The organism is Raineyella antarctica, assembly GCF_900092135.1.
Taxonomy (GTDB): domain Bacteria; phylum Actinomycetota; class Actinomycetes; order Propionibacteriales; family Propionibacteriaceae; genus Raineyella; species Raineyella antarctica.
The window spans coordinates 1-224061 of the sequence record NZ_FMYF01000003.1; the positions used below are offsets into that span (position 1 = coordinate 1).

Genomic DNA, 224061 nt, shown 5'->3' on the forward strand with positions numbered 1-224061 from the left:
CGCGTTGACTCATCAAAGATGCCCGCGTGGAGGGGGTCGTTGCCTCAACTAGGAATGCCCGCGTAGCGGCGCGTCGACCGGCCCTGTGGCTGCTGTGCCGGTACGCCGAGTTGATGGGGTTGACGATGGCTGAACGTCGGGCTGTGACCAGGGCGAGCGCTCGCCGCTACAAGGCGGCGGACCGGGCGGGCAAGAAGGTGATCCTGGACGAGTTGTGCGAGCTGACGGGCTGGCACCGTGACCATGCCCGCAAGGCGTTGCGCGAGGCGTTGAAGGTCAAGATCGTCCGGCCCCGCAAGGGGCGCCCGCCGGTCTACGGGGAGGACGTGATGGTCGCGTTGCGGACGTGTTGGGCGGTGATGGGGGCGGCGTCGGGCAAGCGGATGGCCCCGTTCCTGGGCGAGCTGGTTCCGGTGCTGCGCGCCTTCGGGGAGCTGGATCTGGACGAGGAGACCGCGGCGGCGTTGTGTCGGATCTCGGCGGCCACGATCGACCGCCGGCTCGCCCCGGACCGGGCGAAACTGGCCGTGCGTGGGCACTCCCACACCAAGCCCGGTTCGCTGCTGAAGGACGCGATCCCGATGCGGACCTGGGCGGACTGGGATGACGCGGTGCCCGGTTTCGTCGAGATCGACCTGGTCGGCCACGAGGGTGGCAACTCCCGCGGCGATTTCGCGTTCACCCTGACGGTCACCGACATCGCGACCGGGTGGGTGGAGAACCGGTCGGTGCGCAACAAGGCCCAGAAGTGGGTCTTCGAGGCGCTGGTGGACATCCGGGAACACCTGCCCTTCCCGCTGCGCGGGATCGACTCGGACAACGGCAGCGAGTTCATCAACCACGAGCTTCTTCGCTACTGCACCGAGCAGGAGATCACCTTCACCCGTTCACGCTCGGGCAACAAGAACGACGGCGCGCACGTGGAGCAGAAGAACTGGACCCAGGTCCGTCAGATCGTCGGCTACCACCGCTACGACACCGCCGGCGAGCTCGATCTGCTGAACCGGATCTGGGCCCGACAGACCGACCTGACGAACTTCTTCTACCCCCAGCAGAAACTCATCGCCAAGGAGCGGGTCGGCGCCAAGGTGATCAAGAAGTACGACACCGCCCAGACCCCCTACCAGCGCGCCCAGGCCGAACCCAGCGTGACCGGGCTGGTCAAGGCCGCCCTGACCAGCCGCTACCGCCAGATCAACCCCGCGGCCGTCCAACGCGAGATCCAGGCCCTGACCAGCCAGCTCCTGGCCCTGACCACCGCGAAGAAGGCGCCCCGAACCCAGCCAGCCATCCGGGCAAAATCAGATGAGGCAACGAAGCAAGCTACGCGGGCATCTTGACATGAGGCAACGGGAACGGCGCTGGTACGGGCCTCCCGGACGGGCTCCCGGGACGCCACGAACACGGGCACAATGGTCCGCACACCACCACCGACGGAGGAGCACAGACGTGGCCAGCGAGAACTCGTTCGACGTCGTCAGCAAGGTCGACCACATGGAGGTCGCCAATGCCGTGAACCAGGCCGCCAAGGAGGTGGGCCAGCGCTTCGACTTCAAGGGGACCGATGCGAAGGTCGCCCTCTCCGGCGAGAGTGTCATCGAGATGGAGGCCAGCAGCGAGGACCGGGTGAACGCCGTCCTCGATGTCCTGCAGTCCAAGCTCGTCCGCCGGGGCATCAACCTGAAGTCCCTGAACACCGGCGAGCCCCGCTCCTCCGGCAAGCTGTGGAAGATCACCGCCACTGTCGAGGAGGGGATCAGCCAGGAGAACGCCAAGAAGGTCTCCAAGCTGATCCGCGACGAGGGCCCGAAGGGCGTGAAGGCGCAGATCCAGGGCGACGAACTGCGCGTCTCCTCCAAGAGCCGTGACGACCTCCAGACGGTCCAGGCCCTGATCAAGGCCCAGGACTACGACTTCGCGGTCCAGTTCAGCAACTACCGCTGATCCGCCGGGCGGTCGGCCGGACCGTCGCGCTCCCGACCCCGAACGGCGAGGGGAAGCGCGACGGTCCGCAACCGGCCTGCCGCATCAGTGCGCGGTAGGCGGCGTCAGTGCGCGGTGGTGCCGGCCGCAGTGCCGATGCCGTGGCGCCCGTGCTTGGTGCTCATCCCCAGGGCCGCATAGATCGGGCAGAAGCCGACGGCTCCGGTCACCACCAGGAGGGCACCGACCGCTCCGAGCACCCACGCCAGCACCGTGCCCACGGGGCCGAGGAAGGCCACCCCCAGCAACACCAGTCCGGCGATGACCCGGATGACCCGGTCTGCTGCGCCTTCGTTCATCTTCATGGCTTTCTCCTTGATCGACGAGATACCACGAGTGCACCACCGGGCGACATCCCCCGTCTGTAACCGCAGTCACCGACCGGCCGAACCCGTCCGGAGAACATCCGACCCCATCGGACACCGGCCCTACGGACCGCCGAGGGGCTCCAGGACCTGTTCCAGTGCGCCCGGGTCGAGCACGGTGACGCGGCCGCGGTCGGTGGCCACCCAACCGGCATGCGCCCACGTCGCCAGCTGCCGGCTGACCACCTCGCGGACGCTGCCGACGGCGGCCGCCAGTTCCTGGTGGGTGGCAGGGACCACGGGGCCGCGGGCGAGGAGTTCACCGGCCAGGCGCTGCTGCACTGACACGAAGGCGGTGGCCTCCAGCAGCCGCACCACCCGGGTGAGCCGCCGGGTGAGCAGGGCCAGCATCGTGTGGCGGAACTCCGGTGACTCGTCCACCAGCCGGTGGAAAACCCCCTTGGGCAGCTGCACCGCCAGCACCGGATCGCGGACGACGGCCCGCGCCTCGTACGCGACCTCCCCGAACAGGCAGTTCAGTGTCAGTACGCAGGTATCGCCCGCCTCCAGCCGGTAGAGCAGGATCGACCGCCCGTCGACATGCGGTCGGGACACCTCGACGACCCCGGCCAGGACCAGGAGGAACCCGGTGCAGGAACTGCCCAGGTCGAACAGCACGGTCCCGGGCGGGGCCTGGACCTGGCGCCCGTTGCGGCGCACCAGGTCCTGCAGCTCACTGCTGAGCAGGTTGAGGGTGGGGTAGGCCTGGAACGGCGTCGGCGTGGACATGACGCCAGTCTCCCAGCCCTCCCCCGGAGGCGTCACACGGCCGTGACGACGCGTACGAGCGCCCGGGGGACAGCCCGGTGGGCGGGTCACCCCACCACCCACCCACCGGGGTCGTGCGCGCCCGCGGGCAATGCCCGCCGGCGCATCAGCTCTGGCTGCGGCGAGGTCCCGGACGTCCTTCGACATCGGCCGGACCGTCCTGCAGCGGCTCGCCACGGCGCGGGACCCCCTCGGTACCGCTCTGGGTGCTCCCGGTGCGGTCCTGGACGCCGCCGGTACCGCTCCGGGGAGCCGGCTCCCCGAACGGCTGCTGGCCCGGCGCATCCTCCCCGAACGCCCGCTGACCGGGGCCCTGCTCGCCGAACGGCTGCTGAGTCGGCGCATCGGCGGCCCGCTCGTCGTACGCCTGCCGACCGCGGGGGTCAAGCTCGTCGGCGCGCCGGAGTTGCTCGTTGGCCTCGTCCCGGGTCTCCCGGGCCCGCAACTCCTGTTCCTCGGCCTCCACCCGTGCCTGTTCGGCGCGGGCCGCGGCCATCTGGGCATCGGCCTCCTGACGACGTGCCTCGACGGAACGTTCCCGTCCGGCGGTCCGGAGCTCGTCTGCCTGGGCCTGCTGGCGTTCCCTGCTCGCTGCCATCCTGGCGCGGGTCGCCGCGATGATGACGGCGACGACGAGCACCGCCAAGACGATGATGACTATCCAGATCCACGTGGCCATGACAGGACCTCCTCTGGTCGATCGGCGACCGGTCGCCAACCGTGTTCATTTGTCGACTGATCCAATTCAACACGACACGGCCAAGGCCCGCCAGAGTGGCGACGGCCGCATCGCCCGTCCGCAGCACCGCGGCCGCCTGGGCGCCGCCGACCAGACGAGGACCGCCGGGCCTCCGGTCGCCATCTAAGGTTGCTCCCGTGCTCCGTATCGCCACCTTCAACGTCAACGGGATCCGGGCCGCCGAGCGGCGTGGCTTCCCCACCTGGCTCGCGGCCCGTACGCCCGACGTCCTCGCGGTCCAGGAGATGCGCTGCCCCGAGCCCGACCTGCCCCAGGTGTTCGGCGACTACCACCTGACCTACCACTGCGGCACGCTGGCGGGCCGCAACGGTGTCGCGCTGGCCACCCGGGTGGAGCCCCGCCGGGTGCGGCACGGCTTCGGCAGTCGCGAGTTCGACACCGAGGGCCGCTACGTCGAGGCCGACCTCGACCTGGCCGGCGGCCGCCGGATCCGCGTGGCGTCGGTGTACGTCCCCAAGGGCGGCACCCCGTACGAGGACGACGCCTCGCTGGCCAAGATGCAGCGCAAGCAGCGGTTCCTGCGTTCCTTCGCCCGCCACCTCACGGCCACCCGGCGCGAGGCACTCAACGACGGTCGCGAGTTCGTCGTGATGGGCGACTGGAACATCGCCCCGACCCCGCTGGACCTGAAGAACTGGCGGACCAACCAGAAGTCTGAGGGCTTCCTGCCCGAGGAGCGCGACTGGATCGGGTCGATCACCTCCCCGCGGACCCTGGTCGACGTCGTCCGCCGTCACGTCGGGGAGGGCTCGGGTCCGTACTCCTGGTGGTCCTGGCGCGGCAAGGCGTTCGACAACGACGCCGGCTGGCGGATCGACTACCAGCTCGCCACCCCGGCCCTTGCGGCGGCCGCGGTCGCCGCCGGGACCGACCGGGACCCCTCGTACGACACGCGGATCTCCGACCACGCCCCCGTTGTGGTCGACTACGACCTGTGAGGCACCACCCACCCGGCACCACGAAGGAGACCTGATGGAGCTCGCCAGCCGCACCACCGACGACGTCCTGTTCGGCACGGACGGGCCGGTCGCCCGGATCGTGCTGAACCGCCCGCGGGCGATCAATGCCCTGACCGAGGCGATGGTGACCGACGTGCACGCCCAGCTCGATGCGTGGGCCGAGGACGACGCCGTCGGCGCCGTGGTCATCCAGGGCTCCGGTGAGCGCGGGTTGTGCTCCGGCGGCGACGTCCGCGCGGTCCGTACGCACGTGCTCGAGCACGGCCGCCCGGGCAACTTCTTCCGCGCCGAGTACGCGATGAACGCGGCGATCGCCGACTTCCCCAAGCCGTACGTGGCGCTGATGGACGGCATCGTGATGGGAGGGGGCGTCGGCGTCTCCGGACACGGGTCGATCCGGCTCACCACCGAGCGCACCCGCCTGGCGATGCCGGAGACCATCATCGGCTTCACCCCGGACGTCGGCGCCCGCTGGCTGCTGGCCCGTGCCCCCGGAGAGATCGGCGCCTGGATGGCGATGACCGGCGAGACGATCGACGGTACCGATGCGGTGGCCGCCGGGTTCGCCGACGCGATGGTCGCGGCCGACCGGCTGGCGACGATGGCCGAACTGGACGGCGAGCGCGACCCCTGGCTCTTCGCCCTCGCGGAGGGCGCCCCGTTCACCGGGGCCGAGATCTCCTACCCGGCACTGTCGGCCCTGCACCGTGGCGGCCCCACGAGGGCCTGGATCGACGAGTGCTTCACCGGTACCGACGCGGCCACCGTGGTCGAGCGGCTGCTGGACCACCCCGAGCAGGCCGCCCGTCAGGCCGGGGCCACGCTGCGGCTGCGCTGCCCGCTGTCGGTCGTCGTCAGCCTGGAGGGCGTACGCCGGGCACAGGCGATGGCCAGCGTCCACGAGGTCCTCGACCAGGACCTGCTGGTGGCCGAACGGCTCGCCATGCTGCCGGACTTCTCCGAGGGCGTCCGGGCCCAGCTGGTCGACAAGGACCAGCGCCCGAGCTGGAGCGACGCCTCGATCGAGGACGTCGACCCGGCCGAGGTCGCCGGACTCTTCACCGCCTGAGCGTACGAGGGGGCCGGCGGGTCAGGCGGTGACCGGCACCGCGACCGAAGGGGTCCGCCACTGCGCACGGTCGTGGCGCAGCATCAACAGCAGCAGGGGCAGGATGGCTAACGCCCCGACCCAGCTGGCACTGTTGCGCACGGCCAGGTTGGTGCCGTAGTAGAACAACATGCCGGCGCTCACCCAGGTCGCGACCCGGGCCACCCGTTCGGTGGGGCGCGCGACCGGGAGCAGGGCACCGCCCCACAGCAGGTACCAGCCGTGCAGGGCCGTGCCGCCGATCGCCGCGGCCAGCAGGCCCCAGGAGACGAAGGCCATCGGGCGGTGCAGCGCGATCCTGGCCGCGAGCCAGACCATGAACAGGGCCGTGGCGATGGCGAACAGGGTCCGCACCGCGCCGCTGATCACCCCGCCCCACTCGTAGAAGCCCCACTGCAGGACCACTGAGTTGACCAGCCGGGAGATGATGCTGCTGGGCGCGATGGTGGGCACCGAGCCGGGGACCGCCATGGCGTGGAGCCAGCCGAAGCCGAGACCGGTCAGCAGTGAGACCGCCACGAAGGTACCCAGCGCGATGGCGCCGGTCACCACGGTCCGACGCAGGATGGTGCGCCACTGGCCCCACTGCCGTTCGGCGGGGGCGAGGGCCATGAACGCGACCGCGAACCCGGCCAGGGCCGCGGGCTGCTTGGCCGCCGTGGCCAGGCCGACGACGATCGCCGCGGCGACGAGGCGGTGGCGTGCGGCCAGCCAGAGGGCAAGGGCTGTCAGGCCGACCATCAGGGCGTCGTTGTGGGCGCCGCCCACGAAATGCGCGATCATCAGCGGGTTCACGACCGCCAGCCACATGCCCCGGTCCGCCTCGAGCCCCCGGGCGCCGACGTGGCGCAGCAGGCCGGGCAGGCACGCCGCGATCAGGATGACCCCGAGCACGGCGGGGACACGCATGGCGAGCGCAGCGAGGTAGGAGTGCATCAGGCTGCCGGCCTCGGGGGCCAGCAGGTGGCCGCCGGTGAGGTCGACCAGGATCCGCTGGATCTCCAGGCTCAGCGGACCGTACGGGGCCGGCGTGTAGAGCCAGACCCGCGAGACGGCGTCCGCGAAGTTGCCCGGCAGCGCTCCCGGGCCGACCTGGTAGGGGTCCACCCCGTTGGTGACCAGCCAGCCCTGTGCGGCGTACGAGTAGGCGTCATGGCTGAAGACGGGGGGCGCGGCCAGCAACGGCAGGGACCACAGCGCCAGCACGGCGCGGAAGTCGTGGCGACCGGCCGAACGCGGGCGCAGGCGCATCCAGGCGTCGAGCACCAGCCAGATCCCGGCCAGCACGACGACCGTCGCGAAGGCGGATCCGACAGGGGTCCGCACCACCCAGGTGGCGTCGATCGACCAGAGCGGGGAGTTGTCCGGGATGAACGCGGGACTGATCGACCCGGCGGCGACCAGGACGAATCCCAGCATCCCCTGGCGGACCATCGGATCGAACCATTCGGCTCGCAGGGCCGCGACGGCATCCAGTGCGCGGCGGCGCGTCCCGGTGACGGTCGCCCCGTCCGGGCCCTGCAGTCGCGACGGCGATGCCAGCACCTGCTCTTCCACTGCCATCGAACCGCCTCCTCCGTGCCGACAAACGGGGGAACCTGATTCGCCCCCAGCTTTCAGGGTAGGCAGCGATCGGCCGATCCGACGAATCCTTTCCCACCGCGTCGGCCCACTTTCCCGGAATTGTCGGGGGATCCTCAGGTTCGCAGGGCCATCAGCCGGTCGGAGGTGCGAGCTCCTGGCGGTGGTGGACCAGGGCGATCGGCGTCGGACCCGCCGGGACGTGCCCCTCGGCCCACTCGAGAGCATCGAAGGGGCACTCGTCGATGCAGATGCCGCAGTACATGCAGACCGACCAGTCGATGGTGAAGTCGTCCAGCACGTTGTGCAGCCGCGGCCGGCGCGCGCCGGCCTGGTCGGCGTCGGGCTCGGTGTGCGACTCGACGGTGATGCACCAGACCGGGCACTCGCGGGCGCAGATCATGCAGGAGGTGCAGCGGTCCTCGACCAGCCGGATCGAGCCGTGGGTGCCCGTCATCGGTCCCTCCCCTCCCCCCGCCGCCCGACCGCCGGGGGCGCGGGGCTCTCGCGGGGTGGACGACCCTGGCTGGGTGGACGACTTTCGCGGGTGCGCCGGACCCGCCCCCCGGCGGCACTGGCCGCCACCTCGTCCGCGGCGGCCGGCCCTTCGGCAGGGTCCCGGTCGCCCCACACGGCCGGATCGGGCACCCCGCTGGGCACCATCCGGCGTCGCCTGGCCCCCTCGTCGGGGTCGTCGGCGCCGGGCCAGGGGACCGCCGCCCGTGCCGCCAGCACATGGTCCTTCAGCAGCGGCGCCTCGGGGGCGTCCGGGCCGAGCAGCAGCCGGCGGGCATCACCGCCGGCGAACTCCACTGCGAACCCCTCGGCCGCCTCCCGTTCGGCCCAGCCTGCTCCGGGGAAGACCACGGCGAGGCTGGCCAGGACGCCCTCCCGGCGCGGCACCCCGGTCCGCAGCCGCAGCTGCCGACCGGCCGGGTCGCGCAGTTGGCAGACCACCGTCACCGTGTCGGCGCGGCCGATGTCGTCGGTCGCGTCCAGCCAGTCGAAGCGGTCCCAGCCCTGGGCACGCGCCTGCTCGGCCGCGACCACCCAGTCCTCGGGCCGGACCGTACGCTCCTCGACCGGGGCACTCATGCGGGGGCCCCGACCAGCCCGGCCAGGGCGTCCTCCAGCGAACCGGGCGGCGGCGGGCAGCCGGGGACGTACGCGGCGACGGGGAGGAACTGCGAGATGCCGTCGGCCACGGCGTACGAGTCCCAGTACGGCCCGCCCGAGCTGGCGCAGGCGCCGTACGCCACCACCGCCGGGGTGCAGCCGGTCTCCCGGCCGAGGGCCGCGACCGCCTGGTGGACCACCGGAACCAGGGCATCGGGAACCGTCCCGGACACCACGACGGCCAGCGCGGCCGGACTCGAGGCCAGGTGTACGGCCGGATCGACCTCGGGCCGGCCCAGGGTCGCAGCCTCGAACTCCAGGGTGCAGCAGGCGAGCCCGAGATCGGCCACGAGCAGTCGCCCGTCGCCGTACCAGTCGTAGACGCGTGTCACCGGAGCCATGCGGACAGCGTAGTGCGCAGCACCACGGGTGATCGGGTCCCGTGATAGCCAGGTGCAGTGGTCCGGTCCGGCACGACTCCTGTGGTGGTCCGGTCCGCGGCATGGACCATCCCCAGACATAAGAATTTGCACATACACTCATTAGGCGATCCAATGAGTCAAGGAATCCGCGTGCGAGGTAAGTGTCACCTCACACGACCTAGACTTGACCGGCGCCCGACACGGGCGCTTCAGTCCGACGAGAAACGAGGCATACCGACGTGGCAGACGTCCAGATGCTCAACCGCGTGGTCATCCGGTTCGCCGGTGACTCCGGTGACGGGATGCAGTTGACCGGCGACCGGTTCACGGCCGAGGCAGCGTCGTTCGGGAACGACATCTCGACCCTTCCGAACTTCCCCGCCGAGATCCGCGCCCCCCAGGGCACCATCCCCGGCGTCTCCAGCTTCCAGCTTCACTTCGCCGACTTCGACATCATGACCCCCGGCGACACCGCCGACGTCCTGGTCGCGATGAACCCGGCGGCCCTGAAGGCGAACCTCGCCCAGGTCAGGCGCGGCGGCCTGATCATCGCGGACACCGCGGAGTTCACCAAGCGCAACCTGGCCAAGGTCGGCTACGAGGCCAACCCGCTGGAGGACGGCTCGCTCGACGACTACCAGCTGCACGCCCTCGACCTGACCGGCATGACGGTGGCCGCGGTCAAGGACTTCGGACTGACCCGCAAGGACTCCTCGCGCGCGAAGAACATGTTCGCCCTGGGCCTGCTGACCTGGCTGTTCAACCGCGACACCCAGGCCACGCTGGACTTCCTCAGCGAGAAGTTCGCGAACAAGCCGCAGATCCGCGACTCGAACATCACCGCCTTCCGCACCGGCTTCGCCTTCGGTGAGACCACCGAGACCTTCGCCGTCACGTACCAGGTCGCCCCGGCCCCGCTGCGCGAGGGCAGGTACCGCCAGATCTCCGGCAACGTCGCCCTCTCGTACGGCCTCGTCACCGCCGCCCAGAAGGCCGGCATCCCGCTGTTCTTCGGCGCGTACCCGATCACGCCGGCCTCCGACATCCTGCACACGCTGTCGAAGCTGAAGCGCTTCAACGTGATGACCTTCCAGGCCGAGGACGAGATCGCCGCTGCCGGCTCGGCGCTGGGCGCCAGCTTCGCCGGCCGCCTGGGAGTCACCGCCTCCTCCGGACCGGGCATCGCCCTGAAGTCGGAGACCATCTCGCTGGCCGTGATGACCGAGCTGCCGATGGTCATCGTCGACGTGCAGCGCGCCGGACCCTCGACCGGCATGCCGACCAAGACCGAGCAGGCCGACCTGCTGATGGCGCTGTTCGGCCGTCACGGCGAGGCGCCGGTCCCGGTGATCGCCGCCCAGTCCCCGTCCGACTGCTTCACCGCGGCCGTCGAGGCCACCCGGGTGGCGCTGGAGTACCGGACGCCGGTCTTCGTCCTCACCGACGGCTACCTGGCCAACGGCGCCGAGCCGTGGCGGGTTCCGCTGCTGGACGAGATCCCGGCGATCGACCCGAACTTCACCACTGAGCCGAACGGCGAGAAGGGCGACTTCCTGCCCTACCTGCGTGACGAGGAGACCCTCGCCCGGCCGTGGGCCGTCCCGGGCACCCCCGGCCTCGAGCACCGCCTCGGCGGCATCGAGAAGGACTCCCGGACCGGCAACATCTCGTACGACCCGGCCAACCACGCCCTGATGACCGACACCCGGCAGGCGAAGGTGGAGCGCGTGGGCCGGCTGGTCCCGCCGGTCGAGGTCGACGACCCGGGCCGCGAGTCCGGCGAGGGCGCGCGCGTCCTGGTCCTCGGCTGGGGTTCCACGTACGGCCCGGCCCTGGCCACCGTGCGCCGGATGCGCAAACAGGGGATCAAGGTCGCCCATGCCCACCTGCGCTGGGTGAACCCCTTCCCGGCCAACCTCGGCGACGTGCTGCGCGCGTACGACCGCGTGGTCGTGCCGGAGATGAACCTGGGCCAGCTGGCGATGCTGCTGCGCGCCAAGTACCTGGTCGACGTCCGCAGCTACTCGCGGGTCCGCGGCCTGCCGATCTCGGTGGACGAGTTCGAGGCGGACCTGACCGCCGTCGTCCGCGAGGTCGAGTCCGCCGCCGCTGCCTCGGAAGGAGCACAGCAGTGACCACCACCCAGAACCCGACGTCCCCGGCCTCGCAGCCGGCGATCACCCATGGCCTGGCCCACGTGCCGCTGGCCATCTCCCCGCTGAACCGGAAGGACTTCACCTCCGACCAGGAGGTGCGCTGGTGCCCCGGTTGCGGCGACTACGCCGTGCTCGCCGCGTTCCAGGGCTTCATGCCCGAGCTGGGCATCAAGAAGGAGAACACGGTCATCATCTCGGGGATCGGCTGCTCCTCGCGGTTCCCGTACTACGTGGACTCGTACGGCATGCACTCGATCCACGGGCGTGCCCCGGCGATCGCCACCGGCGTGGCGACCGCGCGCGAGGACCTGGCCGTCTTCGTGATCACCGGTGACGGCGATGCGCTGTCCATCGGTGGCAACCACCTGTTGCACGCACTGCGCCGCAACGTCAACATCACGATCCTGCTGTTCAACAACCGGATCTACGGGCTGACCAAGGGCCAGTACTCCCCCACCTCGGAGCTGGGCAAGGTCACCAAGTCCACCCCGATGGGCTCGCTGGACCAGCCGCTGAACCCGGTGTCGCTGGCGCTGGGCGCCGAGGCGACCTTCGTGGCGCGCGCCCTGGACTCCGACCGCAAGGGACTCAGCGCGATCCTCAAGGCGGCGGCCGCCCACCGCGGCACCTCGCTGGTGGAGATCTACCAGAACTGCCCGATCTTCAACGACGGCGCATTCGATGCGCTCAAGGGCGGTGACGAGGCGGCGGAGGCGATCATCCCGCTGACGCACGGCGAGCCGATCATCTTCGGCATCGACGGCCACCTGTGCGTGGTGCGCGATCCGGACTCCCCGCGGTTGCGGATCGCGGAGCGCTCCAGCGTCGAGGAGTCGGCCATCGTCGTGCACGATGCGTACGCCGACAACCCGGCCTACGCCTTCGCGCTCTCGCGGCTCAGCGAGGCCGGCCACATCGCCCACTCCCCGATCGGCATCTTCCGCGACGTGGAGCGTCCGACGTACGACGACGAGGCGCGCGAGCAGGTTCGTACGGCGCGCGGCGACACCGACACCGGTGACGCCGCCCTCCAGGACCTGCTGTACGGCCAGGACACCTGGGAGGTGTCCGCCTGAGAGCGGACCGAGAACGGCACTGAACCGGAGCTGAGCCCCACGGGGGCACGCGTGGCACGACCTTCCATCGGGGTCGTGCCACGCCTAGCCTCGGGGTGGTCGTCCCGTCGCGCCCCGGAGGAGGTATCGATGCGTCCCAACCGTGCGCCGTCCCACCACGGCCTCCTGGCCGTGCTGGTGCTGCTCGCAACGGTGCTGTTCGCCACCGTGGTCCTCGCCGCCTGTGCCCCGCCGTCCCGTCCACCTGCGCCCGCCCCGAGCCCGACGCCCTCCAGCGCCGTCGTCGCCGGCACCGACCACAATGCCGCCGCCCAGGCGTACGCCTATCCCGCCGCCAAGGTGCAGGAGTGGGTACGGGAGGGCACCCGGGCCCCGGACCTGCCGGCGCAGAAAGTGGCGTTCCTGACCTTCGACGACGGGCCTAGCACGGACGCGACGCCGCGCGTCCTCGACGCCCTGCACGCCACCGGGGTGCCGGCGACGTTCTTCATCATCGCCGGCCCCCAGGGGCTGGGCCGGGCCGGCGCACCGTTGCTGCAGCGCGAGATGGCCGAGGGCAACGCGGTCTGCATCCACTCCTACAGCCACGACTACGGCTACCTCTACCCCCGGCGCAAGGCGGACACCGAGCACATCCTGTCCGACCAGGCCCGGGCCCTCGACGCCCTGCGCGGCGCGCTCGGCCCCGGCTACAGCCCGGACTGCTTCCGCTACCCCGGTGGCCACATGTCCTGGACGGGCCTGGCCGCGGCCGATGCCGGACTCACCGCGCGCGGGCTGTCCTGGATCGACTGGAACACCATGACCGGTGACGCCGAGCCGCGGAAGAAGGAGCCCCGTACTCCCGCGGAGGCGGCCCGCAACGTGAAGACCGACATTGCCCACGCCGGCAACCCGCCGGTGGTCGTGGTGCTGATGCACGACGCGCCGGGCAAGCGGATCTCGACCGAGGCGCTGCCGCTGGTCGTGGCCGACCTGCGGGCGGCGGGCTACGCGTTCGGCGTGATCGGCTGATCGGCCCCTGCTGCCCGGGCGGTGGCAGCACCACCGGTCCCGCCCGCCACCCGGTCCAGGGCGGCCGCGAAGGCCGGGTCCGCCAGGGTCTCCACCACCACGAGGGCGGACTTGGCCAGCTCGTCACGGACCGCCGGATCGGCGTTGACCCCGATGAACACGGCGTCCGCCGCCTGTGCCGCGAGCAGGTCGTGCGGGGTGTCGCCGACCACCACCAGCAGGTCGTCCCCGGAACGCTCCCTCGCCTGCCCTCCCAGTTCGCGCCGGTCGCTGACGAACCCTCCCGAGACCGAGGTGGCCATGTCGAACGTCGACGGGTCGATGCCGGCGGTGAAGAGTTTCGTCCGGATCCGGCTCGGGGTGTTGCCGCTCATCAGCGCCTGGCGCCAGCCCCGGGCGGCGACGTCCGCGAGCGCGTCGTGGACCCCCGGCATCAGGGCGCGGGGGTGCTCCAGGTAGTAGGTCGCCGATCGTACGTCGAGCTCGGCCAGGTAGTCGTCGAGCCGGTCCAGGGACATCCCCGCCGCCTCGAGGTAGAGCTCGCCGACCCGCCGGTCGGTCAGCCCCTCGCGGCGGCCGGCGGGCTTCACCGGGGTGCCGCCGAGTCCCTCGATCGCCTGCAGGAACAGGTCGGCGCGACCCGGCGGGGAGAGCAGGAGGGTGCCGTCGATGTCCCAGTACACAGCGATTCCCATGGGCGGAACCCTAGCGGCCCGGTCCACGCCGCCGCAGCCCCGGTACCGGGCAGGACCCGGGGCGTACGATCCGACGGGAAGCCCCTGGCACCGCCGAGCAGGAGCCGCGGCGGCCGGTAGCACCCGCGACGCGCCCGAGGGGGCCAGGAGGAGGACAGATGACACAGGTCGCACGCGCCACGCCGGCCGGGGTCTCCCGGCGAGGTCTTGCCGGTGGCGTGGGGGCGTACGTGATCTGGGGCTTCTTCCCGCTCTACTGGCCGCTGGTCGCCGGTTCCTCGGCCTTCGAGATCCTGGCCCAGCGCGTCGTCTGGTCGCTGGTGTTCTCGCTGCTCGGCTGCCTGCTGCTGCGCCGACGGTTCTGGCGCGGTCTGGGACGACGCGAGTGGACCGCCCTACTGGCCGGAGGTGTGCTGGTCAGCATCAACTGGGGCACCTACATCTGGGCGGTCAACAACGGCCACGTCCTGGACGCCTCGTTGGGCTACTACATCAACCCGATCCTGTCGATCCTGATCGGGGTGGTGTTCCTGCGCGAGCGGCTGTCCCGGCTGCAGTGGATCGCCGTCGGGCTGGCGGTCATCGCCGTGGTGGTGCTCTCGGTCGAGGTGGGCGGGCTGCCCTGGGTGGCCCTGGTGCTCGCCACGAGCTTCGGCCTCTACGCACTGGTGAAGCGCGGGGTCAAGGTCGACGCCCTGTCCGGCATGGTCGTCGAGGGCTCCGCGATCAGCGTGTTCGCCCTGGCCTTCCTGATCGGCGTCGGGGCCTCCGGTCACGGCACGTTCACCACCCAGGGACCGCTGCACGCCGTCCTGCTCGTGCTCGGCGGCCTGGTCACCCTGGTCCCGCTGCTGCTGTTCGCCGATTCCGCACAGCGGATCCCGCTGACCGTGATGGGGTTGCTGCAGTACATCGGACCCACGCTGCAGTTCCTGATCGGCTGGCTGGTGCGCGGCGAGCAGTTGACGCCCGGGCGATGGGTCGGCTTCCTGCTGGTGTGGGTGTCCCTGGTCATCGTCAGCGGGGAGGCGCTGGCCCGCTGGCGGAGCCTGGACCGGGCCGGCAAGCGGCGCGCCGGTGAGGTGCCGGTGTCCGCCGCCGAGGCCCCCACGACCGACGAGGCCCCCACGACCGACGGGGGCTCGCGGTCGGCATCGGCGAAGGTCGACTGATGGATCGCCCGGGTGGACACCCGCTGTGGCGTCGGCTGGGCAGTTCGGTCTGGCCGCCGGCGGTGGAGGCCGACCGGCCGGGAGGCCTGCTGGGCTTCACCACCACCGCCGTCCTGGTCGGAATGCTCACCGGCCTGATGGCGGCGAGCTTCCGCTGGGCGCTCGACCGGGTGTCGGAGGCCCGCGACACCCTGGTCTCGTGGGCCCATGGTGATCCCGCCCTGGGCCTGGTCGTGGTGGTCGTGGTCTGCGCCCTGGCCACCGCCACTGCCGCCGCCCTGGTCCACCGGGTCGAGCCGCACGCCGAGGGCAGCGGCATTCCCCGGGTGGAGGCGGTCGTGGAGGGCCGGACCCGGCCGGGCAGCCCGCTGATCCTGCCCGTGAAGTACGTCGGTGGCCTGCTGGCGATCGGGGCCGGACTCGCCCTGGGCCGGGAGGGACCCTCGGTGCAGATGGGCGGCAACATCGGGATCATCCTGAGCCGCCTGACGCGCCGCGGCAGCCACGACCTACGCATCCTCGTCGCCGCCGGCGCGGCCGCCGGACTGGCCACCGCGTTCAACGCACCCTTGGCCGGCGGGGTCTTCGTCCTGGAGGAGCTGGTCAAGCGCTTCGACCCGCGGACCACTGTGGCGACCCTGCTGGCCTCCGGCGCGGGCTTCGCCAGTGCCCACCTGTTCCTGGGCGACACCACCGAACTCTTCCGGACCGCGCCGATGGGACAGCCCCGCCTGGCGCACGCCGGCGTCGTCTTCGTCGTCGGCCTGCTCGCCGGGCTCGCCGGGGTGGGCTACAACGCGATGATCATGTCCAGCCTGCGGTACGCCGATGCCAGCCGGGTCCCGCGCGAGGTACGCGCCGGACTGATCGGCGCCGGCGTGGGCCTGGTCGCGTTCCTCGCCCCGGGCCTGGTCGGCGGAGGTGACGGGCTCACCCAGCAGGCGCTGCTGGCCGAGGGTGGCGTCCTGACCGTCCTCGGCATCCTGGCCGCCCGCCTCGTGCTCGGCGTGGTCTCGTACGCTGCCGCCACCCCCGGCGGGCTCTTCGCCCCGATGCTGGTGGTGGGCAGCCACCTCGGGCTGCTGGTCGGGCTGCTCGGCCAGCAGCTGGTGCCCCAGTGGACCCCCGAGCCGGCCGCGCTCGCCCTGATCGGCACCGCGGCCTTCTTCACCGCCAGCGTGCGCGCACCGATCACCGGACTGGTCCTGACCACCGAGCTCACCGGGGTCACCAGCCAGCTGCCCCCGATGCTCGGCGCGTGCGCCATCGCCATGCTGGTGGCGACGCTGCTGCGCTCCGAGCCGATCTACGACGCACTCACCACCCGTGCGACCCACGCCTCCCGGCAGAACGTGGCGGAGGGCGCCTGACCTGCCCCGACCCGTCACCGGACCGTTGACCGAGCGCACTACCATCGGGCCATGACAGTTGAGGAGACGCACGTCGCGCTGGACCTGACCGCCGTCGACGAGGGGATCCCGGCTCGCACCGATTTCTACCGGCACGTCAACGGCAGCTGGTTGGACAGTGCGACGATCCCTGACGACAAGCCGCTGACCGGTGCCTTCAGCGACCTGCGCGACCGCTCCGAGGAAGCGGTCCGCGACCTGGTCACGGGCCTGGGCACGCCGGCCCCCCACGAGGGCCCGCAGACCGACACCGATCGGATCGCCGGACTCTACGCCAGCTTCATGGACACCGAGACGATCGAGCGGCTCGGCGCCGCCCCGCTCGGGAGCGAGCTGGCCGCCGTCGAGGCGGTCGAGGACGTCGCCGGGCTGGTCAGCCTGCTCGGCGCCAACGCGCGCGGCGGCCTGGGGTCCCTGCTGTACGGCGGGGTCGACGCCGACCCCGGGGCCCCCGAGCAGTACGCGCTGTTCATCAGCCAGGGCGGCCTCGGCCTGCCCGACGAGGAGTACTACCGCCTCGAGCAGTACGCCGACATCCGCGCGGCGTACGTCGCCCACATGGAACGGATGTTCGCGCTGGCCGGTCTCGAGGATCCGGCCGGCCAGGCCGCGGCGGTGATGGCCCTGGAGACCGGGATCGCCGCCTGCCACTGGGACAAGGTGCGTCGACGGGACATGGTCGCCTCCTACAACCCGATCACCATCGACGAGCTGGTCCGGCGGGTCGGTGCGATCAACCCGGCCGTGGACCTGAGCCGCTGGTTCGAGGGACTGGGTGTCGACCTGGCCAAGGTCACCAAGGTGATCGAGTCCCAGCCGTCGTTCCTGGACGAGGTCGCCCCTCTGCTGGCCACCGACCGGCTCCCGCAGTGGCGCTCGTGGGCCCGCTGGCGCGTCCTCAACGGCACCGCCTCCTACCTGTCGGACGACTTCGTGCTGGAGCACTTCGGCTTCTACGGCACGACGCTGTCCGGTACGCCGACGATCAAGCCGCGCTGGAAGCGGGGAGTCGGACTGGTCGAGGGCTGCGTCGGCGAGGCGGTGGGACGCCTGTACGTCGACGCGTACTTCCCCCCGGCTGCCAAGGAGCGGTGCGACGAACTCGTCGCCAATCTGCTGGAGGCCTACCGCCGCTCGATCAGCTCCCTGGAGTGGATGACGGAGGCCACCCGGACCGAGGCGCTGTCGAAGCTGGCGAAGTTCACCCCGAAGATCGGCTACCCGGGCAAGTGGATCGACTACTCCAAGCTGGAGATCCGCCCCGATGACCTGGTCGGCAACGTCCGGCGTACGGCCGAGTTCGACACCGACCGGGACCTGGCGAAGGTCGGTGGCCCGATCGATCCCGACGAGTGGTTCATGACCCCGCAGACGGTCAACGCCTACTACCACCCGCTGCGCAACGAGATCGTCTTCCCCGCGGCGATCCTGCAGCCGCCGTTCTTCGACCCGGAGGCCGACGACGCGGTGAACTTCGGCGGCATCGGCGCGGTGATCGGCCACGAGATCGGCCATGGCTTCGACGACCAGGGCTCGACCGCCGACGGGGACGGGCGGCTGCGCAACTGGTGGACCGATGCGGATCGGACGGCCTTCGAGGAGCGTACGAAGGCCCTGATCGCCCAGTACGACGGACTGGTGCCCGAGGGTGCCGACGGGCAGTCGGTGAACGGTGCCCTGACCATCGGGGAGAACATCGGTGACCTCGGCGGCGCCTCGATCGCCTACGACGCGTGGCGGATCGCCCTGGCCTCCCCGGAGACCGGCGAGACGATCGAGCCCGAGCCCATCGACGGCCTGTCGGGGGCCCAGCGGTTCTTCATGAACTTCGCCCGGATCTGGCAGCAGAAGACCCGGCCCGAGACGGTCCGCCAGCGGCTCGCGACCGACCCGCACTCCCCCTCCGAGTTCCGGTGCAACCAGACGCTGAAGAACCTGGACGCCTTCCACGAGACGTTCGGCACCCAGGAGGGCGACGGCATGTGGCTGGCCCCGCAGGAGCGCGTCCACATCTGGTGACCCGGCGCGGCGGGCTCAGCACCCGGCCGGGTCCGTCGCGCATGGCCTGGGTCTAGCCACCGACGAGGGGGGTCTCTGAGCGCGCGGTCAGAGACCCCCCTCGGGTGGTTCAGGTACGGGTCAGGCGGAACGCGACACGACTGTGTCGCACAGCTCGGACAGCGCGTCGCGGGCCACGCCCTCGGGCAGTCCGACCAGGTGGCCGCGGGCCACCTCGGCGCGCCGGGCGACCTCCTGGCGGGCCCGGTCGATGACCGGGTGCGCCCGCAGCCGACCGAGGACGTCGGCCAGGACCTCGTCGTCGTCCAGGTCAGAGCGGATCGCAGCGAGCAGTTCGCGCGACTCCTCGTCCTCGTACTCGCCCAGCAGCAGCGTCGGAAGGGTGGAGACCCCCTCGCGCAGGTCGGTGCCGGGCTTCTTGCCGGTGGACTCCGAGGTCACGTCGATGATGTCGTCGCTGAGCTGGAAGACCAGTCCCAGCTCCTCGCCGTACTCGTCGAGCGCGCGGATCTGGTCGGCGTCGAGGCCGGCGATCATGCCGCCGAACATGGTCGAGGCAGCGATCAGCGAGCCGGTCTTGTCCGCGATCACGCCGAGGTAGGACTCCACCGGGTCCTGCCCCTCGGCGGGACCTATGGTCTCGGCGATCTGGCCCTGGACCAGCCGGGCGAACGTACGGGCCTGGAGCTGCACGAACTCCACCCCCAGGTCGGCGACCAGGTCCGAGGCGCGGGCGAACAGGAAGTCGCCCACGAGGATCGCCACGGTGTTGTCCCACACGCTGTTGGCGCTCGGGGCACCGCGACGCAGGTCCGCCTCGTCCATCACGTCGTCGTGGTAGAGGCTCGCCACGTGGGTGAGCTCCATCACCAGTGCGGCCCGGGTGAGGTCCTCCTCCGACCGCGGCGTGCCGAGGGCGGATGCGAGCACGACGAGGAGCGGTCGGAACCGCTTCCCGCCGGCCGCGATCACGTGGCGGGCCGCCTCGGTGACGAACGGCATCCTGCCGGTGGCCGCCTCGGCCAGGGCTGACTCGATGACCTCGAGCCGCTCGCGGACGTACGCCTCGAAGGCGTCGCTGGTCTGGGGCGCTGGGGATGGGCTCACAAGCGTCACATCATACCCAGACGGAGGAACTCACCGGCATTCTGGAAGAACGTCATCGCCGGGCCAGGGATGATGCCCAGCACGATGGTTCCGACCAGGCCGAGGACGACCACGATCAGCGTCGCGGCGGAGGTGTCGATCACTTCCGGCCCCTCTACCGGCTCGCGGAAGAACATCACCGCGATCACGCGCAGGTAGTAGACCGCCGCCACCAGGCTCAGCAGCACACCGACGAGGGCCAGCCAGCCCCAGCCGCCCTGGAACGCCGCGGCGAAGACCGCCCACTTGCCCATGAAGCCAGCGGTCAGCGGGATGCCGGCGAAGCTGAGCATGAACACCGCCATCACCACGCCGAAGACCGGGTTCTTCCGACCGATGCCGGCCCAGCCGGACAGCTGGGTGACCTCGGCGCCGTTGTCGCGGACCATCGTCACCATCGCGAAGGCGGGGATCGTCGCCACGCCGTACGTCAGCAAGTAGAACGACACCGCAGACACCGAGGTGAACCCGTGGACGTTGTTGGCGACCTGCGCCGCACCCGCGATCGCGACCAGGATGTAGCCGGCGTGGGTGATCGAGGAGTACGCCAGCAGGCGCTTGACGTCGGTCTGCGCCAGGCCGATCACGGCGCCGACGACCATGGTGAGGATCGCGGCGACCGCCAGCACCGGCTGCCAGTTCCAGCGCTCGGCGCCCAGTGCGACGTACAGGACGCGCATCAGGCCGCCGACGGCGGCGATCTTGGTGCAGACCGCCATGAAGGCGGTGACCGGGGTCGGGGCACCGGTGTAGACGTCCGGCACCCAGTTGTGGAACGGGGCGATGCCGACCTTGAACAGCAGCCCGACGAGCATCATCAGCAGGCCCGCGATGAGCACGGACTCGGAGAGGGAGCTGGCCCCGACCATCGAGTCGATCACCGACAGGTGGAAGGAACCGGCGTAGGCGAAGACCAGGGCGATGCCGAACAGGAAGAACGCCGAGGCGAACGCCCCGAGCAGGAAGTACTTCAGCGCGGCCTCCTGGCTCAGCAGGCGACGGCGACGCGCCAGCCCGGAGAGCAGGTAGAGCGGCAGCGACATGATCTCCAGCGCGACGAACATCATCACCAGGTCGTTCGAGGCCAGGAACAGCATCATGCCGGTGACCGAGAACAGCAGCAGGGTGAAGACCTCGGAGTGCTCTAGCCGGGCATCGCCGGCGGAACGCTCCTCCTGCGACCCGGGGATGGCCGCACCGGAGGGCGTGAAGGCGCTGACGCCGCCGTAGACCTCGCGCTCGGCCATCAACAGGACCGAGAGTGCCGCGAAGAGCAGCAGCAGCATCCACAGACCGAGGGCCGGCAGGTCAACCATCACCATGGCGGTCTGGTCCTTGGCGAGGGAACCGGGCGACCCGCGCCACATCACCAGGGCCGACACGAGGGCCGCGATGAGCACGACCAGGGACAGCACGACCTGGGTCCCCCAGCGCAGGCGCTGGGGCAGGACAGCCTCGGCGAGCAGGCTGAGGGAGGCCCCCAGGAAGACGATGACGACCGGGAGGATGGCGGTCAGCAACCCCGCATAGTCGGTGGTGAGGTTCATCAGTTCTGTCCCTCCGGGATCTGCGGCTTGGGGTCGGTCACCCCGTGCGCCTGCAGGGCTGCGACGGCCTGGGCCCCGACGGGCTCAGCCAACTGCAGTGCAGGGCGCGGGAAGAAGCCGAGGACGAGGATGATCGCGACCAGCGGGACCACTGCGAGGCGCTCGCGTGACGTCAGGTCGGCGTGCACGGTCCGGGCGACCTGCTCGGTGACCGGGCCGGTCATCGTCCGCTGGTAGACGTTCATCACGTAGACCGCGGACAGCAGCAGGGCGATGGTGCCCACTCCGGCGATCCACGGGTGGCCGGCGAACGTGCCCGCCAGCACCATGAACTCCGAGACGAAGCTCGACAGGCCGGGAAGGCCCAGCGCCGAGAGGCCGGAGACCAGCAGGAACCCCGCCATCACGGGGGCGACCTTCTGGACACCGCCGAAGGCGGCGATGTCAGCCGAGCCGCGCCGCTTGACCATGTACCCCACGACGAGGAAGAGGGCTGCGGTGGACAGTCCGTGGTTGAACATGTAGAACACCGATCCGGCGATGCCGGTCGAGGTCAGCGCGAAGATACCCATCACCATGAAGCCGAAGTGGCTCACCGAGGTGAAGGCGACGAAGCGCATCAGGTTGCGCTGGCCGATCGCGGCGACGGCGCCGTAGACCACCGAGACCAGGGCGAGCACCAGGACCAGCGGGGTGGCCCACAGGCTCGCCTCGGGGAACAGCCCCAGGCAGAACCGCAGCATCCCGAAGGTGCCGATCTTGTCGAGCACCGAGACCATCAGGGTGGCGGCCCCCGGGGAGGCCTCCTCGGCCGCGTCGGCCAGCCAGGTGTGGACCGGCACCATCGGGGCCTTGACGGCGAACGCGATGAAGAAGCCGGCGAAGAGCCACTTGCCCAACGGGTTGGCGAACAGTCCGGCGGCCGCCGCCCCCTGCAGCGACTGCAGCGAGTAGGTCGGGTTGCCCAGGCCGGAGGTGACGGCGTAGATGCCGATCACCGAGACGAGCATGACCAGGCCGCCGGCGAGGGAGAAGAGCAGGAACTTCATCGCCGCGCCGCTGCGCTTGGCCGCGCCGAATCCCCCGATGAGGAAGAACATCGGGATCAGGGTGGCCTCGAAGAACAGGTAGAACAGCAGCACGTCCGTGGCCATGAAGACGTACAGGCCCAGACCCTCCAGCAGCAGGGTCAGACCGAAGAAGGTCTGGGACGTCCAGCGCCCGCCGGTGGTGTCGGGATCGTCCCAGGTCGCCAGCATGACGACCGGTACGAGGATGGTGGTGAGCAGGACCATCAGCAGGCCCATGCCGTCCACGCCCAGCGAGTACGAGGCCCCGATGGCGGGGATCCAGGACTGCTGTTCGATGAACTGCATGCCCGCGCCCGGATCGAAGGCGATCGCCACGACGATCGACACCGCCAGGGTGAGCAGGGCGAAGGCGAGGCCGACGGTGCGGGCCCTCGGACCCTTGATGAAGACCAGTGCCAGGGCACCGATCAGGGGCAGCACCGCGAGCACGGTGAGCCAGGGGAACGTCGTCATCTGTTTCTTCCTCCCGTCAGGCCAGACGGCCCAGGATCAGCACGACGCCGATGAGGACGGAACCCGCCACCATCGTCAGCGCATACGAACGGACATAGCCGGTCTCGCCCCGCTTGAAGAGCTGGCCGAGCTGCCCGAAGGCGGTCCCGGTGCCGTTCGCGACAGCATCGATGGCGTGGTCGTCAACGGCCTGCACCGCGGTCACCACGCCGTTGCCGGTGTTGGTGAAGGCAGCCAGGTTGAAGGCGTCCCCGTACAGGTCATTGCGGCCGATCTGCGTCATCAGCGACACGTTCATCGGCGCGACGTCCGGGACGTCCTCGCGGTACAGCCACCAGCCGAGGGCGACGCCCAAGGCCACGACGGCCATGGTCAGCCCGCCGATCGCGGTGATGTGGAGCAGCCCGGTGGTTTCGACCTCACCGTTGACGGCGGGCGCGAGCCAGCCGCCGATCCAGTTGTTCATCAGCAGGCCACCGATGACCGAGAGGATCGCCAGCACCGCGAGCGGTATCCACATCACGGCGGGCGACTCGTGCGGGTGCTGCTCCTCGCGCCAGCGCTTCTCGCCGAAGAACGTCATCATCATCAGGCGCGTCATGTAGAAGCCGGTGACACCGGCGCCCAGCAGGGCGAGCACGCCGACCACGATGTTGTGCTGGAAGGCGGCCTCGATGATGTGGTCCTTGGAGTAGAAGCCGGCGAAGAACGGGAACCCGATGATGGCCAGGTAGCCCATCGCGAAGGTCAGGAACGTCAGCCGCATCGGACGGGCCAGGGCCCCGTAGTGGCGCATGTCCACGTCGTCGTTCATCGCGTGCATCACCGAGCCTGCGCCGAGGAACATGTTGGCCTTGAAGAAGCCGTGCGTGAGCAGGTGGAAGATCGCAAAGGCGTAGCCCACCGGACCGATACCGGCGGCGAGCATCATGTAGCCGATCTGCGACATGGTCGAGCCGGCGAGCACCTTCTTGATGTCGTCCTTCGCCGAACCGATCCAGGCACCGGCGAGGAGCGTGACGGTGCCGACGATGACCACCAGGGTCGAGGCGACCTCGGACATGGCGTAGACCTCGCCGGACCGGACGACCAGGTAGACACCGGCGGTGACCATCGTGGCCGCGTGGATCAGGGCGGACACCGGGGTCGGGCCCTCCATGGCGTCCAGCAGCCAGGCCTGCAGCGGGACCTGGGCGGACTTGGCGCAGGCGCCGATCAGCAGCAGGATCCCCAGGAGCGTGGCGACCGTCGAGGTCATCTTCGGGGCGCCGGCGTTGACCACGTCGAAGGACGTGGAGCCGAACAGGGCCAGCATCAGGATCAGGGCGATCGACATCGCGACGTCACCGACGCGGTTCATCACGAACGCCTTCTTCGCTGCCCTGGCCGCGCTGGGCCGCTCCTGCCAGAAGCCGATCAGCAGGTACGAGGACAGGCCGACGCCTTCCCAGCCGAGGAACAGCAGCAGGTAGTTGTCGGCCAGGACCAGGATCAGCATCGCCGTGATGAACAGGTTCAGGAAGGCGAAGAACTTGCGCCGGTTCGGGTCGTGGGCCATGTAGCCGATCGAGTAGACGTGGATCAGCGAACCGACCCCCGTGATCAGCATCGCGAACAGGATCGACAGCTGGTCGATCCGCAACCCGAAGGAGGCGGTCCACATGCTGGTGGTGATCCAGTCGTAGAGCGGCGCGCTGACGACACGCTCGCCGGTCGGGCGCAGCAGCATCTCGGCGAACAGGCAGACGGCGATCGCGAAGGACCAGATCGGCATCAGGGTGGCGAACAGGTGCCCCCAGCGGTTGGAGGCCTTGCCCAGTACGAGGAGCAGCAGGGCGCCCAGTGCGGGCGCGGCGATCATCGTCCACCCCCAGGTGAACATCCCTTGCGCGGGCACCGCGGAGGCCAGTTCAAGCGGAATCATCGGGCGCCCCTCAGAACTTCAGCAGGTTGGCATCGTCGACCGAGGTCGACCGACGCGTACGGAAAATGGCCACGATGATCGCGAGTCCCACGACGACCTCACAGGCGGCGACGACCATCACGAAGAGCGCGCCGATCTGGCCGTCCAATACCCCCCAGTAGTTGGAGAAGGTGATCAGCAGCAGGTTGGCGGCGTTCAGCATCAGCTCGACCGACATGAAGGCGACGATCGCGTTCCGCCGCAGCATCACCCCCGAGGCGCCGATGATGAACAGCATCGCCGCCAGGATGATGTAGTGGTTCGGGGTCATCGCTCCTCATCTCCCTTGTGGGCAAGGTCCTCGGGATCCTTCACACCGGTGCTGCCCTGCGGCAGCTGGGCGCGGGTGGCACGGGCCTCGTCGATGGTGCGTCCGCCGACCGCGTCGGTCGCGTCCGGGTCGATGGCGGCGAGGGTCTCGCGGGTCGCGTCGGCCAGGTGCTCGCCCTGCAGCATGACGCCACGGGCCTTGAGCGTGCGCGAGACCGACGGCTCGGCGACCGAGCCGTCCGGCAGCAGTGCCGGGGCATCGATGCTGTTGTGCCGGGCGAAGACGCCCGAACCGGGCAGGCCGCCGGGGTGGGCGCCCGTGCGGGCGTACTCCTTCATGCGGTCACGAGCGATGTCCGCCTGGGTCCGCCGCGGGGTCGTACGCTGGCGGTTGGCCAGCACCATCGCCCCGATGGTGGCGATCAGCAGCAGCGCGGCGGCAGCCTCGAACACGAGCACGTACCGGTTGAACAGCAACCAGGCGATGCCCTGGACGTTGCCACTGGCGTTCGGCTCCGCGAGGCCCTTCCCGGGATCGGTCCCGGCCGAACCGATGCCGGCGATGAGCATCACCGCCAGGGCGAGTACCGCCAGGCCGACCAGCACGCGCTGGTGCTTGATCGTCTCTACGATGGAGTCCGAGGAGCTCACGCCGACCAGCATGATGACGAACAGGAACAGCATCATGACCGCGCCGGTGTAGACGATGATCTGCACGGCGAACAGGAACGGCGCGTCCAGGGCGGCGTACTGCACGGCGAGTCCGACCATCACGAAGGCCGTGAAGAGGGCGGAGTGGACCGGCCTGCGCGACAACACCAGCCCCAGCGCGGCCAGGACCATCAGCGGTGCGAACAGCCAGAAGGCCAGTTCCGACCCGAGTGCGAGGGGGATCATCGTTCGGCTCCCTTGTCCGTCGTCGACGCGCCGTCTGCCGGGCCGAGGGCCCGGGAGTCGTCCCCGGCCTCGAGTGCGTGCTCGGACGGCATGGAGTAGTCCGGGTGGAACTGCTTGCGCATCTCCTTGCGCACCTCGGATCCGGAACGGATCCAGGGGGTGCCGACCGGGCGCTGCTGGGACTCGTCCACGTGGGTGTCCTGGTGCCCCTCGGGCATCCGGGTGTCGGGCAGGCCCGTGTCGGGCAGGCCCAGGAAGTAGGTCTTCTCGTCGTCACCGAGACGGCGCGGGTGGGGCGGCTGCTCCATCCCCGGCTGCAGCGGCGCCAGCAGGCGGTCCTTCTCCCAGATCATCGCCTCGCGAGAGGTGTCGGCGATCTCGAAGTCGTTCAGCATGGTCAGCGCCCGGGTCGGGCAGGCCTCGATGCAGAAGCCGCACAGGATGCACCGCAGGTAGTTGATCTGGTAGACGCGGCCGTAGCGCTCCCCCGGGGAGTAGCGCTCCTCCTCGGTGTTGTCCGCGCCCTCGACGTAGATCGCGTCGGCGGGGCAGGCCCAGGCGCACAGCTCGCAGCCGACGCACTTCTCCAGTCCGTCCGGCCAGCGATTGAGCTGGTGCCGCCCGTGGTAGCGCGGCATCACCATCGCCGGCCGCTCGGGGTACATGCGCGTCTGGTCACCCTTGACCTGTGTCTTGCGGAACAGGGTGCTGAACGTCACCCCGAAGCCTGCAACAGGATTCACCATCAGGAATCAGCCCTTCGGTCGGTGTCGGACGTTTCGGTCAGCGCGGAACGCTGCGGTTCGTCGGCGGCGGAGACCACCACGTCGATCAGGCCGGGGACCTGCTGGTCCCCGATCGGCGGGACGGGGTAGCCGCCCGCGAACGGGTCGAAGGCTGCCGGGTCCGGCTCCTGCTCCGGTTCGACCTTCGGCCCGGTGAACAGCAGGAGGGCAATCAGGACGGCGGCGACCACGACCGCTCCGATCAGGAAGGAGCGGTTGCCGATCCAGCCCTCGGCCGCGCCGACGCGGAAGACGGCCACGAGCATGGTCCAGACCAGGGCGATCGGGATCAGCCACTTCCAGCCCAGGCGCATCAGCTGGTCGTAGCGGATCCGGGGCACGGTGGCCCGGACCCAGATGAACAGGAACATGAACAAGTAGGCCTTGAGCAGGAACCAGACCGGTCCCAGCCAGGGGTTGTGCAGGGCCTGGATGTTGTTGAACGGCCAGATCGGCAGGTAGCCGCCCATGAAGAGGGTCGTGGCGACGCACGAGACCATGAACATGTTGATGTACTCGGACAGGAAGAACAGGGCGTACGTCATGCCGGAGTACTCGGTCATGTAGCCCGAGCCCAGCTCGCCCTCGGCCTCGGGGAGGTCGAACGGCTGGCGGTTCGTCTCGGCGAACATCGAGATGACGTAGATCAGGAACGAAGGGATCAGGAGCAGGAAGTACCAGCCCATCGACCCCTGCCACTGGCTGGCGCCGAACTGCAGCGGCGCGGCCTGGGCCTGGACGATCTCGCTGGTCGACATCGTTCCCGCGTACAGGAAGACGGTCACCAGCGACAGGCCCATCGCGATCTCGTAGGAGATCATCGAGGCCGTGGAACGGATGCCACCGAGCAGGGAGTACGGCGAGGAGGAGGCCCAACCGGCCAGCACGACGCCGTACACGCCGACCGCGGTCAGGGCGAGGTAGAGCAGCACGGCCACCGGGGAGTCGACCAACTGGAGCTGCGTCTGGTGCCCGAACATCGTGACGGTGCCACCGAAGGGCACCAGCGAGAAGGTGCCGAAGGCGACGATGGTCATGATGACCGGTGCCAGCTTGAAGATGAACCTGTCGGCCTTGGCCGGGATCAGGTCCTCCTTGAACAGGAGCTTCAGGCCATCGCCGAGGGCCTGGACCAGGCCGAAGGGTCCGGCGAAGTTCGGGCCGATGCGCTGCTGCATCCGACCCAGCGTGCGGCGCTCGAGCCACACGTTGAAGATCGTCGCGAGCAGGATGAACACGAACCAGATGATGACCTTGATGATCACCAGCCACACGGGGTCGTGACCGAACAGGGACAGGTCGAGCGGGATCATGCCACGCCTCCAGTCGAGTCGTCGGTGGCGGTGGCCTGCGCCGGGGCGAGCCCGACGACGTCACCTGCCACCAGTCCCAGGTGCTCCGCGACCGACGGGCCGGGGGCGTTGCGGGGTGTCCAGACCACGCCGTCGACCATGGTGTCGTCGACGACCAGGGGGAAGGCGAGCTGCCCGCGGTCGGTCCGGAGCACGACGGCGTCACCGTCGAGCCCGGCCCAGGCCGCCGTTGCCGGGGAGATCCGCGCCACCGGCGTCGGGGCCGTGAGCGCCAGCAGCGGCTCCCCGTCCTGGCCACGGCCGGCATCCAGCAGGGTGCGCCAGGTGGCGAGCACCACGTCGCGCTCACCGACCTGCTCGACGGTCTCGTACGACTCGGTCGGGGCGTCGGCCCGGGGACCCTCCCACCGTCCGAGCTGGTCGATCTCCGCCTTCGCCGCGGCGGCGTCCCGCACCCCGAGGTCGACGCCGAGGGCGTCGGCCAGGGCCACCAGGACCCGCAGGTCGTCCACCAGCGTGTGCGGCCGGACCACCTGGTGGACGGGGCGCTCGCGCCCCTCCCAGTCCAGGAAGGTGCCGTTGCGCTCCTCGAACAGGCTGACCGGGAAGACCACGTCGGCCCGCTCGGTCACCTCGGAGAGGCGCTGCTCGATGCTGATCACGAAGCCGGCCTCCTCCAGGCCGCGGCGGGCGTCCGCCGGGTCGCGGAAGTCGGTGGGCTCGATGCCGCCGACGACCAGCGCCTTGAGCGTGCCGTCCGCGGCGGCGCCGAGGATGGCGTCCGCGTCCAGTCCCGGCTCGGTGGGCAGGTGCTCCACGTCCCAGGCTGCCTGCACGTCGATCCGTGCGGACGGGTCCTCGACGAGGCGTCCGCCCGGCAGCAGGTTGGGCAGCAGGCCCGCCTCGACGGCGGCACGATCGCCGGCGCGACGCGGGATCCAGGCGACCCGGGCCTGCTTGCGCTCGGCGAGCCGCAGGACCGCGGTCAGGGTGCCGAGGCTGGCCCCGGCCCGCTCCCCCACCAGGATGATGCCGTTCGACCCGAGGTCCAGGTCGTCGTCGATGCCCTCGATCCGACGCGCCTCGCCCCCGGGGGCGGTGGGCACCAGGGTGGCACCGAGCTTGCGGGAGCCGTTGCTGAGGAACGGCGCGACGGTCCAGACGCGCAGGTGCTTCTTGCGCCAGGCCTTGCGCAGGCGCAGGAACACGATCGGCGACTCGTCCTCGGGTTCCAGGTCGACCAGGAGCACGCCGGAGGCCTTCTCCAGGTCCTTGTACGTGACCGAGTCCGCCACCGTGGTGCCGGCGACCGCGTGGGCGAGGAAGCCTGCCTCCTCCAGGGTGTGCGGACGGGAGCGGAAGTCCACGTTGTTCGTGCCGAGCACGACCCGGGCGAACTTCGACCAGGCGTACGAGTCCTCCCAGGTCAGCCGGCCGCCGGGCAGCAGGCCGACCGCACCGCCGGCGGCGCGCAGTCCGTCCACGGCGACGTTGACGGCCTCGGGCCAGGACGCCGGCCGCAGCACGCCGTCCTCGCGGACCAGCGGGTGGGTCAGTCGGTCGGTGCCGCGCCCGGACACGAAGGCGAAGCGGCCCTTGTCGCAGTTCCACTCCTCGTTCACGTCCGGGTCGTCCCCGGCATAGCGACGCATCACGTCGTTGTGGCGGTGGTCGACGCGGAGCTCACAACCGGCGGCGCAGTGCTCGCAGGTGGTGGTCGTGGAGACCAGGTCGAAGGGGCGGGCACGGAACCGGTAGGCGGTGCTGGTCAGGGCACCGACCGGGCAGATCTGGATCACGTTGCCGGAGAAGTAGGAGTTGAAGGGCTCCCCGTCGTGGATCGCGACCTGCTCCACGGCCCCGCGCTCGGCCAGCTCGATCAGCGGGTCGCCAGCGATCTCGTCGGCGAACCTGGTGCAGCGCGAACACAGCACGCAGCGCTCACGGTCCAGGAGGATCTCGGCGGAGAGCGGGATCGGCTTGGGGTAGGTGCGCTTCACGTCGGAGTAGCGGGTGTCCCCGTTGCCGACCGCCATCGCCTGGTTCTGCAGCGGGCACTCCCCGCCCTTGTCGCAGATCGGGCAGTCGAGCGGGTGGTTGATCAGCAGGAACTCGTTGATGCCGTTCTGCGCCTTGGCCGCCACCGGCGAGGTGGCCTGGGTCCTGATGACCTGGCCGGGCATCACCGCGGTGGTGCAGGAGGCCTGCGGCTTGGGCATCGGGCGGCCGCGCCCGTCGTCGGTGATCTCGACCAGGCACTGGCGGCAGGCGCCCACCGGGTCGAGCAGCGGGTGGTCGCAGAAGCGCGGGACCGGCTTGCCGATCATCTCGGCGGCCCGGATGATCATCGTGCCCTTGGGCACCTTGACCTCGATGCCGTCGATCGTCACCGAGACCAGGGTGGCCGGGTCGGCCTCGGCGATCTGGCGCGACAGCGGGTTGCGGTTCAGGGCCAGCGCCGCATCGGGGGTGTTGGTGTTCGCTCCCCCCGCTGCCAGCGCGCCGGCCTGGGGGTCGGCGGCGGGCGTGGCGAGCGCCTGGGCTTCCTTCGTCGTCTCACTCATGCGGTGGCTCCGCTCTCAGCGACGGCGCCGGCGCGGTACCAGGCGGTCGTCTTCTCGTACGGGAACAGTTCCCAGGCGGGCGTGTGCAGGCCCGCTTCGAACTCGGGCCGGAAGTAGTTGACCATCGACTTCACGATCGTCGCCGTACCGTCGGCCAGGGCGCAGAAGGACCGGCCCGCGATGTTGTCGGACAGGTCGAGCAGCTTGTCGATGTCGCCCGGCTCGCCCTTGCCCGCCTCGAGCCGCGCGAGCAGCTGGACCAGCCACCACGAGCCCTCCCGGCAGGGGGTGCACTTGCCGCACGACTCGTGCTTGTAGAACTCCACGTAGCGCAGGCAGGCCCGCACCGCGGAGGTTGTCTCGTCGAAGCACTGGAGCGCCTTGGTACCCAGGCCGGTGCCGACCTTGGCCGGCCCGTCGTAGTCGAGCGGCACGTCCAGGTGCTCGTCGGTGAGGATGCCGAGGGAGGAGCCGCCGGGGGTCCAGAACTTCAGCTGGTGCCCGTGGCGGATGCCGCCGGCCATGTCGAGCAGCTGGCGCAGGGTGATCCCCATCGGGGCCTCGAACTGGCCGGGGTTGGCGACGTGCCCGGAGAGCGAGTAGAGCGTCATACCGCGGGAGTTCTCGGTGCCCATCGAGGTGAACCAGTCGACCCCGTTGCTGATGATCGACGGCACTGTGGCGATCGTCTCGACGTTGTTGATCACCGTCGGCGAGGCGTAGAGGCCGGCAACCGCGGGGAACGGCGGCTTGAGACGCGGTTGCCCGCGGCGACCCTCCAGGGAGTCCAGCAGTGCCGTCTCCTCACCGCAGATGTAGGCGCCCGCACCTGCGTGCACCGTCACCTCCAGGTCGAAGTCGGTGCCGAGGATGCCCTTGCCGAGGTAGCCGGCGGAGTAGGCCTCGCGCACCGCCTGCTGCATCCGGCGGATGACGTGCAGGACCTCACCGCGGATGTAGATGAACGCGTGGTGGCAGCCCACGGCGTACGAGCTGATGATCACGCCCTCGAGCAGCGTGTGCGGGGAGGCCATCACCAGCGGGATGTCCTTGCAGGTGCCGGGCTCGGACTCGTCGCAGTTGACGACCAGGTAGACCGGGTTGGGGTTGTCCTTGGGCAGGAAGCTCCACTTCACGCCGGCCGGGAAGCCCGCGCCGCCGCGGCCGCGCAGGTTCGCGTTCTTGACCTGGCCGATGATGTCGGCCGGGGCCTTGCCGAGGGCGGTCCGCAGGGCCTGGTAGCCGCCGCGCCGCTCGTAGTTGCTGAGCTTCCAGGCCCGCTCGTCGCCCCAGTTGGCACTGAGGACCGGGGTCAGGGTGTCGGTCACTTGCCCTCCTCCTGGCTCGGAGCCGGCACATCGGCCGGATCAGGTGCACGCCAGCCGTTGCGCTCGGCGAGCTTGAGTCCGAGCAGCGACTGGGTACCGGCAGCGGGGCCCTCGTCGGCCCGCCCGTCCGGGAAGCCGGCCAGGACCCGCTCCGCCTCCCGCCACGAGGTGATCGTGGCCCCACGCGGGGACACCACGACCTCGTCGCTGCGCAGGCGATCCACCAGCTCGATCGCCTTCTTGGGGGTCATCGTGTCGAAGAACTCCCAGTTGACCATCACCACCGGGGCGTAGTCGCACGCCGCGTTGCACTCGACGCGCTCGAAGGTGATCGCCCCGTCCTCGGAGGTCTCGTCGTTGCCCACGCCGAGGTGCTGCTCGAGGGCGGCGGCGATCTCGTCACCGCCCAGGATCGCGCACAGCGAGGTGGTGCAGACGCCGACGTGGTGCCTGCCCATCGGCTTGCGCTTGTACATGGTGTAGAAGGTCGCGACGCCGTTCACCTCGGCCGGGGTGATGTCGAGGATGCGCGCGCAGATCTCGATCGCCGCCGGGGTGACCCGTCCCTCCACGCTCTGCACCAGGTGCAGCATCGGCAGCAGGGCCGAACGCTTCTCCGGGTACCGCGCAGCGAGTTCCTCCAGCTCGGCGATGGTCGAGGCATCGATCCGGGTGCCCGCGGGGTCGTCGGGACCGACGCCTCCGGTGTTGTCGAAATGGGTCCTGAAACCGCTCATCGGTCGACGCCTCCCATGACGGGGTCGAGGCTGGCACCCGCGACGGAGACGTCGGACAGCATGCCGCCGATGACCATCGCAGGGTAGGCCTGAAGGTTGACGAAGCTGGGGTCACGGAAGTGTGCCCGGTAGGGGCGGGTGCCGCCGTCGGAGACGACGTGGGCACCCAGCTCGCCCTTGGGGCTCTCGACCGGGACGTACGCCTGGCCCGGCGGGACCTGGAAGCCCTCGGTGACCAGCTTGAAGTGGTGGATCAGCGCTTCCATCGACTCGCCCATGATGTGGCGGATGTGCTCGTTGGAGTTGCCCTGGCCATCCGGCCCGACGGTCAGCTGGGCCGGCAGCGCGATCTTCGGGTCGTTGACCATCACCCGCTGGCCGTCCATCTTCTCCAGCCGGTCGATGGCCTGGTCGACGATCCGCAGTGCCTGGAACATCTCGTCGCGGCGGACCACGTAACGGGCGTACGAGTCGCAGCCGTCATCGGTGATGACGTCGAAGTCGTAGGTCTCGTAGCCGCAGTACGGCTGCTTCCTGCGCAGGTCCCAGTCGATCCCGGTGGCGCGCAGCGGCGGGCCGGTGACGCCGAGGGCGACGCAGCCGGTGAGGTCGAGGTAGCCGATGCCGTTGTCGAGCCGGGCCCGGAAGATCGGGTTGTCGTCACACAGTCCGCCGATCTCCGGCAGGTGCGTGTGCAGCCAGGCGGACATCTCCCGCAGCTTCGGGATGGCGCCGGCAGGCAGGTCGTTCGCGACGCCGCCGGGACGGATGAAGCCGTGGTTCATCCGCAGGCCGGTGATCATCTCGAGCATGTCGAAGATGACCTCGCGCTCGCGGAAGGCCACCGTCATCACGGTGGTCGCGCCCATCTCGTTGCCGGTCGTACCGATCGCGACGAGGTGGTTGACGATGCGGTTCATCTCCATCAGCAGCACGCGCATCGTGGTGGCCTTCTCGGGGATGTCGTCCTCGATCCCGAGCAGGCGCTCGACGCCGAGGGAGTACGACACCTCCTGGAAGAAGGGCGTCAGGTAGTCCATCCGGGTGCACAGCGTGACGCCCTGGGCCCAGGTGCGGTACTCCATCGACTTCTCGATGCCGGTGTGCAGGTAGCCGATGCCGATCCGGGCATCGGTGACCGTCTCGCCGTCGAGCTCGAGGAGGACCCGGAGTACGCCGTGCGTGGACGGGTGCTGCGGGCCCATGTTGACCACGATCGTCTCGTCACCACGCTCGGCCTGGGCCTCGACGATGTCGTCCCAGTCACCGCCGTCGGCGTAGTAGACGTTGCCTACCTCGGGGTCGCCGGCCTGCCGGTAGGGATCGTCCTGGGTGGTGGTGTCGTCGAGGATGTCCTCGTCGTGGAATTCGGTGCTCATGAGTTGTAGTCCCTCCGCTCGTGGACCGGGGAGTTCGTGGCGCCGTGGAACTCCACGGGGATGCCGCCCAACGGGTAGTCCTTGCGCTGGGGGTGACCGGGCCAGTCGTCCGGCATCTCGATCCGGGTCAGCGCGGGGTGGCCGTCGAAGATGATGCCGAAGAAGTCGTACGTCTCCCGCTCGTGCCAGTCGGCCGTCGGGTAGGTCGCCACGACGGACGGGATGTGCGGATCCGCATCGGGGCAGGTGACCTCGAGCCGGATCCGGCGGTTGTGGGTCATCGACAGCAGGTGGTAGACCGCGTGCAGTTCGGCACCCCGATCGGTCGGGTAGTGCACGCCCGACACCGACGGGCAGGACTCGAACCGCAGCATCGGGTCGTCGCGCAGCACGCGGGCGACCTCGGCCAGGTGGGCGCGGTCGATGAACAGGGTGATCTCGCCCCGGTCGACCACCACCGAGCTGATCGCCTCGTCGGGGTCACCGACCAGCCCGCGCAGGCGGTCGACGAAGCCGTCGTACCACCCGCCGTACGGCCGACGGCTGGCCTGGGGCATCTCGACGTACCAGGTCATGTCGTTGTAGCCGGACACGTCGGAGGTGGTCGAGGCGTGGAACAGGCCCTGGCGGACGTCCAGGACGCGGCGCTCCTGCTCCTGTCCCTGGCCGTCCTCGGGGACGACGGGAATGCTGGCGTCGGTCATCGCAGCAGGCCCTTCTGCTCGGTGAGGGAGGAGGCGACGAGCTGGCGCGCCTCGCGGGCGATGGCCGCATCACGCTCGTCGGCACCGATGGGGGCGTTCTGCACGATCGTGCGCAGCTTCATGATCCCGTCGATCAGCATCTCGGGGCGCGGCGGACAGCCCGGCACGTACACGTCCACGGGGACGATGTGGTCGACGCCCTGCACCAGCGCGTAGTTGTTGAACATGCCGCCGGACGAGGCGCACACACCCATCGACAGCACCCGCTTCGGCTCGGCCATCTGGTCGTAGATCTGGCGGACCACGGGGGCGAACTTCTGGCTCACCCGGCCCGCCACGATCATCAGGTCGGCCTGGCGCGGCGAGGCGCGGAAGACCTCCTGGCCCCAGCGTCCCGCGTCGTGCGGGGTCGCGCCGAACGACATCATCTCGATGGCGCAGCAGGCCAGGCCGAAGGTCGCCGGCCAGAAGGACGCCTTGCGCGCCCACCCGAAAAGCTGTTCCGCAGTGGTCAGCAGGACCCCTTGCGGGATCTTGTCCTCGAGTCCCATATCAGCACCTCACGTTTCCGCTGTCGACGTACGAACCGGCTGCTGTCAGTCCCACTCCAGACCCCCGCGCCGCCACTCGTAGATGTAGGCCAGGAAGACCAGGCCGATGAAGATGAGCATCTGGACCAGGGCGAAGCTGCCCATCCCCGGCGCGCCGAGGGAGGTGGCCCAGGGGTAGAGGAAGACGACCTCGATGTCGAAGACGATGAAGAGCATCGCGGTGATGTAGTACTTCACCGGGAACCGGCCACCGCCGGTGGGTTGGGGGGTCGGCTCGATCCCGCACTCGTACGAATCGGACTTCGTCCGGTTGTACCGGGTTGGTCCGATGATCGCCGACACCAGGGCGACGACCGCCATGATGGCGCCCATCACCAACATCAGGATCAACGGCAGGTACATGTTCATCGCCAGGTCCTTCCCTGTGCCGTGGTCATCCTCGCAAGCCTCTCTGACATCCCTGCCCCGTCCGTGCTGAGCGTACTCAGACCGAGGGGGCGATCCGCACGAGGGTGTTGATCACCCGGTCGAACGCGTCCCCGTCGCGCTGGTCGGTGAGCCCTGCGAGCAGTTTGTGCACCAGTTTCATCAGCGTCCGGCGCGGCAGTCCGTACCGGACGGCGATCCGCATCACCGTGGGGTGGCCGATCAGCTGCGCGAAGACGGCACCCAGCCGGTAGTACTTGCCCAGCTCGTCCTGCATCAGCACCGGGTAGCCGCGCAGCGCTCGCTCCGCCGAGCCGGTGCCGAAGCCGCGGGCCTTCGCGTCGGCGATCACACCGGCCGCGACCCGGCCGGCCTGCAGCGCCGAGTCGATCCCCTCGCCGTTGAAGGGGTTGACCATGCCACCGGCGTCGCCGACCAGCAGCAGGCCGTCCTTGTAGTGCGGCTTGCGGTTGAACGCCATCGGCAGGGCCATGCCCTTGATCGGCACCTGCAGGTTCTCCGGCCGGAACCCCCACTCCTCCGGGGTGTTCTCCAGCCAGGTCCGCATCATCTGCCGGTAGTCGGTCTTCGCGAAGGCCGGTGAGGTGTTCAGCATGCCCAGGCCGACGTTGACGGACCCGTCCCCCATCGGGAAGGCCCAGCCGTAGCCCGGCAGCAGTTGCGAGGCGCCCGGGGCGCCGTCCCACAGCTCGAGCCAGGACTCCATGTACTCGCCGTCGTGCCGCGGCGAAGTGACGTACGAGCGCACGGCCACACCCATCGGGCGCTTCTCGTCACGGCGGATCCCCATGCCGAGAGACAGCCGGGAGGAGTTGCCGTCCGCGGCGACCACGACCGGGGCGTGGAACGTCCGGCCGTCCTTGGTGCGCACGCCGGTGATCCGTCCGGACGATGCGTCCAGCACGGGGTCAGTGACGTGGGCCCCCTCGTAGAGGTGGGCGCCCTGGGCCTCGGCGTGCCGGGCCAGCAGTTCGTCCAGCTCCGTACGGCGCCGCGTCATGCCGTAGGCGGGGAAGTCCGCCAGGTCGGGCCAGTCCATCGTGAACGGGCGGCCGTTGCCGCCGTAGACGCGCAGCCCCTTGTTGTGCACCCAGCCGGCCTCCTCGGAGGTGTCGATGCCGAGGCGTACGAGCTCCTTGACCGCCCGCGGGGTGAGTCCGTCACCGCAGATCTTGTCCCGGGGGAAGGTGTGCTTCTCCAGCAGGGCAACGTCCAGGCCGAGGGCCGCGAGGTGGGCCGCGGTGGCCGATCCGCCCGGACCCGCTCCGACCACTACCGCGTCGACGGAGACAGATCCTCCCCCGGTGGTACTGGTTGCCGCATCGGTGGCGCGAGACATCCACTCTCCTGTGGCTCGAGATCCTCTGCAGCCCACGGACGCCGGGGCTGGCTGGCCCCTGCAGTCTACGACTCCCTCCGTTGCACGGCGAAACCTTGGACACCGCATCCCCCCTAGCCAGAGCAACAATGGCTGATCGATTACGGGAAGGGATCCGTGGCGTTATTCAATCGTGACCGCTCTTTCCGGGGAGATGGACCCCACCATGGTGCCGTTCCGCCTCCATCGAGACCTACAACATCCGGGACCCGGCCTTGTAGGTGGTCCGCAGGACAGGAACGCCCCAAGCATGGAAATGTCGAGGGGTGCCAACCATTTCTCGCATCGCCATCGTCAATCGCGGAGAGGCCGCCATGCGGCTCATCCATGCCGTACGCGACCTGAATGCCCAGCGGACCTCCGCCGGACAGGCCCCGATCCGTACGATCGCCCTGTCCACCGACGTCGACGCCGGAGCGGCCTTCGTCCGCGAGGCCGATGAGAATTACCGCATCGGCGCGGCTGCCGATCGCCCCTACCTCGACCTGGCGGTCCTCGAACGGGCCCTGGACGAGACTCGGGCCGACGCGGTCTGGGTCGGCTGGGGCTTCGTCGCGGAGGACCCTGCCTTCGCCGACCTCTGCGAGCGGCGGGGCATCACCTTCATCGGACCGAGCGCCGAGGCCATGCGCAAGCTCGGCGACAAGATCGGCTCCAAGCTGATCGCCGAGGAGGCCGGCGTCCCGGTCGCCCCTTGGAGCCGCGGCCCGGTCGACACGCTGGAACAGGCGCTGGCGGTGTCCGAGCAGGTCGGCTACCCGCTGATGCTGAAGGCGACCGCCGGCGGCGGTGGCCGCGGCATCCGCAAGGTCACCGGCCCGGAAGACCTGGTCGAGGCCTACCAGCGCACCCGCGACGAGGCCATGCGCTCGTTCGGCAGTGGCGTGGTGTTCCTGGAGAAGCTGATCACCGGCGCCCGCCACATCGAGGTGCAGCTGATCGCCGACGGCCAGGGCAGCGCCTGGGCCGTGGGCGTCCGCGACTGCTCGGTGCAGCGCCGCAACCAGAAGGTGATCGAGGAGTCGGCCTCCCCGCTGCTCGAGCCGGAACAGTCCGAGCAGCTCAAGGCCTCGGCCGAGCGCCTCGCGCTGGCCGTCGGCTACTGCGGCGCCGCCACCGTCGAGTTCCTCTACCACCCCCAGACCCGTACGTTCGCCTTCCTGGAGGTGAACACCCGCCTGCAGGTGGAGCACCCGGTCACCGAGTTGGTCACCGGCCTGGACCTGGTCGCCCTGCAGATCCAGGTCGCCTCCGGGATCCCGCTCGCCGGGCCGCGTCCGGTCGAGCACGGGCACGCGATCGAGGCCCGGCTCAACGCCGAGGACGCGGATCGCTCCTTCTCCCCCTCCCCGGGCCGGATCGTCCGGCTGGAGTTCCCTGCCGGCCCCGGGGTCCGGGTCGACACCGGCGTCACCGAGGGCGACACCATCCCGGCCGACTTCGACTCGATGGTCGCCAAGATCATCGCGTACGGCTCGAACCGCAACGAGGCGATCGCACGGCTGCAGCGCGCCATGCTCGAGACCACCGTCGTCATCGACGGCGGCGTGACCAACAAGAGTTTCGTCCTGGAGCTCCTGGACCGGCCCGAGGTCACCCGTGGCGAGCCCGCCTGGGCCGACACCGGCTGGATCGACCGTACGATGGCCGACGGCGGCCTGGTCACCGACCGGCACGCCGGCATCGCCCTGGTGGCTGCGGCGATCCAGAGCTACACCGAGGAGGAGCAGGCCGAGATCGGCCACCTCCTCACCACCGCCCGCGGCGGACGCCCCCAGCTCCACCACGAGTCCATCCGCGCCGTCGAGCTGAAGCTGCGCGGCGTGCGCTACGCGGTCACGGTGGCCCGGACCAGCCACGACCGCCACCTGGTCAGCATCAGCGACCCCGCGGCGGACCCCGCGGCCCCGGACGTGTCCGTCGTCGCGCGACTGGACCGGATCGACGGGGTGCGCGCCCGGCTGGTCATCGGTGACCACGACTACCGCCTGGTCACCGCCGCCAGCGGGACGACCCAGCTGGTCGAGGTGAACGGTGTCGCCCACCGGATCACCCGCGACGAGGGCGGCATGATGCGCTCCCCCACGCCGGCCCTGGTGGTCGGCACGCCGGTCCCGGTCGGCACCGAGGTCGCCGCGGGCGCCACCGTGGTGGTGCTGGAGGCGATGAAGATGGAGATGGCCGTCACCGCCCCGGTCGCCGGGCGGGTCAAGGAGCTCTTCGTACGCGTCGGCACCCAGGTGGCCACCGGCGAGCCGCTCGCCCAGCTGGAGCCGACCGGTGACCCGAACGCCGCCGCGGAGCAGGTCGCCGGCAAGGCACTGGCCTGGCCGGCCGACGAGGTCGCCGACCTCGACGCCGCCGGACGGGCGGCCCATGCCCTCCAGGTGCTGCGCGCCCTGCTGCTCGGCTACGACATCGCCCCCGGCCGCGTCGGCGCCCTGCTCTCCGACTACCTGGCCGGCCGGGACGCCCTGGCCGCCTCCGGGGTCGACGTCCTGGCCCAGGAGATCGGCCTGGTCACGGTCTTCACGGACCTGGCCGAGCTGACCCGCAACCGCCCGGCCGACGAGGAACTGCGCACCGAACTGCGGGTGCACAGCGCCCGCGAGTACTTCCACACCTACCTGCGCACCCTCGACCCGGAGCGCGGCGGCCTGCCCACCCACTTCCGGGACAAGCTGCTGCGCGTCCTGGGACACTACGGTGTCACCGACCTGGAGCGCGGCCCGGAGCTGGAGGAGGCGGTCTTCCGGATCTTCCTCACCCTGCACAACAGCGCCGACGTCGACGTCATGGTCGGTGTGCTGCAGCGCTGGCTCGGCCTGCCGCTGCCGGTCGCGGAGGCCGACGCCCCGGCCGCCCGCGCCCTGCTGGAGCGGGTCATCCGCGCCACCCAGCGCCGCTTCCCGGTCGTCGCCGACCTGGCCCGCTCGGTCCGCTTCGGCTGGTTCGACCAGCCGATCGTCGACGCGGAGCGCACCAAGGTCCTGTCCGGCGTGGCCGAAGAGGTCGCGGCCCTGGCCGATCCCACCGCCACCGACCGGCAGCAGCGGATCGAGGCCCTGGCCGCCATCCCCGAGCCGCTGGCAGACTTCCTCCGCGACCGGCTCGCGGCCGGGACACCGGAGCACGAGCCGCTGCTCGAGGTGCTGGTCCGGCAGAACTACCTCGACTACGGCCTCGCCGACCTGGCCGTCGTCCAGCACGACGTCCCAGGTACCGACCGGCACCGCCCGGTCGTCCGCGCCGAGTTCGACAGCAGCCGGCACGGCACGACCCGGATCGTGTCCACCGTGGGCGACATCGCCGAACTGGCCCCCGGCGGGGCGATCGATGCGCTGGTCTCGTCCGAGCTGGCCACCGACCACGGCTCGGTGGCCGAGCTCTACCTGCGCTGGCCCCAGCCGCCGGCCGACCAGGACCAGGTCTCCGCCGAGATCGCCCGCCTGCTCACCGGCCAGCCCTTCGTCGGCGCCTGCCGCCGGGTCTCCGTCGCGGTCTGCCCCGAGGGCGACCGGCCGGTCGACTACTACACCTTCCAGCACTCCCCCGAGGACCGGGAGGTCCTGGTCGAGGACCGGCTGGTCCGGGGCATGCACCCGCTGGTCGGACGGCGCCTCAACCTGTGGCGGCTGCGCGAGTTCGACGTCACCCGGATCGACGTCCCCGGCGACGTCCTGCTCTACGAGTGCGTCGCCCGGTCCAACCCCTCGGACCGACGGCTGGTGGCGGCTGCCCAGGTGCGCCAGCTCGCGGTGGTCCGCGACGAGGAGGGCCGGATCGTCGGCCTGCCGCATGCCGAGCGCGCGGTGGAGAACTGCCTCGAGGTGATCCGCCGGGCACGTACCGCCCGCGGCAAGGCCGGCTCCCAGCTGGCGATGAACCACGTCTGGGTGACCGTCTGGCCCGCGCTGCGGGGTGACCTGGAGCAGGTCGCCGCCCTGCGGGACAAGATCACCCCGCTCAGTGACGGCAACGGCATCGAGGAGGTCCTGGCCCAGGGTCGGGTGGTCGACCAGCGCGGCGACCTGCACCCGGTCGCGATCCGCTTCCGCGCCCGGCCCCACGGCGGCACCGCCGCAGACCTGATCGATCCGCCGACCGAGCCGCTGGCGCCCCTGGACGACTACGCCACCAAGGTGAAGCGCGCCCAGCGGCGCGGTCTGGTCTACCCGTACGAGCTGGCCTCGGTCCTCACCCGGGGCGGCTCCCTGGTCGAGTACGACCTCGACGAGAACGGCGTGCTGGGGCCGGTGGAACGTCCCCGCGGACGCAACACCGCCGGCATGATCGTCGCCCTGGTCAGTACCCCGACCGAGCTGTACCCGGAGGGGGTCCGCCGCGTCGTGCTGTGCGGTGACCCGACCAAGTCGCTCGGCGCCCTGTCCGAGCCGGAGTGCGTCCGGGTGATCGCAGCCCTCGACCTGGCCGAGGAGCTGGGCCTGCCGCTGGAGTGGTACGCGGTGTCCTCCGGGGCGCGGGTGTCGATGACCAGCGGCACCGAGAACATGGACTGGGTCGCCGAGGCGCTGAAGCGGATCGTCGAGTTCACCCAGGACGGTGGCGAGATCAACGTCGTCGTGGCCGGCATCAACGTCGGCGCCCAGCCGTACTGGAACGCCGAGGCCACGATGCTGATGCACACCAAGGGCATCCTGGTGATGACCCCGGACAGCGCCATGGTGCTGACCGGCAAGCAGGCGCTGGACTTCTCCGGTGGTGTCTCGGCCGAGGACAACTTCGGCATCGGTGGCTACGACCGGGTGATGGGCCCGAACGGGCAGGCGCAGTACTGGGCGGCGGACCTGGCCGGGGCGCTGGACATCGTGCTGGCGCACTACGAGTACAGCTACATCGCGCCGGGCGAGCCCGGACCGCGCCGGGCACCGACGACGGACCCGGCTGACCGCGACGTGTCCCCGTTCCCGCACCCGAACGGCGACTTCCACACGGTCGGGGAGATCTTCTCCGCCGATCACAACCCCGACCGCAAGCGGCCCTTCGACATCCGTACGGTGATGCGCGCCGTCGCCGACGCCGACCACCCGATGCTGGAGCGCTGGGCGGGGATGGCCGACGCGGAGACCGCAGTGGTCACCGACACCCGGATCAATGGGCACGCGGTGTCCCTGATCGGGATCGAGTCCACGCCGGTTCCGCGACAGGGCTTCCCGCCCACCGACGGCCCGGACACCTACACCGCCGGCACGCTGTTCCCGCGCTCGTCCAAGAAGGTGGCTCGGGCCCTCAACGCGGCCTCCGGCCACCGGCCGGTGGTGGTACTGGCGAACCTGTCCGGCTTCGACGGGTCGCCGGAGTCGATGCGCAACCTCCAGTTGGAGTACGGCGCGGAGATCGGCCGGGCGATCGTCAACTTCGACGGCCCGATCGTGTTCTGCGTCATCTCCCGCTACCACGGTGGCGCGTTCGTGGTGTTCTCCAAGCGGCTCAACCCGAGCCTGACCGTGCTGGCGGTGGAGGGCTCGTACGCCTCGGTGCTCGGTGGTGCGCCGGCCGCAGCGGTCGTCTTCGCCTCCGAGGTCGGCAAGCGGGTCGCCGCCGACCCGCGGGTGGTCGAACTGGAGAAGCGGATCGCGACCAGCCCGGAGGACCGGCGCGGTGCGCTGGCCGTCCAGCTGGCCGACCTGAACGCGGTGGTGCGGGCCGAGAAGATCTCCGAGCTGGCGTCCGAGTTCGACGCCGTGCACAGCATCCACCGCGCGGTGGAGGTCGGATCGGTGGACGAGGTGATCGCGGCCGCCGACATCCGGCCCCGGATCATCGCCGCGATCGAGCGCGGTCTGGCCTGATCGACCGGGCGGTGCGCCGGTGCGCGGACGGGGACACGCCCCGCTCCCGCACCGGGCACCGCCCGCGGCCGTTCGCCCGGGGCCGACCCCCGGCCGGAACGGCTAGAGTGCGGGGGTGATGCAGCCAGCCTCGCTCCCGACGGTCCCTCGCCTCCGCTCGGTCACGACGATGATCGACGACCCCGGTCCCCTGCGGGACCTGCTGCCCGAGGCCGGTGCCTGCGCCTGGTTCCACCGCGATGACGGGATGATCGGGCTGGGCGAGGCCGCTCGCTGCGAAGTGACCTCGCTGGCCGAGGCCAACGCCTGGTGGAAGGCCGTGGCCACCGCGCTGGACGACGGGTCCGCGCAGGATCCGCTGCCCTCAGGGGTCGGCTCGCTCGCCTTCGGGACGTTCGTCTTCGACGACACCAACACCACCCGTACGTCCGTCCTGGTGGTTCCCAGCATCGTGGTCGGCAGCCGGGAGGGCCGGCACTGGATGACCCGGGTCGGGCCGGCCGACGCGCCGCTGCCCGAGCCGGTGCTGCCGGTACCCACCACCACCCCGCAGGGGCCCGGTGCGGTGTCCTGGTCGGACGGCGCGATGTCCGGACCGGACTGGGAGGAGGTGGTCGCGGGCGCCGTGGAGCGGATCGCCCAGGGGCGCCTGGAGAAGGTCGTGCTCGCGCGCAACGTGATCGCCACCACCCAGGCCCCCATCGACCCGCGCTGGCTGCTGGGCCGTCTCTCCCCGCGCTACCCGCGGTGCTGGACCTTCTGGGTCGACGACATGGTCGGCGCGACCCCCGAGATGCTGGTCCGGGTCGACCAGGGCCTGGTCACCTCCCGGGTGCTCGCCGGGACGATCTGGCGCGGCGCGCTGGGACCCAAGCGACGCTCCCCCGGCGAGACGGGCGGCCGGGGCGTCGAGGACACCTTCTCCTCCACCGCCATCGCGGAGGTGCTGAGCCAGTCGGAGAAGAACCTGGGCGAGCACCAGCTCGCCGTGGAGTCCGTGGCCCGGGCGCTGGCCCCGCACTCGACCAGCATGAACGTGCCCGAGACGCCGTACGTGCTCGAGCTGCCCAACGTGATGCACCTGGCCACCGACGTGAACGCCGTCGTCCGGCCCGGCACCACCGCGCTGGCCCTGGCCGCCGCCCTGCACCCCAGCGCGGCCGTCTGTGGCACCCCGACCGACGTGGCCCGCGCGACCATCGCCGAGATCGAGGGGATGGACCGGGGCCGCTACTCCGGCCCGGTCGGGTGGATCGACAGCCACGGGAACGGGGAGTGGGCGATCGGCCTGCGCTGCGGGCGACTGCAGCCCGACGGCCGCTCGATCGAGATCTTCGCGGGCTGCGGGATCGTGGCCGACTCCGTGCCGGCCACCGAGCTGGCCGAGTCCAACGCCAAGCTCGTCCCCATGCGGGACGCCCTGGAGGGCTGACCGGCCCCGGCGCTCAGCGCAGCGGCAGGGCGCGGGCGTACTGGATCGGGTAGTGGTCCGGGGCGCCGTCCAGGCGGGCCTGCCAGCGGGCCGGGGCGTACGGGTCCCGGAGCAGTTCCCGGGCGACCATCACGGCATCGGCGCGCCCCTCGGACACGACCGACTCGGCCATCTGCGGGTCGACGATGATCCCGACCGTACTGACCGGGATGTCGACGACCCGCTTCACCGCCTCGGCGAACGGCACCTGGTAGCCGGGGTGGGGTCGTGGCGGCACCACCCGCGGGGTGACGCCCCCGCTGGAGACGTCGACCAGGTCCACGCCGTGCTCCTGCAGCAGCACCGCGAGCCGCTGGGTGTCGGAGACCGTCCAGCTCGGCTCCTCCACCCCGGTCTCCTCGAACCAGTCGGTCGCCGAGATCCGGTAGAGCACCGGCACCAGGTCCCCGACGGCCTCACGGACCGCGTCGACGACGGCCAGCGGCAAGCGGACCCGGCGCTCGAAGTCACCGCCCCAGTCGTCGGTACGGCGGTTCGCGACCGGGGAGCAGAACTGGTGCAGCAGGTAGCCATGGGCGCCGTGCACCTCGACGACGTCGAAGCCGGACTGGACAGCGCGGACCGCCGCGGCACGGAAGCCCTCGATCACTCCGACGATGTCGGTGGCGGTCATCGCCCGCGGTGCGGCGTACGCGTCCCCGAGCGGGACGGCACTGGGCGCGATCGTGCCCCAGCCGCCCTCCTGCAGCGGGACCGAGGCGGCACCCCGCCAGGGCTGCACCGTGGAGGCCTTGCGGCCGGCGTGGTTCAGCTGGACGCCGGTCAGGGCACCGAGCCGGTGGCACAGGTCGTTGATCGGCGCGAACGCCGCTGCCTGGGCGTCGTTCCACAGCCCCAGGTCCCACGGGGAGATCCGTCCCTGCGCGGTCACCGCGGTCGACTCGGCGATCACCAGGCCGGCCCCGCCGCTGGCGCGGGAGGCCAGGTGCTGCAGGTGGAAGTCGGTCGAGCAGCCGGCCTCGACCCCGGTCGGGGCGGCCGAGTACATGCACATCGGCGACATCCAGACCCGGTTGCGGACGGTCAGGCCGCGCAACGTCAGCGGCGAGAACAGCTGGGACATGGCCCTACCGTAGTCCGGTGCAGTGCTGAGGCGGTGACGGGCCGTGGGTGGCAGCGGGTGGCCGGGCGCGGCGGTCGGTGGCGGTCGCCCTGTGGTAGCCGAGCCTCGATGTCGGCGGTCCGTGACATGCTGGGTCGGTGGCCCGAGCGAACCAGAAGACCGATTACCGCGCAACGCTTGCGAAGCGGCGCCAGGACGTGGCGACGATGTTCGACGGCGTCGCCACGCGCTACGACCTCGCCAACGACGTCCTCTCGCTGGGCCAGGTCCGGCTCTGGCGCGAGGCGACCCGCAAGGCCCTGGCCCCCCGCCCCGGCCAGCTAATCCTGGACCTGGCCGCGGGCACCGGCACCTCCAGCCACTCCTTCGCCGCCTCCGGTGCGACGGTGGTCCCGACCGACCTCTCGCTGGGCATGCTGCGGGTGGGCAAGGACCGCTACCCCGAGCTCGGCTTCGTCGCCGGCGACGCCCTCGCCCTGCCGTACGCGGACGCCTCGTTCGACGCGGTCACCGCCTCCTACGGCCTGCGCAACATGGAGGACACCATCGGAGCGCTCACCGAGCTGCGCCGGATCACACGCCCCGGCGGCCGGATCGTGATCTGCGAGTTCTCCACCCCGACCTGGCGCCCGTTCGCCACGCTCTACAAGGAATACGTGATGGAGGCGCTGCCCCGGATGGCGACCGCCGTGTCGTCCAACCCGGCCGCGTACGTCTACCTGGCCGAGTCGATCCAGGCCTGGCCCGACCAGGAGCAGCTGGCCGCACTGTTGGTCGAGGCCGGCTGGCGCGACGTCCAGTGGGAGAACCTCTCGGGCGGCATCGTCGCCATCCACCGCGCCTGGGCCTGACCTGCCGATGGCAGCTTTCGTCCTCGACGCCTTCGCCGCTCGCAGCTGCGCGGTGAAGACCCACAACCTGTTCGACCCGCAGGTGCATCCGGCCACCCCTGCGGTCGACCCGTCGGTCGAGGAGAGCTTCGACGACGGCCCGAGCCATGCCGACCGGGTGATCGCGGCGATCCTCGGCGCCGCCAGGGTGCACGGACTGCTCCGGGTGGAGGACCACCGGGACCTGGTCGACCAGCCCTGGCAGGTCCGCGAGGACGCCTGCCGGACAGCGATGCTGAGCGGTGTCGACGTGATCATCCACGGCATCGTCCCGCTGGACCTGGCCGGCCATCGCAGCGGACGGGCCGACCTGTGGGTACGCGGGCAGGACACCCCCGACGGCCGGCCCGGCTACCACCCGGTCGAGATCAAGGCGCACCTGCTGCAGGAGCAGCGACGCTCGGGCCGCGACCACACCTTCCAGGTCCCCGTCTCACCGCTGGGCAGGCCATCCCCCGCCGCCGCGGTGCCGGTGGACTCCCGGGCCGTCCGGCTGAACAGCCGCGAGGGTGACCTGCTGCAGATCGCCCACTACTGGCGCCTGCTGGAGTCGGCCGGCTTCGCGGCCGGCGGCCGTCCGCTGGCAGGCATCATCGGCACCGACCAGTTGCCCGGCCACGGCCTGGTGATCACCTGGGTCGACCTGGCCGAGCCGGTGATCCGTACGTTCTCCCGCCGGTCGGCCGAGGGCTGGACCCGGCGCAGCATCCTGGAGCGCTACGACCACGAGCACGGCTTCCGGGTGAGCATCGCCGCCGTCGCCATGCAGCAGGGCCTGCCGGACGCACCCGAGCCGCTCGTGCTGCCCATCGTCAACAAGGAGTGCCCGCGCTGCGAGTGGTGGGAGACCTGCCGGCCCCAACTGCACGACCACGACCTCAGCCTGCGGATCGACAAGTCCCCGCTCGACATCCGCGAGATCTCGGTGCTGCGCCGGCTCGGGATCAACACGATCGACGACCTCGCCGCGGTGGACCTCGACGACCTGATGCCGCACTACCTGCCCGAGGTGCAGCACCGCCCCGGCGCCGACCGCCGGCTGGTGCTGGCGGCCCACCGGTCCCGCCTGCTGGCCGACGGCCGGTCGCTGGAGCGGATCACCACCGGACCGATCATCGTTCCCCGGGCGGACCTGGAGATCGACTTCGACATCGAGAACTCCAGCGACGACCGGGTCTACCTGTGGGGCTTCCTGGTCACCGACACCTCGACCGGGGAGCAGCACTACCGACACTTCAGCTCCTTCGCCGACCTCGACGCGGCGGCCGAGGCCCGCCTGGCCGTGGAGGCGATGACCTGGCTGCAGGGCCTGGCCGCCGGCCACCGTACGGTGCTCGTCTACCACTACTCCCCGTACGAGGTGAACCGCCTGGGCCGGCTCGCGGAGCAGACCCGCGAGCCGGTGCTGGAACAGGCCCGGGCCTGGGCCGGGGACCACTTCGTCGACCTGTTCGCCACCGTGCGCGAGCACTGGTTCGGTGCGCACGGGCTGGGCCTGAAGGTGGTCGCCCATGAGGGCGCGGGGTTCACCTGGCGGGACGACGACCCCGGCGGACTGAATTCGCAGGCCTGGTTCGACGAGGCGGTCCACAGCGAGGACCCAGCCGACCGGGAGGCCTCCCGTAGGCGGGTGCTGGAGTACAACGAGGACGACGTGCGGGCGACCGCCGCGCTACGCGACTGGCTGTCCGGGGCCTGAGCGGCTGTGGGGTTTCCCCAGAACGCACATCGATTATCGACTTTCGGTGATCGTGCGGGGGCCCGCGTCAACATACGGTGGGTGGACGCCCCGCGGTCAGTGCAGACCGCCCGTTGCAATCGGAGACCCCCATGGCCCCCACGAACGTCCGGATCATCACCACCGCCGCCGCTGCCTTCCTGCTCGTGTTCCTGCTCAGCGGCTTCATCGTGGGGACCCTCCTCGGCGAGACCTGGGCCAGCTCGATCGCCACCGCCTCCACGCTCGGCATCGTCGGTGCCGGGATGCAGTTGATGCTGATCGCCGCCCGTCGTCGCCGGGAGCTCGAGGGCCAGTTCGACCTGCTGGGCCCCGAGGCCTGAGCGATCCACCACCCCCGGCCCCCGGGACATTCTCCGTCAGACGAGTCTGCGGATCCGCTCCTCGAACGCCCGCCGGTCCGCGCGGTCCAGGGGCACCTCGAGCACCTCGCGCCCGGTGACGGGAGCCGCCAGCGCCGCGGCCAGCTCGTCCCGGCCGGTGATCCGGCGGTGCCGCCAGCCGTACGCCCTGGCCAGGGCCGAGAAGTCGACGCCGTGCGGGGTGCCGAAGAGCCGGTCGAAGGCGCCGGCGTACGGTCCGCTGTCGTAGGTCGGGTCGCCCTGCTCGAGGGTGTGGAAGATCGCCCCGCCGTCGTCGTTGACCACCACCACGCGCAGGTCGGGGGTCTCCTCGCCCGGGCCGATCAGCAGCCCCCCGCCGTCATGGGCCAGGGACACGTCCCCGACCAGGGCGGTGACCGGCCGTCCCAGCCCGATCGCGGCGCCACTGGCCGTGGAGACCAGTCCGTCGATGCCGGACAGGCCGCGGTTGCCGATCACGTGGGCCGGTGCCGGACTGACCGGGGCCAGGTCGGCGTCGCGCAAGGACTGGGAGTTGCCGAGCAGCAGCACGTCCTGCGGGCCGACCGAGGCCACCACGGCCGCCGCCACCTCGGGCCCGGTCAGTCCCGGCTGGTCGCGCAGCATCCCGGCCAGCGCCTCACACGCCTGCGCGTCGGCCCGCTGCCACTCCGCCAGCCAGTCGGGGTCTCCGGCCGGCAGCAGCACCTCGTCGGCCACGGCGGAGGCGTGCAGGCCGACGTCGCTCCACTCCGAGGAGTCCGCGACCACCACCACCTCCACGTCCCTGCGGGACAGCAGCCGGGTGACGGGCCGGGACAGCGTCGGGCGGCCGTAGACCACCACGCGTTCGATCCGGTCGGCGAGCGAGGTGTCGAGCAGCAGCCGGTAGGTGGCCAGCGCGGCCCCCTCACGGGCGTTGGAGATCGGGCCGGCGAGCAGCGGGACGCCGGCCTCCTCGGCGTTGCGCCGGGCCCGGGCACCGGTCGAGGGCTGGCCGCTGCCGACCAGGACCACTGTCCGCGGACCTGGCTCCAGCTCGGTCAGCATGCCGGCTCCGAGCGGGGCGATGGAGGGGGCGTCGACGTCCAGCCAGTCCAGGCCCCGGTCGCCCGGGTCGGGGACGAGCGGGGCGGCGAGTCGTACGTTCAGGTGTCCTGGGCCCGGGGCGCGGGTGCGCATCCCGTCGGCCGAGGCGAGGACCCGGGCGACCTGGTGCCGGACGGCCAGGGGTCCGGCGTCGGCCTCCAGGTTGGCCTCGGCGCGGACGAAGGTGCCGAAGATCCCGACCTGGTTGGTGGTCTGGTTGGCCCCGGTGTCGAGCATGCCGGTGGGACGGTCGGCCGAGACCACGACCAGCGGGACGCCGGTGTGTGACGCCTCCATCACTGCCGGCAGCAGGTTGCCCACGGCAGTCCCGGAGGTGACGACGACGGGGACCGGCAGGCCGGTCACCCGGGCGATGCCGTGCGCGGTGAAACCCGCGACCCGTTCGTCGTGGCGGACGTGCAGCCGCAGCCGCCCGGCGGCCGCGGCGAGGTGGGCGGCCAGCAGCAGCGGGGCGTTGCGCGAGCCGGGGCACACCACCAGGTGCTCCACGCCGTTGGCGACGAGTTGGGCGATGACCGCGCGGGCGAGTGCTGTCGACGGGTTCATGCGTCCTCCCTGGTCTGCGCCGGGCTGGTGTGCGCCGGCCTGGTGTGGTCCGGGCTCGTGTGCTCCGGGCTCATCCGGCCAACCTACCGGTCGCCTCCCTGCGCCGGGCCCACTTCCCGGCCGTGGCCGGATCGGCGGCGAGCGCCGCCAGGCGCGTCGGGGTGGGCACCGGCCGGCGGACCTCCATCCAGCCGTCGACGGCCGCGAGTGGCTCGTCGACCACGTCGTCGACGAGCAGCCGGGAGGTGTTCAGCCCGCAGGCGTACGGCAGTTCGGGCAGCGCGGCCGCGAGCGCCAGGCCGGCGGCCAGCCCGACGGAGGTCTCCAGCGCGCTGGACACCACGACCGGCAGCCCGAGGCGCTCGGCCAGCTCCAGACAGGCGGCGACGCCGCCGAGCGGCTGGACCTTCAGCACCGCGACGTCGGCGGCCTCCAGTGCGACGACCCGCTCCGGGTCACCGGAGCGCCGGATCGACTCGTCGGCGGCGATCGGCACGTCGATGCCGTCGTGGGCCAGGTGCCGGCGGAGTGCCGCGAGGTCCTCCACGTCCGGACAGGGCTGCTCGGCGTACTCCAGGTCGAAGCGGGCCAGTTCGGCGAGGTTCCGGCGGGCGGTGTCGACGTCCCAGGCGCCGTTGGCGTCGATCCGCAGCCGGCCGGCGGGGCCCAGTGCGTCCCGCACCGCCTCCAGCCGGGCGATGTCCTCGGCGAGTACGGTCCGCGGGTCGGCGACCTTGACCTTGGCGGTCCGGCACCCCGAACCGGTCACGATGGCGTGGGCCTGGTCGGGGCCGACGACGGGCACGGTGACGTTGACCGGCACCCGGTCCCGGACCGGCGCCGGCCACGGCCGCTCGGCCGCCTCCCGGGCCGCGCGCAGCCACGGCACGAGCTCGGCGCCGGAGTAGTCCAGGAACGGGCTCCACTCGGCCCAGCCGGCCGGCCCCTCCCAGAGCAGGCCCTCGCGTACGTCGATGCCGCGGAAGCGGGTGCGCAGCGGGATGGCGTACACGTACGTGTCCATGGGCCGACCCTATGCCCGCGCGTCCGCCCTGCTTGCGCCGATCGCTCCTCGTCGCCCACCGGGAGCCGCGGTGGCCGGTCGTACGCTGGTCGGGTGTCCGCCCCCCTCCTGCGCCCGTTGCCCACCGCAGGGCTGTCGTCCGACGAGCTGACCGACGCCTTCGCCGGGGCGCTCGAGGGCTCGTACGTGCTGGCCCCGCTGCCCCCGGATCCGGTGGAGGAGGCGGCCGTACGGCGGATGCTCGCCGCAGCCGAGGAGCCTGGGGCACTGCCCGAGGACGTCGCGCTGGTGGTCTCGACCTCCGGTTCCACCGGCACGCCCAAGGGGGTGATGCTGTCGGCGTCCGCGATCCGCGCCGCGGCCGCCGCCACCGATGACCGGCTCTCCGGCCCGGGTGAGTGGACACTGGCGCTGGGCCCGCACTACGTCGCCGGGGCGATGGTGGTCTGCCGCGCACTGCTGGCGGACCGCGCGCTGCACCTGGCCCGCACCGACCTCGCCGACCTGTCTGCCACCCCGGCCCGGGCCGGCAGCCCCAGTTACCTGTCGGTGGTGCCGACCCAGCTGGCCCGGCTGCGACAGGACCGGGCGGCCCTGGCTGCACTGGCCGGCTTCGACGCGATCCTGCTCGGCGGTGCCGCGGTCGACCCCGACCTGCTGGCCCAGTTGCGCGACGAGGGGCTGCGACTGGTCACCACCTACGGCATGAGCGAGACCTGCGGGGGCTGCGTGTACGACGGCCGGCCGCTGGCGGGGGTCGGGATCACCGTCGACCCGGCCGACCAGCGGGTCGGGATCACCGGACCGGTGCTGTTCTCCGGCTACCTGGGCCGTCCGGACCTGACCGCCGCTGCCCTCGGCGTGCTCCCCGGCCCTGACGGCGGCCCGGTGCTGCTGACCGGCGACCGGGGCGAGGTCGGTCCCGACGGGAGGCTGCACCTGCTCGGCCGGATCGACGACGTGGTGGTCTCCGGTGGCCTCAACGTCGACCTGGCCGCTGTCCAGGCCGCCGCGCGCCGTGCGATCGGGACCACCGAACTGGTCGCGCTGGGGGTGCCCGACGAGGTCTGGGGGACCCGCGTGGTGGTCGTCACCACGGCCCGTACGTCCCTGGCCGCGCTGCGGACGGCGCTCGCCGCCGACCTGTCGCACCAGGCCCTGCCGCGCGGGCTGTCCCACGTCGATGTGCTGCCCACCACGAGTAGTGGCAAGATCGATCGCCGGGCCCTGCTCGGGGCCTGGGAATCGATGCACAAGGAGCTGGCGTGAGCACTGTCGCCGATTGGGTCGAGGGCGCACGCCTGCGGACATTGCCCGCCGCCTTCTCCCCCGTCCTGGCCGGGAGCGGCGCCGCTGTCGCGGCCGGCTCGTTCCGGCCGGTGCACGCAGTCCTGGCGCTGGTGGTGGCGCTGGCCCTGCAGGTCGGGGTGAACTACGCCAACGACTACTCCGACGGCATCCGTGGCACCGACTCCGCCGAGCGCGTCGGCCCGCAGCGCCTGGTCGGTTCGGGCGCGGCACCGGCGCACGTGGTCAAGCGCGCGGCCTTCCTGTGCTTCGGCATCGGCGTGGTGGCCGGCCTGGTACTGGTGCTGCTCACCCAGCAGTGGTGGCTGCTGCTGGTCGGGGCGGCCAGCGTGCTGGCCGCCTGGTACTACACCGGCGGCAAGCACCCGTACGGCTACCTGGGGCTGGGCGAGGTGTTCGTCTTCGTCTTCTTCGGGCTGGTCGCGGTCTGCGGTACCACGTACGTGCAGGTCGGCCGGGTGACCTGGGCCAGCCTGGCCGCGGCGGTAGCGATCGGCTCGCTGGCCTGCGCGATCCTGGTCGCCAACAACCTGCGCGACATCGCCACCGACGTGGTCTCGGGCAAGCGGACCCTGGAGACCCGGCTGGGCGACCGCGGCAGCCGCTGGTTCTTCGTCGTCCTGCTGGTCCTGACCGCCATCGCGGTGGTCGCCGTCGCCGCGGCCTCGGGACGCTGGTGGGCGCTGCTCGGGCTGCTCTTCGTACTGCCGGTGGCCGGGCCCGCCCGGGTCCTCCTCACGGGGGCCACCGGCATGCCGCTGGTCCGGGTGCTGAAGATGACGGGGATCGCCGAACTGGTCTGCGCACTGGGCCTGCTGGCGGGGCTCTCGATCCCCGCCTGAGGGCTGGACCACTGCCCTACACTCGTGACATGGGCCGCTACCTCCCGATCCTCATCGCCGTGATGCTGGCCATCTATGCGATCACCGACATGGCCCAGACGGACTCGGTGAAGGTCAACTTCATGCCCAAGTGGATGTGGTTCGCCCTGATCGTCCTGGTGCCGTTCGCCGGTGCGATCGCCTGGCTGGTCTGGGGTCGCCGCAATGCGGGTGGCGGGGGCCGCGGCGGAGACCCCCGCGACTCCGCCCCCGACAACGACCCGGAGTTCCTGCGCCGGCTCTGAGCCGTAGGCCCCTAGTGGCCGGTGACGGCCCGCAGCAGCCGCTCGACGACGACATCCGCGGGCACCGAACCGACCACACCGGTCAGCGCCACCGACCAGAGCCGACCGTCGGCCACGACGAACCCCTCCGTCGTGTCGGGCAAGGACGATCGACCCACCACGGCCCCGTCCCCGATGCCGTCGCGCCACTGGGCGCGAGCGTCGGGGGTGGCGCCGGTGAGCTGCTCGAGGACCGCGGCGGCGGTGCCGGTGACCGGTCCGTGGTCGGTCAGCATCAGCGAGCCCGCCCGGTAGGTGTGTACCCGGGCCGGCCCGGCGATCCGGAAGCCGGTCGAGTCGATCTCCACCAGCCGCGCCACGGTCGCGCGGTCCGGTAGTGAGGCGGCCACCACGTAGCCTGCTCCGGAGGTCTGTCCGGCCTGCTGGTCCGGCTCGACGTTCTCGCCCATGGTCTCCCGCCCGTCCTCGGCTCCGCCCGGCGTACGGCCCGGCGCATCGCTTGTCTGCTCCCGAGGTTACGGCGTGGGGGGCCGGCGCGCTGCGGCCGTCCGCAGCTGCCAGGAGGCGGATCGTACGGCGCGGTGGCAGGACGTAGCCCGCCCCCGTTCAGACGCCGTCGGGAACCTCCACCGGGACGAGGTCGGGGACCGAACGGCGCACCGCCGAGGCGGTCGCGTCGTCGGGCGCCTCGCTCGCCGCCCGCTGGGCCTCGACCAGTGCGCGGTAGGACTCCTTCTCCCGCAGGACCTGGGCCTGGTCCCAGCCGAGCAGCGGCGCCATCACCGCGGCGACCTCGTCCAGGGCCGCCACTCCCCCGTCCCGCTGCTCGTACGCCAGCCGGACCCGCAGCCGCAGCACGTCCTCGACGTGCAGGGCACCCTCGTGGGTGACGGCGAAGGCGACCTCGGCACGCAGGTAGGTCGGGGCCGCTGCCAGCGGCAGCCCCATCTGCGGGTCGGTCCGCACCATGTCGGCGAGCACCGTCAGCTCCGAGCCGTAGCGGGACAGCAGGTGGGCGGTCCGCTGCTGGTCCCAGCCGAGTCGGTGGGCGTGGGCGGCGGCCTGCGCCCGGGTCGCCTCGTAGCCGACGGCACCGACGAGCTGGACCCGCTTGGTGATCGAGGGCTGGACCCGCGCCCGCTCGGGGCCGAGCGCGAAGTCGACGGCATCCTCGGCCATCTTGCGGTACGTGGTCAGCTTGCCGCCGGCGATCGCCGACAGGCCCGGGGCCACCGAGACGACGGCGTGTTCGCGGGAGACCTTCGCCGAGTCGGCAGCGCTCGCGCCGAGCGGCTGCAGCAGCGGGCGCAGACCGGCGTACGAGGCGAGGATGTCGTCGCGGGTCAGCCGTGAGCGCAGCACCCGGTTGGCGTGCTCCAGGATGTAGTCGATGTCGGCGGCGGTGGCGACCGGGTGCTCGCGCTGTTCGGTCCAGGCCGTGTCGGTGGTGCCTATCACCCAGTAGTCGGGCCACGGGATGATGAACAGCACCGACTTCTCGGTGCGCAGGAACAGGCCGGTCCGGCCACGGATCCGCTCCTTGGGCACGACGATGTGGACGCCCTTCGAGGCGAGCACCTTGGGGCCCTTGCCGGGGGTACCGGCGAGCTTCTCGACCTCGTCGGTCCACACGCCGGTGGCGTTGATCACGTGCCGGGCGCGGACCGTACGCTCCTCGCCGGTCTCCAGGTCGCGCAGGACGGCGCCGGTCACCAGCTGCCCGTTGCGGACCAGCCGGACCACACGGGTCCGGGACGCGGCCTGCGCGCCGTACGAGACGGCGGTGCGGACCAGGTCGACCACCAGCCGGGCGTCGTCGACCCGGGCGTCGTAGAACCGGATCGCCCCGACCAGCCGGCTGGGCCGGATGTCGGGGAAGATGCCGAGGGCGCCGGCCTTGTCGTAGTGGCGCTGGATCGGTACCCGGCCACCGCGAAAGCGCGCGATCACGTCGTACGCGCCGATCCCGACGGCGCTGTAGAGGCGCTCGACCAGGGGGAGTCGCAGCGGCCAGAGGAAGGGCTGGGCGTGGACCAGGTGCGGGGCGATCGTGTCCAGCAGCAGTCCGCGCTCGGCGAGGGACTCCGAGACCAGTCGCAGGTCGAGTTGGTAGAGGTAGCGCAGTCCGCCGTGGACCAGTCGGGAGGAGCGCGAGGAGGTGCCGGCGCCCCAGTCCTGCATCTCGACGATTCCGGTGCGCAACCCGCGGGTGACGGCGTCCAGCGCGATACCGGCCCCGGTCACCCCGCCGCCGACCACCAGCACGTCGAGGCCGGTGTCGACCATGTCCTCGAGGGCGCGGGAACGGGACTGGGCGGTCAGCATGGAGTCCTTCACGGGCTCCACTATGCCGCGCAGCCGGTCCCTAGTTCGCCACCGGGTCGCCCTTCGGCGTCGCCACCACCACGGAGTTGGCGGTGAAGCCGTGACCGTCCCAGTCCTCGCAGGTGACCAGGACGAGGCGGTGCGGCCCGTCCTGGGAGAAGAGCTGGGGTGCCTCGGCGGCGAGCTGGTCCTTGTGCAGGACACGGACGTCCCGGACGACGTACGTGAAGCTGCCGGTCTCGCCGTGGATCATGATCTCCGCACCGGGCTGGACCTGGACCAGGTGCTCGAAGACGCCGTTGCCGCCCTCGACCTTGTGCGAGGTGAGCAGCGTGGTGCCCCGGTCCGCGCCGGCATCGGCCGAGTGGTTCCACCAGCCGACCATCCGGGGGTTGTCCGGCGGGTTGAGCGCCGCGCCCTCCATCGCCATCGGCAGGACCTGGGCGTTCCTGATCCCCAGCGAGTCGATCGTCAGGTGCAGCGGGTCGGTGGAGGCTGCCGGTGCGGCGGGCACCGCCACCGCCGTCGACGACAGGTAGCCGGCCCAGACGATGGCAGACGGACCGCCGACCAGGACCAGCGCCCCGAGAACCATCAGCAGCCAGGTGGGCAGGCGCGCACCACGATGCGACAGCAGTCTCATGGCGCTCCTTCCGGCTGGTCGCTGGTGGGACGGGAGGGGTCGTACGGCGGGGTGCGGGCGGGATGGGTCCGGTGTGCGACGGGCGGGGTGCGACGGGTGACCGGGGTGCGCGGCCGATGGGTGGAGCCGGTCAGTGGTCGCGGCGGTTGCGGATCCGGCGCCCCCGCAGGGCGAGGCCGATGACGGCGAGGACGCCTGCGGCAAGCACGACGAAGCCCCCGGCGCCGCCCCCGATACCTGCGGCAATGGCGCCCGGAACGGCGGGGGTCGCGGTCGGCGAGGGCGTCCCGGTCGGCGAGGGCGTCCCGGTCGGCGAGGGCGTCCCAGTCGGCGAGGGCGTCGCGGTGGGCGGGGAGGTGGGAGTGGGCGTGGCGTCCTGGGTGTCGGCGGTGACCGGACCGGAGGCGGCAGATCGCAAGCCGAACTCGGCGTGGGCCGCCGGCAGCCCGTGGCAGCCGATCACCAGTATGGTGTCCGCACCGGCCGGCACATGGGTGCCGTCCAGCTCAGCCGGACCGTACTGCCGGCTGGCCTGGGGTGATGTCACGACGGCGAACATCCAGGTCCCCGCCGGAGTGGGACCGAGGTCGTACGCCGTCTCGGTGGCCGCAGCGGCGGGGACGACGGCGCACCCGACGTCGGAGTACTGCTTGGCGTACGAGCGCGAGACCACGGCGGTCCAGGCCGAGGGGTCCTGCGCCTGTGCACCGGTGGGGGCCTGGAGGAGATCGGCGGCCGTGGCGACCCCGGCGACGGGGCTCGAGGCCAGGGCGAGGACGGCGATGGCGGCAATGGTGCGGATGGGCTGGGTCACGTCCCCTCCTGGTGGGCTAGGACATGTGGGTGGGTGAGGCAGGAGCCGTACTGGCGTTCCGGCGGAGCCGGACCGATGGATGAACGATCAGCTTTGGGGACGGGCACGCAGACCGAGCGCGGCCAGGGTCACGATGGCGGCACCGCCGAGGCCGAGCGCGACCACGCCACCTCTACCACCACTCAGCCCCGAGTTCACCTTCTCGGGAACAGCTGTCGGGTTGCAGTCCTTGATCCGGAAGGTGGTCGATCGTACGTTCTGGTCACCGTCGGATGTGACATTGGCCTTCACGTGGAAGCCGTCCGCAGGGACCTCGAACGGCTCGATGGCGATGAAGGTGTAGGACGACGTCGCGTCGCCCTTGTCTTTGGAGATCGCCACCTGCGCAGCCCCCTGGACACCGGGGATGTCGGCGCTCGGCGGTCGCGGCTCGAAGGTCACGTTATGGGTTCCCTTGTCGGCACCGGTGATCCGCAGGTCGAAGCTGCAGCCGGTGATCTGCGGGTTGTCGGCGTTGCCCTGGTCACTCGAGCCGGACTGGACCACCTTGATCGTGCCGGGAGCCGCATAGGCAGTCGCAGCCACCAACGGGGAAGCGGCCAGGCCGATGGCCCCGGCAACGGCGAGCGCTCGGACCGGACGAGGAGGGAAGGTGGCGTGAGTCATGACTCTCCTAGTGGAGCGGCGGTAACTGGGGAAGAAACGCCGGATCTGTCGATCCGCACCCAGCCTGCCCTCAGTCGTTCCACAGCCACCCTCGACACGCGGACTCTCAACCTAAGCTTCACCGTTGATCTGCAACGATTCCATAACAAACGAACGCGTGTACGTGAACCCCCTCCACCCGGGCAACCGAACGCGGCGAATCGAGGCGCGACGCGGCAGAAACGGCGACGCCCGACCACCATTAGATGGTCGGGCGTCGCGGTGTGGGTCCTGTGGGAATCGAACCCACAACCCGCGGATTAAAAGTCCGCTGCTCTGCCGATTGAGCTAAGGACCCGGGGCCCTCAGCTTACCGACACCGCCTTGGCTCAGGCGGCGATGGACACCTCGGTGTCCAGCAGCTCACGGATCCGGACCTCGAGCTCGTCGGCCACCGCACGCATCGCACCCAGACCCTCGCCACTCACCGGCGGGATGTCCCAGTTCACCCAGTGCTTGCCCGGGAACTCGAAGAACTCCGGCACGCCGAGGGTGACCACGACATCGGCCGCGCCGAGCAGGCTGCTGGTGAACGGCATCGGGTAGGGGTTCTTCAGGTTGATCCCGCGCTCGGCCAGCACGGTGACGACGTCTCGGTCCAGGCCACCTCGCGGATGCAGGCCGGCGCAGCGTACGTTCACCTGGCCGTTGGCGAAGTGGCTGCACAGCGCGGCCGCCAGATGGGAGCGGGCACTGTTTTGTTCGGAGACGAAGAGGACCTCGGGCAGGGCCTTGGCGATCCGCCCCTGGGCCTGAGCGCGGGCGAGGAGGCCTTCCTTGGCCATCCGGGACACCAGCAACGGCAGGAAGTCGGTGACGCTCGCCTGCTTCTCCAGGTGCTCGCGGGCGATCGCGACGGCATCCGCAACCTCCTCGGGGGTGAAGACGCCCTCGTAATGGTCCGCCAGCTGTGCCAGGTCATAGGCGTAGCGGGCCTCAAGTTCCTCGTTGGTCAGCATGATGCCCCCTCCCTCTCGCGCTCGTGGCGCTCATGGTGCAGAAGCCCTTGCGCCCCTGCGATGTCTCCCAATATACCCCCTCCGGACACCTTTCGTTTACCTGCTGTTCACCTTGGGCGTGTGGCGCCCCGAGGTGTCCGCTCCCGCCCAGATCACGATTTCATCAACCTGCACTCGAGCTTCAGGGTTCCGTACGCCCGGCGTAGTAACTAGTGTCCGCCGGAAGAGCCGTCGCGGGCAGGGTCTCCTGTCGGGGAAGGGCAGGAACCCGGGGAAGAGCCCGCGGCGGCCGTTTCGGGCACCTTGGTGCCCGCTGTCACGGCGGTCCGGGAAGTCCGCCGGGAGGGGAAGAACAATGGGCATTATTTTGCGCGCCCTCATACGGACCACGGCGGCGGGGACTCTCGCCGGACTGGTCACCGTCTCCGGGATGGTCCTCGGACCACTCTCGCAGTCCGCCCAAGGGGACTGGCTGACGGCGACGACCGGAGTCAACCTGCGCTCGGGACCGGGGACCACCTACCCGGTGGTCGGCGGACTGGCCACCGGCCAACGCATCACCGCGCTGGGTGACTCCACCGGCGGATGGACCCCCGTCGACCTGTACGGCAAACGGGTCTTCGTCGCCAGCCGGTACGTCACCGGTGACACCACCTATCGCGCCGCCGACTCCACGACTGGATCCACGACCATCGTCGGGACCGCCACCACCACCGCCAACCTCAACGTCCGCACCGGTCCCGCCACGACCTACCCCGTGGCAACGACCCTCGGCAAGGGCACCTCCGTGTCCCTGACGGGCCAGACGTCGGGCACCTGGACGCAGATCAGCCGTAGCGGCAGCCTGTACTGGGTCTCCACCGTCTACCTCACCACCTCGGCCACCGCGCCTGCTCCGGTGACGACCGGGACCGCCACCACCACGACGAACCTCAACGTCCGCAGCGGCCCCTCGACCAGCTACGGCATCATCACCACCCTTGCCCGCGGCACCGCGGTGACGACGACCGGCACGACCCAGGACGGCTGGACGCAGATCTCCCTCAACGGGTCGCTGCGCTGGGTCGCCAGCTCCTACCTCTCGGCCGGCTCGGGCACCAGCGTGACATTGCCGGTCGCCGAGCCCGTCACCAGCACCGAGACGATGTACGCCACCGCCTCGGTGAACGTACGCACCGGGCCGGCCACCAGCTACGCCGTTGTGACGACCCTGGAGCGGAGCCAGCAGATCGGCGTGACCGGCCGGACCTCGAACGGCTGGAGCGAGGTGGTCTGGCAGGGCGCCCAGCGCTGGGTCTCCAGCCAGTACCTGACCTCCTCCCAGCCCGCTCCGTCGACTGTCGTGGAGCCGATCAGCAACTCCTCGTTCCTGGCCTCGGCCCTGGTCGGATCGGTCGGCCTGGGCACCACGGTGCCCGCCATCACCCCGATCGTGAACACGGTGGAGTCGCGCTGGCCGGTGGTCGGCCCCTACTACGGCACGCGGATCGAGCCCGGTTCGGACCACAACGACGGCCGGGCGGTGGACATGATGATCCCCAACTGGTCGACCACCAACAAGCCGACCGGCGACGCGATCGCCGCCTACCTGCAGGCGAACGCCCAGCAGTACGACGTCTCGTACATCATCTGGCGCCAGCACATCTGGAGCGTCGCCCGAGCCTCGGAGGGGTGGCGGCCGATGGCGGACCGCGGGTCGTACACCGCCAACCACTACGACCACGTGCACGTCAGCGTCAACTGAGGTGCATCGAGGAGTGCCCGGGCCCCGGGTGGGCGGCCGCCCGGGCGACGCGCCCACCCGGCCCGGCACCAGTCTGACGGTGGTGCCCGCGTGGGCTATGCTGGTCGTCGGTTCGCGACCCCCGGGTCGTACGCCGCGGTGGCCAGCCACCGGGTCCCCTTCGTCTAGTGGCCTAGGACACCGCCCTTTCAAGGCGGCAGCGCGGGTTCGAATCCCGTAGGGGATGCTCACACCACGACTCGGCCCGTGCCAGGGCCGCGCGTCCATCGACGAATGCTCCTCGTAGGGGCGCCCGGTTCCCGCCGACAGGCTTACCGCTCGCTCGGAGCGACCGCGTCCAGCCCGAGGCCACCCAGGAACGCCGCCACGTCGGCGAGCTCCTCGACCGCAATGGAGTGGGCCAGGCCTGGGTAGACCTTGATCGTCGCGTCGGCGTGCTCGCGGGCCCAGTCCTCCGTACGCTCGAACGCCTCGGCCGGGATCATCCCACGGTCCTCCGCGCCGCGGCCGTAGAAGAGCGGCACCTTGCGCCCGGCCAGCCGGGCATCACCCGGCGAGGTCCCCGGCGCGACGAATCCGGACAGCACGACCCCGGCCGGGAAGGTGTCGGGTCGGGCGCGCAGCAGCTCGGTCACCATCATGCCGCCCTGGGAGAACCCGATCGGCACCACTGGCTGGCCGTCGACCGTCTGGTCGAGCCAGGCCAGCAGCCCCGCCAGCGCCGCTTCGACGGGTCCGCGCTCGGGGCGGCCGGGAACGCTGATCGGGAACCAGGCGGCTCCCCCACCGGGGATGTCGTACGGGCCGCGCGGCGAGACCCAGTCCCATCCCTGTCCCAGGTGCGCCACGATGCCGGGCAGGTCGTTCTCGTTGGACCCGTACCCGTGCAGCAGCAGGAGCAGCGGGCGTCCGTCCGGCCCCTCGGCGCGAGGGCCGACGACGGTACGGATGGGGGCAAGGTCAGGCCAGGACTGGGTCATGACGTCCATTGTTGCCGCGACCGGTGAAAGCCGGGAAGCCGGTCGTCCCGTGCGGCACGCCTGACCTCGCGGGTCAGCGGCTGCTGAGGAGCTGGAACACCAGGATCATCACGGCCACCACCGTCACCATCCCGCCCAGCACCTTCCACCACGTGTACCCGGCGCGGTCGTAGTCGGCCATCGCACCCTCGCGCAGCGCGGTCGCGGCGTTCTCGTCGATCCGGCCCTCCTGCAGGGCCCGGTCGATGTCCTCCACCTCGGCCTGGAAGCGTGTCTCTCTGTCCATGCCCCCATGGTGCCCCCTCCTGCACGTCCCTCCCCTCCGTGCCCGCGGTCGTGGGGCAACCCGGCCCGCGCAGCCTCACCCGATTCCGTCCCGGCCCTTCCGACTGGGTGTGAGCTGTGACACGATCGGAGGAGGCGCGCGGGTCGAGGAAAGGTGGGTGGCGATCAGTTGTCATCGGTCACGTCATCGGGATCGACCAGCGGATCGACCGGGCTGCCCCGCGTCGCGGTCCTGGGTCCGACGCGGCTGACGGTGGCGGGGCGGGACGTACGACTCGGCGCCCCGAAGCACCGCATCCTGCTGGCCACCCTCGCACTCGCCGGAGGCGTGCCGCTGTCGGCCGACCGCCTGCAGGCCGCCCTCTGGGGTGAACACCCGCCGGCCGGGGCTACCAACACCCTGCAGGGATACGTCGCCGAGCTGCGCCGCCTGCTGGAGCCCCAGCGCCTGCCCCGCACGGAGGCACAGGTGCTGCGACGGACCCACACCGGCTACGTGCTCGACCTGCCGCCCGGACACATCGATGCCGACGTCGCCGCCCGGCTGGTGGCCTCGACCGCGCACGCCGCCGCCCTGGTGGCCGACCCGAACCGACCCGACGCCCGGCCTTCCGACGCACCGGTGCTCGATGAGGCGATCGACCGACTCCGGGAGGCTCTCGCACTGTGGCAGGGCAGGCCGTACGACGACCTGGGGGACGCCCCGATCGCGGTCGCCGAGCGGGCCCGGCTGGAGGAGCTGCGGACCACTGCCGCCGAGCGCGTGGCGATGCTCCAGCTGGCCCTCGGCGAGGATCGCGACTGTCTGGCCGGGCTCGAGGCACTGGCCGCCCACAACCCGCTGCACGAGCACGTCTGGCTGCTGCGGGCCCTCGCACTGGCCCGGAGCGGACGCCAGGCCGATGCCCTCGGCGTGCTGCGCCAACTGCGTCGTACGTTGCGCCGGGACCTGGGCCTGGAGCCGTGCGCGGACGTCCGCGACCTGGAGCAGGACATCCTGCGCCAGGACCTCGGCCTCTACCGGCGGGACTCGGCGCCCCAGTCCCGCCGGTCCGACGTCTCGCGGCAGGCCCCGTACGCCGCCCACGGCGCCAGTCCGGTTGCAGTGGGCCGGCGCACTCCCCCGCCCCCGGCCCCCGCTCCCCCGCCCGCCCCACCTGTGAGCGGCCGGATGGCGAACGGTCCGACCGGCCAGTACGGCCCGACACCTGCGTCGGCACGACCGGCCCCCGGGGGTCGGGCAACCGGACACGACCTCCCCTCCCCCCACGCCCCGGCGGGCCGGACCCAGAACGAGCCGCCGGCCGTCCCGAACCTGCCCCTCGATGTCACCCCACGCCACCGACTCCGGCCGACCCTCGTCGGCAGGGACCGCGAGTACGCCGAACTGGTGGCCCTGCTCGACGAGGCTGGCCGGGGGATCCCCCGCTGCGCAGCCATCGTCGGCGAGCCGGGGATGGGCAAGACCAGGCTGGTCGCCGAACTCCTCGCCGAGGCCACCTCGCGGGGCTTCTGCACGGCAGTGGGTGCGGGGCTGGAGGAGGCGGGGGCACCGCCGCTGTGGCCCCTGCAGCGCCCGATGGAGCAGCTGCACGCCTGCTGCGGTGTGCCGGTGCCCGACCTCGCCGCCGGAATCCGGGCGGAGGAGCATCCGCACGCCGCACAGTTCCGGCTCTGGGAGGACATCGCCGCCACGGTCCGGGCCGCCGCCCGGGTCCGTCCCGTGCTGCTGGTGCTGGAAGACATGCACTGGGCCGACGCTTCGACCCTGCGGGCCCTTGGTCACCTGGTCTCGGCGCTGGGGGGTGACCGGCTGGCCGTGGTGTTGACCGGTCGCGGCAACCCCACCGCCACACTGGTCGAGAGCGGCCTGCCCGGCGCCCTGGCCCGCGCCGGCTACAGCCGGATCGACCTGCACGGGTTGGACACCGACGCGGTCGCCGCCCTGGTCACCGAGTTGGCCGGGACCACCCCCGACCGGGCTGCGGCCGAGGAGTTGATGCAGCGCACCGGCGGCAGCCCGCTCTACGTGGCCGAGCTGGCCCGGGCCGGCTCCGGTCCCGCCGAGGCGATCCCGGGCGGACTCCGGCAGATCGTCGCGGCCCGCGTGGGCGCGCTGCCGGCGGCAACCGTCCGGGCACTCCACGCCGCGAGCGTGGTGGGCAAGGATTTCAGCACCGACATGCTCGCCTCCGTCCTGGGAGAGTCGGAGGCTGCGGTCGTCACCGCGCTGGATCCGGCCGTGGATGACGGGCTGGTCGGGGCCGGCGACGGTGAGTCGTTCGCCTTCTCCCATGAGGTGATCCGCGAGGCGCTCCTGGCCGCGCTGCCGCGTGCCGAGAGGTCCACCTGGCACGCGGCCATCGCCCGGACGCTCCAGGGCGGTCCCGGCCTGCGGGACCACAAGCGCCGCTCGGCGCTGGCCTACCACTGGCGACGCGCAGGAGCCCCGTTCGCCCCGCAGGCCTGGCGGGCAGCGGTCCGCGCCGCCGACGTTGCCCACGAGGTGTTCGCGATCGAGGAGGAGGCAGACCTGCTGGCGGAGGCGGTGGAGGCCCAACGCCGCGACCCCGAGGTGCCCCTGCCCGCCCGCCATGCACTGCTGCTGCGCTGGTCGGAGGCGTGTCGGCTGGCCGGCCGCTCGGAGCAGGCGGACCAGGCCCTCGACGAGGCCCTCGCGCTGGCCGTGGCCGCCGACGACCTCCATCTGATGTGCCGGGCGGCCACCGCCGGGACGACGGGGAGCGTCTGGCACGGCCAGGCCTACCGGTCGGCCAACAGGGGAAGGCTTGCTGCCCTGGAGAAGCTGCTCGAGCGGCTCCCCGACCAGGATGCGCCGGAGCGGACCCGGGTCCTGGTGGCCCTGGCCCTGGAGTCCTACTACGTGGCCGTTCCGGAGCGGATCGACGCGCTGGTCGAGGCGGCCCTCGCGATGGCCGAGCGGATCGGAGACGCGGAGTTGCTCACCTCGGTGCGGCTGGCCGCGATGAACGCCCGCTGGCGCGCCGATACCGCGCCGTGGCGGCTGGCCCAGGCCCGGCGCGTGCTGGCTGCGGCCAGGACCGCCGACGATCCCCCGCTGCTGGCGTTGGCGCTCGCCTTCACAGCCGTGTTCGAGGCCGAGAACGGCCACCTGGACAGGATGACCGCACTGCTGCCCCAGGTGGCGGACGTCGCCGGCCGCCATCACGTCTGGTCGGTCCTGCCCGTGGTCGAGTTGTTGCGGGCGCCGTGGTTGGCGATGGCGGGGAACCACTCGGGCGCCCGCGCTGCCCTGGCGCGCGCCGAGAGCCTGGTCTCCACCTTCCGGCTGCAGCAGATGTACAACGGGCTCAGTGCCACCCGGATGATCCTCGACATGTGGTCCGGGGACAGGGCCGCCCTGGTGTCCCAGCTGGCTGCCCTCGACGACCTGCCGTACCTACCGCCGGGGTCCACAGTTGCCGCCATGTGGCTGCGCGTCGGGGAGACGGAGCGGGCCCGCGCCACGCACGAGCTGCGAGGCGTCGAGCTGGGCGCCGCGACCTACCTTGGGACCTTCAACACCTCCCTGGCCGCCGAGGTCGCCCTCGGTCTGGGCCTGCCGTCGCTGGGCCGCGAGGCGTACGCCTGGCTGGTGCCGTACGCAGGCCGCCCCGCCTCGGCCGGGTCGGCGATGCACCTGGGACCGATCGACTGCTTCCTGGCCTGTGCCGCCGCGGCAGCAGGAGATGACGTCCTGGCAAGTACCCATGCGGATCAGGCCGAGCGCCTGTGCGAGGCCTGGGGCATCCCCTTGGTCGCCGACTGGTTCGGTGGCCTGAGGGAACGCCACGGCTTCTGACCCCCCGCCAGAAACCGGGCGCTCCCTCAAGGAACTTGTGTCGCACCGCCCGGGTGAACCGGACATGTCCATCCTGACCTGGGCCGCTGGTGGGCGACTGGGGTCCGACTGGGGTGCGAGGAGGGTAGGCCGTGCCCCTGTCGCGGCCGGGTGGGTGCCGGTAGCGTCGGTCACGCCGGCAGTCCACCCAGAAGAGGAATCGACCATGCAGTTCATGCTCAGCGTCCACCACGGCGACCACAACACCGTGCCGGCCGATGTCACGGTGGAACAGATCTTCGCCGACGTCGACGCTTTCAACCAGAGTCTCGTCACCGAGGACCGCCTGGTCTTCGCCGGCGGCCTGAAGCCGTCGACCGCCGCCACGATCGTCGATGCCACCTCGGAGCACGCCACGATGCACCGCGGCTCGTACCTGCCCGGCCCCGAACACCTCGGCGGTTTCTGGGTCGTACGCGCCGATGACCTCGACAAGGCCCTGGAGATTGCCAAGCACGCCTCGGCCGCCTGCCGCCAGGTGGTGGAGGTGCGTCCCTTCCAGGACGACGTCGAGTGAGCCCGGGGCAGGGTCAGGCCGCCCTCAGCCGCTTCCCCTGCAGGTGATCGGCCGCCTCCACCAGCAGGCCCGCCAGTGCGCGGGCCTGCTCGACGTCCATGGCGTCCAGTGCGTCGCCGACGGGCCCCTGGACGATGATCCGGGGGTCGGTCAGGGACCTGCGCCCGGACGAGGTGCGGTAGTCGTCTGCCAGCAGGCGGGCCTCCAGTCGTCCGCCACCGGCCAGGTCGCGTGAGGCGACGACGGCCGACTCGTGGTAGCGCGACTGCAGACCGCCCGGATGCTCCGCGAGGTAGGGGTGGCCCGGTGTCAGGCAGCACCAGCTGGGGCATGGAGCCGGGGTCGAAGGGACGGGGTGGAAGGTGCGGTCGCCGGCCCGCTCACGCAGGAATTCTGCGACGATCCGGTCGACATCGATGAGAGCGGTCATGGTGGGTGCTCCTCTCGGGAAGGTGGCTCCAGCCTCCTCGAGGGGTCTGACATTTTTTCGAACACCTCACCGGTTGTGCCGGAGGGCCTCAGATGTCCAGGGTGACCAGCTCGACCGGAGCGATCCCCGACTCCGTCAGGGTCGGGGCGTACGCCTCGCTGGCGTACGCGAAGCCGTGCCCACCGGACTCGACCAGCCGACGCACCCCGAGGTGGGCTCCCCCCAGGTCGAGGGTGAGTCGGCCCTGGGCCCGCGAGAGGCGGCCCGTCCCGTCCGGGGTGGGGATCCTGCCCGGGTCGCGGGGTTCGAGCCCGCTCAGGGCCAGGATCTCCTCCGCACACTCCCCCACCCGGATCGCCTCGGCGAACGAGACGCCACGGTCGTTGATCTCGTAGCCGAGCACCCATTGCCCGCTCCCCCGAGCCGCGTCCAGCAGGTCGATGACCAGCACGTCCGCCACGACCCCCTCGCGGGCATCGTCTCGCGCGCGGTAGCCCACGGCCTCCCCCGCTTCCCAGGGCAGGCCGGTCGCCGGGTCCTGCTCGACCAACGGCATCACCGCCGTACGGAACATCGCCACCCAACGTGGCGCCAGGCCCTGGACGAGGGCCCGCACCGGTACGGCCGACCAGTCGCCGTCGGCGTGCAGCACCAGGCCGAAGTCCTCCCGGGCCAGCACCAGTCCCTGTCCCGAACCGGACTGCGCCCGTCGGATGAGCAACTCCTGGCAGAACGTCTCGAACCATGAATCCATGCGCCCGAGCGTACGGTCAGGTGGGACCCCACGGTCACCCAGGACCGATGGTCATGGGGGACCCGACGGCGGGGAAGGACGGCGGTAGTCTTCCAGAAACGCCCGGACGGTGACCGGGCCGACGGCCGAGGAGGTCGACAGCACCATGATCATCGACACCAGGTCGTCGGTACCACCGTACGAGCAGCTGCGTCGTCGCATCGCCGCCCAGATCGACACCGGCGAACTCGAGGCTGACAGCCGCCTGCCGACGGTGCGGGAGCTGGCCCGACAGACGGGTCTGGCGAACAACACGGCGGCCCGGGTCTACCGGGAGCTCGAGGCTGCCGGGTACATCCGCACGGAGGGCCGGCGCGGTACCTTCGTCGCTGCCCGGCCCGAGGTTCTGGTGGATGCCTCTCGCGGGGCCATCGAGCGGGATCCTGTGGCGTTCTGCACGAATGCCGAGATCGCACTGCTGAGGCCCGAGGCGTTCGCGGACCAGACCGTCCTCGACATGTGGGTCGACTCCGAGTTCACCATGGTGCACCGGGACGGGCGGCTGCTCGCACGCCGGGAGGCACTGGAGGTGATGTGTGCCGATGCCGCCTACCGACCCGCCATCGAGGATCTGGTCGCCGACCGGCCCGGTCCCAGCCTCGTGGTCCTGACCTACCTCGCCCGGCGAGGGTCCGGGGTGTGGCGCCATTCGACGTTGTGGGTGGGACAGGCCGGATCGTGGCGGTGCCGATGCCGCCAGAGCACCCCCGTCCGGGACTGACCTCCCCGACAGGCCCATCGATCATCTTCCCGCTCCGGGTCCGGTGCCGATCGTGACCGGTCCGGCGTGGGCCGTCGTCCGTACCTTGCGTGGCAGGCCCGGCACCGACACACCGACGGGTCGCTCCAGCTGCACGCTGACCACGTACCTCTGGATGTCCCCACTCTGCCGACAGTCAGTCATCTCGGCCGTCGGGTCCTCGGCCGCCAGCTGGCGCCGGCAGGCCTGGCAGGCGTCGGCGCCGTTTGCATACGCCGATGCCCCGGCCAGGGCGGCACGATCCGCGACACCCCGGGCCTGGTGCAGGGCGATCGCGTACGATCCTCCGACGGCTCCGACCCAGGCGACGATGATGAGTACCGCCAGGGCGGCGAGGAGCAGCGGGGTCCCCGACCCGCGCTCGTCCCTCATCGTCCCGTGACCACAGGGGTGCCCGGCTCGGCGATCACCCTCGCCTCGGCCGTCAGCACCACTGCCCGCGGATGCGTCGGTGGCCCACTGTCCAGCTCGGCACGCACCACCAACGCGCCACTCTCCTGGAGCACCTCGAGCCTCGTCCCGGGCGGTGCGTCGGAACGGGCCGAGGCGACGGCTGCCCGGTCGCCGCGGGCGGCCTGGCGGGCGACCTCCGCGACCGTGTCCTCCAGCAGCAACTGGCTGGTGACCAGGTGCAGGCCCCAGGCCAGCACCACGGTGATCATGACGACCGCCACTGCGCCGAGGGCCAGCTCCGCCGTGACCATGCCTCGCCTGTCCCGGCTGTGCGCGTCGGACATCAATCTCTCCTCCCGTTGGACCGAGCTTCGGCGGCCGCACCTGCGCACGGCCGCCGAAGCCGTGGCTCACAGACCGAAGCCCTAGACGCCCAGGACGGACTTGAAGATGGCGATGACGAGCTGGAGCAGGATGTCGAAGAACTTGTCGTTGCGGAAGACGTTGATCAGAACGGTGACCAGCGCCACCGCCGCGATCGTCCCGACGGCGTACTCGGCGGTGGCCATGCCTCGCTCGTCGCGCGACGCGGGGCGCAGTCGCCGGGCCAGGCGTGCTACGAAGCCACCGGTCCGGCGTGGTGCGATGCGGGTGATGTCGGTGTTCATGGGTTCCCCCTGTTCGGTGTGGCCGACGCTGCGATGGCGCCGGGCTCGATCACAGGGTGGGTCGCGCAGCAGCCGCGGCTCCCTGGCACCCCTCCGGCTGTGGACAACGACCGGTGCGGCGCCGCCCCTGTGGACAGAGGAGCTCCCCGACCTGCCAGCGGAGCGCAGCCGACCGGGATGCCTCGGATGACCGCTGACCCGGCCTCGTGGCGGCCCCTCGGGCAGGTACGAGGTCGACCCGCGGCCGGTGGGACAACAGCCGGCGGACACGGGCCTCCGGCGAAGGCGCCCCGGCGCTACCTGCGTGGGCCGCTACGGGCGGACATGATCGGGACGGGGCCCCAAGGGCACAGCTTCGCCCCGAGGCCCCCGCAGATTCGTCCGGCCGCTCAGGTCAGCAGGGTCGGAACCGCACCGGCGATGATCGGCACGATGCCCACCAGCATGAACGCCGGGAGGTAGCACGTCATCAGCGGGAGCACGCTGCGGACCCCGACTGTTCGAGCCGCGGCCACCACTGCGGCGTGCCCTTCCCGGCGGGCCCGGTCCGCATGGGTCAGCAGCAGCTCGACCAGGGTGGTGCCGCTCTCCACGGAGCGGGCCAGGTCGCGGGCGACCAGCCCCCAGGACTCGTCCTCGGCCAGCCTGAGCCACGCGCGTGACTCGGAGTCCCCGATCGCGATCTGCGCCAGCACGATCCCGATGTCGTCGGCGAGAGGGTCACCGTGGGTTGCGGCGACCGCAGCCGCGGCACCCCGAACCGGCAGCCCGGCGCGCAAGCAGGAGGCCATCAGTTCAAGTGCTCCCGGCAGGTCGGCCCGCCGCCGGGCTCGACGGTTCCGCTCGGTCGGGGCGATGATCCGTCCACTGGCGACGTATGCGGCGAGCGCCAGCACTCCGGTGAGCGTCGGGAAGAGCCCCACTGCACCGGCGGCCAGCGAGACGAGGGCCCCGACCGCCCCCGCCGTGATCGCGATCCGCACCCGCGCCTCGGAGCCGAGGGCTCCGGGAACGGGGCGGCAGCAATGGTCCCACCATGCTCCTGGGCCTTTCCGCCGGGCAGGGTCGGCCAGCCGGCGACGGGCCCCGGAGCCGGGCGGCACGAGAAGGGCGACGGCACCGGCGAGTGCCGAGGCGACCAGCCATTCCAGCATGTCAGCCTCCCCGCGCCGGCCTGCGCCCCAGTGCATGGGTCCAGAGAGTGCCTGCGCACGCCAGGACGGTGGCCACGAGCGTGCAGGCCTGGCCGATCCTGTCGTCCAGCAGGAAGTCCAAGGGGTGGCCACCGATCGTATAGCCCAGGCCGATCCCGACCAGGGGCAGCACCGACATCAACTGGCCGGTTGCTTGCGCGGAGGCGAGCTCGCCCCGGATAGTGCGCCCGACCTCGGCGTCCTGTTCCAGTGCCCGGGCAACCTGGTCCAGGGCGGGTCCCATCGGTGCTCCGCAGGCCCGTGACACCGCCCAGGCCCTGGCCAGGGCCTCCAGGCCGCCGTGCCCTGCACCGGTGGCCTGTACCGCCCAGATCCGCACCGCGTCCTCACCGACGGCCAGGGCACCGGCCGCCGGGGCCAGCACCGGACAGTCCGCCGCCACGACCTCGACCGCTGACTCGGGTGGTCGTCCGGCGCGCACCTCCGCGGCGAGGAGCGAGCACGCCCGGGCGACCTCGGCTTCTGCCGCCTGCCGGCGCTGCCCAGCGCGCCGCGATCGCAGCAGAGTCACGGCCGTGGCCCCGACGAGCAGCGCCACGGTCACCAGCAGACCGATGGTCGCCCCACCCAGGGCCGTGCATGCGGCCACCAGCGTGATCGCGCCACCGGCCAGCGCGAGCCAACGCCGTGGGCGCCGTCGGGGCTCCACCTGTCGAGAAGCCGCCACGGGTTGATCGACCAGTCGCGGAAGCGCGGGGGCGGGCATCGGCCCCCACCACCGGGCGATCGCTGCCGCGGCGGCGAGCGCCCAGAGGACGGCGCTCATCGGCCGATCCTGGCCAGGAACTCCTCGGCGGCCGGCCCGCGTACCAGCCGGCCGTCGCCGGGAAAGGAGAGCGCCTCACGTACGCACATCTCGTCCTCCCGATCGCGAGCGAACATGCCGATCTGGGCGATCCTGCGCCGTCCACCGGCGTCCCGGCGCAGGTGGACCACGGCGTCCAGTGCCGAGAGCGCCTGGGCGCGCGTCGCGGCACGCCCGAGGCCACCCAGCGCGGCCAGTGCCTCCAGCCGGGCCGGCACGTCGGCTGCCGAGTTGGCATGGACGGTGCCGCACCCTCCCTCGTGACCGGTGTTCAGGGCGGCGAGCAGGTCGCAGAGCTCCGCCCCCCGGACCTCTCCGACGACGACCCGATCGGGTCGCATCCGCAACGCCTGGCGCACCAGCGTGGCCAACGCGAGCGACCCGCTGCCCTCGGCATTGGCCGGGCGGCCCTCCAGCCGCACGACGTGGGGGTGCGGCGGGTCGAGCTCCCGGGAGTCCTCCACCACGAGGATGCGCTCGTCGGCGGGCACCAGGCCCAGCAGCGTGCCCAGGACCGTGGTCTTGCCCGAACCGGTTCCGCCGGAGACCAGGAACGCGAGCCGGTGCGCGATCAGGCCCTCGAACAGCGGGACGGCGGAGGCCACCAGCGTCCCGCGATCGACCAGGTCTGCCATGGTGAAGCGCCGCCTGCTCGGCACCCGCAGCGAGATGCAGGTCCCTGGATCCGCCACGGATCCGAGCACTGCATGGACGCGGGTGCCGTCAGGCAGGCGGGCATCCACGTAGGGCGCGGAATCATCGAGTCTGCGACCGACCCGGGCAGCAAGTCGGAGCGCCAGTCGGCGAACGTCCTCCTCCGAGCCGAGACCCAGGTCCACGCGCTCCAGGCCGCCGCCCCGGTCGATCCAGACCTGGTCGGCACCGTTGACGAGCACGTCGGTGACCCCGGGGATCCGCAGCAGCGGCTCGAGCACCCCGGCCCCGGTGGCCTCCCGTTGGAGCCTCTCCACCGCGTCGTAGAGCAGGGCGTCGGTGACGACGAAGCCCTCCTCGCGCATCGCCGCAGCAACATCGGCGGTCGTCGGCGCGTGCCCGAGGCCGGCCAAGGTCGGCCGGAGCCGGTCCAGGTCCACCATTCCGGTCACCGCAGTGCCCCGCTGCCCGACTCGAAGGCGCCGGTCTGCGCCAGCGCCTGGGCGCAGGCCCGGGTCCAGGCCCGGCGGGCAACCCGCCAGGGGGCATCGCCCCGTTCGGCAGCCAACGGCAGCCGCCGGTCGTGGGGAATCGTTCCGGCGACCGGCAACTCGAGCGCCTCTCCCGCGAGTCCGCTGACCGGTTCGGCTCCCGCACCGGGCCCCACCCGGGCCACCACCCAGAGATCGAGCCCGTCCTCGGCGCAATCGATGGCCACCTGCCGCGCGGCGGCGACCTGCCGTATCCCGGGGCCCGCCACGAGCAGGGCCGAGGCAGCCCGGGCCAGGTGCTCCACCCACGGACGGGAGGGCGCCACGTCGAGCACGACCAGGTCGTACGAGGCGCGGGCAGCCGCGAGCACGCAGTCCACCGCCTCCTCGTCGGGTAGCCGCTGGTGTCCGGAGCGTCCCATGGTGACCACGTCGACGCCCTCGCTTCCCGGGAGGCGGCCGGTCAGGGATCCCAGGCCGCCCCGGGCCCGGGCCAGATCGTCCCACCGCCAACCGGGCCGCCCCTCGGCGCCGACCAACAGGTCCAGTCCACCTCCCCACGGATCCAGGTCGACCAGTACGGCGCTGTGCCCGTCGAGGGCGGCTGCTCCGGCGAGCCCGGCGGCCGTGGTCGAGGCACCTGCCCCGCCACCACCAGAGACCACCGCCACGGTGCGGGCCGCGTCTGGTACCCGACCGCCCTGGAGGGCGCGACCCAGCAGCGCCGAATCGCGGGGAACCACGATCAGGCTCGCCCCTATCGGTCCGGACCAGCGCCCGAGCTCGGCCAGGTCCTCCTCGCCTCCCAGCAGGTGCACCCCCGAGCGCGGTGGCAGTCCCAGGTCCGCCACCACCGCTGCCGCATCGATCCCGACCAGAATCGTCGCCGCGGTCCCCCAACGCGCAGGGAGGTGGGCGGCCGGCAGTGTCTGGGGGGCCGGTGAGGCGAGGGTGGCGGTGACCGACTCCACCGCCCGGACCAGGTCCGCACGCTCGCCGACCATCACCGTCGATGCGCTCCTGGCGATGCCGGCGGATGCGCGACGCCGCGGCAACGGCAGTCGAGGGGACGGGACGGGAAGCAGGCGCGGCCCGTTGCGAGCGCCGGGGTCCATGAGAGGGTCGAGGGCGCGGGCGGGATCGAGGGCACGGGTCGGGCCAGGAGCGACACTCATGCCGGCAGGGTGGATCGCTCGGAGGGATGCTCGGCCGATCGGCCGGTCCCTGTGGACAACCGGGGCAAGGCGTACACCGCTGTGGACGATCTGGCGCGACCCGTGCATCCTCCGCGCGGATCGCATCGGTCAACCAGGGTACGAGGAGTCTCGAAGGTACGAGGAGTCCCCACGGTGCGAGGAATCACAGCGAAACCCTTCCCTGACCACAGGCCCAACTGGTATGAATTGAGCAAGGTACAACCCCGCACCACAGCCAGGAACCCACGCCAAGATCGACCGTCACCAAGGACGTAGCCACCGGCACAGCCGTCTGGTACGACACGGCACGAGCGCCTGATCCCCTGGTATGAGGTGTCCTGCGAGACCCGCCCCCGGCGGGTCTCGCAGCATGTTCGGGCCCATGCCCTCGGTCGCCCTACAGTTGGTCCATGCCTTCCCCGCGCACCCTTCACCCGGCTTCTGCCATGGCGTGGCTGCTCCCGGAGGCCGGCTCCCGGGTGCTGGACCTCTGCAGCGGCAAGGGCGCCTTCACCCGCGACCTGGTGAGCGAGGGTCATCGGGTCTTCGGGATCACCACCGACGCCGCCACGGCCGAACTCATCGCCACCCGAGTGGCAGCCGCGACCATCCTGCGGGCCCGGCCGACCCAGATGCCGTTCCGGCCTCGGTGGTTCGATGCCATCACCATCGCCGACGACCGCCCCAATATCCCCGAGGTCTTCCCGGAGGCGGTCCGGGTGTTGCGCCCCGGCGGCCACCTCGCCCTGCTGCGGACCACGCGCGACGACACCGTCCCCTGGGTACGGCGACTCGCCGCCCTGATCCAGACCCATGACCCCACTGCCATGACCTCGACGACCACGGGCCCCACCGAGGAGGAGCTGCTCGCGGACGGCTGGTTCGTCGCCACCGATGCGAAGGCTTTCCGGCTCTGGGTGCCGGTGGACCGTCGGACCCTGCTGGCCATGGTCGAGCGGCGCCTACCGGTGCAGAAGCTCGATGACACCGCCCACCGGAACCTGCTGGCCGACGTCGGCATGCTGTTCGACGACATCGCCCGCGGACACGAGGTGAAGCTGCCCTACCGGATCGAGTGCCGCAAGGCGTGGCCCGACCCCGACCGCCAGGCCGCCGAGCCCTCGGTCACGATCGGGATCCACCTGCACTGGTGACCGACTGGTGATCCACCGGTCCCGCCCGCGCTCAGCCCTCGGGCAGGTCGGGGGCCAGGTGGGTGGCGAGCCGTCGATAGCGACGTTCCGCACGGCCCTCAGCCGAGCGCTCGAGCAGGGTGTAGAGCACAGGGACCAGGATCAGCGTCAGAAGCGTCGAGGACACCAACCCTCCGATCACCACGATCGCGAGAGGCTGGGAGATGAACAGGCCGCCACCGCTGATTCCCAGTCCCATCGGCACCATCGCGAGGATGGTTGCCAGCGCCGTCATCACGATCGGCCGCAGCCTGTGCCGGGCCCCCTCCCGCACCGCCTCGTCGATCGGGCGCCCCCGGTCGCGGTACTGGTTGATCAGGTCGATCAGAACGATCGCGTTGGTGACCACGATCCCGACCAGCATCAGCGAGCCGATCAGTGACGGAACCCCCAGCGGCGTCCCGGTCAGGAGCAGCGCCGCGACCCCACCGATCGCCGCGAACGGGATGGAGACCAACAGGATGAGCGGTTGGACCAAGGACTTGAACGTCGCGACCATCACCACGTACACGATCGCCACCGCCACCAGCAGCGCCAGTCCGAGTTGGCTGAACGCCTGCTGTTGGTCGGCGCTGACACCGCCCACCGTCGTGCTGACACCGGCCGGCAAGGTGGTGGCCGCCAGTTCGTCGTTCACCGCGCGGGTCACCGCGCCGAGGTCGCTGCCCGCCGGCGTGACCTGGACCGTCGCGCTTCGTCGACCGTCGACGCGCGAGATGGACGTGGCGACCTGTTCCTGGCGCACCTCCGCGACATCGCCCAGCTTGGCGGTCGTGGCCCCCGTGGCAGCGGAGGCAGAGGCTGCCGATCCCGCCGCGACCGAGCCTGCCGACCCCGCCGCGGCCGAGCCCGCACCCGGAGCACCGCCCGCAGCCGCGGCACTGATCGCCCCAGGGTCACCAGCCGTACCGGCGCCCGTACCGGCCAGTCCACCGCCGGGCGTGACGGAAGCTGCCGCCAGGGAGACGGCCGGAACCTCCAGGTCACGGAGCTCGTCAAGGCCGACCGGAGCGTCCCCGACCTTGATCACCACGTCCTTGGTGACCCCGTCGGTCTCCACCTGGGCGACCTGCTGGGGAGCCAGTGCTGCCCGAACGGTGGCCGCCACGGCGGCTTCCGTCACGCCCTTCTCGGCAGCCTTCGTCCGATCCAACTCCACCACGACGGTGGACCGGTCGGCGGCCAGGGTATCGGTCACCGCCGCAGCCCCCTCGACCCCGACCAGCCGCTGGTGGATGGTGGTGGTGGCCTCGCGGAGACGCGCGGTGTCCGGGGCTGACACGGTGACGTCGATGGTGGTGGTGCCGTAGCCGGCCTGCGCCGACACGCTCACCTCACCCACCGCGTCCAGGCCATCGACGGCGTCGCGGACCTGTTGCTGCACCGCGACCTGGTCGGCCGCCGGATCGGTCGTCAGCGAGAAGGTCGCCCGGTCTGCGCCCGCGCCGGTGAACAGCGAGTCGGCGCCACCCCCACCGATCGTCGTCTGGACAGTGTCGATGCCGGGCACGGCCTGGATCGTCTCCTCGACGACCCGTGCCTGCCGGTCCTGTTCGGACAGCTTCAGCGCCGGGGTGAAGACCTGGGTGACCGTCAGCGTGTTCTGTCCGGTATCACCGAGGAAGTTCGTCTGCAGCCGGGGAACCATCGCGCCGGACAGCCCCAGCAGTCCCACGGCGATCACGACGGTCACCCACGGGTGGCGCACCGCCGCCCCCAGGCTTGGCAGGTAGAGGCGCTGCAGGGGCGTACGGCGGGGCTCGCCGGCAGCATTCTCCAACGCCGTCACGTGGCTGCGGTCCAGCTCCGGCAGGAACCAGTGCGCCAGCACCGGCACGATCGTCAGGGCCACCAGCAGAGAGGCCAGCAGGGCGAGCGAGCTGGTGATCGCGAAGGGCCGGAAGAGCTCGCCGACCTGGCCGCCGACCAGGGCAAGGGGCAGGAAGACCGCCACCGTCGTCAGGGTCGAGGCCGTGATGGCAGTGGCGACCTCCCGTACGCCGACCAGCACCGCCTCCTGCCTGCGCTGTCCCTCGCCCAGGTGGCGCTGGATGTTCTCGATCACGACGATCGAGTCGTCGACCACCCGGCCGATCGCCATCGTCAGCGCCCCGAGGGTGAGCATGTTGAGCGAGTAGCCGGCCACTCGCATCCCGATCAGGGCCATCAGTACCGAGACCGGGATGGACACCGCGGTGACCAGGGTCGGGCGGACGGAGGCGAGGAACAGCAGGATGACCACGACGGCCATCAACAGGCCCAGACCGCCCTCGACCAGCAGGTTGTGGATCGAGTCGGAGATGAACGGCGCCTGGTCGAAGACGACAGTGGTCCGGGCGCCATGGCCCAGCGCGGCGTCCAGTTGTGCGAGCCGCTCACGGACCTGCCCGGAGATCTCGACGGTGTTCCCGTCGGGGGTCTTGGTGATCGACAGGGACAGGCTCTCGCGCCCGTTGGTCCGCGCCAGCGAGGGCGCCGGCGCCTCCCGGTCGGTGACCTTGGCCACCTGGTCCACCCGGACCGCATCGCCGGTCGGCCCGGCCAGGGTCACCGCTGCCACGTCGGCGGCCGATCCGTACCGCTGACCGACGGCGACGGTGAGGTCGTTCTTTCCGGAGACGAGTGAACCGCCGGCGGCGGGCGTGCCCGATCCACCGATGGCCTGCTGCAGCTGGGCGACGGTGAGGCCTTCGGCTGCGAGCCGATCGGCGTTGACGTCGACCAGCACCTCCGGGATGGGCGCGCCGGCCACGCTCACCGCCCGTACGCCGTCGATCTTCTCCATCTCGGGCACGACCAGCGTGTTGACCCGCTCGGCCAGTTCGCCGGCCGAGGTATCGTCGGCGATGGCCAGCTGGACCACCGGGAGGTCGTCGATGCTGCCCGTGAAGACCTGGGTGCTGACCCCGTCGGGGAGGATGCCCTCCACCCGTGAGATCGCGGCCTTGGCGTCCTGCTGGACCGAGGACATGTTCGAGCCGTAGCGCATCTGCAGGGTCACCATCGAGGAGCCCGCCGAGGACTCGGACGTACTGGAGTCCAACCCCTGCAACGAGGCGACGGCCTGCTCGATCGGGATCGTGACGCGCTGCTCGACCACCGCCGGGGACGCCCCCGGATAGGAGGTGAACACCACTGCGACGGGCACCGAGATGCGCGGGATCAGCTCCTGGCGCAATTGTCCGGTGCTGATGATCCCGAACGCCAGGACGAAGACGGTGACCAGCGCGATCAGCGCCCGGTTACGCATGCTCAATTCGGCGAGTCGCCCCACAGTTCCCCCTCGTGTCGCAGACATTGTTGCAGTCGGCACCGACAGCGGCCGGCTCTGCTCGCTCCGCTCAGGACCGGCGTGCCCAGAAAACGGCCCGGCACGCTCCCCACAGGCGCGGGAGGCACTACGCTCTGGGCTAGTGGCATCCCTGTGGTGCCCGAAGAGCTTCGTCCAGCCCGCCGCAGCACCTGCAGGAGATACCAGCCATGGCCGAACCCATCAGTGACCTGCTGAAGAACATCACCGACGACGTGAAGACCATCGTCCGCGACGAGATCGACCTCGCCAAGGCGGAGATGATGCCGAAGGCGAAGAACCTCGGCATCGGCGGAGGAATGTTCGCGGCCGCTGGCGTCTTCGGTGTCCTGGCGCTGACCCACCTGATGACGGCCGCCGGCTTCGGTCTGGCGGTCGCCTACAGCCGCGGTGAGTACTCGGCCGGACCGGCGTGGGGTTTCCTCACCATCGGCGGTGTCTTCCTGATCCTCGCCGCGCTGCTCGCACTGGTCGGCTTCGGCCGGATCCGCAAGGCGACCCGCAACGGAATGGCCCCGACGCAGGCCATCGACGAGGCGTCCACCACTGTCCAGGCCACCAAGGCCGCCGTCGCCCGCGGCAAGGCTCAGGCCGACACCGAGGCGATCGCCCGCAAGGCGGAGAAGTCCGGCGAGGTCTGGGTCGGGGCCGACAAGCTCTGACCCCCCACGACGTTCGAGGGCCCCGCTGCAAGGCGGGGCCCTTCGCCGTTCCCGGCCCGGAGGATCCGTGGGATCGACAGGATCCGAGCCCGGTGGATCCGTGGCCAGTGGATCAGCGGCTCAGTGGCCGGGGTTGCGGTCGCGTCCGAAGCGCCGCGGCACGTCCAGCACGCGACTGTGGTCCCATGGCATGGTCCAGCCTGCGAGGTCGATGATCGCATCGACCAGGTGGGCCGTCAGTCCCCAGATGAAGAGTTCGTCGATCAGGAATGCCGGACCGTACCGGCCACCGGGATAGGCGACCCGGGCACGGTTCTCCGGCTGCACCAGCCGGCGTACCTCCACCTCGTGCAGGGCCGCGATCTCGCCGGGGTCGTTCACCCGGACCGGGTGCGGGGTGTGCCACCACGCGATGACGGTGGTCACGTCGAAGCCGCTGACCGCCACGTGCGCCGTCGGTAGCACTCCCAGCACCCGGAACGAGTCGGGGCGTACGGCTGCCTCCTCGCCCGCCTCGCGCTGGGCGGTCCCCACCGGTCCCTCGTCCCCCTCGGACCACGTGCCGCCGGGGAACGCGATCTGGCCGGCGTGGCGACGCAGGTGAGCCGCCTTCTCCACGAACAGCAGGCGGCCGCCCGGGGGTCGGGTGTCGAACAGCGCCAGGACCGCCGCGCGCCGTCCCCCCTGTCCGGCCCGGTCGACCAGGATCCGGTCCATGGTGTGCGGGTCCTGCAGCCGCTTCTCGAGCTGGTGCAGGTGGGTGGGCAGCAGCTGCTGTGCGGCCGGGCGCTCGTCGAGCTCGCTGTCCCGCTCCCCCAGCTCACGGGGGTAGCCGGTGAGCGGGAGGGGGTGCTCAGGGCTGTCGGCGGCATCGTCGAGGAAGTCGGGCCCCTCGACGTCTGGGGTCTGGTCGGGCACGTCGCCACTGTACGCGCAGGGCTCCCCGCTCCGGACGCTCAGCCGACGCCGAGGTGGTCACGGACCAGGCCACGCAACTGGTCGGAGGACGTCAGCGCTCCGGCGTGCCGGTAGACGATCTTCCCGTCGGCGTCGACCAGCAGGGTCTGGGGCAGGCCCGCCACGCCGAGACCGGCGGAGAACCGGCGATCCGGATCGGCGACGTGCGGGTAGGTCCAGCCCTCACGGCCAGCAAACTCCAGCGCCGCCGAAGGGTCCGGGTCCGCGACGTCGACCCCGAGGAACTCCACCTTCCCGCTCATGCCGGCCGACACCTCGGCCAGGAACGGCGCCTCCTGGCGGCACGGACCGCACCAGGTCGCCCACAGGTTGACTACCATCGGCGTCCCACGCAGCGTCGACAGGTCCACCGCACCCGACCCGTCCAGGCACGGCGTCGCCACCGAGGGCAGGCCTTCCGGGACCGCGGTCCCGGAGCCGGCGGCGGGGCACGCCCGGATACCCAGCTCGGCGCGCCTGCCGGACAGGTCAGCGGTCGGCGCCGCCACCGGGGCCATGCCGCTCGAGGGCGCGGCCGAGGACTCGATCGGACGTACCGGCTCGGTACCCGCACAGCCGGCCAGCACCAGGACCGCCGCCGCCATCGCGGCGACGGCGACGAGCCGACGGCCCCGCTGCGCAGGTCCCTGTCGTGTGGTCATCCTCGTCCCCTCGGTTCCAGGCCGTTCATCCCCGCGGCTCGCGGACCAGCGCGGCCGCCTTGACCGGATCGGTCTCACCCTCGCCGTACGCCGGGCAGAGTGCCGCGACCGGGCACGCGCCACAGGCGGGACGGCGGGCATGGCAGCGGCGCCGGCCGTGCCAGATCACGTGGTGGCACAGCATCACCCAGTCCTTGGGCGGGAAGAGCGCCGCCACGGCTGCCTCGACCTTGTCCGGGTCGGTCTCCGTGGTCCAGCCGAAGCGCCGCACCAGCCGGCCGAAGTGGGTGTCCACGGTGATGCCGGGCACCCCGTACGCGTTGCCCAGCACGACGTTGGCGGTCTTGCGGCCGACCCCGGGCAGCGTCACCAGATCGGCCAGCGTACGTGGCACCTCGCCGTCGAAGTCGGCGAGAACCCGGTGTCCCAGTTGCATCAGGGTCTCGGTCTTGGCCCGGTAGAAGCCGAGCGGTCGCAGGGTCTCCTCCAGTTCCGTACGATCCGCGCCGGCGAGCGCGGCCGGGTCGGGCCAGCGGGTGAACAGGCCCGGGGTGAGCTGGTTGACCCGCTTGTCGGTGGTCTGGGCGGACAGAATCGTGGCGACCAGCAGCTGCCAGGGGGAGGCGAAGTCCAGTTCGCAGCGCGCATCGGGATACGTCTGCGCCAGGATGCGGTCGATCCGGCGTGCGCGCCGGACCAGGGCGGTACCGGACTCGCGGTCCTCCCGTGCAGCGCGCGCAGTCATGCCGGTCAGCTTAGCGCGAGGTCGATAGTGGCCTGGATGCCTCACCTGGTGGGACACCTCACACGGGAGCCAGCTAGGCTGCTCCTTGTACTAGTGGCCGCTGCAGGAGGAATCGTGGACCCGGAAGTGCTCAAGCAGGCCCCTCTGTTCCGAGGACTCGACCGTGAGGCGACCAGTGCGCTGGCGCACACGATGTCGACAATCCGGCTCAGTCGCGGCGCCGTCCTCTTCCACGAGGGCGATTCCGGCAACCAGCTGTTCGTCGTCGTGTCGGGCAAGATCAAGCTCGGGCGCACCGGTTCCACTGGTCGGGAGAACCTGCTCGAGGTCCTCGGCCCGGGCCAGATGTTCGGCGAGCTGTCGGTCTTCGACCCCGGCCCCCGCTCGACGACCGCCACCGCGGTCACCGCGACGGAACTGCGCTGCCTGGAGCACGAGGACCTCGTCACCTGGCTCAAGGACTACCCACAGGTGGCCCAGGGCATCATGGCGCAGCTCGCCCGTCGGCTCCGCCATGCGAACGACTCGGTCAGCGACCTGGTCTTCTCCGACGTCCCGGGTCGGGTCGCCAAGGCCCTCGTCGACCTGTCCGGCCGCTTCGGCGAGCAGCGTCCCGAGGGCACCCTGGTGCACCACGACCTGACCCAGGAAGAGCTCGCGCAGCTCGTCGGCGCCTCCCGCGAGACGGTCAACAAGGCCCTCGCCGACTTCGCCGCCCGCGGCTGGATCCGACTCGAGCCCCGTTCGGTCACGATCCTCGACATGGAGCGCGTCAGCCGCCGAGCCCGCTGACCCCGTCACCGTCCCACCGCGGCGGTCGTCGGGTCACGGCCCCGAGCCGTGGCCTTCGACGTCCCTTGAGGGCGTACCGAACGGCGTACCGGGAGGTCCCGGAGGGCTGCCGGGGCCGCTAGGGTGACGGTATGACCAAGTGGGAGTACGTGACCGTGCCCGTCCTGACGCACGCGACCAAGCAGATCCTCGACACCTGGGGCTCCGATGGCTGGGAGCTGGTCCAGGTCGTCCCGGGCCCCAACCCGGAGAACCTGGTGGCCTACCTGAAGCGCCCGGTACAGGCCTCGTGATGTCGGTCACCACCCGTCTGGCCGAGCTGGGGCTCGAGCTACCGGCCGTCGCCACCCCCGTGGGGGCGTACGTCCCGGCGCTGCGGCAGGGCGCGCAGGTGACCACGTCCGGCCAGCTGCCGCTGGTGGCCGGCAAGCTGCCCGCGACCGGCAAGGTCGGCGCGGAGGTCAGCCCGGAGCAGGCGTACGACCTGGCCCGGACCGCCGCACTGAACGCCCTCGCCGCGGCCTCCTCGGTGGCCGGCGGCCCGGATGCGATCACCGGGGTGCTGCGGGTCTGCGTGTTCGTCGCCAGCGACCCGGGCTTCACCGCCCAGGCCGGCGTCGCGAACGGCGCCAGTGACCTGCTCGGCGAGTTGTTCGGCGTGGCCGGCCAGCACGTCCGCAGCGCCGTCGGCGTGGCCGTCCTGCCGCTCGACGCGCCGGTCGAGGTCGAACTCACCGTCACCGTCAGCTGAGCCGACGCCCCCTGGGCCCGCCGGCCCTCCACCCCCGTGCCCGACGTACGTCGGCGACGTGAGGAAACACCTGTGACCGAGCCCATCCGCCTCCTGGTCCCGAACCCGAGTGCCCTCACCCTGGAGGGCACCAACACCTGGGTGCTCCCCGGCACCAACGGCACCCCGGCGGTGGTGATCGATCCCGGGCCGGACGACTTCGCGCACCTGTCGCGGGTCCGCGCGGCCTGTCCGGACGGCATCGAGGAGATCTGGATCACCCACGGTCACCTGGACCACGTCGGCGGCGCGAGCCGACTGGCCGAGTGGACGGGGTGCTCCATCCGCGCCCTGGACCCCCAGATCTCCATGGCCGACCCGTTGCGCGACGGCGAGCGCGGGGAGGTCGGCGGGATGGCCGTGGTGTGCGCGACACTGCCCGGCCACAGCAGCGACTCGATCGGCTTCATCGTGTCCGCTCCGAGCGGGAACATGATGTTCTGCGGGGACACGATCCTGGGCCGCGGCACCACCCAGATCGTCTGGCCGGACGGCAACCTGGCCCAGTACCTGGCCACCCTCGACAAGATGGCGCGGCTGGTGGAGCAGTACTCGATCACCCGGCTGATGCCCGGCCACGGCCCCATCGTCCACGACCCGGCAGAACGCATCGCACGCTACCGGACCCATCGGCTGGAGCGGCTGGACGAGATCCGGCGGGCGTACGCCGCGGGGCACACCTCGGTCGCGGCCATCGTCGACCATGTCTACGGCGACCTGGTCGGGGACACCCAGCGTGCGGCGGAACTCACCGTGCGGGCACAGCTCGAGTACCTGGAGCTGTCCGCGAACTGAGGACGGGCCGACCTGCGCCGGCCCGTCGGCTACAGCCCTGCTCGGCTCAGGCGCCGGTCTCGCTACGGACGGCGTGGCGCGCGCCCCCGGGGACCTTGCCATCGTGGGCACGAAGGATGTCGCCCCAACCGGTGATCTCGGGGTTCTCGCGCAGGATCTTGCGGCGTTCCCTTTCGGTCAGGCCGCCCCACATGCCCCAGTTGATCCGGTTGTCCAAGGCCTCGGCCAGGCATTCCACCCGGACCGGACACCCCATACAGATGCCTCGGGCCTTGCGCTGGGCAGCACCCTCCGCGAAGAGCTCGTCGAAACGACCTCCACAGTTGGCGTGGACTGCCCAGTCTTCACCGACAAGTGCGGTCACGATAACTCCGCCTTTCGATCCGTCGTTGGAGCGGTGCGGCTGTTGCTCACCGGGGAGGCCCCGCCCTCCCTGCGGTACCACCACCGGCGTGCCGGTCCTCTCCCTGCCCCTCCGGCGCGTCTTTGCCGCAGGAAAGGCTGTCAGGAAGGAGGTGACCAGTTCCCCCAGTGGTGTTACTCCGGCAATCGTAACCTGAACCGCAGCAGGACTGAATCGGGGCCCACCTGTCGTTCACCCACGTGTCGCAATCGGCCGGGTCGTGCCACCCACCGGCGCATCCGGATCGGATCGCCCCTCCCGTCGGCGGGTCCGTTGGGTGGCTTCCCCGACTCACGTAGGCTTTGAACGTGTCGGATAACCCACCCCCCGGAAGTCGTGCGCAGGCTCTCCTGACGATGCTGGTGGTGAGCATCCTCATCGGGGTACTCAGCGCTGGATTCATCATGCCCGGCGTCGGCGTGGCCACCACCACGGTCCGCGGCGTCGCCAATGGCCTCGGAGAGCTCCCAGCCCAGCTCGAGACGCCGCCCCAGGCGGAACGGTCCACCCTGCTGATGGCCGACGGGTCGCGGTTGGCGACCTTCTACGCGGAGAACCGCATCTACGTCCCGATGTCCGAGATCGCCCCGGTCATGCAGCAGGCCCAGCTGGCGATCGAGGACCACCGCTTCTACGAGCACGGGCCGATCGACGTCCTGGGCACCTTCCGCGCCTTCCTGCGCAACAGCGCCGGCGGGTCCACCCAGGGCGGGTCCTCGATCACCCAGCAGTACGTGAAGATGGTCCAGATCGAGAACGCGCTGGCCAGTGGCAGCGATTCCGGGGTGAAGGCCGCCCAGGAGAAGTCCTACGCCCGCAAGATCCAGGAGATGCGCTACGCCATCGCCCTGGAGCAGCGGTTGAGCAAGGACCAGATCCTGGAGCGCTACCTGAACATCGCCTACTACGGCGACGGGGCGTACGGCGTGGAGGCCGCGGCCCGGCACTACTTCGGCAAGTCCGCCAAGGACCTCGCCCTGCCCGAGGCGGCCATGCTGGCCGGTCTGGTGCAGAGCCCCGACGCCTACAACCCCCGGCTCCATCCGCAGGCGGCCATCGAACGCCGCAACACCGTGCTGGACCGGATCGCCGAGCTGCACCCGGACGAGCATGACGCGGCACTGGCCGCGAAGCAGACGAAGTTCGACGCAAACTCGATCACCCCGACCCGCAACGGCTGCGCCTCCAGTCCGTACCCATTCGTCTGTGAGTACGCCCGGCAGGAGCTGCTCGCCTCCCCCGCCCTCGGCGCGACCAAGGACGACCGCCAGACCCTGCTGGACCGCGGCGGACTGACGATCCGTACGACCATCGACCCGAAGGTGCAGCTGAGCGCCCAGAACGCCGTCAACAACGTCGTGGCCCCCAAGGACCCGGCCCTGGGGACGATGGTGATGGTCAAGCCCGGCACCGGTGAGATCCAGGCGATGGCGCAGAGCCGCAGCGCGATGGGCAGCAAGGCCGGGGAGACCTTCTACAACTACAACGCCCCCGCTGCGATGGGCGGCGCCGAGGGCTACCAGGCCGGTTCGACGTTCAAGATCTTCACCCTCGCGGCCGCCATCGAGAAGGGCATCCCGCTCAACAAGACCTATCCCGCCAACTCGCCGATGCAGTTCCAGGGCACCCGGTTCACCTCGTGCAAGGGCTCGTTCGTGCTGGGTGAGCCGTGGTTGGTCGCCAACTCGACCCGATCGGCGCCCTCGATGGACCTGCAGACGGCCACCGACTGGTCGGTCAACACCTTCTACGTCCAGCTGATCCGCGACACCGGCATCTGCAACGCCACCAAGATGGCGCAGAAGACCGGGGTCGAGATGGCCACCGGCCAGGACATCGTGCAGCAGATGAGCGGCAACCCGTCGTTCGTGCTCGGCGTGGCCGAGGTGACGCCGGTCTCGATGGCCGAGTCGATGGCGACGTTCGCCGCCGGCGGCATCCACTGCGACGCACGGGTCATTGCGTCGATGACGACCGCCGACGGCAAGCCGCTGGCCACCCCCAACGGGAACTGCCAGCGCACCGTGGACGAGGACACGGCCGCCAAGGTCAACCAGGTGCTCAAGGGCGTCTCCGCGAACGGCACCGGACGCCCGGCACGCGTCGACGGATTCACCGACCAGGCCGGCAAGACGGGTACCACCGACAGCAACCAGGCCGTCTGGTTCGTCGGCTACACCCCCGAGCTGGCCGGTGTGTCGATGATCGCGATCGACAAGACCAGCAGCTACTGGAACGGTCGGAACAAGACGCTGAAGGGCATCAGGCTGCCGGCCTCGGGCACCGTCCTGACCGGTTCCGGCTCAGGTGACGCGGGGCGGATCTACAAGGTGGCGATGACCGCCGGGCTGGCCGGGAAGCCGGCCACCTCCTTCGCCGCCGCCAAGGCGCAGGCCCAGGCCGGCGACATGGTCGACCTGCCCGGTGGCCTGGTCGACATGCAGCCCGACCAGGCGCGCGCAGCCCTGGAGGGTGCCGGCTTCAAGGTCGGCGAGACGTACGTCTATGACAGCGCGGCGTACGGAACACTGCTGGGCGTGACCCCGGAGAGCCAGGCCCCCCGCGGCTCGACGGTCAACCTCCTGCTGTCCGCCGGTCCGGCGCCGGTCGGCACCCCGACGACCGGAACCGACGTCTCCCCCTCCCCGACACCGACACCCACGGGCGGGAACTGACATGCCCCGTGGGCGGACCACCACGGCCACCCGGCCGGGGTGGCGACGGGTGGTGGGCGGCACGGTCCTCGGAGGCGCCGCGTTCGGCGCCTCCTGTCTGGCGTACGCCCACTTCATCGAGCTGACCGACTTCCGGCTGCGCAGGTTCACCGCTCGGCTACTGCCCCCGGGCGCGGCGCCGCTGCGGATCCTGCACGTCTCGGACATCCACCTGTTGCCCTCCCAGCTCAAGAAGCAGCACTGGATCGCCGAGCTCGCGGCGCTCGAGCCCGACCTGGTCGTCAGCACCGGGGACAGCCTGTCGTCCGACACCGCCCTCGCCGTGCTGGAGAGTTCCCTGGGTCCACTGCTGGACAAGCCCGGTGTGTTCGTCTTCGGTTCGAACGACTACGTCCGTCCGGTGATGAAGAACCCGGCCGACTACGTGGTCAAGGGGCCCAGCTCGTACAAGGTCGAGGAGCGCGCCCAACTGGCGACCGAGGAGCTGCGCCACCGCTTCCTTCACCGTGGCTGGGTCGACCTCAACAACCATGCGGCCACCCTGGAGGTGGCCGGCCATCGGATCGAGTTCCGCGGGACCGACGACCCGCACATCGGCCGCGACGAGTACGCCTCGCTCGCCGGACCGGCCGACCCGACCGCTGACCTGCACGTCGGGGTCACCCACGCCCCGTACGCGCGGGTGCTCGACGCGATGACGGCCGACGGCATGGACCTGCTGCTGGCCGGCCATACCCATGGCGGCCAGGTCTGCCTGCCCGTCAAGGGGGCGCTGGTGACCAACTGCGACCTCGATACTGCCCGGGCCAAGGGCCTGTCCTCGCACAGCGCGTCCGGCAGGACGGCGGCCCTGCACGTGTCCGCCGGACTGGGGACCTCACCGTTCGCGCCCTATCGCTTCTTCTGCCCGCCGGAGGCCACGCTGCTGACCGTCCTCCCCCGTCAGACCTGATCCGACTCCGGACCGGCCGCCGATTTCGCACCTCGCGAACTTTGCGCTACAGTCTTCTAGTGCCCGCAGGGGCACGTTATGACTGCCTGACAAGGCAGACGGGGTGTGGCGCAGCTTGGTAGCGCGCTTCGTTCGGGACGAAGAGGCCGCAGGTTCAAATCCTGTCACCCCGACCAGATGGATGTGACACGACGTCACGAACGCCTGGATCCAGTTGTCTGGATTCAGGCGTTGTTTGTGTGGTGCCGAGATCGACCGGGCTCGTTGTCGGTGGTGGTGGTGCGTCCTCCCGGCCGCGGAGTGCAAGGATGCGTCGAGATCCGTGTCCCGGGAGAAGGCTGGTCGGTGGAGTCAGAGGTGCGAAGCAGGGACGGCAGCGTCCACGTGACCGACGAACGGTTCAATGCCGTCTCTCATCTGGCGGCGGCGTGTTTCGCCCTGGTGGGCGCGGGACTCCTGCTGGCCCAGGCGAGTGTGCAGGGTGACCCCTGGAAGATCGTCTCGCTGGGCGTCTACGGCCTGTCATTGGTGGCGCTGTTCGTGGTGAGCACCCTGCATCACGGCATCGACGCGAGCCCTCGGGTGAACGAGGTGCTGCGCACGCTCGACTACGACTCGGTCTTCCTCCTGATCGCGGGCTCGGTGACTCCGCTCGTGCTGGTGTTGTTCCGCAATGTGTACGGCTGGACGGTCCTGGGCGGGGTCTGGACGATAGCGGTCCTGGGGATCGTCCTGCGCTCGGTCTGGCGGCAGACACCGAAGTACGTCACGAACACCCTGTACATCGCCCTCGGCTGGGTGACGGCGATCCTCGTGGGCACGGCTGCGCAGGAGCCCTTCGGCGCGTTGGCGCTGATGGCGGCGTCAGGAGTGGTCTACACCCTTGGTTTCGTGGTCTACGTGATCGAAAGACCGAACCCGTGGCCCGGCATCTTCGGCTTCCACGAGTTGTGGCACGTCCTGGTGGTCGTGGCCGCGCTCCTCCACTACCTCCTCGTCTATCACTACGTGCTGCCCAGGTAGACCGCGACGTAAGGTCATGGGCCGGATGGCGGGTATCGTCACTGCCTGCCCACGAGGACGATCCCAACGAGCGGGTTCGCGAAAGGTCAGCCGTCTGCCTCCCCGCCGGTCGGGGGCACGGTGGCCGGAGCAGCCGGCGTAGTCGTACGTGAGTGCGTCGCACTGCGCGGAGCCGGCGGCAGCGGCGGCATCTGGTCCGGCGTCGTCGGCGCCATGAGAGGGACGACGTTCAGCTTCGTACCCGCCATCTGCTTCAGCATGAAGTCGTGGTTCAGGTCGAGGATCGCTCGGGTCTCCGCGGCGATGACGGCGTTCCGGCTCAGACTGAGCTCGTTGTCCTGTTGCTGCTCCCCGGACAGGGACCAGTTGGTCGACCCCTTCACGGTGTAGACGCCGTCGACGATGACGACCTTGAGATGGGAGATGGCGCTGTGGACCGAGCTGGTCCCGATGGCGATGCTGTTGCCGAACGCGTCGTTCTGCCAGCGCTGGAGGATCTCCTTCTCGTGGACACCGGCGGCCTGGCTGCGGTCGAGGCTCATCTGGACGTAGATCTTCTCGTCGGCGAGTTTCTCCTGGATGATCGCGTTGAGCTCGTCGTCGTCATAGCCGAACATGTTGACGACGATCGAGTGCTGCGCGGTGCCGAGCAGGGCCACTAGCAGCCCGTGCAGGTTGTCCCGCGGCGCGAAGAAGGTGCGCTCGTCGGGCGGGTAGCCCTCGAGGAAGCGCCCCTCCTGTTTGTAGGTGCCGAGCCCGTCCCAGGAGAACGTGGCAGCCGGAGTATCGGTCATCGGAGGCCTCCTTCACCGGGTCGCCGCTGCTCACCGCGACCACCAACACCCATGGTTCCAGGCGGCATCTGTGCTCAACCACAGACGGCTCGTTCCCACAGCATGACGGACGGCCGACGACGCGCAACCGAATCCCTCGTAGGAAGCGACGAGCGGGGCCTACTATCCTCTCGTGCGCCTGGTCCGATGGCTCGGTCATCCCGCGCGGGTGATCCCCGCGGCGTACCTGGCCGCCATCGCGCTCGGGACCGCGCTGCTGATGCTGCCCGTCGCCACCGTCACGCGCCGATCAGCCGATCTCATCGATGCGGCCTTCACTGCTGTTTCGGCCATCTGCATCACCGGTCTGGTCACGGTCGACACGCCGACCTACTGGAGCTCGTTCGGGCAGGTCGTGATCCTGCTGTTGATCCAGGTCGGCGGGTTCGGCATCGTGACGCTGGCCACGATCCTCACCCTCTTCACCACCGGTCACCTCTCGCTGCACGGATCGCTGCTCGCCAGCCAGGAACTGCACCAGCGAAGCCTGTCGGACGCGCTGCGCCTGCCCGCCCGGATCGCGGCCGTGATGCTCGGGGCGGAGCTGGTCACGGCAGCAGTGCTGACCTGGGGATTCCGTTCCCACGCCGATTCCTGGGGCATGGCTGCGTGGTACGGGGTCTTCCACTCCGTCTCAGCGTTCAACAACGCCGGGTTCGCCCTCTTCAGCAGCAACCTCATCGGGTTCGTGGGCGCTCCGGCGATCATCCTCCCTATCTGCGCGGCCATCGTCGTCGGTGGTCTCGGCTTCCCGGTCCTCTTCGAGGTCGGCAGGCGGTGGCGACGGCAAGGCCGGTGGGCCTGGTCGGCGCATACCCGGTTGACCATCTACGGCACCGTCACGCTGCTTGTCGGGGGCACGCTGATCTTCGCGCTGGCGGAGTGGAACAATCCGCTCACCTTGGGTCCGATGCCACTCGGTGACCGGCTGCTGGCCAGTCTCGCCGGCGGAGTCTTCCCCAGGACCGCCGGCTTCAATTCCATCGACTACGGTGCGGCGGACGAATCCACCCTCGGGCTCTACTACGTCCTGATGTTCATCGGCGGCGGCTCCGCAGGCACGGCCGGCGGCATCAAGGTCGGGACCATCGGCATCATCCTCGCCAGTGTGATGGCGGAACTGCGGGGAGAGGAGCAGGTCATCGTCGCACACCGCGCCATTCCTACCGCCGTACAGCGTTCCGCGCTCACCGTGGTCATGCTGGGCATCGTCACCGTGGCCTTGGCAACAGCGTTGATCGTTGCTCTCGAGCCGTTCAGCCTCCAACAGGTCCTGTTCGAGACCATTTCCGCCTTCGGGACGGTCGGCCTGTCCATGGGAATCACGGCCCAGCTGCATTCCGGGTCCCTGGTCGTCCTCATGCTGCTGATGTACCTGGGTCGCGTGGGGACGATCTCCGTCGCCACTGCCCTCGCCGTCCGTGCACACCATCGCCATTACCTACTCCCGGAGGAGCAGCCAATTGTTGGGTAGATCACGAGACCGGCACGACAATGACGAGACGGTCCTCGTCGTGGGGCTGGGCCTGTTCGGTTCGGCAACCGCCCGTGCGCTGACAGAACTGAACGTCCCGGTGATCGCCATCACCGACGACCACGCCCAGGTTGTCCACTATGCCGACGAGTTCACCCATGTCATCGAGATGGATCCGTCCGATCGCGAGGCACTGGACCAGATCGGCATCCGCGACATCCACAAGGCGATCGTGGCGCTCAGCAAGGTGGAGCTGTCCATCATGACGGTGCTGGCGCTCACCGAGATCGGCGTGGAGGAGATCTGGGCCCGGGCAGCCACCCGCGAACACGGCGCCATCCTCGAGCGCATCGGCGCGCACCACGTCGTCTACTCGGAGAGATCGACCGGTCGGCGCGTCGCCCATGCAGCCGCCGGCTACATGATCGACTACTTCGAGTTCGAGGACGGTTTCGCCATCGCCCGGACAAAGGCGCCACGGCTCACCTGGGACAAGCCCTTGAGCGAGACGTTGGTGCGGACGAGGAACAATGTCACCATCGTCGGTGTCAAACGGACGGGGCAGGACTTCGTGTACGCCGTACCCGAAACCCTGATCCACGAGGGTGACGAGTTGATCGTCTCGGGCCGCACGGCCCAGGTCGACGCCTTCTGCCGACTCCGCTGAGCCGCGCTTCCTTGCGCGTCTCGTGGCTCCACCACGGGCAGTCCTTGGCTGTGCCTGAAGCGCCCCTCGCACGTGCACGCAAGCTCGTGCAACAAACCCGCTCGTCCGTCACCCGTGTGTCACGCTCATCTTGTGAACGCCGCAGGCCACCAGGCCCGTGCGGCGCAGACACAACATCCCAACGACGAGGTGAGTCATGACAACAATCGCGACCGGCACGGTGGCCAGTCCGGCCAAGACGGTGCGGCCCTTCAGCATCCGCGACAAGCTGGGCTACATGTTCGGAGACTTCGGAAACGACTTCTCCTTCATTCTCCAGATGATGTTCTTCATGCTGTTCTACACGAACATCATGGGCATCAAGCCGGCCCACGTCGGCACGCTGTTCCTGGTCGTGCGCCTGGTCGATGCATTCGTCGACGTGGCCGTCGGCCGCCTCGTTGACCTGTCCAAGCCCCGCAAGGATGGCAAGTTCCGGCCCTGGATCAAGATCTTCGCGATCCCGGTGGCGCTCTCCTCCGCCCTCATGTACATGTCGTTCATCTCGGACTGGTCCTACACCGGCCGCCTGCTCTGGATGACCATCTCGTACGTGCTCTGGGGCTCGATGTTCTACTCGCTGATCAACATCCCGTACGGCTCGATGGCCTCGGTGATCTCCAACAAGCCCGAGCACCGCGCCGCGCTCTCGGTCTTCCGCTCCACCGGCGCAACCCTGGCCGTCCTGGTGATCCAGGTCGTGCTGCCCCTGGTCGTCTACGTCGACCGGGTCGAGCCGAACGGTGCCGTCAAGGCCGTCCTGTCCGGAAGTCGGATGACCTGGGCCGCGATCGCCTGCGCCGTTCTGTCGGTCGTCTTCTACCTGCTCTGCTACGTCAACGTGGCCGAGCGCGTGCAGCCTCCGGTCAAGGCAGCCAGTGAGCGCCAGAGCTTCGGCAAGATGCTCGGTTCGCTGGCCAAGAACCGCGCCATGATCGGCATCGTCATCGCCGCCCTGCTGCTGCTCGTCGCCAACCTGCTGACCAGCGCCATGACCGGCTACCTGTGGCTGGACTACTTCAACTCCAAGAACCTGCAGTCCGTCGCCGGCTTCGCCGGCCTGGCTCCGACCCTGCTGCTGCTGGGCATCGCCCCCTGGCTGTCAACCAAGTTCGGCAAGAAGGAGGTCGGTGTCGCCGTCACCCTGCTCTGCGGCGTGACCAACATCGTCATGTACTTCCTGAACCTGCAGCACAACCCGACGGCCTTCATCGTCCTGTTCGCCGTCGCCCAGTTCGCGCTGGCCACGTTCAACTACCTCATCTGGGCCTTCATCACCGACGTGATCGACTACCAGGAGGTCCGCACCACCGAGCGCGACGACGGCACCGTGTACGCCATCTACTCCTGGGCCCGCAAGCTCGGCCAGGCCATCGCCGGCGGCCTGGGCGGTTGGGCACTGGGCTGGATCGGCTACCAGTCGGTCGCCAAGGGCCAGCCCCCGGTCGAGCAGGCACAGAGCACCCTGCACGGCATCTACATGCTGTCCACCCTGGTCCCCGGCATCGTCTACATCGGTGTCGCCCTGGCCCTGGCCTTCATCTACCCGCTGGGCAAGAAGGCCGTCGCCCACAACGTGGCCGAGCTGGAGAAGCGCCACGTCCTCGCGGCCGCCGCTGCGGTCTGATCGAACTCCCCTCGGCAACACGCCGAGTCGCACCACCGGAACCACCTCGTACGGGTCGATCCTCACCGGGTCGGCCCGTACGGGCGTTCGGCGGCAGCGAGCGGTGGAGAGATCTTCGACGCCCCAGCGGGGAGGCACGGGCGACGAATTCAGCGGTGGCGGAACGTCGGCTCGCGCTTCTCGACGAAGGCGGCCATCCCCTCCTTCTGGTCCTCGGACCCGAACAGCGCATGGAACAGGCGCCGCTCGTGCAGCACCCCCTGCTCCAGCGTGGTGCTGAAAGCAGTGTTGACGGCCTCCTTGGCCGCCCTGCTGGCGACCTGGGAGCGGGAGGCGATCAGGGTCGCCACGTCGATCGCCCGGTCCAGCAACTCGTCGGCGGGAACGACCCGGGAGACCAGGCCCGAGCGCTCGGCCTCCTCGGCGTCGATCATCCGCCCGGTCAGCATCATGTCCATCGCCTTGGCCTTGCCCACCGCCCGGGTGAGCCGCTGGGAGCCACCCATCCCGGTGATCACGCCGAGGTTGATCTCGGGCTGGCCGAACTTCGCAGTGTCGGCCGCGACGATCAGGTCGCACATCATCGCCAGCTCACAGCCCCCGCCCAGCGCGTAGCCAGCAACTGCCGCCACCAGGGGCTTGCGCACCCGGGTCAGCCCGTCCCAACCCGCGAACCAGTCAGCCGCATCCATGTCGACGGACGACCGGTCGGCCATCTCCTTGATGTCGGCCCCGGCCGCGAAGGCCTTCGCCGAACCGGTCAGCACCAGGCAGCCGATGGCCGGATCCGCGTCGAAGGCCTCAGCTGCGGCGACGACCTCGAGCATCGTGGCGTTGTTGAGCGCGTTCAGGGCCTTGGGTCGGTTGAGCGTGATCAGGCCCACCTCGCCCCGGGTCTCGACAAGGATGTTCTCGTACGTGGACATGGTCCTCACTTCCGGTGGGCGGTCACAACCGTCCCGATGATGCCGCAGGCAACCACCGGCCACCAGTACCGGTGCCGAACCGCCGAGGTCGTACGATGCAGGCACAACGTACGGCCGAACCACCCCAGACTCGACGGAACGTACGGCTGGGCGACGCACCGCGCCGCGTATCGACGGCCGAAGGACGTACGACTCATCGCCTCCGGTGCCCCGAGTGGCACGAATCACGCCGCCAGAGTTTCACTTTTCCTTATTGATCACATAAGCTCCCTGCCATGTACAGCATTCCTGCCGATTCACAAGGGATTCGTCGCGTGGGCCGTCGACAGCGGGTCACGGTGGGTGTGTTGTGTCGAATGCCGGTGTCGCACGACTGATCGCCCAGTCACTCCCCACCGACACCGCAGCGGCCCCCTGCTGCCCTTCACCGGAAGACACCACCCATGAGACAGCTCGTCCTCCTCGCCATCGTCGGCTTCGCCGCCCAGCTCATCGACGGATCGCTCGGCATGGCCTACGGCGTCACGTCCAGCACCCTGCTGCTGGTCGTCGGCCTCAGCCCGGCAGCCGCCTCCGCCTCCGTCCACCTCGCCGAGATCGGCACCACGCTGGCCTCCGGAGCCTCGCACTGGAAGCTCGGCAACACGGACTGGCGCCTGGTCGCCAAGATCGGCTTGCCCGGGGCCGTCGGCGCGTTCCTCGGCGCCACCGTGCTCTCCAACATCTCCACCGACCTCGCCAAGCCGGTGATGGCCGTCCTCCTCGGCGGCCTGGGCGTCTACATCCTGGGCCGCTTCGCGATCCGCCCACCGCAGGTCGCGGCGGCGCGCAAGTCCCCGCACGGTACGAGGTTCCTCGTCCCGCTGGGACTGGTCGGGGGCTTCGTCGACGCCACGGGTGGCGGCGGCTGGGGTCCGGTGACCACGACCTCCCTGCTCAGCGCCGGCAAGACGTCCCCGCGCACCATCATCGGTTCGGTGGACACCTCCGAGTTCCTGGTGTCGGTGGCTGCGAGCCTCGGCTTCATCATCGGGCTCGGTACGGCCGGCATCGACTTCCGGATCGTGCTGGCCCTGCTCATCGGCGGCCTGTTCGCGGCACCGCTGGCCGCCTGGCTGGTGAGCCGGGTACCGGCCCAGGTCCTCGGCGTCCTGGTCGGCGGGATCATCATCCTGACCAACACCCGCACCCTGCTGCGGACGTTCGACGCGCCGACGGCGGCGACCGGACCGGTGTACCTGCTGATCCTGCTGGTCTGGGCGGCGACGATCGCCATCGCGATCCGTCGCTACCGCAACGACCCGGATGGCGCCGGGGTGGTCGAGCCCGACGAGAACCGGCAGACCGAGAAGGTCACCGTCGGGTGAGGTGGCCGATCCGAGGGTGACCGCTGCGGAAGCTGCGGAAGCCATGGCGGAAAGCGGACAGGTGAGGGGTGGGTGCGCATCGCACCCACCCCTCCTCCGTTTCACGGCAGGCCCTGTCGTCAGAACTGGCCGGCCGCGTACTCGGTCACCCACACCGCCGCGGCGGCGGCCAGCGCAACCACCATCAGCGAGCGGCCGCGGAGCGCCAGCACGACGGCCACGGCCAGCCCGACCAGCCCCGACTGCCACATGCTGGTGGCCAGCAGGATCGCCGGGATCGTCATCGCCGTGAGCACCGCGAACGGGACGTAGTGCAGGAACGACAGCAGCCACGGGTTGCTGATCCTGCGCCGGACCAGCACCAGCGGGACGACCCGCAGGGCGTACGTGACCAGTGCCATCACCAGCACTGAGGCGGCGAGGTAGCTCATGCGGCCCCCTCCCCCGGCGCTGGCTCCCTGTCCGGGTCCGGCGTCGGTTCCCTGTCGGGCTCCGGCGTGGCCTCGCGAGGGGAGGCCTGCTCGGCACCGATGCCGGGGACCGGGAACAGGGCGGCACCGAACGCGGCGGCGACCACCGTCGCGATGATGATCCGCCAGCCGATCTCCAGTTCCCGTACGCCCGGGACCAGCGCCAGCAGGCTGCTCACCACCCCCGCGACCAGGACGACGACCCGTACGGCGCGCGAACCCTTGGCCACCGGAACCACGATCGCCACGAACATGGCGTAGAGCAGTACTCCCATCGCACTGTGCAGCGAGGCCGGTAGGGCGCTGCCGACCAGGGTGCCGGTGAGCGTGCCGCCGGTCCAGCCGATCACCGGCAGGGACATCAGGCCGGTGAAGTAGCGGAAGCCCACCTGGGGCCGGGACATCGCGACGGCATAGATCTCGTCGGTCACCCCGTACGCCATCACCAGCCGACGCAGGACGCCGGTGCCCGGCGCCAGCCGCTGGGACAGCGAGAAGGACATCAGCAGGTAGCGCAGGTTCACCAGCGCCACGGTGACGGCCAGCTGGACCAGGGCACCCCCGGCGAGGATGACGCTCAGGCCGCCGAACTGGCCGGAGGAGGACAGGTTGGTGAGCGCCATCGTGGCCGCACTCCAGGGGCCCACGCCGCCCCGGGCGCAGTACAGGCCGAAGGCGATCGAGATGGTGAAGTAGCCCAGGGCGATCGGGATCCCGTCCCGCAGTCCGCGGCCGAAGCCGGGCTCAGCCATGGTGCTGCGGGTCCTGGTCGCACCGGGTCAGCGGCAACTGCGGACGATTCTCTGCGACGGACACGCTTCCTCCTCGGCGGGGAGCCTATCGCGCGGTGTCGCGAGCGGCCGCGCTGCCCGTTTGGTGAATGCGGGGGGCCGTATTCTGGGGGATGTCACCGTCCGACCCCTCCGAGGACTGCTGCCCGTGTCCCCTCGTCTTCCCGTGCCCCTGCTTGCCGGCGCATCGAGCCTGCTCGCCCTCGGTTCGCTGGCCCTCGCGTACGTCACGAACCCGTTCACCCGGTTCACGATCGTACGGGGCACGTACACGGCCCGGTTCGGGGCCGGCGGGCTGCAGACACGCGACCGCAACGACGGCCTGGTCATCCGGCAGCACCCCCTGTGGCGCAGCTTTGCCTACTACTCCTGCGCGGTCAACGTGCTGGGCTCGCGCTACCTGCACAGCCCCGGCTCCGGGGCGGGGACCGTCGACGGCATCATCGCCGACATCCACGCGCTGCGCTTCGACCCGGAGCGCCTGCTGCTGATCTCCGGGGACCAGTTCACCGCGCTGTTCGTACGGAACCTGGGCGTCTTCTACTACCCGATGCTGGACCGCTCGGTGCCGGGCAGCCCCGCGGACTGGCAGGACCGGGAGATCGTGTACCTGCAGACCCTCGGCTATGCCCTGGGCGTCTTCGCCAAGCAGCCCGAGCTGACCACCACGATCGTGGCGACCGGGCGCCGGGCAGCGACCTGCGTGAACATCTACGCCTACCCCTCCGACACCTTGTACGGGATGCTCTACGCCCTGGCCGCGCTGGCCGGGCTGGAACCGGGACGCCCCGCGGCCTACGCCGAGGACCACCATCCGCTCGACACCGTCGGCGCCGCCGCCGAGCTGCTGGAGCGCTACGGGTCCTCGCTGGTCGCGCACTTCGACCGCTACCTCAACATGGCCCTTGATCCGGCGACCGGCCTGGTGCGGACCGACCTGAAGATGTCCGGTGCGAAGGACATCACCCAGCGCAGCTCGGCTTTCTACGACAACGTCATCCTGTGGAAGACCAGCGAGCTGGCCCAGCGCCTCGGCCTCGTCCCCGCTGATCCGCCGGGACTGGCGGCCCTGCGGCAGCGGATCCTGGACCGCTTCTGGCTGCCGGAGCGCGGCCACTTCCTGGAGGACCTCTCCCCGGAGGCCACCGCGACGCAGTACTACTCGTCGGACTGGCTGATCGTGCTGGCTACCGGCTTCCTCGACCCGGCGGACCCGACCGAACGCGCCTACCTGGAGCGTTCGATCGAGCACATCCGCAGCACCGGTGTGGCGGAGCCGTTCGCGATCAAGTACCACACCGACACCCGCGCCCACCGGCAGTACCCGGTCGTCCGCTTCGCGGTCGCCTCGTACGGCGGGGACTCGATCTGGAGCTTCTGGGGCATGGAGTACGTCAAGACCCTGCTCCTGCTGCACCGGCACACCGGCCGGCAGGACTACCTCGACGAGGCGGGGCGGCACCTCGACGCCTACCGCGCCGCGATGGTCCGCGACAACGGCTTCCCGGAGGTCTACGACACCCACGGGAAGATGCTGACCACCCCGCTCTACCGCAGCATCCGGCAGACCGGCTGGGTGATCGGGTTCGAGCAGGCCCGCGAGATGTACCGGGCCGCCTCCGCCGGGTGACGCCTTGGCTCAGGATGCCGATGCGCGGCGCCAGACCAGGCGCGCCATGACGGTCTTGCCGCCCGATCGCATCGGGGCAGGCGAACCGAGGGTGAGGGTATCGCCGTCCAGTTCGACCGTGCGCTGCTGGGTCTGCCCGGTCCAGTTCGGGAACAGCGAGACCTCCATCGAGTGGGTCAGCGCGCCGGTCTCCGCATCGACGTGGAACGGCCCGCTGTAGGCGATGTAGCTGGAGGCCTCGGCGACGTACTCCTGCGTGGTGCCGTCGAACCAGTCCCCGGAGGCGAACCCCGCCCGGTCCGGCAGGCTCAGCTGCGCCGACATGTAGCCGTCGGGGGTGTAGATGATCAGGCCCTGGGGCCGGGGACCGAGCGGCTCGTACGGCTCGCCGCCGTCGACCGGGGTCTCCACGTAGGACTGCAGTCGCCAGGCTCCGACCAGTCGCTGGCGCAGGTCCGGAATGATCGTCATGTGGTTTCCTTCGCTCCTCGGGTTCCTCGTACGCCTCCAACGTAGGCGGTCACGGGCCGGGAAACAGATCGCCCGCCGGTCGGACGACCGGCGGGCGATGTTGGTGCTGGTGGTCAGCGACCGGTTCCGGCGTAGACCACGGCCTCGCCGTCGGCATCCAGACCGAAGGCGGTGTGGGCGGCACGGACGGCCTTGTCGAGGTCGTCCTGGTCGACGACGACGGAGATCCGGATCTCGGAGGTGGAGATCATGCCGATGTTCACGCCGGCGTCGGCGAGGGCCTGGAAGAACTTCGCGGTGACGCCCGGGTGCGAACGCATGCCGACACCGATGACCGAGACCTTCCCGATCTGGTCGTCGTACAGCAACTCCTGGAAGCCGACGCTGTCCTGGATCCCCTTCAGGGTGGCGATCGCACTGCGCGAGTCGCCGGAGGGGAGGGTGAACGAGATGTCGGTGCGGGAGGTGTCGACGCGCGAGACGTTCTGCACGATCACGTCGATGTTGATGTCAGCCGCGCCGAGGGCGGTGAAGATGGCGGCGGCGCGACCGACCTGGTCGGGAACCCCCACCACGGTGATCTTCGCCTCGCCCCGCTCGTGGGCGATGCCGGTGATCAGAGCCTGTTCCATGCCTGGTCCCTTCTTGACGTCTTTGAGATCCTTCACCCAGGTGCCGGGCTTGTCTGTGAACGAGGAGCGGACGTGCACGGGCACGTGCTCGCGGCGGGCGTACTCCACGCACCGCAGGTGCAGGATCTTCGCCCCGTTGGCGGCCATCTCGAGCATCTCCTCGTAGGAGATCTCGGGGATCTGGCGGGCGGCCGGGACGATCCGCGGGTCAGCGGTGAAGATGCCGTCGACGTCGGAGTAGATCTCGCAGTACTCGGCGCTGAGCGCGGCGGCGAGGGCGACAGCCGTGGTGTCGGAGGCGCCGCGGCCCAGCGTGGTGACGTCCTTGGTGTCCTGGGCGACGCCCTGGAAGCCGGCCACGATGACGATGTTGCCGTCGTCGAGAGCGGACTCGATCCGTCCCGGGGTGATGTCGATGATGCGGGCGTCACCGTGCTTGGCGGTGGTGATGACGCCGGCCTGCGAGCCCGTGTAGGAGCGGGCATCGGCACCGAGGTCGGCCAGTGCCATCGCCAGGAGGGCCGCGGACTGGCGCTCGCCGGTGGTGAGGAGCATGTCGAGCTCGCGCGCCTTCGGCATCGGGGAGACCTGGAGGGCCAGGTCCATCAGCTCGTCGGTGGTGTCGCCCATCGCCGAGATGACGACCACCACGTCGTTGCCCCCCTGCTTGGCGGCCAGGACACGACGGGCGACGCGCTTGATGGCGTCGGCGTCCTCCACCGAGGATCCACCGTACTTCTGGACGATGCGGGGCATGCGGCCTCCTTCTTCCACTCTGAGTCGGGCAACACGATATAGGTCCGGTCGGCCCTCGGCAGAGGGTCCCTCACTGTGGCCGGTCCCGGGTCACTTCTGCTGGGGGTGTTCCCGGAGGAGCTGCTCGACCTCGGGACTGGTGGCCACCACTCGGAGGCCGTCCTCGCGGGCCTGTTCGAGGCCCGCCTGGACCAGCGCTGCCTCGACGTCCGGGGCCGCCGCGTCGTCGCTGGACGCCAGATCGACGCCGAGCTGCGACATTTCGACGATGCCACAGTTGACCTGGTAGTCGAGGAAGCCGACCTCGTCACCACCGATGAGCGCCTCCCAGCGAGATCGGTAGGGGTTGAAGCGCACGTTCACCTCGGGCATCGGAGCTCCTGGGCCGGATCGTCGGCACCATGCCGGCGTTGGTGCCACCGATCGTACGTCGCGACCGGAGGGGTGGGGGTGGGTCAGCGCCCGATGACGACGGAGGCCAGCTCACCCACCTCGACGGTCGCGGACGAGGTGTTCGTCAGTGGGAAGGTCCCGGACTGCCCCATCCCCGACCAGGCGAGGTCCCAGCTGTGCAGCGCGGTGATCGTGTAGCTGCCGGGACGCGAATAGACGTGCCCGCAGGTCGGCGAGGGTGTGCCTGGCGGCTGGGCGCCGGCGACCCACGGCGTGGACTGCGTGCACGTCAGCCTGGTTCCGTCACCCAGGTCGTACGTAGTGGCCCGGTAGGTAGCGGTCATCGAGAGTGTGGCTCCGCCCAGGCTCACCGACTCGGTCATGGACCCGGCCCCCTCGCGCCACAGCCACAGGGGATAGCCGACGGCGAGCATGTCCCAACGGTTGAGGGAGGGATCGGGGCCGACACGAACCGTCTGGCCGGGCAACTGCAGGGTCGCGGCGGCCTCGCGGGCGAGGACGACGGGAGCGACGGTGATCGCGGGCGCAGCTGCAGGTGCACCAGCGGGTGCAGCGTTGGGGATGAAGTTGGTGAGGAGTTGGATCACCCGGCCGGTGACCGGGTCGATTCGCGAGGTGGGTTGCACCGCCACGGCTTGTCCTCCGGCGCCGGTTCCCGATCCCGATCCCGATGGAGATCCAGCGCGGTCGGAGGATGGTCCCCGTGCAGCGGAGTCGCCGCTGGATGAGCCGCGGATGGTCGTGGTCGTCTTGATTGTCCCGGTAGCTCCATCGGAGCTGGAAGGCGATACACCGAGGCCGATCCAATCGCTCATTCCCCCTGGACTTCCCCATGCCGTGAGGGGTGTTCCGAGGACGAGCAGGCAGGTCATCGAAGCAAGTCCCGTCAGTCGCATACGGACTCCTCCGAGTCGGAGCCATCGACTAGCTTCCACCCCTCAGGGAAGTGCTCCACCGCGATTTCCACCGACCCTTGAGCTCCCGTACCCACTACCGAGCCGCTGGAATCGATGATCTGGATGCGGCTGCCGTCCTCGCAACTCAACATCGTCACACGTCCATCCACATAGGTTCGTGGTTCGACGTTGATGATTTCCAGGGGCGCAGTCGCTCTGCGACCAGCTTCGTGTCCCGTTGCCAAGAAGTCAGCAACCGTATCGAGATAATTCCCTGTCGCCAGTCGGGCCATCTCGGCTGTGGGAGTCGCTGATCCACCTGCCATTGCCAACCTGTTCCGTTCCTTCGTGAACTCCCGATACACATGCTCGGCCTCCGCGTACGCCGCAGCCTCCTCGGCCTGCGCGGCAGCCTTCTCCTGGGTGCACAGGCTCCCCGACGCATCGGGCGTACAGGTCCAGGTCGGAACCGGACTCGAAGAAGGTCCGGCGAGCGCGGAGTCCCCACACCCTGCGAGCAGGGCCAATAAGACCAGTGCAAGGCTCGTTGTCGTCGTCTTCAGGCGGGCGTGCTGCATCGATCATCCCCTCGTAGCTGCCCCCAGTCTTACCGACGGGCGGTCCACCTCCCCGCCCGCCGAGGCAGTTATCCACAGGCACAGTCCGGACCGGCGACGATTCACAGCGCGCACCCACCGCAGCCCCGATGACACAGCACGAGCACCCCGTCACGCGCACCTCCGGGAAGGAGGCAAACCACGCCCCACCGCCGGGTGACTCCCTGCTCGGCATAATGGAACACATGACCAGCGATCCTGGTGACCAGCCGGGTCGCCCCCTGCCCCGGATCGGCGATGCCGAACGGCAGGCCGCAGTCGACGCGCTCAAGGAGCACTATGTCGCCGGCCGACTGAACGATGCCGAGTTCAACGAACGCCTGGACGCTGCCATGGAGGCCCGCACCCGTGCCGACCTCGGGCCGCTGTTCTCCGACCTGCCACCCCTGGGCGCCTTCGGTCCGGACCCGGCACCCTCGCAGGAGATGGCTCCGGCGCAGGCGCCCTACCTGCCGGCCATGCCGCCCCCGGCGCCGCCCGTCCCAGCCACCACCGGAACCCGTACTCGAGCGCAGACGCTGCAGCTGGTTCGTTCGCTGGTCTGGCCGGTGGCGATCGGCCTGTGGATCTTCACGGGAATCCCCTTCTGGCCGCTACTCGTCTCCGCGATCGTCGCCTCCGTCGTGGTCAGCAGGCTGTTGGAGCAGGAGAAGCAGGCCGGCCGGGCCGTCCCGCCCGCCTGGCAGGACCCGACCGACGGCGACCACGACGAGCCCCCGTCGATCGGGCCCTCCGGCCCCGGATCCCCCCGCCCCTGACGGCCAGGCACACCGACCGAACACAAAGGGGCGTACGCGGCACCAGCCGCGTACGCCCCTCCTGCCGTCCTGACTCAGCCCAGTCGGGTCACCACGAAGGCCAATCCCAGCTCCTCGACGAAGAAGTCGCGCTGGGTGATCTGGTCCTCGCGCATCTCGGTGGCCAGCACCTCGTCGGCGATCAGCGCCATGTGCTCGCGCACGGCGGCACCGGTGGCCTGGCCGACCTCGCTGTTCTCCACCGCCCAGACGAGCTCGATCCGGTCGGACACCTCGAAGCCGGAGTTCTTCCGGGCCTCCTGCACCTCACGGATCACGTCACGCGCGACACCGGCCGACACCAGCTCCGGGGTCAGCTCCAGGTCCAGCGCCACGGTCTCGCCCTGCTCGTTCAGCACCGACCAGCCCTCGCGGGGTCGCTCGGCGATCAGCACGTCGTCGGGCCCGACCTCGGTGCCGCCCTCGAAGTCGACGGTCGCCTTCCCGTCCCGGACCAGCGCCTCGTGCAGCGCGGCCGCGTCACAGGAGGCGATCGCCGCGGCGACCAGCGGGGTCTGCTTGCCGAACCGCTTGCCGAGGTTGCGGAAGTTGCCCTTGGCCGAGTAGTCGACCAGGTCCCCGGCGGACGCGAAGGAGGCAATCTCCTGCACGTTCAGCTCGTCGGAGATCTCCGCGCGCAGCGACTCGTGCAGCTTGGCGTACGAGTCGCCCGAGACCAGCAGGCGCGACAGCGGCTGGCGGATCTTGACCTTGGCCTCGGCTCGCGCGCCGCGGCCGAGCTCGACCACGCGGCGGGTCAGCGCCATCGCCTCGTCCAGCTCCTTGTTGACCACCGACTCGTCGGCCACCGGCCACTCGGTCAGGTGCACCGACGGGGCCGCCGTACGGTCGACCGGGACGACGAGCTGCTGCCAGACGTGCTCGGTCAGGAACGGCACCATCGGCGCCATCAGGCGGGTCAACACCTCCATCGTGTCGTGCAGGGTCAGCAGTGCGGAGTCCTCGCCGCGCCAGAAGCGGCGCCGCGAGCGGCGGACGTACCAGTTCGACAGGTTGTCGACGAAGTCGGCCAGCAGCTGCCCGGCGCGCTGGGAGTCGAAGTCCTCCAGCGCAGCGGTGACCTCACCGACCAGCACGTTGGTCTCCGAGACCAGCCAGCGGTCCAGCACCGGGCGCTCGGCCAGCGGCACCTCCTTGCGGGTGCCGTCGGCGTTCTCGGGCGCCCAACCGTTGGCGTTCGCGTACAGCGCCAGGAAGGAAGCGGAGTTCCAGTAGGTCAGCAGGACCTTGCGGACGATCTCCTGGATCGCGGTGTCGCCCACCCGGCGGGCCGCCCACGGCGAACCCGAGGCCGCCATGAACCAGCGGACCGCATCGGCGCCGTGCTTGTCCATCAGCGGGATCGGCTCGAGGATGTTGCCCAGGTGCTTGGACATCTTCTTGCCGTCCTCGGCCAGGATGTGGCCCAGGCAGAGCACGTTCTTGTACGAGGACCTGTCGAACACCGAGGTGCCTACCGCCATCAGCGAGTAGAACCAGCCGCGGGTCTGGTCGGTCGCCTCGCAGATGAAGTCCGCCGGATAGGCGTTCGCGAACGCCTCCTTCGACCCCTCCGCGTACGGGTAGCCCCACTGCGCGAACGGCATCGACCCGGAGTCGTACCAGGCGTCGATCACCTCCGGGACGCGCCGGTAGGTGCCCTCCTCCCCGTCCTTGGTGAAGGTGACGTCGTCGATGAACGGCCGGTGCGGATCCAGGTCGGACAGGTCGCGGCCGGCCAGCTCGCCGAGCTCGGCGCGTGAGCCGACGCAGATCGTGTCACCGGTGGCGTCGTTGACCCAGATCGGCAGCGGCGTGCCCCAGTAGCGGGTCCGCGACAGCGCCCAGTCGACGTTGTTGTTCAGCCAGTCGCCGTAGCGGCCCCACTTGATCGTCTCGGGGTACCAGGTGGTCCCCTCGTTCTCGCGCAGCAACTCGTCCTTGATGGTGGTCGTCCGGACGTACCAGGACGGCTGGGCATAGTACATCAGCGGGGTGTGGCAGCGCCAGCAGTGCGGGTAGGGGTGCTCGTGGTCGAGCGTACGGAACAGCAGCCCGCGCTGCTTCAGGTCGACCAGCGCGGCCTTGTCCGCGTCCTTGAAGAACTTGCCGCCGGCGACGTCGTAGCCCTCATGGAAGTGCCCGTCGGGGCCGATCGGGTTGACGAACTCGATCCCGTTCCGCTTGGAGGAGCGGAAGTCGTCCTCACCGAACGGCATCGCCTGGTGGACCAGGCCGGTGCCCTCGCCGGTGGCGACGTAGTCCTCGAGCACCACGAACCAGGCCCTGCCCGGCTGCTCGACGACGTCGAACGGGCGCGAGTAGGTCCAGCCCTCCATCTGGGCGCCGGTGAACCGGTCCTGCACGGTCCAGCCCTCGCCGAGCGCGGTGGCGACGTTGTCCTCGGCCACGATCACTGTGCTGTCCCCGTCGGTCGCGGTGACGTACGTGATGTCGGCGCCGACGGCCACGGTGGTGTTGGAGAACAGCGTCCACGGGGTGGTGGTCCAGATGACCAGGTCGGCCTTGCCCGCGTACGGACCGGAGGTGACCGGGAAGCGGACGAACGCGGTGGTGTCCACGACGTTCTCGTAGCCCTGGGCCAGCTCGTGGTCCGACAGCGTGGTGCCGCAACGGGGGCAGTACGGGGCGACGCGCTGGTCCTGCGACAGCATGCCCTTGTCGAAGACCTGCTTCAGCGACCACCACACCGACTCGATGTAGGAGGTGTCCATGGTCCGGTAGGCATCGTCCAGGTGCACCCAGTAGCCCATCCGGTCGGTCAGCTCGGCGAACGCGTCGACGTGGCGGGTGACCGACTCGCGGCACCTGGCGTTGAACGCCTCGATGCCGTAGTCCTCGATCTGGGGCTTGCCGTTGATGCCGAGTTCCTTCTCGACGGCCAGCTCGACCGGCAGGCCGTGGCAGTCCCAGCCGGCCTTGCGCTCCACGTAGTAGCCCTGCATCGTACGGAACCGCGGGAAGATGTCCTTGAAGACGCGGGCCTCGATGTGGTGGGTTCCGGGCATGCCGTTGGCGGTCGGCGGCCCCTCGTAGAAGGTCCAGCGGTCACCGCCGGCGGTGCGCTGCTCGGACTTGGCGAAGACGTCGTTGGCGGCCCAGAAGTCCAGGACCTGGTGCTCCATGCCCGGCAGGTCGATCTGTGCCGGTACGGCGTGGTAGGCGCCCCGGTAGTGGCCCTGCTCGGCGGTCGCGTGCGCGACCGTTGCCGCGGGATCGCGCTGCTCGACCTGCGCGTCCGTCGGGATCTCCTGCGTCATGTTCATCCCTCGTCGATCGATCCTGGACCAGCCGTGGCCTGCGCCGGGCTGGGAGGAAGGGACGAGCGGACCCGCGGTACCACCCTTCTTGGCGGGTCGTCAGGGACGCCCCACCCACTTCGTTCTCGCCGCAGCCGGTTCTAGTGGGGCGCCGGTCGGGTCCTGGTGGACCGCGCCGAGCCTGTTCTTCCGGCAGCTCCGGGGTGATGGCCCCATCTTCGCCTTGCGACGGGGGTCAGTCTAGGCCGTCGGCGGGTCCGGCCCAAGTTCCGCGCGGCCCCGACCGTCACCTCAGGCTCCCCTCAGGGAGGACGTGCGCACGCTGGGCACAACAGACACCCAAAGGAGTGTGCCCATGACCGACCATCTGGCCGATATCAAGAAGTACGTCGAGACGGTGGACGAAACCGTCGTCGCCGCCATGGAGAAGACCTACCGCCTGGTCCTGAGCAAGCAGGACTCCGCGAGCGTCTCCTTCAGCGATCCCGCCGAGCTCGCCACGGTCCGGGAGAACTTCCTCAAGAAGAAGCTTGGGGTGACCGGTAGCGACGCCGAACTGGACGCGCAGATCAAGCAGGTGGGCCAGCAGATCCACGGTCGCAAGGACCGGCTCACCGTCTACTACCTGCTCGCCGAGCACTACGGCAAGCTCGACGCCCTCAAGTGAGGATCCCGGTCGCCTGACCGGACCACCGGTCGGACCTACCCGCGAGGACGGCTTCGAGCACCTGGGCGAAGCCGTCCTCGTCGCAGCCCGGCGCGACCTCGTCGGCCGCGGCGAGCAGCTCGGGCTCGGCGTTGGCCACGGCGATTCCGCGGCCGGCCCAGGCGAGCATGTCCAGGTCGTTCAGCCCGTCGCCGAGGGCCACGACCTGGCCGGGGGCGATGCCGAGGTGGTCGGCCAGGCGGCCCAGCCCGTACGCCTTGCCGATGCCCGTGGCGGAGATCTCCAGGAACTGTGCGCCCGACGACGTGGCGCGCAGGCCCGGCAGGTCCAGGGTGGCGAAGGTGGCGAGGAGGTCCCGCGGACCCAGTTCGGGGTGCCGGGCGACCATCTTGAGGTTGGGCGCGGCCGCGAGGGCGGCTCGGTCGACGACCTGCATCTGGCGCGGGTCGCGGTTGTGGTCCGACCAGACGGTCAGCTCGGCGTAGCCAGGCTCCACGAAGAACCCGTCTCCCCCGTCGCGGACGGCGCAGAACCGGATGTCGGGGACGGCCTCGGTGAGCCGGTCGACCAGGCCGCGCTGGGCTGCGACGGCCATGGTGGCCTCGAACAGCCGCTCACCGCTGGCCAGGTGCACGCCGAGGGCGCCGTTGGAGCACACCGCCCAGCCGCCGAAGGCATCCGCCAGCTCGACGAACACCGGCGCGACCGCCAGCACGCCGAGACGCTGGCGGGCGGTGACCGGGACGACGGCTACCCCCGCCTGCGCGGCCGCCCGCAGCGCCGCCTCGGTGCGCGGGCTGACCGACTTGTCGGTGCGCAGCAGGGTGTTGTCCAGGTCGGTCGCGACCAGGCGAACAGGAGGAAGGCCGGCCTCAGCTGAGGGCACGACGGCCCTCGAACGCCCGCCCGAGGGTGACCTCGTCGGCGTACTCCAGGTCGCCGCCGACCGGCAGGCCGCTGGCCAGTCGGGAGACGGTCAGCCCCATCGGCAGCAACAGCCGGCTCAGGTACGTGGCGGTCGCCTCGCCCTCGATGGTCGGGTTGGTGGCGATGATGACCTCCTGCACGGATCCGTCGGCCAGCCTGGCGACGAGCTCGCGGATGTGCAGCTGGTCCGGCCCCATCCCGTTGACCGGGCTGATGCAGCCGCCCAGCACGTGGTAGCGGCCCCGGAACTCCCGGGTGCGCTCGATCGCCACCACGTCCTTGGCATCCTCGACCACGCAGACCACCGCGTTGTCGCGGCGCGGATCGCGGCAGATCGAGCAGGTGTCCCCCTCGGAGACGTTGAAGCAGGTGGTGCAGAAGTGGATCCGATCCTTGACCTGCACCAGCGCATCGACCAGCCGCATCACGTCCTCCTTCTCGGTGGACAGGATGTGGAAGGCGATGCGCTGGGCGGACTTCGGCCCGATCCCGGGAAGCTGACCGAGTTCGGTGATCAGGTCCTGGATCGGGCCGTCGTAGATGGCTGCCACTCAGAGACCGAGGCCCATCCCGCCGGCCATCGGGCCGAGCTTCTGCTGGGCCAGAGCGGTCGCCTGGTTGTTGGCATCACGCAGCGCGGCGACGACCAGGTCACCGAGCGACTCGGTGTCCTCGGGGTCGACGGCCTCGGGCTTGATCTCGACAGCGGTGACCTCACCGGCACCGGTCATGGTGACCGTGACCAGGCCGCCGCCGGCGGTGCCGGAGACGGAGGTGATGGCCAGTTCTGCCTGGGCCTGCTGCATCTGGGCCTGCATGGCCTGGGCCTGCTGCATGAGTGCGTTCATGTCGAAGCCCTGGGGCATTCCCTCGGTCATCTGGGGGTCCTTTCACGGAGGTGGGCGCTGCGACAAGACTATGCGCAGCCATCGCCTGGTCCTGACCGGTCCGGCACGCACCGGGCCCCGTACTGAATCCCAACAGGTGCCCTCGATCCACGGTGCTCCGTCACGGCGGCCCGTCGATCGGGAGGTCCCGTCGGGAATCAGTACACCGATCCTGCGACACCCGGACCCCAGGGCCGGCCTCGTGGTGGACTGGTCGCAACGGGAGGACTGGTGGCAACAGGAGGAGGTCGACCATGCGTGCCTGGCAGGTCGGTACACCCGGTCCGCTGGAGAGCGGGCCGCTGGAGTTCATCGAGAAGCCCATGCCCGTGCCAGGGCCGGGCGAGGTGCTGGTCCGGGTCCTGACCTGCGGGGTGTGCCGGACGGACCTGCACGTGGCCGAGGGCGACCTGCCGGTACATCGGCAGCACGTCACGCCGGGCCATGAGATCGTCGGCCAGGTCGTCGGCGCCGGCCCGGGCGCCGAGCGCTTCGTCCTCGGGGAACGCGTCGGCATCCCCTGGCTGCGCCGCACCTGCGGGGTCTGCCGCCACTGCCGATCGGGCCGGGAGAACCTCTGCCGCCGCTCCCAGTACACCGGCTGGGACGCCGACGGCGGCTACGCCGAGTACACGACGGCCCCCGAGGGGTTCGCCTACCGGCTGCCCGAGGGCTTCGACGACGCGACGGCCGCGCCACTGCTGTGTGCCGGGATCATCGGCTACCGGGCCCTGCGCCGGGCGAACGTCCCACCCGGTGGGGTGCTGGGCCTGTACGGGTTCGGTGGCAGCGCGCACCTGACCGCCCAGGTCGCCCTCGCCCAGGGGATCGAGGTGCACGTCCTCACCCGCGGGGAGCAGGCCCGCGGGTTCGCACTCCAGCTGGGGTGCGCCTCGGCCGGCGACGCCCGCGAGATGCCTCCGGTGGCGCTGGACTCGGCGATCATCTTCGCCCCGGCCGGCGACATCGTGCCGTACGCGCTGGCCGCGCTGGCCTACGGCGGCACGCTCGCCTGCGCCGGCATCCACATGTCCGACATCCCCGTCCTCGACTACCAGCAGCACGTCTTCCACGAGAAGACGCTGACCAGCGTGGAGTCCAACACGCGCCGGGACGGTGAGGAGTTCCTCACCCTGGCGGCGCGGCTCGGCCTGCACCCGACCACCCACGAGTACCCGCTGGAACAGGCCGACCGCGCGCTCGGCTACCTCGCCCGCGGCGACATCGAGGGCGCCGGGGTGCTGCGCGTGGCCGATCCGGCCTGACCGCCCCTTCCCTCGGGCTGGGGTCTCCCCTAGCGTCGAGGACATGAGTGGCTTCCCGACACTGCGCGTCCCGATCCTCGCCGCCCCGATGGCCGGCGGCCCGTCGACCCCAGCGCTGGTCAGCGCGATGGCGGAGGCCGGTGGGCTGGGCTTCCTCGCCGCCGGCTACCTGCCGGTGGCGGCCCTGGCCGAACAGGTCGCCGCGGTCCGTACGGCCGGCACCGACCTGTTCGGGGTGAACCTCTTCGTGCCCGACACCGAGCCGATCGACCTGCCGGCCGTGCTCGCCTACCGCGAGGCGCTGCTACCGCTGGCGGCCGAGCTGGGCCTCGACGGTCTGCCCGAGCCGTACCCCGACGACGACGGGTGGGCGGCAAAGGTCGACCTGCTGGTCGACCAGCCGGTGCCGATCGTCTCCTTCACCTTCGGGCTGCCGGATCGTACGACCGTGGAGCGCCTGCACGGAGTCGACACGCTCCTGGTCGCGACGGTGACCTCGACCGCCGATGCCCGAGCCGCCGTGGAGGCAGGGATGGACGGGCTGGTCGTCCAGGGTCCGGGCGCCGGTGGGCACCAGGGGACGTGGCATACGTCGGACCCCGCCCCCTCGCTGCCGCTGGACGACCTGCTGGCCCAGGTGCTGGCGGAGGTCGACGTGCCGGTGGTGGCGGCCGGTGGACTGGCCACCGCCGACGACGTGCACCGGGTGGTGTCCGCGGGAGCCGCGGGCGCCCAGCTCGGCACGGCCTTCCTGCTCACCCCCGAGGCCGGCACCAATCCGACCTACCGGGCGGCGCTGACCCATCCGGGGTTCGGCCCGACCCGGATGACGCGGGCCTTCTCCGGGCGCTGGGCGCGCAGTCTGGACAACGCGTTCATCGCGACGTACGACGCGCTCGCGCCCGCCTCCTACCCCGCGATCAACCAGGTGACCGGACCGATCCGCCGGGCGGCAGCCGCGGCGGGCGACGCCCAGCACCTGCACCTGTGGGCCGGCACCGGGGTCGAACACGTCCGTGAGGCATCGGCCGCAGAGGTCGTGGCGCAGCTCTGGCCGGACGCGCGGGAATGATCTGGCAACCGGCGGTCGGAGGCCGTTCGCCTCAGGCGCTCAGCTCGGCCTTGAGCCGGGTGAGTTCGGCGCTCAGCTCCGGGTCCTCGCGGACCAGCCAGACCAGGCCGCAGTCCTGCGGGCCGGTGGCACCGGGATAGCAGAGGCTGCAACTGTCGCCGGGGCGGACCGGGCACTTGGGTTCGGGGGCGTGCGCCATGCGTTCCTTCTTTCGGACCGCACCATTCTACGACGCACCACCGAGCCCTCAGACCTGCAGGCCGGTCTCCTGCTGCTCCTCCAGGATCAGCTCGGCACCCAGCACGTTGGTCAGCAGCTCGGCCGCATTCTCGTAGCCCTCGCCGACCGTCATGTCCTCGTCGCTGTAGGCGGCCGCCTCCTCCTCGGGCGTCAACTCCTTGGCCGGCTGCGGTGCCGCCACGACCTGGGAATACCGGCTCGGTCGAGACGTGGGACCGGACTGGGCCCCGGGTGTCTGGCGTGCGGAATGGCCGCCCACCGCCGAACGCGCCGACGGTGTCGTCGGCCCGGATGCTCCCGGCCCGGCAACAGGGCCGGCAGACGGGGCGGCTCCGGGCGCCGCGGCGGCGCGCACCGGGGGTCGGTCCAAGTCCCGATCGGGTGCCGACGTCACCGGTCGACTGTCGGCGTGAGGGGGCGTCCGAGGAACGTACGGATCCTCCTCCGGCGGCGGCTCGTCCCAGGGATCCTCGGGCGGCTCGGGCGGCGGCGGAACCTCCTCGCGGATCGGCGCGCCGGCGGCTGCCGAGACACCCCGCCTGGTGCCACGCAGCCGCGGCGAGGCCGATGATGCCGGCGGCATCGCGGGGGCAGTGGAGGCCGTGGACGCCGGGGGCGTTGGTGACCCTGCGGGGACCGACTGCTGGCCACCGGACGGCGGCCGGGTGCCTGCCGCTACGACCGGCCCACCGGCGCCCGGCTGGCCCGCCGAGCCCCCCGGACCTGTCGGCCTGGGCGCTCCAGGGCCGGCAGCACCGGGACGGCCCGCGCCGCTTCCGGCCGGTGCCGGACCCGCGCCCGCGGGGGGCGTACGTCCACCCGGACCGGACGGACCGGACGTGCCCCGGCCGCCACGACCCTGGCGTCCGGCATCGGGGTCGATGATCGTCTCGACCTGCAGCGCGACCCCGAAAACCTCGGTCAGCGCCTCCAGGAACGTCTGCCGCTCCCGGGGACGCTCGAAGCTCGTCCGTGCCCCGGCCGAGCCCAGCGCAAGGGTCAGCACCCCGCCGACCAGGGAGACCAGGGCACCGTTGCCCTCCAACAGCACCTTGGTGAAGTGGCGGCGACGCCCGACGGCGGCGAGGATGTCCTCCCAGTGTTCCTGGGCGTCCTGGGTGGTCAACGCCCGGGCACCGGTCGCATCTGCGCGCGGACGGGGCTGCGGAGCGGGGGCCTGCTCCGGCACGGGCACGGGCTGCATAGCCGGGACCGGCTGCACCGGAGCCGACGGGATCGGAGCCTCCTGCGCCGGCGGCGTGGCCGGCAGGTCCGGGCGGTCGGGTCGTCCGGGTCGCGGTGGGCGGGCCGGACGCTCGGTGACCTGGCCGGCGGCCCCCTGGGCCTGGGCGGAATCGCTCTGGGACGCTGCCGGCGCAGCGGGTCGCACGGGGGCCGGCACGACAGGGTTCCCGTCCGCGGCAGGGATCGCCGCGGCCGCCGCCGGTGCGGGCTGCGGCGGAGCCATGGGTGCGGGTCCGGCCGATGCGGCCGTGCCCGGGGTGTGCTCGCGGCGTCCGCCGCGGGGCCGCTGGGCGGGTGCGGGAGCACCGGCTCCGGGTACCTCGCCGACCGGTAGCCCGGTGTCGAGGCCACCCAGGTTGAGGCGACGCTCGATCCGGTCCAGTCGCGCATTGGTGCCGCGCTCGGTCACATCGGCTCCGGGCAGCAGCACCCGCGCGCACATCAGCTCGAGGTGGAGCCGCGGGGCGGTCGTGCCGCGCATCTGGGTCAGGCCCTCGGCGATGACGTCGGCGGCGCGGGTGAGCTCACCCAGCCCCATCGCGGCGGCCTCGTTGGCGTACGTCTCCGCCTGTCCTGGGGTCACGTCGACCAGACCGGTGGCCAGGGCGTCCGGCACGGCCGCGACGATGACCAGGTCGCGGAGCCGGCGCAGCAGGTCCTCGGCGAACCGGCGCGGGTCCTGGCCCGCCTCGATCACCTTCTCCACCACGGTGAACACCCCCGAGCCATCGCCGGCGGCGAAGGCGTCGACCATGGTGTCCAGCAGGTCGTCGGGGGTGAACCCGAGCAGGCTGGTGGCGTGCTCGTACGTGACGCCCTCCGGGGAGGCGCCGCCGAGCAACTGGTCCAGCACGGACAGCGAGTCACGTACGGAACCGCCGCCGGCCCGTACGACCAGCGGGAGCACGCCGGTCTCGGTGGCGATGCCCTCCTCGGTGCAGATCCGGGCCAGGTAGTCGGTCAGCACTTTGGGCGGGACCAGCCGGAACGGGTAGTGGTGGGTACGCGAGCGGATGGTGCCGATCACCTTGTCGGGCTCGGTGGTCGCGAAGATGAACTTCACGTGCGGCGGTGGTTCCTCGACCAGCTTCAACAGGGCGTTGAAGCCCTGCGTGGTCACCATGTGCGCCTCGTCGATGATGTAGATCTTGTAGCGGCTGGAGACCGGGGCGAAGAACGCCCGCTCGCGCAGGTCGCGGGCATCGTCCACGCCACCGTGCGAGGCGGCGTCGATCTCGATCACATCGATCGAGCCGGGGCCGCCGGTGGCCAGGTCCCGGCACGACTGGCAGTGGCCGCAGGGCTCGGCCGCCGGCCCGTTCTCACAGTTCAGTGCCCGGGCCAGGATGCGCGCCGAGGTGGTCTTGCCGCAGCCCCGGGGGCCGGAGAACAGGTACGCGTGGTTGACCCGGTTGTTCTCCAGCGCGCGCTGCAGCGGCTTGGTGACGTGCTCCTGGCCGATCACCTCGCCGAACGAGTCGGGGCGGTAGCGCCGGTAGAGCGCCAGCGGTGTGGCGGACTCCTCGGGCGGCACCGCAGCCGGAGGCGCGAAGAGCCCCGTCCCGGCCTGGGGCGTCACGTCACCGGCGCCGTCATCCTCGTCCTGCTCGACGACAACGGGGCCGTCGGCCTCCCCTTCGTCCGGGAGGTCTGCGCCGTCGTCCTCCCACGGCTCGAGCTCGTCATCATCCACGGGGCAACCCTATGCGGTGCCACTGACGATTTCTGACCCCGGGAACGAAGCGAGCCGGACCCGACGGGCCCGGCTCGAGAAAAGATGGGGGTCCCCCGCGTACCCGACAGAGCTCACTTACCCTTGCTGCCTTCCGACCCTGGGGGAGTTGGGCGAGGTAACGCCACACGGGGGACCTTCGGCAAGTGTAGGCGATCGGGGCCACCGACCCCAACTCGACCTCCGCCACCCGGGCCCACGCCGACCCGCGCACGGGACCGATTTGGACGACCCAGTGGTCTCGTGTAGTGTCCTCCAACGGAGGATTCGCCTAGAGGCCTATGGCGCTCGCTTGGAAAGCGGGTTGGGTTCACGCCCTCACGAGTTCGAATCTCGTATCCTCCGCCACCGCGAGCCCCGCCCCACCAGGGACGGGGCTCGCTGCTTGTCCGCCGACGTGACGCGGCCGGCGATTCGTACGGTGTCCCGCGACCCGCCGCAGGCTCCCGAACGCCTCGATGGGCACTTCGGCCACGACGGTACCGACTGCCCCGTCGGACCGTCCCACCTGATAGCACGCTGAATTTGTGATCAGACCGTTGTGTGCAACCGGTGCGAACCCCCGCCAACCCGCAGCGGTCGATGCTTACATGAAAGACGCAACGCTTCCGCGCGCAACCGTCATAGACAGGCCTTATCCAAAGGAGTGAGCCTCATGACAACCTCAGACGTCTTCAGCGATCTGGACAGCACGAACGCCTGGCAGGAAGAGCTCTACGTCCACCTCCACCAGAACCCCGAGCTGAGCATGATGGAGACCGAGACGGCCGCCGAGATCACCCGACGACTGGAGGGCTTCGGCTACGACGTCCAGCAGATCGGCGGCGGCGTGGTCGGAGTGATGGCCAACGGCGAGGGCCCCACGGTGCTCTTCCGCGCCGACATCGATGCGCTCCCGGTCAAGGAGACCACGGGCCTGCCGTACGCCTCGACCAGGACGGCCACCGACGCGGAGGGCAATGACGTGCCGGTGATGCACGCGTGCGGCCATGACTTCCACATCACCGCGGGTCTAGGGGCCGCCGAACTGCTGAGCAAGCACAAGGACGCCTGGCAGGGCACCTACATCGCCCTCTTCCAGCCCGGCGAGGAGACCGCCGCCGGGGCGAAGTCGATGGTGAACGACGGGCTGGCCGACAAGATCCCGAAGCCGGACGTGGCCATCGGCCAGCACGTGCTCGCCGCCCCCTCCGCCGGCAAGGTGGGCACGGTCGCCGGCCCGATGCTGTCCACCGCGGCCTCCCTGAAGGTGACCGTCTACGGCAAGGGGTCGCACGGCTCCATGCCGCACCTGGGCATCGACCCCGTCGTCCTGGCCGCCAGCATCGTGATGCGGCTCCAGACGATCGTGTCCCGGGAGATCGCCCCCAGCCAGTTCGGCGTGGTCACCGTGGGCAGCCTGCAGGCCGGCACCAAGGCCAACATCATCCCCGACCACGCGACCCTGCTGCTCAACATCCGGGCCTACGACACGGACGTCCGGGAGAAGCTGATCGCCGGGATCGAGCGGATCGTCAAGGCCGAATGCCAGGCCTCCGGCTCACCCCAGGAACCGGAGATCGAACTGTTCGACGCCTATCCGCTGACCGACAACGACGCGACAGTGACGGAGAAGATCACCCAGGCCTTCATCGACCACTTCGGCGACGACCGCGTGGAGACCCTCGCCCCGCTCCCGGCCTCCGAGGATTTCAGCAACATCCCCAACGCCCTCGGCGTGCCGTACTCCTACTGGGGGCTCGGCGGCTTCCCCGAGGGCGAGAAGACCCTCCCGAACCACAACCCCGGCTTCGCGCCCGTGATGCAGCCGACCCTGAAGACAGGTACCGAGGCGGCCGTGACGGCCGCCCTCGCCTACCTCGGAAAGTGAGTGCGAACATGTCCACCACCGCCCAGGCCTCGCCCCAGACGAAGCCGTACCAAGGCACCGAGAAGCTCCTGTGGGGCATCGTCCTGGCCGTCGTCACCTTCTGGTTGTTCGCCGGCACCGCCGGCACGGTCGCCCCGGAGATCATGAGGCAGATCAACTCCCCCAAGGAGTACGTCGACAAAGCCTCGATGAACCTGGCGGTCTCGATCACCGCCCTGTTCTCCGGCATGTTCATCGTCCTGATGGGTGGCCTGGCCGACCGGATCGGTCGCGTCAGGATCACCCTGCTCGGCATCATCATGGGCATCATCGGGTCGGCCCTCCTGGTGTTCGCCACCGGTCCGGTCGCCCTGCCCCTGCTGCTCACCGGACGCGCGATCCAAGGGTTCTCGGCCGCGTGCATCATGCCGTCGTCGATGGCGCTGGTGAAGACGTACTGGGACGGCGCGGCGCGTCAGCGCGCCGTCTCGATGTGGTCGATCGGCTCCTGGGGCGGCTCCGGCCTGGCCGCCCTGTTCGGTGGCGCCATGATCCGTTTCACCCCGATGGGCTGGAAGGCCATCTTCATCGCCTCGATCGTGGTCTCGGCCATCGCGTTCTTCATGATCCTGGGCACACCCGAGAGCAAGGTGGTGCAGCACGGCCACAAGAAGTTCGACATCGTCGGCCTGCTGCTCTTCATCGTCGCCACCCTGAGCCTGATGATCGTCCTGCTCTACGGCTCGAAGATCGGCTGGACCAGTCCCATCACCCTGGGCCTGGCCGCCCTGGCCATCGCCGCCTACGCCGTCTTCTACTTCGTCGAGCGCGGCAAGGCGACACCCTTCATCGACTTCAAGCTGTTCAAGAACACCACGTTCACCGGCGCGACGATCTCGAACTTCCTGCTCAACGCCACCATCGGCATGCTGATCGTCAGCCAGCAGCTGATCCAGCTGGCCGGCTGCAAGGTGCCCCGCGACGCCGCCGGCCTGTGCCCGGCCGGTGGCGCCTACACCGCCTGGGACGCCGGCATCCTGACGCTGGGCTACGGCATCTTCATCATCGCCTTCATCCGGGTGGGCGAGAAGCTGCTGCAACGCTTCGGCCCCCGCAAGCCGATGATCTGGGGCTCGCTGATCGTCATCGTCGCCTGTCTGCTGCTGATGCAGTCCCACCTGCTGATCGGCCAGTACGTCTGGCTGGCGGTGGTCGCGTACGCCCTGTTCGGCCTCGGCCTGGCGTTCTACGCGACCCCGTCCACCGATGCGGCGCTGGCGAACCTGCCCGCCGAACAGGCCGGTTCGGGTGCCGGCATCTACAAGATGGCCAGCTCGCTGGGCGGCGCCATCGGTGCTGCCGTCTCCCTGGCGGTGTTCACCGGCTTCAGCGGCCTGTCGGGCACCCAGCTCGAGACGCTCGGCAACGTCGTCCAGATGCAGGGCGCCCAGAGCAACATCGGGCTGCGACTGGCCGCGATGTTCGCCCTCGGGGTGAACCTGATCTTCCTGCTGCTGGCGATCGTCTCGATCACCGTCACCGTGCCCAAGGAGAGCGGCCGGATCACCCCGGCTCCGCAGCCGGTGCCGGACGCCGTGGAGGCCGCAGGCTTCGTCGAATGCCCCGTGTGCCATGGCCAGGGTGTGGTCAAGGCCGACGTGGCCGCACGACTCGGCGGGACGAAGAGGTAGCCGCAGGACGACCGGAGGAGGGCGGGCATCGGGTGGATGCCCGCCCTCGTCGTTGCCCGCCCAGGGGTTGCGTGCTCATGGCTCGGACCGCGGTCACATCCAGCCGATGCCGCGCAGCACCAGCATCCACCCCGACAGGGTGACGAACGAGAGCACCGTGGAGAGCATCATCGAGGCCGTCGTCACGTCGACCTCCCCGTACGGCTGGGCCAGCGCAGGCAGGATCGAGTAGGTCGGCAGCGCACAGGTCAACACGGCCGCCGCGCGCAGCTCCGGGGACAGGCCCGGCAGGCCCACGGCCACCAGGCCGACCACGAGACCGATCGCCACGGCCGGCATCACCACCAGCTTGCCCACCACGGTCACGACGATGTCGGTGACCATTCCGTGGATCTGCAGGCCGACGAGCATCCCGCCGACGGTGAACAGCGCCACCCCGGAGGAGGTCTGCGCCAGCAGCTTCAGGCTGCGGTCCAGCACCGCCGGCAGCGTGATCCCGAACGCGTTGAGCACCAGCGCGGCGATGATCGCCAGCACCATCGGGTGCAGCAGCACCCCGCGTACGGTCGCGACGATCCGCTGGGCCAGGTTGCCGGTGCCGACCGAGCGCTCGGCCAGGAACAGGGTCAGCGGGATGATCAGGACGTTGTCGACCAGCATGTCCATGCCGATCGCCGCCCCGGCGACCTCGGCGAAAAGGATCAGGAAGACCGGGAAGCCGATGAAGCCGTTGTTGGTGCCACCCATGCCCATCGCCATGAACGTCGCCCGCTGCGAGGTCCGGCCCAGCACCTTCGCGTAGCCGAACGCGAGGGCGAACATCACCATCGCGGCCCCGGCGTACGTCAACAGGTAGGTGGGGTTGAAGATCTCGGTGGCGCTGCGCCCGGAGACGTTCATGAAGATCAGCAGCGGCAGCGCGACCTTGACCACGAACTTCGACAGGATGGTCATGTCGGCCCGGCGGAACATCCCGCGACGGGTCAGGACGTACCCGAGCCCGACGACGAGGAAGATCGGCAAGGTCGCCGAGAGGACGTGCAGCACAACTGGCCTTCCCGCCGCGGCCCTGGCGTCCCCGGCCCCGGCAGACTACGCCGATGAAGGGCTCAGGCCGTCTCGGTGCCATCGCCGGCCTGCACCACGCGAGCCTGCACCGCGCCGGCCGTTCAGCGCGGCCGGCGCTCCCCCGCCACGACCCCGTCCACCGTGAGGCCCAGCTTCCCGGCGTAGAAGGCGACCAGGCCGCGGACCGGAACCGCATCGTGCAGCGGGGCCTCGTACGTCCAGGCGATGTCGGCCAGCAGTTCGTCGCCGATCCGGGCCGACCAGTACGACGCCTGCCCCTTGTAGGCGCACACGGTGTGCCGGTCGGAGGGCTCCAGCAGCTCCATCGCGACATCCTCGCGCGGGATGTAGTAGCGCGTCGGCAGGTGCGTCTCGTACAGCAGCGTGGCCCGGCGAGTGTCGGCCAGCACCACGCCCCGATGGGTCACCTCGACGTGCCGGCTGGAGCGCAGGCAGTCGATCCGCTTGAACGGGTCGTGCGGGTGGCCCATCACGGGCTCGTCCTCCTCGTACCACTGGCCGAAGGCGTCCCAGTCGAGCAGCACCCAGCCGGCCAGGTCACGGTCGTCGGGGGCGAACGCCGCCGCCGGCAGGTCACCGGCCTCGGTACGGATGGTGAGCGACGTGCCAGGGGTCGAGTGCCGGACGAACGGGTCGTCGGGGGTCAGGACGCCGTGGGGCATGTCGGGATCCCTGGGCAGGGCGACGCGACGGCTGACGCTGCCCGCACCGTCCGAGGGAACCAGCTCGCCGATGACGTCGGGCTCCGGTACGGCGTAGCAGGGGACGATGCGGCGCGGCTCCCAGACCAGGAGGGCGCGGCGGCTGTCGACCACGACCAGGTCGCCGTGGGTGGCGGCCCGGATCCACTTGTGCGTCGGGTGCAGGCGCAGGTCGCCGAGTGCACTGTCCTGCAGGTCCTTCATCGCGATGGCCATGCGGCCAGTCTCGGTGCGGACGGCGGGCACGGCAAGAGTCCAGGACGGGCTGCGCCGCGGGTGTCCGGGTCGGGCGCCACCGGGCGGGCCCGATCACCGCCCGAAGGAACAAAAAAACCGGCGACCCGATGGTCTCCGGTGGGGGTAGCGGCCGCGGACGACGCTGTCCGTGGACCTTCGGCTCAACTCAGAAGCGGAGGCCGAACTCCTCAGCCTTGGCCTGCTGCTCCGCGGTCTGGCGGAAGCCATCCATCCACAGCTCGACCAGGTTCTTCTTGCCGGACTCGTTGCGATCCATCATCGTGGTTCTCCTTCGTCGTGTTCTTCTTCGGGTGTCAAGGGATGCCTCCCGGCTTCCACCGGTGCTTCCCCCTCGACATCCACAACTTTATGTCGCCGATACAACTAAGTCAAGAGCTGTCTCAGGACGTGTCTCGCACGTGCCTTTTCGTCGGCTTCGTCGGGGCACGTACGCTCGAGGCGGCCCACCGTCGCACACCCGAGAGGCTTTCGTGACCCAGCCGACGATCCCCCTGCCCCCGCTCGGCCGCCGGCGGCCACGACGCCGCCGCGGCGCGGGCATCGTCCTGGCCCTGGTCCTGCTGGCGGTCCTGGTCGCCGGTGCCGCGGCACTGGCCGACACCATCGTCCGGCAGCGGGTCCAGGATAGCGTCGCCGCCCAGCTCACCCGCCAGTACACCGGCCACGGCGTGCAGGTCGAGCTGACCGGGTGGCCGTTCCTGTGGCAGGTGGGCCAGGACCGCCTCGACGGAGGCCGGCTGCGCGCCGACAGCCTCACCATCAACGCCGAGGGCCGGCCCGTCCAGGTCCGCGACGTCGACCTGCGGGGCACCCGGCTGACCGGCGTACGCGACCAACAGCACATCGTCGCCGGAACGGTGACGGGGAGCGTGGAGCTGTCCTGGCAGACCGTCCGTGACCTCAGCGGAGTGGACCTGGCATACGTGTCGGCCAACCGCGTACGGCTCTCGGAGTCACTGCAGCTGTTCGGCCGGTCGGTGCCGGTCACCATCGAGGGCACCCCCGAGCTCGACCCCACGAACGGGGGGCTGGGGATCCGCGATGCCACCGCGACAGTGGCCGGGACGACCGTCCCGCAGGGACTGGTCGACCCCCTGCTGCAGCGGGTCGACCAGGGCTACCGCCTGCCACCGCTCGGCTCACTGCACTACGACTCGCTGGCCGTCGATCCCCAGGGCGTACGGCTCCAGCTCACCGGCACCGACGTGGACACCCAGCAGCTGCTGGGCTGAACGCTCAGCGGCGACGGGCAGCGCCGAACACGCCGCGGGCGATCTCGCGGGCAGCGGTCCGGGTGAACTGCTTGAACGCACTGGATCCGACGATCTGCTCGACCACGGACTTCTCCTGCGCCCGGGACCGCGGCGCACGCTCCCGCGCCCCACGGGGCTCGGCCGGCTGCGCCGTGGGCGCCGGAGCCGGCTCGGCGGTGCGGGCCGTCTCGGCGGCGGCAGTCGCGGCGCCCTGCTCCAGTCGCTCGGCAAGGATCTCGCGGGCCGAGCGCGGGTCGACGGCGGTGCCGTACTTCTGCTGCAGCGGCGAGGCGGCGACGGCGGCCTGGACCTGGTCGGGCGGGGTCGGGCCCATCTTCGACTCGGGTGCCCAGACCCGGGTCCACACGACGGGGGTCGGCGCGCCGTCCGGATCCATCACCGTGACGATGGCCTGGCCGATGCCGAGCTCGGTGAGGGTCTTCTCCAGGTCGTAGTGCGAGGTCGGGTACGTCGAGACCGTCGCCTTCAGGGCCTTGGCGTCGTTGGGGGTGTGGGCACGGAGCTGGTGCTGCACCCGCGAGCCGAGCTGGGCCAGTACGTCGTCGGGGACGTCCTTGGGGGTCTGGGTGACGAAGAACACGCCCACTCCCTTGGAGCGGATCAGTCGGACGGTCTGCGTGATCGACTCCAGGAAGGCCTTCGTCGCGTCCCGGAACAGCAGGTGCGCCTCGTCGAAGAAGAACACCAGCTTGGGTCGATCGGCGTCACCCACCTCGGGCAGGTCGTGGTAGAGGTCGGCCAGCAGCCACATCAGGAAGGTGGAGAACAGCTGCGGCTTGTCCTGCAGCTGGGCCAGCTCCACCATCGACACCATGCCGAGGCCCTCGGGGGTCGTGCGGAGCAGGTCGGCGGTGTCGAACTCCGGCTCGCCGAAGAACTTGTCGCCGCCCTGGGCCTCGAAGTTGGTCAGCTCGCGCAGGACCACGCCGAGGGTGGCGCCGGAGATGCCTCCGATGCCCTTCAGGTCGGACTTGCCCTCCTCCGAGTCCAGGTGCATGAGCACCGCGCGCAGGTCGGCGATGTCGAGCAGCGCCAACCCGTTCGTGTCCGCGTAGTGGAAGACCAGCCCGAGGGAGGACTCCTGGGTGTCGTTCAGGCCGAGCACCTTGGAGAGCAGGATCGGCCCGAAGGAGGAGATGGTCGTACGCAGCGGGATGCCGGTGCCCTCGCCCCCGAGGGCGTAGAACTCGACCGGACAGGCACTGGGCTGCCACTGCTGCCCGTTCGCCTGCGTACGCTCCAGCAGCTTGGGGGAGGACACGCCCGCCGAGGCCATCCCCGACAGGTCGCCCTTCACGTCCGCGGCGAAGACCGGCACCCCGGCGCGCGAGACCTGCTCGGCGAGCGTCTGCAGGGTGATGGTCTTGCCCGTTCCGGTCGCGCCGGCCACGAGGCCGTGGCGGTTCAGCATGCCCAGCGGGATGCGAACCCCGACCTCGGGGTGGGGCCCGTCCGCGTCGCCGGCCACGCCGAGCTGGATGGTCGGGACGTCGAAGGTGTATCCGTCGCGGATGGCTGCCAGTTCCGGGGTCAGGTCCATGACGTCAGAGTGTCACATCTTCCTAACGTGTGCCGCCGACCTCGGCATGGACCTCCCACCCCCAGCGATGGGCACGTACGGTGGGGGTGTGATTTTCAAGCGCGTAGGTGACGGACGCCCCTACCCGGACCACGGGTACGTTCAGAAGCAGTGGGCAGCGATCCCGCCGCACCAGGTGCGCCTTGACCAACTGGTGACGACGAAACGCACGCTGGACCTCGAGGCCCTCCTGGAGGAGGACTCGACGTTCTACGGCGACCTCTTCGCCCATGTCGTGTCCTGGAACGGCGAGCTGTACCTGGAGGACGGCCTCCACCGTGCCCTCCGGGCGGCGTTGCAGCAGCGCCAGACGATGCACGCCCGGGTACTGGAGATCAAGTAGCAGACCTCCCGCTACACTCAGCCGATCGTCACATCAACCCGGGGAGAGTCGTCGTGGACGCGCAGAAGCTCTGGCGGATGGTCCGGACACCGCTGGTGCTCCTGGTCCTGGTCGGGTTGGTCGCGCTCGGCACCGTCTGGGCCTGGCGGGAGATCCTCAAGCCGCCGCAGGCTGCACAGCCCGCGCCGTGCGTGGTGCAGCCGATCAAGGACGGCAAGCTCTTCTCCCAGCAGGTGACCGTCGAGGTGGACAACTCGGGCTCCAAGCGCGGCCTGGCCGGCCAGGTCGCCACGGCCCTGGAGAAGCAGAAGTTCATCGTCAGCGGGATCGGCAACGCCAACGGCATCAGCACCCGAGACGTGGTGGTGATCGGCGCAGCGGTCGACGCTCCCGAGGTGAAGCTCGTCGCGGCCCAGTTCCCCAAGGCCGAGGTCCGCGCCGAGCCCGACCGGCTCGCCGACCACCGGGTCCAGGTGGTCCTCGGGGACGACTTCGCCGGCATGAAGAAGGGCGCGGCTGCGGCGATCAACGTGGACAGCACCGAGATCTGCCTGCCAGCCATGCCGGCGGCCTCCCCCTCCCCCAAGGCCGGCTGACGCGCCCCTGCGCACCGGTCACGGGCCGCCGGCAGGAGCCCGCGGACCACCGCCACGCGCACCGGCCCGCCACGTAGGGTGGAGCCGATCTCCCCCCACGGAAGGACACCCCATGGTCGCCCCCGTCGCCATCGTCACCGGAGGATCGTCCGGTATCGGCGAACTCACCGCACGCCAGCTCCATGCGAAGGGCTACCAGGTGTACGCCGTGGCGCGGCGTACGGACCGGCTGGCCGGCCTGGCGGAGAGCGGCGTGCACGTGCACGCGGTCGACCTGACCGAGGACGCCTCGATGCGCGAACTCGTCGACCGGGTCCACGCCGAGCAGGGGCGGATCGACCTGCTGGTGAACAATGCCGGGTTCGGCGCGTTCGGCGCCGTGGAGACGGTGCCCCTGGCGGACGCGCGGGCCCAGTTCGAGGTCAACGTGTTCGGCCTGGCCCGGATGGCCCAGCTGGTCCTGCCGCACATGCGCGAGGTGGGCCGGGGCCGCATCATCAACGTCTCCTCGATCGCCGGCTACGTCGCCGAGCCGTACGGAGGCTGGTACCACGCCTCCAAGCACGCCGTCGAGGGCCTGTCCGACTGCCTGCGCCTGGAGCTGCGGCCCTTCGGCATCGACGTGGTGCTGGTCGAGCCGGGTCCGGTGCGCACCGAGTGGAACGCGATCGCGGCGAAGTCGCTGGCCGACGCCTCCAGGGGCACCCCGTACGAGAAGCAGGCCCGGGCGACCCGTCGGGCCCTGAAGTCGATGAACTCCAGCCTGCTGTCAGTCCCGGCCTCGCGGGTCTCGGACGTGATCGTGGAGGCCGCCCTGGACGACGACCCGCGGGCGCGCTACCCGGTCGGCCGGCGTGCCGCCGCCATCATCATGCTGGCCAAGTACCTGCCGACCCGGGCCGTCGACGCGCTCACCGGCCTGCTCTACCACTCCCGCTGAGGCGGCCGGCCGGTCAGGACCCGGTGAGTCGGCGCGCCAGCCACTGGCTGGCCTGGGCCAGGGTGTCGCCCTGCAGGGCGTTCTCGGGCAGCGCACCCTGGCCGCCGAGGAAGACCTGGGTGCCGGGTGAGACCTCCAGGAGGGCTGCGATGACCTCGGCGGCGGCGACGTTGTCCTCCACCCGGGGCGTCCCGACAATGGCGGCGTCCGGGCGGATCGTACGCACGGCATCGGCCCAGCTGGAGACCGGGAGGTCCGCGCCGAGGTAGGTGACGCGCAGCCCCGCGCGCCGGAGCATGGTGGCGAACGCGAGGGCAGCGATCTGGTGGCGCGAACCCGGGGCCAGCCCGACCACGACGTGTGGGGCGAAGCGGGCGTTCCCGGCCGCATCGAAGGCGGCGGCCAGGCGGCGCATCACGCCGGAGCTGATGAAGTGCTCCTCCGCCACACCCAGGTCGCCGGCGGCCCAGGCGTTGCCGACCTCCCGCATGGCCTTCATCAGCCAGACGTCGACGACGTACTCGAAGCCCGCGGTGGTGAAGGCGGCCACCAGCGTCTCCTCCAGAGCCACGGCATCGAAGCTCCGCGCCGCCTCCACCAGCGCTCCCGGGGCGGGCAACCCCGCCGGTGCCCCGGTCGGCTCCTCGCCCTGGTGCCGGTGGGCACCCCTGCCCGCCCGGACCTCCTCGGCGGCCTGTGCGGGCTGCATGCCCGCCGCGACCAGGCCGGACATCGTCCGGAGCGAGTCCAGGTCCGCATCGTCGTAGAGCCGGTAGCCGACGTCGGAGCGCGAGGGGTGCACGACCCCATAGCGCTGCTCCCACGCGCGCAACGTGGCCGGAGCCAGCCCCAGCTTCTCGGAGACCCACTTGATGGTGTACACAAACCCTCCCGGCAGCACTCTACAGACATGCGACACCCTCTTGACATACCTTACACAGAGTTTGCACAATGGTTCTACAAACCTTAGTGAAAGGCCCCAGTCATGAAGCGTTCCATCGCCGCTGCCGGAATCGCCAGCCTGGCCCTGTTCCTCGGAGCCTGCTCCTCCGGCACCAGCACTACCTCGACCACCACCCCGACACCGATGGCCACCACCTCGACCATGGAGTCCACCCCCACCCCCTCCACCCAGGCGAGCCCCACCGGGGACATCGTCGACACCGCCGTCGCCGCGGGCGACTTCAAGACCCTCACCGCAGCCCTCACTGCCGCCGGCCTGGTGGACACCCTGAAGGGGCCCGGCCCGTTCACGGTGTTCGCACCGAACGACGCGGCCTTCGCCAAGCTGCCGGCAGGCACGGTGGACACGCTGCTGAAGGAACCCCAGGGCAAGCTCAGCGAGATCCTCAAGTACCACGTGATCAAGGGCGAGGTGAAGGCCGCCGATGTCCTGACCATGGACGGCAAGAAGGTCCCCACCCTCCAGGGCGGCGACCTGACCATCAAGGTCAATGGCGACAAGGTCTCCCTGGTCGATGCCACCGGCCACAGCGTGAACGTCATCACCACCGACGTGCAGGCCACCAACGGTGTCATCCATGTCATCGACGGCGTCCTGATGCCCACCGCCTGACGCTCCGCCCAACGATCCCCGGACCTCCCGTCCCCATCCCCCTGCGGGAGGTCCGGCATGCCAGAAGGGGCTGGGTCCACTGGACCCAGCCCCTTCAACATGGCGGTGACGGTGGGATTTGAACCCACGGTAGGTTGCCCTACACTCGCTTTCGAGGCGAGCTCCTTCGGCCGCTCAGACACGTCACCGTCGAGAACATTACAACGAGTTGTCCTCCGGGCGCCAATCGGCTGAACTGTGGACAGTCCAGACCCTCGCCGATCCGACCAGGCCGCTCCACCGCCTCAGTGGTCGCCACCGCCGCTGCGCCGCTCGCCGAAGAACTCCAGCAGCGGCGCCGCGCACTCGGCCGCCATGAACCCGCCGGTCACCTCCGGGCGGTGGTTCAGCCGGGGATCACGGACCACGTCCCACAGCGAGGCGACGGCACCGGCCTTCTCGTCGTACGCCCCGAAGACCAGCCGGGCCACGCGCGCACCCACGATCGCCCCCGCGCACATCGTGCAGGGCTCCAGGGTGACGACCATGGTGCAGCCCTCCAGGCGCCACTCCCCCAGCGCCCGGGCCGCGCGGCGCAGGGCCACGATCTCGGCATGCGCGGTGGGGTCGGCGTGCAGCTCCCGTTCGTTGTGGCCGACGGCGAGCACCGACCCGTCGGGGCCCAGCACGACCGCACCGATCGGCACGTCACCGTGCGCCGGGGCAAGCCGCGCCTCCTCCAGGGCACGCAGCATCGGCCCCCGCCAGCCACCATAGGGGGCGGGCGGGGGCGTACGGCTACCGGAGCCCTCGCTCAGTCCTCGAACTCCTCGCGGACGGTGGCCCGCACCTGGGGGCCCATGCCGATCCGGTCGGCCAACTGGAGCAGGGCCTCGTCGCTGGAGGTGTCGAAGTCCTCGGCGAGCTGTTCGAGGTCGAAGTCGCCCACGCCCAGGTCCCGCAGGATCTCCGAGTCCCCGACGGGCTCGACGTCGTCCTCGTCCTCGCCCTCGGGCGGCTCGTCGATGCCCAGGTAGTCCAGGATGTCGCGCGCGATCGGCCAGTCGTACGCGGCCGCACCGTCGGACAGGAAAACCTGCACGACAGCACCGCGGACACGGACGATGACGAAGACCTCCTCCACCAGCGAGAGCATGCCCATCGCCCCTGCCTCGCCGGGCAGCCGACGCAGGTGGTTGATCATCTCGTCGAGGTCGTTGGCCATCTCCAGGTCCAGCGCCACCACCACGGTGTTCCCGTCCTCGCGGTAGGCCGCTACGGCGAAGTCGACGTCGTCGTCGGTGGCGTCCTCGATCTCCTCGTAGTCGTCCTCGTCGAAGTCGTCATCGAACTGGTCGTCGTCATCTTCGTCGACCTCCTCCTCGGTGTCGAGGTCAAGGTCGTCGAGTTCCTCGTCGTCGTAGTCAGCCACGCCAACCTCCTGATTGCCCATGCGCACCTTATGTTCTCAGACAACCGGCCGCGGCGACAGCCGGACCCCCGGGGGGTGCCGCCCTCGGACACGCGCCAGGTGTGGCACGCTGTGGGACGTGGAACTTCATGTCGTGGATCATCCGTTGGTGGCGCACAAGCTGACCCTGCTGCGGGACAGCTCGACGAACTCGCCCGTGTTCCGGGAACTGACCGACGAACTGGTCACCCTGCTGGCGTACGAGGCGACCCGCACCGTACGCGTGGAGCCCTGCACGGTGTCCACGCCGGTCCGCGAGGCGCAGGGCGTACGGCTGTCCGGACCGCGCCCCCTGGTGGTCCCGATCCTGCGGGCCGGGCTGGGGATGCTCAGTGGCATGACCCGCCTGCTGCCCTCGGCGGAGGTCGGCTTCGTCGGGATGGCGCGCAACGAGGAGACGCTGCAGCCGGTCACGTACGCCGAGCGACTGCCCGCCGACCTGTCCGGGCGCCAGTGCTTCGTGCTGGACCCGATGCTGGCCACCGGTGGTTCGCTGGCCGGGACCATCCGGTTCCTGGTCGACCGCGGCGCCGACCACATCAACGCGATCTGCATCCTGGCCGCCCCGGAGGGCATCGACCACGTCCGCACGATGGTCGAGGACCTCGGGGTCCCCTGCCATCTGGTCGTGGCCGCCGTCGACGAGCAGCTCAACGAGCACGGCTACATCGTGCCGGGCCTGGGCGATGCCGGCGACCGGCTGTACGGGCTGGCGAACTGAGGCTCCCCGACCGCCGCCAGGCGCTGGGACAGACCCTGCGACACACCGTTGCCGCCCTCGATCCATGTGACTAGAATCACATCAGGAGCCACGGCGGGGGGCCGCGGCGTGCATTCCAAAGGGTCTGACATGCACACCATCTACAAGTACATCGCACACCTGATCGCCCTGCTGGTGGTCGTCCAGGCGGCCGTCGTCGTCTGGGGGATGGCGGCCGAGATCAAGTACCAGCTGAACAATCCCACCGCGACCCTGGACAGCGTCCCGTTCCCGGCAGGCGCCATGGTCCACGGCATGGTCGGGATGTACGTCATCCCGATCGTCGCCCTCGTCCTCGTTGCCCTCAGCCTGGCCATGCGCGACGGCCGCAAGTGGGCCCTGCTGATCCTGCTCGCGGCGATCCTCCAGGTGGCCCTCGGCATCGGCGGCGTCGCGCTCAGCGAGTACCTCGGCCTGCTGCACGGCATCAACGCCTTCGTCCTGCTCGGCCTGGCCGAGTACGCCGCCTGGCGAGGGGGTTCCCACCAGCCCCTGCACGCCGATGCACCACGGGCTGCGGCCTCGGTCAGCTGACCCAGCCCCTGCCGTCCCGTCCTTCGTGGACAGGACGGCACCGACACGACAGAAGACGTCCGGCCCGGATCAGATCCGGGCCGGACGTCTGTCGTTCGAGGACGGGGAGGTCAGGCCACCGGGGTGGCGGCGGTGCGGCCGGCCAGCTTGCCGGCCATCGGCACCAACCCGACGACGGCGACCACGATCAGGATGCCGAGGATGATGTGCACCACCTCGAGACCCATCTCGGCCAGGCCGATCTGGACCAGCATCAGCACGGGCAGCGAGAGGGCGTGGAAGAAGACGCCCTTGGAGCCGGCCACCTTGGCGGCGGACCAGGCGAAGATCGACGCGACGATGCCGGTGAGCACCAGCAGGTAGCCGATCCCCGCGTGGGCCTCGCGGAGCCCGCCGTTCCCGGTGGCGATCATGATGCCGAGCCCGAGCTGGATGACGATGAGCACGGTAGCGACGATCGCGGTGAGGCGCAGCCGCCGGACGGACGAGGGGACAACAGAGGTTTCGGCCATGCCCCGACCCTAGCGATGCAGGACAAGGCGGCAATTCGAGCCGCGTTCTGTGCCGAGGGGTGGCGTACGACGATCAGAGCAGCCGCTCGATGGCCTCCACCACGGCCGGGTCCTCCGGGGTGACGTCCGGGGCGAACCGGGCCGCCACGGTACCCTCGCGGTCGACCAGGAACTTCTCGAAGTTCCAGCGGATGTCCTCGGGCTCGCGCTCACTCGCGCCGGGGAACTCGCGGCGTCCCGGCTCGGCCGGCACCCGGGTGAGCTGCTGGTAGAGCGGGTGGCGGCCCGGACCGTTCACCTCGATCTTGGAGAAGACCGGGAAAGTGACACCGTAGGTGGCGCTGCAGAAGGCTGCGATCTCCTCGTCGGTGCCGGGCTCCTGGCCCTTGAACTGGTTGCACGGGAAGCCGAGGACCTGCAGTCCGCGCTCCCCGTACGTACGCTGCAGCGCCTCCAGCTGCGCGTACTGCGGGGTGAGGCCGCACTGCGAGGCGACGTTGACGACGAGCAGGACGTTGCCGGCGAAGTGCGCCGGGGTGACCTGCTCACCGGCCATGGTCGTGATCGGGGTGGCCGGGTCGAGGGTGACGGTTGTGCTCATGACGCCGAGCGTAGGCGCGCTCCCCCAGCGCGCGACAGCACCCTGTTCCACCCGCCGACAAGGCCACGGCACGCCGAGGGGGCGCCGCGCCACCGCCCGGTGTGCCACAGTGGATGGCATGACAACTGCCGAGACGCCCGACAGCGGCGCCGATACCCCGGTCGACCCGCACGCCCTCGACCCGAAGGAACAGATGCGTGCCGCCCTCGAGGCGAAGCATGCCGGCCACCGCGCCAACGACGCAGCCCGCAACGACCAGCGCAACGCCCAGGGTGGCCCGCACGGCCAGGTCGGCGGCAAGCGCCAGTTCCGCCGCAAGGCCGGCAGCTGAGCGTCCGCGCCGATCAGTAGTAGTGATCAGTAGTAGTAGGGGAAGCGGGACCAGTCAGGGTCCCGCTTCTCCAGGAACGAGTCGCGTCCCTCCACGGCCTCGTCGGTCATGTACGCCAGCCGCGTCGTCTCCCCGGCGAACACCTGCTGGCCGACCAGCCCGTCGTCGATCGCGTTGAACGAGAACTTCAGCATCCGCTGCGCCGTCGGGGACTTGCCGCAGATCTTGCTGGCCCACTCCAGTCCCTCGACCTCGAGCTGGTCGTGCGGCACGACCTTGTTGACCATGCCCATCCGGTAGGCGTCGTCGGCGTCGTACGTGTCGCCCAGGAAGAAGATCTCGCGGGCGAACTTCTGGCCGACCTGGCGGGCCAGGTAGGCCGATCCGAAGCCTCCGTCGAAGGAACCGACGTCGGCGTCGGTCTGCTTGAACCGCGCATGCTCGGCAGAGGCGAGCGTGAGGTCGCAGACCACGTGCAGGGAGTGCCCGCCGCCGGCCGCCCACCCGTTGACCAGGGCGATCACCACCTTGGGCATGAACCGGATGAGCCGCTGCACCTCGAGGATGTGCAGTCGGCCGAGTTTGGCCGGGTCGACCGACTCGGCGGTGTCCCCCTCGGCGTACTGGTAGCCGGCCTTGCCGCGGATCCGCTGGTCACCGCCGGAGCAGAACGCCCAGCCGCCGTCCTTGGCCGACGGCCCGTTGCCGGTCAGCAGGACACAGCCGATGTCGGAGCTCATCCGGGCATGGTCGAGGGCCCGGTAGAGCTCGTCGACCGTCTGCGGCCGGAAGGCGTTGCGCACCTCGGGGCGGTCGAAGGCGATCCGTACGGCGGGTACGCCCTTGGCGCGGTGGTACGTGATGTCGGTGAAGTCCTCGAAGCCGGCCACCGGCTCCCACAGGGCGGGGTCCCACGATTGCGTCATGGCCACCAACCTAGTGCCCCACCGGCGTGGACCGGTGGCGACGTCAGAGTGCGACGCAGGCCTCAGAGGGCGGCGAAGGCCTCGGCGATCGGCACGTCCCCGTCGGCGAACCGGATGAACCTGCCGATGGTCGCCGGCTGGGCGAGGGCCTCACGCACGGCGAGGGCCACGTTGGCCCGCGACGTCCGCCGTCCGCGCGACATGTCGCCGGCGCCGATCTCTCCGGTCGGCTGGTCCAGCGTCAGGGTGCCCGGGCCGAGGATCGTCCAGTCCAGGTCCGTGCCCCGCAGGTGCTCATCGGCGGCCAGCTTCGCATCCGCGTACGGGAAGAAGGAGTTGTCCGGGTCGATCCCGTGGTCGGGCACCGAGCCGGCCCACGACACCATCACGTAGCGGCGTACGCCGGCCGCTGCGGCGGCCTCCATCGACCGGATCGCTGCGTCCCGGTCGACGGCGTACGTACGGGCCGGGTCACCGCCCCCAGCGCCGGCGGACCAGACCACGGCATCGGCACCGGCGAGCGCTGCCGCCATCGCGGGGACGTCCATCGTCTCGGCATCGGCCAGCACCGGCTCGGCGCCGACCGCCCGGACCTCCTCGAACTGGTCCTCGTGCCGCACCCAGGCCAGCACGCGGTCCCCCTGCTCCACCAGGAGCGGGGCCAGCCGCAGTGCCACCTTGCCGTGTCCGCCGATGATCGCGATCGTTGCCATGTCCACAAACTACCGGGCCCGCGAACCACCGGGACCACACACTCCCCGGCGGCACGCCCTCTGGCTCTCCCCGGCCTCCGGGAATATGATTGACCAATCAACTGTTGTACGAGGCAGTAGATGCCCACCACCAGGAGGAACCATGCCCGCCGTGACCGCCGATACCCTCACCCTGCCGCGCATCACGGCCGCCCGCCCGGAGGAGTCCGAGCGGACCGCCGTCAGCGTGACCTCCGCCCCCAGCTCCTTCGAGGGGGACGGCTTCCCGGTCCGCCGCGCCTTCGCGGGCGTGTCCTTCGAGCAGCTCGACCCGTTCGTGCACATGGACCAGATGGGTGAGGTCGAGTACGCGCCGGGCGAGGCCCGCGGCACCGACTGGCACCCGCACCGCGGGTTCGAGACCGTCACGTACATCATGGACGGCAAGTTCCAGCACCAGGACTCCCACGGTGGTGGCGGCATGATCACCGACGGCGCCACGCAGTGGATGACCGCCGGCCAGGGCGTGCTGCACATCGAGACCCCGCCGGCCGAACTCGTCGACGCCGGAGGCCTGTTCCACGGCATCCAGCTGTGGGTCAACCTGCCGGCCAGGGACAAGATGATCGCGCCGCGCTACCAGAACCTGGAGGGCGGCCAGGTCGCCCTGCTCGCCTCCTCCGATGCCGGTGCGCTGGTCCGGGTGATCGCCGGCGAGGTCGACGGCCACCGCGGCCCCGGCTCGACCTTCACCCCGATCACCATGGCCCACGCCACCATCCAGCCCGGCGAGAAGCTCTCCCTGCCGTGGCGCAAGGACTTCAACAGCCTGGTCTACGTGCTCGGTGGCCAGGGAACCGTCGGCGGCGACGCCCGCCCGGTCCGTACCGGTCAGCTCGCCGTGATGGGCACCGGGGACCGGCTGACCATCGCCGCGGACGAGCACCAGTCGGGCAAGGAGCCCGCCCTGGAGGTGCTGCTGCTCGGCGGCCGCCCGATCGGTGACCCGGTCGTGCAGTACGGACCGTTCGTGATGAACACCCGCCAGGAGATCATGCAGGCCTTCGAGGACTTCCAGCACGGACGCCTCGGCCAGGTGCCGGCCGACGGCCTGCGTCCCTACCACGGCAAGCGCGGCTGACCGCCCGGTCACCACACCCCAGCCCCCCAGCAGTACGAGGCACCCCCGCCGGCCGATGGCCGCCGGGGGTGCCTCGTCGTCGTGCTTGGCCCGTTGGCTCAGACCAGCTTCTTCTCCTTCAGCCAGTCGCCGGCGATCTTCGCCGGGGAGGCCTTCTCGGAGCCCTGGTTGCGGGCGTTCATCGCCAGCAGGTCGTTGGTGGTCAGGGCCGCCGAGACCGAGTCCAGCGTCTTCTTGACGTCGGCGCTGGCGACCTTGTCACTGATCATCGGCACCACGTTCTGCGACATGATCATGTTCTTCGGGTCCGAGAGCGTGACGAAGCCGTTGTCGGTGATCGCCGGGGTGGTGCTGTAGATGTCGGCCATGTCCACCGAACCGTCCTTGAGCGCCTTGACGGTCAGCGGGCCGCCGGCATCCGAGATCGCGGTGAAGGTGATCTTGCCGGCGGGCACCCCGTACACGTCGGTCAGGCCCTTGGGGCCGTACGGGCGCTGGGCCAGCTCCGGGTTGCCGCCGACCTTCAGCTGTCCCTGGAACTTGGACAGGTCGGCCAGTGACGTGATGCCGTTCTGGTCGGAGAACTGCTTGGTCACGTTGTAGGAGTCCTTGTCCTCGGCCGGGGCCGGGGTCAGGGTGGTGAAGCCCTGCGGGCTGGCCTTGGCCAGTGCCGCGTTGACCTCCTCGGGGGTCTTCGCGGTGGTCTTCGGGTCGAGGTACTGCAGCAGGTTGCCGGTGTACTCGGGGACCAGGTCGACCGAGCCGTCCTTCAGGGCGGCGATGTAGATGTCGCGGGCACCGATCTGCATGTGCCGCTCGACGGTGACACCCTTGGCCTCCAGCGCCTGGGCGTACGCCTCGGCGATGATCTCGGACTCGGGGAAGTTGGCGGATCCGACCTTGATCGTGCCGGCGGCGGCAGAGGAGCCCGCAGCCGGCGAGGAACCCGCGGTCGGGTTGGAGGTGGCGCACCCGGCGAGCGCCAGGAGCATGGCAGCACCGGCTGCCAGGAGTCGTACGGGTCGGCGGGTCATGGTTCCTCCAAGGGATGGTGGGCGGTGGAGTGGTGGCTGCTGGGGGAGGTGAGGGTCGGGTCGGGTCAGGTCTCGACCCCGGTCGCGGCGCGGACGCCGGCGGTGACCAGGGAGCGTTGCAGGAGCAGGAGCAGGCCGTCGATGGCCAGCGCGAGGACGGTGACCAGCACGGCGCCGGCGAGCATCTGCGAGTAGTCGCGCACGGGCAGCCCGTCCAGGATGAAGCGGCCCAGGCCGCCCAGCCCGAGGTAGGCGGCGATCGTCGCGGTGGCGATGACCTGCAGGGTGGCCGAGCGGATCCCGCCGAGCACCATCGGCGCGGCAAGGGGCATCTCGACGGCGGTGACGATCTGGCGCTCGCTGAAGCCGGTGGCCCGGGCGCCGTCGACGACGTCGCGGTCGATCCCCTCCACCCCGGCGTACGCGCCGGCCAGGATCGGGGGGGCGGCCAGCACGGCGAGCACGATCGTGGAGGGCAGCAGGGCGCCGTTGATGCCGACGCCGAGCGCCACCGCGAGGAAGGTCAGCAGGCCCAGCGAGGGCAGCGCCCGGAGCGCGCCCGAGGTGCCGATCGCGATCGCCCGGCCACGTCCGGTGTGGCCGATCCACAGGCCCAGGGGCAGTGCGATCACCGTGGCCAGCACCAGGGCGAGCAGCGAGTAGAGCAGGTGCTCCCCCAGCCGGGCACCGATCCCCGTCGGCCCGGCCCAGTGGGCGGGGTCGAGGATCCAGGCGAGGGCGGACAGCAGGAACCTCATCGGTCCTCCCGGCGCGTGTCGGTGGCGCGGACCCAGGGCATCAGCAGCCGGCCGGCCAGGACGAGCAGGGCATCGAAGAGCAGGGCGAGGACCACGGTGCCGACGATCCCGACGATGATCTCGGTCAGGAAGCTGCGGGTGTAGCCGTCGGTGAAGAAGTAGCCCAGCGAGGGCACGCCGATCAGCGCGCCGACCGAGACCAGGGACAGCGTCGAGGCGCTGACCACCCGCAGCCCGGCCAGCATCGGCGGCCCGGCCAGTGGGAGGTCGACGACCCGGAACCGCTGGCCGGGGCTGTGGCCGATGGCGGTCGCGCTGTCGCGTACGCCGGCGTCGACCGCGTCGAAGGCCTCGGTGCAGCTGCGCACCATCAGGGCGACGCCGTACAGCGTCAGGGCGACCACGACGTTGAGGGGGTCCAGGATCTGCGTGCCGATCAGCACCGGCAGGATCACGAACAACGGCAGCGAGGGCAGGGCGTAGAGGATCCCGCTGCCGGACAGCAGCACCCGGCGGGCGGTCCGGCGCCGGTGCGCCCACCAGCCCAGCGGGATCGAGAGCACCAGCGACAGCAGGATCGGCAGGACGGACAGCAGGACGTGGTTGAGCGCGAGCGAGACGACCTGGTCCCAGTTCGCGACCACCCAGCGCATCAGCCGGCTCCCTGGTCGACGAAGCCGGTGACACGCCCCTCGGCGTCGATCACCGCCTGCACGCCGTCGCGGGTCTCGGTGTGCAGCCGGCGGCGCGGACCGCCGATGAACTCGGCGACGAAGTCGTCGGCCGGGTGGGCCATGATCTGGGACGGTTCCCCGGACTGGGCGACCTCGGCACCCTTGCGCAGCACCAGCACGTTGGATCCCAGCAGGAACGCCTCGTCGACGTCGTGGGTGACGAACAGGATGGTCTTGCCGAGGTCGGCCTGGATCCGCTGCAGCTCGCGCTGCAGGTCGCGCCGCACCACCGGGTCGACGGCACCGAACGGCTCGTCCATCAGCAGGATGTTCGGGTCGGCGGCCAGGGCCCGCGCCACGCCGACCCGCTGGCGCTGGCCCCCGGACAGCTGCGAGGGGTAGCGGTCCGCGATCCCGGGGTCGAGGCCGACCAGCTCCAGCAGCTCCAGGGCGCGGCGGCGGGCGGCGCGCCGAGGGGAGCCCTCCAGCACCGGGACGGTGGCCACGTTGTCGGCGACGGTGCGGTGCGGCAGCAGCCCGGCGCTCTGCATCACGTAGCCGATCCGCCGGCGCAGGGCGACCGGGTCGAGGTCGGCGACGTTGTCGTCGTCGATCCAGACCGACCCGCTGGTCGGGTCGACCATCCGGTTGACCATCCGCATCAGGGTGGTCTTGCCGCATCCGGAGGAGCCGAGCAGCACTGCCACCTGGTGCGAGGGCACCTCCAAGGAGAAGTCCTCGACAGCGACGGTCCCGTCCGGGAATCGCTTGTGGACATGGTCGAAGCGGATCATGTCTCTCCTGTCGTCGTCTGGGTCGACTCAATCACATCAGGCCGACATTCGGCCTCGTTCCGCCCGGAGCAACTGCTCCAGTGAGGTCGCCGGACGTCCCAGCAGGGCCGGGACGTCGTCGGTGGCCGGCTGCATCTCGCCGCGGGCGATCGCGACGTACGTCGACACCCAGGCCTCGACCTGCCAGTCGGGCGCGCCGTAGCGGGCCCGCGAGGCGTACGCCTCGGCCAAGGTCTCCTCCTCGTAGCGCACCGGACGCCCCTGCGCGGCGGACACGATGGCGGCGACGTCATCCAAGGTGAGCTCCTCCGGTCCTGTCAGGTCGTACGTCCGGCCCGCGTGCGCGCCCGGGTCCAGCAACACCGCGGCGGCCACGTCGGCGATGTCGTCCTGCGCCACCGCAGCGACCCGGCCGTGGCCCGCCGGACCGCGGATCACCCCGCCCTCGCCCTCGTCCTCGACCATGCCGGGCAGGAAGTCGGCGTAGAGGCAGTCTCGCAGGAAGGTCCAGGCCGGCCCGGCCGAGCGGAGCGCCTGCTCGGTGTGGAAGTGGGTCCGGGCCAGGGTGAACGTCGCCTTCGGCGCCGCGCCGAAGAAGGAGGTGTAGACGACGTGGCCGACCCCGGCCTGCGCGGCGGCCCGGACGAAGGTGAGGTGCTGCTCGAGCCGGTCCTCGCTCTCGGAGGCCGAGACCATCAGCACGGCGTCGACCCCGGCCAGCGCGGCGCGGACCGCGTCGGCATCGCCGTACGGGGCGAGGACGGCTTCGGCACCGGGCAGTTCGGGTGCCCGGGACGGGTCCCGGACCAGGAGCCGGGTGGCGACACCCGCGGCGGCGAGTCGCTGCGCGATCCGTCCGCCGAGCCGCCCGGTCGCCCCTGTGACTGCAATCATGGGCCAACGCTAGGCCCAGCACCGCCGGTTGGGAAGGAGACCTGCCGGGGAACGGCCGACTCGGAACCGGGCGTCGCCGCGCGTCCCGACTGGCACGATGGAGCCATGACTCTGCTTGCCTGGCACCGCCACGGGACCGTCCCCGCCGAGGGATCCCTCGCCGAGGTCCCCCTCGTGCTGCTCCACGCCTTCCCCTTCGACGCGACGATGTGGCACGACGTGGTCGCGGAACTGGACGACATCCCGGTGCTGACCGTGGACGCCCCCGGGTTCGGTGACTCCGCCCCCCTGCAGGGTGAGCCCTCCCTCGTCCCGTACGCCGACGCCATCGTCGCCGACCTGGCCGAGCTGGGGGTGCACCGGGCCGTCGTGGCCGGGCTCTCCATGGGCGGCTACACGCTGCTCGAGATCGCCTCCCGCCGCCCCGAGGTCCTCGCCGGCCTGGCGCTGCTCGACACCAAGGCGACCGCCGACGACGACGATGCCCGAGCGGCCCGGCTGGCCGCCGCCGACGAGGCGGAGGGCGAGGGCGGCAACGAGGTCGTCAGCGGGCTGCTGCTGAAGGCCCTGAGCCCGATCACCCTGGCCAACCGCCCCCAGGTGGTCGACCAGGTCCGAGAGGACCTCGGCCGGGCCCCCGCCGCCGGCATCGCCTGGGCCCAGCGCGCGATGGCCGCCCGCCCGGACCACCTGGAGGCCCTGGGCCTGATCAGTGCCCCGGCGATCGTGCTCCGCGGGGAGCACGACACGATGGGCACGGCCGCCGATGCGCGCCAGATGGCCAGCCGGCTGGCCGACGTGGAGATGATCGAGATCCCCGAGGCGGGCCACTTCAGCCACGTCGAGACCCCCGCCGCCGTCGCGCAGGCCGTGCACGCGCTGTACCTGCGTGCGGTCCGCCGGGACTGACCGGCCGACGCCACGGCCCCTGCCGGGCGGTCGGGTGGCTCAGCTGCCGCCGACGCCCAGCAGGGTGCCGATGCCGTACGTGATCGCCATCCCCAGCCCACCGCCGACCAGCAGCCGCACGACCGCGCGACCGCGAGGGGCACCACCGAGCCTGGCGCTGACCAGGCCGGTGAGGCCCAGTGCGACCAGGACCACGGCGAAGGTGAGCGGGATCCGCCAGGCGGGCACCGGCATCAGCAGGATTGCCAGCACCGGCAGGATTGCCCCGAGGGTGAACGAGACCGCCGAGGCTGCAGCGGCCTGCCAGGGGCTGGTCAGCTCGTCGGCGTCGATGCCCAGTTCGATGTGCAGGTGGCTGCCCAGCGCGTCATGCTCGGTGAGCTCGCGGGCCACCTTGGTCGCGGTCTCCTTCGACAGGCCGCGGTGGCGGTAGAGGCCGACGAGCTCGGCGAACTCCTGGTCGGGGTAGTTCTCGAGTTCGAAGCTCTCCTTGGCGATCAGGGCCTTCTCGGTGTCGCGCTGGGTGGAGACCGAGACGTACTCGCCCAGGGCCATCGAGACCGCCCCCGAGACGATGCCGGCGACACCGGCGACCATGATCGCTCCGGTGGCGGACGCATTGACGGCGGCGACGCCGATCACCAGGCCGGCGGTCGAGACGATGCCGTCGTTGGCGCCGAGCACGCCGGCGCGCAGCCAGTTCAGGCGGCCCGCGACCGCCGAGGTGTGGGGTTCTGGGGCGCTGCCGGGGTGGGACATCCTGGTGGTACCTTCCGTCGCGACTGTGGCAGTCGCCATTCCATCCCTTCGGCGGGGAAACTTCCAGTGAGGCCCGCCTGCCGTGGGCCGGTCGCCGAGCCTGCCTGAGTCTAGAGTGAGGACGAGTGCCGCCAACGAGAGCCAACCCCCAGGAGCACCGATGAATTTCGAGAAGATCGTCTTCGGCTTCTTCATCACTCTCGCGGCGACGCTGAACTTCGGCTTCACCATCGGCAACCTCGGCGACCCCCTGCTCCACAACGTCTGGGAGCTGGCGGCCGCGATCCTGGTCAGCCTGATCGCGACGGTGCTGAAGTTCGGGGACCGGACCCAGCTGGGGGCGGTCCACCTGGCCACCAGCCTGGTAGCCGACCTGCAGCTGATCGGCTCGGGCATCGTCTGGACGCTCTACTCGCACGTGGCCGGCTCCGACCCGCTGAGCACGCACCAGATGGCGACAGTGGTGTCGCTGTCGGCAGGGGCGCTGTTCGCCAACACCATCTCGGTGGTGCTGATGATCACCGAATCCGTCATGCTGCGCCGCTGACCGGCGGCGGGACGGCCCCATGAGCAACGTCTTCTTCCTCGTCCTGCGGCGCATGCGTGCGCCGCTGATCCTGGTGATCACGGTCTTCTCGGTCTGCGTGTTCGGCCTGGCCCTGATCCCCGGCGTGGACGCCGACGGCAACGCCACCCCGCCCCTGTCGCTGTTCCACGCGGTCTATGTGATGGCGTACACCGCGACCACGATCGGCTTCGGCGAGCTCCCCACCGCCTTCTCCGAGGCGCAGCGGATGTGGATGGTCTTCGCCATCCTCGTCTCGGTGACCAGCTGGTCGTACGCCCTGGTCACGCTGGTGGCCCTGCTCCAGGACCCGGCCTTCCGCAATGCCCTGCGGACGGCCCGCCTGGCCCAGCGGGTACGCAACCTGAACGAGCCGTTCTACATCGTCTGCGGCTACGGGGAGACCGGCGCGCTGGTCACCCGCGGGCTCGACACGCTCGGCTACCGCGTCGTGATGATCGAGCCGAACGAGGCCCGGCTGCGTGAGCTGATGCTGGAGGACCTGCGTACCGACCCGACGATCGCCGTGGCGGACGCCAGTTCCCCGGCGGTGCTGCAGCGGGCCGGCCTGGGCTCCCCGTTCTGTCGCGGCGTGATCGCGCTGACCGAGGACGACGACACCAACATCGCCATCACCGTCGCGGTCCGGCTGTTGTCGCCGCGTCTGCCCGTGATGGCCCGGGTCCGCTGGGTGCACGTGGCCGAGATCAACCTGACGGCCTTCGGCGCCGACCTGGTGATCAACCCGTTCGAACGGTTCGCGTCCCTGCTCGCCTCCGCCGTCGCGACGCCGGAGCACTACCACCTGCGCGAGTTGCTGACCGGATTGTCGGGGTCCGATGCCCCCGAGCGGTTCCGTCCTCCGCACGGCCACTGGATCGTCTGCGGGTACGGCCGCTTCGGGCACGCGGTGACCACCCAGTTGCGGCGCAACGGGATGAGCGTGACGATCATCGACCAGAAGCACTACGACGAGGGGACGGTGACCGTGCAGGGCACCGGCACCGAGCCGGACGAGCTGCGCGAGGCGGGGATCCACCACTCGGTCGGCATCGTGGCAGGCAACGACCGGGACGTGAAGAACCTGGCGATCGCGGTCACCGCCCGTACGATGAACCCTGGCATCTTCGTAGTGACCCGGCAGAACAAGGAGTCCAACGCCCCGCTGTTCGAGGCGTTCGCCGACGACCTGGCGATGGTGCCGAGCCGGATCGTCGCCTCCGAGTTCCTGTCCGTGATCACCACCCCGCTGCTGGCCGCGTTCCTGCACGAGATGCCGAACCGCGACGAGCAGTGGTGTGCCGGGATCTCCGCCCGGCTGGAGGCCGCCACCCCGGGCCGGGTGCCGCACAACTGGACGCTGAAGGTGAGCCCCCGCAATGCGGAGGCGGTGTACCGGGACGTGGCCGACGGCAAGGACGTCTCGCTGGCCCACCTGCTGACCGATCCACACGACCGCGAGCGCCGGATCCCGGCGGTCGCCCTGTTGGTCTCCCGGGCCGGGACGATGATTTACCGCCCCGGTCCGGACACCCTGCTGCAGGTCGATGACGAGGTCCTGTTCGCCGGACCGGAGTCGGCCCGCCGGCGGATCGAGCTGTCGGCCCGCAACGACGACATCCTGGACTACGTGCGCACCGGCCGGGAGAGCAACGGCGGCACGCTGTGGCGGATCGCCCGCCGGCGTCGGCTGCGCCGGCACCGGCTCCGGCGCGGCTCCCGGCGCTGAAGCCCGCTCAGGCCTGCGCGATCGCCGCCAGCAGAGCCTCCACCCCCGAGCGGCAGCCGCCACAGCCACTGCCCGCCCGGGTCGCCCGGCGGACCCGGTCCACGTCGTCGGCCCCGGCATCGATCGCCTCCCGTACGGCGCCGACGCTCACCCCGGCACAACGGCACAGGGTGGCCTCCGGGGCGGACGCGGCGCCCGCCGCACCGCCCGGCCCGCACTCGGGGGTGCCCGGGAAGAGGTAGCCGGCCAGGTCGGCCGGTGCCGGCTCGCCGCTGCCGTAGAGGGCGGCCAGCTCGGCCCCGGACCGGGGCAGGCCGATGCTGCAGAAGCCGACCACCCGCTCGTCCTCGACCACCACCTTCAGGTAGGCACGGCGCGCCGAGTCGGCCCACACCACGCTGTCGCGCCCGTCGTCGGCACCGTCCCAGGGCTCGGCGGCCAGGTCACCGCCGGCGACGAACTCGATCCCCTCGGCCTTGAGCCGGACGACGTCCTGGCGGGACTCGGCCAGCGGCTCCAGCGGCCCGGGGTCCTCACCCAGGTCGGCGCGCAGCCGGGCGGCCAGCCAACGGGCCTGGTCCCAGCCGGGACCGACCAGCCCGCTGGGGGGCCGGCGTCCGCGGGTCCGGCAGCTGCCACACCCAGGCTCCTCGCACCACACCTCCGCGCAGTCCCCGATCGCGAAGACACGCGCCTCGGTGTCGGCCTCCAGCTCGTGGTTGACCACGATGCCGTGGTTCACGACCAGCCCGGCGCCCCGGGCCAGCCGGGTCCGTGGGCTGACCCCGACCGAGAGCACCAGCACGTCGCCGAGCACCTCGCGCCCGTCCTCCAGGACCAGGGCACGGAAGCGGCGACCCTCCCCGAGGCGTACGGCCCGGGCACGGACGCCGGCCTCCACGACCAGGCCGCGGCCGGCGCAGCGGCCGCCGAGGAGGGCGCCGCCGGCACTGTCGGTGGAGCGGGTCAGCAGCCAGGGCTGGTTGTGCACGACCGTCACCGCGCACCCGGCGTCGCGGGCCGCGGCCGCGACCTCCAGTCCGAGTACTCCTCCGCCGAGCACGACCACCCGGCCGCCATCGGCGACCACCTGGTGCACCCGGGTCGCCTCGTCCAGGGTCCGCAGCACCGAGATGCCGGGCGGCAGGTGGCCGATCGCCTCAGGATCGGGGTTGAGGCCGGCCAGCCGCGGAACATTGGCGCGGGCCCCGACGGCCAGCACCAGCAGGTCGTACGGCACCGGGGCCTGGTCGCCCTCCAGGTGGACCAGCCGGGCGGCACGGTCGATCCAGCCAGCGCGGGTCCCGAGGCGCAGCAGGACCCCGCGGGCGGTCCAGTCGTCGACGTCGACCAGGTCGAGGTCGGCGGGGGCGTGCTTGCCGGTGGCGACCTCGCCGACCAGCACCCGGTTGTACGCGGGGGACGGCTCGTCGCCGAGGACCGTGATGCGCAGCCGGCCGGCCTCGACCTCGGGCAGCAGGTCGTCGACCAGCCGCCAGGCGACCGGGCCGAAGCCGATGACGACGAGGTGGTCGCCCTCGCGGGGGACATGGCGCGGGGTCATGGTGTCTCCTCGGGCAGGCTGGTCAGGGTGACCGGAGTGCCCTTGAACTCGGGCATCCCGGAGAGCGGGTCGGTGCGGTCACCGACCACGCGGTTGACGGCGCCCTGGTGGGCGTAGTGGAAGGGGACGAAGACGCAGCCGGGGCGGATCGCCTCGGTCAGCGTGGTGCGGGCGGTCGCGCTCCCCCAGTCGCTGGTCAGCCGGACCATGCCGCCGTCGGGGAGGCCGTACTGCTCGGCCGTCCGCGGGTGGATCTCCATCCGGGGCTCGGGGGCGGCCTGCGCGAGCGAGGCGACCCGTCGGGTCTGGTTGCCGGACTGGTAGTGCTCCAGCAGCCGGCCGGTGGTCAGGACGACCGGGCCGTGCTCGCCGTGGTGGCGGTGCGGGTGCGGGGCCACGGCGACCAGCCGGGCCCGGCCGTCGGGGTGCGCGAAGCGGTCGGTGAACAGCCGCGGCGTCGGGGTGCCGCCGGCGGGCCAGGGCCAGTAGGCGGCCTCCCCGGCCTCGATCGCGGCGTACGTGATGCCGGAGTAGTCCGCCCGGCCACCGGCCGAGGCCCGGCGCAGCTCCTCGAACACCTCGGCCGGGTCCTCGGGGAAGCTGCCCGGGGCGTCCAGCCGCCGGGCCATCGCGGCCATCACCTGCAGATCCGAACGGACGCCCGCGGGAGGGGTGAGGGCCCGGCGGCGGCGCAGCACCCGGCCCTCCAGGTTGGTCATCGTGCCCTCCTCCTCGGCCCACTGGGTGGTCGGCAGGACCAGATCGGCGTGCGCGGCGGTCTCGGAGAAGAAGATGTCGCTGACGACCAGGAAGTCGAGCCGGTCCAGGCCCTCCTCGACGGCTGCCGCCGCGGGGGCACTGACGGCGATGTTGGCGCCGTTCACCCACAGGCAGTGCACCCCCTCGGGGCGGCCCAGGGACCGCAGCAGCGCCACCGCCGGCAACCCCGGCCCCGGGATCACCGAGGGGTCGACACCCCAGGCCGCCGCGACCGCCGCCCGGTCCCGGTCCGAGGAGATCGAGCGGTAGCCGGGCAGCTGGTCGGCCTTCTGGCCGTGTTCGCGGGCGCCCTGCCCGTTGCCCTGGCCGGTCAGCGTGCCGTAGCCGGAGTCCGGGCCGCCGGGCAGGCCGAGCAGCAGCGCCAGGTTGATCGCGGCGGTGGCGGTGTCGGTGCCGTCGACGTGCTGCTCCACCCCGCGCCCGGTCAGGATGTAGGTGCCGCGGGGACGTTCGGCGAGCATCACGGCGACGTCGCGGATCAGCCCGGCGGGGACCCCGGTGAGCCCCTCGACCCGTTCGGGCCACCAGGTGGCGAGCGAGCGGCGCAGGTCCTCGGCCCCGGACGTCCGGGTCGCCACGTACGAGGAGTCGGCCAGGCCCTCGTTCAGCACGACGTGGGCCAGCCCGAGCAGCAGCGCCAGGTCGGTGCCGGGCCGCGGCTGCAGGTGCAGCCCCTGCCCGTCGTCGGTCAGGTCGGCGGTGGCGGTCCGCCGCGGATCGACGACCACCAGCCGGCCGGCGGCCCGGGCGCCGGCCAGGTGCTGGACGAACGGCGGCATGGTGTCGGCGACGTTGCTGCCGACCAGCAGCACGGTGTGGGCGGCATCGAGGTCGGCGACCGGGAACGGCAGGCCGCGGTCGATGCCGAACGACCGGTTGCCGGCGGTGGCGGCCGAGGCCATGCAGAAGCGCCCGTTGTAGTCGATCCGGGAGGACCGCAGCGCCAACCGGGTGAACTTGCCGAGCAGGTAGGCCTTCTCGTTGGTCAGCGAGGCACCGCCGAACACTCCGACCGCATCCGGCCCGTACGTCTGCTGGGCGGTCCGGATCGCGGCGGTCCAGGTGTCGTACGCCTGGTCCCAGGACACCTCGGCGAAGGTGCCGTCCGGACCACGCAGCAGCGGGGCGGTGAGCCGGTCGGGATGGGTGAGCAGGTCGGCGCTGGTCCAGCCCTTGCGGCACAGGCCGCCGCGGTTGGTCGGGAAGTCACGGCCCTCCACCCGGACCGGCACCGGGCCGGGGTCGGGCAGCAGGCCCATCGCGCACTGCAGCGCACAGTACGGACAGTGGGTCGGGGTGGGGGTCGGTGCCATCGGTGCTCCTCGCCTCAGACCCGGGCCCGGGCCATTTCGGAGCCCGGCCGCAGGTAGGCGATCCCGGCGACGGCCATCGCGACCAGGTAGAAGCCGACGAAGCCCCAGAAGGCCGCGGTGTAGTCGCCACCGGAGCGCTTGGCGGCGGCGAGCACCTGCGGGATGAAGAAGCCGCCGTACGCCCCGACCGCGGAGACCAGGCCGAGGGCCGCCGAGGCGCGTCGGGCGGATCCGACCACTCCCTTGGGCGTGGTCCGGTCGCCGCGGACCCGGTAGATCATCGGCAGCATCCGGTAGGTGGCGCCGTTGCCGATCCCGCTGGCGACGAACAGGGCCCCGAAGAGAGCCAGGAACAGCCAGAAGCTGCCCAGCGGGAGGGTCAGCACCACGGCGGCGGCGAGCAGCGCCATCGCGCCGAAGGCGGCGACGGTGATCCGGGCACCGCCCCAGCGGTCGGCCAGCCGGCCGCCGGAGGGACGGGACAGCGACCCGACCAGCGGGCCGAGGAAGGACAGGCCGATCACCGCCGCACCGATGTGGATCGTGGAGAACTCGGGGAAGGTGTCCTTGATCAACTTGGGGAAGACCCCCGAGAAGCCGATGAAGGATCCGAAGGTGCCGATGTAGAGCAGCGCGACCACCCAGAAGTGCGGCTCGCGGATCGCCGACAGGGAGCCGGCCAGGTCGCCCTTGGCCCCGGACAGGTTGTCCATGCACCGGGCCGCCCCGACGGCGGCGACCAGGATCAGTGGCACCCAGAACCAGCCGGCCAGGGACAGCACGGGCACCCCGAGCAGGCCGGCGCCGATCGCGCCGAGGGTGACCACCAGCGGGACGACCAGCTGGGCGACGGCCGCGCCGAGGTTGCCGCCGGCGGCGTTCAGGCCGAGGGCGAAGCCCTTCTCGCGGGCCGGGAAGAAGTAGGTGATGTTGGCCATCGAGGAGGCGAAGTTGCCGCCGCCGAAGCCCGCCGTCGCGGCGACCGCCAGCATCACGCCGAACGGGGTCGCGGGGTCGGAGACCACCAGCCCCAGTCCGATCGTCGGGACCAGGAGCAGCAGTGCCGAGCAGATCGTCCAGTTCCGGCCGCCGACGGCCGAGACGACGAAGGTGTAGGGGATCCGCAGCGTCGCCCCGACCAGCGCCGGCAGCGAGATCAGCCAGAAGAGCTGGCTGTCGGAGAAGGCGAAGCCGGCCTGGGGCAGGAACACCACGGTGATCGCCCACAGCTGCCAGACCACGAAGCCGAGGAACTCGGCGCCGATCGACCAGCGCAGGTTGCGATGGGCGACGGCGCGCCCCTGCGTACGCCACTGGGCGTCGTCCTCGGGGTCGTAGCCGTCGATCCACCGGCCGGGGCGCCGCCGCAGCGGCGCGCCGACGGCGGTCCCGGTCGCGACCGGGGCGAGGATGTCGGTCCGGGTCGTCATGCCGCCCGGCCGATCTCGAGCCAGCCCGCGTTCAGCCGGGTCGGGTAGGTGGGCAGCTGCAGGTCGGCACCGGAGAGGCACTCCCCGGTCCGCAGGTCGTAGACCTCCTTGTGCAGCGGCGAGGCGACGGTCGTCCGCTCCTGTCCCTCCACGGTGCGTGACCCGGTGATGCCCCGGGCCATCACGCCGGCGCCGGTGGCGGGGTCGCGGTGGGCGGCGGCCAGGACGGTGCCCCGCTCCAGCCGGAACAGGGCGACCTGTTCGCCGTCGACCAGGGCGGCCTCGCCCCAGCCGACCTCCAGGTCGTCGAGCCGGCACACCCGGCGCCAGTCGGGGGCGGCCTCGTGGATCGGGCCGGCGTGCTCACGCAACTCGGTCATGGTCGTCTCCTCGGTTCGGAACCCCTGACGTTCGGGGTGATGACCACGCTAGGAAGGGACTGTTACAGCGGACCCGTCCGGCCGTCTCACCGGGGTAACGAGCACCTCACTCCTGCCCGAGGAGGCCGCGAGGAGCCTGACATCACCCCGTCACATCCGCGCAACGCGGTTGCAAGCCCCGTTTCCTAGGCTCGGAGGAACATCCTGAACCGACCGAAGGAACCTGCCGATGCGCACCATCCTCGTCGTGGGCGGCGGACCCGCCGCGCACCGTGTGACAGCGTCCCTGGCCCGGGCCATCGATGCCGGCGCCACCGCCACCGACCCGCTCCGCGTGGTCGTGGTGAGCGAAGAGCCCCGACTGCCGTACGACCGGGTCGCGCTGACCAGCGCCCTGGGCGCCGACGTCGACCTGACCCTCGGCGACACCGCCCTGTGGGAACGGCCCGACGTCGACCTGCTGACCGGCGAGCGGGTGGTCGCGATCGACCCCGCCGCCCGGACGGTAACCACCGACCTGCAGGTGCTGGCGTACGACGAACTGGTACTGGCCACCGGCTCCTCCGCCGCCCGGCTGCCGATCCCCGGCGCCGAGCACTCCCACGTCTACCGCTCGCTGGACGACATCGAAGCGCTCGTGGCGACCACCGCCGACCTCCGGGCGCGCCTGGGCCGGGCCCCGCAGGCCGTGGTGATCGGCGGCGGACTGCTCGGTCTGGAGGCCGCGGCGGGGCTGGACGCTCTCGGCTGCCGCTCCACCCTGCTGCAGCGGGCCGACTGGCTGATGAACGCCCAGGTCGACCAGGGCGGCGGCGAGGCGCTCGGCCGGCTGGTCGATGCCAAGGGCCTGCTCACCATTACCGGGGCGGACACCCGCGCCCTGCACGCCGACGCCGACGGCCACCCGACCGGCGTCGAACTGGGCTCGGGGCACGTGCTGCCCGCCGACATCGTGGTGACCGCCATCGGTGTCCGCCCCCGCGACGAGCTCGCCGCGGCCGCCGGCCTGCCGCTCGGGCCCCGCGGCGGGGTGGTGATCGACGCCACCTGCGCCACCGGCACCGACCACGTCTGGGCGATCGGCGAGGTCGCCTGCTTCGAGGGGCAGTGCGTCGGGCTGGTCGCCCCCGCCAACGCGATGGCCGACGTGGTCGCCGACCGGCTGACCGGCGGGACCTCGACATTCGGCGGCTTCGACACCGCCGCCAAGCTCAAGCTGGCCGGCGTCGACGTCGCCTCCTTCGGCGACGCGTTCGCGACCACCCCGGGGGCGCTCGAGGTGGTGTACGCCGACCCGGCCCGCGGCCTATACCAGAAGCTGGTGGTCGCCGACGACGGCGTGACGCTGCTCGGCGGGGTGCTGGTCGGCGACGCCGCCGCGTACTCCTCGCTGCGGCCGCTGGTCGGCACCGCGCTGCCGGCCGATGCCGCGGCCTTCCTCTCGGTGGCCGGCGGTGAGGGCATGCCGGAGACGGACCTGCCCGACGACGCGGTGCTGTGCTCCTGCAACAACGTCTCGGCCGGGACCGTACGCGATGCGGTGCTCGGCGTGGACGGCCCGGCCTGCCACGACCTGGCTGCGCTCAAGGCCTGCACCCGGGCGGGCACCTCCTGCGGCTCGTGCGTACCGCTGGTGAAGAAGACCCTCGACCGGACGATGGCCGCGGCGGGGCTGGAGGTCTCCTCCACCCTGTGCGAGCACGTGGCGATGTCCCGGGCCCAGCTCTTCGAGGGGGTCCGGGCGCTGGACCTGCACTCCTTCGACGAGGTGATGGCCCGGTTCGGGCACGGCCTGGGCTGCGACGTCTGCAAGCCGACGATCGCCTCGATCCTGGCCACGCTGCACGAGGACTATCTCCTGGACCAGGGCCGCGGCGCCCTGCAGGACACCAACGACCGGGCGCTGGCCAACATGCAGAAGGACGGCACCTACTCGGTCGTGCCGCGGATCCCCGCCGGCGAGATCACCCCGGAAGGGCTGGTGGTGATCGCCGAGGTCGCCCGCGACTACGGCCTCTACACCAAGATCACCGGCGCCCAGCGGATCGACCTGTTCGGCGCCCGGCTGGACCAGCTCCCGGACATCTGGAAGCGGCTGGTCGACGCCGGGTTCGAGTCCGGGCATGCGTACGGCAAGTCGCTGCGGACGGTGAAGTCGTGCGTCGGCTCCACCTGGTGCCGCTACGGGGTGCAGGACTCGGTGGCGATGGCGATCCGGCTGGAGCTGCGCTACCGCGGGCTGCGCTCCCCGCACAAGCTGAAGTTCGGCGTGTCGGGCTGCGGGCGCGAGTGCGCCGAGGCGCAGGGCAAGGACGTCGGCCTGATCGCCTCCGACAAGGGCTGGAACCTGTGGGTCGGCGGCAACGGCGGGGCCCAGCCCCGGCACGCCCAGCTGCTCGCCCAGGACCTGGACGACGAGGCGCTGGTCGGTGCGATCGATCGCTACCTGATGTACTACATCCGCACCGCGGACCGGCTGCAGCGGACGGCCCGGTGGATGGACGACCTCGAGGGCGGCATCGACCATGTGCACGCGGTGGTGATGGAGGACTCCCTCGGGATCGGCGCCGAACTGGAGGCGGCGATGGAGCGCCACGTCGAGCACTACCGCGACGAGTGGGCCGCGACCCTGGAGGACCCGGACCGGCTGCGTCGCTTCCGTTCCTTCGTCAACGCCCCGATCGAGCCCGACGACGGGCCGTCGTACGTGACCGAGCGGGGGCAGCGCCGGCCGGCCACCGCAGCCGAGCGGGCCGGCGACCTCGGCCCGGGGGTCACCCCGTGGACGCCCTCCGACCCTGCGCCGGTGCTCCTGGGCATCCCGCAGGTCCGCTGAGGGGGTGCCGATGAAACGCACGATCGACGGGCCGCTGCGTGGCATGGTGATCGGGATCACCGCGCACCGGCGGGCCGAGGACCTGATCGCGGCCTTCGAGCGCCGTGGCGCCACCACCATGCACGCCCCGGTCCTGACCGTCTCCTCGGCGGGTCCGGACGGTGAGCTGGTGGCCGCGACCCGCGAGGTGGTCGCGGCCCGCCCCGACATCGTCGTGGTGACCACGGCGTACGGGATGCGCAAGTGGATCGAGTGCGCGGACGCGGCCGGGCTGCTGGACGAGCTGGTCGCCACCCTGGGCGCCGCCCGGATGATGATCCGTGGCCCGAAGGCCCGCGGCGCGGTCCGGGCGGCCGGGATCGATGACTCGGTCGCGGTGCAGTGCGACCTGACCGCCGACATCGTGGACCGGCTGGTCGGGCACGGCGTGTCGGGCCTGACCATCGTGCTGCAGGCGCACGGCTACACCGACGCGGCCCAGATCGAGCGGCTCCGGACCGCGGGGGCCCGGGTGCTCGTGGTCGAGCCGTACCGCTGGGAGCCGGAGGACGACCATGCCGCCGCGGACCGGCTGGTCGAGGCGGTCTGCGCGCGCCGGATCGAGGCCCTGACCTTCACCAGCGCCCCCGCGGTGGATGCCCTGCTCGGTCGGGTCCGCCAGACCGGGCGGCTGGAGGCCTTCCTCACCGCGCTCTCCCCCGATGCCGTGCTGGCCGCCGCGGTCGGGCCGGTCACGGCCGAGCCGCTGCTCCGGGCAGGCGTGCAGGTCATCGTCCCGGAGCGGCACCGGCTGGGCGCCCTGGTCCGCGAGGTCGAGACCCAACTGGTCGCGCACCGGATCCTGTCCGTGGCGACGCCGGCCGGCATCCTGCACCTGCGCGGCCAGGGGGCGATGCTGGACGACCACGTCCTGTCCCTGCCCCCGTCCAGCCAGGCGATCCTGCGGGCACTGGCCGAGGTGCCGGGTCGTACGGTCGGGCGGGCCGAACTGCTCGCGCAGCTGCCCTACGGCACGACCGACCATGCGCTGGACGTCGCGATCAGCCGGTTGCGCAAGGCCTTCCCCGACGGGTCGGTGGTCCGGACGATCCCCCGGCGCGGCTACCTGCTGGCCACCGCGCCGTGAGGCGGGGGCTCACTGCACGTGGATGACCTCCGGGAACTCCCGGCGCGCCGCCGCGGCGATCCGGCGCAGCTGCCGGACGTCGATGACCGCACCGACCACCCCGCCCAGGGCCGGGACCGCCTTGCCGAAGCCGGCCAGCGAGCGCTCGCCCGCCTGTCGCAGCATCCGGAAGCCGATGCCCTTGTTGATCATCATCAGGGTCCCGGCCGGCAGCTTGCCGACCAGGGCGTCGGAGACGTGGCCGCTGAACGCGCCCAGGCCCGCCTGCTGCAGGATGTCGCGGGACTCGTCGCCCGCCAAGGTCAGCATCACCGCGGTACGGACCCGGTCGTCGTCCAGGTCGTAGCCGCGCAGCTTGGCGATCGCCCCGACCATCCGGGTGGCCTGCAGGTAGAACTCCGCCACGTTCAGCGGCAGGGCGACCGGCAGGGTGAGGAAGCCGCCCAGGCCGGTGATGAAACCGCCGGCGGCCACGCCGCGCTGGTGCTGGGCGACCACCCGGGCGATGGCCTGCTCCGGACGCCGGTGCCGGCTGCGGGCCCGGGAGGCGATGCGGCCGGCCGACGCGAAGGTGAACTTGCCGTCCAGCCCGATGTCGCGGAAGCGCTCCACGGCCCGGGTGACGACGTTCGCGTCCCCCCGGTCACCGCGGCGCGCCTCGCGCAGGGCCTCGCGGGTGCTGTCGACGGTCGGCTCGTCACGGCGGATCAGGTTCCAGACTCCCACGGGATCTCCTCAGCTCGATGTTTCCTTGTCGACTCCATGGTGGCACGGGCCGCCGACAGGGAGCCTCAAAGGGCGAGCGGACGCCCGTTACCCGGCAGGTCCCAGTCCTGGACGGGGACGATCCGTACGGCCGGTAGGCCGAGCCAGCCCGCCATCAGCTCCAGCTCGGCGCGCAGCGGTCCGCGGACCTCCTGCGGGTCGAGGCCCTCCTCCAGCCAGGCCGCCCGGACCACGAGCTCCCCCGCCTGCCGGTCCGCCTTGAGGTCGACCCGGGCGACGAACCGCTCCCCCAGCAGGAAGGGGTAGACGTAGTAGCCGTAGCGACGCTTCGGCCCACGGACGTAGACCTCAAGGCCGTAGTCGAAGCCGAACAGGCCGCGCAGGCGCCGGCGCTCGAACACCACTGAGTCGAACGGGCTGACCAGCGCCGCCGCGGCGATCCTGCGCGGGCGCGCGGCCCGGTGCCAGAGCCAGGCGTGCCTGGTCCAGCCGGACACCTCGACGGGCTCGAGCTCCCCGCTCCCCTCCAGCACCGTGATCGCGGCACGGGCCTCGGCCTGGTCCAGCCGGAAGTAGTCGGCCAGGCAGGCCAGCGTGCCGACCCCGAGGGCGGCCGCGGACCGGCGGACCAACTCCACCATCGCCTCGGCATCGGACGGGGTGGGGGCGCTCGCGACGGCGGCCGGCAGTACCCGCTCGGGCAGGTCGAAGATGCGCTCGAACTGGAGCGTACGGCGGGCGACCGCCACCTCTCCGGACCAGAACAACCACTCGGTGGCCGACTTCACCGCCGACCAGTTCCACCCCCACTGCTCGCTCCGGCGCTCGCCGGTCGCCCGGAGCGTGTCGGCCAGGGCTTCCTCGACCTCACGGGCGGTGCCGCGGCGGCGTTGCAGCTGGGCCAGCACGCTCGCGACGAGGTCGGGCTGGTCCTGGCGGACCTGCTGCATCCTGCCCCAGGCCTCCTGGTGGGCCCGGGCCATCCGGAAGCGCAGCGCCGGCTCGAGGCGTACGTCGATCATGCTTGCCGCGTGTCCCCAGTACTCGAAGAGCCGGCGGGGCGCCCGACCGGCCGCACGGTCCAGCAGGTCGGTGTCGTACGGACCGAACCGGGAGTAGAGCGGCAGGTAGTGCGCCCGGCGGACGATGTTGATCGAGTCGATCTGGAACTGGGCCACCCTGTCGACGGTTCGCTGCAGCTGGCGCATGGTCACCGGCGCCGGGCGGGAGGCGCCGAACCCCTGCGCAGCCAGCGCGATACGGCGCGCCTGGGCGTGGGTGAGGGTCAGCATGCCTCGACGGTAGTGCACCCCACCGACACCGCCGTGGTGCGCGGGACCACCGCAGTGCGCGGAACGGGACCGCCAAGGTCCCGGGACGCAAAGAACCCCCGACCGGAAGGTCGGGGGTCATGCTGGCCGAGCCGAGGCTCAACCATGAAGTGTGAGTGTCAGTTGATGACGGAGATGTTCGCGGCCTGCATGCCCTTCGGGCCCTCGACGGTCTCGAACTCGACGCGATCGCCCTCGTTCAGCGAACGGTAGCCGTTGGAGTTGATGGCGGAGAAGTGGGCGAAGACGTCAGGGGAGCCGTCCTCGGGAGCGATGAAGCCGAAGCCCTTTTCAGCGTTGAACCACTTGACGGTGCCGGTGTTCATTAAATCTGTGTCCTTCATATGGGAGGTTGTGGATGCCACAACATCTGTGACACCCGGCAGATGATGCTGGTGAAACGCCTTCCCAGAAAGACCGGGCCACCCTGGCTGGGTGTCCTGCTTGTCCAGATCTTGCGAACCGCAACAACTGAGAGCAACCGTACACCCTACCGGCCAACCCGTCTAATCCCCATCCCACCCACTTTTCCTGAGAGGTTCCCATGACCGGCTTCCAGGGCTTCGACCCCGCAGCCATCGACTTCTACCGCGGTCTGGAGGCGGACAACTCCCGCCAGTACTGGCAGGCCCACCGGTCCACGTACGAGGAGGGCATCCGGCGGCCGCTGGAACTGTTGCTGGCCGAGCTGACCGATGAGTTCGGAGATGCCAAGGTCTTCCGACCGAACCGCGACGTCCGGTTCAGCAACGACAAGTCCCCGTACAAGTCGCACCAGGGGGCGTACGTCGCCACCGCCCCGGCCTGCGGCTGGTACCTGGAGGTCTCCGCGGACGGGATGATGACCGGCGGGGGCTTCTACCACGCCTCACCCGAGGGGCTGGCGAACCTGCGGGAGCGGATCGACGAGCAGGGCGACGAGCTCGCCGCCATCGTGGCCGGACTGGTCGAGGACGGCTGGACCCTGGGCGGGGAGACGCTGCGGACCGCGCCCCGCGGATGGTCCGTCGACCATCCCCGGATCGAGCTGCTCCGCCACAAGAGCCTGTCCTTGTCCCGGCCGGTCGAGGATGCGGTGATGTGTTCGCCGACCCTGGTCGAGCGGGTCCGGGACGACTGGGAGCAGCTGCGCGAACTGCTGGAGTGGTTGCGACCGGCCCTGGAGGGGACCGGCGAGGAGCGCCGGCGCTGACGCGGGACCTCAGAGGCGCGTCACCGTCGCCCCGGTCGGGCGCCCGTCGGCATACGGGATGACGGCATGGAAGGGCCGCGGGTCGTCGTCGAAGACCAGCGGCAGGAAGTGGCGGTCCCCCTCCCACATGTCCAGGTCCATCAGCCGCCCGACCGGCACCCAGGCCAGGTCGCCCTCGACGTTGCGCCCCGGCGGCTCCCCCTCGAAGGCGGTGACCAGGAAGACGAGCCCGAAGACGTGGCCGTCCGGCCCGGAGAACCCCGGCCAGTTCAGCGTTCCGCGCAGCGTGATCTCGGTGGGGACGATTCCGGCCTCCTCCTGCAACTCCCGGACGATCCCCGCCGCCGCGTCCTCGCCCTGCTCGAGCTTGCCGCCCAGGCCGTTCCACTTGCCGTACTGCTCGTCGGAGTCCCGGGCGATCCGGTGGCACATCAGGACCTGCCCGTCGCGGACGACGTAGGCGAGAGTGGTGAGGATCGGGGCGTACGGCATGGTGCGAGCCTAGGACGAAGCCCGACCATGACCCACGTCACGCCTGACACGTCTGCGGAATCGCGGAACGCGCCGGACAATTGGAGAAGCGGGGAGGCTCGTCGATCGTCGGCACAGACCGCTCCGTCGGGGGTGGACACCATGGACGAGTCGACGAACCTGACCGAGGCCCGGATGCGGGAGCTAGCCAGGGAGTACCTGGACACCTGGAACAGGCACGACATCGACGGCGCTCTGGAAATGGCGACCGACGACGTCGTCTTCGAGTGGATGGCGGGCCTGCCCGGCCGCGGCAAGGAGGAGTTGCGCCGCCAGCTGGAGGCCAACTTCACCGCCTTTCCTGACATGAGCTTCCAGGAGGACGCGGTCCGCGTCGCCACCGATGTGGCGCACCAGGAGGCCATGCTCACCTGGAGGTTCACCGCGACGATGACCGGCCTCCTGGAGGGCCCCGGAGGGCGGCTCCCGCCGACAGGAAACAGCATCGAGATCCACGGGGTCACCGTCGAGCGCTTCCGCGGCGAGCGGATCTGCGAGTTCCGGATCTACTACGACACCCTCGGGATGTTCCAGCAGCTCGGAGTCCTCCCGGAGACCTCCAAGCTGGGCTTCAAGGCCGTCGTGGTGGCCGAGGTCGTCGCTGACAAGGCGAAGGGCGTCGCCGACAAGGCGAAGAAGGCCCTGCACCGGTCATGAGCTGACGGTCCGTCCACACATAGCCCGTGGACAGCAAACGGCCCGACCAGCGTTTCCGCTGGTCGGGCCGTTGCCTACTGTCTCAACACAGTGCGCACCCGGAGGGATTCGAACCCCCAACCTTCTGATCCGTAGTCAGATGCTCTATCCGTTAAGCTACGGGTGCTTGCCGCGGAAGTGTTCCCCGCAACGTCTAGAAACAATAGACCCAGTTCGGCCGAGATGCCAAATCGAGCTCGCAGCGCGTTCCACGGGGATCCCGACGGCCACCGACCAGACCAGACCAGCAGACCACTGGGCTCTACCCTCATGCCCCAGAGCGGAACGCGAGGGGCCACCTCGGCCTCCAGAACCCCGCGCCACTCCGAGCATCGAGGCTTTTTGTGATCCGTTTCACATACCCCGCGTCTCGCGGGCTCTTTAATACCAGTAGGGGCAGTGGCCTAAGCTCGGTATAACGAAGCCTTGCCACTTATTGTCAAGCCACTGAACTCAACGAGGAGCGCTATGTCCGTTGACACCACCCAGGCACCCACCACGCACAAGGCCCTGCTCGAGTGGGTCTCGGAGATCGCCGCCCTGACCGAGCCCGACTCGATCTACTGGTGCGACGGCTCCCAGGAGGAGTACGACCGCCTCGGCGCCGAGCTGGTGGCCGCCGGTACCGCGTTCAAGCTCGACGACTCGAAGAAGAAGAACTCCTACTACTTCGCCTCTGATCCCGACGACGTAGCCCGCGTCGAGGACCGTACGTACATCTGCTCGACCGAGGAGATCGACGCCGGCCCGACCAACAACTGGCGTGACCCGGCCGAGATGAAGGCCGTCATGACCGAGCTCTACCGCGGTTCCATGCACGGTCGGACGATGTATGTCATCCCGTTCTGCATGGGCCCGATCGATGCCGAGGACCCGAAGTTCGGCGTCGAGATCTCCGACTCCGCCTACGTGGCGATGTCGATGCGGATCATGACCCGGATGGGCGAAGGCCCGCTGAAGGCGATGACCACCGGCGGCGACCGCGCCTTCGTCCCCTGCCTGCACTCGGTGGGCTTCCCGCTCGAGGAGGGCCAGGCGGACGTCCCGTGGCCGTGCAACGAGGAGAAGTACATCGTGCACTTCCCCGAGGACCGCGCCATCTGGTCGTACGGCTCCGGCTACGGCGGCAACGCGCTGCTGGGCAAGAAGTGCTACTCGCTGCGCATCGCCTCGGTGATGGCTCGCGACGAGGGCTGGCTGGCCGAGCACATGCTGATCCTGAAGCTCACCTCGCCGGCCGGCAAGGCCTACCACATCGCCGGCGCCTTCCCGTCCGCCTGTGGCAAGACCAACCTGGCCATGATCGACCCGACCCTCGACGGCTGGACCGCCGAGACCCTCGGTGACGACATCAACTGGATGCGCTTCGACAAGGAGGGCTACCTGCGCGGGGTCAACCCGGAGAACGGCTTCTTCGGTGTCGCCCCGGGCACCGGCTGGTCGACCAACCCGAACGCGATGCGCACCATCGACGGCGGCAACTCCATCTTCACCAACGTGGCCCGTACGCTCGACGGCGACGTGTGGTGGGAGGGCATGACCGACGAGAATCCGGCCGAGCTGATCGACTGGAAGGGCGAGCCCTGGACCCTCGAGTCCGGCGTCAAGGCCGCGCACCCGAACAGCCGCTTCACCACCCCGATGGACCAGTGCCCGATCCTGTCGGACGAGTGGGACGACCCGAAGGGCGTCCGGATCGACGCGATCCTCTTCGGTGGCCGCCGCGCGACCACCATCCCGCTGGTGCTGGAGACCTCCAGCTGGAGCCACGGTGTCTTCGTCGGCGCGACCTGCTCCTCGGAGACCACCGCCGCAGCCAAGGGCAAGGTCGGCGTCGTCCGCCGCGACCCGATGGCCATGCTCCCCTTCATCGGCTACAACGCCGGTGACTACATCCAGCACTGGCTGGACATGGAGACCCTGCACGAGACCCCGCACCTGCCGAAGGTCTTCTACGTCAACTGGTTCCGCAAGTCCGATGACGGCAAGTTCCTGTGGCCCGGCTTCGGCGAGAACAGCCGCGTGCTGGCCTGGATCGTCGGCCGCCTCGATGGCACCGCGGACGCCGTGCAGACCCCGGTCGGTTTCGTCCCGACCCTGGACGCCATCGATCGTACCGGCATCGAGGACGAGGTCGACGACGAGACCCTGGCCGCCGTGCTGAAGGTCGACGTCGACGAGTGGAAGCAGGAGATCCCGCTGATCGAGGAGTGGTTCACCAAGCTCGGTGAGCGCTTCCCGAAGCAGCTGTGGAAGGACCTGGAGGACCTGAAGACGGCGCTCGACAACGCCTGATCGGGCCACCTGACCACGGACCGAGGGGGCCCCGCCGCTTGGCGGGGCCCCCTCTGTCCGTCCGCGGACGTCTGGGGCGTCTGGGCCTCCCATGGGACACCTGCGGACCCTGGCTCCCGTTGCGGACCTTCGAACGTCCGCAACGATGGTGAGCGTCCGCAGCTGGAATCAGGCCCGAGGGCCGGCCCCCGAGAACAGGCCCGCACGCAGCCCTCAGGCCTCGGTGTCCATCGTCGACAGATCGCCCACGTCCTCCCCGAGCGCCTGCGCCTTCAGCACCCGCCGCATGATCTTGCCGGAGCGGGTCTTCGGCAGGGACTCGACGAAGTCGATCCCGTCGGGCTTGGCGATCGGGCTCAGGTGCTGGGCGACGTGCAGCCGGATCGCCTCGGCGAGCTCCTGCGACCCGTTCGCCCCGGGCCGCAGCACCGCGTACGCGTGGATCGACTGGCCCTTGACCTCGTGCGGGAGCCCGACCACCGCCGCCTCGACGACGTCGGGATGGGAGTCCATCGCGGCCTCCACCTCGGCCGTACCGATCCGGTGCCCGGAGACCTTGATCACGTCGTCGGCCCGCCCGACGATCCAGACGTACCCGTCCTCGTCGATCCGGGCCGAGTCGCCGGTCAGGTAGTACCCGGGGTACTTCGACCAGTAGGTGTCGATGTAGCGCTGGTCGTCGTGGTAGAGCCCGCGGAACATCGCCGGCCACGGGTGCTTGAGCACCAGCATCCCCTCGGCGCCGGTCGGCACCTCGTTGCCCTGCTCGTCCAGGACCGCGACCTCCTGGCCGTAGAAGGGCCGGCCCGCCGACCCCGGCTTGAGCGGCATCACCGGCTGCGGGCAGATCTGGAACATGCCGGTCTCGGTCTGCCACCAGGTGTCCATGATCGGGCACTCGCCCCCGCCGATCACCTCGTGGAACCAGTGCCACGCCTCCGGGTTGATCGGCTCCCCCACCGACCCGAGCAGCCGCAGCGAGGAGAGGTCGTGCCGGTTCGGCCACGCCTTCCCGAAGCGCATCAGCGAGCGGATGGCGGTCGGGGCGGTGTAGAAGATCGAGATCCCGTAGTACTCGATCAGTGACCACCACCGGTTCGGGTACGGGAACGTCGGTCCGCCCTCGAACATGAACGAGGTCGCCCCGTTGAGCAGCGGCCCGTACAGGCCGTACGAGTGTCCGGTGACCCAGCCCGGGTCGGCTGTGCACCAGTAGCGGTCCTCGTCCCGGATGTCGAAGACGTACTTGGTGGTCGCGTACGTGCCGACCTGGTAGCCGCCGTGCGCGTGCACGATCGCCTTGGGCTGGCCGGTTGAGCCCGAGGTGTAGAGCAGGAACAGCGGGTCCTCGGCGGCCATCGGCTCGGTCGGGCAGGGGCCCTTGGCGATCGGCAGCGAGGTCAGGTCGCCGTACCAGTGGTCCCGCAGCGGGTCCATCGTCACCTCGGAGCCGGTGCGCCGCACCACCACGAGGTTCTCCACCGTCGGGGAGAAGCGGATCGCCTCGTCGATCACGTCCTTCATCGGGAAGACCGACCCGTTGATCCAGGACCCGTCGGCGGTGATCACGAGCTTGGACTCGGAGGCATCGATCCGGTCGCGGAGCGCATCGGCGGAGTAGCCGCCGAAGACGACCGAGTGGACCGCGCCGATCTTGGCACAGGCCAGCATCGCGAACCAGATCTCCGGGATCCGCGGCAGGTAGATGGTGACGATGTCGCCCTTGCCCACCCCCATCGCCTTGAGCACGTTGGCCATCTGGGTGACCTGGCGGTTGAGCGCATGGAAGGAGTAGGTCCTGGTCTCCTTGCCGTCCTCCGACACCCAGATCAGGGCCAGCTTGTTCTTCCGCGGCCCGGCCAGGTGCCGGTCGACGGCATTGCGGACGATGTTGGTCCGTCCGCCGGGGAACCAGGTGAAGAACGGGGCCGCCGAATCGTCGAGAACCTGCTCCCAGGGCTCGGACCACTCGAGTTCAGCCGCCTCCGCGGCCCAGAAGGCCAGCGGGTCCTGCCCGGCACGCTCGCCGAGGGCTTCCGGATCGGGCACCGATGCCTGCTCCACAACACTGCGGGACGGCGGGACGAGGTCGATGTTTTCGGGGACCATGAAAGCTCTCCTCCTGGGGGGACGCTCCGTTGCGTTCCCACAGGACTTTAACCGGCCCGCGGTCGGGAGAACAGGGAGTCCTGAGGCCACGGCGAATGTGGTCAGGCGGCCTGCAGGAAACCCGCGACGAGTGCCGCGATGCTGCGCCGCCAGAAGGTCTCCGGGTCAGGTGTGAGCCGGTTGCCCCGCAGCTCGACCCAGGCGAGGCCCTCGCACAGGGCGTCGAACTGCAGCGCGGCCTCGGGTATCGTCCGGTCACCGAGCAAGCCCTGAGCGGCCAAGGGCTCGAACCGCTGCTGCAGGTGGCTGAACGTGTCGACGGACACCTCACGGAACGGCGGCCACGCCTTGGCGGAGGCCCGATGGAAGGCGACCGAGAACAAGGCCGGGCGGCCCAACGCGAACCGCCGGAACCCCAGCCCCGCCTCGACCAGGTCTGCCGCCGGGTCGGCTGTGGGGGTCATCGTCAATGCTTCTGCTTCCAGGAGGCGCATCGCGCGGACGCCCAGTGCTCCCACCAGGGCATCCTTCGACCCGAACAGGGTGTACACCGCCCGCGTGGTGGTGTCGGCCCCGGCGGCCACCGCGCGCAAGGACAGGCTGTCGACCCCCTCGGCCGCAACTCGGGACTCCGCGGCATCGAGCAGCGCCTCGGCCACCTTCTCATCGTGTTGACGGGGTCGACCCATGCTTGACAGTCTATCGCAACAGCGTTACGGTAATGCTGTTACGAAACTAGGAGCGCGCGATGAGTACCACGACGCACCAGAGTCCCCTGCTCAGTCATGACGACGCCGGTTCCGGGACGCCGGTCGTGTTGATCCACGGGCTGACCTTCGATCGTCGTTCGTGGCGACCGATCACCGACTGTCTCGGCGGGCAGGTGCGGACCATCGCCGTGGACCTGCCCGGTCACGGCGACAGCAGCGGGCCTCCGACGACTCTCGAGGAGGCTGCCACACGGATCCACTCCGTGGTTGAGTCCCTCGGCCTGGCGCACCCCGTAGTGGTGGGTCACTCCTTCGCTGCAGGCATCGCGGCCCTGTACGCGGCCCACTACCCGACGCAGGGACTGGTCATGATCGACAGCGGGCCCGAGGTCCAGCCCTTCGCGGAGTTCGTCCGGCAGCTCGCGCCCCTGCTGCGGGGACCGGGCTTCGCCAAGGCCTGGCCTGCGTTCGAGGACTCTCTCGGCCTCGACCTGATCCCCGAGCCGGTCCAGTCGCTGGTCCGATCGGGACACCGGGTGGAAGAGGCTGTCGTCCTCGGTTACTGGGAGCAGATGATGAGCTCCCAACCCGCGGACTTCCAGGCGTGGATCGACTCGGTACTACCCCTCATCCGCGTTCCGGTCCTTGCCGTGTGGGGTCATCCGGTCTCCGAGGGTGACAAGCTGCGGTTCAGCCGATTCCACGACGTCGAGTTCGACGTCCATCCGATCGACGGCCACTTCGTGCACCTCGTCGACCCGGTCCGGTTCGCACAGAACCTGCGACGCTTCGTCGACCGCTGCGTCCTCACCGCCTGACGCAGAGTTGCCTGACGTAGAGCTCCAGCGGAGGGTGGGACGAGAACGCCGCCCGGATCATCAGGATCCGGGCGGCGTCATCGCTGGGCGGAGGCGGCGGGATTTGAACCCGCGATGGGATTTAAGTCCCAAACCCGCTTAGCAGGCGGGCGCCATAGACCGGACTAGGCGACGCCTCCAAGTACCGGGGGCCGAACGAACCAGCTCCGCGTACCGAGGGATCATGCTACAGATTCGTCCCCCCGCGGTCCAACCCGGTCCGAAGGGCGGAGCGCCAGCTGAATGTGGGCGGCCGTGGCTGGTCCGTGCCTTGTGGCGGGCGGGTTACATTGGGATGAACAGAAGAACGAGGCTCGGAGCACCCCCATGGACCCCCAGCACGAACGGCCGCGAGCCGACTCCTTCGCCGTGGCCGGCGTGTGGACGCTCGTGGCGACCCTGGTACCCGGCCTCGGCCTGATCCGTACCGGACGCCGCAAGCGGGGCATGCTGGCCATCGGGCTGGTCGTCGGCACCCTGGCTGCGCTCGCGGTGATCGCCGCGGTCCGCCGCGAATGGGCCCTGGCGATGCTGGTCGACCCGACGTTCCTGCGGGTCGGTGGTGCTGTGCTCGCCGTCGTCGGGCTGCTGTGGGTGCTGGTCATCGCGACCACCTACCGTTCGCTGCGGCCCACCCCGGTGCAGACCTGGCAACGGGTCACCGGCTTCGTGCTGGTCACGCTGCTCAGCTTCGCGGTCGCCGCCCCGACGGCTGTCGGCGCCCGCTACGCCTGGTCCCAGGCGGACCTGGTCCGGTCGGTCTTCGGTGGCAACACCTCCGCCCGCGCCGGCTCGGTGCCGCAGGAGTGGAAGGACAAGGGCACCCTCAACGTCCTGCTGCTGGGCGGTGACTCGGGCGCGGACCGTACGGGCCTGCGCACCGACACCGTGATGGTCGCCTCGATCGACACCCGCACGGGTGACACCGTGCTGTTCGGCCTGCCGCGCAACACGGCCCGGATGCCGTTCCCGGCCGGTCCGCTCCGCAAGGCGTACCCGAACGGCTGGTACGACGGCGTGAACGCCGACAACCCCGACTACTTCCTCAACTCGATGTACGAGTTCGTCCCCCAGCAGCACCCCGAGCTCTTCCCGGACGCCCAGCATGCCGGCGGTGACGTGATGAAGGCGTCGGTCGGCGAGGCCCTGGGCATCAAGATCGACTACTTCGCAGTGGTCAACCTGGCGGGCTTCGAGCGGCTGATCAACGCCCTGGGCGGGGTGACGGTCAACATCAACTCCTACATCCCGATGGGCGGCCAGACCGATGCCCACATCCTGCCGACCAAGTGGCTCTCCCCCGGGCCGAACCAGCACCTCAACGGCAACCAGGCCCTCTGGTACGCCCGCGGGCGCTTCGGCTCCGACGACTTCCAGCGGATGAACCGGCAGCGCTGCGTGATGAACGCCCTGGCCGACCAGGCAAACGTCTCCACCCTGCTGGGCCGGTACGAGGCGATCGCCCGCGAGTTCCAGAGCGTGGTGCTCACCGACGTGCCACAGGACGACCTGCCGTCGGTGCTGGACCTGGCGCTGATGATGCGCCAGGGCAACATGCGCTCGATCGTGTTCACCAACGGGGTCGCCGGGTTCCGCTCGGCCCACCCCGACTTCGCCCTGATGCGCACCCGCGTCCAGCAGGCCATCGAGGAGTCGCACCAGACCGCGACGGCCAAGCCGACCCAGGCCCCGACCACCACCGCCACCACCACGGCCGGCAAGGCCGCCAGCGCCCCCGCCCAGCAGCCGACCCGGGCCGCCGCCACCGCCCCGGCAACCCCGAGCGCGACGCCGACGACCACGAGCGAGAACGTCCGGGACGCCTGCGCGTACGACCCGGTCGCCGCCCAGCAGGCCAAGGACAACCCGCCCTACTGGGTCAAGTGAGCCAGGGGCGTTCGACGGGACTCAATCGAGGCGCCCGTAGGCCTGGCGCATCCGCTCGGTGACCTCGTCGGCGAGGCGATCCAGCTCGCGGTGCCGTGCCGGGTCCAGCAGCGGGACCCGGTCGGGGTGCTCCTCGTCGTCGCGGACGTAGAGGCGCAGTTCGTTCTCGGTCATCGTCGCGCGGGTCACGTCGGTCCACTTGCGGCTCGCCGTACGACCCAGCGCGTTCAGCTCGTAGCCACCGTCGGTGATGGTGATGCGGGCACGCCCGCGGAAGGTGACGAGGAGCGCCAGCGTCAGCAGGACCGCCCCGAGGAGCAGCACGACCAGGCCGATGATCGTCACCGCCACGTGCCACTGCAGCCCGGAGGCGAGCGCCACCAGGATCCCTCCCACGACCAGGAGGACGGCGGCATTACCGAAGGCTCGTACGGGCAGGGCGGCGTCGAGACGGTAGGTGTTCACGCGGCGAGGGTGGGATTCGAACCCACGGAGCGGTCTCCCGCTCGGCCGCTTTCAAGGCGGCTGCACTAGTCCACTATGCGACCTCGCCAATGAGGATCTTCGATGATCCTAGCGAAGCGTGTGCAAGGCTTGGAACATGCGCACGATTCAAGCCCCCGAACCCGGTGGACCCGAGGCCCTGCAGATCGTCGAGACCGACCGGCCGGTCCCCGGCCCGGGCGAGGTCCTGGTCCGCGTCGTCGCCTCCGGGGTCAACCGGGCCGACGTCCTGCAGCGCGAGGGCCACTACCCCCCGCCGCCCGGCTTCCCCGACATCCTGGGCCTGGAGGCGGCCGGCGTGGTCGAGGAGCTCGGCGAGGGCGTGTCCGATTGGCAGCCCGGCCAGGAGTGCCTGGTGCTGCTCGCCGCGGCCGGCTACAGCGAGTACGTCACGGCGCCGGCGGGCCAGCTGGTCCCCCCGCCGCCCGGCATGGACCTGGTCGATGCCGCCGGCATCCTCGAGGTGGCCGCCACCGTGGTCTCCAACATGGACCTGGTCCACCTGTCCCCCGGCGAGGTCTTCCTGGTGCACGGCGGGGCGGGCGGGATCGGCTCGTTCGCGATCCAGTACGCCAAGGCCCTCGGCTGCACGGTGCTCACCACTGCCGGCTCGGCGGAGAAGCTCGACTACTGCCGGACACTGGGCGCCGACCACGCCCTCGACTACCACGAGGACTGGGTGGCAGCGGTCAAGGAGGCCACCGACGGCCACGGGGTCGACGTCATCCTGGACATCATGGGCGCCAAGTACCTGCCCCAGAACGTCCGCGCGCTCGCCAAGGACGGGCGACAGGTCACCATCGGGATGCAGGGCGGCCGCAAGGGCGAGCTGGACATGGGGATCCTGCTCAACAAGCGGGCCAGCATCCACGCCACCTCCCTGCGCGGGCGCCCGGTCGCGCAGAAGGCAGCGATCTGCGCGCGGGTCGCCGAGGTGGTCTGGCCGATGCTGGCCGACGGGAGGATCCAGCCGCTGCACACCGAGCGGGTGCCCTTCGGTGACGTACGCCGGGCGCACGAGATGATCTCCGCCCCCGGGCACCGCGGAAAGATCGTCCTGGTGATGGACTGACGCGCCGGGGCCCGGCGCGCCGGGGCCCCGCGCTCCTAGACTCGGGTCATGAGCGAGCAGCCGCAGCAGCAGGGACCCGCACAGGAGCCCACCCCGGTCGTGGCGGGTGAGACCGAGGACGGGCGCGTGTACGTGGTCGGGCCCGAGCAGATGGCCGTGGAGGAGTCCGAGCCGTCCACCCCGGGGAGCTCGGTCACCGACCAGGTCGAGCAGCCGGCGAAGGTGATGCGGGTCGCGACGATGATCCAGCGCCTCCTCGACGAGGAACGGGCCGCCCCGCTGGACGAGGCGAGCCGGCGTCGGCTGGCCGAGGTGCACACCAGCTCGGTCACCGAGCTGAAGGACGGGCTGAGCCCGGAGCTGGCCGAGGAACTGGAACGCCTCACCCGGCCCTTCGCTGCCGAGCACACCCCCTCCGACGACGAGTTGCGGATCGCGCAGGCACAGCTGGTCGGCTGGCTCGAGGGCCTGTTCCAGGGCATCCAGACCGCCTTGGTCGCCCAGCAGATGGCTGCCCGGGCCCAGTTGGAACGCGGGCACCGGGAGATCCCGCACCCCCCGGGCGGCCTGCCCGGCCATCCCGGACCGAATCCGCAGCCGGGCCAGAGCGGCATGTACCTCTGAGTCACCTTCCGTTCACCCGGAATCCCCCAACATTTCTCCTGGTCAGGGAACCATCGGGCCGTACCTGAACGTCTCAGGTACGAACAGCACCACCTGATACGTCACACGAGTAGGGGATGACCGTGAGCGTTTCTGACCTGACCATCGGCTGTGCCGACCACGAGGACCTGTACCAGCATCCGCTGATGGAGGATGATCCGGGCCGGGCCGCCTCGACCGAGCAGCGTCGGATCCGCACCGCGTTGACCCGGCGGGCGACCGCCATCTGTGGCGGCTGCGTCGCTGTCGAGCCCTGCCTCTACCGGGCGGTCGTCGAGCACGACGTGGCCGGCTTCGTGGCCGGGACCACCGAGCACCAGCGCAAGCGGATGCGCAAGCTGCTGGCGCTGAGCGTCCGACCGGACGACATCGATGCACTCAGCGGTGCCCCGGCCAGTGGCCACCAGGTCAACCACGCCGAGATCGTACGGCTGCGCGCCCAGAACCCTCACATGTCGCTCGACACGATCGCCCAGCGCCTGGGCTGCTCGCTGTCCACCGTGAAGCGCCACCTGCGCCAGGCCCGTACCGATGCCTCGGCCGGCCCGGCGCACCCCCATCACCGGACGGAGCCGGCGCCGTCCCACTCGGACGTGATGCTGGCCCGCGAGATGGTGCTGGCGCCCCGCCCCCAACCGACCGCGGCCGACGCCGAAGCCGAAGCCGAGGTGGCGGACGAGGAGGCGGCCCTCGAGGATGCCTGCAAGGAGGCGGCGGCGGTCGTCGCCGCCTGATCGGACGCCGCCTGATCGGACGCCGCGTGATCGGACGCCGGCTGATCAGAGCCGCTGGTGGTCAGGGCAGGTCGAACCAGCGCCGCAGTTCGGCCAGCGTGCCGCCGTCGTCGAACCTGCCGGTGACGTGGTCGGCGACCTGCTGGACCTCCTCGGGGGCATCGCCCATGGCGACCCCGCGCCCGGCCCAGCCCAGCATCTCGATGTCGTTGCGCCCGTCGCCGAGCGCCAGCACGTCGGCGGCGTCGATGCCGCGGCGGGCGCAGACGTCGGCCAGGGCCATCGCCTTGTGGATGCCCTCCGGCGCGATGTCGAGCCAGGCGCTCCAGCCGATGAAGTAGGAGACCCCGTGCAGACCGAGCCGCTCGGCCAGCTCGATGAACTCCTCCGGTGAGCTGCCCGGATCCCTGACGATGACACGGGTGACCGGCCGGGACGCGAGGTCGTCGAGGCCGACCACGTCCATCGTGCCGGTCAGGTCGCCGGGCGGGAACGGCCCGCTGAGCCGGTACCCGGTGCCGACCTCCTCCACGGCGATCAGGGCCTGCGGGGCGATCCGGGCGACCCGCTCGATCACGTCGGACGGGTCGAAGGTCACCATTCGCACCACCTGCGTGGGCGGGTAGCGTACGATCACCGCCCCGTTGGAGCAGACGAACGGCCCCTCGGGCAGCCCCAGGTGGTCGACGATCGCCTGGGTGTCGTGCCAGGACCGGCCGGTCGACAGTACGACGGGGGTGCCGTCGGCAGCGATCGCCCCGATCGCGCGGCGCAGCTCCTCCGGCATCACCGAGTCGTGGTCGACGATGGTGCCGTCGATGTCGAACGCCACCAGTCGTGGCTGCCAGGCCGCGCTCATCCTCCGGCGCTCAGCCCCGGGGGACCAGCATGTCGCGCCCGAGGTAGGGCCGCAGTGCCAGCGGCACGTGCACCGACCCGTCGGCCTGCTGGTGGTTCTCCAGCAGCATCACGATGATCCGGGTCACAGCGCAGAGCGTGCCGTTCAGCGTCGCGAGCGTCGAGGTGCCGTCCTCGAAGCGCCCCCGGATGTTGAGCCGGCGGGCCTGGAAGTCGGTGCAGTTCGACGTGGAGGTGACCTCGCGGTAGGCCTCCTGGGTCGGCAGCCAGGCCTCGCAGTCGAACTTGCGCGACGCGGACAGGCCCAGGTCCCCGGCCGCCACGTCGATCACCCGGAAGGGGATCTCCAGCGCCTCGAGGAACTCCCGCTCGAAGGCCAGCAGGCGGTGGTGCTCGGTCTCGGCGTCCTTCGGGTCGCAGTAGACGAACATCTCGACCTTGTCGAACCAGTGCACCCGGAAGATGCCGCGGGTGTCCTTGCCGTACGACCCGGCCTCGCGCCGGTAGGAGGGGCTGTAGCCGGCGTAGTGCTTCGGCAGGCCCTCGACGATCTCGTCCATGTGGTACGCGGCGAGCGGGACCTCGGCGGTCCCGACCAGGTACATGTCGTCACGCTCGAGCCGGTACACGTCGTCGGCGGCCTGGCCGAGGAAGCCGGTGCCCTCCATCGCGGCCGGCTTCACCAGTGCCGGCGGGATGATCGGGGTGAAGCCCCACTCCATCGCCTTGCGCATCGCGAGGTTGATCAGCGCCAGCTCGAGCTCGGCGCCCTGGCCGGTCAGGTAGTAGAACCGCGAGCCGGAGACCTTCGCGCCGCGCTCCATGTCGATCGCGCCGAGGATCTCGCCGAGCTCCAGGTGGTCCCGCGGGGTGAAGCCCTCTGCCTCGAAGTCGCGCGGGGTGCCGATCGCCTCGAGGACGACGTAGTCCTCCTCGCCACCGGCGGGGACGCCGTGCTGGATCACGTTGCCGATCGAGCGCAGCAGGTCGGTGAAGGCCGCGTCGGCCTCCTTGCTGGCGGCCTCGTGCTCCTTCACCTGGGTCGAGAGCAGCTTCGTACGCTCCAGCAGCTGGGTCCTCTCGTCACCCTTGGCCCGGCCCACCAGCTTGCCGAGCTCCTTCTGCTCGGCCCGCAGCGACTCGAACGCAGCGATCGCGGATCGGCGCTTCTCGTCCAGGACCAGCAGTTCATCGACGACCGCCTCGGACTCGCCACGCGACCTCTGGGAGGCTCGCACACGGTCAGGGTCCTGGCGGAGCAGCTTCGGATCAATCACGGTGCCAGCCTAGCGGCCCCCGGTCGCGAGGATGCCTACCATCAAGGCATGTCCACCGCAATGCCCACCGCCCGGCGCCCGCCGTCCGCCCGGCTCCGCCTCTGGCTGCCCCCGATCGCGCTGGTCGCGTACGCCGTGTGGACCGTGCTGGCCGTCGCCGGGGTGTTCGACGCGATGGACCGGGCGCTGGCGGCACCGCGGCTGGACCCCACCGGCTCGATCTTCCAGGTCCTCGCCGCCTGGGCGGTGGTGTTCGCCCCCCTGGTGATGTACGCCGGGATGCTGGTGCTGGCGTGGTGGGCGTGGCGTCGCCGGCTGCGGGAGCTGGGCACCGCCGTGGTCGTCGCCGCCGCGCTCTCCTGGGTCGGCACCACGGCGGCCAAGGTGCTGCTCGAGCTGCCCCGGCCCCCGCAGTCGCCGCACATCCTGATGGCCGGCGGCTGGGGCTACCACTCCGGCCACGTCGCCGCCGTGACCACCGCCGTCATCATGATCAGCGCCACCATGGCCACCACCCGGCAGACCCTGCAGCTGACCCGGGGCTGGTGGATCAGCGGGTCGCTGATGGTGCTGGTCGTCGCCGTCGACCGGTGGGCGCTCGGCGTGCACTGGATCTCCGACATCGTCGGCGGCGTGCTGTGGGGGATGACCGCCTCGTTCGTGGCGCTGCTGGTCTGCCGGGTCCACCTGCACAACGACCGGCAGGGCGCCCCCGAGGCCGAGCAGACCGAGCTGTTCCAGCCGCGGGCCGCGGTGATCTACAACCCGACCAAGGTCACCGACCTGCCGACGTTCGTCCGGCACGTCGAGTACGAGCTGGAGACGCGCGGCTGGCGCCGGGCGATCTGGCTGGAGACCACCCCCACCGATCCCGGCCGCGAGATGACCGCGATCGCCGTCCGCAAGCGGGTCGACCTGGTCATCGGCGCGGGCGGCGACGGGACGGTCCGGGTGATCGCCGGCGGGCTGGCCGGCACCGGCATCCCGTTCGCGGTCGTCGCGGCCGGCACCGGCAACCTGCTCGCGCGCAACATGGGCATCCCGCTGGACGAGGTGCGGGCCCTCGACGTGGCCTTCGACGGCGCCGACCGACGGATCGACCTGGTCCGGGTGGACGCCGACGACAATCCGCCGGAGTACTTCTGCGCGATGGCCGGGATCGGCATCGACGCGGCGATCGTGGCGGCCGACAACGACCTGAAGCGCGCGATCGGCAGCAGCGCGTACGTCGTCTCGGCGGCCCGGCACGCCAACCACGCCGCCCTGGACGCGGAGATCAGCGTCGACGGCGCCCCGCCGGTGCGGACCCGTGCCCACCTGGTCCTGTTCGGCAACGTCGGCCTGCTCCAGGGCGGCATCCAGCTGTTCCCGCACGCCCGGCCCGACGACGGGCGGGTCGACCTGCTGGTCGCCTCCCCGCGGACGATCCGGGACCTGGTCGAGGTGGTGGTGCGGGTGCTGGTCCGCCGTGACCGGGGCTATGACCGGATCAGCCGCACCTCCGGGCGCAGGGTGGAGATCAGCGTCGACCACCCGGACCGCTACGAGCTGGACGGTGACCCGCAGGGCACCTGCAGCCGGCTGGTGGCCGAGGTCGCCCCCGGCGCGCTGGTGTTGCGGGTCCCCGGCTAGCCGCCGTACCGCAGGCCCTGCAGCCAGGCCTGCGCCTCGGCGTACGCCTCGTTGGTCTGGCCCTCGTCCAGGATCGGGGCCTGGCGGTCGGCGCGCGGGTAGGACCCGAGGAAGGTGACCCGCGAGCAGACCCGGTGCAGGCCGGTCAGGGTCTCCTGCATCCGCGGGTCGTCGAGGTGTCCCTCGGCGTCGATCGAGAAGCAGTAGCTGCCCAGGGCCTGCTTGGTGGGCCGGGACTCGATCCGGGTCATGTTCACGCCGTGGCCGGCGATCTGCTCCAGGATCCCCAGCAGCGAGCCGGAGCGGTCGACCCGCATGTACGCGACCAGGGTGGTCTTGTCCGCGCCGGTCGCCGGTGGCGGCGGGGCGGGCGAGGTGACCACGACGAAGCGGGTCACCGCGTCCTCGTTGTCGGCGATGCCGTCGGCGAGGATCTCCAGGCCGTTCATCTCCCCCGCGATCCGGGCACAGATGGCGGCGTCGTGCGCCGAGTCGGGGTCGGACACCTCGACCGCGGCGCCGGCCGTGGACGGGCCCTCGGTGACCACCGCCCGGGGCAGGTGGCGGGCGACCCACAGCCGGGTCTGCGCGGCGGCGTGCGGGTGTGTCAGCACCGACCGGATGTCGGCGCGGACGGTGCCGGGTCGTACGCACAGCGCGAACTGCACCGGCAGCAGCACCTCGCGGCGGATCATCAGGGGCTGGGAGTCGTCGGCCAGGTAGTCCAGGGTCGCGCTGACCCCGCCCTCCAGGGAGTTCTCGATCGGCACGAACGCCGCGTCGATCTCGCCGGCGCGCACCGCGTCCAGGGCCGCGACGACCGACCGGAACGGCAGCAACCGGTCCTCCTCGCCCGCGATCAGCAGCAGGGCCTGGTGGGTGAAGGTCCCCGGCGGGCCGAAGTATCCGTACGAGAGAGAAGGCACCCCGCCAGCCTAACGGTGGCCTACAGTCGCGGTGTGGTGATGGAACATGACTGGGCCAACCTCGACCTGGACCGGGCCGCCCGGACCGGCGACCCTGAGGTCGTCTACGGCGCCGGCAAGACGCCCGAGCAGGTGCTGGCCCTGCTCCGCGGCCTCGGCGTGGCCCACCCGGACCGCGCGGTGCTCGCCACCCGGCTCGGCCCGCAGACCCAGCAGTTGCTCGCCACCGAACTGCCCGACGCCGACGTCGACCCGGTCGCCCGGACCGCGACGTACGGCCCCCTCCCCCGGCCGCACGGCAAGGTGGCGGTGATCGCCGCCGGTACCTCCGACCTGCCGGTGGCCGGCGAGGCCTCGGCGACCATACGCGCCTTCGGCGCCGGAGTGGAGCAGATCGTCGACGTCGGCGTGGCCGGGCTGCACCGGATCCTCGGCGCCCGGGAACGGTTCGCGGACGCCGACGCCCTGATCGTGATCGCCGGCATGGAGGGCGCGCTGCCCTCGGTGGTCGGCGGCCTGACCGGCGTCCCGCTGGTCGCGGTGCCGACCTCGGTCGGCTACGGCGCCAGCTTCGGCGGCCTGGCCGCGCTGCTCGGGATGCTCAACTCGTGCGCCCCCGGCGTCGTGGTGACCAACATCGACAACGGCTTCGGCGCCGGCGTACACGCCGCCCGGATCGCCCGGACGATCGGGAAGGCGACCGGACGATGAGCACCGCCCTGTGGATCGACGCCACCGCCGGCGTCGCCGGCGACATGCTGCTCGGCGCCCTGCTGGATGCCGGTGCCGACCTGGCGTACGTCCGGCGCTGCGTCGCCGCGGTGCACCCGGACGTCGACGTCGTCGTGTCCTCCACCACCCGCCACCGGCTCGCCGCGACGAAGGCGACGGTGGTCGACCGGACCACCGGTCACGCCGCCGACGAGCCGCACGAGCACGAGCACCCGCACGACCACGAGCACCCGCACGACCACGAGCACCACCATCACCACCAGCCGCACCGGCCCTGGCGCGAGGTCCGCGCGCTGCTCGCCGCGGCCGACCTACCCGACGCCGTCCGCGACCGCGCCCAGCGCACGTTCGAGGTGCTGGCCCGGGCCGAGGGACGGGTCCACGGGGTCGGCCCCGAGGACGTGGAGTTCCACGAGGTCGGCGCCCTGGACGCGATCGGCGACGTCGTCGGCTGCTGCGCCGCCCTGGTCTCGCTCGCCCCGGCGCGGGTGACCTGCTCCACCGTGACCGTCGGGTACGGCGAACAGGTGCTGGGGGCGCACGGCCGGGTCCCGATCCCGGGCCCGGCCGTGCTGAACATCGCCACTGCCGCCGAGGTCCCGATCACCGGTGGCCCGGTCGCGATGGAGACGGCGACCCCGACCGGGGTGGCCCTGGTCGCCGCCCTGGCCGACGGCTACGGCCCGCTGCCGACGATGACGGCCACCGCGAGTGGCCTGGGGGCGGGCACCCGCGATCCCGAGCGGGTGGCGAACGTCGTCCGGGTCGTCCTCGGGCGGGTCCGCGACGACCAGGCCCCGGTCCAGGTGCTGCTGGAGACCAACGTGGACGACCTCGACCCGCGGCTGTGGCCCGGGGTGCTGGCCGAGCTGATGGCGGCCGGTGCCGCCGACGCCTGGCTCACCCCGATCCTGATGAAGAAGGGACGCCCGGGCCACACCCTGGCGATCCTGTGCGACAGCGCCGACCGGGCGGCGATGGTCTCCATCGTCGCCGCCTCGACCACCGCCATCGGGGTCCGGGAGACCGCGGTGTCCAAGCACCTGGTGGACCGCGAACTGGTCATGGTGGAGGTCGAGGGGCACGCGGTCGCGGTGAAGGTCGCCCGGCGTGGCGGGCGGGTGGTGAACGTCCAGCCCGAGTTCCGCGACGTCGAGGCGTACGCCACGGCCGCCGGCCTGCCGCTGAAGCAGGCGATGGCGCGGGCGGTCGCCGCCGCGGACGGACTCTGGCTGGTCAGTGCCGGGCCCGCAGTGCCCGGTCCCGTACGCTCCTGACCCGGCCGAGCGCCGCGATCACCCGTGCCCGCGGGGTCGGCGCGGGGCCCTCGCGTTCGGCCACCCGGCGCAGGTGGTCGCGGTGCCACCACCAGGCGATCGAGCCGAGCACGAACAGCTGCATCCCCGGGGAGAAGGTGTCCCGGATCCGGGAGGCGAAGGCGTTCAGGCTCTCCCCGTAGTCCAGGCCGCGGCCGGGGATGTACGACAGCGACAGCAGCACCCCGCGCCAGGTGAACAGCCAGTCCAGCCGGGTCGCCCCGACCAGGGCCAGCGGCGCCCAGGCGATCAGGTCGTACCAGGACAGCGTGTAGAGCGAGGTGGTCAGCCAGCCGACCGACAGCAGCAGGGCGGTCCGGACCGCGATGGTGATCGGGTCCCGGTCCGGGGCCACACCGTGCGGCGTGCCGGCGACCGGATGCCAGGGCAGCACCCGGGACAGCATCGCGGCGACCAGCACGGTTCCGGCCAGCGAGAACACCGTCAGCACCGAGGTGGCCGTCGGCACCGACATGAAGTAGGTGAGCAGGGTGTAGAACGGCTGGGCCCACGAGCCGACCGACACGTACGAGGTGTTCCGCAGCGCGGCGAACAGCGCATCGGGGGCGAACAGCCCGTACAACAGCCCCATCGACAGGCCGGTGCCCACCAGCAGGCCGACCAGCTTGCGCGGCTGGCGCCGGTACCCCCACGCCATCGCCAGCCCGTACAGCCCGATGCTGAGCTTGCAGGCGCCGCCCAGCCCGATCAGCACGCCGGCGCCGACCGAGGTCCGCCGCATCAGCATCAGGCCGAGCATCGCGAACATCAGCGCCCAGCCCTCGTTGTGCGCCCCGGCGGTGATCGCCCAGACCAGCAACGGGTTGGCGATGGTCAGCAGCGCGCCGCGGCCCTTGAGCAGCTCGTCCCCGTGGGAGAGCCACACCACGACGGCGCTGGTGACCAGGAACGGGACGAACGCGAAGACCTGGAGCCAGAACGTGATGTCGTGCATGTTCTCGCCGCCGAGGTTGTTGGCCTGCAGCTGCACCCAGGTCATGATCGGGCCGTAGACGCTCGGGGTGTCCTGCCAGGGCCGTTCGGTCCAGCGCAGCACCGGGTCGTACTGGCTGCGGAACACGGTCGCCGGGGTGATGTCGTACGGGTCGATCCCGAGCTTCTGCAGTCGCCCGTACGCGGCGTACATCAGCACGTCCGCCGACGTCATCGGCGGGACCATCAGGGTGGCGAGGTTGAGCCCGACCCCGAAGGTGAACACCCGCCAGACCCGGGGATGCCAGCCGTCACGCAGCGCCCGCATCGCGATCGTCAGCCCCAGGCCGCCGATCACCACCGCACCGAACAGCACCCCGGAGACCACCCACTCGTTCGGGGTGGTGATGGTGCCGGCCGGCAGGTAGTACGGCGGCAGCAGCGTCCGGCGCGGTCCCAGCGTGAGGGTGACCGCCGACGGGCCGAGCGCCCCCACCGCCACGGTCAGCACGGTGGCCAGCAGGATCAGCCCCAGACCCAGCCGCGGGCTGGTCATCGGGGTCAGGCCTGCGGGGGGCAGCCACGACGTACGCTTCACCGCCCTAGGCTAACGGCAGGCACGAGGTCCGCCAGTCCGCGGGGAGCTCCCAGCGCGGCTGGGGCAGCTCCAGCGCCCGGTGCAGGCGGCGCAGGTAGGTCTCCCGGTGGATCTCCTCGACCCCGAGGGTGGCCAGGTGCTCGGTGCGCCACTGCACGTCGAGCAGGCGCCGGTGCACCGACCCGCCGGCGCGCAGCATCGCGACCAGGCCCATCAGTGCCACCTTGGACGCGTCCCGGCCGACCGCCGGGTCGTGGAACATCGACTCCCCGGCGAACAGGCCGCCGTACGCCACGCCGTAGAGGCCGCCGGCCAGGCGACCGTCGGCGGTCCAGGCCTCCACCGAGTGGGCCCGCCCGGCCCGGTGCAGCTCGGTGTACACCGCCACGATCGACTCGTCGATCCAACCGCCCTCGCGACCCGGGTCCCCGCAGGCCACCAGCACCCGGTCGAAGGCCCGGTCGACGGTGACCTCGAAGTGCCGGGCGCTCTTGCGCAGCGACCGCGGGACCCGCAGGTCGTCCAGCGGCAGTACCCCGCGCCACACCGGGGAGAACCAGCCGATCCACTCCGCCGGCGGCAGGACGTCGACCAGTTCCTCCGACAGCGGCATCGGGAACATCCCGTTGACGTACGCCCGCAGGACCAGCGGGGCGTCGAAGCCGACCGTCAGCCCGACCAAGTCCTCGTCGGGCCACTGGTCCGGGCCGGGCAGCGGCGACGGATCCAGGTAGCTGCGGGACATGAGGCCATTATGGGTGACTTCCCCGAGCGGGTGGGCCTCCGCCGCGACGTAGGCTGGCCGCATGGCAGACCAGCAGAACGGCGGGCGTGACGAGGTCACCCGGTCCTCCACCCGGATGAAGGCGGGAACGACCCTGCGGACGATCCTGGACCTGGCCATCGACGGGTCGAGCAACATGCCCGGCGCCAAGTCCGTGGCGGCCAAGCACCTGCAGAAGCATCCTCGGGTCGAGGAGGCGGTCGACTCGGTGATCACCGCGCACATCGCCCTGGCCTCCACCTCCGGCTTCCTCACCAACGTCGGCGGCCTGGTGGTCACGGCGATCACGCTGCCGGCCAACCTGATGGGGCTGGCCGTGCTCCAGGGCCGGATGGTCGCCTCGATCGCGCACCTGCGCGGCTACGACATCGACGACACCCGGGTCCGTACGGCCATCATGATGTGCATGATGGGTGCCGACGAGGTGTCCCGGCTGACCGCCAAGGGCAAGCTGCCCGGCTCCCCCCTGCTGGTAGCCACCGCCCCGATCGCCGACTCCCGGCTGAACGAGGTGGTCTCCGAGCAGGTCGTCTCCAGCCTGCTGACCATGCACGGCGGCAAGACCGTCGGGGTGATGGCGACCAAGCGCATCCCGGTGATCGGCGGCGGCATCGGCGCGGTGTTCGACGGCGTCGCGACCCGCCAGATCGGCAAATTCGCCAAGGCCGAGCTCGTCCAGCGCCGCGCCATCACCTGATCAGCGCTGCAGCACCGCCCACCCGTGGGCCTCGATCTCGAGCAGGTCGGACCCGCTCTGCGCGATCACGGTGCCCGAGGGCATCGGCCGGGACGTATCGTCCACGTTCAGCGCCACGTCGATCTCGTGGTGCGTGCCACCGGCCTCGCTGCTGCACGAGACCAGGATCGTCTCGTTGGTGACCGCTCCGACCTCGATCGCCGCCCGGACCAGCCAGGGGTGCCGGCGCCGTACGGCGAACAGCCGCTGGTACATCTCCAGGATCGGGGCGCCGAGCAGGGAGAGGTTCTCCGGGGCCGCGGGCAGCTGCGGCCGGACCTGGTCGTCGCCGCCCGCGCGCTCCTCCTTGGTGCCGGTGTAGCCCTGCTCGTCGCCGTAGTAGATCGAGGGCACGCCCGGTAGCAGGGCCAGCAGGACGACCGCGTGGCCCAGGTGCCGGTCGTCGGCCAGCCGGCTGCGGATCCGGGTCACGTCGTGGTTGCCGACGAAGGTCTGTGGGACGAACGTCCGGCAGAACTCCGCATGCCGCTCCAGGGCGTGCGCCAGCTCCCAGAAGTTGGTGTCGTTAAGCGAGGACCAGATCGCCTTCCACAACTCGTACTGGGTGACGCTGTGCATCCCGGAGTGCTGCACGAACTCGGGCAGGTCGCCGTGGATGACCTCCCCGACCAGCCAGGCCTCGGGGAAGTCCGCCCGGACCCGGGCGGTGATCGGCGCCCAGGCCTCGGCCCCCGGTGCGTACGCCGCGTCCAGCCGCCAGCCGTCGGCGCCGAGGCCGAGCCAGTGCTCCATCGCGCCGACCACGTAGTCCTGGACGAACGGCCGACCGAGGTCGAGCTCGGGCAGGTTCATGCTCCCCTCGAAGCAACGGACGTACCCGTCGGACCAGCGGACCCAGTCACCGTCCGGGGTGCCCGGCCCGGCCGCCTCGGCCCGCCGGACGATCTCGTTGCTGCGCCCGACATGGTTGAAGACGCCGTCGAGGACCACCCGGATCCCGCGCTCGTGCGCCTCGTGCAGCAGCCGGCGGAAGTCGTCCTCGTCGCCCAGCCGCGGATCGATCCGGAAGTGGTCGACCGTGTCGTAGCCGTGCGTCTCGGAGGCGAAGACCGGACCCAGCAGCAGGCCGTTGCAGCCGATCGACAACAGGTAGTCCAGCCAGCCGATGAGGTGGTCGAGCCGGTGGTGGACGGTGTCGACGGACGTCTGCTCGGCGCCCAGCGCGCCGAGCGGATAGGCGTGCCACCACAGGGAATAGTCGACCCACGCGGGCTGGCTCACGGTCATGCCCCCAGCCTAGCCACGTGAGCCCGGCCACAATATGGAACACGTGCGCGCGCCATGTTTGGCCCGACGGCAGAATGTGCGGTGATCGGACACCGAACGCCTCGAATCGTCTTTGCAGGCGTGTCGGTGCGCATCCAGTTGCCCGGAGATCCCACGAGGTTCGCCGGGCCCAGTATGCCGCCCACCGTTATCGGCCCCCGGCCGATGGCCGCTTTGCTAGGGTCACGGTGGGGCAGCAATGACTACAAGGGAGTACATGGATGACCACACCAGTCCTCAACACCGGTGACGGCACAGAGGTCGAGCTTCCGTTCGTCGAGGCCGTGAACGGCGACAACGGATACGACATCAGCAAGCTGCGGGCCGCAACCGGCAACGTGACGCTGGACGAGGCCTTCGGCAACACCGCCTCCTGCAGGTCCGAGATCACCTTCATCGACGGCGAGGAGGGCATCCTCCGCTACCGCGGCTACCCGATCGAGCAGCTGGCAGAGCAGTGCAGCTTCGTCGAGGTGATGTGGCTGGTCATCTACGGCGAACTGCCCACCAAGGAGCAGGTGGAGAAGTTCGAGGACGAACTGGTCCACAACATGTTCCTGGACGAGCGGATGCGCGACCTGTTCCGCTGCTTCCCCCGCCAGTCCCACCCGATGCCCGTGCTGTCCGCCGGCATCTGCGCGCTGTCGACCTTCAACCGCAACCACGTCGGCCTCGGCGCGGAGGACGTGGAGATCGCGACCCGCAAGCTGCTCGCCCAGGTCCCGACCCTGGCCGCGTACGCGTACAAGAACTCCAAGGGCCAGCCCTTCCTCTACCCGAAGTACGACCTCTCCTACGTCGAGAACTTCATCCGGCTCGCCTTCGGCACCCCGGCCGAGGGCTACCAGTTCGACGAGTCGATCACCCAGGGCCTGAACGCCCTGCTGGTGCTGCACGCCGACCACGAGCAGAACTGCTCCACCTCGACCGTACGCATGGTGGGCTCCTCGCAGGCCAACCTGTACGTCTCGGTGGCCTCCGGCGTGAACGCCCTGTCCGGCCCGCTGCACGGTGGCGCCAACCAGTCCGTGCTGGAGATGCTCGCCGCGATCCGCGACCAGGGCATCGATCCGAAGGACTACCTGGAGCAGGTCAAGGCCAAGAAGGCCGGCATCAAGCTGATGGGCTTCGGCCACCGGGTCTACAAGAACTTCGACCCGCGCGCCGCGATCATCAAGAAGTACGCCGACGAGATCCTCAGCAAGTCGCCGAACGGCGACAAGGAGCTGCTGAGCATCGCCAAGCGGCTCGAGGAGATCGCGCTGGAGGACGAGTACTTCGTCTCCCGCAAGCTCTACCCGAACGTCGACTTCTACTCCGGCCTGATCTACGAGGCCATGGGCTTCCCGGTCGAGATGTTCACCGTGCTGTTCGCGGTGGGCCGCCTGCCCGGCTGGATCGCCCAGTGGCGTGAGCACAACGCCGACCCGAAGGCCCGGATCTCGCGTCCGCGCCAGATCTACGTCGGCCACGACAAGCGCGACGTCGTCCCGATGGACCAGCGCTGACCCAGCACCAGACCGAAGGCCCCGGCCCCGCTTCCTGCGGTGCCGGGGCCTTCGTCGTACGTCGGGGTGCTCAGGCGTGCTGGTCGTGCGCCGCCTCGAGGTCGTACACCGCCTCCATCCAGCGGACCACCGCCACGGCTCCGGGGTCGGGGTAGCCCTGGCCGCGGGCGCCGAGGTAGCTGGCCCGGCCGCGCCGGGAGACGCCCTCGACCGTCGAGTCCGCCCCGCTGCGGGCGGCCGCCACGACGGCCTCCGGCCCCTGCGGCCAGGCCTCCATCGCCGGGGCCAGCGCATCGACCATGGTCCCGTCGCCCGGTTCGGCCGCCCCGAGAGTCGCGATCCCGTCGACCGCGGCGGTGAGCGCGTCCCCCCAGCCGCCGCCGTCGGCGATCGCCTCGGAGGCCCGCAACAGTCCCATCGCGTACAACGCGCCCGAGCTGCCGCCCACCTCGCGGCGGACGACCTCGGACAGGTGCCGCAGCAGGTAGCCGGCGTCGCCCTCGGCCGGGTCGGCGAGCCACCCGTACGCCCCGCGGGCCAGGGCCTGGCCCAGGTCGCCGTCACCGACCTGCCGGTCAAGCCGGGTCAGCTCGGTCTCGCTGTCGAGCAGGGCCTGGCAGGCCGCGTCGATCGCCGCCCGGACGTGCGGGTCCGGCTCGCCCGGCGCGTCCTCGCCGATCTCGTGCGGCGGTCCCTCGACCGTCGCCAGCTCCGGCGGCCCGGCGACGCCGCGGCCGGGCCAGGCGAGCACCGCGGTGGGGGCATCCAGTGCCTCGACCACCGAGTCGCCGTCCGCATCGTCCAGCGGCAGCAGGGTGACCGAGACGCCGGCCATGTCGAGGCTGGTCATCACCTCCCCGGCGTACAGGCGGACCAGCCGGATCCGACGGAGCGCGAGCTCGCGGGCCACCGCCCGGGCGGCGATCGCCAGCTCCATCTGCGGCGTGGCTCCGGAGCCGCCGACCAGGGCGACGACGCTGGCCCCGGCGCGGATGCCGTGCTCGGTGGCGATCCGGGAGATCAGGATGTGCACCAGCTTGTCGGCGGGGGCCTTGCGGATCCGCCGGACGCCCGGCTCGCCGTGGATACCGAGCCCGAGCTCGGCCTCGTCCTCGCCGAGTTCGAAGCTCGGGGCGGACGCGCCGGGGACGGTCAGGGCGGACAGGCCGAGGTTCATCGTGCCGATCCGGCCGACGACCGCCGACGCGGCGTCCCGGACCTCCTCCAGCGGGCGGCCCTGTTCGGCCAGCGCCCCGGCGACCTTCTCGACCAGCACGGTGCCGGCCAGGCCGCGACGGCCGGCGTTGTCCTCGCTCTCGGCCAGGGAGACGTCGTCGTTGACCAGCACGGTCTCGACCCGGTAGCCCTCGGCAATGGCCAGCTCGGCGCCGAGCTGGAAGTTCAGCCGGTCGCCGGTGTAGTTCTTCACCACCAGCAGGCAGCCGGCTGCGCCGGAGACCGCCCGGATGGCCGCGTGGACGGCATCGGGCCCGGGCGAGGAGAAGACGCCGCCGGTGACGGCGGCGGTGAGCATCCCGGCGCCGACGAAGCCGCCGTCCGAGGGTTCGTGACCGGCTCCACCGCCGGAGATCACGGCGACGGGGACGGCCGGATCCGAGGGGCCGTGGGCGAGTCTGTCGACGCGCACCACTGTCGTACGGTCCTCGAGAAGGCGCAGCCCGGGCTGCAACAGGACGAGGCCCTCAAGCGATTCCTGCACGACGTCGTGCGGGTCATTCACGAGCTTGCTGACCATGCCTCCCAGTCAAACACAATCATCGCGGGACGATGAGCCATTCGCCGCGCACCCGGCGGCTCAACCGGATCCGGTCGAAGGTCGCCACCGTCCCCACCGCCCGCTCGACGTGCGCCAGCACGGCCCGCGCCCGGACGTCCTCCTCGGCCCGACCGGTCGGATCGATGCTGAACCGGACCACCACCCAGGGCTGCCGGTCCTCCATCACCAGGTCCGGCTTGTCGAGGTGGGCGACCTCCCGGACCGCCCGGGCGGCCACGTCGATGACCGCCGAGGGCCGGTGCCCGGGGCGTACGTCGGTGACCTGGAGCGCGACGCGGTAGGAGGGCATGCCCAGCACCGTAGCCGGTCTATCGTGCACGGGTGAGCACCGCGCAGCCCGTACCCCACCAACCCGTACCCGACCTGCTGCCCGACGACCTGCGGCTGCTCTTCGTCGGGATCAACCCCGGCCTCTGGTCGGCGGCGACCGGGGCGCACTTCGCGCGGCCGGGCAACCGCTTCTGGCCCGCGCTCGCGCTGGCCGGGATCACCGAGCACCCGGTCGACTGCAAGGAGGGCATGAGTGAGGCCGACCGGCGCCATGTGGAGGGCCGCGGGGTCGGCATCACCAACTTCGTCAGCCGCGCCTCCGCCCGGGCCGACGAGCTCAGCACCCAGGAGATCCGCGACGGGGCCGTACGACTGCAGCGATTCGTCGCCGAGCACCACCCGCGGGTGGTCGCCATCGTCGGGCTGGGCGCCTACCGCACCGGCTTCCGCCGCCCCCGCGCGCGGGCCGGCCGGCAGCCCGAGCTCCTGGCCGGAGCGGAACTGTGGGTGCTGCCGAACCCGTCGGGCCTGAACGCGCACGAGACCGTGGCCAGCCTGGCCGAGGCGTACGGGGCCGCCGCCGACGCCGCGGGGATCGAGCGCCGGCCTCAGCGCGCGACGCGGTAGCGGACGAAGGCCGGTACCAGCAGCGCGGCCAGCACCACGCCGATGACCACCAGGGCCCCACCGCCGGTGGTCGCGACGACCGTTCCGACGACCGCCGCGGCCGCCCCGTGCAGCGTGTCGGCCATCCGGGGCCCGCCGGCCACCACGACGATGAAGATGCCCTGCAGCCGCCCGCGGACCTCGTCGCTGGCGGCCTCCTGCAGGATCGTCTGGCGGAAGGCCGCCGAGGCCATGTCCGCGGCGCCGCCGAGGGCGAGCATCGCCAGCGCGGGCAGCAGCAGTCCCTGCCAGACGAAGAGGCCGAAGCCGACCATGGCACCGCCCCACACGACGATGCACAGCACCACTGCCCGGCCCTGGCGCGAGACCCGGGAGATCCAGCCGGAGAGGATCCCGCCGAGCAGGGCTCCGGCCGGGATCGCGGCGAACAGCAGGGCAAACGCCAGGCCGCCCTCGCTGGGGCCGCCGAACGACTCGTGCGCCATCTGCGGGAACAGCGCCCGCGGCATCCCGAACATCATCGCGATCACGTCGACCAGGAACGACATCATCAGCACCGGCTGGGCGCGCAGGTAGCTGAACCCCTCGACCACCGACCGCAGCCCGGGCACGCCTGCTGGGGCGGAGGTCGGCGCGGAGGCCGGGGGCAGTGCCGGCAACCGGACCGCGGCCCACAGTGTCGCCAGCAGGAAGACGGTGTCGGCCAGGTACAGCCAGGAGAAGCCGAGCACCGGGATCAGCGCACCACCGACCAGCGGACCCGCGATCGCCCCGAACTGCATCACCGTCATGTTCAGCGAGTTCGCCGCCGGCAACTGCCCGCGCGGCAGCAGCCGGGGCAGGATGGACGTACGGGTGGGCTGGTTGATCGCGAAGAACGCCTGTTGGAGGGCGAAGATGGTCAGGATCAGCCAGACGTTGCCGACGTCCGTCGCCGCCTGCAGCCAGAACATCGCGGCGGTCAGGATCAGGCCGATGGTGGACAGCACCATCAGCAGGCGACGGTCCATGAAGTCGGCCAGTGCCCCGCCCCAGAGCCCGAACACCACCAGCGGGACCAGGCCGAACAGGCCGGTCAGGCCGACGTACGCCGAGTTGCCGGTGAGGGCGTAGAGCTGGGCCGGGACCGCCACCACGGTGAGCTGGGCGCCGATGACGGTGATGATGTTGGCGGTCCAGAGCCGCCGGAAGTGGGGATCGTGCAGGGGTCGGGTGTCCGCGAAGAGCGCGCGAACCCCCATGCCACCTCCGCCCCGGACAACAGTGGAGCGGGCGCAAGGACTCGAACCTTGTTCTCCACACAGGAAGTGTGGCGCCTCACCCATAGGCCTCACCCGCAGTGCACCCCGGAGGGTGCTGGCGCCACGTTACCCGTTGGGCGCCGCGACGCAAAGTCGGTGACCGTTCCCCGGTCGGCTAGGCCACCAGGACCCGGGTGCGGACGGCCAGCACGCCGGCGATGACCGCGGGCACCAGGAGCAGTGCGGCGCCGATGTTGAGGCCGCCGTAGCCGAGGAACGCCATCACCGGGCCGCCGATGATCGCCGCACCGGCCCCGACGTAGTTCATCAGCGCGTCGTTGGCGCCCTGCAGCGGCACCCGGACCTCGCCGGAGTCGACGCCGGCGAGCAGGGCGGAGGCCGAGATGATCGAGGCCGACCAGCCCAGGCCGAGCAGGACCAGGGCCACCATGGTCAGGGCGAGGTGGCCGTTGGCGGCGAGCAGGCCGGTCACGGTGGCCGCCAGCAGGACGACCAGGCCGATGCCGGCCACTCGGATCGCGCCGATCCGGTCGGCGAGCCAGCCGAAGACCGGGCTGAACGCGTACATGCCGAGGATGTGCAGGCTGATCACCAGCCCGACCATCTCCAGGCCGTGCCCGTGGCCGCGGACCTGGACCGGGGTCATCGACATCACCCCGACCATCACCCCGTGCGCGACCGCGGTGAGCAGGACGGCGAACCGTGCCGTCGGGTGGGCCATCGCCCAGCGCAGCGCGGCCAGGGCACTGATCCCGGACCGCCCCCTGCCGGTGGCCGCGGGGGTCGTGGTGGAGGGCGGCAGCAGCATCGCCACCAAGGAGGCGAGCAGGAACGCCACGATGCCGAACAGGTACGGGCCGGACAGGTCCGGAAGGCGCAGTGACTGCCCGAGCCGGCCGCCGGCCGTGGACAGGTTGGGGCCCACCACCGAGCCGATCGTGGTGGCCCAGAAGACCAGCGACATCAGGGTCGCCTTGCGTGGGCCCGCCGCGTACTCCGCGCCGGCGTAGCGGGTCTGCAGGTTGGTGGCCTGGGCGATGCCGAACAGCAGCAGCGCGACGAACAGCACCACGGCGGACTGGAGCACGGCACCGAGCACGACCGCCGCGGCACCGAGGGCGGCGAGCCGGTAGCCGGTCGCCAGCGCCGTACGCCGGCCACGGCGGGCTGCGAGTTGGGCGAGCGGGACGGCCGCGATCGCGGCCCCCAGCACCGACAGCGCCTGGCCGAAGCCGGACCAGGCAGTACCGGCGACCTGCTGGACGAGCAGGGCGCCGACGGCGATACCGGAGGCGACGCCGACTCCACCGAGGACGTTGGTCAGCATCAACAGGGCAATGGGGCGTTTCACCGGGGCATCCTCCCACGACCCAGGATACCCCCGGGGGGATCGTTCCATTCGGGGGCCGGCGCTGGCGGCGCACCGCCTACGCTGGGGCGGTGCCTCCTCGCTCCCCACTGCCCCGCCGCCACGGGCTGGAGGCCGCCTGGATCCGTACGCCCGATGCCGACAAGCCGGCGCCCTGGACGACGCTGGGCGACTTCCTCCGCGACCGGCTCTCCGACCAGGCCCCGGTGGCCGCGATGCTGGCGGCCGGCCGCTTCGTACGATCCGACGCCGACCCGATCACCGGCACCGAGCCGTACACCCCGCACACCTTCCTCTGGTTCCACCGCGACCTGCGCGAGGAGCCCGAGGTGCCGTTCGAGGTGAGGGTGCTGCACCGCGACGAGCGGATCGTGGTGGTCGACAAGCCGCACTTCCTGTCCTCGATCCCGCGCGGGCGCCACGTCACCCAGAGCGTCGTGGTCCGGATGCGCCGCGCCCTCGACCTGCCCGAGCTCTCCCCTGCGCATCGGCTGGACCGGCTCACCGCCGGCGTGCTGCTGCTGACCACCGAGCGGCGCTGGCGCGCGCCCTACCAGCAGGTGTTCGAGCACCGGCTGGCCCGCAAGACCTACACCGCCCTCGCCCCGGTCCGCCCCGGCCTGGTGCTGCCGGCCGAGGTCGCCAACCACCTGGCCAAGCGGCGCGGCGTCCTGCAGGCCGACGTGCTGCCCGACCGGGCCCCGAACACGCACACCCTGGTCGAACTGGTCGAGGTCCGCGGGCCGTACGGCCTCTACCGGCTCACCCCGACCACCGGCAAGACCCACCAGCTGCGCGTCCACCTGGACGGTCTCGGCATCCCGATCCTCGGCGATCCGCTCTACCCGGAGGTGCTCGACGTGGACGTCGACGACTTCTCCACCCCGTTGGAACTGGTCGCCCGGACGCTGTCGTTCCCGGACCCGTTCAGCGGCGAGGAACGGACCTTCTCCAGCGCGGTCGAGCACACCTGGCCGTGACCCGGGGCGCGCCCGCCGTGGCACACTGTCCGGCATGTCGTGTCCGGTCCGCATCCTGTTCCACTCCCCCCGCATCCCCCACAACACCGGGGCGACGATCCGCCTGGCGGCGATCACCGGGGCCCACCTGCACCTGGCCGGGCCGCTCGGCTTCTCGATGGACGACACCCACCTGAAGCGTGCCGGGCTGGACTACCACGACATGGCGAACGTCACCGTGCACGAGGACCTCGAGGCGGCGTACGCGGCGCTGCTGCCGGCCAGGGTCTTCGCCTTCACGTCGCACGCGACCGTACGGCACACCGACGTGGCGTACGAGGAGGGCGACGTGCTGCTGTTCGGCCCGGAGCCGACCGGCCTGGACCCCGAGGTGCTGGCCGACCCGCGCGTCACCGAGCAGATCCGCATCCCGATGCGACCGGAGAACCGCTCGCTCAACCTGTCGAACGCCACGGCCATCGCCACGTACGAGGCCTGGCGGCAGTTCGGGTTCCCCGGAGCCGTCTGAGGGTCGTACGGTCTGGAACGCCGACCGGAACGCCGGCGTACGACACCGATACCCCAGGGGGTACTCTCGTGGCATGAAGCTCTCCCCCTGCGCGATCTCGATCCCGCTGATGCTCGGCATCGTCGTCGGCGTCGTCGTCAACACCGTCGCGGGCATCGTGCTCGGGCTGGCGGTGCTGACGTGGAACCTGGTCCAGGCCCGCCGCGGGGGCGCCTGCACGACCTGCGCGTGGCCGCGCCGCTGACTCTTCGGCCCTACACTTCCGGTCATGGGACACTCCCACGACCACGCCGCACATGAGCACGGCGACCATGAGCACGGCGCCCCCGGCCACAGCCACTCGGCGGGGGTGGCCCGCGGCCGGCTGGTCATCGCGCTCGCCATCACCGCCACCGTCCTGGTCGCCGAGGTGGTCGGAGCCCTGGTCACCGGCAGCCTGGCGCTGCTCACCGACGCCGCCCACATGCTCACCGACGTCGCCGGCCTGTCGATGGCGCTCGCCGCGGCCCACCTGGCGACCCGGCCCGCCGATCCCCGCCGGACCTGGGGGTTCCGCCGCGCGGAGGTGATCGCCGCCCAGTGGCAGGCCGCCCTGCTGCTCGCCGTCGGCATCTACGCCCTGGTCGAGGGCTTCCGCCGACTGCTGTCCCCACCCGAGGTGGCCTCGAACCAGTTGCTGCTGTTCGGCATCATCGGCCTGGTCGGCAACCTCGCCTCGCTGGCCGTCCTGCTCAGCCACCGGTCGATCAACCTCAACCTGCGGGCCGCCTTCCTGGAGGTGGCCAACGACGCGCTGGGTTCGGTCGCCGTGATCGTCGCGGCCGTACTGATCACCACCCTCGGCTGGGTCCGGGCCGATGCCGTCGCCGGCATGCTGATCGCGGCGCTGATCATCCCGCGGACCCTGGTCCTGCTGCGCCACTCGACGCGGGTGCTGCTGGAGTGGACCCCCGAGGGACTGGACCTCGCCGACGTACGCCGCCACATCCTCGAACTCGACCACGTCCTGGAGGTCCATGACCTGCACGCCAGCATGATCGCCACCGACCTGCCGGTGCTCAGCGCCCACGTCGTGGTCGAGGACGAGTGCTTCCACTCCGGCCACGTGACCGAGATCCTGGACTCCCTGCAGGAGTGTGTCGCGGGCCATTTCCCGGTGTCGGTGGAGCATTCGACGTTCCAGCTGGAGCCGGCTCGGCACCGCGAGCACGAGGGATTTCCCGGCGTGTAGTCTGGCGCCAGCATCACGCGGTGCCCGAGGAAGCCGGTGGGAATCCGGCACGGTCGCGCCACTGTGAGTTCTCAAGTCAGGAACTCGGTCCGCGTGCCACCACGACTGGGACGCGTCATCCCGGAGAGGACACCATGTCTGCTGCAGCCACGGGTTTCGTCCCCGCCTGCTCCGGATGACGCGTACCTGCTAGACGGGCGCGCTCGGGCCCTGACCGGTCCACCATCCACTCACTCGTATCCACGGGCTTGTTGCGGTCCGAGCGCGTCTCCACCCTCCCCTTGGAGAAACGATGACGCTGCCCCCTCCCTCCCCCGCCGTCCATGCCGCCGCCCGAGCCCATGCCGGCTCCCTGGCGATGCCCCCGGGTGCCCTCGACGGACTGGTGGACCTGGGCTGCTGGATCGCCGCCGCCCAGGGCCAGGTCCCGCCGGCGCCGCTGGAGAACGTACGGGTCGTCGTCTTCGCCGGTGACCACGGTGTGGCCGCCGACGGCGTCTCCGCCTTCCCGACCGCGATCACCGTCGGCATGCTGCACGGCATCCTGGCCGGTGGCGCCGGCGTCTGCGTGATCGCCCGCCAGCACGGGGTGCACGTACGTGTCCTGGACATCGGCGTCGACGCCGATCCCGACGTTCCCGCCGAGGTGACCGCGCACAAGGTGCGGCACGGCAGCGGCAACATCCGCGTGGAGGACGCGCTGACCCGCGAGGAGGCCGAGCGTGCCCTGGCCGAGGGCGCGGCGATCGCCGCCGAGGAGATCGCCGCCGGCGCCCAGCTGCTGATCGCCGGCGACCTCGGGATCGGCAACACCACCCCGTCGGCCGCCCTGATCGCCGCGACGTACGGAGCGCCGGCCGCCGAGGTGACCGGCACCGGGACCGGCCTGGACGAGGCCGGGCGACTGCGCAAGGCCGCGATCATCGACGAGGCGATCGCCCGCTGCGGCGACCGGCTCGCCGACCCCGTGCAGCGGCTGGCCTGCCTCGGCTCGGCCGACATCGCCGCCGCGACCGGCTTCATGGTCGCCGCCGCCCGCGCCGGTGTCCCGGTCCTGGTCGACGGCGTGATCGCGGCCGCCGAGGCGACGATGGCCGAGGCCATCGCCCCCGGCGCCAAGGCCTGGATGCGGGCCGGGCACCGTTCCCCCGAGCCCGGCCTGACGTACGCCCTCGACCGGCTCGGCCTCGAGCCGATCCTCGACCTGGGGCTGCGCCTCGGCGAGGGCTCCGGGGCGGTCGCCGCGGTGCCACTGGTCCGGACCGGGATCGCCCTGATGCGCGAGATGGCCACACTGGCCGATGTCAGCTGAGCCCGGGCCGGCTGACGGCTGGCGGCTCGCGCTCGGCACGCTGACCCGGATCCCGGCCGGGGCGATCGCGCAGGTCACCCCCGCCGTGGCCAGGACCGCGATGCTGGCCGGGTCGTACGTGGTGCTGCCCGTCGCGCTGGCCTCGGCCGCGATCGGTGCCGTCGCCGTACGGCTGGGGGCTCCCGGCCTGGTCGGCGGCCTGCTGGTGGTGGGGGTGCTCGGCCAGCTGACCCGCGCGATGCACTGGGACGGGCTCGCCGACACCGCCGACGGCCTGGGCGCGTCCTGGGACCGGGACCGTGCGCTGGAGGTGATGCGCACCGGCGACGTCGGACCGATGGGCGCCGGAACGCTCGTCATCGTGTTCGGCCTGCAGGCCGCGGCGTATGGGGACCTGCTGGCACGGCCGTGGGGCTGGCTGCTGGTGACCGCGCTGGTCGCCGCGTCACGCGCGGCGCTGGCGGTCGCCTGCGTACGCGGGGTCCGGGCGGCACGTCCCGAGGGCCTGGGCCAGGCCGTCGCAGGGTCGGTGCCGGTGCCTGGTGCGGTGCTGACGTGGCTGCTGTGGGCGGGTGCGCTGTCCGCGGTGGCGGTGTTGTCCGGGGCCACGTGGTGGGCCGGGGCCCTGGCGGCGTTCGGCGGAGTGGCGTCGGCGGGCATGCTGCTGTGGTGGTGCGTACGCCGGTTGGGCGGCATCACCGGGGACGTGCTCGGAGCGTGTATCGAGGCGGCCGCGACGGGACTGGCCGTGGTGGCGGTGGTGGCCCTGTGAGCGGGCGGCCGCTGACCCGGGCGCTGGGATTGGCGCTGGGCTTCGGACTGGACCGGCTGCTGGGCGATCCGCGGCGCGGGCACCCGGTGGCGTTGTTCGGCCGGGCTGCCGCGGCGCTGGAGCGTCGGACGTACGCGGACACGGTGCCGGCGGGCGCCGTGCACGTGGGGCTGCTCGTCGGGGGCACCGCTGCCGGTGCGGCGCTGGTCGGGTCGCTCGCGCGGCGCCATCCGGTGGCCGAGGTGGCCTGGACCGCCGCGGTGACGTGGGTGGTGCTGGGAGGCAGGTCCCTGGAGCGGGAGGCGGCCGCCGTGGCGGCGCACCTGGACCGGGGCGACCTCGAGGCCGCCCGGGAGCAGGTCAGCCACCTGGTCGGCCGGGACCCCTGGTCGCTGGACGGCGCGGGCGTGACCCGCGCGACGATCGAGTCGCTGGCAGAGAACACCTCCGATGCGGTCGTCGCTCCCCTGGTCTGGGGTGCGCTCGCCGGCCCGGTGGGCATGGTGGCGCACCGGGCGACGAACACGCTGGACGCGATGATCGGCTACCGCAACGACCGCTACGAACGGTTCGGCAAGGTCGCCGCCCGGCTGGACGACGTGGTCAACTGGGCGCCCGCGCGGCTCGGTGCCGCGCTCGCCGCCGGGACCTCGCCGGAGGCCTGGGGCGCGATCCGCCGGGACGCGCCCGCGCACCCCAGCCCGAACGGCGGGAAGATCGAGGCGGCCTTCGCCGGCGCGCTGGGGATCCGTCTGGGCGGGACCAACGCGTACGGGGGTCGGATCGAGCACCGGGGCGAGTTGGGAACCGGGCGAGCACCGGCCCCGGCGGACGTCGGACGAGCCATCCGTCTCGCCCGACGGGTCCAGCTGGGGACGCTGGTGCTGGCGGTGGCTGGGGTCGTCTTGGGCGGGCGTGTGACCAGGCGGCCTCGCAGTCACTGACCTGGCGGCCCCAGGACACGGTGCCCTGGTTGCTGACGCTGTAGCAGTAGCCCAGCGGCGTGCGCCAGACCCAGCAACCAGGCACCGGCTGGGTCAGGTGGAAGCCGCCATGGGTGCGGGCGCGGTGCGCGGTCCGGCCGAGGGGCCCGAGGTTGCGGGCACTTGTCGGTCCGCCGGTGCTCCACGGCCGGGTGTGGTCGAGGTCGCAGGAGCGCGACCCGTAGCTGCCCCACGGCGCGATGTCGTAGGGCTGGGTCTGGCGCACCTGCTCACGCATCCGGTCGGGGATCTCGTACGAGTCCACGGCAACCGAGTCTGCCGTGTCGATGACCTGCGTCACCCGCACCGCCCCACCGCCGAGGAGTTCCTCCAGCCGCTCCAGCAGCACCGGCCCGTGGCCCTCGGTCCGGGCGATGCCCCGGCCGGCGAGCAGGTCGGCCGCGCCGACGTGGACGAACAGGCGTACGGGTGGGCGCAGCCTGGACCGGTCGACCTGTCGGAACGCCTCGGCGAGGTCGGTGGTCCGGGCGCGCCACCAGGAGCGCGGCCGCGGGGCGTCGGGGTCCGGATCGGGCTCGGGCTCGGGCTCGGGCTCGGGCTCGGGCTGCTCTTCGGGATCGGGCCCCGGCTCAGCGGCTTCCTGAACCAGCTCCCCCGCATCGGCGAGGATCGCGGCGGCCAGCGCGGGCGTCGCCAGGATTCCCAGCGCACGCGCGCGGCGGGCGTCCAGCGGATCGGTGTCGCCCTGCTCGGCCAGCGCGCGGGCCACCTGGTCGACCGCCGCATCCACGTACACCGCGTCCGCAGTGTCCAGGTGCGCCACCAGCGAGGTCACACCCGGTCCCGGCTTCTGGCGGCCCAACCGGACGAAGCGGGCCCGGCGCGCCGCGTCGGTCCGGGCGGCGACCAGGTCGGGCGCGATCCGGGCGATCTCGCCCTCGGCCAGGGCCAGTGCGCGGGTCCATGCCAGTCCGGGCACCGCAGGGGCCAGCACCGCGTCCAGCGCATCCGCCTGCTCGATGGTCAGGGCATGCGCCAGTCCGGCGATCTTGCGGGCCTGCCAGGCCCTGATCTCGCCGCGCTGCATCGAGGCCCACAGCCGCGGGTGACGGTGGCGCAGGTTCAGGGCATCGGCGATCAGCAGGGCCGCCGAGGCGTGCGTACAGCCGAACATCGCGCCCAGCTCCACCGGCAGGAACTCCGGCACCCGGGGCGTACCCTCGCCGCCGAAACAGGCCAGGGTCTCGCCACCGCGCCGCCACTGCTGGGCACGGCCGGGCCGGGGCGCGGCGTCGACCAGGCCGGCGACCAGCACCAGCTCCCGCGCCTCCAGCGAAACCTGCCGGCGCCGGCCGGCGAGCAGCTCCTCGGCGATCCCGGACGCCGTACCGGGCACCTCCGCGTCCTCGACCATGGTGGGCTCCCCCTCCCCGGGCTGTCCGACGTGTCGACCACCTGACACCGCCAACGCTAGGACCCGCCACAGACATTTCCTGGAACGAGGGCCGCCTCCCGGAGGTACGGGCCCTTTCCTCATGCCCCTTCCTCTCCTGGCCCTTCCTCTCCTGGCCCTTCCTCACCGCCCGGCCCGCTACCGCCACTGACTACCCTGAGGGCATGCCCGATCCTCGTGTTCGCACCGCCCTGCCCGCCGACGTCCCTGCCATCCTCGGCCTCGTCCGTGACCTCGCGACGTACGAGAAGGCACCGCAGGCGTGCGTGGCGACCGAAGCCGACTTCGAGCAGGCGCTCTTCCCCGCCCACGGCCACCCCACCACGTTCTGCCACGTCGCCGAGGCCGGCGGCCGGGTGGTCGGCATCGCGCTGTACTTCCTGAACTTCTCGACCTGGACCGGCCGCAACGGCATCTGGCTGGAGGACCTCTACGTCGAGCCGCAGCACCGTGGCAGCGGGCTCGGCAAGGCACTGCTGCTCTCGCTGGCCGAGGTCTGCGCCGAGCGCGGCTACCCCCGGCTGGAGTGGACGGTGCTGGACTGGAACCAGCCCTCGATCGACTTCTACCGCTCCCTCGGCGCCGAGCCGCTGGAGGAGTGGACCACCTACCGCCTCGACGGCGCCGACCTCGAGTCCTCCGGGCGGCAGTGATGGGCACCTGGATCACCCTGCTGCTCGCGGTCCCGTTCGTGGGGTGGCTGGCGGCCGTCGTGGTCGGCACCCAGCGCCGCGAGCGCCGCCGGCTGGAGGCGCTGGAGTCCGGCGCCCGCGCGCACGGCTGGACCTACACGGCGCACGCCTCGGAGATCCGCCCGCGGCCACCGAAGCTGCGCGAGTGGCACCGCCGGATCCGCTTCCTGGAGGGCTTCGCCGGTCGGCAGGACGGGCAGGAGTTCGCGGTCGCCCACATCGTGCACGAGTCGACCGACCCCGAGAGCCCCGGGCGGCGTACGCACGCCACGATCTGCTGGATCCGTATGCCGTTCCCGCTGAACGAGGTCCGGATCGTGCCGGTCGAGCTGGCCGAGGAGCGCCGCCGGCTGGTCGGCGGCGAGCTCCACAGCACCGGCGAACCCGACTTCGACGCCCGCTACCGGATCCTCACCGGCGACGAGTTGCTCGGCCGGATGGCGGCCGGCCCGGTCGTCCGCTCCCTCCTGCTGGCGCACCAGCGCCCCTGGTCCGTCACCCTGCAGGGGGTGACCCTGGTGGCCGAGCGTGCCGACCGCGTCCCCCGCAACGTCGAGGACGGGATGAACGGGGTGGCGATCGCGATGGCGGTCGCCCGGGCGCTCACCGGCCGGGGGAGGCTTCGCTGATCCGGTAGGTCCGGGCGGCCAGGTCGGCCTCCAGCCGGACGTACGACTCCCCGGACCGCCAGCCCAGCTCCAGCCGGGGCCCCTCCCCGGCGAGGGTGAACTCCCCGCCGAACGCCGGGTGCTGCGCGCGCAGCCGCAGCAGCTCCAACTGCCGGCGCACCACCGGACGCTCCAGCGCCTCGGCGATCTCCGCGTCGGTGTAGCGGTGCCGGTTGATGTCCCGGCCGACCCCGGTCGCGGCCAGCAGTTCCATGTCGTCGGCGCCGGCCAGCAGGCCGACGTAGTAGACCTGCGGCAGGCCCGGCAGGAACAGCTGGATCGCGCGGGCCAGCAGGTAGGCGTCGTCCCCGCCGGCGGCCGACCAGTAGGTCGCATTGATCTGGTAGACGTCGACGTTGGAGGCGGCCCACCCGGTCGCCTTGCGGGACTCGCCGTGGGTGTTCTCGTGGATCGCCTCGACCAGGGCGTGCACCTGGTCGTCGTCGAGCAGGCCGCGGACGTCCATCACCCCGATCCCGTCGTGGGTGTCGAGGACGGTGACGCAGTTGGTGGGCCGCATCCCCAGCCAGCGGCGCAGCGGCTCGGCGTCGCCGGTGGTCAGCCCGTGCAGCAGCAGGGGCGGCAGGGCGAAGTCGTAGACCAGGTCGACCCGGGCCGCGATCCGCTGCTGCATCTCGTGCGAGGCGTGGATCTCGACCAGCACGGTCATCCCGAGCTCGCGGGCCCGGGCCGCGAGCCGGTCGATGAACGCGAACGTCTCCTCGGTCATGAAGCAGGAGGTGCCGGGGGTCTTGATCGCGTAACCGGCGGCGTCGAGCCTGATCATCCTCACCCCGGCGTCCGCCAGGGTGGTCAGCACCCGGTCCAGGTAGGCCTGCCCCTCATCGCTGCCGAGGTCCAGGTCGACCTGCTGGGAGGTGAAGGTGGTCCAGACCAGTCGGCGTCGCCCGCCCAGGTCGTACGGGGTGAACGGCAGGCCAGGCCGGGGCCGGAAGATCGCCGAGAGCTGCTCCTCGGTGGCCCCGTCGGGGAACACCGAGGAGAGGGTGAGGAACATCCGCGCGTGCGGGGAGGCGTCGCCGCGCTCGCGCACGTCGCGGAACTCCGCGGAGTCGGCCGAGACGTGGTTGACGATGACGTCGGTCATCACCGCCAGGTCGCCGGCGAGGGCGCGGACATCGTCCCAGCCGCCCAGCCGCGGGTCGACGGCGGTGTGGTCGACCGGGTCGAAGCCGGCGTCCGCCCCGTCGTACGGGGTGAAGTACGGCAGCACGTGCACCCCGTCGAAGAGCCCCGCCAGCGGCCCGGTCAGCAGCCGATGCAGTCCCTCGATACTTCCGCCGAACCGGTCCGCGTACGCGATCAGCTGGGTCATGAGCCCACCCTAGGGGCGGCTGCCGGACCCGGCTAGAGGTCGGCGGGCAGGGACTCGCGGACCTGCTTGCGCAGGATCTTGCCGAGCATCGAGCGGGGCAGCTCCCCGTCGGCGACGATGACCCGCTTGGGCACCTTGTACGCGGCCAGCTCCTGGCGGCAGTGGGCCCGTACGGCCTCCTCCTCGATCGTGGCGCCGGGTTCGGGCTCGACCACGGCGACGATCAGCTCCGAGCCGTCCTCGCGCCGCTTGCCGACCACCGCCACGTCCTTGACCCCGGGATACGTACGGATCGTCGTCTCGACCTCGGAGGGGGCGACGTTGAAGCCGCCGGTGATGATCAGTTCCTTGGCGCGGTCCACGATGGTGGTGTAGCCCTCCGGGTCGACCGTGACGATGTCGCCGGTGCGCAACCAGCCGCCGGGCAGCAGCGTCCGGGCCGTCTCCTCGGCGTTGTTCCAGTAGCCCTGGAAGACCTGCGGTCCCTTGATGAGCAGTTCGCCGCGCTCGCCCTGCGCGACCTCGCGGGTGGGGTCGTCGGGGTCGACGACCTTCATCAGGGTGGACGGGAAGGGTACGCCGATCGTGCCTGTGCGGCGGGTCGGCCAGAACGGGTTGCCGAGCGCGACCGGGGAGGACTCGGTCATCCCGTAGCCCTCGACCAGCAGTCCGCCGGAGACGGACTCCCACAGCTCGACGACCCGGTCGGTCAGCGCCATCGCGCCGGAGATGCAGTACTTCGCCGACCGCAGCGAGACGCCCCGCTCCTTGGCGGCCTTCGCGGTGCGCTCGTAGATCGGCGGGACCGCGCAGTAGACGGTCGGCGGGAACTGCTTGGCGGCCTTCAGCACCAGGTCGACGTCGAACTTCGGGAACAGCACCAGGTTGGCCTGCCGCAGCACCCCGTACGTCAGGTACAGCGTCATCCCGAAGGCGTGGAACATCGGCAGCAAGGCGTAGAAGTTCTCCTTGCGGTACTGCGCGTCCTTCATCCACGCCTTGCCCTGCAGGGCGTTGGAGTAGAGGTTGGAGTGGGTCAGCATCGCGCCCTTGGGGTGGCCGGTGGTGCCGGAGGTGTACTGCACCACGGCGAGGTCGCCCACGGCCGGGCGCGGCACCTCGGGGTCGACCGGCGGCGCGTCGATCAGCTGCTTCCACGCCATCGTGCCGGTGGTCGGGGCCGTCAGCGAAGCGCGGGTCTCGCGCAGCCTGCGGACCGGCAGCCCCAGCGCCAGCCGGGTGGCGGCGGGGAACTCCTGCAGCATGTTGACCGCGACGATGGTGGCCGGGCGGGTGCCGGCCGGGAACTCCTGCAGCTTGGGCACGGCCACGTCCCAGGCGATGGCAACCCTCGCCCCGTGGTCCTCGAACAGCTCCAGCAGCTCGCGGGCGGTGTAGAGCGGGTTGTGCTCCACGACGACCGCCCCCAGCCGCAGCGCCGCGTAGAACGCGACGACGTGCTGGGGGCAGTTCGGCAGCATCAGGGCGACCCGGTCGCCGGGGCGTACGCCGAGCCGGCGCAGGCCCTCGGCGGCCCGGAAGACCTGCTGGCCGAGCTCGGTGTACGTGGTGGTCCGGCCGAAGAAGGTCATCGCCACCGCCGGACCGCCCTCGGCCACCGACCGTTCGAACATCTCCACCAGGGATTCGGTCGGTAGCTCGATCTCCGCCGGGACACCCGGCTGGTAGGCGGAGACCCAGGGCGGTACGGAAGTGGTGGTCATACCTTCAGGGTAGGGGTCGTCAGGCGGCGAGCCGGGCCACCGTCCGCAGCTCGGCCGGCGTGGTCGAACCGAAGCCGAAGAACTCCAGGTACGCCGGGATCTGCTCGAACAGCATGTCGGTGCCGACCTGGGTGACGCAGCCCCGGGCGCGGGCCGCGGCCAGGAACGGCGTGACGTGCTGCTTCATCACGACCTCCCCGACGAACGCCCCGGGGTCGATCCGCTCCACGTCGAACGGCAACGGGTCACCCGGCTCCATCCCCATCGGCGTGGCGTTGACCACCACGTCGTAGCCGGTCGGGTCGTTGCCCCGGTCGAACACCGTCCGCAGCAGCGGGTAGTGCTCGGCGAGCCGGCGGGCCAGGCCCTCGGCCACCCCGGGACGTACGTCGTGCAGCGCCAGCTCGGCCACCCCGGCCGCCGCCAGGGAGGCGGCGATCGCCGAGCCGACCCCGCCGCAGCCGGCGACCAGGGCCCGGGCACCGACGGGCGAGCGGCCGTGCCGCCCCATCCCGCGGACGAAGCCCTCCCCGTCGAACATGTCGGCCAGCAGCGACCCGTCCTCGCGGACCAGGACCGCATTGGCGGCACCGGCGATCCGGGCGCCGGAGCTGACCTCGTCGACCAGGTCCAGGACGGTCACCTTGTGCGGCATGGTGATCAGGGCGCCGCGTACGTTGCTGGCCGTCATCAGCGGACGGAAGGCGGCCGAGAAGGCCGGTTCCGGCAGGCCGAGCGGGACCACGGCGGCGTCGATGCCGTGCGACTCGAACCAGGGGTTGTAGATCATCGGCGCCTTGAACGAATGGGTGGGGTACCCGATGTGCAGCAGCAGGCTGCTCTTGCCCGTCATCATCGTCATCACCTCAGCCCAGCTGGCTTCCGCCGGCCTCGCGGCGCAGGCGCAGGTACTCGGGACGCGGGATCGGGACGCCGTCCCGCTCGCCCAGGTCGTGCACGTGCAGCCGGTAGGTCTCCCGTGCCGACAGGGCGGCGAGGGCGCAGACCACGGTGATGGCCAGGGTGATCGCGCCGATCCGCATCGGGATGCCGATGCTGCCGGGCGGGGCGACCAGGGCGAAGATGGCCGGCAGGAAGGCGGTCAGCATGGTGCCGATGTTCTGGGCGATGGCCATCGAGGTGACGCGGGTGCGGGTGGGGAACAGCTCGGCGAAGAAGGAGGGGAAGGTGGCGTTGTAGCCCTGGTAGACCAGGCCCCACATCACGATCGAGAAGACGATCGCGAGGGTGACCGAGTGCTGGCTGATCGCCCACAGGTACCCGAAGGACATCACGCCGGAGCCGACTGCCCCGACGACGATCGGGATGCGGCGGCCGAACCGGTCCCCGAGCGTGCCGACCCACGGGATCACGACGACGGCGACGATGTTGCCGACCACCGGGATCCACAGGTAGACGTCCTTGTGGAAGCCGATACCGTACGCGGCCTGGGTGGCGTACGCCGCACCGAAGATGGTGGTGACGGTCGGGATCACGTTCATCAGGGCCATCAGCATGACGCGGATCATGTTGCCGCCGCTCTCGCGGAAGGCGACGACGATCGGGTTCTCGGGTACGGCGGCGGTCTCGGTCTCCTCCTTGAAGGCCGGGGTCTCCGGTACGCGACGGCGGATCAGCCAACCGGCCACCACGACGACCACGCTGAGCACGAACGGCACCCGCCAGCCCCACGAGGTGAACGCCTGGTCCGGCAGCAGCCGGGCCATCGGGATGAAGATCGCGGCGGCCAGGATCTGGCCGAACTGCGTGCCCTGCAGGGTGAAGCTCGCGAAGTAGCCACGACGGCCGAACGGCGCATGCTCCACGATCATCGAACTGGCCCCGGACAGCTCACCGGCGACCGCGAAGCCCTGGACCAGGCGCAGCAGGACCAGGAGCGCGGGGGCCAGTACGCCGACCTGCGCATAGGTGGGCAGGAACGCCACCGCCAGGGTGGACAGGCCCATCATCAGCATGCAGAGGACCAGGACGTTCTTGCGGCCGTGGGTGTCGCCCCAGCGGCCGAGGAAGAACGCGCCGATCGGACGGGCGACGTAACCGACGCCGTAGGTGGCCAGCGAGGCGACCAGGGCGACCTGCGGGTCCCCCTTGGGGAAGAACAGCTGCGGGAAGATCAGCGCCGCGGCCTGGGCGTAGATGAAGAAGTCGTAGTACTCCAGCGCGCTGCCGATCCAGCCACTGGCTGCGGCGCGCCGCGGCGCGTGGGCGCCCTGGGGTTCGTGGTCGGCCGCCGTGGGGCGGATCGACGTCTTCGGGAGGGACATGCGAGGTCTCCATTCACCATTGGATGGTCTCGTGGTGGGTCCGGGCCGGGGGCCCTGCACCAGCTATGAACTAACTAGTACATACATCATGAACTGTTTGGTACATTCTTGGCAAGACCCAATTCCAAGGAGGTGATGGGATGCTCTGCGACCTGCCGCAGCAGGCTTCAGTCCGTCGTACGCAACCAGGCCAGGATGGCCTCGACGGCGATCCGGCGAGCAGTCGCCCGGTTCTCCGGGGCGGCCATGTCGTGGCCGAAGCTGGCCTCGATCGTCGGCCGGTTGGTCACCTGGAAGATCGCCCAGGACATCGCCATCAGGTGGACGTCGATGGACCGCACCCCTGGCCGGCGGAACGAACCGTCCTCCCAGCCGCGGGCCAGCACCTCGTCGAGCATCGCCAGTACCGGGGTGTTGATCGGGATCTGGCGCTCGGAGGCGCGCAGGTGCTCGGCATGGTGGATGTTCTCGATCGACACCAGCCGGCCGAGTTCAGGGTGTTCGGCGTGGTAGTCGAAGCCGAACTCGACTATCGTTCGCATCGCCTCGACGGGGGACAGCGCGGCGAGGTCGAGCTTCTGCTCGGCCCGGCGGATCCCGGCGTACGCCTCCTCCAGCACGGCGGCGTACAGGCCGCCCTTGCCACCGAAGTAGTAGTAGATCATCCTCTTGGTGGTCCGGGTCAGCGCGGCGATCTCGTCCACCCTGGCCCCCGACAGGCCCGAGCGCGCGAACTCCGCGGTGGCGACCTGCAGGATCTCCGCCCTCGTCCGCACCGCATCCCGGGACAGCTCCTCGTCCCGCCGCCCGTTCGCCACCGTTCCTCCTCATCCGCCACCACTGGTGGCCCCAGTCTGACATCGAACCCGATCGGAGCCGAATCATGACCCCCTACCTCGCCGTCCTCAACGGACCCAACCTCAACCTGCTCGGCCAGCGCCAACCGGAGGTGTACGGCCACGACACCCTCGCCGACGTCGAGGCGCTCTGCACCGACAGCGCCCGCGCCGCCGGGTTCGGCGTCCGCTGCGTGCAGAGCAACCACGAGGGCGTCCTCCTCGACGCGATCCACGAGATGCGCACCAAGGCGGCCGGCTTCGTGGTCAACGCCGGTGCGTTCACGCACACCTCGGTGGCGCTGCGCGACGCGCTGGTCACCGTCACCGGCCCGCTGGTCGAGGTGCACATCTCGAACGTGCACGCCCGCGAGCCGTTCCGGCACCACTCCTACCTGTCCGACATCGCGGACGCGGTGATCGTCGGGTGCGGCATCGAGGGCTACCGCTTCGCCGTGGAACGGATCGCGACCCTGGTGGGGCGTCACCGTGCGTAAGGCCATCGCCACCGTCTCGGTCGGCGGGACCCTCGACCGCAAGCTCGAGGCGATCTCGGCGGCCCGCTTCGACGGGATCGAACTGTTCGACGCGGATCTGGTGTCCAGCCCGCTCTCCCCCGCCGAGATGGTCGCGCGGTGCGCCGACCTGGGCCTGGCGATCGACCTGTTCCAGCCGATCCGCGACGTCGAGGGCACACCGCCCGACCAGTTCGACGCGGTACTGCACCGGGTCCGGGCCAAGTTCGAGGTGATGGGACTGCTCGGCGTCGACCGGGCGCTGGTCTGCTCCTCGGTACGACCCGACGCCGTGGAGGACCGCGACCTGATGGCCGAGCAGCTCGCCGCCGTCGCGGGCGTCGCCGCGGAGGCGGGGATCCGGGTCGGCTACGAGGCACTGGCGTGGGGACGCACCACCAGCCGGTTCGCCGAGGCCTGGGACGTCGTACGCCGGGTGGACCACCCGCACCTGGGCGTCGTGGTGGACACCTTCCACATGCTCGCCCGCGGGGACGGTCCGGAGGCTCTGGCCGACGTGCCCGGGGACCGGATCACCTTCCTGCAGATCGCCGACGCCCCGCGGCTGGGCATGCACATCCTCGACTGGTCCCGGCACTTCCGCTGCTTCCCCGGCCAGGGCAACCTGGACGTCGCACCGCTGGTGGCCGACGTGCTCCGGCGGGGCTATCGCGGGCCGCTGTCCCTGGAGGTCTTCAGCGACGTCGTGCGCGAGGCCGACCCCCGGACCACCGCCCTCGACGCGATGCGCTCGCTGCTGCACCTGGAGGAGGAGCTGCGCGGCTGGTGGGACGCCCCCGAGCACGCCGGCGAGCGGCCGCGGATCGACCTGTTCGACCCGCCGGCCGCGCCGACCCGGGTGGACCCGGCCTGGGTGGAGATCTCCACCGGCGGTCCGGGCCCGGCCCGCGAGCTGGAGGACCTGCTCGGGGCGCTCGGGTTCACCGGCGCGGGGCAGGGCCGCTGGCACAACGGCGCGGCGACGGTCCTGCCGGACGACTCGCCGACCGATCGGCCGGCCGCCGTGACCGCGCTGGGCGTGGCGGTCGCCGAGCCGACCGACGTCACCACCCGGGCCGAGGCGATGCTGTGGCCGCGGGTCCGGGGTGGCCGCCCCGGCCTGGACTCCCCCAGCGGGCTGTCGGTCTACCTGGAGCCGAGCGCGACGCTCGCCCCGGGCCCGGGAGACTGGCTGGGCATCGACCATGTGGGCGCCTCGGTGGACCCGAACCTGCTGCCCGCCGAGCAGTCCTTCTTCCGTACGGTGCTGGGGATGCGGGCCGGCGACATGACCGAGTTCATCCAGCCGAACGGGCGGATGCGCAGCCGCCCGGTGACCCCCGCCGAGGGCGATCTGCGGGTCATCCTCTCGGTCGACGACGGCACCCGCCCGGACGAGGCCCGGCGCGGGCTGAACCAGGTCGCCTTCGCGGTGCCGGACGTCGTCGCCGTGGTGCGCCGGGTCCGGGCGGCCGGCCTGGAGCTGATGCCGGTGCCGGACAACTACTACGTCGACCTGGCGGCGCGCTTCGACCTGCCGGAGGCGCAGCTGGAGCTGCTACGCGAGCACGGGGTGCTGTACGACCGCGGCCCGCAGGGCGAGCTGCTGCACGTCTATACCCCTGTCCTGGGGAACGGCTTCTACCTGGAGATGCTGCAGCGGATCGACGGCTACCGCGGGTACGGGGCGCCGAACACGCAGATCCGGCTGGCCGCGCACTCCCGTCAGCGCTTCCTGCCGCGGGACCGTCCCCAGGGCCGGCCGGTCCAGGCCAGGTAGCCGCCGGTGGCACCGAGGATCGCCCACATCGTGCCCAGCACCGGGCCTGCGAACCGGCCGAGCTTCTCGGTGTTGGCGACCAGGATGTTCGAGCCGCCGCCGATCATCGCCGAGACGATCAGCCCGAGGATGAGCCGGTCGGTCATCCCCTCGGCCCGGCTCATCAGGGGGGCGAGCTCGTCGGCGTTGATCTTGATGTCGACCCCTTCCCGGTCGAGCCGGTCCAGCAGCCGGCGGGCGTACGTGGGCAGCTCGGCGCTGAACATCACCGCGTCCAGCGTCGCCTCCCGGGCCCGCCCCGCCCAGCTGCGCGGGTCGAGCTGCTGCAGCAGCAGGTGCTCGGCGAACGGGTTGAGGGCGTCCTCGAGCCGGAAGGTGGGATCGAGGCGCCGGCCCAGGCCGTCGGCGATGGCGAGCATCCGGACCAGCAGCACGATGTCGGCGGGCAGCGCGAGCCGCTGGCTGCGGACGATCCGGAACAGGTAGCTGCCGATCTCGACGGCCCGGATGTCGGCCAGCCGACGCCCCTCCATCGCGCTGAGCAGGCCGGTGACCTCCTTGCGCAGGGCGGCCCGGTCCAGCACGCCGCGGGGCGGGGCGAGGGTGACCAGCGCCTCGGCCACCACGCTCGGGTCGTTGCGGAACATCCCGACGATGATCGTGGCGAAGTGCCGGGCCATCGACGGGGTCATCGTCCCGATCATGCCGAAGTCGATCACCCCGATCGTGCCATCAGGCTCCACGAAGAGGTTGCCCGAGTGCGGGTCGGCGTGGAAGCGGCCCAGTTCGAAGACCATCCGCAGCAGCATCTCGCAGCTGCGCAGCGCCAGCGAGTGCCGGTCGATCCCGGCCGCGTCCAGTGCGGCGACGTCCTCGATCCGGATGCCGTGCAGCCGCTCCATGGTCAGCACCCGGGTCGAACTGGTGTCCCAGTGGATCCAGGGGATGTGGATCCGGGCGTCGCCGGCGAAGTAGCGGCCGAACTCCTCGCAGGCGTGCGCCTCGATGCCGTAGTCCATCTCGTCGCGCAGCGAGCGGCTGAACTCCTCGACCAGTCCGACGATGCCGATATCGGCGAAGAAGCCGGAGTTGCGGGTCAGGTGCCGGGCGATGTTGCCGAGGATCTCCAGGTCCTGGTTGACCCGGTCGACGACGCCGGGCTTGCGGACCTTGACCACCACCTCGCGGCCGTCGTGCAGGATCGCCGCGTGCACCTGCCCGATCGAGGCGGTCGCGATCGGGATCTCGTCGAACTCGGCGAACAGTTCCCCGGCGTCGGCCCCCAGGTCGGCGCGCAGCACCGAGCGGATGTCGGCGACCGGCACCGGCGGCTCGCTGTCGGTCAGGGTGTCCAGCGCGTCGCAGTAGGCATCCGGCAGCAGGTCGCGGCGCATGGAGAGCGCCTGGCCGAGCTTGATGTACGTGGTGCCCAGGTCGCGCAGCGTCTGGACCAGGATCTCGGGCCGGATGTCGTCGTGGTCACGCGGGTTGACGAAGCCATGGCCGAGCGCGGGCAGCCAGCGGCCGAGACCGGCCTGGTAGGCCGTCGCGTACAGACCGTTGCGGGAGAGCACCTGCGCGATCTCCCTGTACCTCTGCAGGTGACCGGGCATGTCCCCACCGTACATGCGACGATGTCCAGCATGCGGCTGAACCGTCGGGCGGCGCTGGGACTGGGTGGTGGCGTGGTGGCGGTGGGTGCCCTGGCCACGGCCGGGGTGGAACTGCGCGGTCCGTACCGGCCGACGCCCGGCCTCCCGCACGGCGGCTGGGACCCCGGCCAGGCCGCGGGCGACTACCCGATCGGGCGCCACCTGGTCGAGCTCGGCCGGACCTTCCGGGTACTGCACGACGGCGTCCCGGTGTGGTGGTCGAGCACCGGCGTACTCGCCGCCGGACGCGGCGGCCTGGACTGGGTCGACGTACACGGCCACTTCAGCCGGCACCGCCGGCTCGACGCGCTCTGGGTCGACGTCGTGTGCCGGACGGCCACCCTGACGTCGCCCGAGGAACTGCTGCTGATCGGCGTGCTGGGCGTACGGGGCGGTGAGCACCTGCCCTGGCGGATGACGCTGCGCTCGGCCGGCGACGTGCTCGACGTGGACGTCTCGGTGCCGGGGACCGACCTGGTGGTGCTGCGCTCCGACCTGGCCCGCGACGAGGGGGTGCACGGGCTGGGCGAGCAGTTCACCGACTTCGACCTGCGCGGCCGGCAGGTGGTGCTGGTGACCCGCGAGCAGGGCGTCGGGCGCGGCAAGCAGCCGCTCACCGTGCTGTCCGAGCAGACCAAGGGGGCCGGTGGCTCGCCGACCACCACGTACGCCCCGATGCCGGCCCTGGTCACCGACGCGCTGCGAGGCCTGGCCTGGGAGCAGGACGAGGTCGCCGAGGTCGACCTGCGCGGCGACCGGCTGGACGTGGGCGTGTGGTCGGACCGGATCCGCGGCCACTGGCGGACCGCCGCCACCCCGGGAGAGCTGGTCCGTACGCCCCACGACGCGCTGCCGGCCTGGACCGGCGAGGGCGCCATCATCAGCCTGCAGGGCGGGACCGACGAGGTGCGCCGCAAGCTGGCCGCCCTCGACGGGGCCCGGATCGCCGGGGTCTGGGTGCAGGACTGGGTGGGCCGGCGAACCACGAACTTCGGCAGCCGGTTGTGGTGGACCTGGGAGCTGGACCGGCAGCACTACCCGGGCTGGGAGGAACTGGTCGCCGAACTCACCGCCCGCGACATCCGGGTACTCACCTACGTCAACCCCTTCGTGGTCGACCCCGGCGAGAAGCCCGGCGGGGTGCGCCGCAACCTGTACCAGGAGGCGCTGGCGCGCGACTTCCTGGTCGGCCATCCCGGCGGTGGCCCCTATGTTCTGGACCAGGACGGCTTCAACGCCAGCCTGGTCGACCTGACCAACCCGGCGGCGTACGCGTGGTTCGCGGAGGTCCTCGCCGCGCTGCCCGGGACCGGCGGCTGGATGGCCGACTTCGGGGAGTCGCTGCCGTTCGACGCGGTCCTGCACGACGGGGATCCGCGCGAGTTGCACAACCGCTGGCCGCAGCTGTGGGAGGAGCTGAACACCTCGGTCCGGGGCCCGGAGGACTTCGTCTTCCACCGGTCGGCCTGGCGCGGGTCGCGGGCGCCGCACTGGGCCGGGGACCAGTTGATGTCCTGGGACCGGCACGACGGGATGGCCTCGGCGCTGCTCGGCATCCTCGCCGGGGGCGTCAGCGGGTTGCCGGTCAACCACACCGACGTCGGCGGCTACACCTCGCTGCCGCAGGCCGTGATCCGGACCCGCCGGGACGCCGAACTGCTGCTGCGCTGGAGCGAGTGGTCGGTGTGGTCCCCGGTGCTGCGCACCCACGAGGGCAACCGTCCGGAGGAGAACGCCCAGGTGTACGACGCGGACGTCGCGCCGGGCTTCGCCCAGCAGACCCGGGTGTTCGCCGAACTTGCCTCCTACCGGGCCGGGGTGGTCGCCGACGAGGTCCCCGCGATGCGGCACTGCTGGCTGGAGGCACCCGGCACCGGGGCCGCGCGGCGCGATGACCAGTACTTCTTCGGGCGCAGCTTCCTGGTCGCCCCGGTGCTCGAGCCCGGCAAGGGCGGCCGGGACGTCGCGCTGCCGCCCGGCCGCTGGGTGCTGGTCTGGACCGGCGAGGAGTTCGATGGGGACCGGGTGGTCAGGATCCGCTCACTGGTGGGCCAGCCCCCGGTCCTGCACCGCGCCGAGGACGCCGCTGCTGCTGGTATCGCTGCCCGGATCCGCCTGCTCTGACCGGGACGGCCCCGGCGTACGGACGCCGAACCACACCGCCGCGAGCAGGAAGGCGACCCCGAAGGCCATCCGGCCGGGCGCGGGCAGCCAGAACTGCGGCAGGACCAGGTAGACGGCCATCAGGAGGCCGGCGATCAGGGCAGCAGAACGCATCAGTGATCCTTTCAGAGAGCAGTGCTCTCTCAGCATGCCACGGACCAGGGCCGTCCGTCCCTGTCGAGGGTCGATCCGGCGACCTAGACTGGACGCATGAACCCCCAGGGTCGAACTCGACGCACCCGATGGATGGCGGCTGCCTCCACCGTGGCACTCCTCGGCGGCGGGGCCGTCGTGGCTACCTCCGCGCAGGCTTCCCCCAGCCTGCCGCCGCGCACGGCCGAGCAGTTGCTGGTCGACGTCCAGTCCCCCACCGTCCAGGCCCTGAGCGGAACCGTGCAGACCTCTGCCGACCTGGGCCTGCCCGCCCTGCCCACCGGCACGGGCACCTCCAGCAGCGACCCGACCGCCCTGCTGTCCGGCGACAACACCGTCCGTGTCTGGCTGGACGGCCAGGACCGCAGCCGGGTCTCGGTGATCGGCTCCAACGAGGAGACCTCGATCATCCACAACGGCTCCGACGTGTGGACCTACTCCAGCGCTGACCGCACCGCCAAGCACCTGACCGCCAACCGTACGGCGACCGAGCACCAGCCCACCCCGGTGCCCTCGGGCGCCCCGACCACGCCGCAGCAGGCCGCCCAGCAGGTCCTCGCGGCGATGGACCCGAGCACCACCGTCACCACCTCGGGGACCGCCCGGGTGGCGGGCCGGGACGCGTACGAGCTGGTCCTCACCCCCGCCGCGACCGAGGACACCCTGGTGCAGTCGGTCACCTTCGCGATCGACGCCGAGACCCACCTGGTCCTCGACGTGACCGTGCTGGGCAAGGGTGTCGACAAGCCTGCCCTCCAGGTCGGCTACTCGAAGATCGACTACACCTCCCCGGACGCCGGCCTGTTCACGTTCACCGCCCCGGCCGGCACCACCGTCCAGGAGGTGGCTCCGCCGACGCAGGCCGACAAGCAGGCGCCCACGGATGCCACGAAGACCGACCAGGCCAAGCCCACGGTCGTCGGCGACGGCTGGGACACGGTGGTCGTGACGAAGACCGGATCGGCGCTGACCTCCACGTCGGGCACCGACAACGCCCAGGCCCAGCAGGCCAAGGCCCTGCTCGACTCGCTGCCGCGGGTCAGCGGTGACTGGGGCAGCGGACGGCTGCTGACCGGCACCCTGTTCTCCGCCGTCCTCACCGATGACGGACGGGTCGCCGTCGGTGCCGTCCCCGCCGATCGCCTGTACGCCGCGCTGCGCTGACCGGTGGCCACCCCAGAGGCGCCGGCGATCCGTACGACCGGGCTGACCAAGACCTTCGGCGGACGCCGGGTCGTCGACGGGATCGACCTCGACGTGCCGACCGGGTCGGTGTACGGCTTCCTCGGGCCGAACGGCTCGGGCAAGACCACCACGATCCGGATGCTGCTCGGCCTGGCCCGCCCCACCGCCGGCGAGATCACCATGCTGGGTTCGGCGGTGCCGGCCCAGGTGACGAGGGTGCTCCCCCGGGTCGGCGCCCTGGTCGAGGGGCCAGCCTTCCACCCGCAACTGAGCGGGCGTGCCAACCTGGCCCGGCTGGACGCCGCCGACGCCACCAGCGACCCGCGCACCGCGCCGGAGCGGATCGCGACCGCGCTGGAGCGGGTCGGCCTGCAACACGCCCGGGACAAGCGCTTCCGGGTCTACTCGCTGGGCATGAAGCAGCGCCTCGGCATCGCCGCCGGCCTGCTGGTGCCCCGTGACCTGCTGGTCCTCGACGAGCCGACCAACGGCCTGGACCCGCAGGGCACCCGCGAGGTACGGCACCTGATCGACTCACTCGCCGCGGACGGCATCACCGTCCTGGTCTCCAGCCACCTGCTGTCCGAGATCGAGCAGGTCTGCACCCACCTGGGCGTGATGCGCGAGGGCCGGCTGGTCGCCCAGGGACCGATCGACCAACTGCGCTCGCAAGGTCGTACGCTGCTGCGGCTGCGCACGGGCGAGCCCGCCGAGGCGATCACTGTCCTGCGGCGGATGGGTGCCGACGAGACGAGCCACCAGGGTGACACCGTGCTGGCCGGCGGGATGGACCAGGCGCCCGAGGCGGTCGTGGCCGCCCTGGTCGCCGCGGGCGTCGGGGTGCGCGAGTTCACCGTCCGGGCACCCTCCCTGGAGGACGTCTTCATCGGCCTGACCGGAGAGGGTTTCGATGTCAGTGGCTAGCGGGGTCAGCGGCTGGTTCCGCTTCCTGGGGTCCGAGCTCCGCCTGGTGTTCGGCCGGCGGCGCAACCAGATCGGCCTGCTGGTACTGGCCGGCATCCCGGTGATGCTCGCGGTGACGCTGCGGCTGTCCGGTCACCAGGGAGAGCACGGCCCCGACTTCTTCAGCTCGATCACGTCGAACGGCATCTTCGTGGCGCTCGCCGCGCTGTCGGTGGAGCTCACCCTGTTCCTGCCGCTGGCGATCGCGATCCTCGCGGGGGACGCGATCGCCAGCGAGGCGAACCTGGGCACGCTGCGCTACCTGCTCACCGTCCCGGTGCCGCGCTCACGACTGCTGGCGGTCAAGTACGTGGCGCTGGTGATCGGCGGGCTGGCCGGCGTTGCCGTGGTGGCCGTGGCCGGTGTGGTCGCCGGTGGCGTGGCCTTCGGCCTGGGGCCGGTGACCACCCTGTCCGGCATCCAGATCGGGATGGGGGTGGCCTCCGTACGCCTCCTGCTGGCCATGCTCTACGTGACCGCGGGCCTGGCCGCGCTGGCGGCCATCGGCCTGTTCATCTCGACCCTGACCGAACAGCCCATCGTGGCGATGGTGGCGACCACCGCCGTGTCGACGCTGATGTGGATCCTGGACGCGGTCCCCCAGTTGGCCTTCCTGCATCCCTGGTTGCTGGTGCACCACTGGCCGGCTTTCGGGGACCTGTTCCGCCAGCCGGTCTTCACCGACGGGATCGTCGCAGGGTTGTGGCTGGCCCTCGGCTACGCCGTGGTCTTCTACGTCGCCGCCTGGGCGACCTTCATCCGCCGCGACATCACCAGCTGACAGGTCGTAGGAGGCGCGTCAGGGGGCGATCAGCACCACTTCGCCGGTCGGCCCCTCACAGCGGAGCACCTTCCCCCGGACGCACGTGAACGGTACGTCGGCACCGAGCAGGGGGTTGAACGCCTGCACCTGGAACTGCGCGGCAGCACCGGTGACCTTGGCCACGGAGTCGCGGGTGGCAACGGCGAGCTGGCAGCTCGCGCCACCCGCGACTCCTAGTCCCGCCTCACACATCCGGCCGGCGCCGGGGAGCCTGTCGGCGTACGAACGCCACAGGATCCCCAGCACCAGCACCAGGAAGACGACGACCGCCAGGAGGAAGGGCCACAGACGTTTCACCCCCCGAGGATAGCGGTGGCCTCCTCGCGCGCCTCGATCGAGCCCTTGGCGTCAACGGCCGCCGCAGCGGCGCGGCGGCACTGGTCGAGGGTGACCGCCGACAGCTGGGCACCCACGGCGGCCAGCGCCGGGGCCGCCGCCGACAGCGAGGTCACGCCGAGACCGGTCAGCACACAGGCCAGCAGCGGGTCCGCGGCCGCCTCGCCGCACACCCCGACAGGCTTGCCGGCCCGCTGGCCGGCCTCCGCGGTGAGTTGCACCAGGCGGAGCACTGCCGGCTGCCACGGGTCGGTGAGGGTCGACAGGTACGGCGACATCCGGTCGGCGGCCATCGTGTACTGCGACAGGTCGTTGGTGCCGATCGAGAAGAACTCGACGTGCTCCAGCACCTTGTCGGCGCGCAGCGCGACACCCGGGACCTCGACCATCACGCCCGGGAACAGCCCGCGCTCACGGCACAGCCCGGCGAACCACTCGGCCTCGCTGACGGTGGACATCATCGGAGCCATCACCCAGGCCTCGACGTCGGAGGCCTCGGCGGCCGCCTTGATCGCGTCCAGCTGGTGGGTCATCAGCTCGGGGCGGTCCAGGGCGATCCGCATCCCGCGTACGCCGAGGGAGGGGTTCTCCTCGTTCGGCATGTTCGCGAAGACCAACGGCTTGTCCGACCCGGCATCCAGGGTGCGGACGACGACCTTGTGTCCCCGGAAGGCCTCGAAGACCTCCAGGTAGACGGCCGTCTGCTCCTCCAGGGTCGGCTCGACCTGGGCGCTGAGGAAGGCCAGCTCGGTGCGGAACAGCCCCACGCCCTCGGCGATGCCCGGTGCGGCGGCCTTGCGGGCGGCGGCGCCGTCCTGGACGTTGGCCAGCAGCTGGACCCGGTAGCCGTCGGAGGTCTGCGCCGGGCCCTGCCAGGCGCGGATCCGGTCCGCCTTCTCGGCCGCCTCGGCAACCATCCGGTGCGCCAGCTCGCCCTCCGGGTTCTGGGTGAGCTCGCCCGTCTCGCCGTCGACGAGCAGCTGGGTGCCGTCCTCGACCTGGAACAGCAGCTCGCCGACCGCCACGACGCAGGGGATGCCGAGCTGGCGGGCGATGATCGCGGTATGGCTGGTCTTGCCGCCCAGGGCGGTGACCAGGGCGGCGATGACCTCCGGGCGCAGGCCGGCGGTGTCGGCGGGTGCGAGGTCGTCGGCCAGCAGCACGACCGGCTCCTGCGGGTCGGGCACGCCCGGCTCGGGCTCACCGCGCAGCTCGGCGATGACCCGGTCACGAACGTCCTTCAGGTCGGTCGTCCGCTCGGCCATCAGGCCGCCGATCTTCTCGAACTTGGCCACGAACGTGCCGGTCGCCTGGACGGCGGCCCACTCGGCCGAGGCGCCACCATCGATGTGCTTGTTGACCGTACGCTGCCAGCCGCGGTCCGTGGCGAGCGCGGACGTGGCGGCGAGCACCTCGGAGGCGTGCCCGGTGACCATCGATGCCCGGCTGGCCAGGCGGCTGCCGACGGTGGCGGCCGCGGCGGCGAACCGCTCCTTCTCGCCCTGGCGGGCATCCTCGGGGACCTCGGGGCCGGCGGTGGGCAGCTCGGGGCGGGGGCGGACCCACTGCACCGGGGCATAGCCGACTCCGCCGACGACACCGAGTCCGGTCAGGGTGACAGGTTCGCCCGGGATGGTGGCCCGGAAACGCGCAGACGTCATTGGGATCTTCTTCCTCTTCGAAGTTGTGCGCTTGGCTCAACGTTAACGGAATGGCGTTGACATTCCAACACAAACGGGCATACTTCTTCTCAGAGGTCACAGCCAAACGGGCAGACCCGGACATTCATCTCGAGGAGGATTCATGTACGCGGAAGAGCGCCGGGCTGCGATCGTCGACGCGGCGCGCAACGCCGGTCGCGTCCGGGTCGCCGACCTCGCTGAGCAGTTCGCGGTGGCACCCGAGACGATACGCCGGGACCTGGACGTGCTGGAAGGGGAGGGTGCCCTACGACGTGTCCATGGCGGGGCCATCCCCCTGGACGGCTTCGAGGCCCACGAGGCCGCCCTCCCCGACCGCGAGGTCGAGAACGCCGAGGCCAAGCGTGCGATCGCCGCAGCCGCCCTCACCTACGTCCCGGCATCCGACGGCACGATCGTCCTCGACGCCGGCTCCACGACGGGGGCGCTGGCCTCCGCCCTGGTCCAGCAGCCCCGCGCGTACAGCGGGCTGTCGGTGGTGACCAACTCGGTCCCCGCCGCCCTCGCCCTCACCGCCGTCGAGCAGCACACCGTGCTGATGCTCGGCGGCACGGTGCGCGCCGTCACCCAGGCCACCGTCGGCCCCACCACCCTGGAGCTCCTGGGCCGGGTCCGGGTAGACGTCGTCTTCCTCGGCACCAACGGCATCTCCGCGGGTTTCGGCCTGACCACGCCTGACGCGGCCGAGGCCGCGGTCAAGCGCGGCATGGTCGCGGTCGCCAGGCGCCGAGTGGTCCTCGCCGACCAGACCAAGTTCGGGCACGACTTCTTCATCAGGTTCGCCGCACTCAAGGACCTCGACGTGCTCATCACCGATGCGAAGCCCACCGGCTCCCTCGCCTCCGCCCTGTCCGACAACGACATCGAAGTAGTGGTCGCATGATCGTCACCTTCACCGCCAACCCGAGCATCGACCGTACGGCCGAGCTCGGCGCCCCGCTCGAACGCGGGAGCGTCAACCGCCTCCGGTCCGTCCACGACGGTCCGGGCGGCAAGGGGATCAATGTCTCCCGGGCCCTGCGCCTGGCCGACGTGCCCACCCTGGCCGTACTGCCCTCACCCGACCGCCACCCGCTGACCGAGGCCCTCGTCGAGGCCGACGTCCCGCACCGGGCGATCCCGGTCACGGCGCGGGTCCGTACCAACATCACCCTGACCGAGGACGACGGCACCACGACCAAGCTGAACGAGCCCGGCGCCCTGCTGGCACCGGAGGCGCTCACCGTGCTGCGCGACGCACTGGTCGAGCACGCCCGGGAGGCACGCTGGGTGGCCCTGTGCGGATCGCTTCCCCCGGGACCGCAGACCGACTGGTACGCCGACCTGGTCGAGGCCCTCCGTGAGACCTCGGCCCTGATCGCCGTCGACACCTCGGACAGCCCGTTGACCGGGCTGGCCGACCGGATGCCGGGCGCGGCCCCCGACCTGCTCAAGCCCAACGCGTACGAGCTGGCCCAGCTCACCGGCGCCGACGGCGACCTGCTGGAGACAGCGGCGGAGGCCGGCGACTTCGGCCCGACCGTCGAGGCGGCCCGCCGCCTGGTGGGGCGCGGGGTGACGTACGTGCTCGCCACGCTCGGTGCCGCCGGCGCCGTCCTGGCCAGCGCCGACGGGGCGTGGACCGCCACCCCGCCGAAGATCGTGCCGATCAGCACGGTCGGGGCGGGCGACTCCTCCCTCGCCGGCTTCCTCCTCGCCCACGTCCGAGGCGACTCCCCCGCCGACTGCCTGCGTACGGCGGTCGCCTACGGCTCCGGCGCCACTGCGCTGCCGGGCACCACCGTTCCCCGTCCCGACCAGATCGACCCCCTCGGCGCCTCCGTCGCCGCCTACACCAACTAGGAAGCAGAATGTCCGATCTCATCACCACCCAGCTGGTGACCCTCGACGCCCAACTCGGCGCCACGAAGGAAGAAGTCATCCGGTCATTGGCGGCGAACGTCGCAGCCGCCGGTCGGTCCACCTCCGCGGACGGCCTGTCAGCCGACGTCCTGGAGCGCGAGGCCAAGGCCGCGACCGGCCTGCCCGGAGGCATCGCCATCCCGCACTGCCGCTCCACCCACATGACCACCGGTTCGCTGGCCTTCGCCCGGCTCCGTCCAGCGGTCGACTTCGGCGACAAGGAGGGGCCGGCCGACCTGGTCTTCCTGATCGCCGCGGCCGAGGGGGAGGGCCAGGCGCACCTCAAGCTGCTCTCCAAGCTCGCCCGGGCCCTGGTCCGCAAGGACTTCGTCGCCTCCCTGCGCGCGGCGCAGACCGAGCAGGAGGTAGTGGACCTGGTCGACGGCGTGATCAACCCGCCGGCCCGCACTGCCCCCGCCGCCGCAGCAGCCGCCACCGGTGCAGCCGCTGCCGGTGCGGCCGTCGCGGCCGGCTCGGCCACCGTCCCTGCCGCCGCCACGGAGGTCCCGGCCGCCGGCCCGCGTCGCCTGGTCGCGGTCACCGCGTGCCCGACGGGCATCGCCCACACCTACATGGCCGCCGACTCCCTCGAGCAGGCGGCCAAGGAGATGGGCTACGACCTGCAGGTCGAGACCCAGGGCTCCTCCAGCTTCACCCCGCTGCCGCAGGAGTACATCGACTCGGCGGACGCGGTGATCTTCGCCACCGACGTCGGCGTACGTGACCGCGACCGGTTCGCCGGCAAGCCGGGCACCGAGTCGGGCGTCAAGGCGGGCATCTCCGACCCCCGGGGCCTGATCACCAAGGCGCTCGCAGCGGCCGACGACCCGCGCGGTCACCGGATCGCCGGTGGCGGCGGTGGCGAGAAGAGCGCCGGGGACACCGGCAACCTGAACTGGGGCAAGCGCATCCAGCAGGCGCTGATGACCGGCGTGTCCTACATGATCCCGTTCGTCGCCGCCGGCGGTCTGCTGATCGCCCTGGGCTTCCTGCTCGGCGGGTACCAGATCGCCCTCGGCACCACGGCCAAGGACATCCTCGCCAACAACTCGCTGAGCAACCTGCCGGCCGGCGGCCTGATGACCTACCTCGGCGTGGTGCTGTTCACCATCGGCGCGTCGGCCTTCGGCTTCCTGGTCCCGGCGTTGTCCGGCTACATCGCGTACGCCCTCGCCGGCCGACCGGGTATCGCTCCCGGCTTCGTCGGCGGCGCCATCGCCGTGGCCCTCAACGCCGGCTTCATCGGCGGTCTGGTCACCGGCCTGGTCGCCGGCCTGGTCGCCATGTGGATCGGCTCGTACAAGGCACCGCGCTGGCTCGCCGGCCTGATGCCGGTCGTGATCATCCCGCTGCTGACCACGCTGGTCACCGGCCTGCTGATGTACCTGCTGCTCGGCCGCCCGCTGGCCGCGCTGATGACCGCCCTGCAGAACTGGCTGACCGGCATGTCGAGCGGCGGCGCGATCGTGCTGGGGATCATCCTCGGCCTGATGATGTGCTTCGACCTGGGTGGCCCCGTCAACAAGTCGGCCTACCTCTTCGCCACCGCCGGCCTGTCCTCGGGCACCACTGCGTCCCTGATGATCATGGCCGCCGTGATGGCCACGGGCATGGTCCCGCCGCTGGCGATGGCCCTGGCCACCACCGTCCGCCCGAAGCTCTTCACCGAGCCCGAGCTCGAGAACGGCCGGGCCGCCTGGCTGCTGGGGGCCTCGTTCATCTCCGAGGGCGCGATCCCGTTCGCCGCGGCCGACCCGCTGCGGGTCATCCCCTCGATGATGGCGGGCGGCGCCCTGACCGGTGCACTCTCGATGGCCTTCCACGTCACCCTGCGGGCTCCCCACGGCGGCATCTTCGTGTTCTTCGCCATCAACCCGATCTGGGGCTTCCTGGTGGCGCTGGTCGCGGGCATGGTGCTCAGTGCGATGATCGTCATCGTCCTCAAGTCCATGACCCGACGCAGCGCCGTCGAGACCGACGCCGCAGTACCCGTCACCGCCTGATCTCCGCCTGACCACGCCCAGTAGACTGACCCAACCAGATTCAAAGGAGAACTCATGCCGTCCACCAACGTCATCGTCGGGTCCGCCGTCGGCCTGCACGCCCGCCCCGCTTCGATCATCGCCGAGGCAGCATCCGAGTACGACGACGAGATCCTGATCTCGCTCGCCGATGACCCGGACGAAGAGCCCGCCGATGCGTCCTCGTCCCTGCTGATCATGGCGCTCGGCGCCGAGAAGGGCCGCGAGGTCATCGTCGAGTCCGAGAACGAGGAGGCGATGCAGAAGATCGCCGACCTGGTCGCTCGCGACCTCGACGCCTGAGCAGCACGCAGCACCGGTAGCAACACGTAGCACGCCGTGCCCCGCTCACCCTCCGGGTGGGCGGGGCACGGCGCTGTCCGACGGTGCTGTCCGAGCCGCGTCAGGCGGGACCGCAGGTGCTGCCAGGGGGCAGGGTGGGGTCCGGGAGCGGCTGCATCGGCGCACCGGCACCGGCATCGGCCGACCAGGGGCCGGAGGCGACCGCGGCGCCCGTGTCGTCCCGGAAGAGTGCCGTGGGGCCGGTGAAGGAGGAGTCCTCCAGCGCGTCATCGGTCGGCGCCTGCGACCCCACCCGGACGCCCGTCCCGGCGGTCGAGGCGGTGGCCAGGGCGGGGACGATCCCGGACCCGGTCACCAGCAGTCCGTGCAGCGGGCCGCCCAGCGGCTCGGTGAGGTGGCGGACCCGGGAGGTGTCGGGGGCGTCACTCGGCAGCGAGAGGTGGACCACGGCCCCGCCCTGGCCGTTCCAGCCCTGGGTGGTGAGCGGTTCGATCCGCTGGCCGGTACGGGTCCGGGCGAGCATCGGCCGGCAGCCGAGGTCGCCACCGGTCAGGGTGTCCGCGGTCACCGCGGTGAGCGGGTCGAGCTGGACGCCGAGGTGCAGGTCGGTCGTGCTGTCGGGACCGGATGCCGCGAGGGTGAGGAGTCCGGCCTGCCAGGTCCCGCCCGGCCAGTGAGCAACCCCTGCGGGGATGTCGGCGGCCTGCTCGCCCCCGTACAGGCGGACCGGGGTGAGCCCGGCCACGGCGACCCGGTAGCTGGTCCGGCCCGAGTCGGACAGGCCACCGTCCGCGGTGCTGCGGTAGGCGTGCTCGACCAGCAGTTCGCCGTCGACCTCGGTGACATCGACCGGGCCGTACGCGGCCGCGACGATACCCAGGTCGAGCGGGCGGTCTCCGTCGTAGCCGAGCAGGTGCCAGCCGGTCGCGGTGGCATCGCCGATCGAGCACTGCAGCCGGACCAGCAGGTACCGGCGGGCCGGAGTACCGAGCCGCACCGTACGGGTCGCGACGACCTGGGCCTTCGAGGCCGTGCCGTCGGCCGGATCCGCGACAGCCGGCTGTCTTCCCCAGGACATCAGGGTGTCCAGCGCCGGCTTCTCCCAGCCGCAGCCGCCCCGGTAGGTGAAGTTGCGGTAGTCGATGTCCCCGATCGCCGGACCGACGGCTGCGGCGTCGGGACGCCCGGCACATCCCGCGACAACGCCACAGACCGCCAGCGCGGTCGCTGCGACCCGCACCGCACCGCGGCGGCGTTGGAGGACATGTTGCATGGCGTCACACTATCCAGCCCGGCAACCGGCGGTGCCGACCCGGTACCGGCGGACCTGATACCGTCGGCGGAGTGTCGAGGACCCTTCATGAGCCTGCGGGTCGCATCCTGGCCCCGGTGAGCCTGACGGCCATCGGGTTGAACGGCAACCTGGCGGGCGCCGCTCGCCTGCGCGACATCAGCATCGAACTCGCCGCGGAGGTGCCGACCGTCGTCATCGCCTCGGAGGAACGCCCGCGCCGCGCCCTGTTGCGCCTGCTCAGCGGGGCCTGCAGCATCACCTCCGGTGAGCTGGTGTTCCGCGAGGGCGACCAGGAGGTCGACCTGGCCCAGACCAGCGCCCTCGACCTGGCGACCGTCCGCAACCGGGGTATCGCCTGCAGCGTGACCGTGCCGGCCCCCCATCCCACCCTGACCTGCGCGCAGGCCGTCGCCGAGCTGGCGCACTGCCCGCTGGAGGAGGCCGAGACCGAGCTGGCCGCGCTGGGACACGGCCACGCGGTGGCGGTGAAGGTCGGCGACACCCGAGGTTCGGACCGCAGCGTGATCCCGATCGCCGCCAGCCTGCTGCACGCTGCCCGGATCATCCTGGTCGACCTGACCAACCACCCCGCCCCCGAGGTCCGCCAGCGCGTCCTCGCCCGTGCGCGACGTGGGGCGGCCGTCCTGATCGTGACCGACGCGCTGTACGACGACCTGCCCAGCACCGCCCGGTCACACCTGCTGACCCCCGACGGCCACCTGGTCTGAGCCGATGGCCACCGAAGCGACCCGGAGCTGGCGGCGCGGGGTGCTGGTAGCCCTCGCGGCCCTGCTGCTCCCGCTGGCCGGGTGCGACGGCGGTTCCGGCACGCTGCTCGCCACCCCGAAGCCGCGGACCCCTCCGCCGGCCACGATGGTGCACATCCAGGACGTCCGGACCGGGATGTGCCTGGACGCCGACCGGCTGCCGGCCGGCGGGCGGATCGCCTACCTGGAGGTGCTGGGCTGCGCCACCGAGCACAACGGCGAGGTCTTCGCCGTCGAGCCGGGCGCGGGCACCCCGGAGGGCATCCCGGACGGCAAGGACTGCTGGGCCGCCTACCAGGGGTACGTGGGGACCGCTCCGGACCGTACGCAGAACCAGATCCGCGCCCTGACCGCCAGCGCCGACGCCCTCGCCGCGGACCGCTCGGCGCCGCTGGTGTGCGTGGCCGTCACGCCATCGGCCACCACGGCCTCGTTGCAGGGCTCCGGTACCTGAGCGGTACCCGGCTCAGTGCTCCAGATGGAGCAGGTTCATCGCATTGACTCCGGTGATCATCTCCTGCACCGGCCCGAACTGGCAGGCCTCCACCACTCCGATCGGATCATCATCGGCGATCGGGGAGGGGAAGTCGCTTCCCATCAGCACGTGGTCGGGGCCGACGAAGTCCACCAGGGCGACCAGCTGCTGGGTGTCGAAGGTGGCCGTGTCGTAGTAGAGCCGGCGCAGCTGGTCCAGCGGCCGCACCGTGTCGTCCTCGCCCTCGAGCCGTTCGGCCCCGCGCTGGATCAGCCCGCGCAGGGCCAGGAGCGCTCCGCCGCCGAAGGCCAGGCACAACGGGACGTCGTGTCGCTCCAGCACTCCCGACCGCAGCAGGCCGGCGGCCGCCAGGGCGAGCTCGACACCGGCCGCCACGGGGCCCGACCACGGCAGGGCCGGCTCGTTCGCGCCACTTGTCCCGGAGACCGGGTGGAGCAGGGTGAAGGCCCGGTACTCGGCGAGGACCGACCACAGCTGGTCGTTCTGCACCTCGGCGAACCCCCGTCCGCCGCCGTGGGTGCCGAGCGCCATCCCGCGCATCCCGAGGTCGACCAGGCAGCGGCGTGCCTCGTCGGCCGCGCTCTCCAGCTCGGCGTGCACGGCGCCCAGCGCGACCAGCCGGTCGGGCGTCTCCCCGACGAAGCGGGCCAGCTCCTCGTTGCCGTACTGGACCAGGTCCCGGACCAGGCCGGTGTCCTGGGAGCCGAAGCCGAGCACGCGGCTGGGCAGCGCCACGGCGTGCACCTCGACGCCCCTGGCATCCATCTGGGCCAGCCGCGTCTCGTGGTCGTACGCCGCGGGCGGGCAGCTCAGCGACGTGGCCTCCGCCAGACCGGTCACCTCGGGGGCGAGCCGGACCGTGCCCTCCGCCAGACCGGACAGGTCCGCGCGTCCCTCCCGCGCCAGCCATTCCAGTAGCGGCATCGGCAGGGCATGGGTGTGCACGTCGACCTGACGCAGCGCCGGGTAGGGACTCATGTCTTCACGTTAGCGCCCACCCGCCGCGTGCACGGGGTTTTCGTCGCTCAGGGGCGCAGCAGCACCTTGATCGCGCGGCGCTCGTCCATCGCCGCGTACGCCTCGGCGACCTGGTCCAGCGGCAGGGTGAGGTCGAAGACCCGCCCGGGGTCGATCGACCCGTCCAGGACCAGCGGGAGCAGCTCGGGCAGGTAGTTGCGGACAGGCGCCATCCCGCCGCGCAGGCCGACGTTGCGGGCGAACATCGTGGCGATGCTCGGGTCGGAGTCGTGCGGGACGCCGACGAAGCCCACCATCGCGCCGGGACGGGCGTGGTCCAGGGCGTCCTTGATCGAGTCGGCGGTGCCGACGCACTCCAGCACGGCGTCGGCGCCGATGCCGCCGGTCAGCTCGCGGACCCGCTCGACCCCGGTCTGGCCGCGCTCGGCGACGATGTCGGTGGCGCCGAGCTCGCGGGCCAGGGCCTGCCGGGGGGCGTTCCGGGAGATCACGATGATCCGTTCGGCACCCTTGACCTTCGCCGCGATGACACCGCACAGGCCGACCGCGCCGTCACCGACCACGACGACAGTCATGCCCGGGCGGACGGCCGCCATCTCCGCCGCGTGCCAGCCAGTGCCCATCACGTCGGACAGGGCCAGGACCGAGGGGACCAGTGCGTCGTCGGGTCGCTCGTCGAGCGCGACCAGGGTGCCGTCGGCCTGAGGGATCCGGATCGCGTCGGCCTGGCAGCCGTCGTACCAGTCCAGGTGGTCGCAGACCGAGGAGAAGCCGGCGTGGCAGTGCGGGCAGGTGCCGTCGCAGGAGTAGAAGGGGCCGACCACGAACTGGCCCGGACGCACGGTGGTGACCGCGTCCCCGACGGACTCGACCACTCCCACGTACTCGTGCCCGATCCGGGCCGGGCGCTTGACCGGGGCGACCCCGCGGTAGCGCCACAGGTCGGAGCCGCACACGCACGCGGCCACCGTACGGATGACGGCGTCCGTCGGCTCCTGGATGACCGGGTCGGGGACCTGCTCGAGGCGGATGTCGTGGGGGCCGTGGATCACAGTTGCTCGCATGGGGGTGATTCTGCACCGCCCGCGACAGGACCGTCACGCCACGTACGGCCCGGCGCAACACGGGCCCGGTCGGCCTAGGCTGGCGGCATGATCTTCATCACCGTCAAGTTCCCCGTCAAGCCCGAGTACGCCGATCGCTGGCCCGAGCTCAGCGCCGCGTTCACAGCGGCCACCCGGGCCGAGCCCGGCAACAAGTGGTTCGACTGGTCCCGCAGCATCGACGACCCGAACGAGTACGTGCTGGTCGAGGCGTTCGACGACGACGCCGCCGGCGCGCACGTGGAGTCGGCCCACTTCACCGCGATGCGCGCGGAGTTCCCGCAGTACCTCACCGCGACCCCACGGATCATCTCGCGCCGGATCGAGGGCGACGACTGGGACGTGATGGGCGAGCTGCAGGTCGGCTGAGGGTCAGCCGACCATCCGGGCCCCTTGGGCGATCAGTGCCGCCGCACCCTGGACACCGAACGTGGTCGTGTTGACGATCAGGTCGAAGTAGTCGGTCCCGCGCGGGTCCCAGCGGTTGAACTGCTGGGACATCTCGGGGCGGATCCGGTCCTCGCGCTCCTGGCGCATCCGGGCGAGTTCCAGGCCGATGCCGTGCTGGGTCGCGGCCCAGGCGATCCGGTCCTCCACCGGCCCCACCAGCTTGACGTGCAGGGTGTGGGCGCGGCCGGCCAGGATCTTGGTCGCGTCATGGCCGAGGATCACGCCGCCCCGGGCAGCCAGGCCGAGGACCAGTTCCCGGTTCTGGGCGATCATCGTCGCTTGGTCCCGGGCCTCCGTGACGTCGGCGCTCTTCGGGACGCTCATGACGTTGTGCCCTGCTCCGACGATGGCGGCCAGGCGATCGAGGATGCCGTGGTTGGCGTCGTCCTCGGCCGCCTGGGCCTCGATGTCCTCGGAGGAGAAGGCCTGGCCGGTCACCGGCAGGCCGAGCTGCTGGGCAACGAGCTGCGCGACCTCTTCCAGCCCGGCCCCGTACTGCTCCCACATGGTGACGACGAGCCCGTTCGGGGTGGACGGCGGTCGGGATGGTGTTGTCATAGGGCAACGCTAGCTCCGCTTCCCCCGCCCCGTCGGGAGTACGCGTGCATCGTTGCCGGACCAGCGCTCGGACCGTTCCGAACGCATCCTCTCCCGGCAATCCTCCATAAGGAGACTTGCATGAGGACGGAAGCTGCCCTAATGTCTTTCCTGCAAGCTTCCGTGACAGGAGTCCCATGTACGCCAGCATCCGCACCCAGCGCCCCGTCGCCGCCCCCGCGTCGATGACGTGTTGCGCCTGTCGGTGCGGCCGAATGCTGTCGCGCTGAGCCCGTCGGACCAGATCCGACCGAGGCATCGGCGCCCTCCCCGTACACCTCCCCTCCACCACGCCTGCATCCCCAGGAGTTCCACCATGCCCTCCCACCTCTCCCTGCGTACGCTGCCGGTCCTCGACCTGGGCAGCACCCACCCCGACACCCTGCGGGCCGCTGCCCGCGACACCGGCGCCTTCCTGCTGGCCGGCCACGGGATCCGCCCCGAGGTCCCCGGCGAGGTCGTCGACCTGGCCCGGTTGTTCTTCGCCCTGCCGACCCACGACAAGGCCGCGGTCGACGCGGCCGGTTCCGAGCAGTTCCGCGGCTGGACCTCCTTCGGCACCGGCCGGGACCTCGGCTGGCGCGAACAGTTCGACATCGGCGCCGAACTACCGGCCGTCAAGCTCCAGGACCGCACCCACCCGGGCGACGCCCTGGTCGGCCCGAACCGCTGGCCGGCCCGGCTACCCGCCCTGCGCGACCGCGCCCTGTGGTTCCAGGACCGGGCCACCGAGGTGGCCCGCGCTGTGCTGCGCCAGCTCGCCGTCGGCCTGGGACAGGACTGCGACGTCTTCGACCGCGCCCTGGCCGGCAGCCCGGCGACCTGGACCACCCTGGCCCGCGACGGCGAGGCGACGGCGGCCGGCTCCGCGGTCCCCGCGCACACCGACGCCGGCATCCTCACGCTGCGCTGGCTCGACGCCCAGTCCACCGGCCTCCAGGTGCTGGCCGACCACCGATGGGTCGATGCGACCGGCCACCCCGACACCTTCCTGGTCACCATCGGCGAGGCCCTCACCGAGGCCACCGACGGCTACCTGCGCGCCGCCCCGCACCGGACACTGCCCGCACAGGCGGAACGGGTCACCCTCACGTACGCCTTCGACGCCCCACTGGACGCCACCGTGCCGCACCTGGACCTGCCGGCCGACCTGGGCAGGGAGTGGGCACAGGCGGCCTGACGCCGTCCGCTGAGCGGCACGGAGACGTCGTCCTTGATACCCCCGGGGGCATTATGGAGGCATGAGTGCAGTCGATGAGTACCTGGCGCAGTTCGAGGACGAGCAGCGCACCCGCCTGATGGAGATGCGCGCCATCGTCCGGGCGGCGGCCCCGCGGGCCCGCGAGACCGGCAGCTCCCGGATGCCCACCCTCCAGCTCAAGGACCGGGACCTGGTGCAGTACGCCGCGTTCGGCCAGCACCTCGCCTTCTACCCGGGCCGGGAGACCCTCGCGGCGTTCGAGGACGACCTGGCCGGCTGGAAGCACTCGGGCAGCTCGGTGCAGTTTCCCCTGGACCAGCCGCTGCCCGCCGAGCTGGTCACCGCGATGACCCGGCACGCCGAGGCGCTGTTGCGGGCCGCGCTCACCGGATAGGCTCGGCGCCACCCGGACGAAGGAGCAGCATGGCCCAGGCACTGCCGCGTCGGGTGGCCATCGTGGGGGCGGGGCCGGCCGGCCTGTTCGCCGCCCAGCACCTGGTCACCCAGCAGGACCTCCCCGTGCTGGTCGACGTGTACGACAGGCTGCCCACGCCCTTCGGCCTGCTCCGCTACGGGGTCGCCCCGGACCACACCAGCATCAGGTCGGTGGCCACGGCGCTGGCCCAGACCTTCGACTCCGACCGGATCCGCTTCCTCGGCCACGTCGAGCTTGGCCTGGACATCACGCACGAGCAACTCGTCGAGGCGTACGACGCGGTCGTGTACGCGGTCGGTGCCGCCGGCGACCTGATGATGAAGGTGCCGGGCGAGGCGCTGCCGGGCAGCGGATCGGCCCGCCAGTTCGTGGCCTGGTACGGCGGCCACCCGGACGCCAACCCGCAGTCCCTGCGCGGCGTACGGTCGGTGGCCTGCATCGGGGTGGGCAACGTGGCGGTCGACGTCGCCCGGATCCTCGCCAAGGAGCCCGAGGAACTGCGCAGCACCGACATGCCGGAGTCCGTGCTGGCCGAGCTCGCCGACTCCGAGATCACCGACATCTGGATCATCGGTCGTCGCGGACCCCAGTTCGCCAGCTACACGACCAAGGAACTGCGCGAACTGCTGGCCACCCCCGGCCTGGAGGTGGTGGTCGAGCCTGGCGCCTTCGACGGGCTGGACGACGTGGCCGGCCTCGACCGGCGTACCCGGGCGAACATCGAGGCCCTGCGGGCCGTCGCCGAGCGGCCGCCGCGGCCGGTGGGTTCCCCGGCTCCGCGCGGCCGGCTGCACTTCCTGTTCTGGCACCGCCCGGTCGCCCTGCTGGGGGAGCACCGGGTCGAGCGGCTGGCCCTGGAGCGTACGACCCTGGACGCCGACGACCGGGTGGTCCCGACCGGCGAGCAGCGGACGATCCCCGCCGACCTGGTGCTGCGCGCGATCGGCTACCGCGGCATGGCCCTGCCCGGGGTGCCCTTCGACGCCGACCGCGGCGTGGTGCCGAACGAGCATGGGCGCGTCCTCGGCCCCGACGGGCTCCCGCTGCCCGGGGAGTACGTCACCGGCTGGATCAAGCGCGGACCGATCGGGGTGATCGGCACCAACAAGTCCGATGCCGCCGAGACCGTGGCCCAGTTGCTCGCCGACCTACCCGGTCTCCCCCGCCACGACGTCGACCCGCTGGAGCGGCTGCGGCTGGAGGGGATCCGGCCCACGTCGTTCGAGGACTGGCTGGCGATCGACGCCGCCGAGATCGAGCGGGGCGCGGAGACCGGCCGTCCCCGGGTGAAGATCGAGGCCTGGCACGAGCTGATGCGGCTGTGCAACGAGGAGCGGGCAGGCCGGACGTGAGCGGACCCGGGAGCAGCACCCCTCGGTGCGCTCCCGGGCCCGCCCCCCGGTTCTGCCGGACTACTTCTTCGGGTACTTCGCGCGGTAGGCGGCGACGATCTGGTCGACGGCCCCGTCCAGCGAGACCTTGCCGGTGTCCACGATCAGGTCGTAGCGGGTCGGGTCGGAGGGATCCCAGGACATCAGTCGCTCGGACATCTCGGTGCGCATCCGGTCCTCGCGCGCCAGGCGCTCGGCGGCCACCTCACGGCTGATGTTGAACTCCTGGGCTGCCTGCTGCGCACGGAAGTCTTCGGGACCGACGAGTCGGACGTGCAGGGCACCCTCGGTGTCACCCAGGATCACCGTCGCGTCGCGACCGGTGATCACGCCGCCACCCGCGGCCATCGCGGCGACCTCGGAGATGTTCTGGCTGACCAGTTCGGCGTCGAGGGCGTTGTCCTCGGCGTTGGCCCGGTCACTGTCGGTCTCGGTACGGGCGAAGGAGTGCAGGAAGCGGATGACGTTGCTGTCCTGCTCGGCCCGTGCGGTGGCGGCCATCTCGGCGGCCTCCAGGTCCTGCGAGCTGAAGCGGGTGCCGACGTACGACACGCCGAGGCGCTCGGCGACCTTGGTGCCCACGTACGTGGCGCCGGCACCGTACTGCTCATTGAGGGTGACCAGCGGACGGCCGGCGACCAGGGCGCCGGTGGCGCGCTTGGCGCGGCGCTCGGTCAGCTCGGAGATGATCTCCTTGTGCTTCTCCGCCTTCAGCGGGTAGAAGAAGATGATCAGCGCGGCCACCAGGCTGAGGGCCGCCGGGATCCAGCCGGCCGAGAGCCGGATGCCCTGCAGGGCCTCGGCCGACTGCGTCGGGGCCTTGGGGACGTAGGCGAAGGCCGAGAGGATGCCACCGGCGACGAAGCCGCCGATGCCCTGGCCCACCTTGCGGGAGAAGGAGAGGATCGAGTAGGCGCCGCCCTCGGAGCGCACGTTGGTCTTCCACTCGCCGTAGTCGACGGTGTCGGCCTGCATC

Annotated in this window: 209 protein-coding genes, 9 tRNA genes, 1 other RNA gene, 2 pseudogenes and 1 riboswitch (1 of these 222 only partly in view); of the genes and pseudogenes, 98 read left to right on the forward strand and 123 right to left on the reverse strand. The window is 71.1% G+C overall.

Features of this window, described 5'->3' with window-relative positions; genetic code table 11:
• The first annotated feature begins 125 nt into the window (after positions 1-125).
• Together GA0111570_RS04815 and GA0111570_RS04820 are read left to right on the forward strand one after the other, a co-directional pair.
• Positions 126-1340, forward strand: a complete 1215-nt coding sequence (locus GA0111570_RS04815) for an integrase catalytic domain-containing protein (RefSeq protein ID WP_217634033.1) — start codon at positions 126-128, stop codon at positions 1338-1340.
• A 109-nt stretch (positions 1341-1449) separates the two neighbouring features.
• Positions 1450-1944: a YajQ family cyclic di-GMP-binding protein gene (locus GA0111570_RS04820; protein WP_092607188.1), complete on the forward strand. Its 495-nt coding sequence runs from the start codon at positions 1450-1452 to the stop codon at positions 1942-1944.
• A gap of 104 nt (positions 1945-2048) precedes the next feature.
• On the opposite strand, the gene GA0111570_RS04825 is transcribed toward GA0111570_RS04820, so the two are convergent.
• From GA0111570_RS04825 to GA0111570_RS17600, 3 genes are all read right to left on the reverse strand, one after another.
• Positions 2049-2288: a YgaP family membrane protein gene (locus GA0111570_RS04825; RefSeq protein ID WP_092607191.1), complete on the reverse strand. Its 240-nt coding sequence runs from the start codon at positions 2286-2288 to the stop codon at positions 2049-2051.
• A gap of 123 nt (positions 2289-2411) precedes the next feature.
• Positions 2412-3077: a Crp/Fnr family transcriptional regulator gene (locus GA0111570_RS17595; protein ID WP_175557327.1), complete on the reverse strand. Its 666-nt coding sequence runs from the start codon at positions 3075-3077 to the stop codon at positions 2412-2414.
• Positions 3078-3222: 145 nt separating this feature from the next.
• A complete protein-coding gene (locus GA0111570_RS17600) occupies positions 3223-3795 on the reverse strand; it encodes a hypothetical protein (RefSeq protein ID WP_175557328.1) in 573 nt (190 codons plus the stop codon).
• 197 nt (positions 3796-3992) lie between these two features.
• On the opposite strand from GA0111570_RS17600, the gene GA0111570_RS04840 reads away from it, so the two are divergent.
• Together GA0111570_RS04840 and GA0111570_RS04845 are read left to right on the forward strand one after the other, a co-directional pair.
• On the forward strand, positions 3993-4814 hold the full coding sequence (locus GA0111570_RS04840) for an exodeoxyribonuclease III (RefSeq protein WP_092607200.1): 822 nt from the start codon (positions 3993-3995) through the stop codon (positions 4812-4814).
• Positions 4815-4848: 34 nt separating this feature from the next.
• Positions 4849-5904: a 3-hydroxyisobutyryl-CoA hydrolase gene (locus GA0111570_RS04845; protein ID WP_092607203.1), complete on the forward strand. Its 1056-nt coding sequence runs from the start codon at positions 4849-4851 to the stop codon at positions 5902-5904.
• Between the two features lie 21 nt (positions 5905-5925).
• Here GA0111570_RS04845 and mptB read toward each other — a convergent pair whose 3' ends face one another.
• From mptB to GA0111570_RS04865, 4 genes are all read right to left on the reverse strand, one after another.
• The gene (gene mptB / locus GA0111570_RS04850) at positions 5926-7506 is read right to left on the reverse strand and encodes a polyprenol phosphomannose-dependent alpha 1,6 mannosyltransferase MptB (protein ID WP_092607206.1); all 1581 of its coding nucleotides are present in this window, start codon (positions 7504-7506) and stop codon (positions 5926-5928) included.
• A 151-nt stretch (positions 7507-7657) separates the two neighbouring features.
• Positions 7658-7981, reverse strand: coding sequence for a 4Fe-4S binding protein (locus GA0111570_RS04855; RefSeq protein WP_092607209.1), 324 nt, complete (start codon positions 7979-7981; stop codon positions 7658-7660).
• Positions 7978-8619 (reverse strand): NADH-quinone oxidoreductase subunit C, encoded by a 642-nt coding sequence (locus GA0111570_RS04860; RefSeq protein WP_092607212.1) that lies wholly within the window; start codon positions 8617-8619, stop codon positions 7978-7980. The genes GA0111570_RS04855 and GA0111570_RS04860 overlap by 4 nt, the downstream gene beginning before the upstream one ends.
• Entirely contained in the window at positions 8616-9041 is a 426-nt protein-coding gene (locus GA0111570_RS04865; RefSeq protein ID WP_175557329.1) for an NADH-quinone oxidoreductase subunit B family protein, read from the reverse strand. The genes GA0111570_RS04860 and GA0111570_RS04865 overlap by 4 nt, the downstream gene beginning before the upstream one ends.
• A 275-nt stretch (positions 9042-9316) precedes the next feature.
• Here GA0111570_RS04865 and GA0111570_RS04870 point away from each other — a divergent pair, with 275 nt between their 5' ends.
• The 3 genes from GA0111570_RS04870 to GA0111570_RS04880 all read left to right on the forward strand — a co-directional run bounded on the left by GA0111570_RS04870 (position 9317) and on the right by GA0111570_RS04880 (position 13308).
• Positions 9317-11197, forward strand: coding sequence for a 2-oxoacid:acceptor oxidoreductase subunit alpha (locus GA0111570_RS04870; RefSeq protein ID WP_092608208.1), 1881 nt, complete (start codon positions 9317-9319; stop codon positions 11195-11197).
• Positions 11194-12294 (forward strand): 2-oxoacid:ferredoxin oxidoreductase subunit beta, encoded by a 1101-nt coding sequence (locus GA0111570_RS04875; RefSeq protein ID WP_217634034.1) that lies wholly within the window; start codon positions 11194-11196, stop codon positions 12292-12294. The genes GA0111570_RS04870 and GA0111570_RS04875 overlap by 4 nt, the downstream gene beginning before the upstream one ends.
• A gap of 129 nt (positions 12295-12423) precedes the next feature.
• Entirely contained in the window at positions 12424-13308 is an 885-nt protein-coding gene (locus GA0111570_RS04880; protein ID WP_092607218.1) for a polysaccharide deacetylase family protein, read from the forward strand.
• On the opposite strand, the gene GA0111570_RS04885 is transcribed toward GA0111570_RS04880, so the two are convergent.
• Positions 13284-14003: an HAD family hydrolase gene (locus GA0111570_RS04885; RefSeq protein ID WP_092607220.1), complete on the reverse strand. Its 720-nt coding sequence runs from the start codon at positions 14001-14003 to the stop codon at positions 13284-13286. The two genes, GA0111570_RS04880 and GA0111570_RS04885, sit on opposite strands and share 25 nt — an antisense overlap.
• A 158-nt stretch (positions 14004-14161) precedes the next feature.
• Here GA0111570_RS04885 and rarD point away from each other — a divergent pair, with 158 nt between their 5' ends.
• From rarD to GA0111570_RS04900, 3 genes are read left to right on the forward strand one after another with little or no spacing between them, the layout of a single operon-like run.
• Complete coding sequence (rarD, locus tag GA0111570_RS04890) at positions 14162-15175, forward strand: EamA family transporter RarD (protein WP_092607223.1); 1014 nt, start codon at positions 14162-14164, stop codon at positions 15173-15175.
• Positions 15175-16545, forward strand: a complete 1371-nt coding sequence (locus tag GA0111570_RS04895; RefSeq protein ID WP_092607226.1) for a ClC family H(+)/Cl(-) exchange transporter — start codon at positions 15175-15177, stop codon at positions 16543-16545. Before rarD ends, GA0111570_RS04895 begins: the two co-directional genes overlap by 1 nt.
• Positions 16546-16596: 51 nt before the next feature.
• Entirely contained in the window at positions 16597-18603 is a 2007-nt protein-coding gene (locus GA0111570_RS04900) for a M13 family metallopeptidase (protein ID WP_092607229.1), read from the forward strand.
• 120 nt (positions 18604-18723) lie between these two features.
• Here GA0111570_RS04900 and GA0111570_RS04905 read toward each other — a convergent pair whose 3' ends face one another.
• The 16 genes and pseudogenes from GA0111570_RS04905 to GA0111570_RS04980 all read right to left on the reverse strand — a co-directional run bounded on the left by GA0111570_RS04905 (position 18724) and on the right by GA0111570_RS04980 (position 37117).
• Entirely contained in the window at positions 18724-19710 is a 987-nt protein-coding gene (locus tag GA0111570_RS04905) for a polyprenyl synthetase family protein (protein WP_425438608.1), read from the reverse strand.
• Between the two features lie 5 nt (positions 19711-19715).
• Entirely contained in the window at positions 19716-21296 is a 1581-nt protein-coding gene (gene nuoN, locus GA0111570_RS04910; RefSeq protein WP_092607232.1) for an NADH-quinone oxidoreductase subunit NuoN, read from the reverse strand.
• On the reverse strand, positions 21296-22840 hold the full coding sequence (locus tag GA0111570_RS04915) for an NADH-quinone oxidoreductase subunit M (protein WP_092607235.1): 1545 nt from the start codon (positions 22838-22840) through the stop codon (positions 21296-21298). The genes nuoN and GA0111570_RS04915 overlap by 1 nt, the downstream gene beginning before the upstream one ends.
• A 16-nt stretch (positions 22841-22856) precedes the next feature.
• A complete protein-coding gene (nuoL, locus tag GA0111570_RS04920) occupies positions 22857-24764 on the reverse strand; it encodes an NADH-quinone oxidoreductase subunit L (protein ID WP_092607238.1) in 1908 nt (635 codons plus the stop codon).
• 10 nt (positions 24765-24774) lie between these two features.
• A complete protein-coding gene (nuoK, locus tag GA0111570_RS04925) occupies positions 24775-25074 on the reverse strand; it encodes an NADH-quinone oxidoreductase subunit NuoK (protein WP_092607241.1) in 300 nt (99 codons plus the stop codon).
• Entirely contained in the window at positions 25071-25970 is a 900-nt protein-coding gene (locus tag GA0111570_RS04930) for an NADH-quinone oxidoreductase subunit J (protein WP_092607244.1), read from the reverse strand. Before GA0111570_RS04930 ends, nuoK begins: the two co-directional genes overlap by 4 nt.
• A gap of 218 nt (positions 25971-26188) precedes the next feature.
• Positions 26189-26713: pseudogene (gene nuoI / locus GA0111570_RS04935) on the reverse strand (NADH-quinone oxidoreductase subunit NuoI); the annotation flags it as partial.
• Between the two features lie 2 nt (positions 26714-26715).
• Positions 26716-28068 carry an NADH-quinone oxidoreductase subunit NuoH gene (nuoH, locus tag GA0111570_RS04940; protein ID WP_092607247.1) on the reverse strand — a complete coding sequence of 451 codons (1353 nt, stop codon included), beginning with the start codon at positions 28066-28068 and terminating at the stop codon, positions 26716-26718.
• Entirely contained in the window at positions 28065-30491 is a 2427-nt protein-coding gene (locus GA0111570_RS04945; RefSeq protein ID WP_217634055.1) for an NADH-quinone oxidoreductase subunit G, read from the reverse strand. The genes nuoH and GA0111570_RS04945 overlap by 4 nt, the downstream gene beginning before the upstream one ends.
• Before the next feature lie 137 nt (positions 30492-30628).
• A complete protein-coding gene (nuoF, locus tag GA0111570_RS04950; RefSeq protein ID WP_092607253.1) occupies positions 30629-31960 on the reverse strand; it encodes an NADH-quinone oxidoreductase subunit NuoF in 1332 nt (443 codons plus the stop codon).
• The gene (nuoE, locus tag GA0111570_RS04955) at positions 31957-32697 is read right to left on the reverse strand and encodes an NADH-quinone oxidoreductase subunit NuoE (RefSeq protein WP_092607256.1); all 741 of its coding nucleotides are present in this window, start codon (positions 32695-32697) and stop codon (positions 31957-31959) included. The genes nuoF and nuoE overlap by 4 nt, the downstream gene beginning before the upstream one ends.
• Complete coding sequence (locus GA0111570_RS04960) at positions 32694-34076, reverse strand: NADH-quinone oxidoreductase subunit D (protein ID WP_092607259.1); 1383 nt, start codon at positions 34074-34076, stop codon at positions 32694-32696. Before GA0111570_RS04960 ends, nuoE begins: the two co-directional genes overlap by 4 nt.
• Complete coding sequence (locus GA0111570_RS04965) at positions 34073-34780, reverse strand: NADH-quinone oxidoreductase subunit C (RefSeq protein WP_092607262.1); 708 nt, start codon at positions 34778-34780, stop codon at positions 34073-34075. The genes GA0111570_RS04960 and GA0111570_RS04965 overlap by 4 nt, the downstream gene beginning before the upstream one ends.
• Positions 34777-35331 carry a NuoB/complex I 20 kDa subunit family protein gene (locus GA0111570_RS04970; protein WP_092607265.1) on the reverse strand — a complete coding sequence of 185 codons (555 nt, stop codon included), beginning with the start codon at positions 35329-35331 and terminating at the stop codon, positions 34777-34779. The genes GA0111570_RS04965 and GA0111570_RS04970 overlap by 4 nt, the downstream gene beginning before the upstream one ends.
• A 45-nt stretch (positions 35332-35376) precedes the next feature.
• Positions 35377-35739, reverse strand: a complete 363-nt coding sequence (locus GA0111570_RS04975; protein ID WP_092607268.1) for an NADH-quinone oxidoreductase subunit A — start codon at positions 35737-35739, stop codon at positions 35377-35379.
• 76 nt (positions 35740-35815) lie between these two features.
• Complete coding sequence (locus GA0111570_RS04980; protein ID WP_092607271.1) at positions 35816-37117, reverse strand: geranylgeranyl reductase family protein; 1302 nt, start codon at positions 37115-37117, stop codon at positions 35816-35818.
• 305 nt (positions 37118-37422) lie between these two features.
• Here GA0111570_RS04980 and GA0111570_RS04985 point away from each other — a divergent pair, with 305 nt between their 5' ends.
• Entirely contained in the window at positions 37423-42969 is a 5547-nt protein-coding gene (locus GA0111570_RS04985) for an ATP-binding protein (RefSeq protein WP_092607274.1), read from the forward strand.
• Between the two features lie 118 nt (positions 42970-43087).
• Positions 43088-44401: an isochorismate synthase gene (locus tag GA0111570_RS04990; RefSeq protein WP_092607277.1), complete on the forward strand. Its 1314-nt coding sequence runs from the start codon at positions 43088-43090 to the stop codon at positions 44399-44401.
• Between the two features lie 13 nt (positions 44402-44414).
• On the opposite strand, the gene GA0111570_RS04995 is transcribed toward GA0111570_RS04990, so the two are convergent.
• Positions 44415-45524 (reverse strand): NADH:flavin oxidoreductase/NADH oxidase, encoded by a 1110-nt coding sequence (locus GA0111570_RS04995; protein ID WP_092607280.1) that lies wholly within the window; start codon positions 45522-45524, stop codon positions 44415-44417.
• 137 nt (positions 45525-45661) lie between these two features.
• On the opposite strand from GA0111570_RS04995, the gene GA0111570_RS05000 reads away from it, so the two are divergent.
• From GA0111570_RS05000 to GA0111570_RS05010, 3 genes are all read left to right on the forward strand, one after another.
• On the forward strand, positions 45662-46375 hold the full coding sequence (locus GA0111570_RS05000; RefSeq protein WP_425438609.1) for a demethylmenaquinone methyltransferase: 714 nt from the start codon (positions 45662-45664) through the stop codon (positions 46373-46375).
• A gap of 7 nt (positions 46376-46382) precedes the next feature.
• Positions 46383-48113 (forward strand): TM0106 family RecB-like putative nuclease, encoded by a 1731-nt coding sequence (locus GA0111570_RS05005; protein WP_092607287.1) that lies wholly within the window; start codon positions 46383-46385, stop codon positions 48111-48113.
• 131 nt (positions 48114-48244) lie between these two features.
• On the forward strand, positions 48245-48475 hold the full coding sequence (locus GA0111570_RS05010; protein ID WP_092607290.1) for a hypothetical protein: 231 nt from the start codon (positions 48245-48247) through the stop codon (positions 48473-48475).
• A 36-nt stretch (positions 48476-48511) separates the two neighbouring features.
• Here GA0111570_RS05010 and menD read toward each other — a convergent pair whose 3' ends face one another.
• Both menD and GA0111570_RS05020 read right to left on the reverse strand, forming a co-directional pair.
• Positions 48512-50149 carry a 2-succinyl-5-enolpyruvyl-6-hydroxy-3-cyclohexene-1-carboxylic-acid synthase gene (gene menD / locus GA0111570_RS05015; protein WP_092607293.1) on the reverse strand — a complete coding sequence of 546 codons (1638 nt, stop codon included), beginning with the start codon at positions 50147-50149 and terminating at the stop codon, positions 48512-48514.
• Positions 50150-50219: 70 nt separating this feature from the next.
• Positions 50220-51173 (reverse strand): o-succinylbenzoate synthase, encoded by a 954-nt coding sequence (locus GA0111570_RS05020; RefSeq protein ID WP_092607296.1) that lies wholly within the window; start codon positions 51171-51173, stop codon positions 50220-50222.
• Positions 51174-51266: 93 nt separating this feature from the next.
• Here GA0111570_RS05020 and GA0111570_RS05025 point away from each other — a divergent pair, with 93 nt between their 5' ends.
• Genes GA0111570_RS05025 through GA0111570_RS05035 form a run of 3 tightly spaced genes read left to right on the forward strand, consistent with a single transcriptional unit; the run spans position 51267 to position 53607 of the window.
• Positions 51267-52442 carry an AMP-binding protein gene (locus tag GA0111570_RS05025; protein ID WP_092607299.1) on the forward strand — a complete coding sequence of 392 codons (1176 nt, stop codon included), beginning with the start codon at positions 51267-51269 and terminating at the stop codon, positions 52440-52442.
• Positions 52439-53323, forward strand: a complete 885-nt coding sequence (locus GA0111570_RS05030) for a 1,4-dihydroxy-2-naphthoate polyprenyltransferase (RefSeq protein WP_092607302.1) — start codon at positions 52439-52441, stop codon at positions 53321-53323. Before GA0111570_RS05025 ends, GA0111570_RS05030 begins: the two co-directional genes overlap by 4 nt.
• Positions 53324-53352: 29 nt before the next feature.
• Positions 53353-53607 carry a PLD nuclease N-terminal domain-containing protein gene (locus tag GA0111570_RS05035; protein ID WP_092607305.1) on the forward strand — a complete coding sequence of 85 codons (255 nt, stop codon included), beginning with the start codon at positions 53353-53355 and terminating at the stop codon, positions 53605-53607.
• Between the two features lie 11 nt (positions 53608-53618).
• On the opposite strand, the gene GA0111570_RS05040 is transcribed toward GA0111570_RS05035, so the two are convergent.
• The 7 genes from GA0111570_RS05040 to GA0111570_RS05070 form a co-directional block, all read right to left on the reverse strand.
• Positions 53619-54056, reverse strand: coding sequence for a hypothetical protein (locus GA0111570_RS05040; RefSeq protein ID WP_092607308.1), 438 nt, complete (start codon positions 54054-54056; stop codon positions 53619-53621).
• Between the two features lie 157 nt (positions 54057-54213).
• Positions 54214-55944 (reverse strand): glycerol-3-phosphate dehydrogenase/oxidase, encoded by a 1731-nt coding sequence (locus tag GA0111570_RS05045; RefSeq protein WP_342689709.1) that lies wholly within the window; start codon positions 55942-55944, stop codon positions 54214-54216.
• Between the two features lie 28 nt (positions 55945-55972).
• The gene (locus GA0111570_RS05050) at positions 55973-56575 is read right to left on the reverse strand and encodes a class F sortase (protein WP_092607311.1); all 603 of its coding nucleotides are present in this window, start codon (positions 56573-56575) and stop codon (positions 55973-55975) included.
• Between the two features lie 130 nt (positions 56576-56705).
• Positions 56706-57389, reverse strand: coding sequence for a hypothetical protein (locus tag GA0111570_RS17605; RefSeq protein WP_092607314.1), 684 nt, complete (start codon positions 57387-57389; stop codon positions 56706-56708).
• A gap of 87 nt (positions 57390-57476) precedes the next feature.
• The gene (locus GA0111570_RS05060) at positions 57477-58055 is read right to left on the reverse strand and encodes a hypothetical protein (RefSeq protein WP_092607317.1); all 579 of its coding nucleotides are present in this window, start codon (positions 58053-58055) and stop codon (positions 57477-57479) included.
• Between the two features lie 264 nt (positions 58056-58319).
• Positions 58320-58392: transfer RNA gene (locus tag GA0111570_RS05065), tRNA-Lys, on the reverse strand.
• Between the two features lie 31 nt (positions 58393-58423).
• On the reverse strand, positions 58424-59053 hold the full coding sequence (locus GA0111570_RS05070) for an arsenate-mycothiol transferase ArsC (RefSeq protein ID WP_092607320.1): 630 nt from the start codon (positions 59051-59053) through the stop codon (positions 58424-58426).
• A 355-nt stretch (positions 59054-59408) separates the two neighbouring features.
• Between GA0111570_RS05070 and GA0111570_RS05075 the strand changes: the two genes are divergently transcribed.
• Positions 59409-60797 (forward strand): SH3 domain-containing protein, encoded by a 1389-nt coding sequence (locus tag GA0111570_RS05075; RefSeq protein ID WP_175557330.1) that lies wholly within the window; start codon positions 59409-59411, stop codon positions 60795-60797.
• A gap of 153 nt (positions 60798-60950) precedes the next feature.
• Positions 60951-61023 (forward strand) — tRNA-Glu (locus tag GA0111570_RS05080).
• An 85-nt stretch (positions 61024-61108) separates the two neighbouring features.
• Here the strand turns inward: GA0111570_RS05080 and GA0111570_RS05085 are convergent.
• Together GA0111570_RS05085 and GA0111570_RS05090 are read right to left on the reverse strand one after the other, a co-directional pair.
• The gene (locus GA0111570_RS05085) at positions 61109-61777 is read right to left on the reverse strand and encodes an alpha/beta hydrolase (RefSeq protein WP_175557331.1); all 669 of its coding nucleotides are present in this window, start codon (positions 61775-61777) and stop codon (positions 61109-61111) included.
• A gap of 73 nt (positions 61778-61850) precedes the next feature.
• Positions 61851-62063: a hypothetical protein gene (locus GA0111570_RS05090; RefSeq protein ID WP_092607329.1), complete on the reverse strand. Its 213-nt coding sequence runs from the start codon at positions 62061-62063 to the stop codon at positions 61851-61853.
• A 153-nt stretch (positions 62064-62216) separates the two neighbouring features.
• Between GA0111570_RS05090 and GA0111570_RS05095 the strand changes: the two genes are divergently transcribed.
• Positions 62217-65885, forward strand: a complete 3669-nt coding sequence (locus GA0111570_RS05095; protein WP_092607332.1) for an ATP-binding protein — start codon at positions 62217-62219, stop codon at positions 65883-65885.
• A gap of 205 nt (positions 65886-66090) precedes the next feature.
• Positions 66091-66441, forward strand: a complete 351-nt coding sequence (locus tag GA0111570_RS05100; protein ID WP_092607335.1) for a YciI family protein — start codon at positions 66091-66093, stop codon at positions 66439-66441.
• Positions 66442-66454: 13 nt separating this feature from the next.
• On the opposite strand, the gene GA0111570_RS05105 is transcribed toward GA0111570_RS05100, so the two are convergent.
• Entirely contained in the window at positions 66455-66871 is a 417-nt protein-coding gene (locus GA0111570_RS05105; protein WP_092607338.1) for a DUF6907 domain-containing protein, read from the reverse strand.
• An 88-nt stretch (positions 66872-66959) separates the two neighbouring features.
• Positions 66960-67625: a hypothetical protein gene (locus GA0111570_RS05110; protein WP_092607341.1), complete on the reverse strand. Its 666-nt coding sequence runs from the start codon at positions 67623-67625 to the stop codon at positions 66960-66962.
• Between the two features lie 109 nt (positions 67626-67734).
• Between GA0111570_RS05110 and GA0111570_RS05115 the strand changes: the two genes are divergently transcribed.
• Positions 67735-68385 (forward strand): GntR family transcriptional regulator, encoded by a 651-nt coding sequence (locus tag GA0111570_RS05115; protein ID WP_245703029.1) that lies wholly within the window; start codon positions 67735-67737, stop codon positions 68383-68385.
• A 21-nt stretch (positions 68386-68406) separates the two neighbouring features.
• On the opposite strand, the gene GA0111570_RS05120 is transcribed toward GA0111570_RS05115, so the two are convergent.
• The 7 genes from GA0111570_RS05120 to ssd form a co-directional block, all read right to left on the reverse strand.
• On the reverse strand, positions 68407-68796 hold the full coding sequence (locus GA0111570_RS05120; protein ID WP_092607344.1) for an Rv3654c family TadE-like protein: 390 nt from the start codon (positions 68794-68796) through the stop codon (positions 68407-68409).
• Complete coding sequence (locus GA0111570_RS05125; RefSeq protein WP_092607347.1) at positions 68793-69161, reverse strand: TadE family type IV pilus minor pilin; 369 nt, start codon at positions 69159-69161, stop codon at positions 68793-68795. The genes GA0111570_RS05120 and GA0111570_RS05125 overlap by 4 nt, the downstream gene beginning before the upstream one ends.
• A gap of 81 nt (positions 69162-69242) precedes the next feature.
• Positions 69243-69485 carry a DUF4244 domain-containing protein gene (locus GA0111570_RS05130; RefSeq protein ID WP_092607350.1) on the reverse strand — a complete coding sequence of 81 codons (243 nt, stop codon included), beginning with the start codon at positions 69483-69485 and terminating at the stop codon, positions 69243-69245.
• Between the two features lie 389 nt (positions 69486-69874).
• Entirely contained in the window at positions 69875-70639 is a 765-nt protein-coding gene (locus tag GA0111570_RS05135; protein WP_175557332.1) for a type II secretion system F family protein, read from the reverse strand.
• A gap of 1 nt (position 70640) precedes the next feature.
• Positions 70641-71465: a type II secretion system F family protein gene (locus tag GA0111570_RS05140; protein WP_092607356.1), complete on the reverse strand. Its 825-nt coding sequence runs from the start codon at positions 71463-71465 to the stop codon at positions 70641-70643.
• Positions 71462-72601, reverse strand: a complete 1140-nt coding sequence (locus GA0111570_RS05145) for a TadA family conjugal transfer-associated ATPase (protein ID WP_092607359.1) — start codon at positions 72599-72601, stop codon at positions 71462-71464. The genes GA0111570_RS05140 and GA0111570_RS05145 overlap by 4 nt, the downstream gene beginning before the upstream one ends.
• A 5-nt stretch (positions 72602-72606) precedes the next feature.
• Complete coding sequence (gene ssd / locus GA0111570_RS05150) at positions 72607-73824, reverse strand: septum site-determining protein Ssd (protein ID WP_175557333.1); 1218 nt, start codon at positions 73822-73824, stop codon at positions 72607-72609.
• 431 nt (positions 73825-74255) lie between these two features.
• On the opposite strand from ssd, the gene GA0111570_RS05155 reads away from it, so the two are divergent.
• The gene (locus GA0111570_RS05155) at positions 74256-74999 is read left to right on the forward strand and encodes a class I SAM-dependent methyltransferase (RefSeq protein ID WP_092607365.1); all 744 of its coding nucleotides are present in this window, start codon (positions 74256-74258) and stop codon (positions 74997-74999) included.
• A 31-nt stretch (positions 75000-75030) separates the two neighbouring features.
• Here GA0111570_RS05155 and GA0111570_RS18025 read toward each other — a convergent pair whose 3' ends face one another.
• Positions 75031-78288: an efflux RND transporter permease subunit gene (locus GA0111570_RS18025; protein WP_245703046.1), complete on the reverse strand. Its 3258-nt coding sequence runs from the start codon at positions 78286-78288 to the stop codon at positions 75031-75033.
• Positions 78289-78518: 230 nt separating this feature from the next.
• Between GA0111570_RS18025 and GA0111570_RS05165 the strand changes: the two genes are divergently transcribed.
• Positions 78519-79010, forward strand: coding sequence for a phage holin family protein (locus tag GA0111570_RS05165; protein ID WP_092607368.1), 492 nt, complete (start codon positions 78519-78521; stop codon positions 79008-79010).
• Between the two features lie 120 nt (positions 79011-79130).
• Here GA0111570_RS05165 and GA0111570_RS05170 read toward each other — a convergent pair whose 3' ends face one another.
• The 3 genes from GA0111570_RS05170 to nth are packed head-to-tail and all read right to left on the reverse strand — an operon-like array spanning position 79131 to position 81374.
• Positions 79131-79928 carry an NUDIX hydrolase gene (locus tag GA0111570_RS05170; protein WP_092607371.1) on the reverse strand — a complete coding sequence of 266 codons (798 nt, stop codon included), beginning with the start codon at positions 79926-79928 and terminating at the stop codon, positions 79131-79133.
• Between the two features lie 38 nt (positions 79929-79966).
• Positions 79967-80629 carry a TlpA family protein disulfide reductase gene (locus GA0111570_RS05175; RefSeq protein ID WP_175557334.1) on the reverse strand — a complete coding sequence of 221 codons (663 nt, stop codon included), beginning with the start codon at positions 80627-80629 and terminating at the stop codon, positions 79967-79969.
• 25 nt (positions 80630-80654) lie between these two features.
• On the reverse strand, positions 80655-81374 hold the full coding sequence (nth, locus tag GA0111570_RS05180) for an endonuclease III (protein WP_092607377.1): 720 nt from the start codon (positions 81372-81374) through the stop codon (positions 80655-80657).
• 114 nt (positions 81375-81488) lie between these two features.
• On the opposite strand from nth, the gene GA0111570_RS05185 reads away from it, so the two are divergent.
• The 4 genes from GA0111570_RS05185 (at position 81489) to GA0111570_RS05200 (ending at position 83751) form a co-directional block, all read left to right on the forward strand.
• Complete coding sequence (locus tag GA0111570_RS05185) at positions 81489-82166, forward strand: Crp/Fnr family transcriptional regulator (protein ID WP_092607380.1); 678 nt, start codon at positions 81489-81491, stop codon at positions 82164-82166.
• A gap of 131 nt (positions 82167-82297) precedes the next feature.
• A complete protein-coding gene (gene sp36 / locus GA0111570_RS17615) occupies positions 82298-82459 on the forward strand; it encodes a Sp36 family protein (RefSeq protein ID WP_092607383.1) in 162 nt (53 codons plus the stop codon).
• Positions 82459-82917, forward strand: a complete 459-nt coding sequence (locus tag GA0111570_RS05195) for a RidA family protein (protein WP_092607386.1) — start codon at positions 82459-82461, stop codon at positions 82915-82917. The genes sp36 and GA0111570_RS05195 overlap by 1 nt, the downstream gene beginning before the upstream one ends.
• Positions 82918-82989: 72 nt before the next feature.
• Positions 82990-83751 (forward strand): MBL fold metallo-hydrolase, encoded by a 762-nt coding sequence (locus tag GA0111570_RS05200; protein WP_175557336.1) that lies wholly within the window; start codon positions 82990-82992, stop codon positions 83749-83751.
• Positions 83752-83797: 46 nt separating this feature from the next.
• Here GA0111570_RS05200 and GA0111570_RS05205 read toward each other — a convergent pair whose 3' ends face one another.
• Positions 83798-84115, reverse strand: coding sequence for a WhiB family transcriptional regulator (locus GA0111570_RS05205; protein WP_092607392.1), 318 nt, complete (start codon positions 84113-84115; stop codon positions 83798-83800).
• A 395-nt stretch (positions 84116-84510) separates the two neighbouring features.
• On the opposite strand from GA0111570_RS05205, the gene GA0111570_RS05210 reads away from it, so the two are divergent.
• The 4 genes from GA0111570_RS05210 to trhA all read left to right on the forward strand — a co-directional run bounded on the left by GA0111570_RS05210 (position 84511) and on the right by trhA (position 88804).
• Positions 84511-86829, forward strand: coding sequence for a penicillin-binding protein (locus GA0111570_RS05210; protein WP_092607395.1), 2319 nt, complete (start codon positions 84511-84513; stop codon positions 86827-86829).
• 1 nt (position 86830) lies between these two features.
• Positions 86831-87781 (forward strand): metallophosphoesterase, encoded by a 951-nt coding sequence (locus GA0111570_RS05215; protein ID WP_092607398.1) that lies wholly within the window; start codon positions 86831-86833, stop codon positions 87779-87781.
• A gap of 99 nt (positions 87782-87880) precedes the next feature.
• Positions 87881-87957: transfer RNA gene (locus GA0111570_RS05220), tRNA-Pro, on the forward strand.
• A gap of 181 nt (positions 87958-88138) precedes the next feature.
• Positions 88139-88804 (forward strand): PAQR family membrane homeostasis protein TrhA, encoded by a 666-nt coding sequence (gene trhA / locus GA0111570_RS05225; RefSeq protein ID WP_175557338.1) that lies wholly within the window; start codon positions 88139-88141, stop codon positions 88802-88804.
• An 86-nt stretch (positions 88805-88890) separates the two neighbouring features.
• Here trhA and GA0111570_RS05230 read toward each other — a convergent pair whose 3' ends face one another.
• Positions 88891-89598, reverse strand: coding sequence for a phospholipase D-like domain-containing protein (locus GA0111570_RS05230; RefSeq protein WP_092607404.1), 708 nt, complete (start codon positions 89596-89598; stop codon positions 88891-88893).
• A 172-nt stretch (positions 89599-89770) separates the two neighbouring features.
• Here GA0111570_RS05230 and GA0111570_RS05235 point away from each other — a divergent pair, with 172 nt between their 5' ends.
• The 3 genes from GA0111570_RS05235 to GA0111570_RS05245 all read left to right on the forward strand — a co-directional run bounded on the left by GA0111570_RS05235 (position 89771) and on the right by GA0111570_RS05245 (position 93444).
• Complete coding sequence (locus tag GA0111570_RS05235; RefSeq protein WP_245703031.1) at positions 89771-91111, forward strand: TrkH family potassium uptake protein; 1341 nt, start codon at positions 89771-89773, stop codon at positions 91109-91111.
• Entirely contained in the window at positions 91104-91778 is a 675-nt protein-coding gene (locus GA0111570_RS05240) for a potassium channel family protein (protein WP_092607407.1), read from the forward strand. The genes GA0111570_RS05235 and GA0111570_RS05240 overlap by 8 nt, the downstream gene beginning before the upstream one ends.
• A gap of 196 nt (positions 91779-91974) precedes the next feature.
• Positions 91975-93444 carry an MFS transporter gene (locus GA0111570_RS05245; protein WP_092607410.1) on the forward strand — a complete coding sequence of 490 codons (1470 nt, stop codon included), beginning with the start codon at positions 91975-91977 and terminating at the stop codon, positions 93442-93444.
• Positions 93445-93593: 149 nt separating this feature from the next.
• Here GA0111570_RS05245 and GA0111570_RS05250 read toward each other — a convergent pair whose 3' ends face one another.
• The gene (locus tag GA0111570_RS05250) at positions 93594-94370 is read right to left on the reverse strand and encodes an enoyl-CoA hydratase (RefSeq protein ID WP_092607413.1); all 777 of its coding nucleotides are present in this window, start codon (positions 94368-94370) and stop codon (positions 93594-93596) included.
• A gap of 443 nt (positions 94371-94813) precedes the next feature.
• On the opposite strand from GA0111570_RS05250, the gene GA0111570_RS05255 reads away from it, so the two are divergent.
• Complete coding sequence (locus GA0111570_RS05255; protein WP_092607416.1) at positions 94814-95737, forward strand: sulfite exporter TauE/SafE family protein; 924 nt, start codon at positions 94814-94816, stop codon at positions 95735-95737.
• A 119-nt stretch (positions 95738-95856) separates the two neighbouring features.
• On the opposite strand, the gene GA0111570_RS05260 is transcribed toward GA0111570_RS05255, so the two are convergent.
• Together GA0111570_RS05260 and GA0111570_RS05265 are read right to left on the reverse strand one after the other, a co-directional pair.
• Positions 95857-96168, reverse strand: coding sequence for an AzlD domain-containing protein (locus GA0111570_RS05260; protein WP_092607419.1), 312 nt, complete (start codon positions 96166-96168; stop codon positions 95857-95859).
• Positions 96165-96959: an AzlC family ABC transporter permease gene (locus GA0111570_RS05265; RefSeq protein ID WP_092607422.1), complete on the reverse strand. Its 795-nt coding sequence runs from the start codon at positions 96957-96959 to the stop codon at positions 96165-96167. Before GA0111570_RS05265 ends, GA0111570_RS05260 begins: the two co-directional genes overlap by 4 nt.
• A 187-nt stretch (positions 96960-97146) precedes the next feature.
• On the opposite strand from GA0111570_RS05265, the gene GA0111570_RS05270 reads away from it, so the two are divergent.
• Entirely contained in the window at positions 97147-98628 is a 1482-nt protein-coding gene (locus tag GA0111570_RS05270) for a hypothetical protein (RefSeq protein ID WP_139283151.1), read from the forward strand.
• Positions 98629-98637: 9 nt separating this feature from the next.
• On the opposite strand, the gene GA0111570_RS05275 is transcribed toward GA0111570_RS05270, so the two are convergent.
• The 5 genes from GA0111570_RS05275 to GA0111570_RS17275 form a co-directional block, all read right to left on the reverse strand.
• Complete coding sequence (locus tag GA0111570_RS05275) at positions 98638-99099, reverse strand: lipocalin-like domain-containing protein (protein ID WP_092607428.1); 462 nt, start codon at positions 99097-99099, stop codon at positions 98638-98640.
• A gap of 113 nt (positions 99100-99212) precedes the next feature.
• Positions 99213-100487, reverse strand: coding sequence for an aspartate kinase (locus tag GA0111570_RS05280; protein WP_092607432.1), 1275 nt, complete (start codon positions 100485-100487; stop codon positions 99213-99215).
• A gap of 90 nt (positions 100488-100577) precedes the next feature.
• Positions 100578-100859: a GNAT family N-acetyltransferase gene (locus tag GA0111570_RS05285; protein WP_092607435.1), complete on the reverse strand. Its 282-nt coding sequence runs from the start codon at positions 100857-100859 to the stop codon at positions 100578-100580.
• An 83-nt stretch (positions 100860-100942) separates the two neighbouring features.
• A complete protein-coding gene (locus GA0111570_RS05290) occupies positions 100943-101533 on the reverse strand; it encodes a hypothetical protein (RefSeq protein WP_092607438.1) in 591 nt (196 codons plus the stop codon).
• 254 nt (positions 101534-101787) lie between these two features.
• On the reverse strand, positions 101788-102375 hold the full coding sequence (locus tag GA0111570_RS17275) for a hypothetical protein (protein WP_139283152.1): 588 nt from the start codon (positions 102373-102375) through the stop codon (positions 101788-101790).
• Between the two features lie 224 nt (positions 102376-102599).
• Here GA0111570_RS17275 and GA0111570_RS05295 point away from each other — a divergent pair, with 224 nt between their 5' ends.
• Positions 102600-103172: a DUF1707 SHOCT-like domain-containing protein gene (locus GA0111570_RS05295; protein ID WP_092607441.1), complete on the forward strand. Its 573-nt coding sequence runs from the start codon at positions 102600-102602 to the stop codon at positions 103170-103172.
• A gap of 74 nt (positions 103173-103246) precedes the next feature.
• Here the strand turns inward: GA0111570_RS05295 and ileS are convergent, their stop codons facing one another.
• On the reverse strand, positions 103247-106492 hold the full coding sequence (ileS, locus tag GA0111570_RS05300; protein WP_092608232.1) for an isoleucine--tRNA ligase: 3246 nt from the start codon (positions 106490-106492) through the stop codon (positions 103247-103249).
• A gap of 355 nt (positions 106493-106847) precedes the next feature.
• Here ileS and GA0111570_RS05305 point away from each other — a divergent pair, with 355 nt between their 5' ends.
• Entirely contained in the window at positions 106848-107159 is a 312-nt protein-coding gene (locus GA0111570_RS05305; RefSeq protein WP_092607444.1) for a DUF2853 family protein, read from the forward strand.
• On the opposite strand, the gene GA0111570_RS05310 is transcribed toward GA0111570_RS05305, so the two are convergent.
• Genes GA0111570_RS05310 through GA0111570_RS05320 form a run of 3 tightly spaced genes read right to left on the reverse strand, consistent with a single transcriptional unit; the run spans position 107152 to position 108964 of the window.
• Complete coding sequence (locus tag GA0111570_RS05310; RefSeq protein WP_092607447.1) at positions 107152-108045, reverse strand: HAD family hydrolase; 894 nt, start codon at positions 108043-108045, stop codon at positions 107152-107154. The two genes, GA0111570_RS05305 and GA0111570_RS05310, sit on opposite strands and share 8 nt — an antisense overlap.
• Complete coding sequence (gene recR / locus GA0111570_RS05315; RefSeq protein ID WP_092608235.1) at positions 108032-108628, reverse strand: recombination mediator RecR; 597 nt, start codon at positions 108626-108628, stop codon at positions 108032-108034. The genes GA0111570_RS05310 and recR overlap by 14 nt, the downstream gene beginning before the upstream one ends.
• A 9-nt stretch (positions 108629-108637) precedes the next feature.
• Entirely contained in the window at positions 108638-108964 is a 327-nt protein-coding gene (locus GA0111570_RS05320) for a YbaB/EbfC family nucleoid-associated protein (RefSeq protein WP_245703033.1), read from the reverse strand.
• A 263-nt stretch (positions 108965-109227) separates the two neighbouring features.
• Between GA0111570_RS05320 and GA0111570_RS05325 the strand changes: the two genes are divergently transcribed.
• Positions 109228-110238, forward strand: coding sequence for a zinc-dependent alcohol dehydrogenase family protein (locus GA0111570_RS05325; protein ID WP_092607450.1), 1011 nt, complete (start codon positions 109228-109230; stop codon positions 110236-110238).
• A gap of 43 nt (positions 110239-110281) precedes the next feature.
• Positions 110282-111310, forward strand: coding sequence for an NAD(P)H-dependent flavin oxidoreductase (locus GA0111570_RS05330; protein ID WP_092607453.1), 1029 nt, complete (start codon positions 110282-110284; stop codon positions 111308-111310).
• Between the two features lie 31 nt (positions 111311-111341).
• On the opposite strand, the gene GA0111570_RS17620 is transcribed toward GA0111570_RS05330, so the two are convergent.
• The 3 genes from GA0111570_RS17620 to ffs form a co-directional block, all read right to left on the reverse strand.
• Positions 111342-111509, reverse strand: coding sequence for a DUF6767 domain-containing protein (locus GA0111570_RS17620; protein WP_175557339.1), 168 nt, complete (start codon positions 111507-111509; stop codon positions 111342-111344).
• Between the two features lie 48 nt (positions 111510-111557).
• A complete protein-coding gene (locus tag GA0111570_RS05335; RefSeq protein WP_092607456.1) occupies positions 111558-114488 on the reverse strand; it encodes a DNA polymerase III subunit gamma and tau in 2931 nt (976 codons plus the stop codon).
• A gap of 83 nt (positions 114489-114571) precedes the next feature.
• An RNA gene (ffs, locus tag GA0111570_RS05340) (signal recognition particle sRNA small type) lies at positions 114572-114668 on the reverse strand.
• Positions 114669-114787: 119 nt separating this feature from the next.
• Between ffs and GA0111570_RS05345 the strand changes: the two genes are divergently transcribed.
• The 3 genes from GA0111570_RS05345 (at position 114788) to GA0111570_RS05355 (ending at position 118067) form a co-directional block, all read left to right on the forward strand.
• Positions 114788-114875 (forward strand) — tRNA-Ser (locus GA0111570_RS05345).
• A 307-nt stretch (positions 114876-115182) separates the two neighbouring features.
• Positions 115183-116397: an amidohydrolase gene (locus tag GA0111570_RS05350; RefSeq protein ID WP_092607457.1), complete on the forward strand. Its 1215-nt coding sequence runs from the start codon at positions 115183-115185 to the stop codon at positions 116395-116397.
• An 8-nt stretch (positions 116398-116405) separates the two neighbouring features.
• Positions 116406-118067, forward strand: a complete 1662-nt coding sequence (locus GA0111570_RS05355; RefSeq protein ID WP_092607460.1) for an MFS transporter — start codon at positions 116406-116408, stop codon at positions 118065-118067.
• Between the two features lie 93 nt (positions 118068-118160).
• Here GA0111570_RS05355 and GA0111570_RS05360 read toward each other — a convergent pair whose 3' ends face one another.
• Together GA0111570_RS05360 and GA0111570_RS05365 are read right to left on the reverse strand one after the other, a co-directional pair.
• Positions 118161-119114 (reverse strand): AEC family transporter, encoded by a 954-nt coding sequence (locus tag GA0111570_RS05360; protein ID WP_092607463.1) that lies wholly within the window; start codon positions 119112-119114, stop codon positions 118161-118163.
• Positions 119115-119236: 122 nt separating this feature from the next.
• The gene (locus GA0111570_RS05365; protein WP_092608241.1) at positions 119237-120073 is read right to left on the reverse strand and encodes a DUF427 domain-containing protein; all 837 of its coding nucleotides are present in this window, start codon (positions 120071-120073) and stop codon (positions 119237-119239) included.
• Positions 120074-120585: 512 nt separating this feature from the next.
• Between GA0111570_RS05365 and GA0111570_RS05370 the strand changes: the two genes are divergently transcribed.
• Positions 120586-121347: an LmeA family phospholipid-binding protein gene (locus GA0111570_RS05370; protein WP_175557340.1), complete on the forward strand. Its 762-nt coding sequence runs from the start codon at positions 120586-120588 to the stop codon at positions 121345-121347.
• Positions 121348-121351: 4 nt separating this feature from the next.
• Here GA0111570_RS05370 and GA0111570_RS05375 read toward each other — a convergent pair whose 3' ends face one another.
• Positions 121352-122929, reverse strand: a complete 1578-nt coding sequence (locus GA0111570_RS05375) for a helicase HerA-like domain-containing protein (RefSeq protein WP_092607469.1) — start codon at positions 122927-122929, stop codon at positions 121352-121354.
• A gap of 88 nt (positions 122930-123017) precedes the next feature.
• Between GA0111570_RS05375 and GA0111570_RS05380 the strand changes: the two genes are divergently transcribed.
• From GA0111570_RS05380 to GA0111570_RS05390, 3 genes are all read left to right on the forward strand, one after another.
• Positions 123018-123311 (forward strand): type II toxin-antitoxin system VapB family antitoxin, encoded by a 294-nt coding sequence (locus GA0111570_RS05380; protein WP_092608244.1) that lies wholly within the window; start codon positions 123018-123020, stop codon positions 123309-123311.
• Between the two features lie 53 nt (positions 123312-123364).
• Positions 123365-123907 carry a LytR C-terminal domain-containing protein gene (locus GA0111570_RS05385; RefSeq protein WP_092607472.1) on the forward strand — a complete coding sequence of 181 codons (543 nt, stop codon included), beginning with the start codon at positions 123365-123367 and terminating at the stop codon, positions 123905-123907.
• A 112-nt stretch (positions 123908-124019) separates the two neighbouring features.
• A complete protein-coding gene (locus tag GA0111570_RS05390) occupies positions 124020-124847 on the forward strand; it encodes an oxidoreductase (protein ID WP_092607475.1) in 828 nt (275 codons plus the stop codon).
• A 13-nt stretch (positions 124848-124860) separates the two neighbouring features.
• Here the strand turns inward: GA0111570_RS05390 and GA0111570_RS05395 are convergent, their stop codons facing one another.
• Entirely contained in the window at positions 124861-125730 is an 870-nt protein-coding gene (locus GA0111570_RS05395) for a MerR family transcriptional regulator (RefSeq protein ID WP_175557341.1), read from the reverse strand.
• A 102-nt stretch (positions 125731-125832) separates the two neighbouring features.
• On the opposite strand from GA0111570_RS05395, the gene GA0111570_RS05400 reads away from it, so the two are divergent.
• The gene (locus tag GA0111570_RS05400) at positions 125833-126423 is read left to right on the forward strand and encodes a fasciclin domain-containing protein (RefSeq protein ID WP_092607480.1); all 591 of its coding nucleotides are present in this window, start codon (positions 125833-125835) and stop codon (positions 126421-126423) included.
• A gap of 100 nt (positions 126424-126523) precedes the next feature.
• On the opposite strand, the gene GA0111570_RS05405 is transcribed toward GA0111570_RS05400, so the two are convergent.
• The 3 genes from GA0111570_RS05405 to GA0111570_RS05415 form a co-directional block, all read right to left on the reverse strand.
• A tRNA-Ser gene (locus GA0111570_RS05405) sits at positions 126524-126611 on the reverse strand.
• Between the two features lie 96 nt (positions 126612-126707).
• A complete protein-coding gene (gene tadA / locus GA0111570_RS05410) occupies positions 126708-127157 on the reverse strand; it encodes a tRNA adenosine(34) deaminase TadA (protein WP_092607482.1) in 450 nt (149 codons plus the stop codon).
• 59 nt (positions 127158-127216) lie between these two features.
• Positions 127217-127834 (reverse strand): tRNA adenosine deaminase-associated protein, encoded by a 618-nt coding sequence (locus GA0111570_RS05415; protein WP_245703034.1) that lies wholly within the window; start codon positions 127832-127834, stop codon positions 127217-127219.
• A gap of 133 nt (positions 127835-127967) precedes the next feature.
• Between GA0111570_RS05415 and upp the strand changes: the two genes are divergently transcribed.
• On the forward strand, positions 127968-128594 hold the full coding sequence (upp, locus tag GA0111570_RS05420; protein WP_175557342.1) for a uracil phosphoribosyltransferase: 627 nt from the start codon (positions 127968-127970) through the stop codon (positions 128592-128594).
• A gap of 129 nt (positions 128595-128723) precedes the next feature.
• Positions 128724-129167 (forward strand): hypothetical protein, encoded by a 444-nt coding sequence (locus GA0111570_RS05425; RefSeq protein ID WP_092607491.1) that lies wholly within the window; start codon positions 128724-128726, stop codon positions 129165-129167.
• Between the two features lie 110 nt (positions 129168-129277).
• Here the strand turns inward: GA0111570_RS05425 and GA0111570_RS05430 are convergent, their stop codons facing one another.
• Together GA0111570_RS05430 and GA0111570_RS05435 are read right to left on the reverse strand one after the other, a co-directional pair.
• Complete coding sequence (locus GA0111570_RS05430) at positions 129278-129679, reverse strand: hypothetical protein (protein ID WP_092607494.1); 402 nt, start codon at positions 129677-129679, stop codon at positions 129278-129280.
• A gap of 73 nt (positions 129680-129752) precedes the next feature.
• A complete protein-coding gene (locus tag GA0111570_RS05435) occupies positions 129753-130280 on the reverse strand; it encodes a glutathione peroxidase (protein WP_092607497.1) in 528 nt (175 codons plus the stop codon).
• A 118-nt stretch (positions 130281-130398) separates the two neighbouring features.
• Between GA0111570_RS05435 and GA0111570_RS05440 the strand changes: the two genes are divergently transcribed.
• On the forward strand, positions 130399-130611 hold the full coding sequence (locus tag GA0111570_RS05440; protein ID WP_092607500.1) for a DUF5302 domain-containing protein: 213 nt from the start codon (positions 130399-130401) through the stop codon (positions 130609-130611).
• Positions 130612-130637: 26 nt separating this feature from the next.
• Here GA0111570_RS05440 and GA0111570_RS05445 read toward each other — a convergent pair whose 3' ends face one another.
• Together GA0111570_RS05445 and GA0111570_RS05450 are read right to left on the reverse strand one after the other, a co-directional pair.
• Positions 130638-131537 (reverse strand): 1,4-dihydroxy-2-naphthoyl-CoA synthase, encoded by a 900-nt coding sequence (locus tag GA0111570_RS05445; RefSeq protein ID WP_092607503.1) that lies wholly within the window; start codon positions 131535-131537, stop codon positions 130638-130640.
• A 62-nt stretch (positions 131538-131599) separates the two neighbouring features.
• On the reverse strand, positions 131600-132250 hold the full coding sequence (locus GA0111570_RS05450) for an SDR family oxidoreductase (protein WP_092607506.1): 651 nt from the start codon (positions 132248-132250) through the stop codon (positions 131600-131602).
• A 142-nt stretch (positions 132251-132392) separates the two neighbouring features.
• On the opposite strand from GA0111570_RS05450, the gene GA0111570_RS05455 reads away from it, so the two are divergent.
• Positions 132393-133370, forward strand: coding sequence for a pirin family protein (locus GA0111570_RS05455; protein WP_092607509.1), 978 nt, complete (start codon positions 132393-132395; stop codon positions 133368-133370).
• Between the two features lie 98 nt (positions 133371-133468).
• On the opposite strand, the gene GA0111570_RS05460 is transcribed toward GA0111570_RS05455, so the two are convergent.
• The 5 genes from GA0111570_RS05460 to GA0111570_RS05480 all read right to left on the reverse strand — a co-directional run bounded on the left by GA0111570_RS05460 (position 133469) and on the right by GA0111570_RS05480 (position 137524).
• The gene (locus GA0111570_RS05460) at positions 133469-134404 is read right to left on the reverse strand and encodes an ABC transporter substrate-binding protein (RefSeq protein ID WP_092607512.1); all 936 of its coding nucleotides are present in this window, start codon (positions 134402-134404) and stop codon (positions 133469-133471) included.
• Positions 134405-134469: 65 nt separating this feature from the next.
• Positions 134470-135162, reverse strand: coding sequence for an ABC transporter permease (locus tag GA0111570_RS05465; RefSeq protein ID WP_092607515.1), 693 nt, complete (start codon positions 135160-135162; stop codon positions 134470-134472).
• A complete protein-coding gene (locus tag GA0111570_RS05470) occupies positions 135159-135815 on the reverse strand; it encodes an ABC transporter permease (RefSeq protein WP_092607518.1) in 657 nt (218 codons plus the stop codon). The genes GA0111570_RS05465 and GA0111570_RS05470 overlap by 4 nt, the downstream gene beginning before the upstream one ends.
• The gene (locus GA0111570_RS05475) at positions 135815-136630 is read right to left on the reverse strand and encodes an ABC transporter ATP-binding protein (RefSeq protein ID WP_092607521.1); all 816 of its coding nucleotides are present in this window, start codon (positions 136628-136630) and stop codon (positions 135815-135817) included. The genes GA0111570_RS05470 and GA0111570_RS05475 overlap by 1 nt, the downstream gene beginning before the upstream one ends.
• A 36-nt stretch (positions 136631-136666) precedes the next feature.
• Positions 136667-137524, reverse strand: coding sequence for an SDR family oxidoreductase (locus GA0111570_RS05480; protein ID WP_092607524.1), 858 nt, complete (start codon positions 137522-137524; stop codon positions 136667-136669).
• 105 nt (positions 137525-137629) lie between these two features.
• On the opposite strand from GA0111570_RS05480, the gene GA0111570_RS05485 reads away from it, so the two are divergent.
• Complete coding sequence (locus GA0111570_RS05485; RefSeq protein ID WP_092607527.1) at positions 137630-138433, forward strand: alpha/beta fold hydrolase; 804 nt, start codon at positions 137630-137632, stop codon at positions 138431-138433.
• A 39-nt stretch (positions 138434-138472) separates the two neighbouring features.
• On the opposite strand, the gene GA0111570_RS05490 is transcribed toward GA0111570_RS05485, so the two are convergent.
• Positions 138473-139231 carry a VIT1/CCC1 transporter family protein gene (locus GA0111570_RS05490; protein ID WP_245703035.1) on the reverse strand — a complete coding sequence of 253 codons (759 nt, stop codon included), beginning with the start codon at positions 139229-139231 and terminating at the stop codon, positions 138473-138475.
• Positions 139232-139352: 121 nt separating this feature from the next.
• Here GA0111570_RS05490 and GA0111570_RS05495 point away from each other — a divergent pair, with 121 nt between their 5' ends.
• Both GA0111570_RS05495 and GA0111570_RS05500 read left to right on the forward strand, forming a co-directional pair.
• A complete protein-coding gene (locus GA0111570_RS05495) occupies positions 139353-139739 on the forward strand; it encodes a DUF6394 family protein (protein WP_092607533.1) in 387 nt (128 codons plus the stop codon).
• A 19-nt stretch (positions 139740-139758) separates the two neighbouring features.
• Positions 139759-141486, forward strand: a complete 1728-nt coding sequence (locus tag GA0111570_RS05500; protein ID WP_092607536.1) for a potassium channel family protein — start codon at positions 139759-139761, stop codon at positions 141484-141486.
• Positions 141487-141493: 7 nt separating this feature from the next.
• Here the strand turns inward: GA0111570_RS05500 and GA0111570_RS05505 are convergent, their stop codons facing one another.
• Genes GA0111570_RS05505 through nirD form a run of 4 tightly spaced genes read right to left on the reverse strand, consistent with a single transcriptional unit; the run spans position 141494 to position 146953 of the window.
• Positions 141494-143050 carry an FAD-dependent oxidoreductase gene (locus tag GA0111570_RS05505; RefSeq protein ID WP_092607539.1) on the reverse strand — a complete coding sequence of 519 codons (1557 nt, stop codon included), beginning with the start codon at positions 143048-143050 and terminating at the stop codon, positions 141494-141496.
• A complete protein-coding gene (locus GA0111570_RS05510) occupies positions 143047-145143 on the reverse strand; it encodes a molybdopterin oxidoreductase family protein (protein WP_092607542.1) in 2097 nt (698 codons plus the stop codon). The genes GA0111570_RS05505 and GA0111570_RS05510 overlap by 4 nt, the downstream gene beginning before the upstream one ends.
• A gap of 14 nt (positions 145144-145157) precedes the next feature.
• Positions 145158-146573, reverse strand: a complete 1416-nt coding sequence (locus tag GA0111570_RS05515) for an MFS transporter (protein ID WP_092607545.1) — start codon at positions 146571-146573, stop codon at positions 145158-145160.
• Entirely contained in the window at positions 146570-146953 is a 384-nt protein-coding gene (gene nirD, locus GA0111570_RS05520; protein ID WP_092607548.1) for a nitrite reductase small subunit NirD, read from the reverse strand. Before nirD ends, GA0111570_RS05515 begins: the two co-directional genes overlap by 4 nt.
• Before the next feature lie 229 nt (positions 146954-147182).
• Between nirD and nirB the strand changes: the two genes are divergently transcribed.
• Together nirB and GA0111570_RS05530 are read left to right on the forward strand one after the other, a co-directional pair.
• Positions 147183-149789, forward strand: a complete 2607-nt coding sequence (gene nirB, locus GA0111570_RS05525) for a nitrite reductase large subunit NirB (protein ID WP_092607551.1) — start codon at positions 147183-147185, stop codon at positions 149787-149789.
• A 10-nt stretch (positions 149790-149799) separates the two neighbouring features.
• Positions 149800-150915 carry a uroporphyrinogen-III synthase gene (locus GA0111570_RS05530; RefSeq protein WP_092607554.1) on the forward strand — a complete coding sequence of 372 codons (1116 nt, stop codon included), beginning with the start codon at positions 149800-149802 and terminating at the stop codon, positions 150913-150915.
• Between the two features lie 9 nt (positions 150916-150924).
• Here GA0111570_RS05530 and GA0111570_RS05535 read toward each other — a convergent pair whose 3' ends face one another.
• The 3 genes from GA0111570_RS05535 to GA0111570_RS05545 form a co-directional block, all read right to left on the reverse strand.
• Entirely contained in the window at positions 150925-151641 is a 717-nt protein-coding gene (locus tag GA0111570_RS05535) for an EcsC family protein (protein WP_092607557.1), read from the reverse strand.
• 65 nt (positions 151642-151706) lie between these two features.
• Entirely contained in the window at positions 151707-152933 is a 1227-nt protein-coding gene (locus GA0111570_RS05540) for a winged helix-turn-helix domain-containing protein (protein WP_092607560.1), read from the reverse strand.
• A 158-nt stretch (positions 152934-153091) separates the two neighbouring features.
• On the reverse strand, positions 153092-153298 hold the full coding sequence (locus GA0111570_RS05545; protein ID WP_092607563.1) for a cold-shock protein: 207 nt from the start codon (positions 153296-153298) through the stop codon (positions 153092-153094).
• 218 nt (positions 153299-153516) lie between these two features.
• On the opposite strand from GA0111570_RS05545, the gene GA0111570_RS05550 reads away from it, so the two are divergent.
• Positions 153517-154164: a DUF2461 domain-containing protein gene (locus GA0111570_RS05550; protein ID WP_092607566.1), complete on the forward strand. Its 648-nt coding sequence runs from the start codon at positions 153517-153519 to the stop codon at positions 154162-154164.
• A gap of 9 nt (positions 154165-154173) precedes the next feature.
• On the opposite strand, the gene GA0111570_RS05555 is transcribed toward GA0111570_RS05550, so the two are convergent.
• On the reverse strand, positions 154174-154656 hold the full coding sequence (locus GA0111570_RS05555; protein ID WP_092607569.1) for an NUDIX hydrolase: 483 nt from the start codon (positions 154654-154656) through the stop codon (positions 154174-154176).
• 141 nt (positions 154657-154797) lie between these two features.
• Between GA0111570_RS05555 and GA0111570_RS05560 the strand changes: the two genes are divergently transcribed.
• Positions 154798-155352: an ester cyclase gene (locus GA0111570_RS05560; protein WP_175557343.1), complete on the forward strand. Its 555-nt coding sequence runs from the start codon at positions 154798-154800 to the stop codon at positions 155350-155352.
• A 93-nt stretch (positions 155353-155445) separates the two neighbouring features.
• On the opposite strand, the gene GA0111570_RS05565 is transcribed toward GA0111570_RS05560, so the two are convergent.
• Positions 155446-155518: transfer RNA gene (locus GA0111570_RS05565), tRNA-Arg, on the reverse strand.
• A gap of 341 nt (positions 155519-155859) precedes the next feature.
• On the opposite strand from GA0111570_RS05565, the gene GA0111570_RS05570 reads away from it, so the two are divergent.
• Positions 155860-157686: a phosphoenolpyruvate carboxykinase (GTP) gene (locus GA0111570_RS05570; protein ID WP_092607574.1), complete on the forward strand. Its 1827-nt coding sequence runs from the start codon at positions 155860-155862 to the stop codon at positions 157684-157686.
• A 213-nt stretch (positions 157687-157899) separates the two neighbouring features.
• Here GA0111570_RS05570 and acs read toward each other — a convergent pair whose 3' ends face one another.
• Both acs and GA0111570_RS05580 read right to left on the reverse strand, forming a co-directional pair.
• Positions 157900-159795: an acetate--CoA ligase gene (acs, locus tag GA0111570_RS05575; RefSeq protein WP_092607577.1), complete on the reverse strand. Its 1896-nt coding sequence runs from the start codon at positions 159793-159795 to the stop codon at positions 157900-157902.
• A 101-nt stretch (positions 159796-159896) separates the two neighbouring features.
• Entirely contained in the window at positions 159897-160484 is a 588-nt protein-coding gene (locus tag GA0111570_RS05580; protein ID WP_092607580.1) for a TetR/AcrR family transcriptional regulator, read from the reverse strand.
• 59 nt (positions 160485-160543) lie between these two features.
• Here GA0111570_RS05580 and GA0111570_RS05585 point away from each other — a divergent pair, with 59 nt between their 5' ends.
• Positions 160544-161323, forward strand: a complete 780-nt coding sequence (locus tag GA0111570_RS05585) for an alpha/beta fold hydrolase (RefSeq protein WP_092607583.1) — start codon at positions 160544-160546, stop codon at positions 161321-161323.
• Between the two features lie 88 nt (positions 161324-161411).
• On the opposite strand, the gene GA0111570_RS05590 is transcribed toward GA0111570_RS05585, so the two are convergent.
• A tRNA-Ser gene (locus GA0111570_RS05590) sits at positions 161412-161502 on the reverse strand.
• Positions 161503-161689: 187 nt separating this feature from the next.
• Here GA0111570_RS05590 and GA0111570_RS05595 point away from each other — a divergent pair.
• On the forward strand, positions 161690-163249 hold the full coding sequence (locus GA0111570_RS05595) for an LCP family protein (protein ID WP_175557344.1): 1560 nt from the start codon (positions 161690-161692) through the stop codon (positions 163247-163249).
• Positions 163250-163270: 21 nt separating this feature from the next.
• Here GA0111570_RS05595 and GA0111570_RS05600 read toward each other — a convergent pair whose 3' ends face one another.
• Together GA0111570_RS05600 and GA0111570_RS05605 are read right to left on the reverse strand one after the other, a co-directional pair.
• Positions 163271-163714 carry a hypothetical protein gene (locus GA0111570_RS05600; protein ID WP_092607589.1) on the reverse strand — a complete coding sequence of 148 codons (444 nt, stop codon included), beginning with the start codon at positions 163712-163714 and terminating at the stop codon, positions 163271-163273.
• Between the two features lies 1 nt (position 163715).
• Positions 163716-163802: transfer RNA gene (locus tag GA0111570_RS05605), tRNA-Ser, on the reverse strand.
• 48 nt (positions 163803-163850) lie between these two features.
• Here GA0111570_RS05605 and GA0111570_RS05610 point away from each other — a divergent pair.
• The 3 genes from GA0111570_RS05610 (at position 163851) to GA0111570_RS05620 (ending at position 166222) form a co-directional block, all read left to right on the forward strand.
• The gene (locus GA0111570_RS05610; RefSeq protein WP_092607592.1) at positions 163851-164825 is read left to right on the forward strand and encodes an NAD(P)H-quinone oxidoreductase; all 975 of its coding nucleotides are present in this window, start codon (positions 163851-163853) and stop codon (positions 164823-164825) included.
• A gap of 48 nt (positions 164826-164873) precedes the next feature.
• On the forward strand, positions 164874-165449 hold the full coding sequence (locus GA0111570_RS05615) for a bacterial proteasome activator family protein (protein WP_092607595.1): 576 nt from the start codon (positions 164874-164876) through the stop codon (positions 165447-165449).
• A 122-nt stretch (positions 165450-165571) separates the two neighbouring features.
• The gene (locus GA0111570_RS05620; RefSeq protein ID WP_175557345.1) at positions 165572-166222 is read left to right on the forward strand and encodes a WhiB family transcriptional regulator; all 651 of its coding nucleotides are present in this window, start codon (positions 165572-165574) and stop codon (positions 166220-166222) included.
• Positions 166223-166283: 61 nt separating this feature from the next.
• On the opposite strand, the gene GA0111570_RS05625 is transcribed toward GA0111570_RS05620, so the two are convergent.
• Both GA0111570_RS05625 and serS read right to left on the reverse strand, forming a co-directional pair.
• Positions 166284-167081, reverse strand: coding sequence for an HAD family hydrolase (locus tag GA0111570_RS05625; RefSeq protein WP_092607601.1), 798 nt, complete (start codon positions 167079-167081; stop codon positions 166284-166286).
• Between the two features lie 10 nt (positions 167082-167091).
• Entirely contained in the window at positions 167092-168357 is a 1266-nt protein-coding gene (serS, locus tag GA0111570_RS05630; protein WP_092607604.1) for a serine--tRNA ligase, read from the reverse strand.
• 48 nt (positions 168358-168405) lie between these two features.
• Here serS and GA0111570_RS05635 point away from each other — a divergent pair, with 48 nt between their 5' ends.
• Positions 168406-169989, forward strand: coding sequence for a bifunctional phosphatase PAP2/diacylglycerol kinase family protein (locus tag GA0111570_RS05635; protein ID WP_092607607.1), 1584 nt, complete (start codon positions 168406-168408; stop codon positions 169987-169989).
• Here GA0111570_RS05635 and pheA read toward each other — a convergent pair.
• Positions 169986-170915: a prephenate dehydratase gene (pheA, locus tag GA0111570_RS05640; RefSeq protein ID WP_092607610.1), complete on the reverse strand. Its 930-nt coding sequence runs from the start codon at positions 170913-170915 to the stop codon at positions 169986-169988. The genes GA0111570_RS05635 and pheA overlap by 4 nt on opposite strands.
• Before the next feature lie 39 nt (positions 170916-170954).
• Here pheA and larB point away from each other — a divergent pair, with 39 nt between their 5' ends.
• Both larB and larC read left to right on the forward strand, forming a co-directional pair.
• A complete protein-coding gene (larB, locus tag GA0111570_RS05645) occupies positions 170955-171626 on the forward strand; it encodes a nickel pincer cofactor biosynthesis protein LarB (RefSeq protein WP_092608247.1) in 672 nt (223 codons plus the stop codon).
• Entirely contained in the window at positions 171623-172924 is a 1302-nt protein-coding gene (gene larC, locus GA0111570_RS05650) for a nickel pincer cofactor biosynthesis protein LarC (RefSeq protein WP_092607613.1), read from the forward strand. Before larB ends, larC begins: the two co-directional genes overlap by 4 nt.
• Here the strand turns inward: larC and GA0111570_RS05655 are convergent.
• Both GA0111570_RS05655 and aat read right to left on the reverse strand, forming a co-directional pair.
• Positions 172884-174494 carry an MptA/MptB family glycosyltransferase gene (locus tag GA0111570_RS05655; protein ID WP_092607616.1) on the reverse strand — a complete coding sequence of 537 codons (1611 nt, stop codon included), beginning with the start codon at positions 174492-174494 and terminating at the stop codon, positions 172884-172886. The two genes, larC and GA0111570_RS05655, sit on opposite strands and share 41 nt — an antisense overlap.
• A 4-nt stretch (positions 174495-174498) precedes the next feature.
• Positions 174499-175239, reverse strand: a complete 741-nt coding sequence (gene aat, locus GA0111570_RS05660; protein WP_092607619.1) for a leucyl/phenylalanyl-tRNA--protein transferase — start codon at positions 175237-175239, stop codon at positions 174499-174501.
• A 61-nt stretch (positions 175240-175300) separates the two neighbouring features.
• Here aat and GA0111570_RS05665 point away from each other — a divergent pair, with 61 nt between their 5' ends.
• Positions 175301-175975: an EcsC family protein gene (locus tag GA0111570_RS05665; protein WP_245703036.1), complete on the forward strand. Its 675-nt coding sequence runs from the start codon at positions 175301-175303 to the stop codon at positions 175973-175975.
• On the opposite strand, the gene GA0111570_RS05670 is transcribed toward GA0111570_RS05665, so the two are convergent.
• On the reverse strand, positions 175976-177262 hold the full coding sequence (locus tag GA0111570_RS05670; RefSeq protein ID WP_092607622.1) for an alpha-amylase family protein: 1287 nt from the start codon (positions 177260-177262) through the stop codon (positions 175976-175978). It lies immediately after the preceding gene.
• Positions 177263-177522: 260 nt separating this feature from the next.
• Between GA0111570_RS05670 and GA0111570_RS05675 the strand changes: the two genes are divergently transcribed.
• Positions 177523-178809, forward strand: coding sequence for a citrate synthase (locus GA0111570_RS05675; protein ID WP_092607625.1), 1287 nt, complete (start codon positions 177523-177525; stop codon positions 178807-178809).
• Positions 178810-178879: 70 nt separating this feature from the next.
• Here the strand turns inward: GA0111570_RS05675 and GA0111570_RS05680 are convergent, their stop codons facing one another.
• Both GA0111570_RS05680 and GA0111570_RS17625 read right to left on the reverse strand, forming a co-directional pair.
• Positions 178880-180565, reverse strand: a complete 1686-nt coding sequence (locus GA0111570_RS05680; protein WP_092607628.1) for a dihydroxyacetone kinase family protein — start codon at positions 180563-180565, stop codon at positions 178880-178882.
• A 19-nt stretch (positions 180566-180584) separates the two neighbouring features.
• Positions 180585-180896 (reverse strand): hypothetical protein, encoded by a 312-nt coding sequence (locus GA0111570_RS17625; protein WP_175557346.1) that lies wholly within the window; start codon positions 180894-180896, stop codon positions 180585-180587.
• A gap of 32 nt (positions 180897-180928) precedes the next feature.
• Here GA0111570_RS17625 and GA0111570_RS05690 point away from each other — a divergent pair, with 32 nt between their 5' ends.
• The gene (locus GA0111570_RS05690; protein WP_092607634.1) at positions 180929-181504 is read left to right on the forward strand and encodes a mismatch-specific DNA-glycosylase; all 576 of its coding nucleotides are present in this window, start codon (positions 180929-180931) and stop codon (positions 181502-181504) included.
• Here GA0111570_RS05690 and GA0111570_RS05695 read toward each other — a convergent pair.
• From GA0111570_RS05695 to GA0111570_RS05705, 3 genes are all read right to left on the reverse strand, one after another.
• Positions 181486-182745: an MFS transporter gene (locus GA0111570_RS05695; RefSeq protein ID WP_092607637.1), complete on the reverse strand. Its 1260-nt coding sequence runs from the start codon at positions 182743-182745 to the stop codon at positions 181486-181488. The genes GA0111570_RS05690 and GA0111570_RS05695 overlap by 19 nt on opposite strands.
• Before the next feature lie 23 nt (positions 182746-182768).
• Positions 182769-182842 (reverse strand) — tRNA-Gly (locus GA0111570_RS05700).
• 78 nt (positions 182843-182920) lie between these two features.
• Positions 182921-184117, reverse strand: coding sequence for an MFS transporter (locus tag GA0111570_RS05705; protein WP_217634035.1), 1197 nt, complete (start codon positions 184115-184117; stop codon positions 182921-182923).
• Positions 184118-184350: 233 nt separating this feature from the next.
• Between GA0111570_RS05705 and GA0111570_RS05710 the strand changes: the two genes are divergently transcribed.
• From GA0111570_RS05710 to GA0111570_RS05735, 7 genes are all read left to right on the forward strand, one after another.
• Positions 184351-185115, forward strand: a complete 765-nt coding sequence (locus GA0111570_RS05710; protein WP_425438610.1) for a pseudouridine synthase — start codon at positions 184351-184353, stop codon at positions 185113-185115.
• Between the two features lie 34 nt (positions 185116-185149).
• Complete coding sequence (locus GA0111570_RS05715; protein WP_092607646.1) at positions 185150-185623, forward strand: tRNA (cytidine(34)-2'-O)-methyltransferase; 474 nt, start codon at positions 185150-185152, stop codon at positions 185621-185623.
• A 73-nt stretch (positions 185624-185696) separates the two neighbouring features.
• Positions 185697-185867: a hypothetical protein gene (locus tag GA0111570_RS17630; RefSeq protein ID WP_175557347.1), complete on the forward strand. Its 171-nt coding sequence runs from the start codon at positions 185697-185699 to the stop codon at positions 185865-185867.
• Between the two features lie 24 nt (positions 185868-185891).
• Complete coding sequence (locus tag GA0111570_RS05720; RefSeq protein WP_092607649.1) at positions 185892-186854, forward strand: cation diffusion facilitator family transporter; 963 nt, start codon at positions 185892-185894, stop codon at positions 186852-186854.
• Positions 186837-186960: riboswitch (cobalamin riboswitch) on the forward strand. It overlaps the preceding gene by 18 nt.
• Positions 186961-187146: 186 nt before the next feature.
• Positions 187147-188166 carry a nicotinate-nucleotide--dimethylbenzimidazole phosphoribosyltransferase gene (gene cobT / locus GA0111570_RS05725; protein WP_092607652.1) on the forward strand — a complete coding sequence of 340 codons (1020 nt, stop codon included), beginning with the start codon at positions 187147-187149 and terminating at the stop codon, positions 188164-188166.
• Positions 188156-188938 carry an adenosylcobinamide-GDP ribazoletransferase gene (locus GA0111570_RS05730; protein ID WP_092607655.1) on the forward strand — a complete coding sequence of 261 codons (783 nt, stop codon included), beginning with the start codon at positions 188156-188158 and terminating at the stop codon, positions 188936-188938. The genes cobT and GA0111570_RS05730 overlap by 11 nt, the downstream gene beginning before the upstream one ends.
• Positions 188935-189882, forward strand: coding sequence for a cobalamin biosynthesis protein (locus tag GA0111570_RS05735; protein ID WP_092607658.1), 948 nt, complete (start codon positions 188935-188937; stop codon positions 189880-189882). Before GA0111570_RS05730 ends, GA0111570_RS05735 begins: the two co-directional genes overlap by 4 nt.
• A 733-nt stretch (positions 189883-190615) precedes the next feature.
• On the opposite strand, the pseudogene GA0111570_RS18390 reads toward GA0111570_RS05735, so the two are convergent.
• Positions 190616-191419 (reverse strand): annotated as a pseudogene (locus GA0111570_RS18390) (DUF222 domain-containing protein); the annotation flags it as partial.
• 80 nt (positions 191420-191499) lie between these two features.
• On the opposite strand from GA0111570_RS18390, the gene GA0111570_RS05745 reads away from it, so the two are divergent.
• Together GA0111570_RS05745 and GA0111570_RS05750 are read left to right on the forward strand one after the other, a co-directional pair.
• Positions 191500-191988: a GNAT family N-acetyltransferase gene (locus tag GA0111570_RS05745; protein WP_092607665.1), complete on the forward strand. Its 489-nt coding sequence runs from the start codon at positions 191500-191502 to the stop codon at positions 191986-191988.
• Positions 191988-192656 carry a hypothetical protein gene (locus tag GA0111570_RS05750; protein ID WP_092607668.1) on the forward strand — a complete coding sequence of 223 codons (669 nt, stop codon included), beginning with the start codon at positions 191988-191990 and terminating at the stop codon, positions 192654-192656. The genes GA0111570_RS05745 and GA0111570_RS05750 overlap by 1 nt, the downstream gene beginning before the upstream one ends.
• Here GA0111570_RS05750 and gtfA read toward each other — a convergent pair.
• The 5 genes from gtfA to GA0111570_RS05775 all read right to left on the reverse strand — a co-directional run bounded on the left by gtfA (position 192631) and on the right by GA0111570_RS05775 (position 198858).
• A complete protein-coding gene (gtfA, locus tag GA0111570_RS05755) occupies positions 192631-194031 on the reverse strand; it encodes a sucrose phosphorylase (RefSeq protein ID WP_092607671.1) in 1401 nt (466 codons plus the stop codon). The two genes, GA0111570_RS05750 and gtfA, sit on opposite strands and share 26 nt — an antisense overlap.
• A 32-nt stretch (positions 194032-194063) precedes the next feature.
• On the reverse strand, positions 194064-195755 hold the full coding sequence (locus GA0111570_RS05760; protein ID WP_092607674.1) for a long-chain-fatty-acid--CoA ligase: 1692 nt from the start codon (positions 195753-195755) through the stop codon (positions 194064-194066).
• Between the two features lie 19 nt (positions 195756-195774).
• Positions 195775-196617 carry a shikimate dehydrogenase family protein gene (locus tag GA0111570_RS05765; protein ID WP_217634036.1) on the reverse strand — a complete coding sequence of 281 codons (843 nt, stop codon included), beginning with the start codon at positions 196615-196617 and terminating at the stop codon, positions 195775-195777.
• A gap of 4 nt (positions 196618-196621) precedes the next feature.
• A complete protein-coding gene (locus tag GA0111570_RS05770; protein WP_092607677.1) occupies positions 196622-198040 on the reverse strand; it encodes an MFS transporter in 1419 nt (472 codons plus the stop codon).
• Positions 198041-198207: 167 nt separating this feature from the next.
• Positions 198208-198858 (reverse strand): TetR/AcrR family transcriptional regulator, encoded by a 651-nt coding sequence (locus tag GA0111570_RS05775; RefSeq protein ID WP_092607680.1) that lies wholly within the window; start codon positions 198856-198858, stop codon positions 198208-198210.
• A gap of 65 nt (positions 198859-198923) precedes the next feature.
• Here GA0111570_RS05775 and aroQ point away from each other — a divergent pair, with 65 nt between their 5' ends.
• Together aroQ and GA0111570_RS05785 are read left to right on the forward strand one after the other, a co-directional pair.
• Positions 198924-199373: a type II 3-dehydroquinate dehydratase gene (aroQ, locus tag GA0111570_RS05780; RefSeq protein ID WP_092607683.1), complete on the forward strand. Its 450-nt coding sequence runs from the start codon at positions 198924-198926 to the stop codon at positions 199371-199373.
• Positions 199366-201171, forward strand: a complete 1806-nt coding sequence (locus tag GA0111570_RS05785; RefSeq protein ID WP_092607686.1) for a sugar phosphate isomerase/epimerase and 4-hydroxyphenylpyruvate domain-containing protein — start codon at positions 199366-199368, stop codon at positions 201169-201171. The genes aroQ and GA0111570_RS05785 overlap by 8 nt, the downstream gene beginning before the upstream one ends.
• Here the strand turns inward: GA0111570_RS05785 and GA0111570_RS05790 are convergent.
• Positions 201117-202784 (reverse strand): ABC1 kinase family protein, encoded by a 1668-nt coding sequence (locus GA0111570_RS05790; protein WP_175557348.1) that lies wholly within the window; start codon positions 202782-202784, stop codon positions 201117-201119. The two genes, GA0111570_RS05785 and GA0111570_RS05790, sit on opposite strands and share 55 nt — an antisense overlap.
• Before the next feature lie 30 nt (positions 202785-202814).
• Between GA0111570_RS05790 and GA0111570_RS05795 the strand changes: the two genes are divergently transcribed.
• Positions 202815-204947 carry an alpha-glucosidase gene (locus GA0111570_RS05795; protein WP_139283154.1) on the forward strand — a complete coding sequence of 711 codons (2133 nt, stop codon included), beginning with the start codon at positions 202815-202817 and terminating at the stop codon, positions 204945-204947.
• Here GA0111570_RS05795 and GA0111570_RS17290 read toward each other — a convergent pair.
• Positions 204864-205100, reverse strand: a complete 237-nt coding sequence (locus GA0111570_RS17290; RefSeq protein WP_139283155.1) for a hypothetical protein — start codon at positions 205098-205100, stop codon at positions 204864-204866. The genes GA0111570_RS05795 and GA0111570_RS17290 overlap by 84 nt on opposite strands.
• Before the next feature lie 96 nt (positions 205101-205196).
• Between GA0111570_RS17290 and GA0111570_RS05800 the strand changes: the two genes are divergently transcribed.
• From GA0111570_RS05800 to GA0111570_RS05810, 3 genes are read left to right on the forward strand one after another with little or no spacing between them, the layout of a single operon-like run.
• Positions 205197-206303 (forward strand): LolA family protein, encoded by a 1107-nt coding sequence (locus GA0111570_RS05800; RefSeq protein WP_139283156.1) that lies wholly within the window; start codon positions 205197-205199, stop codon positions 206301-206303.
• 3 nt (positions 206304-206306) lie between these two features.
• Positions 206307-207248, forward strand: coding sequence for an ABC transporter ATP-binding protein (locus tag GA0111570_RS05805; protein WP_092607700.1), 942 nt, complete (start codon positions 206307-206309; stop codon positions 207246-207248).
• Positions 207235-208068: an ABC transporter permease gene (locus GA0111570_RS05810; RefSeq protein WP_092607703.1), complete on the forward strand. Its 834-nt coding sequence runs from the start codon at positions 207235-207237 to the stop codon at positions 208066-208068. The genes GA0111570_RS05805 and GA0111570_RS05810 overlap by 14 nt, the downstream gene beginning before the upstream one ends.
• An 18-nt stretch (positions 208069-208086) precedes the next feature.
• Here the strand turns inward: GA0111570_RS05810 and GA0111570_RS05815 are convergent, their stop codons facing one another.
• Together GA0111570_RS05815 and ptsP are read right to left on the reverse strand one after the other, a co-directional pair.
• Positions 208087-208407, reverse strand: a complete 321-nt coding sequence (locus GA0111570_RS05815) for a hypothetical protein (RefSeq protein ID WP_092607706.1) — start codon at positions 208405-208407, stop codon at positions 208087-208089.
• Complete coding sequence (ptsP, locus tag GA0111570_RS05820) at positions 208404-210107, reverse strand: phosphoenolpyruvate--protein phosphotransferase (protein WP_092607709.1); 1704 nt, start codon at positions 210105-210107, stop codon at positions 208404-208406. Before ptsP ends, GA0111570_RS05815 begins: the two co-directional genes overlap by 4 nt.
• 142 nt (positions 210108-210249) lie before the next feature.
• Here ptsP and GA0111570_RS05825 point away from each other — a divergent pair, with 142 nt between their 5' ends.
• The 4 genes from GA0111570_RS05825 to GA0111570_RS05840 are packed head-to-tail and all read left to right on the forward strand — an operon-like array spanning position 210250 to position 214372.
• A complete protein-coding gene (locus GA0111570_RS05825; protein WP_092607712.1) occupies positions 210250-211029 on the forward strand; it encodes a DeoR/GlpR family DNA-binding transcription regulator in 780 nt (259 codons plus the stop codon).
• Entirely contained in the window at positions 211026-211988 is a 963-nt protein-coding gene (locus GA0111570_RS05830) for a 1-phosphofructokinase family hexose kinase (RefSeq protein WP_092607715.1), read from the forward strand. The genes GA0111570_RS05825 and GA0111570_RS05830 overlap by 4 nt, the downstream gene beginning before the upstream one ends.
• Positions 211989-211996: 8 nt before the next feature.
• Positions 211997-214051 carry a PTS fructose transporter subunit IIABC gene (locus tag GA0111570_RS05835; RefSeq protein WP_092607718.1) on the forward strand — a complete coding sequence of 685 codons (2055 nt, stop codon included), beginning with the start codon at positions 211997-211999 and terminating at the stop codon, positions 214049-214051.
• A gap of 54 nt (positions 214052-214105) precedes the next feature.
• The gene (locus GA0111570_RS05840; protein ID WP_092607721.1) at positions 214106-214372 is read left to right on the forward strand and encodes an HPr family phosphocarrier protein; all 267 of its coding nucleotides are present in this window, start codon (positions 214106-214108) and stop codon (positions 214370-214372) included.
• 100 nt (positions 214373-214472) lie between these two features.
• On the opposite strand, the gene GA0111570_RS05845 is transcribed toward GA0111570_RS05840, so the two are convergent.
• Positions 214473-215645 carry a hypothetical protein gene (locus tag GA0111570_RS05845; RefSeq protein WP_092607724.1) on the reverse strand — a complete coding sequence of 391 codons (1173 nt, stop codon included), beginning with the start codon at positions 215643-215645 and terminating at the stop codon, positions 214473-214475.
• A 116-nt stretch (positions 215646-215761) separates the two neighbouring features.
• On the opposite strand from GA0111570_RS05845, the gene GA0111570_RS05850 reads away from it, so the two are divergent.
• Both GA0111570_RS05850 and GA0111570_RS05855 read left to right on the forward strand, forming a co-directional pair.
• A complete protein-coding gene (locus GA0111570_RS05850; protein ID WP_092607727.1) occupies positions 215762-216394 on the forward strand; it encodes a hypothetical protein in 633 nt (210 codons plus the stop codon).
• Positions 216395-216398: 4 nt separating this feature from the next.
• Complete coding sequence (locus GA0111570_RS05855) at positions 216399-216887, forward strand: hypothetical protein (RefSeq protein ID WP_092607730.1); 489 nt, start codon at positions 216399-216401, stop codon at positions 216885-216887.
• A 12-nt stretch (positions 216888-216899) separates the two neighbouring features.
• Here GA0111570_RS05855 and GA0111570_RS05860 read toward each other — a convergent pair whose 3' ends face one another.
• Positions 216900-217907 (reverse strand): amidohydrolase family protein, encoded by a 1008-nt coding sequence (locus GA0111570_RS05860; RefSeq protein ID WP_092607733.1) that lies wholly within the window; start codon positions 217905-217907, stop codon positions 216900-216902.
• Between the two features lie 47 nt (positions 217908-217954).
• The gene (locus GA0111570_RS05865; RefSeq protein ID WP_092607736.1) at positions 217955-218971 is read right to left on the reverse strand and encodes a zinc-dependent alcohol dehydrogenase family protein; all 1017 of its coding nucleotides are present in this window, start codon (positions 218969-218971) and stop codon (positions 217955-217957) included.
• An 87-nt stretch (positions 218972-219058) separates the two neighbouring features.
• On the opposite strand from GA0111570_RS05865, the gene GA0111570_RS05870 reads away from it, so the two are divergent.
• The gene (locus tag GA0111570_RS05870) at positions 219059-219379 is read left to right on the forward strand and encodes a putative quinol monooxygenase (RefSeq protein ID WP_092607739.1); all 321 of its coding nucleotides are present in this window, start codon (positions 219059-219061) and stop codon (positions 219377-219379) included.
• 3 nt (positions 219380-219382) lie between these two features.
• Here the strand turns inward: GA0111570_RS05870 and GA0111570_RS05875 are convergent, their stop codons facing one another.
• Positions 219383-220018, reverse strand: coding sequence for a cytidylate kinase-like family protein (locus GA0111570_RS05875; RefSeq protein ID WP_092607742.1), 636 nt, complete (start codon positions 220016-220018; stop codon positions 219383-219385).
• A gap of 355 nt (positions 220019-220373) precedes the next feature.
• Between GA0111570_RS05875 and GA0111570_RS05880 the strand changes: the two genes are divergently transcribed.
• The 3 genes from GA0111570_RS05880 (at position 220374) to GA0111570_RS05890 (ending at position 223046) form a co-directional block, all read left to right on the forward strand.
• Positions 220374-221237 (forward strand): 2-oxoglutarate and iron-dependent oxygenase domain-containing protein, encoded by an 864-nt coding sequence (locus tag GA0111570_RS05880; protein ID WP_092607745.1) that lies wholly within the window; start codon positions 220374-220376, stop codon positions 221235-221237.
• Positions 221238-221298: 61 nt separating this feature from the next.
• On the forward strand, positions 221299-221652 hold the full coding sequence (locus GA0111570_RS05885; protein WP_092607748.1) for an iron chaperone: 354 nt from the start codon (positions 221299-221301) through the stop codon (positions 221650-221652).
• A gap of 29 nt (positions 221653-221681) precedes the next feature.
• Positions 221682-223046 (forward strand): FAD-dependent oxidoreductase, encoded by a 1365-nt coding sequence (locus tag GA0111570_RS05890; protein WP_092607752.1) that lies wholly within the window; start codon positions 221682-221684, stop codon positions 223044-223046.
• Positions 223047-223106: 60 nt separating this feature from the next.
• Here the strand turns inward: GA0111570_RS05890 and GA0111570_RS05895 are convergent, their stop codons facing one another.
• A protein-coding gene (locus tag GA0111570_RS05895) for a cytidylate kinase family protein (protein ID WP_217634037.1) crosses the window boundary here: on the reverse strand, positions 223107-224061 show its 3' portion. 1058 nt of this gene lie beyond the right edge of the window; only the last 955 of its 2013 coding nucleotides appear in the window; its start codon lies beyond the right edge, outside the window — the gene reads right to left on this strand; the stop codon is at positions 223107-223109.

What these genes read in the sequence shown, in the direction of transcription:
- rarD (WP_092607223.1), top strand. Translation starts at nt 14,162, where the DNA reads ATGACACAGGTCGCACGCGCCACGCCGGCCGGGGTCTCCCGGCGAGGT.
- GA0111570_RS05285 (WP_092607435.1), bottom strand. Translation starts at nt 100,859, where the DNA reads ATGCCCGAGGTGAACGTGCGCTTCAACCCCTACCGATCTCGCTGGGAG.
- GA0111570_RS05445 (WP_092607503.1), bottom strand. Translation starts at nt 131,537, where the DNA reads ATGACGCAATCGTGGGACCCCGCCCTGTGGGAGCCGGTGGCCGGCTTC.
- GA0111570_RS05365 (WP_092608241.1), bottom strand. Translation starts at nt 120,073, where the DNA reads ATGGCCATCGCGATGAAGGACCTGCAGGACAGTGCACTCGGCGACCTG.
- GA0111570_RS05635 (WP_092607607.1), top strand. Translation starts at nt 168,406, where the DNA reads ATGTCCACCGCAATGCCCACCGCCCGGCGCCCGCCGTCCGCCCGGCTC.
- GA0111570_RS05470 (WP_092607518.1), bottom strand. Translation starts at nt 135,815, where the DNA reads ATGCGCTGGGTGGTCGCGAACTGGGACCAGGTCGTCTCGCTCGCGCTC.
- GA0111570_RS05585 (WP_092607583.1), top strand. Translation starts at nt 160,544, where the DNA reads ATGAGTACCACGACGCACCAGAGTCCCCTGCTCAGTCATGACGACGCC.
- GA0111570_RS05295 (WP_092607441.1), top strand. Translation starts at nt 102,600, where the DNA reads ATGACCAGCGATCCTGGTGACCAGCCGGGTCGCCCCCTGCCCCGGATC.
- sp36 (WP_092607383.1), top strand. Translation starts at nt 82,298, where the DNA reads ATGACCAAGTGGGAGTACGTGACCGTGCCCGTCCTGACGCACGCGACC.
- GA0111570_RS05375 (WP_092607469.1), bottom strand. Translation starts at nt 122,929, where the DNA reads ATGGACCTGACCCCGGAACTGGCAGCCATCCGCGACGGATACACCTTC.
- GA0111570_RS04860 (WP_092607212.1), bottom strand. Translation starts at nt 8,619, where the DNA reads ATGAGTGCCCCGGTCGAGGAGCGTACGGTCCGGCCCGAGGACTGGGTG.
- GA0111570_RS04975 (WP_092607268.1), bottom strand. Translation starts at nt 35,739, where the DNA reads ATGAACATGTACCTGCCGTTGATCCTGATGTTGGTGATGGGCGCCATC.
- GA0111570_RS05665 (WP_245703036.1), top strand. Translation starts at nt 175,301, where the DNA reads ATGGCAGACCAGCAGAACGGCGGGCGTGACGAGGTCACCCGGTCCTCC.
- GA0111570_RS17595 (WP_175557327.1), bottom strand. Translation starts at nt 3,077, where the DNA reads ATGTCCACGCCGACGCCGTTCCAGGCCTACCCCACCCTCAACCTGCTC.
- GA0111570_RS05615 (WP_092607595.1), top strand. Translation starts at nt 164,874, where the DNA reads ATGAGCGAGCAGCCGCAGCAGCAGGGACCCGCACAGGAGCCCACCCCG.
- GA0111570_RS05330 (WP_092607453.1), top strand. Translation starts at nt 110,282, where the DNA reads ATGAGTGGCTTCCCGACACTGCGCGTCCCGATCCTCGCCGCCCCGATG.
- ptsP (WP_092607709.1), bottom strand. Translation starts at nt 210,107, where the DNA reads ATGACGTCTGCGCGTTTCCGGGCCACCATCCCGGGCGAACCTGTCACC.
- GA0111570_RS05515 (WP_092607545.1), bottom strand. Translation starts at nt 146,573, where the DNA reads ATGACGACCCGGACCGACATCCTCGCCCCGGTCGCGACCGGGACCGCC.
- GA0111570_RS05860 (WP_092607733.1), bottom strand. Translation starts at nt 217,907, where the DNA reads ATGAGTCCCTACCCGGCGCTGCGTCAGGTCGACGTGCACACCCATGCC.
- GA0111570_RS05810 (WP_092607703.1), top strand. Translation starts at nt 207,235, where the DNA reads ATGTCAGTGGCTAGCGGGGTCAGCGGCTGGTTCCGCTTCCTGGGGTCC.
- GA0111570_RS05280 (WP_092607432.1), bottom strand. Translation starts at nt 100,487, where the DNA reads ATGCCCCGCATCGTCCAGAAGTACGGTGGATCCTCGGTGGAGGACGCC.
- GA0111570_RS05210 (WP_092607395.1), top strand. Translation starts at nt 84,511, where the DNA reads ATGCTGGTGGTGAGCATCCTCATCGGGGTACTCAGCGCTGGATTCATC.
- mptB (WP_092607206.1), bottom strand. Translation starts at nt 7,506, where the DNA reads ATGGCAGTGGAAGAGCAGGTGCTGGCATCGCCGTCGCGACTGCAGGGC.
- GA0111570_RS05595 (WP_175557344.1), top strand. Translation starts at nt 161,690, where the DNA reads ATGGACCCCCAGCACGAACGGCCGCGAGCCGACTCCTTCGCCGTGGCC.
- GA0111570_RS17630 (WP_175557347.1), top strand. Translation starts at nt 185,697, where the DNA reads ATGAAGCTCTCCCCCTGCGCGATCTCGATCCCGCTGATGCTCGGCATC.
- GA0111570_RS05480 (WP_092607524.1), bottom strand. Translation starts at nt 137,524, where the DNA reads ATGATTGCAGTCACAGGGGCGACCGGGCGGCTCGGCGGACGGATCGCG.
- nth (WP_092607377.1), bottom strand. Translation starts at nt 81,374, where the DNA reads ATGACTGCGCGCGCTGCACGGGAGGACCGCGAGTCCGGTACCGCCCTG.
- GA0111570_RS05710 (WP_425438610.1), top strand. Translation starts at nt 184,351, where the DNA reads ATGCTGGCGGCCGGCCGCTTCGTACGATCCGACGCCGACCCGATCACC.
- GA0111570_RS05145 (WP_092607359.1), bottom strand. Translation starts at nt 72,601, where the DNA reads ATGGTGGACCTGGACCGGCTCCGGCCGACCTTGGCCGGCCTCGGGCAC.
- GA0111570_RS05500 (WP_092607536.1), top strand. Translation starts at nt 139,759, where the DNA reads ATGAGCAACGTCTTCTTCCTCGTCCTGCGGCGCATGCGTGCGCCGCTG.
- acs (WP_092607577.1), bottom strand. Translation starts at nt 159,795, where the DNA reads ATGGTCCCCGAAAACATCGACCTCGTCCCGCCGTCCCGCAGTGTTGTG.
- GA0111570_RS05035 (WP_092607305.1), top strand. Translation starts at nt 53,353, where the DNA reads ATGGGCCGCTACCTCCCGATCCTCATCGCCGTGATGCTGGCCATCTAT.
- GA0111570_RS04960 (WP_092607259.1), bottom strand. Translation starts at nt 34,076, where the DNA reads ATGAGCACCGAATTCCACGACGAGGACATCCTCGACGACACCACCACC.
- GA0111570_RS05165 (WP_092607368.1), top strand. Translation starts at nt 78,519, where the DNA reads ATGGCCGAACCCATCAGTGACCTGCTGAAGAACATCACCGACGACGTG.
- GA0111570_RS05530 (WP_092607554.1), top strand. Translation starts at nt 149,800, where the DNA reads ATGAAACGCACGATCGACGGGCCGCTGCGTGGCATGGTGATCGGGATC.
- GA0111570_RS05110 (WP_092607341.1), bottom strand. Translation starts at nt 67,625, where the DNA reads ATGGATTCATGGTTCGAGACGTTCTGCCAGGAGTTGCTCATCCGACGG.
- GA0111570_RS05305 (WP_092607444.1), top strand. Translation starts at nt 106,848, where the DNA reads ATGACCGACCATCTGGCCGATATCAAGAAGTACGTCGAGACGGTGGAC.
- GA0111570_RS05570 (WP_092607574.1), top strand. Translation starts at nt 155,860, where the DNA reads ATGTCCGTTGACACCACCCAGGCACCCACCACGCACAAGGCCCTGCTC.
- GA0111570_RS05870 (WP_092607739.1), top strand. Translation starts at nt 219,059, where the DNA reads ATGATCTTCATCACCGTCAAGTTCCCCGTCAAGCCCGAGTACGCCGAT.
- GA0111570_RS05560 (WP_175557343.1), top strand. Translation starts at nt 154,798, where the DNA reads ATGGACGAGTCGACGAACCTGACCGAGGCCCGGATGCGGGAGCTAGCC.
- GA0111570_RS05260 (WP_092607419.1), bottom strand. Translation starts at nt 96,168, where the DNA reads ATGAGCTACCTCGCCGCCTCAGTGCTGGTGATGGCACTGGTCACGTAC.
- GA0111570_RS05275 (WP_092607428.1), bottom strand. Translation starts at nt 99,099, where the DNA reads ATGACGATCATTCCGGACCTGCGCCAGCGACTGGTCGGAGCCTGGCGA.
- GA0111570_RS05495 (WP_092607533.1), top strand. Translation starts at nt 139,353, where the DNA reads ATGAATTTCGAGAAGATCGTCTTCGGCTTCTTCATCACTCTCGCGGCG.
- nirD (WP_092607548.1), bottom strand. Translation starts at nt 146,953, where the DNA reads ATGACCGAGTTGCGTGAGCACGCCGGCCCGATCCACGAGGCCGCCCCC.
- GA0111570_RS05060 (WP_092607317.1), bottom strand. Translation starts at nt 58,055, where the DNA reads ATGACTCACGCCACCTTCCCTCCTCGTCCGGTCCGAGCGCTCGCCGTT.
- GA0111570_RS05675 (WP_092607625.1), top strand. Translation starts at nt 177,523, where the DNA reads ATGACCACACCAGTCCTCAACACCGGTGACGGCACAGAGGTCGAGCTT.
- larB (WP_092608247.1), top strand. Translation starts at nt 170,955, where the DNA reads ATGGAACATGACTGGGCCAACCTCGACCTGGACCGGGCCGCCCGGACC.
- GA0111570_RS05880 (WP_092607745.1), top strand. Translation starts at nt 220,374, where the DNA reads ATGCCCTCCCACCTCTCCCTGCGTACGCTGCCGGTCCTCGACCTGGGC.
- ssd (WP_175557333.1), bottom strand. Translation starts at nt 73,824, where the DNA reads ATGAGTGTCGCTCCTGGCCCGACCCGTGCCCTCGATCCCGCCCGCGCC.
- GA0111570_RS05245 (WP_092607410.1), top strand. Translation starts at nt 91,975, where the DNA reads ATGACAACAATCGCGACCGGCACGGTGGCCAGTCCGGCCAAGACGGTG.
- GA0111570_RS04995 (WP_092607280.1), bottom strand. Translation starts at nt 45,524, where the DNA reads ATGTCCCAGCTGTTCTCGCCGCTGACGTTGCGCGGCCTGACCGTCCGC.
- GA0111570_RS17290 (WP_139283155.1), bottom strand. Translation starts at nt 205,100, where the DNA reads ATGCGTTCTGCTGCCCTGATCGCCGGCCTCCTGATGGCCGTCTACCTG.
- GA0111570_RS05845 (WP_092607724.1), bottom strand. Translation starts at nt 215,645, where the DNA reads ATGCAACATGTCCTCCAACGCCGCCGCGGTGCGGTGCGGGTCGCAGCG.
- nuoK (WP_092607241.1), bottom strand. Translation starts at nt 25,074, where the DNA reads ATGACCCCGAACCACTACATCATCCTGGCGGCGATGCTGTTCATCATC.
- nuoL (WP_092607238.1), bottom strand. Translation starts at nt 24,764, where the DNA reads ATGATTCCGCTTGAACTGGCCTCCGCGGTGCCCGCGCAAGGGATGTTC.
- GA0111570_RS05670 (WP_092607622.1), bottom strand. Translation starts at nt 177,262, where the DNA reads ATGACCGTGAGCCAGCCCGCGTGGGTCGACTATTCCCTGTGGTGGCAC.
- GA0111570_RS05215 (WP_092607398.1), top strand. Translation starts at nt 86,831, where the DNA reads ATGCCCCGTGGGCGGACCACCACGGCCACCCGGCCGGGGTGGCGACGG.
- GA0111570_RS04825 (WP_092607191.1), bottom strand. Translation starts at nt 2,288, where the DNA reads ATGAAGATGAACGAAGGCGCAGCAGACCGGGTCATCCGGGTCATCGCC.
- GA0111570_RS05885 (WP_092607748.1), top strand. Translation starts at nt 221,299, where the DNA reads ATGAGTGCAGTCGATGAGTACCTGGCGCAGTTCGAGGACGAGCAGCGC.
- GA0111570_RS05320 (WP_245703033.1), bottom strand. Translation starts at nt 108,964, where the DNA reads ATGACCGAGGGAATGCCCCAGGGCTTCGACATGAACGCACTCATGCAG.
- GA0111570_RS04865 (WP_175557329.1), bottom strand. Translation starts at nt 9,041, where the DNA reads ATGGCTCCGGTGACACGCGTCTACGACTGGTACGGCGACGGGCGACTG.
- GA0111570_RS05355 (WP_092607460.1), top strand. Translation starts at nt 116,406, where the DNA reads ATGTCCACCACCGCCCAGGCCTCGCCCCAGACGAAGCCGTACCAAGGC.
- GA0111570_RS05875 (WP_092607742.1), bottom strand. Translation starts at nt 220,018, where the DNA reads ATGACAACACCATCCCGACCGCCGTCCACCCCGAACGGGCTCGTCGTC.
- GA0111570_RS04970 (WP_092607265.1), bottom strand. Translation starts at nt 35,331, where the DNA reads ATGGGACTCGAGGACAAGATCCCGCAAGGGGTCCTGCTGACCACTGCG.
- GA0111570_RS05720 (WP_092607649.1), top strand. Translation starts at nt 185,892, where the DNA reads ATGGGACACTCCCACGACCACGCCGCACATGAGCACGGCGACCATGAG.
- GA0111570_RS05120 (WP_092607344.1), bottom strand. Translation starts at nt 68,796, where the DNA reads ATGAGGGACGAGCGCGGGTCGGGGACCCCGCTGCTCCTCGCCGCCCTG.
- GA0111570_RS05730 (WP_092607655.1), top strand. Translation starts at nt 188,156, where the DNA reads ATGTCAGCTGAGCCCGGGCCGGCTGACGGCTGGCGGCTCGCGCTCGGC.
- GA0111570_RS05770 (WP_092607677.1), bottom strand. Translation starts at nt 198,040, where the DNA reads ATGTCCCTCCCGAAGACGTCGATCCGCCCCACGGCGGCCGACCACGAA.
- GA0111570_RS05230 (WP_092607404.1), bottom strand. Translation starts at nt 89,598, where the DNA reads ATGACCGATACTCCGGCTGCCACGTTCTCCTGGGACGGGCTCGGCACC.
- aroQ (WP_092607683.1), top strand. Translation starts at nt 198,924, where the DNA reads ATGACCCCCTACCTCGCCGTCCTCAACGGACCCAACCTCAACCTGCTC.
- GA0111570_RS04845 (WP_092607203.1), top strand. Translation starts at nt 4,849, where the DNA reads ATGGAGCTCGCCAGCCGCACCACCGACGACGTCCTGTTCGGCACGGAC.
- GA0111570_RS05555 (WP_092607569.1), bottom strand. Translation starts at nt 154,656, where the DNA reads ATGCCGTACGCCCCGATCCTCACCACTCTCGCCTACGTCGTCCGCGAC.
- GA0111570_RS05465 (WP_092607515.1), bottom strand. Translation starts at nt 135,162, where the DNA reads ATGAGGTTCCTGCTGTCCGCCCTCGCCTGGATCCTCGACCCCGCCCAC.
- GA0111570_RS05070 (WP_092607320.1), bottom strand. Translation starts at nt 59,053, where the DNA reads ATGCTGACCAACGAGGAACTTGAGGCCCGCTACGCCTATGACCTGGCA.
- GA0111570_RS05440 (WP_092607500.1), top strand. Translation starts at nt 130,399, where the DNA reads ATGACAACTGCCGAGACGCCCGACAGCGGCGCCGATACCCCGGTCGAC.
- GA0111570_RS04895 (WP_092607226.1), top strand. Translation starts at nt 15,175, where the DNA reads ATGGATCGCCCGGGTGGACACCCGCTGTGGCGTCGGCTGGGCAGTTCG.
- GA0111570_RS05550 (WP_092607566.1), top strand. Translation starts at nt 153,517, where the DNA reads ATGACCGGCTTCCAGGGCTTCGACCCCGCAGCCATCGACTTCTACCGC.
- GA0111570_RS05125 (WP_092607347.1), bottom strand. Translation starts at nt 69,161, where the DNA reads ATGTCCGACGCGCACAGCCGGGACAGGCGAGGCATGGTCACGGCGGAG.
- GA0111570_RS17600 (WP_175557328.1), bottom strand. Translation starts at nt 3,795, where the DNA reads ATGGCCACGTGGATCTGGATAGTCATCATCGTCTTGGCGGTGCTCGTC.
- GA0111570_RS04880 (WP_092607218.1), top strand. Translation starts at nt 12,424, where the DNA reads ATGCGTCCCAACCGTGCGCCGTCCCACCACGGCCTCCTGGCCGTGCTG.
- GA0111570_RS04815 (WP_217634033.1), top strand. Translation starts at nt 126, where the DNA reads ATGGCTGAACGTCGGGCTGTGACCAGGGCGAGCGCTCGCCGCTACAAG.
- nirB (WP_092607551.1), top strand. Translation starts at nt 147,183, where the DNA reads ATGCGCACCATCCTCGTCGTGGGCGGCGGACCCGCCGCGCACCGTGTG.
- larC (WP_092607613.1), top strand. Translation starts at nt 171,623, where the DNA reads ATGAGCACCGCCCTGTGGATCGACGCCACCGCCGGCGTCGCCGGCGAC.
- GA0111570_RS05350 (WP_092607457.1), top strand. Translation starts at nt 115,183, where the DNA reads ATGACAACCTCAGACGTCTTCAGCGATCTGGACAGCACGAACGCCTGG.
- GA0111570_RS05010 (WP_092607290.1), top strand. Translation starts at nt 48,245, where the DNA reads ATGGCCCCCACGAACGTCCGGATCATCACCACCGCCGCCGCTGCCTTC.
- GA0111570_RS05580 (WP_092607580.1), bottom strand. Translation starts at nt 160,484, where the DNA reads ATGGGTCGACCCCGTCAACACGATGAGAAGGTGGCCGAGGCGCTGCTC.
- aat (WP_092607619.1), bottom strand. Translation starts at nt 175,239, where the DNA reads ATGTCCCGCAGCTACCTGGATCCGTCGCCGCTGCCCGGCCCGGACCAG.
- GA0111570_RS05400 (WP_092607480.1), top strand. Translation starts at nt 125,833, where the DNA reads ATGAAGCGTTCCATCGCCGCTGCCGGAATCGCCAGCCTGGCCCTGTTC.
- GA0111570_RS05155 (WP_092607365.1), top strand. Translation starts at nt 74,256, where the DNA reads ATGCCTTCCCCGCGCACCCTTCACCCGGCTTCTGCCATGGCGTGGCTG.
- GA0111570_RS05135 (WP_175557332.1), bottom strand. Translation starts at nt 70,639, where the DNA reads ATGCTGGAATGGCTGGTCGCCTCGGCACTCGCCGGTGCCGTCGCCCTT.
- GA0111570_RS05800 (WP_139283156.1), top strand. Translation starts at nt 205,197, where the DNA reads ATGAACCCCCAGGGTCGAACTCGACGCACCCGATGGATGGCGGCTGCC.
- GA0111570_RS18025 (WP_245703046.1), bottom strand. Translation starts at nt 78,288, where the DNA reads ATGCGTAACCGGGCGCTGATCGCGCTGGTCACCGTCTTCGTCCTGGCG.
- GA0111570_RS05505 (WP_092607539.1), bottom strand. Translation starts at nt 143,050, where the DNA reads ATGACCCCGCGCCATGTCCCCCGCGAGGGCGACCACCTCGTCGTCATC.
- GA0111570_RS17275 (WP_139283152.1), bottom strand. Translation starts at nt 102,375, where the DNA reads ATGCAGCACGCCCGCCTGAAGACGACGACAACGAGCCTTGCACTGGTC.
- GA0111570_RS05090 (WP_092607329.1), bottom strand. Translation starts at nt 62,063, where the DNA reads ATGGACAGAGAGACACGCTTCCAGGCCGAGGTGGAGGACATCGACCGG.
- GA0111570_RS04965 (WP_092607262.1), bottom strand. Translation starts at nt 34,780, where the DNA reads ATGACCGACGCCAGCATTCCCGTCGTCCCCGAGGACGGCCAGGGACAG.
- GA0111570_RS04885 (WP_092607220.1), bottom strand. Translation starts at nt 14,003, where the DNA reads ATGGGAATCGCTGTGTACTGGGACATCGACGGCACCCTCCTGCTCTCC.
- GA0111570_RS05075 (WP_175557330.1), top strand. Translation starts at nt 59,409, where the DNA reads ATGGGCATTATTTTGCGCGCCCTCATACGGACCACGGCGGCGGGGACT.
- nuoE (WP_092607256.1), bottom strand. Translation starts at nt 32,697, where the DNA reads ATGAGCGGTTTCAGGACCCATTTCGACAACACCGGAGGCGTCGGTCCC.
- GA0111570_RS05825 (WP_092607712.1), top strand. Translation starts at nt 210,250, where the DNA reads ATGTACGCGGAAGAGCGCCGGGCTGCGATCGTCGACGCGGCGCGCAAC.
- GA0111570_RS05855 (WP_092607730.1), top strand. Translation starts at nt 216,399, where the DNA reads ATGGCCACCGAAGCGACCCGGAGCTGGCGGCGCGGGGTGCTGGTAGCC.
- GA0111570_RS05750 (WP_092607668.1), top strand. Translation starts at nt 191,988, where the DNA reads ATGGGCACCTGGATCACCCTGCTGCTCGCGGTCCCGTTCGTGGGGTGG.
- GA0111570_RS05325 (WP_092607450.1), top strand. Translation starts at nt 109,228, where the DNA reads ATGCGTGCCTGGCAGGTCGGTACACCCGGTCCGCTGGAGAGCGGGCCG.
- GA0111570_RS05250 (WP_092607413.1), bottom strand. Translation starts at nt 94,370, where the DNA reads ATGTCCACGTACGAGAACATCCTTGTCGAGACCCGGGGCGAGGTGGGC.
- GA0111570_RS05460 (WP_092607512.1), bottom strand. Translation starts at nt 134,404, where the DNA reads ATGACCCGCCGACCCGTACGACTCCTGGCAGCCGGTGCTGCCATGCTC.
- GA0111570_RS05105 (WP_092607338.1), bottom strand. Translation starts at nt 66,871, where the DNA reads ATGACCGCTCTCATCGATGTCGACCGGATCGTCGCAGAATTCCTGCGT.
- GA0111570_RS05020 (WP_092607296.1), bottom strand. Translation starts at nt 51,173, where the DNA reads ATGGACACGTACGTGTACGCCATCCCGCTGCGCACCCGCTTCCGCGGC.
- GA0111570_RS04980 (WP_092607271.1), bottom strand. Translation starts at nt 37,117, where the DNA reads ATGTCTCGCGCCACCGATGCGGCAACCAGTACCACCGGGGGAGGATCT.
- menD (WP_092607293.1), bottom strand. Translation starts at nt 50,149, where the DNA reads ATGAACCCGTCGACAGCACTCGCCCGCGCGGTCATCGCCCAACTCGTC.
- cobT (WP_092607652.1), top strand. Translation starts at nt 187,147, where the DNA reads ATGACGCTGCCCCCTCCCTCCCCCGCCGTCCATGCCGCCGCCCGAGCC.
- GA0111570_RS04870 (WP_092608208.1), top strand. Translation starts at nt 9,317, where the DNA reads ATGCTCAACCGCGTGGTCATCCGGTTCGCCGGTGACTCCGGTGACGGG.
- GA0111570_RS05255 (WP_092607416.1), top strand. Translation starts at nt 94,814, where the DNA reads ATGAGACAGCTCGTCCTCCTCGCCATCGTCGGCTTCGCCGCCCAGCTC.
- GA0111570_RS05610 (WP_092607592.1), top strand. Translation starts at nt 163,851, where the DNA reads ATGCGCACGATTCAAGCCCCCGAACCCGGTGGACCCGAGGCCCTGCAG.
- GA0111570_RS05745 (WP_092607665.1), top strand. Translation starts at nt 191,500, where the DNA reads ATGCCCGATCCTCGTGTTCGCACCGCCCTGCCCGCCGACGTCCCTGCC.
- GA0111570_RS05840 (WP_092607721.1), top strand. Translation starts at nt 214,106, where the DNA reads ATGCCGTCCACCAACGTCATCGTCGGGTCCGCCGTCGGCCTGCACGCC.
- GA0111570_RS05265 (WP_092607422.1), bottom strand. Translation starts at nt 96,959, where the DNA reads ATGGCTGAGCCCGGCTTCGGCCGCGGACTGCGGGACGGGATCCCGATC.
- GA0111570_RS04990 (WP_092607277.1), top strand. Translation starts at nt 43,088, where the DNA reads ATGCAGCCAGCCTCGCTCCCGACGGTCCCTCGCCTCCGCTCGGTCACG.
- GA0111570_RS05450 (WP_092607506.1), bottom strand. Translation starts at nt 132,250, where the DNA reads ATGGCAACGATCGCGATCATCGGCGGACACGGCAAGGTGGCACTGCGG.
- GA0111570_RS05540 (WP_092607560.1), bottom strand. Translation starts at nt 152,933, where the DNA reads ATGCTGACCCTCACCCACGCCCAGGCGCGCCGTATCGCGCTGGCTGCG.
- GA0111570_RS05425 (WP_092607491.1), top strand. Translation starts at nt 128,724, where the DNA reads ATGCACACCATCTACAAGTACATCGCACACCTGATCGCCCTGCTGGTG.
- GA0111570_RS05625 (WP_092607601.1), bottom strand. Translation starts at nt 167,081, where the DNA reads ATGAGCGCGGCCTGGCAGCCACGACTGGTGGCGTTCGACATCGACGGC.
- GA0111570_RS05390 (WP_092607475.1), top strand. Translation starts at nt 124,020, where the DNA reads ATGGTCGCCCCCGTCGCCATCGTCACCGGAGGATCGTCCGGTATCGGC.
- GA0111570_RS05715 (WP_092607646.1), top strand. Translation starts at nt 185,150, where the DNA reads ATGTCGTGTCCGGTCCGCATCCTGTTCCACTCCCCCCGCATCCCCCAC.
- GA0111570_RS05085 (WP_175557331.1), bottom strand. Translation starts at nt 61,777, where the DNA reads ATGACCCAGTCCTGGCCTGACCTTGCCCCCATCCGTACCGTCGTCGGC.
- GA0111570_RS05695 (WP_092607637.1), bottom strand. Translation starts at nt 182,745, where the DNA reads ATGGGGGTTCGCGCGCTCTTCGCGGACACCCGACCCCTGCACGATCCC.
- GA0111570_RS05435 (WP_092607497.1), bottom strand. Translation starts at nt 130,280, where the DNA reads ATGAGCACAACCGTCACCCTCGACCCGGCCACCCCGATCACGACCATG.
- GA0111570_RS05790 (WP_175557348.1), bottom strand. Translation starts at nt 202,784, where the DNA reads ATGCCCGGTCACCTGCAGAGGTACAGGGAGATCGCGCAGGTGCTCTCC.
- GA0111570_RS05050 (WP_092607311.1), bottom strand. Translation starts at nt 56,575, where the DNA reads ATGAGACTGCTGTCGCATCGTGGTGCGCGCCTGCCCACCTGGCTGCTG.
- GA0111570_RS05100 (WP_092607335.1), top strand. Translation starts at nt 66,091, where the DNA reads ATGCAGTTCATGCTCAGCGTCCACCACGGCGACCACAACACCGTGCCG.
- GA0111570_RS17625 (WP_175557346.1), bottom strand. Translation starts at nt 180,896, where the DNA reads ATGCCCTCCTACCGCGTCGCGCTCCAGGTCACCGACGTACGCCCCGGG.
- GA0111570_RS05130 (WP_092607350.1), bottom strand. Translation starts at nt 69,485, where the DNA reads ATGAACACCGACATCACCCGCATCGCACCACGCCGGACCGGTGGCTTC.
- ileS (WP_092608232.1), bottom strand. Translation starts at nt 106,492, where the DNA reads ATGACGCAGGAGATCCCGACGGACGCGCAGGTCGAGCAGCGCGATCCC.
- GA0111570_RS05485 (WP_092607527.1), top strand. Translation starts at nt 137,630, where the DNA reads ATGACTCTGCTTGCCTGGCACCGCCACGGGACCGTCCCCGCCGAGGGA.
- GA0111570_RS17620 (WP_175557339.1), bottom strand. Translation starts at nt 111,509, where the DNA reads ATGGCGCACGCCCCCGAACCCAAGTGCCCGGTCCGCCCCGGCGACAGT.
- GA0111570_RS04855 (WP_092607209.1), bottom strand. Translation starts at nt 7,981, where the DNA reads ATGACGGGCACCCACGGCTCGATCCGGCTGGTCGAGGACCGCTGCACC.
- GA0111570_RS05680 (WP_092607628.1), bottom strand. Translation starts at nt 180,565, where the DNA reads ATGGTCAGCAAGCTCGTGAATGACCCGCACGACGTCGTGCAGGAATCG.
- GA0111570_RS05545 (WP_092607563.1), bottom strand. Translation starts at nt 153,298, where the DNA reads ATGAACACCGGCACCGTCAAGTGGTTCAACGCTGAAAAGGGCTTCGGC.
- GA0111570_RS05835 (WP_092607718.1), top strand. Translation starts at nt 211,997, where the DNA reads ATGTCCGATCTCATCACCACCCAGCTGGTGACCCTCGACGCCCAACTC.
- GA0111570_RS05475 (WP_092607521.1), bottom strand. Translation starts at nt 136,630, where the DNA reads ATGATCCGCTTCGACCATGTCCACAAGCGATTCCCGGACGGGACCGTC.
- GA0111570_RS05490 (WP_245703035.1), bottom strand. Translation starts at nt 139,231, where the DNA reads ATGGCGACTGCCACAGTCGCGACGGAAGGTACCACCAGGATGTCCCAC.
- GA0111570_RS05430 (WP_092607494.1), bottom strand. Translation starts at nt 129,679, where the DNA reads ATGGCCGAAACCTCTGTTGTCCCCTCGTCCGTCCGGCGGCTGCGCCTC.
- GA0111570_RS05140 (WP_092607356.1), bottom strand. Translation starts at nt 71,465, where the DNA reads ATGAGCGCCGTCCTCTGGGCGCTCGCCGCCGCGGCAGCGATCGCCCGG.
- GA0111570_RS05765 (WP_217634036.1), bottom strand. Translation starts at nt 196,617, where the DNA reads ATGACGATGATGACGGGCAAGAGCAGCCTGCTGCTGCACATCGGGTAC.
- GA0111570_RS05760 (WP_092607674.1), bottom strand. Translation starts at nt 195,755, where the DNA reads ATGACCACCACTTCCGTACCGCCCTGGGTCTCCGCCTACCAGCCGGGT.
- nuoN (WP_092607232.1), bottom strand. Translation starts at nt 21,296, where the DNA reads ATGAACCTCACCACCGACTATGCGGGGTTGCTGACCGCCATCCTCCCG.
- nuoH (WP_092607247.1), bottom strand. Translation starts at nt 28,068, where the DNA reads ATGATCCCGCTCGACCTGTCCCTGTTCGGTCACGACCCCGTGTGGCTG.
- GA0111570_RS05865 (WP_092607736.1), bottom strand. Translation starts at nt 218,971, where the DNA reads ATGCGAGCAACTGTGATCCACGGCCCCCACGACATCCGCCTCGAGCAG.
- gtfA (WP_092607671.1), bottom strand. Translation starts at nt 194,031, where the DNA reads ATGACCCAGCTGATCGCGTACGCGGACCGGTTCGGCGGAAGTATCGAG.
- GA0111570_RS04900 (WP_092607229.1), top strand. Translation starts at nt 16,597, where the DNA reads ATGACAGTTGAGGAGACGCACGTCGCGCTGGACCTGACCGCCGTCGAC.
- GA0111570_RS05040 (WP_092607308.1), bottom strand. Translation starts at nt 54,056, where the DNA reads ATGGGCGAGAACGTCGAGCCGGACCAGCAGGCCGGACAGACCTCCGGA.
- GA0111570_RS05830 (WP_092607715.1), top strand. Translation starts at nt 211,026, where the DNA reads ATGATCGTCACCTTCACCGCCAACCCGAGCATCGACCGTACGGCCGAG.
- GA0111570_RS04915 (WP_092607235.1), bottom strand. Translation starts at nt 22,840, where the DNA reads ATGACGACGTTCCCCTGGCTCACCGTGCTCGCGGTGCTGCCCCTGATC.
- GA0111570_RS05795 (WP_139283154.1), top strand. Translation starts at nt 202,815, where the DNA reads ATGCGGCTGAACCGTCGGGCGGCGCTGGGACTGGGTGGTGGCGTGGTG.
- GA0111570_RS05005 (WP_092607287.1), top strand. Translation starts at nt 46,383, where the DNA reads ATGGCAGCTTTCGTCCTCGACGCCTTCGCCGCTCGCAGCTGCGCGGTG.
- GA0111570_RS05175 (WP_175557334.1), bottom strand. Translation starts at nt 80,629, where the DNA reads ATGACCACACGACAGGGACCTGCGCAGCGGGGCCGTCGGCTCGTCGCC.
- GA0111570_RS05510 (WP_092607542.1), bottom strand. Translation starts at nt 145,143, where the DNA reads ATGGCACCGACCCCCACCCCGACCCACTGTCCGTACTGTGCGCTGCAG.
- GA0111570_RS05195 (WP_092607386.1), top strand. Translation starts at nt 82,459, where the DNA reads ATGTCGGTCACCACCCGTCTGGCCGAGCTGGGGCTCGAGCTACCGGCC.
- GA0111570_RS05890 (WP_092607752.1), top strand. Translation starts at nt 221,682, where the DNA reads ATGGCCCAGGCACTGCCGCGTCGGGTGGCCATCGTGGGGGCGGGGCCG.
- tadA (WP_092607482.1), bottom strand. Translation starts at nt 127,157, where the DNA reads ATGCTGCGTGCCCTGGAGGAGGCGCGGCTTGCCCCGGCGCACGGTGAC.
- GA0111570_RS05455 (WP_092607509.1), top strand. Translation starts at nt 132,393, where the DNA reads ATGCCCGCCGTGACCGCCGATACCCTCACCCTGCCGCGCATCACGGCC.
- GA0111570_RS04930 (WP_092607244.1), bottom strand. Translation starts at nt 25,970, where the DNA reads ATGATCCCCCTCGCACTCGGGTCGGAACTGGCCTTCTGGCTGTTCGCA.